Annotated in this window: 193 protein-coding genes, 4 tRNA genes and 2 pseudogenes (1 of these 199 cut by a window edge); 118 read left to right on the top strand and 81 right to left on the bottom strand. The window is 38.1% G+C overall.

Features of this window, described 5'->3' with window-relative positions; translation table 11 throughout:
* From OQZ33_RS04005 to OQZ33_RS03995, 3 genes are all read right to left on the bottom strand, one after another.
* Positions 1 to 716: the beginning of a S41 family peptidase gene (locus OQZ33_RS04005; RefSeq protein ID WP_265797771.1), read on the bottom strand. Its footprint begins 859 nt before the window's first position; only the first 716 of its 1,575 coding nucleotides appear in the window; it begins with the start codon at positions 714 to 716; its stop codon lies beyond the left edge, outside the window.
* A 57-nt stretch (positions 717 to 773) separates the two neighbouring features.
* A complete protein-coding gene (locus OQZ33_RS04000) occupies positions 774 to 1,697 on the bottom strand; it encodes an AraC family transcriptional regulator (RefSeq protein WP_265797770.1) in 924 nt (307 codons plus the stop codon).
* Positions 1,698 to 1,964: 267 nt separating this feature from the next.
* The gene (locus tag OQZ33_RS03995; protein ID WP_265797769.1) at positions 1,965 to 3,512 is read right to left on the bottom strand and encodes an IS1634 family transposase; all 1,548 of its coding nucleotides are present in this window, start codon (positions 3,510 to 3,512) and stop codon (positions 1,965 to 1,967) included.
* 806 nt (positions 3,513 to 4,318) lie between these two features.
* Here OQZ33_RS03995 and OQZ33_RS03990 point away from each other — a divergent pair.
* Together OQZ33_RS03990 and OQZ33_RS03985 are read left to right on the top strand one after the other, a co-directional pair.
* Positions 4,319 to 4,924, top strand: a complete 606-nt coding sequence (locus OQZ33_RS03990; protein WP_265797767.1) for a hypothetical protein — start codon at positions 4,319 to 4,321, stop codon at positions 4,922 to 4,924.
* A gap of 101 nt (positions 4,925 to 5,025) precedes the next feature.
* On the top strand, positions 5,026 to 5,598 hold the full coding sequence (locus OQZ33_RS03985; RefSeq protein ID WP_265797766.1) for a DUF2490 domain-containing protein: 573 nt from the start codon (positions 5,026 to 5,028) through the stop codon (positions 5,596 to 5,598).
* Positions 5,599 to 6,229: 631 nt separating this feature from the next.
* Here the strand turns inward: OQZ33_RS03985 and OQZ33_RS03980 are convergent.
* Positions 6,230 to 6,859, bottom strand: coding sequence for an RNA polymerase sigma factor (locus tag OQZ33_RS03980; RefSeq protein ID WP_265797765.1), 630 nt, complete (start codon positions 6,857 to 6,859; stop codon positions 6,230 to 6,232).
* A gap of 267 nt (positions 6,860 to 7,126) precedes the next feature.
* Here OQZ33_RS03980 and OQZ33_RS03975 point away from each other — a divergent pair, with 267 nt between their 5' ends.
* The 8 genes from OQZ33_RS03975 (at position 7,127) to OQZ33_RS03940 (ending at position 23,014) form a co-directional block, all read left to right on the top strand.
* A complete protein-coding gene (locus tag OQZ33_RS03975; protein WP_265797764.1) occupies positions 7,127 to 8,152 on the top strand; it encodes a FecR family protein in 1,026 nt (341 codons plus the stop codon).
* Positions 8,153 to 8,373: 221 nt separating this feature from the next.
* On the top strand, positions 8,374 to 11,580 hold the full coding sequence (locus OQZ33_RS03970) for a SusC/RagA family TonB-linked outer membrane protein (RefSeq protein ID WP_265797763.1): 3,207 nt from the start codon (positions 8,374 to 8,376) through the stop codon (positions 11,578 to 11,580).
* Between the two features lie 16 nt (positions 11,581 to 11,596).
* The gene (locus OQZ33_RS03965) at positions 11,597 to 13,291 is read left to right on the top strand and encodes a RagB/SusD family nutrient uptake outer membrane protein (protein ID WP_265797762.1); all 1,695 of its coding nucleotides are present in this window, start codon (positions 11,597 to 11,599) and stop codon (positions 13,289 to 13,291) included.
* 242 nt (positions 13,292 to 13,533) lie between these two features.
* On the top strand, positions 13,534 to 15,339 hold the full coding sequence (locus tag OQZ33_RS03960; RefSeq protein ID WP_265797761.1) for a hypothetical protein: 1,806 nt from the start codon (positions 13,534 to 13,536) through the stop codon (positions 15,337 to 15,339).
* 32 nt (positions 15,340 to 15,371) lie between these two features.
* Positions 15,372 to 16,790, top strand: a complete 1,419-nt coding sequence (locus OQZ33_RS03955; RefSeq protein ID WP_265797760.1) for a family 43 glycosylhydrolase — start codon at positions 15,372 to 15,374, stop codon at positions 16,788 to 16,790.
* Positions 16,791 to 17,038: 248 nt separating this feature from the next.
* Positions 17,039 to 19,879 carry a glycosyl hydrolase 115 family protein gene (locus OQZ33_RS03950; RefSeq protein ID WP_265797758.1) on the top strand — a complete coding sequence of 947 codons (2,841 nt, stop codon included), beginning with the start codon at positions 17,039 to 17,041 and terminating at the stop codon, positions 19,877 to 19,879.
* Between the two features lie 87 nt (positions 19,880 to 19,966).
* A complete protein-coding gene (locus OQZ33_RS03945; protein ID WP_265797757.1) occupies positions 19,967 to 21,670 on the top strand; it encodes a GH39 family glycosyl hydrolase in 1,704 nt (567 codons plus the stop codon).
* 72 nt (positions 21,671 to 21,742) lie between these two features.
* A complete protein-coding gene (locus OQZ33_RS03940; protein ID WP_265797756.1) occupies positions 21,743 to 23,014 on the top strand; it encodes a family 43 glycosylhydrolase in 1,272 nt (423 codons plus the stop codon).
* Positions 23,015 to 23,697: 683 nt separating this feature from the next.
* Here the strand turns inward: OQZ33_RS03940 and OQZ33_RS03935 are convergent.
* The 7 genes from OQZ33_RS03935 to OQZ33_RS03905 form a co-directional block, all read right to left on the bottom strand.
* Positions 23,698 to 24,018, bottom strand: coding sequence for a transposase (locus OQZ33_RS03935; protein ID WP_416338740.1), 321 nt, complete (start codon positions 24,016 to 24,018; stop codon positions 23,698 to 23,700).
* A 320-nt stretch (positions 24,019 to 24,338) separates the two neighbouring features.
* Positions 24,339 to 24,980, bottom strand: a complete 642-nt coding sequence (locus tag OQZ33_RS03930; RefSeq protein WP_265797755.1) for a transposase — start codon at positions 24,978 to 24,980, stop codon at positions 24,339 to 24,341.
* 176 nt (positions 24,981 to 25,156) lie between these two features.
* Positions 25,157 to 26,659, bottom strand: coding sequence for a redoxin domain-containing protein (locus OQZ33_RS03925; RefSeq protein ID WP_265797754.1), 1,503 nt, complete (start codon positions 26,657 to 26,659; stop codon positions 25,157 to 25,159).
* A gap of 65 nt (positions 26,660 to 26,724) precedes the next feature.
* Complete coding sequence (locus OQZ33_RS03920) at positions 26,725 to 28,110, bottom strand: RagB/SusD family nutrient uptake outer membrane protein (RefSeq protein WP_265797753.1); 1,386 nt, start codon at positions 28,108 to 28,110, stop codon at positions 26,725 to 26,727.
* An 11-nt stretch (positions 28,111 to 28,121) separates the two neighbouring features.
* Complete coding sequence (locus tag OQZ33_RS03915; RefSeq protein WP_265797752.1) at positions 28,122 to 31,481, bottom strand: SusC/RagA family TonB-linked outer membrane protein; 3,360 nt, start codon at positions 31,479 to 31,481, stop codon at positions 28,122 to 28,124.
* Positions 31,482 to 31,701: 220 nt separating this feature from the next.
* On the bottom strand, positions 31,702 to 32,856 hold the full coding sequence (locus OQZ33_RS03910) for a FecR family protein (RefSeq protein WP_265797751.1): 1,155 nt from the start codon (positions 32,854 to 32,856) through the stop codon (positions 31,702 to 31,704).
* 99 nt (positions 32,857 to 32,955) lie between these two features.
* Positions 32,956 to 33,588 carry an RNA polymerase sigma factor gene (locus OQZ33_RS03905; protein ID WP_265797750.1) on the bottom strand — a complete coding sequence of 211 codons (633 nt, stop codon included), beginning with the start codon at positions 33,586 to 33,588 and terminating at the stop codon, positions 32,956 to 32,958.
* A 587-nt stretch (positions 33,589 to 34,175) separates the two neighbouring features.
* Here OQZ33_RS03905 and OQZ33_RS03900 point away from each other — a divergent pair.
* The 3 genes from OQZ33_RS03900 (at position 34,176) to OQZ33_RS03890 (ending at position 36,268) form a co-directional block, all read left to right on the top strand.
* Complete coding sequence (locus tag OQZ33_RS03900) at positions 34,176 to 35,066, top strand: 4Fe-4S dicluster domain-containing protein (RefSeq protein ID WP_265797749.1); 891 nt, start codon at positions 34,176 to 34,178, stop codon at positions 35,064 to 35,066.
* A 75-nt stretch (positions 35,067 to 35,141) separates the two neighbouring features.
* Complete coding sequence (locus OQZ33_RS03895; protein ID WP_265797748.1) at positions 35,142 to 35,570, top strand: FixH family protein; 429 nt, start codon at positions 35,142 to 35,144, stop codon at positions 35,568 to 35,570.
* Positions 35,567 to 36,268, top strand: a complete 702-nt coding sequence (locus tag OQZ33_RS03890; RefSeq protein WP_265797747.1) for a sulfite exporter TauE/SafE family protein — start codon at positions 35,567 to 35,569, stop codon at positions 36,266 to 36,268. Before OQZ33_RS03895 ends, OQZ33_RS03890 begins: the two co-directional genes overlap by 4 nt.
* A 320-nt stretch (positions 36,269 to 36,588) precedes the next feature.
* On the opposite strand, the gene OQZ33_RS03885 is transcribed toward OQZ33_RS03890, so the two are convergent.
* Together OQZ33_RS03885 and OQZ33_RS03880 are read right to left on the bottom strand one after the other, a co-directional pair.
* Positions 36,589 to 37,983: a transposase gene (locus tag OQZ33_RS03885; protein WP_265798004.1), complete on the bottom strand. Its 1,395-nt coding sequence runs from the start codon at positions 37,981 to 37,983 to the stop codon at positions 36,589 to 36,591.
* Between the two features lie 32 nt (positions 37,984 to 38,015).
* On the bottom strand, positions 38,016 to 38,222 hold the full coding sequence (locus OQZ33_RS03880) for a hypothetical protein (RefSeq protein WP_265797746.1): 207 nt from the start codon (positions 38,220 to 38,222) through the stop codon (positions 38,016 to 38,018).
* 371 nt (positions 38,223 to 38,593) lie between these two features.
* Between OQZ33_RS03880 and OQZ33_RS03875 the strand changes: the two genes are divergently transcribed.
* Positions 38,594 to 39,070, top strand: a complete 477-nt coding sequence (locus OQZ33_RS03875; RefSeq protein ID WP_265797745.1) for an SRPBCC family protein — start codon at positions 38,594 to 38,596, stop codon at positions 39,068 to 39,070.
* Between the two features lie 269 nt (positions 39,071 to 39,339).
* Complete coding sequence (locus OQZ33_RS03870; RefSeq protein ID WP_265797744.1) at positions 39,340 to 41,688, top strand: mechanosensitive ion channel domain-containing protein; 2,349 nt, start codon at positions 39,340 to 39,342, stop codon at positions 41,686 to 41,688.
* Between the two features lie 296 nt (positions 41,689 to 41,984).
* Here the strand turns inward: OQZ33_RS03870 and OQZ33_RS03865 are convergent, their stop codons facing one another.
* The 3 genes from OQZ33_RS03865 to OQZ33_RS03855 all read right to left on the bottom strand — a co-directional run bounded on the left by OQZ33_RS03865 (position 41,985) and on the right by OQZ33_RS03855 (position 44,289).
* Positions 41,985 to 42,977 carry a hypothetical protein gene (locus tag OQZ33_RS03865; RefSeq protein ID WP_265797743.1) on the bottom strand — a complete coding sequence of 331 codons (993 nt, stop codon included), beginning with the start codon at positions 42,975 to 42,977 and terminating at the stop codon, positions 41,985 to 41,987.
* 212 nt (positions 42,978 to 43,189) lie between these two features.
* Positions 43,190 to 43,513, bottom strand: coding sequence for a MutS-related protein (locus OQZ33_RS03860; protein ID WP_265797742.1), 324 nt, complete (start codon positions 43,511 to 43,513; stop codon positions 43,190 to 43,192).
* Complete coding sequence (locus OQZ33_RS03855; protein WP_265797741.1) at positions 43,510 to 44,289, bottom strand: MutS-related protein; 780 nt, start codon at positions 44,287 to 44,289, stop codon at positions 43,510 to 43,512. The genes OQZ33_RS03860 and OQZ33_RS03855 overlap by 4 nt, the downstream gene beginning before the upstream one ends.
* Between OQZ33_RS03855 and OQZ33_RS03850 the strand changes: the two genes are divergently transcribed.
* From OQZ33_RS03850 to OQZ33_RS03840, 3 genes are all read left to right on the top strand, one after another.
* Positions 44,254 to 44,817, top strand: coding sequence for an RNA polymerase sigma factor (locus tag OQZ33_RS03850; protein WP_265797740.1), 564 nt, complete (start codon positions 44,254 to 44,256; stop codon positions 44,815 to 44,817). The genes OQZ33_RS03855 and OQZ33_RS03850 overlap by 36 nt on opposite strands.
* 4 nt (positions 44,818 to 44,821) lie before the next feature.
* Complete coding sequence (locus OQZ33_RS03845) at positions 44,822 to 45,439, top strand: hypothetical protein (protein ID WP_265797739.1); 618 nt, start codon at positions 44,822 to 44,824, stop codon at positions 45,437 to 45,439.
* A gap of 341 nt (positions 45,440 to 45,780) precedes the next feature.
* On the top strand, positions 45,781 to 46,554 hold the full coding sequence (locus OQZ33_RS03840) for an NIPSNAP family protein (protein WP_265797738.1): 774 nt from the start codon (positions 45,781 to 45,783) through the stop codon (positions 46,552 to 46,554).
* A 67-nt stretch (positions 46,555 to 46,621) separates the two neighbouring features.
* Here the strand turns inward: OQZ33_RS03840 and OQZ33_RS03835 are convergent, their stop codons facing one another.
* The 3 genes from OQZ33_RS03835 to OQZ33_RS03825 form a co-directional block, all read right to left on the bottom strand.
* Positions 46,622 to 46,873, bottom strand: coding sequence for a hypothetical protein (locus tag OQZ33_RS03835; protein ID WP_265797737.1), 252 nt, complete (start codon positions 46,871 to 46,873; stop codon positions 46,622 to 46,624).
* 90 nt (positions 46,874 to 46,963) lie between these two features.
* The gene (locus OQZ33_RS03830; protein WP_265797736.1) at positions 46,964 to 47,605 is read right to left on the bottom strand and encodes a DUF3667 domain-containing protein; all 642 of its coding nucleotides are present in this window, start codon (positions 47,603 to 47,605) and stop codon (positions 46,964 to 46,966) included.
* A 125-nt stretch (positions 47,606 to 47,730) separates the two neighbouring features.
* Positions 47,731 to 47,973 carry a hypothetical protein gene (locus OQZ33_RS03825; RefSeq protein ID WP_265797735.1) on the bottom strand — a complete coding sequence of 81 codons (243 nt, stop codon included), beginning with the start codon at positions 47,971 to 47,973 and terminating at the stop codon, positions 47,731 to 47,733.
* A gap of 675 nt (positions 47,974 to 48,648) precedes the next feature.
* Here OQZ33_RS03825 and OQZ33_RS03820 point away from each other — a divergent pair.
* Positions 48,649 to 49,281 carry a TetR/AcrR family transcriptional regulator gene (locus tag OQZ33_RS03820; protein WP_265797734.1) on the top strand — a complete coding sequence of 211 codons (633 nt, stop codon included), beginning with the start codon at positions 48,649 to 48,651 and terminating at the stop codon, positions 49,279 to 49,281.
* A gap of 187 nt (positions 49,282 to 49,468) precedes the next feature.
* Here the strand turns inward: OQZ33_RS03820 and OQZ33_RS03815 are convergent, their stop codons facing one another.
* Positions 49,469 to 49,867 carry a hypothetical protein gene (locus OQZ33_RS03815; protein WP_265797733.1) on the bottom strand — a complete coding sequence of 133 codons (399 nt, stop codon included), beginning with the start codon at positions 49,865 to 49,867 and terminating at the stop codon, positions 49,469 to 49,471.
* Positions 49,868 to 50,089: 222 nt separating this feature from the next.
* The gene (locus OQZ33_RS03810) at positions 50,090 to 50,512 is read right to left on the bottom strand and encodes a hypothetical protein (protein ID WP_265797732.1); all 423 of its coding nucleotides are present in this window, start codon (positions 50,510 to 50,512) and stop codon (positions 50,090 to 50,092) included.
* 238 nt (positions 50,513 to 50,750) lie between these two features.
* Here OQZ33_RS03810 and OQZ33_RS03805 point away from each other — a divergent pair, with 238 nt between their 5' ends.
* Entirely contained in the window at positions 50,751 to 51,302 is a 552-nt protein-coding gene (locus OQZ33_RS03805; protein ID WP_265797731.1) for a hypothetical protein, read from the top strand.
* A gap of 78 nt (positions 51,303 to 51,380) precedes the next feature.
* Here OQZ33_RS03805 and OQZ33_RS03800 read toward each other — a convergent pair whose 3' ends face one another.
* From OQZ33_RS03800 to OQZ33_RS03785, 4 genes are all read right to left on the bottom strand, one after another.
* Entirely contained in the window at positions 51,381 to 52,655 is a 1,275-nt protein-coding gene (locus OQZ33_RS03800) for a purple acid phosphatase family protein (RefSeq protein WP_265797730.1), read from the bottom strand.
* A 5-nt stretch (positions 52,656 to 52,660) separates the two neighbouring features.
* Positions 52,661 to 55,720, bottom strand: a complete 3,060-nt coding sequence (locus OQZ33_RS03795; protein ID WP_265797729.1) for a TonB-dependent receptor — start codon at positions 55,718 to 55,720, stop codon at positions 52,661 to 52,663.
* Positions 55,721 to 55,831: 111 nt separating this feature from the next.
* On the bottom strand, positions 55,832 to 56,827 hold the full coding sequence (locus OQZ33_RS03790) for a FecR family protein (protein ID WP_265797728.1): 996 nt from the start codon (positions 56,825 to 56,827) through the stop codon (positions 55,832 to 55,834).
* A 63-nt stretch (positions 56,828 to 56,890) separates the two neighbouring features.
* Positions 56,891 to 57,451: a sigma-70 family RNA polymerase sigma factor gene (locus OQZ33_RS03785; RefSeq protein ID WP_265797727.1), complete on the bottom strand. Its 561-nt coding sequence runs from the start codon at positions 57,449 to 57,451 to the stop codon at positions 56,891 to 56,893.
* A 234-nt stretch (positions 57,452 to 57,685) separates the two neighbouring features.
* Between OQZ33_RS03785 and OQZ33_RS03780 the strand changes: the two genes are divergently transcribed.
* The 5 genes from OQZ33_RS03780 to OQZ33_RS03760 all read left to right on the top strand — a co-directional run bounded on the left by OQZ33_RS03780 (position 57,686) and on the right by OQZ33_RS03760 (position 66,221).
* Positions 57,686 to 58,267 carry an RNA polymerase sigma factor gene (locus OQZ33_RS03780; protein WP_265797726.1) on the top strand — a complete coding sequence of 194 codons (582 nt, stop codon included), beginning with the start codon at positions 57,686 to 57,688 and terminating at the stop codon, positions 58,265 to 58,267.
* Positions 58,268 to 58,346: 79 nt separating this feature from the next.
* A complete protein-coding gene (locus tag OQZ33_RS03775; protein WP_265797725.1) occupies positions 58,347 to 59,345 on the top strand; it encodes a FecR family protein in 999 nt (332 codons plus the stop codon).
* A 228-nt stretch (positions 59,346 to 59,573) separates the two neighbouring features.
* A complete protein-coding gene (locus OQZ33_RS03770; RefSeq protein WP_265797724.1) occupies positions 59,574 to 62,810 on the top strand; it encodes a TonB-dependent receptor in 3,237 nt (1,078 codons plus the stop codon).
* Positions 62,811 to 62,828: 18 nt separating this feature from the next.
* Positions 62,829 to 64,280, top strand: coding sequence for a RagB/SusD family nutrient uptake outer membrane protein (locus OQZ33_RS03765; protein ID WP_265797723.1), 1,452 nt, complete (start codon positions 62,829 to 62,831; stop codon positions 64,278 to 64,280).
* 12 nt (positions 64,281 to 64,292) lie between these two features.
* Complete coding sequence (locus OQZ33_RS03760) at positions 64,293 to 66,221, top strand: TlpA family protein disulfide reductase (protein ID WP_265797722.1); 1,929 nt, start codon at positions 64,293 to 64,295, stop codon at positions 66,219 to 66,221.
* 183 nt (positions 66,222 to 66,404) lie between these two features.
* On the opposite strand, the gene OQZ33_RS03755 is transcribed toward OQZ33_RS03760, so the two are convergent.
* Complete coding sequence (locus tag OQZ33_RS03755; RefSeq protein WP_265797721.1) at positions 66,405 to 67,742, bottom strand: TIGR00341 family protein; 1,338 nt, start codon at positions 67,740 to 67,742, stop codon at positions 66,405 to 66,407.
* Positions 67,743 to 67,843: 101 nt separating this feature from the next.
* Positions 67,844 to 68,896, bottom strand: a complete 1,053-nt coding sequence (locus tag OQZ33_RS03750) for a DUF5694 domain-containing protein (RefSeq protein WP_265797720.1) — start codon at positions 68,894 to 68,896, stop codon at positions 67,844 to 67,846.
* A 309-nt stretch (positions 68,897 to 69,205) separates the two neighbouring features.
* On the opposite strand from OQZ33_RS03750, the gene OQZ33_RS03745 reads away from it, so the two are divergent.
* Entirely contained in the window at positions 69,206 to 69,427 is a 222-nt protein-coding gene (locus OQZ33_RS03745; protein WP_056849651.1) for a hypothetical protein, read from the top strand.
* A gap of 300 nt (positions 69,428 to 69,727) precedes the next feature.
* Here the strand turns inward: OQZ33_RS03745 and OQZ33_RS03740 are convergent, their stop codons facing one another.
* Positions 69,728 to 71,158, bottom strand: coding sequence for a DNA/RNA non-specific endonuclease (locus tag OQZ33_RS03740; RefSeq protein WP_265797719.1), 1,431 nt, complete (start codon positions 71,156 to 71,158; stop codon positions 69,728 to 69,730).
* A 263-nt stretch (positions 71,159 to 71,421) separates the two neighbouring features.
* Here OQZ33_RS03740 and OQZ33_RS03735 point away from each other — a divergent pair, with 263 nt between their 5' ends.
* The 3 genes from OQZ33_RS03735 to OQZ33_RS03725 all read left to right on the top strand — a co-directional run bounded on the left by OQZ33_RS03735 (position 71,422) and on the right by OQZ33_RS03725 (position 73,688).
* Complete coding sequence (locus OQZ33_RS03735) at positions 71,422 to 72,003, top strand: Crp/Fnr family transcriptional regulator (RefSeq protein ID WP_265797717.1); 582 nt, start codon at positions 71,422 to 71,424, stop codon at positions 72,001 to 72,003.
* A 67-nt stretch (positions 72,004 to 72,070) separates the two neighbouring features.
* Positions 72,071 to 72,844 (top strand): hypothetical protein, encoded by a 774-nt coding sequence (locus OQZ33_RS03730; protein WP_265797716.1) that lies wholly within the window; start codon positions 72,071 to 72,073, stop codon positions 72,842 to 72,844.
* 439 nt (positions 72,845 to 73,283) lie between these two features.
* On the top strand, positions 73,284 to 73,688 hold the full coding sequence (locus tag OQZ33_RS03725) for a hypothetical protein (protein WP_265797715.1): 405 nt from the start codon (positions 73,284 to 73,286) through the stop codon (positions 73,686 to 73,688).
* On the opposite strand, the gene OQZ33_RS03720 is transcribed toward OQZ33_RS03725, so the two are convergent.
* The gene (locus OQZ33_RS03720) at positions 73,685 to 74,800 is read right to left on the bottom strand and encodes an acyltransferase family protein (protein WP_265797714.1); all 1,116 of its coding nucleotides are present in this window, start codon (positions 74,798 to 74,800) and stop codon (positions 73,685 to 73,687) included. The two genes, OQZ33_RS03725 and OQZ33_RS03720, sit on opposite strands and share 4 nt — an antisense overlap.
* 339 nt (positions 74,801 to 75,139) lie before the next feature.
* Here OQZ33_RS03720 and OQZ33_RS03715 point away from each other — a divergent pair, with 339 nt between their 5' ends.
* Both OQZ33_RS03715 and OQZ33_RS03710 read left to right on the top strand, forming a co-directional pair.
* The gene (locus OQZ33_RS03715; protein WP_265797713.1) at positions 75,140 to 77,758 is read left to right on the top strand and encodes a glycoside hydrolase family 78 protein; all 2,619 of its coding nucleotides are present in this window, start codon (positions 75,140 to 75,142) and stop codon (positions 77,756 to 77,758) included.
* Between the two features lie 156 nt (positions 77,759 to 77,914).
* A complete protein-coding gene (locus tag OQZ33_RS03710; RefSeq protein WP_265797712.1) occupies positions 77,915 to 78,946 on the top strand; it encodes a S41 family peptidase in 1,032 nt (343 codons plus the stop codon).
* Positions 78,947 to 78,959: 13 nt separating this feature from the next.
* Here OQZ33_RS03710 and moaCB read toward each other — a convergent pair whose 3' ends face one another.
* The 9 genes from moaCB to OQZ33_RS03665 are packed head-to-tail and all read right to left on the bottom strand — an operon-like array spanning position 78,960 to position 85,729.
* Entirely contained in the window at positions 78,960 to 79,868 is a 909-nt protein-coding gene (gene moaCB / locus OQZ33_RS03705) for a bifunctional molybdenum cofactor biosynthesis protein MoaC/MoaB (protein ID WP_265797710.1), read from the bottom strand.
* A 3-nt stretch (positions 79,869 to 79,871) separates the two neighbouring features.
* A complete protein-coding gene (locus OQZ33_RS03700; protein WP_265797709.1) occupies positions 79,872 to 80,315 on the bottom strand; it encodes a molybdenum cofactor biosynthesis protein MoaE in 444 nt (147 codons plus the stop codon).
* Between the two features lies 1 nt (position 80,316).
* Positions 80,317 to 81,414, bottom strand: coding sequence for a HesA/MoeB/ThiF family protein (locus OQZ33_RS03695; protein WP_265797708.1), 1,098 nt, complete (start codon positions 81,412 to 81,414; stop codon positions 80,317 to 80,319).
* A 2-nt stretch (positions 81,415 to 81,416) separates the two neighbouring features.
* A complete protein-coding gene (locus tag OQZ33_RS03690; RefSeq protein WP_265797707.1) occupies positions 81,417 to 81,647 on the bottom strand; it encodes a MoaD/ThiS family protein in 231 nt (76 codons plus the stop codon).
* 12 nt (positions 81,648 to 81,659) lie between these two features.
* Entirely contained in the window at positions 81,660 to 82,832 is a 1,173-nt protein-coding gene (glp, locus tag OQZ33_RS03685; RefSeq protein ID WP_265797705.1) for a gephyrin-like molybdotransferase Glp, read from the bottom strand.
* Positions 82,833 to 83,813: a GTP 3',8-cyclase MoaA gene (moaA, locus tag OQZ33_RS03680; RefSeq protein WP_265797704.1), complete on the bottom strand. Its 981-nt coding sequence runs from the start codon at positions 83,811 to 83,813 to the stop codon at positions 82,833 to 82,835. It lies immediately after the preceding gene.
* The gene (locus OQZ33_RS03675; protein WP_265797702.1) at positions 83,810 to 84,400 is read right to left on the bottom strand and encodes a nucleotidyltransferase family protein; all 591 of its coding nucleotides are present in this window, start codon (positions 84,398 to 84,400) and stop codon (positions 83,810 to 83,812) included. The genes moaA and OQZ33_RS03675 overlap by 4 nt, the downstream gene beginning before the upstream one ends.
* Positions 84,400 to 85,509, bottom strand: a complete 1,110-nt coding sequence (locus tag OQZ33_RS03670) for an XdhC family protein (RefSeq protein ID WP_265797701.1) — start codon at positions 85,507 to 85,509, stop codon at positions 84,400 to 84,402. The genes OQZ33_RS03675 and OQZ33_RS03670 overlap by 1 nt, the downstream gene beginning before the upstream one ends.
* A 43-nt stretch (positions 85,510 to 85,552) precedes the next feature.
* Complete coding sequence (locus tag OQZ33_RS03665) at positions 85,553 to 85,729, bottom strand: hypothetical protein (RefSeq protein WP_265797700.1); 177 nt, start codon at positions 85,727 to 85,729, stop codon at positions 85,553 to 85,555.
* A 157-nt stretch (positions 85,730 to 85,886) separates the two neighbouring features.
* Here OQZ33_RS03665 and OQZ33_RS03660 point away from each other — a divergent pair, with 157 nt between their 5' ends.
* The 4 genes from OQZ33_RS03660 to OQZ33_RS03645 are packed head-to-tail and all read left to right on the top strand — an operon-like array spanning position 85,887 to position 88,470.
* The gene (locus tag OQZ33_RS03660) at positions 85,887 to 86,387 is read left to right on the top strand and encodes a molybdopterin-dependent oxidoreductase (protein WP_265797699.1); all 501 of its coding nucleotides are present in this window, start codon (positions 85,887 to 85,889) and stop codon (positions 86,385 to 86,387) included.
* The gene (gene modA / locus OQZ33_RS03655; RefSeq protein ID WP_265797698.1) at positions 86,384 to 87,160 is read left to right on the top strand and encodes a molybdate ABC transporter substrate-binding protein; all 777 of its coding nucleotides are present in this window, start codon (positions 86,384 to 86,386) and stop codon (positions 87,158 to 87,160) included. The genes OQZ33_RS03660 and modA overlap by 4 nt, the downstream gene beginning before the upstream one ends.
* A gap of 12 nt (positions 87,161 to 87,172) precedes the next feature.
* Positions 87,173 to 87,844 (top strand): molybdate ABC transporter permease subunit, encoded by a 672-nt coding sequence (gene modB / locus OQZ33_RS03650; RefSeq protein ID WP_265797697.1) that lies wholly within the window; start codon positions 87,173 to 87,175, stop codon positions 87,842 to 87,844.
* The gene (locus OQZ33_RS03645; protein ID WP_265797696.1) at positions 87,841 to 88,470 is read left to right on the top strand and encodes a sulfate/molybdate ABC transporter ATP-binding protein; all 630 of its coding nucleotides are present in this window, start codon (positions 87,841 to 87,843) and stop codon (positions 88,468 to 88,470) included. Before modB ends, OQZ33_RS03645 begins: the two co-directional genes overlap by 4 nt.
* Before the next feature lie 66 nt (positions 88,471 to 88,536).
* Here OQZ33_RS03645 and map read toward each other — a convergent pair whose 3' ends face one another.
* Entirely contained in the window at positions 88,537 to 89,352 is an 816-nt protein-coding gene (map, locus tag OQZ33_RS03640; RefSeq protein WP_265797695.1) for a type I methionyl aminopeptidase, read from the bottom strand.
* Between the two features lie 42 nt (positions 89,353 to 89,394).
* A complete protein-coding gene (locus tag OQZ33_RS03635) occupies positions 89,395 to 91,260 on the bottom strand; it encodes a TonB-dependent receptor plug domain-containing protein (RefSeq protein WP_265797694.1) in 1,866 nt (621 codons plus the stop codon).
* Between the two features lie 64 nt (positions 91,261 to 91,324).
* Between OQZ33_RS03635 and OQZ33_RS03630 the strand changes: the two genes are divergently transcribed.
* From OQZ33_RS03630 to OQZ33_RS03615, 4 genes are all read left to right on the top strand, one after another.
* Entirely contained in the window at positions 91,325 to 92,818 is a 1,494-nt protein-coding gene (locus OQZ33_RS03630; protein WP_265797693.1) for a PLP-dependent aminotransferase family protein, read from the top strand.
* A gap of 199 nt (positions 92,819 to 93,017) precedes the next feature.
* Entirely contained in the window at positions 93,018 to 96,173 is a 3,156-nt protein-coding gene (locus OQZ33_RS03625; RefSeq protein ID WP_265797692.1) for a SusC/RagA family TonB-linked outer membrane protein, read from the top strand.
* Between the two features lie 18 nt (positions 96,174 to 96,191).
* Positions 96,192 to 98,063, top strand: coding sequence for a RagB/SusD family nutrient uptake outer membrane protein (locus OQZ33_RS03620; RefSeq protein WP_265797691.1), 1,872 nt, complete (start codon positions 96,192 to 96,194; stop codon positions 98,061 to 98,063).
* A 156-nt stretch (positions 98,064 to 98,219) separates the two neighbouring features.
* Complete coding sequence (locus OQZ33_RS03615; RefSeq protein ID WP_265797690.1) at positions 98,220 to 102,071, top strand: TIM-barrel domain-containing protein; 3,852 nt, start codon at positions 98,220 to 98,222, stop codon at positions 102,069 to 102,071.
* A gap of 97 nt (positions 102,072 to 102,168) precedes the next feature.
* Here the strand turns inward: OQZ33_RS03615 and OQZ33_RS03610 are convergent, their stop codons facing one another.
* From OQZ33_RS03610 to OQZ33_RS03585, 6 genes and pseudogenes are all read right to left on the bottom strand, one after another.
* On the bottom strand, positions 102,169 to 103,368 hold the full coding sequence (locus tag OQZ33_RS03610; protein ID WP_265797689.1) for a GAF domain-containing sensor histidine kinase: 1,200 nt from the start codon (positions 103,366 to 103,368) through the stop codon (positions 102,169 to 102,171).
* 263 nt (positions 103,369 to 103,631) lie between these two features.
* Complete coding sequence (locus OQZ33_RS03605) at positions 103,632 to 104,258, bottom strand: M23 family metallopeptidase (RefSeq protein ID WP_265797688.1); 627 nt, start codon at positions 104,256 to 104,258, stop codon at positions 103,632 to 103,634.
* Positions 104,259 to 104,322: 64 nt separating this feature from the next.
* Positions 104,323 to 105,552, bottom strand: a complete 1,230-nt coding sequence (locus OQZ33_RS03600) for a metallophosphoesterase (protein WP_265797687.1) — start codon at positions 105,550 to 105,552, stop codon at positions 104,323 to 104,325.
* A 264-nt stretch (positions 105,553 to 105,816) separates the two neighbouring features.
* A pseudogene (locus tag OQZ33_RS03595) lies at positions 105,817 to 105,990 on the bottom strand (response regulator); the annotation flags it as partial.
* Between the two features lie 27 nt (positions 105,991 to 106,017).
* Positions 106,018 to 106,488, bottom strand: coding sequence for an ATP-binding protein (locus OQZ33_RS03590; protein WP_265797686.1), 471 nt, complete (start codon positions 106,486 to 106,488; stop codon positions 106,018 to 106,020).
* Positions 106,443 to 107,111: a histidine kinase dimerization/phospho-acceptor domain-containing protein gene (locus OQZ33_RS03585; protein ID WP_265797685.1), complete on the bottom strand. Its 669-nt coding sequence runs from the start codon at positions 107,109 to 107,111 to the stop codon at positions 106,443 to 106,445. The genes OQZ33_RS03590 and OQZ33_RS03585 overlap by 46 nt, the downstream gene beginning before the upstream one ends.
* A 438-nt stretch (positions 107,112 to 107,549) precedes the next feature.
* On the opposite strand from OQZ33_RS03585, the gene OQZ33_RS03580 reads away from it, so the two are divergent.
* From OQZ33_RS03580 to OQZ33_RS03550, 7 genes are all read left to right on the top strand, one after another.
* Complete coding sequence (locus OQZ33_RS03580; RefSeq protein ID WP_056849678.1) at positions 107,550 to 107,996, top strand: RrF2 family transcriptional regulator; 447 nt, start codon at positions 107,550 to 107,552, stop codon at positions 107,994 to 107,996.
* A gap of 492 nt (positions 107,997 to 108,488) precedes the next feature.
* On the top strand, positions 108,489 to 110,579 hold the full coding sequence (locus tag OQZ33_RS03575) for a HEPN domain-containing protein (RefSeq protein WP_265797684.1): 2,091 nt from the start codon (positions 108,489 to 108,491) through the stop codon (positions 110,577 to 110,579).
* Between the two features lie 122 nt (positions 110,580 to 110,701).
* A complete protein-coding gene (gene cobA, locus OQZ33_RS03570) occupies positions 110,702 to 111,472 on the top strand; it encodes a uroporphyrinogen-III C-methyltransferase (protein ID WP_265797683.1) in 771 nt (256 codons plus the stop codon).
* Positions 111,456 to 112,967, top strand: a complete 1,512-nt coding sequence (locus OQZ33_RS03565; RefSeq protein WP_265797682.1) for a TSUP family transporter — start codon at positions 111,456 to 111,458, stop codon at positions 112,965 to 112,967. Before cobA (OQZ33_RS03570) ends, OQZ33_RS03565 begins: the two co-directional genes overlap by 17 nt.
* 2 nt (positions 112,968 to 112,969) lie before the next feature.
* Positions 112,970 to 113,704, top strand: a complete 735-nt coding sequence (locus OQZ33_RS03560; protein ID WP_265797681.1) for a phosphoadenylyl-sulfate reductase — start codon at positions 112,970 to 112,972, stop codon at positions 113,702 to 113,704.
* A gap of 369 nt (positions 113,705 to 114,073) precedes the next feature.
* A complete protein-coding gene (cysD, locus tag OQZ33_RS03555; RefSeq protein WP_265797680.1) occupies positions 114,074 to 114,979 on the top strand; it encodes a sulfate adenylyltransferase subunit CysD in 906 nt (301 codons plus the stop codon).
* 126 nt (positions 114,980 to 115,105) lie between these two features.
* Positions 115,106 to 116,356 (top strand): sulfate adenylyltransferase subunit 1, encoded by a 1,251-nt coding sequence (locus OQZ33_RS03550; protein ID WP_265797679.1) that lies wholly within the window; start codon positions 115,106 to 115,108, stop codon positions 116,354 to 116,356.
* 71 nt (positions 116,357 to 116,427) lie between these two features.
* Here OQZ33_RS03550 and OQZ33_RS03545 read toward each other — a convergent pair whose 3' ends face one another.
* Positions 116,428 to 116,607, bottom strand: a complete 180-nt coding sequence (locus OQZ33_RS03545) for a hypothetical protein (protein WP_265797678.1) — start codon at positions 116,605 to 116,607, stop codon at positions 116,428 to 116,430.
* 134 nt (positions 116,608 to 116,741) lie between these two features.
* Between OQZ33_RS03545 and OQZ33_RS03540 the strand changes: the two genes are divergently transcribed.
* From OQZ33_RS03540 to OQZ33_RS03510, 7 genes are all read left to right on the top strand, one after another.
* On the top strand, positions 116,742 to 117,752 hold the full coding sequence (locus OQZ33_RS03540; protein ID WP_265797677.1) for a bestrophin family protein: 1,011 nt from the start codon (positions 116,742 to 116,744) through the stop codon (positions 117,750 to 117,752).
* Position 117,753: 1 nt separating this feature from the next.
* A complete protein-coding gene (locus OQZ33_RS03535; protein ID WP_265797676.1) occupies positions 117,754 to 118,416 on the top strand; it encodes a hypothetical protein in 663 nt (220 codons plus the stop codon).
* 86 nt (positions 118,417 to 118,502) lie between these two features.
* Positions 118,503 to 118,967, top strand: a complete 465-nt coding sequence (locus OQZ33_RS03530; protein ID WP_265797675.1) for a hypothetical protein — start codon at positions 118,503 to 118,505, stop codon at positions 118,965 to 118,967.
* Positions 118,968 to 120,391: 1,424 nt separating this feature from the next.
* Positions 120,392 to 121,186 (top strand): uroporphyrinogen-III C-methyltransferase, encoded by a 795-nt coding sequence (cobA, locus tag OQZ33_RS03525; protein ID WP_265797674.1) that lies wholly within the window; start codon positions 120,392 to 120,394, stop codon positions 121,184 to 121,186.
* A gap of 414 nt (positions 121,187 to 121,600) precedes the next feature.
* Positions 121,601 to 123,013 carry a glycogen synthase gene (locus OQZ33_RS03520; protein ID WP_265797673.1) on the top strand — a complete coding sequence of 471 codons (1,413 nt, stop codon included), beginning with the start codon at positions 121,601 to 121,603 and terminating at the stop codon, positions 123,011 to 123,013.
* 8 nt (positions 123,014 to 123,021) lie between these two features.
* A complete protein-coding gene (locus OQZ33_RS03515; protein ID WP_265797672.1) occupies positions 123,022 to 124,290 on the top strand; it encodes a glucose-1-phosphate adenylyltransferase in 1,269 nt (422 codons plus the stop codon).
* Between the two features lie 205 nt (positions 124,291 to 124,495).
* The gene (locus tag OQZ33_RS03510; protein WP_265797671.1) at positions 124,496 to 126,280 is read left to right on the top strand and encodes a glycoside hydrolase family 15 protein; all 1,785 of its coding nucleotides are present in this window, start codon (positions 124,496 to 124,498) and stop codon (positions 126,278 to 126,280) included.
* 180 nt (positions 126,281 to 126,460) lie between these two features.
* Here OQZ33_RS03510 and OQZ33_RS03505 read toward each other — a convergent pair whose 3' ends face one another.
* The 3 genes from OQZ33_RS03505 to OQZ33_RS03495 form a co-directional block, all read right to left on the bottom strand.
* Complete coding sequence (locus OQZ33_RS03505) at positions 126,461 to 128,650, bottom strand: bifunctional alpha,alpha-trehalose-phosphate synthase (UDP-forming)/trehalose-phosphatase (protein ID WP_265797670.1); 2,190 nt, start codon at positions 128,648 to 128,650, stop codon at positions 126,461 to 126,463.
* Positions 128,651 to 128,833: 183 nt separating this feature from the next.
* Complete coding sequence (locus OQZ33_RS03500; protein ID WP_265797669.1) at positions 128,834 to 130,297, bottom strand: sensor histidine kinase; 1,464 nt, start codon at positions 130,295 to 130,297, stop codon at positions 128,834 to 128,836.
* On the bottom strand, positions 130,278 to 131,648 hold the full coding sequence (locus OQZ33_RS03495; RefSeq protein ID WP_265797668.1) for a sigma-54-dependent transcriptional regulator: 1,371 nt from the start codon (positions 131,646 to 131,648) through the stop codon (positions 130,278 to 130,280). Before OQZ33_RS03495 ends, OQZ33_RS03500 begins: the two co-directional genes overlap by 20 nt.
* A gap of 453 nt (positions 131,649 to 132,101) precedes the next feature.
* On the opposite strand from OQZ33_RS03495, the gene OQZ33_RS03490 reads away from it, so the two are divergent.
* The 18 genes from OQZ33_RS03490 (at position 132,102) to OQZ33_RS03405 (ending at position 158,807) form a co-directional block, all read left to right on the top strand.
* Positions 132,102 to 133,346 (top strand): efflux RND transporter periplasmic adaptor subunit, encoded by a 1,245-nt coding sequence (locus tag OQZ33_RS03490; RefSeq protein ID WP_265797667.1) that lies wholly within the window; start codon positions 132,102 to 132,104, stop codon positions 133,344 to 133,346.
* Positions 133,347 to 133,433: 87 nt separating this feature from the next.
* Positions 133,434 to 134,132 carry an ABC transporter ATP-binding protein gene (locus tag OQZ33_RS03485; RefSeq protein WP_265797666.1) on the top strand — a complete coding sequence of 233 codons (699 nt, stop codon included), beginning with the start codon at positions 133,434 to 133,436 and terminating at the stop codon, positions 134,130 to 134,132.
* A 209-nt stretch (positions 134,133 to 134,341) separates the two neighbouring features.
* A complete protein-coding gene (locus OQZ33_RS03480; RefSeq protein WP_265797665.1) occupies positions 134,342 to 136,711 on the top strand; it encodes an ABC transporter permease in 2,370 nt (789 codons plus the stop codon).
* 141 nt (positions 136,712 to 136,852) lie between these two features.
* Positions 136,853 to 139,237, top strand: a complete 2,385-nt coding sequence (locus OQZ33_RS03475) for an ABC transporter permease (RefSeq protein WP_265797664.1) — start codon at positions 136,853 to 136,855, stop codon at positions 139,235 to 139,237.
* Between the two features lie 76 nt (positions 139,238 to 139,313).
* Positions 139,314 to 141,692, top strand: coding sequence for an ABC transporter permease (locus OQZ33_RS03470; protein ID WP_265797663.1), 2,379 nt, complete (start codon positions 139,314 to 139,316; stop codon positions 141,690 to 141,692).
* A gap of 75 nt (positions 141,693 to 141,767) precedes the next feature.
* A complete protein-coding gene (locus OQZ33_RS03465) occupies positions 141,768 to 144,140 on the top strand; it encodes an ABC transporter permease (RefSeq protein WP_265797662.1) in 2,373 nt (790 codons plus the stop codon).
* A gap of 184 nt (positions 144,141 to 144,324) precedes the next feature.
* The gene (locus OQZ33_RS03460; protein ID WP_265797661.1) at positions 144,325 to 146,724 is read left to right on the top strand and encodes an ABC transporter permease; all 2,400 of its coding nucleotides are present in this window, start codon (positions 144,325 to 144,327) and stop codon (positions 146,722 to 146,724) included.
* A 78-nt stretch (positions 146,725 to 146,802) separates the two neighbouring features.
* Positions 146,803 to 149,193, top strand: a complete 2,391-nt coding sequence (locus tag OQZ33_RS03455; RefSeq protein WP_265797660.1) for an ABC transporter permease — start codon at positions 146,803 to 146,805, stop codon at positions 149,191 to 149,193.
* A gap of 91 nt (positions 149,194 to 149,284) precedes the next feature.
* The gene (locus OQZ33_RS03450) at positions 149,285 to 151,708 is read left to right on the top strand and encodes an ABC transporter permease (RefSeq protein WP_265797659.1); all 2,424 of its coding nucleotides are present in this window, start codon (positions 149,285 to 149,287) and stop codon (positions 151,706 to 151,708) included.
* Between the two features lie 85 nt (positions 151,709 to 151,793).
* Positions 151,794 to 152,471 (top strand): ABC transporter ATP-binding protein, encoded by a 678-nt coding sequence (locus tag OQZ33_RS03445; protein ID WP_056849704.1) that lies wholly within the window; start codon positions 151,794 to 151,796, stop codon positions 152,469 to 152,471.
* Between the two features lie 91 nt (positions 152,472 to 152,562).
* On the top strand, positions 152,563 to 153,360 hold the full coding sequence (locus OQZ33_RS03440; RefSeq protein WP_265797658.1) for an ABC transporter substrate-binding protein: 798 nt from the start codon (positions 152,563 to 152,565) through the stop codon (positions 153,358 to 153,360).
* A 43-nt stretch (positions 153,361 to 153,403) separates the two neighbouring features.
* Positions 153,404 to 153,709 (top strand): lipoprotein, encoded by a 306-nt coding sequence (locus tag OQZ33_RS03435; RefSeq protein ID WP_265797657.1) that lies wholly within the window; start codon positions 153,404 to 153,406, stop codon positions 153,707 to 153,709.
* Positions 153,710 to 153,867: 158 nt separating this feature from the next.
* Positions 153,868 to 153,949 (top strand) — tRNA-Leu (locus OQZ33_RS03430).
* A gap of 136 nt (positions 153,950 to 154,085) precedes the next feature.
* Positions 154,086 to 155,438: a trigger factor gene (gene tig, locus OQZ33_RS03425; RefSeq protein ID WP_265797656.1), complete on the top strand. Its 1,353-nt coding sequence runs from the start codon at positions 154,086 to 154,088 to the stop codon at positions 155,436 to 155,438.
* Positions 155,439 to 155,535: 97 nt separating this feature from the next.
* Positions 155,536 to 155,859 (top strand): four helix bundle protein, encoded by a 324-nt coding sequence (locus tag OQZ33_RS03420; RefSeq protein WP_265797655.1) that lies wholly within the window; start codon positions 155,536 to 155,538, stop codon positions 155,857 to 155,859.
* Positions 155,860 to 155,919: 60 nt separating this feature from the next.
* The gene (clpP, locus tag OQZ33_RS03415) at positions 155,920 to 156,627 is read left to right on the top strand and encodes an ATP-dependent Clp endopeptidase proteolytic subunit ClpP (protein WP_056849709.1); all 708 of its coding nucleotides are present in this window, start codon (positions 155,920 to 155,922) and stop codon (positions 156,625 to 156,627) included.
* Complete coding sequence (gene clpX / locus OQZ33_RS03410; protein ID WP_265797652.1) at positions 156,611 to 157,849, top strand: ATP-dependent Clp protease ATP-binding subunit ClpX; 1,239 nt, start codon at positions 156,611 to 156,613, stop codon at positions 157,847 to 157,849. Before clpP ends, clpX begins: the two co-directional genes overlap by 17 nt.
* Before the next feature lie 94 nt (positions 157,850 to 157,943).
* On the top strand, positions 157,944 to 158,807 hold the full coding sequence (locus OQZ33_RS03405) for an AMP nucleosidase (protein ID WP_265797650.1): 864 nt from the start codon (positions 157,944 to 157,946) through the stop codon (positions 158,805 to 158,807).
* Between the two features lie 153 nt (positions 158,808 to 158,960).
* Here the strand turns inward: OQZ33_RS03405 and OQZ33_RS03400 are convergent, their stop codons facing one another.
* Together OQZ33_RS03400 and OQZ33_RS03395 are read right to left on the bottom strand one after the other, a co-directional pair.
* Positions 158,961 to 159,620, bottom strand: coding sequence for an ATP-binding cassette domain-containing protein (locus OQZ33_RS03400; RefSeq protein ID WP_265797648.1), 660 nt, complete (start codon positions 159,618 to 159,620; stop codon positions 158,961 to 158,963).
* A 404-nt stretch (positions 159,621 to 160,024) separates the two neighbouring features.
* Entirely contained in the window at positions 160,025 to 160,885 is an 861-nt protein-coding gene (locus tag OQZ33_RS03395; RefSeq protein WP_010601359.1) for a sigma-70 family RNA polymerase sigma factor, read from the bottom strand.
* Positions 160,886 to 161,272: 387 nt separating this feature from the next.
* On the opposite strand from OQZ33_RS03395, the gene OQZ33_RS03390 reads away from it, so the two are divergent.
* Together OQZ33_RS03390 and OQZ33_RS03385 are read left to right on the top strand one after the other, a co-directional pair.
* On the top strand, positions 161,273 to 161,869 hold the full coding sequence (locus OQZ33_RS03390) for a DUF2975 domain-containing protein (RefSeq protein WP_265797638.1): 597 nt from the start codon (positions 161,273 to 161,275) through the stop codon (positions 161,867 to 161,869).
* A gap of 8 nt (positions 161,870 to 161,877) precedes the next feature.
* The gene (locus OQZ33_RS03385) at positions 161,878 to 162,087 is read left to right on the top strand and encodes a helix-turn-helix domain-containing protein (RefSeq protein ID WP_265797637.1); all 210 of its coding nucleotides are present in this window, start codon (positions 161,878 to 161,880) and stop codon (positions 162,085 to 162,087) included.
* A 421-nt stretch (positions 162,088 to 162,508) separates the two neighbouring features.
* Here OQZ33_RS03385 and sucC read toward each other — a convergent pair whose 3' ends face one another.
* From sucC to OQZ33_RS03345, 8 genes are all read right to left on the bottom strand, one after another.
* Positions 162,509 to 163,708 (bottom strand): ADP-forming succinate--CoA ligase subunit beta, encoded by a 1,200-nt coding sequence (gene sucC, locus OQZ33_RS03380; RefSeq protein ID WP_265797636.1) that lies wholly within the window; start codon positions 163,706 to 163,708, stop codon positions 162,509 to 162,511.
* Between the two features lie 256 nt (positions 163,709 to 163,964).
* On the bottom strand, positions 163,965 to 164,672 hold the full coding sequence (locus OQZ33_RS03375) for a hypothetical protein (RefSeq protein ID WP_265797635.1): 708 nt from the start codon (positions 164,670 to 164,672) through the stop codon (positions 163,965 to 163,967).
* A gap of 63 nt (positions 164,673 to 164,735) precedes the next feature.
* Positions 164,736 to 165,044, bottom strand: coding sequence for a hypothetical protein (locus OQZ33_RS03370; RefSeq protein WP_265797634.1), 309 nt, complete (start codon positions 165,042 to 165,044; stop codon positions 164,736 to 164,738).
* Positions 165,045 to 165,120: 76 nt separating this feature from the next.
* A complete protein-coding gene (locus OQZ33_RS03365) occupies positions 165,121 to 165,900 on the bottom strand; it encodes a ferritin-like domain-containing protein (protein ID WP_265797633.1) in 780 nt (259 codons plus the stop codon).
* 124 nt (positions 165,901 to 166,024) lie between these two features.
* Positions 166,025 to 167,608, bottom strand: coding sequence for a DUF4173 domain-containing protein (locus tag OQZ33_RS03360; RefSeq protein ID WP_265797632.1), 1,584 nt, complete (start codon positions 167,606 to 167,608; stop codon positions 166,025 to 166,027).
* 3 nt (positions 167,609 to 167,611) lie between these two features.
* Positions 167,612 to 167,911 (bottom strand): hypothetical protein, encoded by a 300-nt coding sequence (locus tag OQZ33_RS03355; protein ID WP_265797631.1) that lies wholly within the window; start codon positions 167,909 to 167,911, stop codon positions 167,612 to 167,614.
* A gap of 56 nt (positions 167,912 to 167,967) precedes the next feature.
* Complete coding sequence (locus OQZ33_RS03350; protein WP_265797630.1) at positions 167,968 to 168,264, bottom strand: winged helix-turn-helix domain-containing protein; 297 nt, start codon at positions 168,262 to 168,264, stop codon at positions 167,968 to 167,970.
* A gap of 1 nt (position 168,265) precedes the next feature.
* Positions 168,266 to 168,901, bottom strand: coding sequence for a hypothetical protein (locus OQZ33_RS03345; protein WP_265797629.1), 636 nt, complete (start codon positions 168,899 to 168,901; stop codon positions 168,266 to 168,268).
* Between the two features lie 223 nt (positions 168,902 to 169,124).
* Here OQZ33_RS03345 and OQZ33_RS03340 point away from each other — a divergent pair, with 223 nt between their 5' ends.
* The 7 genes from OQZ33_RS03340 (at position 169,125) to OQZ33_RS03310 (ending at position 175,672) form a co-directional block, all read left to right on the top strand.
* Complete coding sequence (locus tag OQZ33_RS03340; RefSeq protein WP_265798002.1) at positions 169,125 to 169,775, top strand: ABC transporter ATP-binding protein; 651 nt, start codon at positions 169,125 to 169,127, stop codon at positions 169,773 to 169,775.
* Between the two features lie 99 nt (positions 169,776 to 169,874).
* Positions 169,875 to 170,354 carry a hypothetical protein gene (locus OQZ33_RS03335; RefSeq protein WP_265797628.1) on the top strand — a complete coding sequence of 160 codons (480 nt, stop codon included), beginning with the start codon at positions 169,875 to 169,877 and terminating at the stop codon, positions 170,352 to 170,354.
* Between the two features lies 1 nt (position 170,355).
* Entirely contained in the window at positions 170,356 to 170,964 is a 609-nt protein-coding gene (locus tag OQZ33_RS03330; RefSeq protein ID WP_265797627.1) for an HAD family hydrolase, read from the top strand.
* 2 nt (positions 170,965 to 170,966) lie between these two features.
* Complete coding sequence (locus tag OQZ33_RS03325) at positions 170,967 to 172,481, top strand: S41 family peptidase (protein WP_265797626.1); 1,515 nt, start codon at positions 170,967 to 170,969, stop codon at positions 172,479 to 172,481.
* Positions 172,482 to 172,615: 134 nt separating this feature from the next.
* Positions 172,616 to 172,882: a hypothetical protein gene (locus OQZ33_RS03320; protein ID WP_056849724.1), complete on the top strand. Its 267-nt coding sequence runs from the start codon at positions 172,616 to 172,618 to the stop codon at positions 172,880 to 172,882.
* A gap of 176 nt (positions 172,883 to 173,058) precedes the next feature.
* A complete protein-coding gene (gene dprA, locus OQZ33_RS03315; RefSeq protein WP_322975006.1) occupies positions 173,059 to 173,979 on the top strand; it encodes a DNA-processing protein DprA in 921 nt (306 codons plus the stop codon).
* Between the two features lie 331 nt (positions 173,980 to 174,310).
* Positions 174,311 to 175,672: a pyridoxal-phosphate dependent enzyme gene (locus tag OQZ33_RS03310; protein WP_265797625.1), complete on the top strand. Its 1,362-nt coding sequence runs from the start codon at positions 174,311 to 174,313 to the stop codon at positions 175,670 to 175,672.
* Positions 175,673 to 175,980: 308 nt separating this feature from the next.
* On the opposite strand, the gene murA is transcribed toward OQZ33_RS03310, so the two are convergent.
* The 7 genes from murA to OQZ33_RS03275 form a co-directional block, all read right to left on the bottom strand.
* Positions 175,981 to 177,306: a UDP-N-acetylglucosamine 1-carboxyvinyltransferase gene (gene murA / locus OQZ33_RS03305; protein ID WP_265798001.1), complete on the bottom strand. Its 1,326-nt coding sequence runs from the start codon at positions 177,304 to 177,306 to the stop codon at positions 175,981 to 175,983.
* Positions 177,307 to 177,400: 94 nt separating this feature from the next.
* The gene (locus tag OQZ33_RS03300; protein ID WP_265797624.1) at positions 177,401 to 178,096 is read right to left on the bottom strand and encodes a DUF4290 domain-containing protein; all 696 of its coding nucleotides are present in this window, start codon (positions 178,094 to 178,096) and stop codon (positions 177,401 to 177,403) included.
* 638 nt (positions 178,097 to 178,734) lie between these two features.
* Entirely contained in the window at positions 178,735 to 179,232 is a 498-nt protein-coding gene (locus tag OQZ33_RS03295; RefSeq protein WP_265797623.1) for a SixA phosphatase family protein, read from the bottom strand.
* On the bottom strand, positions 179,225 to 180,256 hold the full coding sequence (locus OQZ33_RS03290) for a glycosyltransferase family 9 protein (protein ID WP_265797622.1): 1,032 nt from the start codon (positions 180,254 to 180,256) through the stop codon (positions 179,225 to 179,227). Before OQZ33_RS03290 ends, OQZ33_RS03295 begins: the two co-directional genes overlap by 8 nt.
* A complete protein-coding gene (locus tag OQZ33_RS03285; RefSeq protein WP_265797621.1) occupies positions 180,249 to 180,761 on the bottom strand; it encodes a hypothetical protein in 513 nt (170 codons plus the stop codon). Before OQZ33_RS03285 ends, OQZ33_RS03290 begins: the two co-directional genes overlap by 8 nt.
* Positions 180,762 to 180,771: 10 nt before the next feature.
* On the bottom strand, positions 180,772 to 181,377 hold the full coding sequence (locus OQZ33_RS03280; RefSeq protein ID WP_265797620.1) for a DUF4254 domain-containing protein: 606 nt from the start codon (positions 181,375 to 181,377) through the stop codon (positions 180,772 to 180,774).
* A 141-nt stretch (positions 181,378 to 181,518) separates the two neighbouring features.
* A complete protein-coding gene (locus OQZ33_RS03275; RefSeq protein WP_265797618.1) occupies positions 181,519 to 183,195 on the bottom strand; it encodes a helix-hairpin-helix domain-containing protein in 1,677 nt (558 codons plus the stop codon).
* An 87-nt stretch (positions 183,196 to 183,282) separates the two neighbouring features.
* Here OQZ33_RS03275 and OQZ33_RS03270 point away from each other — a divergent pair, with 87 nt between their 5' ends.
* The gene (locus OQZ33_RS03270; protein WP_265797617.1) at positions 183,283 to 183,909 is read left to right on the top strand and encodes a hypothetical protein; all 627 of its coding nucleotides are present in this window, start codon (positions 183,283 to 183,285) and stop codon (positions 183,907 to 183,909) included.
* Positions 183,910 to 184,020: 111 nt separating this feature from the next.
* Here OQZ33_RS03270 and sppA read toward each other — a convergent pair whose 3' ends face one another.
* The gene (gene sppA / locus OQZ33_RS03265; protein WP_265797616.1) at positions 184,021 to 185,787 is read right to left on the bottom strand and encodes a signal peptide peptidase SppA; all 1,767 of its coding nucleotides are present in this window, start codon (positions 185,785 to 185,787) and stop codon (positions 184,021 to 184,023) included.
* Positions 185,788 to 185,825: 38 nt separating this feature from the next.
* Between sppA and folK the strand changes: the two genes are divergently transcribed.
* Together folK and OQZ33_RS03255 are read left to right on the top strand one after the other, a co-directional pair.
* The gene (folK, locus tag OQZ33_RS03260; RefSeq protein WP_265797614.1) at positions 185,826 to 186,332 is read left to right on the top strand and encodes a 2-amino-4-hydroxy-6-hydroxymethyldihydropteridine diphosphokinase; all 507 of its coding nucleotides are present in this window, start codon (positions 185,826 to 185,828) and stop codon (positions 186,330 to 186,332) included.
* 17 nt (positions 186,333 to 186,349) lie between these two features.
* The gene (locus OQZ33_RS03255) at positions 186,350 to 186,721 is read left to right on the top strand and encodes an Hpt domain-containing protein (protein ID WP_265797613.1); all 372 of its coding nucleotides are present in this window, start codon (positions 186,350 to 186,352) and stop codon (positions 186,719 to 186,721) included.
* A gap of 157 nt (positions 186,722 to 186,878) precedes the next feature.
* Here the strand turns inward: OQZ33_RS03255 and pssA are convergent, their stop codons facing one another.
* Both pssA and rho read right to left on the bottom strand, forming a co-directional pair.
* Positions 186,879 to 187,580 (bottom strand): CDP-diacylglycerol--serine O-phosphatidyltransferase, encoded by a 702-nt coding sequence (gene pssA / locus OQZ33_RS03250; protein WP_265797612.1) that lies wholly within the window; start codon positions 187,578 to 187,580, stop codon positions 186,879 to 186,881.
* A gap of 96 nt (positions 187,581 to 187,676) precedes the next feature.
* Complete coding sequence (rho, locus tag OQZ33_RS03245; RefSeq protein WP_265797611.1) at positions 187,677 to 189,416, bottom strand: transcription termination factor Rho; 1,740 nt, start codon at positions 189,414 to 189,416, stop codon at positions 187,677 to 187,679.
* A 418-nt stretch (positions 189,417 to 189,834) separates the two neighbouring features.
* Here rho and pyrF point away from each other — a divergent pair, with 418 nt between their 5' ends.
* The 7 genes and pseudogenes from pyrF to OQZ33_RS03210 all read left to right on the top strand — a co-directional run bounded on the left by pyrF (position 189,835) and on the right by OQZ33_RS03210 (position 194,242).
* The gene (gene pyrF, locus OQZ33_RS03240) at positions 189,835 to 190,665 is read left to right on the top strand and encodes an orotidine-5'-phosphate decarboxylase (RefSeq protein ID WP_265797610.1); all 831 of its coding nucleotides are present in this window, start codon (positions 189,835 to 189,837) and stop codon (positions 190,663 to 190,665) included.
* 77 nt (positions 190,666 to 190,742) lie between these two features.
* Complete coding sequence (locus OQZ33_RS03235; RefSeq protein ID WP_265797609.1) at positions 190,743 to 191,114, top strand: GxxExxY protein; 372 nt, start codon at positions 190,743 to 190,745, stop codon at positions 191,112 to 191,114.
* A 166-nt stretch (positions 191,115 to 191,280) separates the two neighbouring features.
* Entirely contained in the window at positions 191,281 to 192,183 is a 903-nt protein-coding gene (locus OQZ33_RS03230; protein WP_265797608.1) for a DMT family transporter, read from the top strand.
* A gap of 179 nt (positions 192,184 to 192,362) precedes the next feature.
* Positions 192,363 to 192,515, top strand: coding sequence for a DUF2851 family protein (locus tag OQZ33_RS24430; RefSeq protein WP_416338739.1), 153 nt, complete (start codon positions 192,363 to 192,365; stop codon positions 192,513 to 192,515).
* Positions 192,516 to 192,594: 79 nt separating this feature from the next.
* Positions 192,595 to 193,661, top strand: a pseudogene (locus OQZ33_RS24425) (DUF2851 family protein).
* A gap of 49 nt (positions 193,662 to 193,710) precedes the next feature.
* On the top strand, positions 193,711 to 193,926 hold the full coding sequence (locus tag OQZ33_RS03215; RefSeq protein ID WP_265797606.1) for a hypothetical protein: 216 nt from the start codon (positions 193,711 to 193,713) through the stop codon (positions 193,924 to 193,926).
* A gap of 97 nt (positions 193,927 to 194,023) precedes the next feature.
* Positions 194,024 to 194,242, top strand: coding sequence for a PspC domain-containing protein (locus OQZ33_RS03210; protein ID WP_056849744.1), 219 nt, complete (start codon positions 194,024 to 194,026; stop codon positions 194,240 to 194,242).
* A gap of 126 nt (positions 194,243 to 194,368) precedes the next feature.
* On the opposite strand, the gene OQZ33_RS03205 is transcribed toward OQZ33_RS03210, so the two are convergent.
* The gene (locus tag OQZ33_RS03205; RefSeq protein WP_265797605.1) at positions 194,369 to 195,022 is read right to left on the bottom strand and encodes an ankyrin repeat domain-containing protein; all 654 of its coding nucleotides are present in this window, start codon (positions 195,020 to 195,022) and stop codon (positions 194,369 to 194,371) included.
* Between the two features lie 769 nt (positions 195,023 to 195,791).
* On the opposite strand from OQZ33_RS03205, the gene OQZ33_RS03200 reads away from it, so the two are divergent.
* From OQZ33_RS03200 to OQZ33_RS03170, 7 genes are all read left to right on the top strand, one after another.
* Positions 195,792 to 198,398 carry an FtsK/SpoIIIE family DNA translocase gene (locus OQZ33_RS03200; protein ID WP_265797604.1) on the top strand — a complete coding sequence of 869 codons (2,607 nt, stop codon included), beginning with the start codon at positions 195,792 to 195,794 and terminating at the stop codon, positions 198,396 to 198,398.
* A 57-nt stretch (positions 198,399 to 198,455) separates the two neighbouring features.
* Positions 198,456 to 199,106, top strand: coding sequence for a LolA family protein (locus tag OQZ33_RS03195; protein ID WP_265797602.1), 651 nt, complete (start codon positions 198,456 to 198,458; stop codon positions 199,104 to 199,106).
* Positions 199,107 to 199,343: 237 nt separating this feature from the next.
* Positions 199,344 to 199,616, top strand: coding sequence for a hypothetical protein (locus OQZ33_RS03190; RefSeq protein WP_056849748.1), 273 nt, complete (start codon positions 199,344 to 199,346; stop codon positions 199,614 to 199,616).
* A gap of 49 nt (positions 199,617 to 199,665) precedes the next feature.
* Positions 199,666 to 200,430: an MBL fold metallo-hydrolase gene (locus OQZ33_RS03185; RefSeq protein ID WP_265797601.1), complete on the top strand. Its 765-nt coding sequence runs from the start codon at positions 199,666 to 199,668 to the stop codon at positions 200,428 to 200,430.
* A gap of 47 nt (positions 200,431 to 200,477) precedes the next feature.
* Positions 200,478 to 200,561: transfer RNA gene (locus OQZ33_RS03180), tRNA-Leu, on the top strand.
* Positions 200,562 to 200,981: 420 nt separating this feature from the next.
* Positions 200,982 to 201,134 carry a hypothetical protein gene (locus OQZ33_RS03175; RefSeq protein ID WP_265797600.1) on the top strand — a complete coding sequence of 51 codons (153 nt, stop codon included), beginning with the start codon at positions 200,982 to 200,984 and terminating at the stop codon, positions 201,132 to 201,134.
* A gap of 498 nt (positions 201,135 to 201,632) precedes the next feature.
* Positions 201,633 to 203,036 carry an MFS transporter gene (locus tag OQZ33_RS03170; protein ID WP_265797599.1) on the top strand — a complete coding sequence of 468 codons (1,404 nt, stop codon included), beginning with the start codon at positions 201,633 to 201,635 and terminating at the stop codon, positions 203,034 to 203,036.
* Between the two features lie 440 nt (positions 203,037 to 203,476).
* Here OQZ33_RS03170 and OQZ33_RS03165 read toward each other — a convergent pair whose 3' ends face one another.
* The 5 genes from OQZ33_RS03165 to OQZ33_RS03145 all read right to left on the bottom strand — a co-directional run bounded on the left by OQZ33_RS03165 (position 203,477) and on the right by OQZ33_RS03145 (position 209,212).
* Entirely contained in the window at positions 203,477 to 204,331 is an 855-nt protein-coding gene (locus OQZ33_RS03165) for a DUF6624 domain-containing protein (RefSeq protein ID WP_265797598.1), read from the bottom strand.
* Positions 204,332 to 204,676: 345 nt separating this feature from the next.
* Positions 204,677 to 205,129 (bottom strand): hypothetical protein, encoded by a 453-nt coding sequence (locus OQZ33_RS03160; protein ID WP_265797597.1) that lies wholly within the window; start codon positions 205,127 to 205,129, stop codon positions 204,677 to 204,679.
* 176 nt (positions 205,130 to 205,305) lie between these two features.
* Positions 205,306 to 207,027, bottom strand: coding sequence for an alpha/beta fold hydrolase (locus tag OQZ33_RS03155; protein WP_265797596.1), 1,722 nt, complete (start codon positions 207,025 to 207,027; stop codon positions 205,306 to 205,308).
* 443 nt (positions 207,028 to 207,470) lie between these two features.
* Positions 207,471 to 208,319, bottom strand: a complete 849-nt coding sequence (locus tag OQZ33_RS03150) for a helix-turn-helix domain-containing protein (protein WP_265797595.1) — start codon at positions 208,317 to 208,319, stop codon at positions 207,471 to 207,473.
* A gap of 77 nt (positions 208,320 to 208,396) precedes the next feature.
* Positions 208,397 to 209,212 carry an SDR family NAD(P)-dependent oxidoreductase gene (locus OQZ33_RS03145; protein WP_265797594.1) on the bottom strand — a complete coding sequence of 272 codons (816 nt, stop codon included), beginning with the start codon at positions 209,210 to 209,212 and terminating at the stop codon, positions 208,397 to 208,399.
* Positions 209,213 to 209,430: 218 nt separating this feature from the next.
* On the opposite strand from OQZ33_RS03145, the gene OQZ33_RS03140 reads away from it, so the two are divergent.
* The 16 genes from OQZ33_RS03140 (at position 209,431) to OQZ33_RS03065 (ending at position 223,102) form a co-directional block, all read left to right on the top strand.
* Positions 209,431 to 210,933: a serine hydrolase gene (locus tag OQZ33_RS03140; protein ID WP_265797593.1), complete on the top strand. Its 1,503-nt coding sequence runs from the start codon at positions 209,431 to 209,433 to the stop codon at positions 210,931 to 210,933.
* A 662-nt stretch (positions 210,934 to 211,595) separates the two neighbouring features.
* A complete protein-coding gene (locus tag OQZ33_RS03135) occupies positions 211,596 to 211,955 on the top strand; it encodes a hypothetical protein (protein WP_265797592.1) in 360 nt (119 codons plus the stop codon).
* A gap of 89 nt (positions 211,956 to 212,044) precedes the next feature.
* On the top strand, positions 212,045 to 212,986 hold the full coding sequence (locus OQZ33_RS03130) for a helix-turn-helix domain-containing protein (protein ID WP_265797591.1): 942 nt from the start codon (positions 212,045 to 212,047) through the stop codon (positions 212,984 to 212,986).
* 84 nt (positions 212,987 to 213,070) lie between these two features.
* Positions 213,071 to 213,829, top strand: coding sequence for an SDR family NAD(P)-dependent oxidoreductase (locus OQZ33_RS03125; protein ID WP_265797590.1), 759 nt, complete (start codon positions 213,071 to 213,073; stop codon positions 213,827 to 213,829).
* Positions 213,830 to 214,786: 957 nt separating this feature from the next.
* The gene (locus OQZ33_RS03120; protein WP_265797589.1) at positions 214,787 to 215,281 is read left to right on the top strand and encodes a DinB family protein; all 495 of its coding nucleotides are present in this window, start codon (positions 214,787 to 214,789) and stop codon (positions 215,279 to 215,281) included.
* A gap of 55 nt (positions 215,282 to 215,336) precedes the next feature.
* Positions 215,337 to 215,753, top strand: a complete 417-nt coding sequence (locus OQZ33_RS03115; RefSeq protein WP_265797588.1) for a hypothetical protein — start codon at positions 215,337 to 215,339, stop codon at positions 215,751 to 215,753.
* Positions 215,744 to 216,118: a DUF1801 domain-containing protein gene (locus tag OQZ33_RS03110; RefSeq protein WP_265797587.1), complete on the top strand. Its 375-nt coding sequence runs from the start codon at positions 215,744 to 215,746 to the stop codon at positions 216,116 to 216,118. Before OQZ33_RS03115 ends, OQZ33_RS03110 begins: the two co-directional genes overlap by 10 nt.
* Before the next feature lie 32 nt (positions 216,119 to 216,150).
* Positions 216,151 to 216,531 carry a DoxX family membrane protein gene (locus OQZ33_RS03105; RefSeq protein ID WP_265797586.1) on the top strand — a complete coding sequence of 127 codons (381 nt, stop codon included), beginning with the start codon at positions 216,151 to 216,153 and terminating at the stop codon, positions 216,529 to 216,531.
* A 101-nt stretch (positions 216,532 to 216,632) separates the two neighbouring features.
* Positions 216,633 to 217,064: a DUF2147 domain-containing protein gene (locus OQZ33_RS03100; protein WP_265797585.1), complete on the top strand. Its 432-nt coding sequence runs from the start codon at positions 216,633 to 216,635 to the stop codon at positions 217,062 to 217,064.
* 5 nt (positions 217,065 to 217,069) lie between these two features.
* On the top strand, positions 217,070 to 218,086 hold the full coding sequence (locus tag OQZ33_RS03095; protein WP_265797584.1) for a WD40/YVTN/BNR-like repeat-containing protein: 1,017 nt from the start codon (positions 217,070 to 217,072) through the stop codon (positions 218,084 to 218,086).
* 218 nt (positions 218,087 to 218,304) lie between these two features.
* Entirely contained in the window at positions 218,305 to 219,000 is a 696-nt protein-coding gene (locus OQZ33_RS03090) for an HAD family hydrolase (RefSeq protein WP_265797583.1), read from the top strand.
* Positions 218,997 to 219,833, top strand: a complete 837-nt coding sequence (locus OQZ33_RS03085) for a phosphoribosyltransferase family protein (RefSeq protein ID WP_265797582.1) — start codon at positions 218,997 to 218,999, stop codon at positions 219,831 to 219,833. The genes OQZ33_RS03090 and OQZ33_RS03085 overlap by 4 nt, the downstream gene beginning before the upstream one ends.
* A 3-nt stretch (positions 219,834 to 219,836) precedes the next feature.
* Positions 219,837 to 220,391: a TerD family protein gene (locus tag OQZ33_RS03080; RefSeq protein WP_265797581.1), complete on the top strand. Its 555-nt coding sequence runs from the start codon at positions 219,837 to 219,839 to the stop codon at positions 220,389 to 220,391.
* 4 nt (positions 220,392 to 220,395) lie between these two features.
* Positions 220,396 to 221,010, top strand: coding sequence for a TerD family protein (locus OQZ33_RS03075; protein WP_265797580.1), 615 nt, complete (start codon positions 220,396 to 220,398; stop codon positions 221,008 to 221,010).
* 20 nt (positions 221,011 to 221,030) lie between these two features.
* Positions 221,031 to 222,131 carry a toxic anion resistance protein gene (locus OQZ33_RS03070; RefSeq protein WP_265797579.1) on the top strand — a complete coding sequence of 367 codons (1,101 nt, stop codon included), beginning with the start codon at positions 221,031 to 221,033 and terminating at the stop codon, positions 222,129 to 222,131.
* A gap of 8 nt (positions 222,132 to 222,139) precedes the next feature.
* The gene (locus OQZ33_RS03065; RefSeq protein WP_265797578.1) at positions 222,140 to 223,102 is read left to right on the top strand and encodes a hypothetical protein; all 963 of its coding nucleotides are present in this window, start codon (positions 222,140 to 222,142) and stop codon (positions 223,100 to 223,102) included.
* A 4-nt stretch (positions 223,103 to 223,106) separates the two neighbouring features.
* On the opposite strand, the gene OQZ33_RS03060 is transcribed toward OQZ33_RS03065, so the two are convergent.
* Together OQZ33_RS03060 and OQZ33_RS03055 are read right to left on the bottom strand one after the other, a co-directional pair.
* A complete protein-coding gene (locus OQZ33_RS03060; RefSeq protein WP_265797577.1) occupies positions 223,107 to 223,970 on the bottom strand; it encodes a dienelactone hydrolase family protein in 864 nt (287 codons plus the stop codon).
* A gap of 60 nt (positions 223,971 to 224,030) precedes the next feature.
* Complete coding sequence (locus tag OQZ33_RS03055; RefSeq protein ID WP_265797576.1) at positions 224,031 to 225,035, bottom strand: phosphotransferase; 1,005 nt, start codon at positions 225,033 to 225,035, stop codon at positions 224,031 to 224,033.
* A 109-nt stretch (positions 225,036 to 225,144) separates the two neighbouring features.
* Here OQZ33_RS03055 and OQZ33_RS03050 point away from each other — a divergent pair, with 109 nt between their 5' ends.
* The gene (locus OQZ33_RS03050) at positions 225,145 to 225,738 is read left to right on the top strand and encodes a 2OG-Fe(II) oxygenase (protein ID WP_265797575.1); all 594 of its coding nucleotides are present in this window, start codon (positions 225,145 to 225,147) and stop codon (positions 225,736 to 225,738) included.
* 37 nt (positions 225,739 to 225,775) lie between these two features.
* Here the strand turns inward: OQZ33_RS03050 and OQZ33_RS03045 are convergent, their stop codons facing one another.
* The gene (locus OQZ33_RS03045; RefSeq protein ID WP_265797574.1) at positions 225,776 to 226,195 is read right to left on the bottom strand and encodes an SRPBCC family protein; all 420 of its coding nucleotides are present in this window, start codon (positions 226,193 to 226,195) and stop codon (positions 225,776 to 225,778) included.
* 186 nt (positions 226,196 to 226,381) lie between these two features.
* Between OQZ33_RS03045 and OQZ33_RS03040 the strand changes: the two genes are divergently transcribed.
* From OQZ33_RS03040 to OQZ33_RS03025, 4 genes are all read left to right on the top strand, one after another.
* Positions 226,382 to 228,832: a glutaminase family protein gene (locus OQZ33_RS03040; protein ID WP_265797573.1), complete on the top strand. Its 2,451-nt coding sequence runs from the start codon at positions 226,382 to 226,384 to the stop codon at positions 228,830 to 228,832.
* 131 nt (positions 228,833 to 228,963) lie between these two features.
* Positions 228,964 to 229,332: a response regulator gene (locus OQZ33_RS03035; protein ID WP_265797572.1), complete on the top strand. Its 369-nt coding sequence runs from the start codon at positions 228,964 to 228,966 to the stop codon at positions 229,330 to 229,332.
* A 77-nt stretch (positions 229,333 to 229,409) separates the two neighbouring features.
* Positions 229,410 to 229,595, top strand: coding sequence for a Sec-independent protein translocase subunit TatA/TatB (locus OQZ33_RS03030; RefSeq protein ID WP_056849829.1), 186 nt, complete (start codon positions 229,410 to 229,412; stop codon positions 229,593 to 229,595).
* A gap of 213 nt (positions 229,596 to 229,808) precedes the next feature.
* On the top strand, positions 229,809 to 230,057 hold the full coding sequence (locus OQZ33_RS03025) for a hypothetical protein (protein WP_265797569.1): 249 nt from the start codon (positions 229,809 to 229,811) through the stop codon (positions 230,055 to 230,057).
* A 134-nt stretch (positions 230,058 to 230,191) separates the two neighbouring features.
* Here the strand turns inward: OQZ33_RS03025 and OQZ33_RS03020 are convergent.
* Both OQZ33_RS03020 and OQZ33_RS03015 read right to left on the bottom strand, forming a co-directional pair.
* Positions 230,192 to 230,275: transfer RNA gene (locus OQZ33_RS03020), tRNA-Leu, on the bottom strand.
* Between the two features lie 72 nt (positions 230,276 to 230,347).
* A tRNA-Gly gene (locus OQZ33_RS03015) sits at positions 230,348 to 230,420 on the bottom strand.
* Between the last annotated feature and the right edge of the window lie 266 nt (positions 230,421 to 230,686).

Raw genomic sequence — 230,686 nt, 5'->3', positions numbered from 1 at the left:
AGATGCCTGTTGTTGTTTTTATCGGAAAAGACAAGATTAAGCACACCATTTTTATATATTTCTGCCGGCCAGTAAAAATTTTCATCATATACCCTGTTTCTTAACCTGTCCCAACGTAAAGGAGAAACGAGTGCGGTAAGTGTTTTGACGAAATCATGAATATTTTTACCGTTGCAACTCAGAAGTTTCATTCCTGATGGATACCTTTTCCCTTTGTAGCTAAAACCAAGCAGATTATAATATTCCCCTGAAGTATAGATTAGGTTGAGTTCCACCTTAGCATAATATGCCTCTTTTAAATATTTGACATATTCATACATGTTGGCTGTACTAGCACTGTCAAACGATACCAACTTGGCCGGGATCCAGTATTTTTTCACGATATCGAGCAAAGTTGAATTTAGCTGGCTGGTATGACCATCCTGGGCAACATTTAGAGTTTTTTTAATAATCTCCAGGTATTCACCCATGGATGTTTTGGGCTTGATTCGCTTTTTGAGCTGCGCAGACAGCTGGTCAAAGTCGATACCGCGTACTTCCTTGTTATAATAGATGACCGGGCTTGTTTGTTTAATGTAATATACTAGCGAATCATGCTCTTTGAGCATTTCTGAATAAGATATTTTAGTTAGTTTTATTTTGCCATCAAGCTGGGCCTGTGCAATCAGAGAATCAGCAAAGAGAAAATAGATAACGATATAAACGAAGTATTTCATGAGTTGATTTTTTCACAAAGAAAATCAACATCAATTTGGAAAAATTGTAAAAATCGTTCAGCGATGGTTTTTGTTATTGTATATCCAGGCCAGATCGTTTTGCTCAATGGAAATCTTGTTTAATAGTTGCTTCGGCGAATAGCCGGAAAATGACCTGAAATCTTTTATAAAATGGGCCTGGTCATAGTAAAGATTAGCATAGGCAACATGTGTCAAGGCCTGTTTTTCACGAAGAATTTCATTAAGGATATTTCTGAAGCGATGAGTATTCATGAAGGATTTAGGGTTCATGCCTATATTGTTTTTGAATAGGCGGAAGAGTGTGGGAGCGCTCATCCCAAGTTTTTTAGCCAGTTTTTCAGTAGTTAAATTTTGCTCACTACCTCTTTTTATAAGATGTAATGCTTCTATCATCTTTTCCGATTGTCTGACATTTAAGTTTTCCAATAGCAAGGTTTCTAATTTCTCCGCTCTGCTTAAAAGATTATTCTCATCAAATAATTGTTCCAGAAAAAAATCACTCTTTTGTGTAAATATATCAAATACATGATCTATAGCTAGTAAATCTTCAAAGGACTCTCGGGTAAAAACACGCAAGGCAGCAGGCTCAAATAGAATGCAAATTTGATCCAAAGCCGAACTAATATTAACCTGAAATGGCATTTTATGAAATCCGAACAATCTGCTTTTGAAACCGACATTACCCGGTGTAATGATGCAATTATTGGATTTTGAATTGCTGGTATAATCGATTGTATTTTCCTTATAAATGGCTAGACAAAGATTGTTATTTGGAAATGTGGAATAGCTTAAAAAGCCCGGATCTGTTTTTTTAAAAAATAAAAAATATTGTACGTATTTTTTTAGAACTTCGTTCCTGGGCTTGATAATTATAGATTCCATTGTTAAATAGGCAATGTCGTGAGGGTGAACAAAAGCACTCAAAAATAACAAGATCATTTTACTTTCTGCAATATTCAAATCAAAGCCTTCGTTTTTTGAGGGAATAATTTTGTAATGGAGGTCAATTGGTCTTTGAAATTTGATCGTTTTTTCAGACGTAAATCTTAGTGGAAAGCGTTTTGGCTTGCCAAAAATGCAAGATATTTGTATTCAAACTACTTAGTATAAGGTACAGTATAAAGAGCGGGACTATCAAAATTTCTTCCTCACTTTCGATCATTGTAAAATTGAGTTGCAGCGAATCTTGAGTTGCTAGTTTTACTTATTCCTGACTTCGCCAATGCGTCACCCAAATTGAGATTTCCAAAAATCATCGGAAAATAGTGGTTCGATTGCTTTCTGTCTTTCGGTAATAATCATTGTTTTACTCATGGTTTTTCCGCTGTTTGGTAATTTTATTTTCAGTGTGGTGACCGTCTTAGCAACTTCCAAGACCTTATCTACACTGATCTTATACCGATTTTCCTTTAGTATACGTTCTAGTTCCTTATATACCTTATAAGCTGCAAAACAGATACATACATGAGCTTCCATTCGTTTTGGAGTAAAGTGGAACATCGGCCTCATTTCAATCGTCCCCTTGGTAATCCTAAAAGCACGTTCAACCTGCCACAAACTACTATATTGATCGTAGACCTCTGCAGCGGGTAAATCAGTATTAGTAATGTACCCCTTCAATCCATCCCATTTAGCATCCTCTTCTACATTACTTTTGTCTATCGTTACCTGGACATCTTTTGAAATCACCAGGAACTTGTTATACCCGCGCTTGTTTATATTTTCCTTAGAAATGGTACCTGCCTTAAATGCTTTCTCCAAACGATTAATTCCCTTGATACGGTTATGAGCATCCTTTTTTGCTCGTTTTTCAGAGTAGCCTACTATCAATCTTCCATGTGCAACCGTTGTTTCATTAAAATGACCTTCGACCTTATCAAGCGACTGCAACCAATCTCTTTGTATCTTATTCGCATTTTTTATGCGTGCACCTATAATATACTTGTATCCCTGTGCCTTAAGAAAATCGATATTCTTCTTGTTTATTAATCCAGAATCAGCGACCAGCACAAAATCATCCAGCTTAAATCGTCTTACAAAATCATCTACAATGGGAATCATAGTGTGCCCCTCATATTGTGTACCATTAAACATAGAATAAGATAAGGGGTATCCATCCTCGCTCACTAATAGCCCTAATACGATTTGAGGTTGGCTGTGCTTACCATCCTTAGAAAAACCAGGCTCCCTAAAGCCATCCCCATAATCTGACTCAAAATAAAGTGTGGTTACATCATAAAACATCAAGCCAATTTTCCCTCCCAATATCTTTCTGGTATGTTCAACGCTGATTTTTTGAATGGATTCCTGTTGCGTATTATAGAGCTTATCCATATACCTATAGATTTTACCCAAATGAAGATCTTCGTTAAAATGTGCCTTCAGGTATTCAATTGTTGCAGATTTGCTCATAGGCTGATCTAATCTTGAGATGACCAGTTGTCTCAGGATATAATCATCTATCGCATCATATCCAATTGAATCATATACTCTATTTAATATGAGCTGAGTGCCATTGTGAAGGATATTTTCAATATTGGAAAGCAGGAGATTGGTAACGTACACTTCATCTGTCTCCTGGGTATGCTGCTCGAATAAATCTTCTCCCTTCACCTGATTATCTGCCCAGATCTTGCCTTCCTTGTAAAAACGTTCAATCTCCGCCTCATCCCTAGAGACAACAATTGTCTTAACCTCCTTAAATTTACCTTGAACCTTAACCGCTACAACAATGCTAGTGGTGCCAGAACGATTCCTTTTTTTGCGGACAAACATCCCTAAAGATAGTTCTTAATCGCCTTGCGTCACCCAAATTGGTGATGCAAATAATGTAACTAACATAAAATCAGCGCATTGAAAAATTACTTAAAAAATCATGGCGAAGTCAGGAGCGAATCTTGAGTTGCTAGTTTTACTTATTCTGTGAAATGGATTATAGCCTAGCCAATAAGCTTTAACCTCTATGGATTTATTTGTCAAATCTAGAAGGTAGCTTCCATTTCTATCTGTCTGAATTTTGTTATTTAGATTTGAGCCCTGAATTATAGCGCCAAATAATGGAATGCCATGGTTAACATTGACTTTTCCGAATGCAGAGGTTTTCCTGGTTTAGATTTAACCCGTAGGAGGCTATTGTATTTCCTAGTGATTAAACATGAACTGATAATGCTAAAAGTGCTATCAAAGGTACCACAAAAAACTTCGACTATTCTGTTTAATTCCCATGTATTAAATTAGATATATTAGCGAAATCAAATATTAGTTTTTTGGGCTGCATGCTCTAATTGACCTTCAATTGCCTCGCTAAATCAAATGGTTAACTAATTTTTGTTCCATCCCAGGGATTGCATTTCAATGATAATTTTTGCTGCAATACAAATTTTAAATTAAGTCTGCAATATATGGGTTTGAGGGTAAAATAATGACTATAACACTCCCAATTTATAATGAATTAAGGTAGGCCATAATCTGGATTCATTATGATAAATTTATTTTTACTACAACAATTAAGGCGGGTTATTGTTTATCGCTGAATAGTTCTGAGGATGTGATCTAATGAAATTTGATAAAAATTCGTCAAGATGATAAATGATAAGTATTACAACAGATTGCGTGTTAGTTTAATGGTGTCAACTTTTATTTTCCTGCTATATCCCAATAGCTTATCTGCACAAAACAAGATTGAGAGGGAATTTAGAATAAAGCCTGGAAAAGTTCCCAAATCCGCTTTGAATTATGTTACGCAGCTTTTCCCTGCTGGCAAGATTAAATGGTATGTAGAAAAAAGTGAAAGTGGTGAGAGTATAGAGGCTAAAATAAAGACAAACCGAACCATTTACAGCATCGAATTTGATAGGATGGGCAAACTTCAGGATATAGAAACCATTGTTAGCTTTGATTCGTTACCAGAGAAGGTACGAGGGGCTATTAACGAGGGATTAAAATCGAAGTTTATGCGAATTAAAATTCTGAAGGTTCAGCGTCAATGGAGTGGATCACCAGAAACTTTGCAATTGCTGCTTGCAGGAAAAAATTCTTCAAGAAATTATATGACCAGATATGAAATTGTACTCAGAGGTATCAATATTAAAAGCACATCGGACTACGAAGTATTGTTCGACGATCAAGGGAGACTAGTTAAAATATTAAAGATTATAAATCAAAATAATCCACATTTACTGTACTAGATCTTATGAGGTACTACATACTACTGTTTCTTTTATCTGGTTTAAGCCTAATCTGTTCGGCCCAAAACCAGTTTGGAATATCTCCTGTTATCAATGCATCTATGAAACTAAAAAATGATTGGAACATTAACTCGAAACTAGAGGGCCGCCAGCTCTTAAATCAAAATCCTTTTCCGGAGAATAAAAAAGAGCAAGTATTCGAACGGCTTGACTTTGAGGTGGTGTTAGATAAAGCCCTTAACTCTTCAAATGACTTAGGTATAGGCTATTTGGTTAGATGGGAGGAAGGGAAATTTATTCATCGTTTTATTCAACAATATGCCTATACTAAGAAACTATATAGCTCGAAAATGAGTCACCGTTTTCGAATTGATCAGACTTTAGAAGATGCTGAGTCTCCTCAGTTTCGCTTGCGCTACCGAGCAAGTTGGGAAAAGCCACTCAGCGGATTACAGGTAGACCCCAAGGAATTTTATCTGAAACTCAATAATGAGTATCTAGGGGTGTTACAAGATTCAAAGACAAATATGGAAGTTCGTGGACTTGCAATTATTGGCTATACAATTGGTAAGGAAAATAGAATAGAAACCGGGGGAGACTATCGAATGGAAGAAATATTTGGGAATATAAGTCACAAAGTATTTTTAAATATTAGCTTTTACCAAAACTTCTGACAATATGTATTTTTAACGGCTTGAATTCGAAAAGATTGCTATCAAATTTTTTGTCAGAATTATTTTTATTGCAATTTTCATAGTTTTTCCGATAGGGTATTTGATAATAGGTGATTGGCTCGAAAGCTTGCCTATAGAATATGTTTACGGTGGTGGCATTTTGCGTTTGCAGGCTTGTTAACCTTTGTGACGGCTTGGATAGCAAATACATCAAAATACTTATCGCTATCAGAATAAACCCCATAAAATATCTTAAAAACCATAGCTACACATAGATCTAATTTTTTGTTTATTAGAATTTTGTATGATTCTGATAGGGCTTAGCAAAAAACCTTTCTCATTATTCCCATGTTTTCTGAAATACTTTTTAATTGACTACCCAATCTCCATTAATTTTTAATCTAATAATGGCCATTCATCATTACTAAAACTCATCTTCAAAAACCTAAAAATGGTTATGATTAATGAGATGAGTTTATGAGACTTGTGAAAAAATCAGCTAGGATTTTATGTGCTTGGGTTATCTTTTTGAATTCGCAAATTTAGATTATCATCAAACAAGCGAATAGTGATAATGAGTAAAGGATATGATGACAAATTGACCATCCTTTTTCATAAAAGTTTCAATCAATTAGCGAAAATTAAATTGAAGGAATAAGATCGTGGCAGAAGCCAACTTAATGATCAGCTCTTGAAAATTGGATACTTTTCTGTATTGATGCATTTCTTTACATAGTCTGTTCATCGCATTATAGACATGGGTATGAACCGTTCGGACTGATATATTGAGTATTTCAGCTACTTCAGCGGATTTCAATCCTTCCTCCTTTACCAGTTTAAAGGCAAGCTTGGTTTGTAGCGGAAGACCATCAATAGCAACATCAAGCTTCATCCGGAGTTCTTTTTTTTCCAGATCCAGATCTGGTCGATAAACACTGGATAGCTCCCCCTGAACATCGTCAATATTTACAACACGCATCTGTGCTGATTTTTTCCAATGATTGATGGCTTTATTTTTAATCAGGGTGAGCAAATACACTTCTGGTTTATTAATATGGTTTAATGCGGCCCTGTTAACCCAGCACTGCACAAACACATCAGATACAATCTCTTCGGCTTCTTCACGACTAGCTCCATACTGCGTGCAAAAACGGATAAATCTACGTTGAGTCAAATGAAAAAGCCGCTCAAAAGCTTTCGCATCATTTCTGTACCGGATCTCGTTCCAGCACGCAAGAATATTTTCCTGTTTCTCCGTCATTATTTAACTCATTATTGGAATTCTCAAGAAGATCCCCACGTTCTGGCAAGATCGTAGTGGGTTGATATCTGGTTATAATTTTCTCTAATGTATGCATTTTTTTATTATAATGGTCACTCTCCTTAATGCTATGATAAATTTAAGCTGCACATCATTTTTAAATCCCCAGCAGAAATTGCGCTCTAAAAAAAGATAAAAAAAATTAGAAAGTGTATACGTAAATCGGGTTTGAAAATTGTCTATACCATAATCCATTCTAACCAAATTATGACCAGCGAAGAATTTGTCCGTTTGATCACTGCTGAATTTCTTGAGGAAATTTCTCAGGCTGATAGAGAAAAACTAGATAGTTTACTTTCTCAGGACCCACAACTTTTGCAGGAGTATCATTCAATAAGGAATTACTTGCTGTCAGCTCAGATAGAAGAACGGGAGAATATTGCTTTATACAGAAAAGTACAGTCAAAGATTGCCACCATTGAGCAGGGCTACCAGGTGGAGAAAAAAAGAAAATTCAACTGGCTTCTGCGAATTGCAGCTTTGACCCTACTAACATTAGGAACCTCTTATTTTCTCTGGAATGAATACAGTCCGGTTGTTGCCAGTAACCCTTTGGTATTCAGTACAGCAAAAGGGATCAAAAAATCACTGCTTCTGAGCGACGGAACCCGTGTAATTCTCAATGTGGACAGCAAGATAAAACTAGCCAATACATTTGGTCCAAATCATAGAGAAATTTATCTCTCTGGAGAGGGTTACTTTAATGTACATCATGACAGCGCCCATCCATTTATCATTCACACAGATAAAGCTGACATAAAGGTTCTCGGTACGGTTTTCAATCTGAAAGCCTATCCTAGGGATAAAATGAGTGAGACAACGTTAATCACAGGAAAGGTTCAGGTTACACTTCCAGACAGGCCAAATGACGTGATCACCCTTAAATCTTCAGAAAAGCTTATCGTTCGATATCAAGACCAGGTTTTTGGTAAAGTTCAGAAGAGTTATTCGTCACTTCCTGAGCTTACCTACTTAAACAAGGAAGATACTGCTGTCGTAGAAGCCCTCTGGAGATACCATACGATTGTATTCAGGGGAAAGACTTTTTGTGATCTATCAAAAGAAATGGAGCGGGTATATGACGTTAGCTTTGAGTTTCGAAGTGCAAAGGCAAGAGATGCAAGTTTCTCGGGTACTTTTGACCAAAAAGAGATCCGGGATGTACTGGACGCATTAGCGCTGATTGAACCCTTTTCATATTCAATAGACAACAAAAAAATCACCATATACTAATCAAATAATTAACCTTTAATAGCCAAATATGAACCAGCAATAGTGCTCCAAAAAAAACGGGGATAATATATCCCCGAATGTACCAAAGACGATTAATTAAGATAGGCTACTGTCCAAGGGAGCCTGATTTCTTTCACCTTTAACGAAGTAAAGTTATGAAATTTTTTACGCACTACACGTGTGTTAGGCAATCCTATTGCCTAAATAAATTACTATTGATTATGAAATTGACCCTCCTGCTGATTGTGGCGTTTAATTTTCAGTTGTTTGCAGCCGGATATGCACAGTCCAGAGTAAGCCTTGATTTGAAGTCAGTAGATTTCAAAAGAGTGGCCTCAGAAGTTGAGAAAAAAACCAAATACAGGTTTCTTTTTGGGGAATTTAAAATCCCTACCAAAAAATTTGATGTAGTCAATGCGCAGAATGAAGAAGTATTAACTCTGGTCACCAGACTTCTGGAAGGCACTTCGTTTACATATAGACATTTAGAAAATGATTTGATTGTCATTGTTCCAAGGGTTACGGAAAACCTCAGAGCGCTGATCACAGGAAAAGTGCTCGACGAAACCGGTCAACCCATGGTCGGAGTCACTATTAAAATCAAAGGTGTGGAAAAGGGGGGAAGTATTACGGATGCCAATGGGGCTTTCCGAATCGATGCACCTGATAATGCAGTGTTGACCATCGCTTATATCGGTTATATCACCCAAGAGATTATAGTGGGTGATCAGGAAACGCTGACTATTCGTTTGAAGCCATCTGCGGGCAATCTGACAGATGTAGTCGTTGTAGGTTATGGCACGCAGCGAAAATCTGATGTTACCGGGGCAATTTCTTCTGTCAATTCCAGCGTAATTACCAGGGCAGCAACAACGGATGCAACTGGGGCATTACAGGGACAGACGCCAGGGGCGGTCGTGGTCAAAAATGTCGGAAAACCGGGATCCGGATACAGTGTGAGTATAAGGGGAACAAGTTCCTTCACAGGAGCCAATTCTCCCCTTTTGGTTATTGATGGCATACCCACAACTTCAGGACTGAATGATATTAATCCTGCTGATATCGAAAAAATGGATGTATTAAAAGATGCCTCGGCGACCGCAATCTATGGCTCACGCGGTGCAAAAGGGGTAGTCATTATTACCACGAAAAGAGGCAAGGCAGGTAAAACCACGATCACCTATGATGGCTATCTGGGTAGTCGTAGACCTAATAATCTGCCTGAATTTTTTGATGCGACTGAGTATCGTACTTTTCTGGAAGAACAGTATTTAAGGGGCAGAGGAGCAACGGCCGCCGTATTGAATGCGCTCCCATCATACGCCAGTTCCAACACCTTCACAGACTGGCCGGGTTTAGTGCAGCAAAATGGTTTGCAGATGAACCATAACCTTGCGGTGAGTGGGGGGGATGATAAAACGCGTTTTTCTTTTGGTGCAGGGTTACTCAGGGAGGAAGGAAATGTTTCTCCGGAAGATTTCAAACGATATTCTTTCAGGGGAAGCATCGACCGGACCATCAACAATACCTTCAAAGCAGGAATTAGCTTTTACGCCAACCAAAACCTTCAAAATTTGGGCAGCTCGGAGGCTTTGCGTTCTGCATATCGTCTGCCGGCGACTGTTTCCCCTAATGATGCAGCGGGAAATCCAGTATTTAGGGTTTTGGGTGCCGATGGTGTCACAAACCCACTCTTTGATCAGTTAAATGACCTTCGGGAAAATCGCAACTACCGGATGTTCGGAAATTTGTATCTACAGGTTGATCCTGTAAAATATATTTCTTTTAGGACCAGTTTATCTCCTAATTTTTACCGATCAAGAAACGGGACGTTTTTTGATATTGAATCCAAAGAAGGTGCTGGAAACGGAAGCTATCGCGCCGGAACCTATACAACAGGTGAACAACTTACTTTGGTATGGACCAATCAGCTTACCTATGAGCGGACTTTTAATAATGTGCACAAAATAACAGCAACCGCAGTAAGCAGTGTTCAGAATGATCGCTCAGAAACTGGCTCAATATCAGCATACAACCTTCCGTTTCGATCTTTATGGTATAACTTAGGTTCTGCAACAAATACCGATCCAAATGGAACTTTCAGAGGACCAACGGTAACCTCGAATTATATTAGATTCAATCTTGTTTCAAACGTTGCAAGAGTGAACTATTCGTTCAGGGATAAATATTTATTAACTGTTTCCGGAACAGCAGACGGGTCATCCAGATTATCCGAAGGCAATAAATGGGGCTTTTTTCCATCTGCCTCATTAGCATGGAGAGCGTCTGAAGAGACATTTATCAAGAATATCTCTGCCATCAGCAACTTGAAATTCCGTTTGAGTTACGGAAAATCAGGTAATGATAGGGTTAATCCATATGATACACAGGCCACCCTGGGATCCAGTAGCTATTACTTCGGAAGTATTTTAGCATTGGGTTACTCACCAAATCGTCTGGCCAATCAAAATCTCACCTGGGAGACCACCAAAGAGATCAACTTTGGTATAGATTTTGGATTTTTCAATAACCGGATCTCTGGAAGCATTGATATGTATGACCGTAAAATAGACAATATTATCGGTAACCGTCCGCTTCCACCACCTGCTGGTTTTTCCTCAGTAATGGATAATCTCGGCAAATTACGAAACAGGGGACTTGAAGTTGGGCTGAATACCATCAACTTAAAGCTGGGCAAATTTACCTGGATGTCTGATTTTGTTCTGGACATCAATTCCAATAAAGTGCTGGAAACGGCGAATGGGCAGAAAGATGATTTGGGTAGCCTGCTCTTCATCGGACATCCCGTGCTGGTGAATTATGATTATGAATTTGAGGGAATATGGCAGACAAATGAGGCTGCACTGGCGGCAAGTTATGGTCAGCGTCCCGGTCAGGTTCGCGTTAAAGATCGTGACGGAAACGGGGTAATCAATACCAACGATAGGCAGATTATCGGTAAGCGCATTCCAAGTTGGACGGGCTCATTTGGAAATACATTCAAATATGGTAATCTGGACCTATATGTCTTACTTTATACCCGTCAGGGGGAACAATTCAATAGCAGTTTTGATGGGGGTTTCAAAAATTACAATCAAGTGTATAATCAGTTGAAAGTTGATTACTGGACAGCAACCAACCCTTCACAGACAAATTTTCAACCAGGGAATCCAGGGCCTTTTGTGAATGCAATTTACTATCAGAAAACTAACTTTCTCCGCGTAAACAACGTCACTCTTGGCTACACCTTTCCGAAAAAGTTAGTGGATAAGGTTCGCTTAAGCAGTGTCCGGATGTATGCTACGGCGAATAATCCACTGCTGTTCACGGATTATCAGGGATTTGATCCCGAGTGGGCTTCTCAGAACACATACGGTACAGCGATTAGTACATCAACATATTTATTCGGATTGAATATCGGTATTTAAACATTGACTCATTATTATGAAAAAGATATTTTATTTATTGATCACACTTCTGGTGATCAGTACAACCTCATGTAAAAAATACCTTCAGGAAGAAAACCTGAGCGGTATCACCGCTCAAAACTATTATAAGGACGCAAAAGGTTTCGAATCATTGGTTAATGCTTGTTATGCATCTTTGAAACCAATCTATAGCACAAATCCTGCGTTATTTGAATGGGGAACAGATTTAATTACCCGTGGGGAAAGCGAGCTGGTCAGCGGTGTTTCCAATGAGCCTCCAGCAATTCAGATTAATGAGTACAGGGCGCTTACCGCCGATAATTCCTACATCAGCAACTTCTTTACCCGCTCCTACAGTGGTATTCAGATCTGTAATAATGCAATAAACACTGCCGGAAGCATTCCGGATTTGACGCAGGCTCAGAAAGATCGCAGGATAGCGGAAGTGAAATTTATCCGCGCCTATTTTTACTATCTTCTGGTGGAAAATTTTGGTGCCATACCCTTGGTCCAAGAGCAGTTCACTGCTCCGGTTACACGCTTTGAACCAAATACAGAGCAGCAGATATATGAATTTATGATTTCTGAAATCAATGCCGCGCTTCCCAGCCTATCCGTAAATCCGACACAGGTAGAAACTGGCCGGGTAACGCAGGCTGCCGCAAAGCACTTTCTTTCTTTATTGCACCTGACCAGGGGGTATAAGACATTTGCAGTGAGCACAGACTTCGAAAAATCAGCCCTGTTGGCTGAAGAAGTGATCGCAAATACATCCTATGCCCTACAGCCAACATTTGCCGAAGTTTTTAGATCGGGCAATGAACGCAACCGCGAGATTGTTTTTGCTGTTCAGTATGAGCCGCTACCAGGCGGAGCCGGAAATGGGCAAAATATTCTTTTTGGCTGGAGATTATGGCGTGAAAAAGGCTTTGATGAAACTTCATCACTAAAGGACTATAATCGCCGGAGCTCTGAATTCATGCCTACACAATTTTTATATACCTTATACAATACTACTGCAGATGCCCGTTATGATGTAACATTTTCGAGCCGTTTTTTTGCGACCAAAGCAGACGTCTTAGCAACCTCTGCCGTTAAAGTCGGCGATTTAAGATTCTTCTTTCCCTATCCCGATCAGCCATTCAGTGCTGCGGATGAGGCAACGCTAAAAGTCGCTAACCCAAATGTGCAGGTAATTAGGTTTGATCAATGGAAACAGGCATTTGCTGGCATTGGTGGAGCAGAGAAATTTCCAATGATTAATAAATTCTATGATCCCACTGCCGCCCTTCCGGGAAGTAGTAGTGAAAACCTATACACCGGTTCAAAAGACGTCTTTCTGTTTCGTTTAGCCGAAACCTATCTGATTGCTGCAGAGGCTTATTTTAAAAGCGGTCAGCTGAGCAAGTCGGCAGATAAACTCAACGCAGTCAGACAGCGCGCAGCAAAATCAGGTCAATCACTGTCCATTACGGCAGCTGAGGTTAACATCGATTTTATTCTGGACGAGCGTGCACGCGAGCTGGCTGGTGAATACAAAAGATGGTTTGACTTAAAACGTACCCGCAGACTGGAACGTGCATTTAGTCAGAATATTCTGACCAAGAATGCCAATCCCGCTGGCGTTCTGGATAAATACTATCTCCGCCCAATTCCCCAGATATTTATTGACCGGAACACAGGTGGCTATCCACAGAATAATGGATATTGAGAAATTTAATTTCTTACAAAATATAATCGGCGCTGTAGGTGCAATCCATACAGTCTTGACTTTGTGACGCCTCAAGAAGTCCATGCGTTGGTTGATGCAATTTAGCATTCACTGACGCACTGGGCTTCAACGCTGCTTTTATTCTACTTGCTGATCGCTTAATAAAAACATATTTGAGCACTATGATGTACGCCCCGAAATATATAAATCGCATTGCCACAGCGCTGATAATATGGTTTTTAATGATTCCACCCGCGCTTGCGCAGTTAAAACATGCTGCGCAAATTATTGACCCTACCGAGCGAAAAGCCGGGCAGCGATTGATCCTGACTGATGCTGATGCAAAAGTTGTGGATTTGGCAGGGAAATCAACAATGCGGCTTTTTCTCGGACACAAGGCCGAGCGGGCAAAAGCAGAGTTCTCCTTTCCGCCAGTCGACTTGTCTCAATCGATCGGTATATCCATCACCCTGAAGAACTTTGGGGCAATTCCAGTTGCCATTGAGGCACAATGTTCAGATGCTAATAATCATAAACTTACCTTGGCAGATGGCGCCAAATTTTACTATCGGAGCATGATCATACTTGAGCCGGGAGAGACAGATACCTTATTGATTACCTTAAGCCGATCGGCAGACAGTCTGCCTTCATATATTGGTCGGTACTTTAAGGGAATGTACGGTCTGCCAGGGGGATATGTACGGCGAAAAGAAAATTTAAACCTAAAAAGAATTACCAATATCAGCATCTTTAAAACCCGTTCCCAACAGGATTGCGATATTGGCATCATAGCTATACGTGCCACAGGAAATTACAGTCTTCCATCGGCGTTGGTGCTCAGTGACTCTTTTTTTCCTTTCTTAGACGATTTTGGGCAGTATCGTCATAACGATTGGTCTGGAAAGGTCAAGTCCGTCCAAAATATATACGATCAGAAATATACCGAATCAGCGGAATTGCTGCAAAAGCCATCACCACGCGGGTGGGATAAGTATGGGGGCTGGGGCGATGGTCCCACATTGCATGCCTCGGGACATTTCCGGGTTGAAAAATACCAGGGCAAATGGTGGCTTGTAGATCCGTTAGGCAAACTCTTTTGGTCCAATGGCATTAATATTGTCAGTCCTTCGCAGCGTACCCCTACTGTCCAGCGGGAGCATTATTTTACGCACATCCCCCCAGATGGCGATTTTTTGCGGGCCAATCTCGTGCGTAAATATGCTCAACCATGGTCAGATCAGCTTCGTGACACCATTGCTATGGTCACTCATCAAAGGCTGAGAAGCTGGGGAGTAAATACTATGGCCGCTAATTCAGATCCTTATCTGTATCATTTTAATAAAACTCCCTATACCATTGAAATTAGATCCGGCATTTCCAATCCGCTCCCTGACAGTATTAATCGGCAGGAACTGCGCAGGGTATTTGCTCAAAAACTCAGTCGCCAGGACATTGCCCTTGCCGTAAATGATCCATGGTGTATTGGATTTTTTGTCGACAACGAACTCGGGTGGCCGGTAAAACATTCGGAAGAAGCAATAAATGATTATTTCAGTACGATACAGCAAGTGCTTGATTCGGTGGCTCCCGATAAGCTTTATCTAGGCTGCCGTACCAATAGTCCAAACTTCAGCCCAACTGCTTTCAAAGCTGCAGCAAAATATTGCGATGTGATCAGTATCAACTACTACGACTATAATGTTTCAGATTTTAATCAAACCGATGGAATGGATCGGCCGATTATCATCGGCGAATACCATTTCGGTGCGCTCGATAGGGGGTTACCCCATCCCGGACTGCGTGCAGTATCCAACCAGACCCAACGCAGTAGAGTATATGCACACTTTCTTAATCAGGCTATTAAAGATCCCAGGTTTGTCGGCGCACACTGGTTTCAGTATAGTGATCAGGTGTATTCTGCCAGAAATGATGGAGAAAATTACCAGATTGGTTTTGTGGATATCTGCGATCGGCCATATCCAGAAATGATAAATGCCGCAAGAAACATATCAGCCACGATGTATAACCGTCGGTTAAAGGATTATTAATCATAAATATTTTTTGACCTAAAGCAGAAAAAATGAAAAGTAATATCAATAGAATAATGCAGGTGATTTTAATTCTTGCCCTGTGGTTTCCTTTTACTGCCAGCGCACAGCAGCGTTACAAATATCAGGCGATTCATTCAGGTGTTCCACTCGTTGATAATAACGGCAACACCTTGAGCGCACACGGCGCTTGTATCATAAAAGAGGGTAGAAGGTATTATCTATTTGGCGAGAAACATTCAGACACCAGCAATGTTTTTGAAGGTTTTAACTGCTATTCTTCTGCTGATCTGATCAGCTGGAAATTCGAGCGTCTGGCACTTCCCAGGCAAACATCAGGAAAACTTGGCCCTAAACGAATCGGTGAGCGTGCTAAAGTCATGAAGAGCCCAGAAACGGGAGAATATGTGATGTTCATGCATGTAGATACTTTGGGTTATACCGATCAGTTTATCGGCTATGCCACATCTTCATCCGTTACAGGCCCTTACCGGTTTCGGGGTCCGTTGATGTTTAACGGACAGGCTATTCGCAAATGGGATATGGGAACTTTTCAGGACAATGACGGCTCAGGGTATCTGCTGATTCATGGAGGAGAGATATATGAACTCAGTGCGGACTACAAAAGTATTGTTAAAAAGGTCAACGGGAACATGACGCCGGGATTTGAATCACCCGCCATGTTAAAAAAGGACAATGTCTATTATTTTTTGGGCTCAGATTTGACCAGCTGGGAGCGAAATGACAATTACTATTATACATCAAATAAACTTAGCGGTCCATGGAGCAAAAAAGGGTTTTTCTCACCCCCTGGAAGCCTTACCCGGAATTCCCAGACTACTTTCGTCTTACCAATCATAAGCGCCAAAGATACTACGTTTATGTTCATGGGTGACAGATGGTCCTATCCCAAACAAGCCAGTGCAGCTACTTATGTCTGGCAACCTTTAAGTTTTATCGATACAAACCTGTCGATGTCCGAATGGTATGATAGCTGGAGAATATGCCCTAACGGCAAGTTTGTTCCAGATAAGATCATCGGAGACACGATTGTAAATAGTGATCATCACCGCATCCGATACAATGGAGAATGGCAGCTAACTAATGATCGTATTACATTGACTTCTTCAGCGGTCAAAGGCAACTCCTTTACAGTCAGCTTTGAAGGTATACAGGCTGCCCTTTATGGTTTTTCCAGTCCTTCCGGAGGGTACGTTAACATTGAGCTCACCGATGCAAAAGGAAAACTACTGCTATCAAATCTCGTAGATAATTATAGTAAGTATGCAAATTCGTCACTTAAATACATCACTCCTTTGCTTAAAAAAGGAAAATACACATTGTCTGTAATGATCACAGGCGAGAAAAGTAATTGGTCAGACAAAAGAAAAAATCTATATGGAAGTACCGGTACATCTTTCTCTTTCGATAAGCTTATCATTAAGCGCTGAAAAAGAAATATTCGGTATTGATGTTTTTAAAAAAGCCGATTTTTCAGTGTAGTTAATTCAAAGCACATCAAATATTAGTGGATTATCGCAAACAGTAAATAACAATGAACCATGCTAAAGAAAAAAATAAAATGATGAAATGCTATAACACACGATCTACATCGATTTTATACAGCGTTGATCCCATATCTTACTTCGTCGCTGAAACTATTCAATGTGAGTTTAAATCATGCATCCAAATTTTAGCCTTGATATTTTTTCTTTTCACATCACAATTTGCCCTGGCCCAAAAGTTTGAATTTAAGAGTAAGCAAAATGATCTTTCAATCGTGTATGCACCTGATGATCCTAAGCTTAACTCCATTAGTGCCAACCTACTTGCAAATGATATACAAGCCGTGTTCGGATATCGGCCAAAGGTTTATGATAACCTGAACAGCGCAAAGGGAAAAGTCATTATAATCGGTACGGCTAATTCCATGCTAATTAAGGGATTGAAAACCGAACTTTCATCCCTGCAAAGTAAATGGGAATCCTATAAGTTGGAAATTCTCAGCAATCCGGTAAAAGGAATTAATCAAGCGCTGGTGATAACAGGGAGTGATGTCAGGGGAACCGCTTACGGGGTGTTTTCGATTTCAGAAAAAATTGGAGTGTCGCCATGGTATTGGTGGGCGGATGTTACTCCGGTAAGAAAAAGAAAGCTGAAGATAGATGTCCCTCCTTATACTTCAAATGAACCAACAGTAAAGTATCGCGGAATTTTTATCAATGATGAAGACTGGGGATTACAACCCTGGGCGGCCAAAACGTTTGAACCTGAAACCGGCGACATCGGGCCAAAAACTTATCAAAAGGTTTTTGAGCTCCTCCTTCGTCTCAAAGCTAATCTGATCTGGCCGGCGATGCATCCCAGTACAAAGGCTTTCTATACCTATCCGGGCAATATTGCCATGGCCAGGGACTTTCAAATCATTGTAGGCTCTTCACATGCCGAACCAATGTTGAGAAACAATGTTGGCGAGTGGGATGAAAAAACGATGGGGCATTTCAATTACCTGTCCAACAGGAAAAAAGTGTACGATTATTGGGAGAGTAGGATAAAAGATAGTAAATCCAATAATGTCATCTATACCATGGGGATGAGGGGCATTCACGACGGCGCTATGGAGGGCGTGGAAAGCCCAGAGCAGGCCGTTCCCGTGCTGGAGAATATTTTTAAAGACCAACGGACGCTGTTGTCCAGACATGTGAATCCTGATGCTGCTCAGGTACCGCAGGTATTGACGATTTATAAAGAAGTGCTGGACAATTACGAGGCCGGGCTGAAAGTACCTGAAGATATCACGCTGGTGTGGCCGGATGATAATTATGGATATATTCAGAGACTCAGCAATGAAGATGAACAAAAACGCAAAGGAGGGTCGGGCGTTTACTATCATGCATCTTACTGGGGTCGTCCGCATGATTACCTTTGGTTATCCAGCACTCATCCTGGATTGATCAGAGAAGAAATGACTAAAGCTTATCTCTTAGGCGCACGTAACTTATGGGCGATCAATATCGGGGATATCAAACCAGCGGAATATGACCTGCAGTTATTTACTGACATGGCTTACGATATCACACCCTTTATAAAAGCTAATGATGTCAGGGTGCACCAGCAAAAGTGGCTTGGTCAGATATTTGGAGCTGAACTGGCTCCACAGCTGAATGAAATGATGTGGAAATATTATCAACTTGCATTTGAGCGCAGGCCGGAGTTTATGGGCTGGAGTCAGACGGAGCCCACCACACCAACCAAACAGAGCGGTTATAACCACACCGCCTTTGGAGATCAGGGGCAGCAAAGAGTTGATACTTATCTATCGCTGGAGGCGCAGGCCAGGAAATTAAGTAAACTTGTGCCTTCAAATCGCAAGGATGCCTGGTATGAACTCATTGAATATCCACTTACTGGCGCATCCCTGATCAACCAAAAGTTTTTGTATGCTGATAAGGCAAATTTATACGCCAGGCAGGGTAGAAAGATCACTGGTTATTTCGAAAACCTATCGCGAGGCGCCTATGAACGGATACTAAAACTCACTGAAAAATATAACGATACCCTGGCCAATGGAAAATGGAAGCATATGATGTCAATGAATCCCAGAAACCTTCCAGCATATGAGCTTCCCAAATTTAGGCCAGTCGCCCAACAGCCGGGATTATGGGGCGTTTTACCCGAAGGGGCAACTGAGGTCAAAGACAAGTCAATGCTTCCCCGCTTCGACCGAAACAATAAGCAAAAATATTTTATAGACTTATTTCTGTTGCAGTCATCCTCCGCTAAAATCAGCATCACACCCTCTGCCGAATGGATTATTACGGAGCATAAAAAAATTGAACTTCACGGCAAGGGGCAGTTTAGTCAACAAAGGTTGTGGGTAAGTGTTGACTTTTCAAAGGTTCCCAAGCATTCCATTGAAGGTATTATAGAAATAAGTGACGGTGCTGTGAAATATCTGATCAATGTGCCATTAAGTTATGGTCAGGATATATCGCAATTTAACAAACGCCTGATTTTCGCGAACGATCATCATGTTAGCCTACCTGCTGCAGCCTATGCTCGCATTTCTGCGGGGGAAAACGGAACATGGTCACTACTTAATGATTTGGGGTCTACCGGTTCATCTCTGCAGGCGCTGCCACTTGAACCTTTACCGCAGAGGGCCACTAAGGATGGTGATGATTTTAACAGCGCTGCATTCATTGAATATGAATTCCAGACATTTCAGGATACCTCTGCGGTTGTATCTGTTTTTACGTTGCCTACCCATCCCATAAACAAAACCTTGGGCATGCGCTATGGCTTAAGTATAGATAATGGGCAAATTCAGATTATGAATTTTGAAACCGTAGGAAGGAGCGAGGAATGGAAAGAAAATGTACTGTCCAATTCTGCCATTAGACAATCACCAAAGATCTGGATGAAAGCGGGAAAACATACCTTAAAAATTATCAAAATTGACCCAGGCGTAATTCTAGACAGAATTTTCGTTGATCTGGGTTCGCCCGGACTTTACGGGGTGCCCAATCAGCGGCATTGATCTTTAGCTCATGACATTATCGCCAATTTTCTTATTTCCTAGCCTGACCACATGCGCCAGTTTAATATTAAATAACCTTTTAAAACCATGATAAGCAATAAAAAAATTCAATACATCCTGATTTTTTTCCTCTCTGTAATGGTATTGCCTGAGTCATTTGCTCAGGGCAGCAGGCCTAATCCAGCTCGAGTTACTGTCGACTTTTCCAGGCCAGTAGGGCAGATGAGCCCTGTCTGGTCATGGTTTGGTTACGATGAGCCAAATTATACTTACATGAAGGATGGAAAGAAACTGCTCTCAGAACTTTCCATGCTAAGTGAGGTGCCAGTATATGTTCGTACACATAATCTTTTGACCACCGGCAACGGACAACCTGCGCTTAAATGGGGATCAACTAATGCATATACAGAGGATGCCAAAGTAAATCCAATCTACAACTGGACAATCATTGACCGGATCTTTGACAGCTATGTGCAAAGAGGTATGAAACCCCTTGCCCAGATTGGTTTTATGCCTGAGGCGATGTCCACAAAGCCAACGCCCTATCAGCACGATTGGAAGCCCGGAGATCCTTTTCGTAAGCTCATTACAGGATGGGCTTATCCGCCCAAAGATTATCATAAATGGGCTGAACTAATTTTTCAGTGGGTAAACCACAGCGTTGTCCGATACGGTAAAAAGGAAGTGGAAAGCTGGTATTGGCAGCTTTGGAATGAACCCTCGGGATATTGGCGCGGAACGATGGAAGAATATTTTAAGCTTTATGATCATACTGCCGATGCAGTAAAACGCGCTTTGCCCACTGCAAAAATAGGGGGATTAAATATTGCCCAGACGCGCAAAGAAGGTTCCCGAAAATGGATGAAGGCTTTTCTGGAGCATTGTCAAAACGGAACTAACTATGCAACAGGAGAAAAAGGAGCACCCTTGGATTTATTTCTTTTTCACGCAAAAGGAGAACCCAGGTTGAAAAATGGGGTGGTTGAAATGGATATGTCTACACAACTTCAGGATATATCCAGTGGATTTGAAATGCTTTCCTCATTTCCTGAATTTAAAAATATACCTATCGTTATTGGAGAGAGTGATCCGGAAGGATGTGCGGCCTGTGGAATTGCAACTGATCCCCAGAATGCTTATCGAAACGGAACCATGTTCAGTAGTTATACCGCGGCATCTTTTGCCAGGAAATACCTGCTTGCAGATCAATACGGCATTAATTTCTTAGGGGCAGTCAGCTGGTCATTCGAGTTTGAAAACCAGCCCTGGTTTGCAGGGCTTCGAGACCTGTCAACTAACGGAGTGGATAAACCTGTGCTAAATGTTTTTCGCATGTTTGGCAAAATGTCCGGTCAACGCGTTTTGGTGGATGCAAGTAGAATGAGATCGCTGAGCAATGTTGTGGACAGCAGTGTTCGTACAGGAACCACAGAAATTGGAGCCTTAGCCTCAAAGGATGATAAATCAGCCGGCATCATGCTCTGGAACTATCATGACTTTGATATTCCCGGAGCGGCGGAGAAAGTTAAAGTTCACCTCAAGGGAATTGAGGTAAAAAGAATGACCGTAAGTTCATACCTGATTGATAGTAAACACAGTAATTCCTATGCACTATGGAAAAAAATGGGTTCCCCACAGAATCCTAGTACCGCACAGATCAGGGCACTTCAAAAAACAGGTCAACTCGCCCAGTCAGCAGCACCAAAAACGATGAATGTCAGGAATGGACAACTGGAGATCGAAATCGATTTGGAGAGGCAGGCAGTGGCATTGCTTCATTTTAAATGGTGACCATCACCTTTATTTTTTATTTTTAATATTTACTTGCCTCCGATAGCTGAGGCGTTTTTTCGAAAAATTTCCATGAAAATTATTTTTACAATTGCCATCGCAATCTTACTTTCCCTGAAGTGTGCAGCTCAACAGGAACAGTTTCGGACAGACTCTGTTCTGTTCGAGCTTTTTTATACTTCCAAAGCGAAAGGAGTAAAATTGAATAACATTGATATCGATACGATCAATTCAGTCATCACCATCCCGGTTCATCCTGATCTTGACCTTGATAAATTTGACCTTAAAATCACTCCAACTGCAAAGGTTAGCTTCTCGCGTGGAAAAGGAAACTTTAATACTGGACCCGTTTTATACAGGATGTCAATCCAGGGCAAAGGCGAAAAAGAATGGAAGGTTTTTATCAAAAAGTGGGGAAACCCTGTGCTCCCAGGTCTATTCGCTGATCCGGACATCATCTATTCACAAAAGACAAAAAGATATCATATTTATCCCACCAGTGATGGCTTCACCAATTGGTCTGGAACTTATTTTAAATCCTTCTCTTCCTCTGACCTGGCCAATTGGAGGGATGATGGGGAGGTATTGAATTTGAAGGATGTCAGCTGGGCCAAAGGTAACGCCTGGGCGCCTGCTATTATCGAACGAATAATTTCAGGTAAATACCGCTATTTCTATTATTATTGCGCCGATAAGAAAATTGGGGTTGCAGTAGGAGACCATCCCATGGGCCCTTTCAAAGATACCGATAAAGCATTATTGGATACCAGACCAGAAGGATTTTTAAAAAAAGGTCAAACCATTGACCCTGATGTTTTTGAGGACCCCAAAACGGGTAAGTTTTATCTATTCTGGGGAAATGGCTTCATGGCTGGTGCAGAACTCAATGACGACATGATCTCAATTAAAAAAGAGACGATAAAGGAACTCACACCAAAATCCTATACAGAAGGTACACATGTTTTTTATCGGGACGGGCGCTACTATTTCCTTTGGTCCGAGAACGACACCAGGGATCCAAATTATAGAGTAAGATATGGCACTTCCAATTCACCGCTTTCGGGCATCATATCGCCGAAAGATAATATTATCTTGAGTAGGATCGATGAACACGGGATATATGCGACTGGCCATAATTCAACCATCAAAGTGAAAGGGAAAAATGAGTGGTACATGATCTATCACAGGTTCAGTTTCCCCCATGGAATCCATATGGGCAGAGAGGCTGGTTATAATCGCGAAGTCTGTATTGACAGAATGGGATTTGAGGACGATGGAGCCATCAAAATCATTACGCCGACCCATCAAGGAATCAAACCGATTAGCAGTAAATCTAACAAATGATGAAATATGGAAGAGTATAACTTAAATTGGCTTAACTGTAACCGCTATGGAACTAATAAACTATTGATCATCCGAGGATTTAAACTCTCTCTATATCAAATTTTACCAGTTGGAAATGTTCATCGAGGCTTTATAAATCTTCTTATGGTAAGTATTAAAAAGAACCCTTTCAACTATAATGAATATTTTGTTAGAATATTTCAGCTGAAAGGGTTTTTTTAAGAAAAGGTATCAAATCTTTTTTATCCTGCTATAGTGGTCACTACATTTCACTCCAAAATGTGCACTGATTACCCCTTAAAATGTGTATTCGGCTGATTTTTAAGCTTTTTAAGCCTCGGATTTACCCGCTGGCTTCATTTGTCATCCTTGCCCGCTAAAATCTTTCCTGCGGTCTAAAACCGCCTTAAAACGAAAATAAATTCTGGAAATTGTTGCCGTGCTTTTGAAAGGTATTGTGGTGATCATAAGAAGCCTGCCCTGGAGATCTATTAGTGATCAGAAGCGCTGGAAAGTTGTCTGATGTGACCGGATGCTGAACGCTTGGGCACAATGCCGAACATTTGAACTGAAAATGAATTTGATATCTTTGACCGCACATCAGTGCGCTAATCCAAGACCTTGAACAAAAGCCGGATGAACAGTTTGCACCGGAATCAGGTGGCTACTATCCCGGTTCTTCGTCACTTTTGGTGACCGTACATCTTTCTTTTTATTGTTTTTATTCGATTACCTTGTCCTTTTACCTGTCCATTACTTATGCTTGTAATGACCGCATTATTAACTGCATCATAATCTTTCAAAAGATTTTTTCCAAAGTTGTTCAAGCCACAATCTGATTCAAGCACCTCTTCAATCCATGCTTTAAGCATTCCATCCTTTTTGTCCTTAAATAGATTTTTAAAGCCTTTTACTGACTTTTCCATTTTTTTCATTTGCGGATATTTTTCAAATAAAAGCTTTAGAAAATCCATATCGTCAGCTTTAAGTTCATTGGGCTCCATGTATAGCATAAGTGATAATCTTGTCGGTGACCAGGTTTTTACCAGTATTGGGCCTGTGGATTTCGGTCTCAGAGCGGGTTGCTTGCTCTTAAGCTCATTCATTTTATAGCAAAATTGGGTGTACTTCCCATTAAAACCCATTTCAACAATTATTTTATGCAATTCTCTGTAGGTTTTTTCTCTATTCCTATCCTGTATTAAAAAAATCAATAAAGGCATCCAGCTTTGTCGTGGTATGAGCCTGTCTTTTAACCAGCTGTTCCATCATAGTATAATTTTCTTACGGTTTTTCGGTTTAATTTTACAGTCATTGCAATCTGTCATATAGAGATATCCTTCCCAAAGAGAACTTTAACTTTTTCGAATTTGTGCTGCTTATCAATGCTAATATCGGCAGTAGTTAAAGTAGCCGCTATAATGCTTATCGAATTTTGAACCTCTGGTTCAATCTCCACGGCTTTTGGCGGCTGATCTTTCGGTTCATTGTAAATCTTAAAAGCCTCCCTGAGTTCTTTTCCCTTCGATTTAAATATTCTTTTGGTCGCATTCCCCAGATTCATAAATAAGTGAAAGCGGTCTGCAACCTGACTGGCATTAGGTGCACCTGTTTTTATACCTAGCGCGTATGGCCCATACCTATCTCTTGAAACCGTTTTTATCTCGGGATGTTGCTTCAGCCACTCGGATAAAGTAGCAGACTCATGATCCGACAACAGATCTACAACTTCTTTTTTTTCTAGATCGACGATGACAGTCCCATAAGTTTTTCCTTTTTTGAACGCCCAATCATCTACGCCAATAATACCGGATGTGAGTTTTTTGGGTTGGATATCCAAGCGTTTTACTATTCTCAATATTGTGGATGAACTTACTGGTATACCGACATACCTGCTGATAACGGCCCCTGTATTGCCACCAAGCTCAAGGGCCGTTCGGGTAAGAAGATCATTAGATCGGATCATCCTTCTGTATTAAGGTTTGATTTCACAATCAAATCGTTCGGTAAAGACTTTCCTTGGGCATTCAGGGTTATCACAGAAATATTTTCTAGCTTTAAGTTTAACTTTTGACAAATGGCCAGTAAACCTTAAGAATTAATATAAAATCTTTTTCTATCCTATTAATGATTTTATATGATTTACGATTTGTTTTTCGCCATATCGATCATCATGGTCAATTCATCTACTGCTGCCTCATTACTGCCATCAAAACCTGTCAGTTTAAACCTTACGTTGCCCGCACCGTCAATCACAAATTTTGCTGGTATACCATTTACTTTATAACTGCTTACCACCTTATTGATTTTGCTTTGTAAATCTTTATTGTCCATTAAAACTGTAAAGTTATATTTCATGCTGTTGATGTATTCAGTTGCATCCTGTGTTGGAGTAGCAGAGCGCTCCCACGTATGGATGAAAAGAAATTTAACGTTTTCATCATCCTTATATTTGTTTACAGCCATTTGCATTGCCGGGAATGAAGCTTTGCAAGGACCGCACCAGGTAGCCCAGAAATCTAGAATTACGATTTTGCCCTTGTAGTCTGATAGGGAAACCTGTTTGCCACCAAGATCAGTTAAAGTAAAGCCTGCAGCAGTTTCTTTTACCATATCTTTTGTCAGCTTTTTACTTAAAACCTCCAGGTAGCTTTTTCTTATTGCTGATGCATATTCATCAAACCCAGCATCGTTGCCTTTTAATTTGATGTATAGTTTTTTAAAATCCTCTGCCATGTTAGGGTTTGCCTTTCCGGCTTTTACCACTTCCTCCAGTTTATCATAAGCTTCCTGGTTTCTGTTCAACCCCATCAAAATCTGGGCATAACGGTAATTTAAAGAAGGATTGAGTGATGTGCTTTTTTGATAGGCCATTTCAGAATACTTCAATGCCTCATCGTATTTTTTTCTTTCATATAGAATGTTAGCATAAGTACTTGTTAAGCCAGGATAACCTGAGGCAGAAAATTTTGCCCAGTTTTGCTCACCCTGTTTCCCATCAATATAAGAAAATGCGTTATCCATAGCCATTTTAGCATAAATTTCAGCATTTGCCAAATCACCATTTTTGTAAAATGCAGTTGTTAACCCTGAATATGCATTACCTTTCCAGAAATCTACCTCAAGCATTTTTGCATAAGAATTTGCCTTTGCCACATTTTTTTCTGATGCAAATTTTCCAGCTATCATTGCCCGAACATAATCATAGGCCAATCGGTCATCAACTTTAGTGTTTTCAAAACTTTCTGGTGGAAACTTTTTTATCCAGGTATTATAGGCTGCTTCGGCCTCGCTGGCAGTTTTTAGTTCGTGAAAGCCTTTTGAAGCTTCCTGTCTTGCCTGTGTTCCCAATGGGAACCGGGATACGACCTCTTTATACAGCAGTTCTGACTGCTTTGAATTTCCCAACTGATAATAGTAATTAGCTGCCATTAAAACTGATTTTTCGGTCTTTCCATTCGATAAATCCGCTAGTTTAGTTCGAAGTAATGTCTTATCTGTGGAGTCTTTAGATGAGATCAGTCTGTTCAGATATTGAATTGTTGTATCAGCAGTTTGTTTTTCCTGCGCCTGAAGGCTACTGCCAACGGCAAACAGAATAAGCAAAGTGAAAATCTTTTTGATTAATGTGTTGTTCTTTTTCATATTAACATATTTAATATTTGCTCATACCACTCTGCATTAATAATGTAGTGATATGAGCAAACGGGTTAGTTATATCCTGGGTTCTGGGTTAAATTGGCATTTAATAAAATTTGGGCTGCGGGAATTGGGAAGAGCTGGGACGTTGAGCGATAAGTAGACTTTATTGGACCAAGAACGGCATCTGCTGTTGCTGTCCTTTTTAAATCAAACCACCTGTTTCCATATTCTCCAAAAAGCTCCAGCTTTCTTTCTCTCGCTATCGCTGCTAGTAAACCGGTCTGAGTTACTGCCGGTGTATTGGCAAGTCCTGCCCTTGTTCGGATCACATTCAAATCGTTTTGTGAACCAGCAATATTATTTTGTTGTGCCCTAGCTTCAGCACGTATTAGGTAGAGTTCTCCTAAACGAAACAAAACTGTGTATTCATTACCTAAGGTTGCTGCGGTTGCTGTTTGAACTTTGTATTTATTAATTCTATAGTATTTTACAGCGTTGAAGGTAGTAGAATCAACCCAGGATGTTTTTCGGTTATCATTCAGTTCAAAGTCCCTTGTGAAACTGTTGTTTAACACATAGGCCGGAGGAGCAACATTATTCGCAGAGCTGGTGGTGCGATAGGAGGTAAAACCCGAAGCCCCGAATAGGGTAGCCAGTTGTAAAATTGTTTCTGGGCTGCTTGTAATAAATGCATTACCAAGTGTAGCCATCGTGTAGGTTCCTGAGCTGATTACTTTTCCCGCTTCTGCTTCCGCATTCACGTAATCTCGATTATAGAGATAGACTTTTGCAAGTAGCGCAGTTGCAGCCCATTTATTGGCACGGACCTTTAAGCTGGCCGTTCCCGTATAGGATTCCGGCAAGAGATTCTGCGCATCTCTCAGGTCTGCAATAATGAGCATGTAATTCTCTGCCAGGGTAGCTCTTGGTGTAAATGAATTGTTCAATTCGCTAACATCAGAAGTAATGGGAATGCCCCCAAAACAATTTACCATGTTAAAGTACATCAATGCCCTGAAAAACTTAGCTTCACCGGTCAGCTGGCTTCTTACTGCCGGGGAAATCCCAGTAGATCTATTCACTCCGTCAATGATTAGGTTAGACTCTCTAATCACTTGGTAGGGATAATTCCAGATAAACTGATAAAAAGAATTAGTGGTTGCAACCACATTCTGTGAATATTGTATCAGCTCTGCATTAGCCGTGGTGTTTTGTAGCTCATCAGAAGATAAGCCTCCCAACCAGCTCTGGTATTGAATCGCCTGAATGGTAGGGAAATAAGAATAAAGAGATAAAGTGGCACTTGTCGCCGAAGCATCGGTTGCAAAGGCATCTTCCTTTGAAATCAGGTTGGTGGCCAGGTCTGCTTCAACAAACTTCTTGCAAGAGGCAAAAGAAAGGATAAGCAAAGCCGGCAGCACTATATTTTTGAATGGGATAATATTAATTTTCATAAGGCTATTAATTAAAATGAACAGTTTAAACCAAATACGATTGTACGCAATTGCGGCGCTGCAATATATTGACCGGTTCCAAGTCCCGGACCTGTACCAGGTACGGTAGATTCAGGATCGTAAGTATACTTCTGCTTGGCCCACGTGTACAGGTTTTGTCCCTGAATATAAACACTGAGATTGGACAGCTTCAGTCTGCTGGTCAATGCCTTAGAAAAATTATAGTTCACGCTTACAGTTTTTAGTTTAAGAAAGGAAGCATCTCCCCAGTTCACGTCTGATGAGGCTAGATTGCTATAAGATGCATCGTTAACCACTGAAGCGGCCGGGAAAAGGGCATTATCGCCTACTGCTGTCCAGCGATCCAGCAGCGCGGTACTTTGGTTGGTATAATTAATTCCAGGCGGATTAAAACCGAGCGTAGAATTCAGGATGCCGTAGCGGTGATTATACTGGAACATAAAGTCAAGTGAAAGGCTTTTATAGCTAATGCTGTTATTCATGCCCCCGAAATAAGGATGGCCATAATCGCCGATGTAACGGTCAGCCGCAAAACTGATCAGGCCGTCTCCGTTCAGATCCTGAAAAGTTGCCAGCCCTGTAGTGGGGTTGACGCCTGTATATTGATAAAATCTCCTGATATCTGTTGGTTGGCCCACAACATAGGTGCTTGCATAAGAAGTGTTTGCAAGATTGTCAAATTTAACAAGCTTATTTCTTAAAATACTGAGATTTATATTGGTAGTCCATTTGAAATCTCCTGATGACAAATTAATGGTAGTCAGCTCGAACTCAAAACCTTTGTTCTCGATAGTCGCATCAAGGTTAGCGGTATATCCCGTTGTACCGATCTGAGAAGGGGTGGTGATAAAATTCAACAGATTGGAAACCCTGTTGCGGTAATAATCTGCTTTTAAAAATATCCTGTCTTTGAGAAAGCCAAGCTCTATGGCAATGTCAAGCTTTTTATTGGTTTCCCATTTCAGGTTGGGATTTTCTATGTTTGATGGGATAATCGTTGTTGCACCATTGTAGTTATAAGCGGAACCCGAGGTGGAATAAAGACCCAGGTATTGAAAATTAGGAATCTGATCGTTTCCGGTAATCCCGTAACTTGCCCTTAATTTACCGAAACTCAGGAAGGTTATATTTTTTAAAAATTCTTCTTGAGTGAAAATCCAGGATGCCCCTACGGCGCCAAAATTTCCAAACCTGTTATTTGCACCAAAGCGTGACGAGCCATCTCTGCGAAAAGTTCCATCTATGATGTATGTGCCTTTCCAATTGTAATTTAATCGGCCAAAGACTGCATTGTACTTATAAATACTGCTAGCATTTGAGGAGGTGGTAACTGCAGAGGCACCGGTTAACGTATAAAGCAATGCTTCGTTATTATATCCAGTTCCGCTGAGGGAAATACCTGTCGCATTTGTCTTCTGGAAGGTCGTTCCCACCAGCACCTCAAGATTGCCCTCACCAATTTTGGTGTTGTAAACTGCTTGGGGTTCAACAATGTAATTGTCGTTATTATTATCCGCAAATCTTAACGTGCTAACTTGTGAGTTAGCAGGGTTTTGAGAACTTGCCGGATCGATCTGCTGCTGCTTGAGCCTGGTGGAGGTATAACCCAGATTGGCCCGTACCAAGAGATTATTCAGAATTTTATATGATATATTCACATTGGTGAATAAATTGCTCGTTTGGGCAGTAGTTCTTTTAGGATCATAGGAAAGCGGGCTGGTGGATGTCCAGTTTAATGTTCCGTTGGCATTATACAGCGGGTAATTAGGAGCCAGGGCATATATACCGCTTAAGTCAGTATTGGGGAGAAGATTTTTCATATAGGCATAATTCACAGAGCCATCAATGCTGAATCTTCCATCAATGCTTTTGTGGCCTGCATTAAGCCTTCCAGAGAAAGTTGTCGCGCCGAAATCACCACCATAAACGGTACCCTGTTTGCGGTAGGTTGAAGAAAAAAGAAATGAATTTTGGGCATTCCCTCCGGATACTGAGCCTGTTAAATTCGTGGTTTGTGCGGTGTGGCCGATGAAGTATTTCTGCCAGTCGGTATAGGCACTTTGATCCCAGCTCACCAGATCCAACGCATTTGCGGCGGTTGGTGTAACGCCTGCTTTTGCAAAAGCAGCCCTCCGCATGGTGAGGTATTCCTGGGTATTCATCATCGGAATATAGTTTGACACATTAGAAACCCCGCTATTGAGATTAAAATTATAGGCGGTTTTACCTTTATTTCCTTTTTTTGTCGTGATCAGTACAACGCCGTTTGAGCCGCGTGAACCATAAATCGCAGTTGCGTCAGCATCTTTGAGGATATCAATGCGTTCGATATCTTCCGGGGCAATCATACTAAAAGGACTTACCGCACCATTTGCCGAAGAAAATCCATTGGCATTAAGGTTATCTGAGGCGGGCTGAGCACCATTAAAAAGCGTAAAGGGTACTCCGTCAATCACGTAAAGTGGAATGAATCCGGCACCTGATAATCCAGAATATGCTCCTCGGATATTCATCCTTACGCCAGCTCCCGGCAAGCCATTGTCCTGAGTAATCTGAACACCAGATATCCTGCCTTGTAAAGCTAATAATGGGTTTTCTATAGTTTGTTTACCAATATCTTCGGCAGTAATGGAACTTACCGATCCGGTATTGTTTCTTTTTGTGGTGGTTCCGTAACCAATAACCTGAACCTGATCCAAGGCAGCTGCAGAAACATTTAAGCTGATGTCAAGCAGACTAGCCACCCCACTTTGTAATATGCTCTGTGATATCCGGAGTTCTTTTGTTTCATAGCCAATATAGGAGATCACCAATACATCATTTTCTTCCAGGTCAAGTATGAAGGAACCTGTTGAACCCGTTATGGCATATCTTTTGGTTCCTTTAACCGTAACTGTAGCGCCTACAAGGGGATTTTTATTTTCATCAACAATTCTTCCATTAAATCTTCCACTGGAAAAAACAGCACTGATCTGATCAAAAAAAGAAGGTTCAGCCTTTTTGATTAATATGGTATTACGTTCAATGGTATAGGTTAAAGATTTGTTTTTTAGGACATAGTTAAGTACCTGATCTAGTGGCGCATTTCTAAAATTCACATTTATCGTCGCAGCATCATTAAGAATATTCGTCGCATATAGAATTCGGTAATGGGTCTGTTTCTCTACTTCTTTGAACAATTGATCTATCTTCACGCTTTTTCCATAAAGGGTGAGTTTCTGTGCGAAGCTGCTGCCGCTAACATTTAAGATGATGGTGGCCATGAAAACAATGGTAAGCTTCATGATAAGCATGATTTTTTTTGGTAGGCGCATCAAATGCCTTCCTTGGTTAAAGGAATTAAAATTCATATTTTCGTTTGTTTGGGTTAATGCGTAAATGGAACTTGTAATTTGTTTTTATAGGGTTAACTCAGATATTGCCATGGACGTGCTGGTAACACGTTCATGGTTTTTTCTTCTAAACCCTTTGATTCATTAACGCGGTGGAGGTACTTCTTTTTTCATGTTTTGGTTTATTTAGTTGATTAATGTATTGGTATTTAGGTTGGTTAGTCCTAAAGTCATCCTGTTATTTTACGGTAATGACCTTTCCGTTGATATGGAATTTCACATTACCCGTTTCTTCCAGCATTTTGAGTATCACTGATATCTGATCGAAACGAGATACTGAGCCAGTGAAATTTGGCAGCTGCGTGCTGCGATTTTCCAGGATAAAGTCAACATCATACCACCTGGAAAGCTTACGAAAAATGCTTTTAAGATTTTCATTCTTAAAGCGGAACTCTCCGTTTTTCCAGTCTACTACCAGGGCAGGATCAACGGACTTTACTTCAAAGGCATTACCAGTTAAAGTGGCCTGTTCACCCGGTTCAATTAATTTTTGAATGTAGCCGTTATCTAGTTTGATGGAACCTTCAAGAAGAGTCGTTTTAATATGTGGCTCGTTCCTGTAATTGCTTATATTGAAATGGGTTCCTAAAACTTTAACATTTTGTGAACCGCTTTTAACCCAAAATGGGTGGGCATGATCTTTTGCTACTTCGAAATAAGCTTCACCATCTAGTTCCACTGTACGTCTCGATCCGTTAAATTGGTTGGGAAATTTCAACGTTGTTCCGGCGTTCAGCCACACTCGGGTTCCATCAGCCAAGTTCACCTTGTACTGGCCACCTAAAGGAGTTTCCACCATATTCTGCTGATCTGGCTTTTTCGGATAAATGGATTTTGCAATGGAAAAAACCAGTTCGCCATTCTCGGTCTTTTTTACACTTATTCCGTCAACATTGGCCAGTTCTCCATTAATACTGTTAGAGAGATTAATTTTTCTTCCATCTGCTAAAGTCAGTAGCGCTTGATTCTTACCAGGTTTGATATCAGTTGTAAACTTTACTTCGAGCCCTTGTTTTTTTATTTTGATGAAATAAAGCGCTGTTAAACTAATGATGGTGATCATTGCCGCAGCGGCAATGATTGGCCATAATTTTCTCCCTTTTTGATTTGACAGATTTTTATTTTTTAAGCCATCGCTTCTATCAGCTGATAATTTTTGATCAATTTTATTTTTTAAATCTGCACCAAGCATTTTTTTTTCTTCCGCTGAGATATTCCATGAATTTGACAACAATTGGTCTTCTATGAAAGAATCCACCAAATAGTTCTCTTTCGCACTGGTCTTCCCATCCAGATATTTTTGCAATAATGTTCTAATGTGATGGTTTTTCATAGTTTTCAAAAAAAATGTAGGGATGATATAATATGTATTCCAAAAAAGGGTCTTTGGTGGTAGATTTATTTTTAAAAAAAAAATTGGCTAAATGGATTTTTATTTCAAAAGTTGAAGAAACAATGCTGTTATCGCTAACGAAAGCTTGCCATTTAAAGATTCGGCAATGATTTTTAGTGAATTATGAATCTGTTTTTTCACGGTTCCTTCACTAATTTCTAATTTTACTGCTATTTCCCGGTAGGATAATTGCTCGTCACGGCTTAAAATATAAACTTCCTTCATTTTTTTTGGAAGTTTGCTAATTCCAAGCTCAATTTGTTTTTCCAGTTCTTTTATAGAAATGCTTTCTTCAATATTCAGGCTGGTGTCGGCAGTAAATTCGCTAATTTTTTCGGCAAAGTCAGTTTGGTGAATATTCCGCTCGATGTAGCGGAGACTTAAGTTTCTAGCGCTTTTGATCAGATATGAAGCCAGACTTCCTTTGACTGCTAAATCCAATCTTCTGTTCCATAAAGAAATAAATATCTCTTGAACAATGTCTGCAGATTCTTCCTGTGATTTCGTTAAACGAATCGAATATGAATACATTTTTTCCCAGTAACGATTGTAAATTTCAGAAAAAGAAAGTTCATTCCCTTCATTTAGAAGCGAAAGAAGATCATTATCCGATAACTTTGAGTAAGAAAACATAAATTCTGCGATGCCGAATATAATTACAAATTGATTCAAAACCTTGAAATTTCCATCTCAGACATTTGAAGGTAAATCTAATTTGACATATATAACTTGTTGGTAAAAAGTGATGAACATCAAGATATTTGACCAAACTGGTTTATCGGCTTTTGATGACTAAAATTTAGGAATATAAGGTTTCACTGGGAATAAATTTGCTGTAAAGTTTTGCTTGACTGCATTTTAGTGAATTGGCAGAAAGGGGTCAAATGAATTGGTTTGTGCACTTATTATCCAAACAAGATTACGAACGCAGATACCAAGGATAACTAAGTAGGTCTAAACAGGAATGTATTATGACACCTATTGAGTATTTAAAACTCCAAGTAAAAAATCTTCGCAAAGATTTCAAAACCCAAACCTCTTCTTTCGACTCGAAACTGGGGCGTAACATGTATGATGGATAAACCGAAGCCAATTGACTCCTTCTCACCAAAAATATTTTCTTCATAAAACCCTGTTTATTAATATGTTTACAAATAATTAAAGATTGGTGGGATGGGGTAAAATAAGTTGGTTTGTCCAGCCCTGCATTCCAAAAGCCTGTCTGTACGTTTGCCATTGCTAATACTTTTTTGGCATACATGATCAGCTCGGATGTACTCCTTAAAATTATAGTGGGGCCCGTCTCAGGCCATATTTCGGGCTTTGTATCCATCTGGCTATTTACATTTATATTCTATGGGGTATTTACCTATGTACGCGAAGTGGTGTGTACGGTAATCTGTCCGTATGGTAGGTTACAGGGCGTTTTGTTAGATAATCAAAGTTTGGTGGTAGCCTATGATTTTGCCAGGGGCGAACCACGTGGTCATCTTCAAAAAAATGCTGATGAATTAACAGCCGGCGACTGTATAGATTGTGGACTTTGCGTGCAGGTTTGCCCAACGGGTATCGATATTCGCGAAGGTACACAGCTCGAATGTGTAAAATGTACTGCCTGTATCGATTCATGTAAAGAGGTAAAGATTAAAATAAACAGACCTAAAAATCTGATCGGTTTCTTCAATCAGGATTTTATTAACGAACGTAAACCCTATAAAATTGGCTTAAAATCTTACGGTTACGCTGCGGTACTGTTTGTGGTAATGATGGTTTTTTCTTCACTGATCTATAAAAGAGAAGATATCCAGACCACGGTATTGAGAGCAAGTGGTACTTTATACCAGAGTAGGGGAGCAGATAAAACGAGCAATCTTTATAATGCAGAGCTGATCAACAAAACCAATAAGGCTGTAAAGTTTACTTTCAGATCGAAGGAAAAGGGAGACAAAATTAGTTTCATCCAAAAAGCTGATCTTTTACCAAAAGAAGGCTCGGTACACCTTACTTTTTTTCTGATCAGGAAAAATAATGCCATTAAAAAATATAAAACCGATGCCGTTTTTGAAATTATTGCAAATGGCAAAGTTTTAAGCACAGCAACTACAAGTTTTTTCGCGCAACCGGAAGGAATTGAAATAGAGAATGAGTGAATTAGAGAGTGGTTGAAGGATCGGAAATAATAATTACATGTGAACAATTACTCATTCAAAATTAAAAAAAGAGATATGAACTGGGGAACAAAAATAGTATTGGGTATGCCTACATTCATGATGTTTATTGGGGGGATGGTAGTCTACATGTTCCATGTACACGGAAGAGATGCCTTGATAGAAGAAAATTATTACGAAAAGGGAATCAATTATAATGCAGAATACAATGCCAAAGTGAACGTTATAGACGATAATGCCAGTCCGGAAATTACCATTACAAAAACTCAGATTATCATTCAGGTAAAAGATAGTGCACAATACGATCTTGTTTTAATGCGGCCTGCCAATAGCAACGATGATGTTAAGTTAAAGGGAAGGACCTCAGGGCCGGCGAATCTTATTCTGGTTGATAAAACTAAAATGCCTAAGGGAACGTGGTTTTTAAACCTCCAGTGGCACTTCTCAGGCAAAGATTATCTGTTTAAAAGTAACATCACCCTATGATGGATTTTTTACCATTGGCATTTTTGATGGGACTTTTCGGAAGCCTTCATTGCGCCGTAATGTGCGGGCCGATTATGCTGGGTATGCCATTCGCGAAGCAGAATTTCTTTCAAAGTGGATTACAGCTTTTGTTGTACCAATTTGGCAGAATTGCCGTGTATACTGTGTTAGGATTGTTGGTGGGTGCTTTAGGGAGCAGTATCCGCATTTTTAGTGATCAGAAAATGCTGAGTATCTTAATCGGTTGTATACTGATTTTATTTACAGCGCTACAGTTTAATGCTGTTTACAGAAATAGGTTCGCAAAGCTTCAGTTAAAGGCGCTCAATCCGCTGAGCAGACTTATGGGAAAAGTATTCAATTTGCCATTGTGGGGATTGTTTGCCGGAATGCTTAATGGCATCATCCCCTGCGGGATGGTTTATCTAGCACTTGCAACTGCTTTAAATACTGGTAGTATTAAATCTGGTGGTACTTTTATGTTCTTCTTTGGATTGGGTACCGCACCACTGATGCTTATGATTTCGTTAGGCGGGATCTTTCTGAAGAAATACATCCACTTTAATACCAACAAACTTATCCCCTGGTTTATGTTTTTTATGGGTACCTTACTTATCTTGAGGTCGGCCGATTTGGGTGTTCCCTTTATATCCCAAAGGACTATCAGTACGTATGGTCAAGCAAAAGATTGCCGATAAAAATATCGCTGATAAAACCTGAAAGGCAGTTGCCACCATTAAATAACTTTGCGCTTTGTTAAATAATTTTTAAGGAAAGCAAAACTTTGCATAATATCAAGTTTTTTGGTTCAAAGTTTCCCGATGAAGGTGTGTCATTTGATTGCAATTTTCATTAAATTCTCAAGAGTTAAATTAACCCTTTCATTTTCAAATCATCAACTATGGGCTCAATAAGAAGTAGAAAGGCTTTCAAATATTGAAAGTACTCCCGCTGATCGGTACGGTACTTTAAATTTAAAGCCTTAACAACTCGATTGTTAAGGCTTTCTTGAGTTTGGCTAATTTCTCATGTAAAATAATGAAGATAATACAGGATTTGCTAATTTTTCCAATTTTGCTATTTTATTCTCTATGTTCACGAAGTCGGAAAAATTGATTTTGATGCTCTCCATCCATTTTTCTGCTCTAAATCTGTTTAATATATCTCCCGTTGTTGTTCTTTTTCTTATGGCATTGTTATACCATTTTGTCCCTGGCAGAGAAACCTTTTCAGCCAGGTCCGTTTCGTGAGCAGCCAATAGCATCATTCCGTAGCATGCTGAAATAAACGCAGGTACTTTCTCCACGACACCTTCTAACCTAACCTGGGCCTGCCCACAGCCGATCAGCGTTTTCTGATCCCGAAAACCAACCTCTATTTCCCATCTTCTTATATAGCTCTGCAACAGCGTACTTATTTCCATTTCTGGATTGGTACATATCAGATATGCCGGGTTCCTGTAAAGTAGTTTTGATTTTTTAGTGAGCCTGTAGCCGACTGGTCTTACTATAACAAGCATTAGGTTTTTCTGTCCTGATTTTCTCCATCTTATGTTCCTGATAACCTTGACATCAAAGGATCTGATTTTCCCTGCTGCCCAGGCTTTCACTTCCATATAGGGGTATTGAAGGTTCTGTCGGATCATTTCCGGAGTGGGAAGTTCCTCTCCATAATACTTTTTTCTGCCGGATCCCTGGGGTTGCTCACAGGGAAGTGCATAAAGCTTACAGTCTTTTCGGATCCTGCCTATCAGATCAACGTTATCAGGGAGCTTTCTTATCACTGTTTCATTGGTATAGCTTCCGTCCACGCTCATGATAAGCTTCCTTTCTGCGTGCCCATCGCTATCCAGATCGGTCCTTAACTTAACAATGCGCTGAATACCGATTTCACTAAGCTTGGCTTTTTTCTGGGTTTCTTTGAAAGCAGCAACTTCCGCTTGTGAAGAATTCTTACCAGGTTTCCTGGTGGCGGGGCAATGGACAAGATCTACAGGTATTGCTTTTGAAGAACCAGAGGATCCATTCTCTAACAGCGAGAGCGAAACCTGTATAAATCTTTGGCCCCAGACGAAATTATTTGCGAAAGGTGGCCCTAAAGGATCTCTTAACCAAGAGGTTCCGAATACATTTTTTCCTTTTTTACGAAACAGGGTATCGTCCATGTGGCCATAGATATTCGTGTCTTTTAAAGAAAAATTAAGTTTCTGGACACCTCTTCTTACAGCCCCGAAGATACAATCAAGGTTCATTCTGTCATCCTTAAACAATCTATACGCTGCAGACCAGTCCCTGAACTGGTTGCCATTGGCTGAGAGTATACCGGTAATGGTACACCGGCCAAGACATCCCAGTACACCCATTGCCAAAGACCTGGCACGTTCAAAAGTTCTGGCTTGTTTAAAAGCTGGCAGGCAACCCTCAAAAATCGATCTGAAGCTTCCGATCAGGGTTTCTTGGGGAGTTTTTTTTTAAGGTCCTCAACGGACTCATCACTTCTCTGAAGCACCAATCGCTGGTTGTCATCGATAATCCACTCCACAATCTCGCCCTGCTTGAACTCAATTGCCTGGGCAACAGCTGCCGGAAAATTAACGTACCACTGCTCACTTGTCTTCCTCTTAATAACCTGTACTTTCGTTGGGTAACCCATATCTAGTCTTTTAACTAGATATAAAAATCTAAAAAAATAGCCGTAAAACCAAATTTACGGCTACTTTTTTTTATTGACTAGTAAATAGCCAAACTCAAAAAAGCCTTAACAACTCGATTGTTAAGGCTTTATTTATTTAAAAACAACCTTTAACCGCCTGATATTTGACTAAACTTTGTTTTAATGGAGTGTCTTAGTATCGATAAGTCAGAAACGGTGGCGAATGGTTTAATAGGCAGGGTAGATTAAAACTCAAACCTTCTACGTTGATCTCCTTGTCAAGCTAACACGCAATAGCCACCTGTCAAGTTTAGATTAATGGAACTTTTCCAGTTTTTTGATGTTGTAAATTATACTCTTAAATCAATAACATGAAAAATGAACCCATTAAAATTAGTGAAAAATTTAATGTTGACACCGCAACATTGTTCAGGGCTTGGACGGATGAATCTGCATTGAAAGCCTGGTGGAAACCAACAGGGAAAACACTTTCAAATGTAGAGAACGATATTAAGGAAGGCGGAAAAGTTGCGTATCATTTCGAAAGTGAAGCCGAGACCACCGGTAAATTAACCATCGAGGGTACGTATCAATCTGTAATTCCAGAACAAAAACTGGTTTATACCTGGAACTGGATAGTTGATGATGCAGCACTTGAAAATGGTAATTATCTGCTTACCGTTGGCTTTGAAGCTGCGGGAGAGGGATCCGAAATAACGATCACACAGGAGAATCAAAGTGAAACTGAAGGAATACATCCACACGAGGAAGGTTGGAAAGAAGCGCTGGAAGCTTTAAAAACTTATCTGGAAAAAGAAGCATTAAACGGAGAATCAGCACAACATTAGTTGCTTAAAGCATCCCAGTTTTGTTGTTATTTGAGATGTTGGAATGGGCATCTCGAATAACATCAACGAGCGATTTTTTCCCATTTATATGCAAAGTCATGTTCTTCAATCGCGACAATGCCATGCCGTCTATGAGGTAACCAAATTTAGGGAGAAGGTGAGCTCATTAATTGATATTTTCAAATAAACTTAAAGCAAAACTGATAATCTGCTATTTTAGCAGACGCCAGAATCATGGCCCGTTATCAACTCAAATCACTTTTAAAAAAATGTATAAATCCCAGGTTCCAAAAGCTTTACTGAATCTTATCATTTTATTGACAATCTCGCTGTGTTGGGTAGGATCATCCAGGGCACAAGATTCTTTAAAAAGAGCTCAGGATTCTGTTCAGGTTATCCCTGACACATTGCTGTTCAGAATCCAGACTGCCCAGGCAGCCATTACGGAAATTAATGCAGCCAATAAAAAAGGCTATGATGTGAGTGCAACTCAAGATCGGCTGGCAGTACTTGGTTCCAGTATTGCTTCCGTAAAAAGGGATTTTGGCAACGGAAAAGGTAATGCAGAAAGCAGAAGCCTGGTTAGTTTTAAACTGATCTTGAAAGATGTGCAGACTGAACTTTCGGCAATCTCTGCACGCCTGGTCAAAACCAATTCTGAACTTCAGCGAATGTCGCAACAGGTAATTGACCTCAGTTCCGATTCGCTGCTTCTTGCAGATCAGGAAGAATCAGAAAAAATGTTGTACAGACCTCAACTCTTGCAAATAAAAACCCGTTTGCACGAAACTGGAGAGGTTACAGGCAAAAACCTTTCAAAAGTAAGCGAGCTTTTAGCAAAAAGTTCTTCCATGAGCAGTGAGGTAAATGATTTACAAGTTGCCCTTGATGACCAGCTGGAAAAATCTGGACGGATTGCGGCCAATAGAGAAGTTCCATACATTTGGTCAGCACCTTTAAAACTGTTTGGGTTTAGCCAAATTGGTTCAAGGTTGTCCGATGCCTATTTCGGACAGGGAGAAATCTTCCAATATTTTATCAATTCAATCTGGGATACCGGCGTTGTGTTACTGATTGTTGTGCTGGCTTTTTTTATCTGGGTTCACCGGAACTTTGTAACAGCAAGTCGTTTATCAGTTAAGCGAAAGATAGGAGAACTCAAATTCGACTATTTGCGGGCTTATCCCATTATGGCCAGTTCCATTGTTCTTTTATGTCTTTTGCTCGCCTTTCACTCCGATGCACCCTCTATTTTTATCGAGGTGGTACAACTTATTTTAATGATTTTGATTACCATCCACTTGCGAAGAGTTTTGCCAAAAGAGGCGCTAAGGTTGTGGTTTATGATTCTCGGTGGCTTTGTGTTCCTGGTTTTTGCCTCGAGCCTGATCAGTGAGGCGCTCTTGCCGAGATTGATTTTGTTGGCCATCCATGTGGGTTTTCTATTTTTAGGAGTGAGGATGTATGGGAAAACAAAAATTCCGCAGTTTTCCAAAAGGTTCATTAAATTAGTTATCTGGGTGCTGGTATTGATGAACGGACTGGCGATAATCATGAATGTGTTTGGCAGAATCAGCTTATCTAAAGTCTTTGGCATGGCTGGGGTCATTAATCTGACGCAAATGATTTCGCTGGCTGTATTTATCCAGATTATGCTGGATGCACTCGAACTACAAATCAAAATAAGTTCTTGCAATAAAGGTTTCTTCTCCAGGTTAAATCCTGATGCAATGAAATCGCAGTTCAAAAAGGTACTTAAGGTATTCAGTTTTATTGTTTGGCTTTTAATCTTATTTAATAATCTGGGGATGTCATCCGGGATTTATAGCCTGATGACTGGCGTACTCTCCAAAGAAAGAAGTTTCGGCAGCATCCACTTTTCGCTTGGAAATGTGCTTTTCTTCTTCATTATTATATACGTTTCCAATAAATTACAAAAACATGTGCCGCTATTTTTTGGCGAACAAAAAATCAGTTTCGATGGCGCCAGTGATCATAAGGGTTCAAAAGTGGCACTTTTTCGGTTAATCATTATCGTGATTGGACTGCTTCTAGCTTTTACCGCATCTGGCCTCCCGATGGATAAACTTACCGTTGTTTTGGGCGCACTTGGTGTTGGAATTGGATTAGGTATGCAGAATATTGTGAACAACTTTGTTTCCGGCATTATTTTAATATTCGAGAAACCCTTCCGTATTGGTGATTATGTTGAACTTGCAGATAAAAAAGGTAAGGTTCAGGATATTGGTATTCGGTCGAGCAAATTACTCACGCCACAAGGCTCTGAAGTGATCATCCCAAATGGTGATTTGCTTTCCGGCAGGTTGGTCAACTGGACGCTGAGCAATGATTATCTGAAATCCGAATTACTAATCAAAGTAAGCTCCACCGCTAACATGCAGCAGGTTCAGGAAATCATTTCCGAAGTGATCAAAGGATCAGTCCATACCGTAAACAAGCTCCCACCAGAAATTTTAGTTAATAATTTGGCAGCCGATAGTGTGGAAATTAAAGTTTTAGTTTGGGTTAACAATGTGTATGTAGAAGCCGCCTTTAAAAGCGAGACTCTTTTGCGCATCATGGTTGCTTTCCAGGAAGCAGATATCAAAGTGATGTAATTCGCGATTTGTTACATCAGATAGGTTGAGTAAACGCTTTGAAGAAAATCCCTGCATATTTTCTTGTTTTGTGCAAATTACTATTTGCCAATGCGCAAAAGCCCAGTCTCATTTTTTAATTTTTCCAGATGAAGATTTAATAAATATACGGAACCTGAAGAAAAAAGCATTAGATCTATATTCTTTGGTGAGTTTCAATTTGGGTCGCCCTTGATAATAGCTTATTTAACTAATCGTTTGCTAATATTTAATTTCTTTTGATTTGAGTTACCGGTCTGTTCTGACTATATGATTTGTTAAAGAAGGATGCTGTTTACTTCCGCTACAAAACGTTCCACTTTTTTTGTACTAAAAAAACTTGATAGAACCAACACATCTTCTTTCTGGCTTCCCGGTTTAAAAAAATATACCTGTACATCGGTTCCCGAATAAATCATATTAGTTGATTTTCTAACCGTTTGGATTCCATTGAAATCATCAAATGAATAAGTTCTGTTCCCCAATCCGATAGGGTTTTTTCGCGTGAGCATTCTGGAACCCTTGTCAAGAGTAATTTCGGTAAAACCCGACAGGATAATCGCTGGTCCTCCAACCAGGGTAAAGAGCAGAAAGCAAACTCTCCCGATATTAAAGCCGCCGCCCAGCCATGCATAGGGTGTAATTTCATGAATGCCTATAGCCAAAAGACAAACGCCAAGTAAAAGGCTGCCGATTCTGTTTCTTTTAAGAGTGTATGCGCCACCATTTGGGATAAAAAACTTATACTCATCAATATACTGTGGGGCGAAATCTCCCAGGCTATCATGCGCCTCCAGATGACGGTGTAGAGGGGTGATTACCTCATCGACAAAGGCGATTGCATTGGGATCATCATTTTTTCCATAACTGGATGATACCAGTATCCCTTTTCCATATCGATCATTTTTTTTAAATAGCCTGTAGGTATAGGACCCAGCCATGTTGGAAACAGGTGAAATACTGTATATTTTAGAAAATGGAAGGGAAGATATGGTCAGCAAGCCCATTATTTTTTTTCGCATGACGCCCGCACTAATGTCAAACTCTACAGATGTGCCCGCCCACAGGATGAATAGGGTAACGACCGTTATCAGGATAATAAGTATTGGCAGGGAAGAAGTAAAAGAATTTCGGAGATAATAAAGATAGACCAGGTATCCGCTCAGGAAAAAAATGGATAGTACGGCAGCAAGAATATAGGATAGGCCATATGGGTAAACTGTTATACGGTCCGGCTCAATCCGCCAACGGGTTTTCGATAATGATTTCAATGACAAGGGCTTTAGATTTTTTAAACATCTAAACACTTTATGAGCGATTTGGTTTTGCTGATATTTAATGAAATCATTAGTAAAAGGAAGTGGTAAGAGGGGCAGAATACATTCGTTTTTTGAGACAAGATACTCTAAAATTCATATCTAAAATTACAAACAAGAAAATCCCCAGGTTTTGAAAATCAAATTTAAAGATTGAAAGTAGAAAACTAAGATTTATATAAAGATTTTTTTGCAGCCAGTTTTAAGACTTCCACAATCCCTTCATTCTTTACTATATACATTCCTAAAGTTTCGTTGGAAATTCCTTCTTTAAGAGAATAAGTAAAAATCGGTTTTTTGTTTTCAAAATAGGTGTCTAGGTATCGAAATGAGATATTTTTAAAGTTATTTAAAGAAGTAGCTAGCTCTATGATGTGAATAGAGATAACAAATGCTGAATTTTGAATAGCTTGTTGCTCCGCCATAATTAGAGAAGATGCATCATAGGCATCCTTTACATTAGTTCCTCTAAATAACTCATCAAATATCACAAAAACATTTTGGTTCTTAACAAAATTTCTGCAACCTCCTTTACTCTCTTTACTTCCGTATAATAATGACTTAAACCATCGTTGATATTGTCAGGAAGATTAATTGTAGTTACCAAACCATTGAGCACACTCAATTTCATTTCCTCTGCTGGGACGGGAAAGCCTAGGTGAGATAAATAAATTGTTAACCCCAGGGACTTTAACAACGAGGACTTTCCAGCCATATTAGATCCTGTTAAAAATATTATGTTTTTAGTAACATCTATCTGGAGATCATTTTTAACTGGTTCTTTAATCGAAGGATGAAAGAGGCCAGTAATAGATATATTTAAATCTTCCTCAATATTAAAAATCGGGAACGAAAATTCTTTAGAAGCAGCAACTAAAGCGACATTTTCAAAAACGTCTAATTCATACATCAGCTGTAGGAATTTTTTAATATTATGTTTTTCTGCTCCGCGTATAGCTCTGTCTAACTTTGTTACAGCTAAGAAACGAAGATGTTTTTCGTTGAGCAATGAAGCTTTCATCAAAACACCTCCATCAATGGTATCAAAAATCTCATCGAAAATTTCATGAAGATATGTTGGAGGATTATTTGCTTTTTGATCGTTTATGAAGTTTAAAATGTATTTTGTAGTCTTGATAAGATAATTGAGCCCAGTTTTTATAATATAATAATTATTACTAGAATTACGTATTAAGTAATCCGATAAAGCATCAAGTGGATTATTTTTAAAGTGCTTAAATTTGCTTTCAAGATAGAAATCAATCAAATCGATTTCTTCATTTCTGATATCAAAATTAATTTGGTTATCAAAAAAAACCTAACACCGTCCCTCTTGAGACTTCTGTATAAAGTGACTTATTCTTATTGCCGAAATTTGGACGACAGGAAAGATCTTGAGCAAGAAATTATAATCCAACTATGGAAGTCATTTAAAAACTATAACCAGGAATTCAAACTATCTACCTGGATATACAAAATAGCTCTGAATGTGGCAATATCGCATTATAGAAGAGATGTGAAACGTAAGGAGACTAATGAACCTTATGATGATGCTGTCTTTCAAATTTCCGAGGAAGAAAATTGTTCTGAAGAGAATACCTATAGAACGCAGCTCTTATATAAATTTATAAACAAGCTTGATGAGCTAAATAAAGCAATCATTATCCTTTATTTAGAAGATAAAAGCTATAAAGAAATATCAGAAATCATTGGATTAACGGAAACAAATGTGGGAACTAAGATTAACCGAAGTAAAAGAAAATTGAAAGAAAGCATTTCATTATTAAATGACTAGGTATATGGAACTCGACGAATTAAAAAATCTCTGGCAAGCAGATGACAAGAACTTAGATAGCAGAATAAGACTTAACAACACACAATTGATGAAAATGAATATAGAGAATGCAGCCGGAGAATTTAGCAAGATTATCAACATATCATTGTTAGGGAGGAATATGGCCTTAGTTTATTGCTTTATATCAATTGGCATGGCTATTTTTATGATTAGTGCAATTGAATACAGCGTACCGGCGATATTCGGTGGCATGGCAATGCTTTGGTCATTTATCTCTCATTTATCAATAGAAAAACCTGACTATAATGATTCGATAGTCCAATTACAAAAGAATATTTGCAAATTTAGGATTCATTTGGCCGCAAATGCCAGGTACGACATCTTTCTAGTTGCATTATGGGTTTTAAGTGTAGTGCCTATTTTCATTAAAATTGTTTACAATTTTTCGTTGTTTAATAGCAATAAGGCGTTAGCAATCTTTTGTTTGGTTGGTTGTGTTGCGCTTTCCCTTATGATAGCTTTAAGCCGAAAAGCCTACGCAGAATACGATAGGACCTTAAAAAAATCCGAGGCTCATCTGGCAGAGCTCATTGAATTTGAAACGAAGAGCCTAAATGAATAACACTCAAAATATAATGAAAACACCAATGGCTGCGGGATCTTTTTTAAGATGTGAATTGTGCCAACTTACGTTCGAGGAACTAGTATCGTCTTATGGTTTGATGATGATTGAGCGGCCAATCGCGGGGATGAAAGTCAAAAAAACAGCACAGGTTTAAATCTTAACGTCACCCTTAAATATAATTGATAGTGATAGTCAACTTATTTTATGTCAGTATTAGATTATGATGGTGCACCACCATTTTTGAAATAGATGATTTTCAAACAAGGATTATCGTAAATTTGGACTAAACAAAATCTTATTTATAAAGTTGTAGATGTTAATTTAAATCAGATCATATCGTGAAATCCTTCCTCAAAAGAATCCTTTTTTCAACTGTTGCTTTCATTGCTTTATCAGCTCATGTTTATGCCGTAAAGCAGTCATTTTATTATCAGATTAAAGTATATCATTTTAAAACTGATCAGCAGGAGAAAGTCATTGATGAATATTTAAAAACTGCGTTTTTGCCCGCTTTGCACACCAAAGGCATTAAGGATATTGGTGTTTTTAAGCCGATTGCCAAAGATACTTCAGATAGGCTGATTTACGTTTTTATACCGCTTAAAAAACTGACGGATCTGGATAGAATCAATACGGCGGTTGGCAAGGACAAAGCGTTTGCTGAAAAAGGAAGCCCTTATTTAAATGCGTCATATAATGAACCGCCGTATACCCGTATAGAATCAATCATTTTGAAGGCTTTTGCTTCGATGCCAGAATATTCGCTTCCAAAACTCACTACACCTAAAAATGAACGGGTTTATGAATTAAGAAGTTACGAAGCGGCAACGGAAAATCTTTCCCGCAACAAAATTGAGATGTTCAACGATTATGAAGTCGCAATTTTTTCAAAGTTGAATTTCAATGCTGTTTTTTATGGGCAGGTGATTTCAGGTGGTAAAATGCCTAATTTAATGTATTTGACAACTTTTAATAATAAGGTCGATAGAGATAGCCATTGGGCAGCTTTTGGTCCTGAATATAAAAAGATCAGCGGTTTGCCTCAGTATCAGCATAATGTGTCCAAAAATGTCACCTTATTTTTATATCCAGCAGATTATTCTGATTTTTAAACAGACAGGCTTTTCCCTCTTTTATGAGATGGCAAAGGCTGATGTTAGTAGTTCTAAGAAGAAATTCTTAAGTTAACCCTCTATTTTTAATTTCTGCGGCAATAGCTTTGCTGGTTTTTTGGCCATTAATAATCAGGAACACAAAAAATAAAGGGAAAAAAGTAAAAAAGCCAAGCCCGTTTTTTAGTGAACTATAGATTGCAACACCCACCAAAGCACCAATAAGTATACAGGTAATAATTAAACTTGATTTTGCTGTCTGATGTCTTTTAAGTAGCTCTTGGTCAGATAGCTGCTTGATTTCCTGTATCGTATTCATAAGGTTAAATTTGATATTGTAAATTACACCGTTTAAAATTTCCTGTTTGATTGAACCACTCGATTAGAATTTGAAGGCAATTGAAATATTTTAATTAATCAGTTTGAACAGCGCCATTGAAAAGCCTACCAACACCGAAATAATTAAATAAGAGACAGGGATCATTATTGCTCTTAACAGTTTTGATCTCCTTGAATAGCCATACCCGGTAAAAAACTGGTTATAAAACCAAATACTGTAAAGGAAGCCGCCTACCGCTACAAATAAATAATAGAAGAATAATAGCGTAGGGATATGCGTGTAAAAAATCGTAACTACTGTAAATATTAAAGCAAGAATAAGTTCTACTGCCGTCTTGTAAGAATTCAAGACCAGGTGTTCGCTATAATTAAGTTTAGCCTTTTTGAACCAGAAATAGCTAAATAAAGAGTAAAGGGGGATCAATATCAAAATAATCACCTTTGGATATTTGGTGGCGAAACCCTCATAGGTACTCATTGTCTGCTTACTGTTCAATGGCATGATGTCTGATAAATGGATTTTTACATATGGCGATAGTAAACTCGAAATGGCCAGTAAAAGAATAATCAGGGTAACAAAACTAAAAAACCTCACCCTTTTTCCCTGAATAAATTCCCTAACGCTATCACCCGGTCTTAAAATCAGCTCTTTTAGTGTAAATAAGACTCCTTTATCAACATGCCAAACACCGTGAATAAGATCGTGTTCCATGAAATGAATTAAAGAGTAGCGATGAGTGCTTGCTTTTTGCCCACAATTTGCGCAGTAAGTCCCGGAGGTTTCCGACTGACAATTTAAGCAGGAATGTAGATCTAGATGTTTTGAGCCTTCCACTGTCAATTATTTCTGTTTTTTATAGCAGCATTAAGTTGATTAACTCTCATCAATATAGGGATCATCACGAGCAGGCAAACTGGAACGATAGCCAGTAAATATGCATTATGTTTGGTAAAGGTTAAATACAAAGCTAAGCTTATGGCAACAGCCATTATCAGCGCATATCCTATCGCGACGCCTTTCATCAGGTTTCGCTGTTTTTTTAATGATTCGATACTTTGATCTGAGACTTCAGTTTTCATTCGTTTATATGTATTGTTAAAAGCTTAAATTTCTAAACATTTTATCCTGCTCCTTCTGGTGCGTTAGCGAAGGAGCAACATAATTTTTCGGTTAAAGCAACATGGTTAGTGTTTCCGTTTTTAACGTCACATCATCCGTTAACGGGCGATGTAATTCTTATCTGTCAGCATGCTATTCTTCAAATCTTAATCGTTTCATCGTAAAATGTAACCAAATTTAGCCATCCGAGAAAATTTCATTCAGTACCAAAGCTAACATTATTCAAAACTGGAAAAATGGGTTTCAATAGTAGGTGATGCCTTTACGAATTATGTAAAAATTGTAGCTTCTTCTAGTTATTTAATTTCCCGATGCCTGCTTCAAATTTATCAAAATATTATTATATCTCAACATTGAGAGTTAAATTTATTTTACGTTTGCTAAAATCTTAAACAGGTAACAATTTTTCAAAGGAAGATAGGGCTGAATACGGTGAACAAAAACTGGTGAGGCATAATCTATCGTTAAACAAAGCCAATAATTTATTCTCGTGATCTTTTTAGTTTGGTTCAACAAATACTCAGCTTTTAAGCTTTAGATTATCATTAGACAGAAATGAAACAGCCTTTCGTTTTATAGGTAGAAGCTTTGACGGTGCCACGAAAAAAATGCAAATTGCAGCAAAGTTTATTCAAATGGCAAGAAAAGTAACGGATGGCCCAGTCAGGAACAAGGAACGTACCAAGAAAAATTTGGTCGATGCGCTTGGAGAAATTTTGAAAAGGGATGGTTTTTCGGGAGTGAGCATTAGTAGGGTTGCGGAGAAGGCAAAGGTGGACAGAAGATTGATTTATGATTATTTCGGTGGATTGGAGGGTTTGGTGAAAGAATACCTCAATAATAAGGACTATTGGAAAATTAGTCCGGAGGAAATTAGTGAGATTGTTGAAGAAAGTAAAGTAGATGATGGGAAAGCATTTGCCTATCAGGTTCTGGAAAACCAGTTCAATAGCCTAATGAGTAGCGAGGAAATGAGACGGATCATTACCTGGGGGCTAAGCGAAAAGTCATCTGTTTTAAAGGAATTAGACTCAAAGCGAGAGAATATTGGTGATCAGCTGCTGCGTGAGATCTTCGATAAAACCTTCAGTGATAGCCATAAGAATTTCCGGGCAATTTATGCGATATTAATGGGTGGAGTGTATTATCTTACACTTCATAGTAATATGCAGGAAAATCCTTTTTGTGGTATCAACCTTCAAGAGCCATCCGGTCAGGAAGAGATTAAAAAAACCCTCAAAACAATTATCGAGCTTGCATACACTTGATCCGTTGCTAATCAAACCGAATATGAAGTAACGTTACATTTCAATCCTTAAGAATAGGGGAGTAGAATAATGAGTGGATTTTGGCTAAACATTATTATTTGTGAAGTCAATGATTGCTTTTGACCTTTTTAAGATTTTATTACTTAAGACAATTTTATTTTTGAATCGCTTGGCCTTACTGCCAAGTTTATTTTTTTACAACCACAATCTTTCGGATAAGGGCAGCCTGGTTTCCATTGATCAGCGTGACCACACTGCCGTTTTTCCAATATTGTGCAGTTCCGGATGCTCCAGCATCACTGTAACCAGCGACGTAAACATCTGATCCTACCACGGCTATCGATTGACCAAAGGCACTTTGAGGACCATTAGACAGCGCAACTGGCACCCCGTTTTTCCAGTATTTGGCAACTATGGCATTACTCCCGATAGCTGAGCCAGCAATGTAAACATCACTTCCACTCACTGCAATAGCAGTACCTCTTACATCGGCAGAACCATCATTGATAAGAACTGGTGCCCCCAGGTTTTTGCTGTAGCGAGTTTGAGACTGCCCTGAACTATTATAGCTTTCAGACCATGCCATATAAAGATCGTTCCCAGATCGTGTTAAGGCCTGATCGCCGGCTGTTCTTGTTCGATCAGAAAGATCGATTAATTGTCCGTTCTTCCAGTAGCAGGTAATGGGAGTCAGCCAATCAAGATTTCGTCTTTCGCCTATCACATAAACGTCACAGCCTACAATGGTAATATCCTATGCAATAGCCTGTTAGGTTTTCCTCGGTAAGCACTACCGGCGTTCCATTCTTCAGTATTTGGCCTGATAGGTTGTTCGCCCATTGGCGATTTCCTGACCGGCAATGTAGACATCGTTTCCTTGTATAAAAATATCATTGGCATAAGCGTCTCTAGTGCCATCGGTGAGTGATATTGCTGTTCCATTTTTCCAGTATTTTGATACATATTTTCCAGCTGCATTAATTTCGTATCCTGCTATATGCACATCCGATCCGGATACCACCATTGCATTTGCATCAGATGAGCCTGAGCCTCTTCCCAAAGTTATGGCATTGCCGTTTTTCCAGTATTTAGCCACATAGCCCTCTCTTCCTGCGGCATAGATGTCAAATGGTGCAGAATCGGGGAGATCCTCACGGCTTCTTTTTTTGCATGAGGTGAATAGCGTAATCAGTATAAGGAAAAGTAATGCGTATTGTATCGGTTGTTTCATAAGATAATATTGGTGTTAGCTGAACAGCAATAACTGGATTTGGTTTGGATCATTTTTTCTTTGATCGACGGTTTCATGGATGCATTTTTAATACTCGATCTATATAAATGAAGATTTAGAAATGATACAATCTGAAGATTCTGCTAGCCCTGCAAAATCAATGAAATATTTATTTATTTAGGTGTAGCATAAACACATCTGTTCTCGTTTTGATGATAAAATACCAAACCAAAAAACAATGAAAAATATCGCTCTAAAAAACAGTCTTTTATTATTGATCTTCGTTTCAACTATTTTTCTCAGTTGTAAAAAAGATCGTGGTTTCATTCAGACCAAACCAGTAGATTCTTTTCTTCCAATGCAGGTGGGAAACCTTTGGTATGCCAACAAAGAAAACTACACGGAAATTCAAGATAGCACGCTAATCAATGGGAAGCTGTTCTACAAATTTTTCTCCTTAATTGGAGGAGATGGGATCAGCATTTCTTATTTGCGTATTGATGAGCAAGGTAAACTTATCGCTAGTGATCCAAAATATCCAGACTTAAGGGTTATACGGGCCGACTTCAATGCAAAAATTGGGGATGTGTTTTTTACCATAGGATCGGGTACTGATACCGACCAACAAGTTACCGTTACCGAAAAAACAGATTCCGAAATGCGCTTTTCATTCGATTCCATTTATCATCCGAATTTGAAAGGACATCCCTTTTTGGTCAGTTATATTAAGGGGCAGGGGTTTTCAGGAACCTGGACGAAGCTTCGTATTAACGGTGTTCAAATTAAATAACGCAACATTACAACGCTCCAGTCAAATTTAAAAATGGCCACAGATGAAGATCCGGGCCATTTTTATTTAGTTTATTTATTATTTGTTCTTTCTCAGATCTGTAAATTCCGCTGCTTTGTTTTTAGAAGTTTTTTTCAGCTTAAACTGATCAAACACTTCTCCAGATGCTTTGTAAGCCGTATAGTTCAAATCGTCACCATTTACAGAAATGATTTGGAAGAGCTGCGTATCTTCTGCAAAAACATCCATCCATTTTGGGTTAACATCCACCTTGTACATCTTAGGTCCAGCTACTGAAACCACATACATCGGTCCGCCTACTTTGCCCGAAGTTCCGAAAGGCAGGTTTTGACCACGACTATAGGTATGATCATGTCCTTGCAACAATAAATCGACATGGTATTTATCAAAGAGCGGCTTAAACAATTCTCTGAATTCCTTATTATCTCGCCCTTTTGCCGTAGAATAAATTGGGTGGTGATAAGTAATCATAGTCCATTTTTTGGGATTGTTTTTCAAGACTTCCTCAAGCCACTTTGCTTGCAATTTTAATGAGGTAGAATCCAGCACAATCATTTGTGAATTGAGCGAGATTACCCTCACATTCGAATAATCAATATAATACACCGATTCTTTTAACTGCGCAGGACCGTTTTCTGGCAGTGTGTATTGTGCCCGCCAATGCGGATCTAAAGTTAATGTACGGTGCTCATCTCTAAAATATTCGTGGTTTCCCGATGATGGAATACTCGGAATCATTCCATTGATAAAACCTCCACCAAAGTGCCACTCGCCCCATTCATTATCGTTGTTTGATCTGTTGATCAAATCTCCGGCATGAACAATAAAACGGGCATCACCATGTGTGGCAAAGGCCTTTCTAATTACTCTCGGCCATTTTGAACGGATATCGTTCTGTGCATCTCCAAGGTAAATAAAAGAAAAGGGCTTGTCTGTAGCTGGTGCAGTTTTAAACTGAAACCATTCACTCCAATTTTTACCATCTCCAACCCGATAGGTGTATAAACGATCTGGTTGCAAATCGCTAAAAGTGATGCTGTGATAATTTGCCGATTGGTATTCTATGCCTTTTAAAGTGGAAGTGACTGCTTGATATTCCTTCGCATCCGGCTTTTCTAATTTTGGCGAACTGCTTTCCAGCAAAATCTGCCCGTAGCCTACACTTACCGTGCTATCTGTTCTCCAGGTAACCGACTGAGTGGTTTTAGGATCGCCAGACCAGGTGAGGATGATTCGATCGGGAAAAGAGCCTGCGTTAAAATTTTGCGCCTTTACCTGGTTGTAAATAACGGCAGAGAGTAAAAGGCTTATGGATAAGAGAATTTTTTTCATTTTCATTATTGGAAAGGAGTGTATTTGAAGCCTAGGTTGGCCCATGATGAATAATATTTGTGGTCGTTCGGGCGTCCATCACCATAATCGAGTATGATTTGGGCGTTATTGATGTTGCTGATTCCCATGAAGATGGAGAACTTTTTGCTGATCTTTTGTGATGCTGAAAAGTCTAACTGTACTCTGCCTTTTTCCATCAAATCATTTGCTTGCACCTCTGCCAGTTCGGAGATAAAAGTATCGTAGAAATTCACAGAAATACGACCAGAGAAACCATATTTCTCATAAGACAAAGAAGCGTTTCCAACCTTCGGGCGCATAGATGGGAGTCTAACCGTTCTTTCGCTAACTATTCCAGGAACAGTAAACTTAGATTGAATTTGAGTAAAGTTACCGTAGATACCAAAGCCATTTAAGAAACCCGGTAAAAAGGTAAGCTGTTGCTGCCAGGCAATTTCATAGCCGTAAACATGCGCATTAGCGCCATTAACAGTTTGTGTTACCTGATAGCCGTTAAACTGTCCGCCAACCTGGGTGTAAATACTTTCGAAAATATAGTTTTCTATGTTTTTGTAAAATACACCACCCGAAATTAGACCTAGGGATTTTAGATAATGCTCAAATAAGAAATCAACATTTGTGGATGTCGCTTGATCAAGATTCGGATTACCGATTTTCATCCGTTTTCTTCGAGGTTCCACTTCCTGCCAAGGTACAAGATCGTAATAACCAGGACGGGAAAGTGATCTGGTTACTGCAGCCCTAAAATTGGTTCTCGAATCCAAAGCATATTTTAGATTTAAACTCGGGAAAAATCCAGCAAAAGATGATTTGGTGTTCACCTTATTGGTACTCAAATAATTACCGGTGTTATCAAAATTTACGATATTTCCATTGTAATTGAAACCAGTCCGTTCGTAACGCAAACCACCAATAATATCAAACTTGTTTAAGGTTAGCTTTCCCATCCCGTAACCCGCGGCCAATGTTTCGCTACCATTGTAAGTATCTGGGTCGGTGTTTTGACGGATATAGGTCGTGTTATCTACAAAAAGTGATTTGTTGTTTTGGTAATATTCTTCTACCAGATAACCATCAGCAATTGCTCCCGAAAGGTTGTAATTGCCATCGAAATATTTTTCACGCTCATAGTTTCCGAGGAAGTTGGAAAGCGATAGTGTCCCTGTTTTTAAAGTATATTGATAATAATCTCTGGTGTGGTCGTCTTCTTTATACTTGTAGCGTCCTCCAAACTTGACCATCAATTTATTTTTTTCACTCAAATCGAAAGTGCGTTGCAAGTTTGCAGATGCCTGACCATCCTTGTCATGGGCAATCTGATGTCGGTTGGTGTAATAGTTTGTTTTATAATTTGCGGCATTGTTGGCATCTACATTTCCAAAATCAAACTGAGGGGCTCTAGGATTTGATACATCCAACGCAGCTGAAAGACCTGTATTGCTGAAATAACCATCAAAATATAGCGGTTGATCGTATAAACCGGTGGAGTAAGTAAAGTCTACGTTCGCTTTCCAGTTGTTGAAATCGGTTTTATAGCCTAATGAGAAACTGGTCAAATCGCGGTTGTAATTTCTCGGCGAACCACTCGAACCAATATTTACGCCAGTTACATGGTTAATATCGGTGTAATCGCCAATGCTGTAACTTTTCGTCCCTCTGGTTTGAAGTTCATAAAACTTATTGAAAGATCCTCGCAGGTAAATCTGGCTTTTCTCCGTAGGGAAAAAATCGAGCTCTGCTTGCAAACCCAGGTTTTCACGTCTTAAATCAGAACCTTCAAGTTCTAAATTAGATAACAAAACCTTTTCCTGTCCATTAATTTCATAAGTATCATAATCTTTTTGAACGCGATCTTCGCCTCTAAAGCTCTTGCTGTAATTAACCCCGGCAAGGTATGCCCATTTATTATTTCGCTTTCCGTAGGTGATGGAACCATCGATGTTTTGCTTATCTAACAAGAAATTATGACCGAATGAACCTTTTACCTGAAGTTGTTCCTGACCCTGTTTTGGTGTTTTAGAAATAATATTTACCGAGCCTGATGTACCGTCAGCATCCATATCTGGGGTAAGCGTTTTGTTTACTTCAATGGCTTCTACCGTAGAAGACAAAATTCCATTTAAATCTATTTCTCTGGAACTTGTAGAAGTGGAAGGCAATCTGTTGCCATTCAGCGTTACCGACCCCATAGATTGATCAAGTCCTCGGATGATGATGTTGCGTGGTAATCCGTAACTGTAATCCATGGCAATTCCAGGAACTCTTTGCATCGCCTCGCCAACTGTTGCATCCGGAAAACGTTCAATTTGTTCTTCAGAAAGTACATATTTAATGTTATCTGCATTTCGCATGCTACTTAATGCAACCGCCTCTCCACGTCTGATTCCATTGATGGTGATGCCTTTCATCTCGTTATTCAATCCCGAAATTTTTAGCTCAACGTTGGTGATTTTTCCATCTTCAATACTTACCGTATATTCACTTGGCGAATAGCCAATATAATTTACGGCCAGCACTGCTTTACCTACCGGTACATTGTCGATAATAAAATAACCATTTACATCGGTGATAAATTTTCTGTTGGCGCCTTTTAATACCACAGTTGCATAAGGTAGAGTTTTATCGTTCTCCTTATCCTTAATATAACCCACAATAGATCCGGGTTTTGCAATCTTCCGCATTTGAGGTTTGCTTTTAATCATCACCAATCCATTTTCTTCAATCATGATTAGTGAATTTTTTTGCAGTAGTGATTCAAGAATTTTTCTGGCAGTTTTCTGGCGATCGCTAACAGTTACTCTGTTTTCGGTAATAGCAGAATTAACGTAAACAAAGCTTACGCCTGTTTTATGCTCAATTTCTTTAAAGGCAACTTTTAATGAAACGTTTTTCAGTTCAAGGTTTATTTTTCTATCCAATCCGGTTTGTCCATTGGCCGAAGAAGCCTGTAACAGGTTGATAAAGAGGATAGAGGTAAAAGCGTAAATCAAGCTTATTCGCATAATTATTTTCACAGAGCGGCTAGCCCCATTAAAATTTTTCATAAATTTGGGTGTGTTTAAATGTTCGTATTTATTCATATTTCCAGATCAATCGACGGTTCGTGGCCATTGATCGATCCTATTAAGGCCGTTTCCTATCTTGGGATCGGCTTTTTAGTTTCCGTTACATGCGTTTCCTCCTTTTACATAAATAGTTTTATCGATTTGTTTGATATTGATGTTCATTACAGTTTGTATCGTTTTGAGAATTGTTTTTAAATCTTTATTCTCGAATGTAGCATTGAGCTTACAAGAACTTTGTTGATAACCTTTGGTGTCAAAGTTTACATTGAACCTTCTGGCTATGGTTTCCAATGCCTCCATTACTGGGGTTTGATCGAAAATAAGCCTACCACTTCGCCAAGCATCTACATCGTGATTATTTGTTATCGCAGCAAATTGTCCCGTTTGGTTGTCGAAAGAAATCTGATGATCAGGTAGGAGAAAGATAGGAGCAGAAGTTGGCGAGACGCTCTTCAATACGCCGACTTTACCTGTTTTTACCCCGATTTGTATCTGCTTTTCATTTTGGTATGCCCTAATGTTGAAACTTGTGCCATATACAACCGTTTTAATTTTACGGCTTTCTACCACAAAAGGTTTGGTTGGTTGATGTTTCACATCAAAGAAAGCCTCGCCAGATAGCTGAATAATCCTTGTAGAATCTTTTAACATATCTTTCTTGTACCGAATCGAGCTACCCGCATTTAGATTTACCTTTGATCCGTCTGGAAGATTAATTTCCAATAGCTTTCCTGCCGCTGCGGTTTGAGTAATGTATGTTGAGGTTTGTGGAATAATACTTTTTTTGTAGAACAAGCTTCCTATCACCAATAAGGCACCAATGCTGGCAGCTGCCAAACCATATTGCCAAAAAGAACGTGATGTTAATTTCGGAGCTGTGCTGGAATGTTTCGACTCAAATTGAGTTAGTGCTTCACTCTCTTCTGGCATGAGTTGCCCACTCATTTTCCAGATTTTTTCCGCTTCGTTAAAGGTATTTTGGTGTTCAGGATCTTCTTCAAGCCAGCTATTTAATGCCTGCCGGGAATTAATCGTTTCTGTATCTGTAAATCTTTTGATGATGTTATTCCAAATTTCGTCTTTCATGGTCGTTTGTAGGTGCTCATGATGAAGGACAGATTTGAAAGCAGAAAATACGGGCTGGCTAGATTAAGCTTCTGTTAACTGTTCGTTAAAAAAATGTTTAGCATGCTCGTGGATAAATTTCATGCTCTTTGCCAGATGATCCTCTACGGTACGGTGCGAAATCTGCAGGAGTTCTGCAATTTCTGCGTAACTAAAACCCTCTATCCTGTGCATCCGAAAAACCAGTTGACGCTTTTGTGGTAACTGCGAAATGGTTTCTTGTAGAAAGTTCATTTGTGCAGATTCTGAAGGTGGAAATACTGCGGGTTGCGAAAGATCAGAAAGAACCGCTAAATCCTGGCTCTCGAGGTATTGAATTTTTTTTCTTTTATTGCTGGAGATTTGATTGAGTGCGGCGTTTTTTACCGCCTTAAACAGATAGCCCTTTATATTTTCGATATCGTTTTTCTGGCTACTGAGTTGTAAAAACACATCGTTGACAATGCTGCTGGCTTCTTCGGAATCGTTGAGATAGTATTCGGCGTAACCGCGAAGCAAGATCGACCAGCGTTTATAGAGCATTACTAAGTCACCAGAATGATTGTTCTGGTGCTTTATGTGCCAATTTTTTAAAGAATTTTCCACCAGGTGCTTGTCGGTACAAAGATGCCTGCGACGTATTACCAGGATATTAATGCAATGTTATCTGTTTGGCTTTTTTAATTGATTGAAATGTGGAAATTGTTATTTATTTACTTAAAACTCCTATTCAGATATCAAATTTGTTCTTATATCTAGCGATAGGGTTTTTCTTTTAAGTTGTTTAATACGAAGGAGATATTTTATGAATTTAATTTTATTCTATTAATTTTGTAGACTATGCATGTAGTTAAGGCGACGGAGGAAGAATTGTTGATTGCTTTGAAGCAGGGCAATGAGGAAGCCTTTTCAGCAATCTACAAGCTCTATGTGAAAAAAATATACGCTTTCACCTTGAACATTCTCAAATCGCCGGTAGTTGCAGAGGATGTTGTTCAGGAGGTTTTTGTAAAACTCTGGAAGAGCGCTCCCACGCTTGAAGACGATACATCTCTCAATGCCTTCCTTTATACCATTGCCCGTAACCTTGCTCTGAATGTTATACGTAAAGCTGGAAGAGAACAATGGCTTACCGATGAAATTGCCAGTCATGCATACGATACATGTGAAGATGGATTGGCATATACCCAGCGTAAACAGACTAAGGAGTTTCTGGATCATGCCATTTCGGCCTTGCCGCCTCAGCGTAAGCGGATTTATCAGCTCTGTCATATTGAGGGCTTTTCCTATAAACAAGCAGCAGGAAAACTTGGCATTTCGGATAGTACCATTAATAGTCAGATGGTGAAGGCAATTAAATCGATAAAAACCTATCTGCTCCGGAACGGTGCCCTGCTTTTACTGCTGGTATTTAAGTCATAATTTCTTTTCAAATAATTTATTTTCATCAAGAGTAAATGTACCAAGCTTGTTAGGTGTTATACTATTAAACACAAACAAATTGGAACATTCGATCAAGGAGCTTTTTCTAAAGTATTTGCAAAACCGTGCTACATGGCAGGAGATAGATAGGGTACTAGCTTTATCGGCCTCAGATGAATATGAGCAGGAATGGCAGGCAGCATTAAAAGAATTAGAGGCTGGTTTTGAAAATAATGCAACGGGAATTGAGCTTCAAAATGAAGAGGAACTTTATCGGAGAATAAAATCTCGTATTAACCAAAAGAAGCCTTATTTATTCAAATGGATTAGTTATGCTGCGGCAATGCTACTCGTTTCTTTTATCAGTTATCAAACCTTCCAGCGGTTGAATATCGGTAATAAGAAAACTGAACAACAAAGTGCTAAAGTTGCTGAAACAAAACCAAGTGGGCGCAAATGGCTAAAGTTGCCTGATGGTACATCGGTGCATCTAAACACAAACAGCACTCTTGAATACAGTGGCAGCTTTGAAGGAAAAAACAGCAGAGAAGTCACATTGATTGGTGAGGCATTTTTCGATGTAGCTCATGACGAGGCACATCCATTCTTAATTCATACCGGCGCAATTACAACCAAAGTTTTAGGTACAGCATTTAATATATCAGCATATCCAGATGCTAAGGCCATCACTGTAACCGTTGCCCGTGGCAAGGTGATGGTGCGAAATGAGAGCAAAACACTGGCAGTTCTTACGCCTAACCAACAATTGATCTGGAGTACAACTAAACTTACTGCGGCCAAGACTCGTATCGATGCGCAAAAGGTGGTCAGTTGGAAGTTGAAAGATTTGATTATGGACGATATTACACTTGAGCAGGCCGCAGGAATGCTTGCAAGCCGATTTAAAGTTACCGTATTATTTAAAAACGAAAAGGTTAAGAGATGCCAGTTTACAGCGGCTTTCCTTAATCGTAATGATCTTAGCCAAGTTACAGATGTATTATCGAATATAACAGGCGCAACTTTCAGCTTGAAAGGAAACCTGCTTACTATAGACGGCGCTGGCTGCGAGAATTAATTATCAACTATTAAACCAACCAAACAAGTAAATGAAGAAAAATTTAACCCCAACCTAGATTAGTTTATGATAAGCAGTAAACCCCGGCGGCTACCGGGGCTTACAAATGTTCTAAATTATATCAAACCACAACTTAAAACTTTTGCAATGTATTATAAATATACACCTTTTGCAAGTCAACCACTATTGACTTATTACCAACCTATTATTAAAAAACTGAGATTTTTTATGAAAGTAAATGCAGTGTTAATACTGATTTCCATTTTGACTGTTGGGAGCTTATTTGCAACGCCTGTCCTAGCGCAAGATCTCCAGGAAGTTAAAATTTCCTCGGGCTTTCCTTCAGCAAGCATAAAGGACGCATTTTCCACCATTGAGGCACAAACTGATTTTCGTTTCGCCTACCGTAAAGAGGTAATTGCAGGGTTAAATGTGCCGGTTTTGAAAGCAAAAACCAGATCGATCAAACAACTACTTGATGAACTATTTGAATATAATGGCCTGCAATATAAAGTAGTTAACAATAGCATTATTATTTCCAGACCCAATATCGCTCAAAAGGAAGATATCACTTCCAGAATAGAAGTATTGGGCGTTGTTAAAGATGAAAAAGGAGTAGAGATGCCAGGCGTTTCGGTAAAGGTTAAGGGTAAGCCCATACAAACCATTACTGATGGGAATGGAGCCTTTAGGATTCAGGCTTCCAATGATGATGTTTTGGTATTCAGCTATATAGGATATGCAAGTTCGGAGATTCAGGTAATTAGCGGGAAAGCAATTGTTGTTACCTTAAAACCTGATGTTGGAACACTGGATGCAGTTGTAGTTATTGGTTATGGTACCACAACAAAAAGGGCAAACACTGGATCAGTGACCTCTGTAACTGCGGCACAGATTGCCAATCAACCGGTTACTGACCCATTAGCTGCCCTGCAGGGCAGAGTTGCCGGACTTGATATTTCAGCGATAACGGGTTATCCGGGTTCAGGTTATACCGTAAGACTAAGAGGCCAAAATTCTATATCCTCTGGGAATGATCCACTTTACATCGTTGATGGTGTACCGTTTATCTCAGAAACCTTATCGACCCTAAACGCTGCCAATGGCACTCAAAGTCCTTTAAGTAGTATTAACCCGGCCGATATTGAACAGATTGATATCTTAAAGGATGCAGATGCAACTGCTATTTATGGGTCTCGAGGTGCTAACGGCGTGATACTGATTACCACAAAGCGAGGAAGGTCTGGTAAGCCTGAATTTAATGCAAATGTATATACCGGTGTTTCTTCGATTAATAAAAGGGTAAAAATGCTTAATGGCGCTGAGTATCTCAAAATGAGACGTGAAGCTTACGCTAATGACGCGGTTACTCCAACTGAAACCCAGGCGCCGGATTTACTGCTTTGGGATCAGAATTTGGATCAAAACTGGCAAGATCAATTAATCGGAGAATCAGCAAACTTAACCGAATTACAATTAGGTTTTAGAGGGGGCGATCAGCAAACAAATTATTTGATTAGCGGAACTTTCAGAGATGAAAAAACAGTCCTTCCTGGTGATCTTGGTTATAAAAGGGGAGCTTTAAACCTTTCATTGAACCATAGCTCACTGGATAAAAAGTTTCAGTTTACAAGTTCTTTGAAATATACACTGGATGAAAACAATAATTTACCGAGCGATGTGACAAGTTTCTTCAATTTGGCGCCTAATTTTCCTATTTACGATCTACAAGGAAATTATTACTGGGTTGGAAATGAACAAAATCCTATGGCCTATTTCGAGCGGACCAATATTACCAATACCACTAATATTTTTGGGAATACTACATTGAGCTATGAACTTATAAAAGGCCTGAATGCAAAAATTAGTGCAGGTTTTAATAAGATGAACATGGATCAAACACAAACTTTTCCGAAGCTGGGCTTTAATCCGCTAACTTATAGTGGCAGTTCAGCAAATTATGGCGATGGAAAGCTCAATTCCTATATTGTAGAACCGCAATTGAATTATAATTTAAACTTGGGTAAAGGCAAACTCTCTGCCTTAGTTGGAGGAACCTGGCAGCATAGCTTGAGGGAAACACAATCGCTTGTGGGGAGTGGTTACGTAAGTGATCAGCAGCTCGATAATATCAAAGCGGCAACGCTAATAACGCCCCGAACTTACAGCTATACCAAATACCGCTATACATCAATTTTCAGTCGTTTAACTTATAATTGGGACGAGAAATATATTGTTAATGGAACATTTCGTAGAGATGGTTCTTCAAAGTTCGGTCCTAATAACCGATTTGGGAATTTTGGTGCTTTAGGGGCTGCCTGGTTGTTTAGCAATGAATCCTTTATTAAGGATAACGTTTCGTTTTTAAGCTTTGGTAAAATTAGAGGGAGCTTCGGAACCGTAGGGAATGATCAAATCGGAGATTATCAGTTTCTCGACAGCTGGTCGCCTACCAGCTACCCTTATGGTGGAATAGGTGGTATAACGCCAAGCCGTTTTCCAAATCCGGATTACAGTTGGGAAGTAAACAGAAAGCTTGAGGCAGGCCTGGATCTAGGATTTCTTAATGAAAGATTACTTTTAACAACAAACTTTTATAGAAACCGATCTAATAATCAATTGATTGGAAGTACGCTTTCTTCTCAATCTGGGTTTACGCAATACCAGGCGAATCTTCCCGCTTTGGTAGAAAATAAAGGACTTGAGATTGAACTGAGTTCCGTTAATATACGAAAGGAGCATTTTTCATGGAATAGCTCATTTAACATCACTTTCGCCCGTACTAAATTGCTGGAATATCCAAATCTGGTAAACTCGGCAAATGCCAACCGTTTCGTTATCGGGCAACCTATTGCCATTGTAAAGGGGTTTGATTTTCTGGCTGTTAATGCTGCCACAGGAGTCCCCGAATTCCGCGATTTGAATGGAGATAAGGCCATCTCAGATCCTGCAGATTTGGTTGTGATTGGAAACAGTATGCCGAAATTTTATGGTGGTATGCAAAACAGTTTTACTTACAAGCATTTCAGCTTTGAGTTTTTTGTTCAGTTCATAAAACAGGAAGGGCCTGGTTTAAATTATGGTTATCTGAGCTATTCCAATGGTTATCCGCTAAGAAACAAAGATATTAGTGCTTTAGACCGGTGGACGACCCCTGGGAACCAGACTTCGGTGCCGGGAGCAAGTGCAACCGCAGGTAAAGCTATTTACACCGCATACCAGAATAACTATCGCCTTTCGAATGCAAACTGGGTAGATGCTTCGTTTATTAGATTGAAGAATGTTTCGCTCAAATACAATTTCTCAGAGATGCTGAAAAGCTGGAAGTTTAATAACATTAGCCTATATCTTCAGGCTCAGAATTTATTTACGATTACCGGATATGATGGATTTGATCCTGAGACAAAAGGCTACTCGCTTCCACCGTTAAGTATCTATACAGCAGGTTTACAGGTATCATTCTAACCCTTAAATTCAAATCAAATGAAAATTATCTATTATATTTTGTTCATTGCAGTTCTGAGTTCAGCTTCATCCTGCAAAAAATATGTTGACATAGAAGATCCAAAAGATCAGTTGGTCACCGGTAGTGTTTTTACTACCGATGCCACCGCAACATCAGCTATGGTTGGAATCTACAGTGATATGAATGCTTTCAATTATCAGTTTGCCAACGTACTTACCAGTTTCACTAATGCAATGGCTGCCGATGAGTTTATATATTCTTCGGCACTTGCAAATTTTGATGAATTTAAAAATAACGCAGTTACTCCTGGTAATACTTATGTGGGTTTAATGTGGTCGTCGCCATACAATTTTATCTACCGTGCAAATGCCGTTATAGAAGGCGTTAATGCTTCTACTACTTTAAGCCCTGCGGTTAAGACTCAGTTATTAGGGGAGGCCAAGTTTATCAGGGCTTTTTGCCACTTCTATCTGGTTAACTTTTTTGGCGATGTACCGTTAATTTTAAATACTGATGTTTTAAATAATACCAGTAAGGCAAGAACGCTCAAGACAGAAGTTTATGCAGCTATTATTCAGGATCTGAAAGAAGCTAAAGAACTCTTGATACTGGCTTATCCTGGCAACGGTGAACGGATCCGCCCGAACAAAACTGCTGCTACACTTTTACTTTCAAGGGTATACCTCTATGTGGGGAATAATGCATCAGCAGAAACTGAGGCCAGTGAGGTAATTGCAACTACTTCGCAGTATTCTCTTTTAAAAAATGCTGACCCTAATAATGTAGCCCACATGAGTAAATCCTTTTTGAAAAACAGCAACGAGGCCGTTTGGCAGCTCCAGGTGGTGAACACACTTGGAGGAAGAAATACCTGGGAAGGCAATACCTTGATTTCTACAGGTGCACCTTTTTACAGGCTTACAAAAGGGGCTTTAGGGTTAGAAAATGCATTTGAAGCCGGGGATAAACGCTTTACAAACTGGGTTGGAGAATATTCAACCGCTGCCGCACCAACGGTAGTTCATCGTTATCCATTCAAATATAAAGTGAGGGTTGGTGCAGCGGGCGCTGCTGCGACAGAATATTCTATGGTACTCCGTTTTGCCGAGGCTTATTTAATCCGTGCTGAGGCAAGAGTTCAGCTCAACAAATTATCCGAAGGAAAAGATGACCTCAACGTCATCCGCGACCGGGCAGGCTTAGCGCCTTTAACAACTGCCTCATCACAAGGGGCAGCCATGGCACAAGTAGAACAGGAAAGAAGGGTAGAGCTATTTTCTGAATGGGGACACCGCTGGTTAGATTTAAAAAGATGGAAAAGCTTATCAGGCGATGCAAGTAAAACCCGTGCAGATGATGTATTATCGCAAAGCAAAACCACCTGGAAATCAACAGCTATTTTGTTCCCAATTCCAAATGAGCCAATGCGTACCAATCCAAATATGGTTCAAAATCCTGGCTATAATTAAGATCTTATTACTATGAAAAATTCAATTTTTGCCTTTTTGATCCTGTTGGCTGCAACTTTGCAGGCGCAGGGTCAAACCTTGTCGATAAAGCCTGCCAAAATAAAGCGTGGAGATTTAGTTACGATTACCTATGAGCCTGGGCTTCCAGATTCAAAGATTTCAGCTGACGCCCCTTCCTTAACCCTTGTTTTTACTTATTCTACTTTTTACGATCTTCCATGGAAAATGCCAATGAAACGGGAAGGCAATGTGTGGGTCGCCCGCTTTACTGCAGGAAGGTTTGCCACATTTGCTACATTTTATTTGCAGAGTGGAGAACAGGTACAAAAGCCAGCAGCAGATAAACAATATACGCTACCCGTTTACGATGGTAACGATAAGCGGATTAAAAATAGCTTGCTACATGAGTCTTACAGCCTTTCAGCGCAAATGCCCAAGTCTCCAGATCTACAGGCGAACAAATTATCCTTGTTAAAGCAGGAGCTTATCGATAATCCGGATAACTATGAAGCTAAAGTCGCCCAACTTGTCGTAAAAATGGCAATGGCAACGCAATCTGAAGACAAATTAAGATTCAGGCAGCAAGCCCGTGAAATTATCGCTGCTAAATTGGAAGAAAATCCTACTCTTCCAGGAAATGTTAATCTGGTAACGATGGGCTATCTGATGATCGGAGAAAAAACCAGATTGGATTCGGTTCGAAGAGTGATTATGGAACGTTTTCCAGAGGCCGATCTATCAAAAGATCTTCGAGCTAACATCATTGCAAAAGAGAAAGATCCCAAAATCAGAGTGGCCAAATTAGAAGCTTTGTTGAAAAAAAGCGATGAGCTTGGTGAGGAAGGATCAGAAAGTATTCATAAAATGCTTTTTGAATATTATGCCTCAACAAAGAACGTAGCAAAATCGCTCTATCATGCTTCAAAACTATATGCTAAATCCTCTCCTTACACGCCTGAAACTTTTAAGAATATTTCATCAAAACTAACATCCAGTAAAATAGCGTCCGAAGTAGCCATTAGCTACGCAGATAAAGCGCTGTCAAATGCCGGGGAGTGGCCGGTAGGTATTATTAGATACTTTCCCGAATTTGGCTACATTCCTTCCTATGTTCCTGATAGCGTTAGGAAACAAGCTGTAGCGGAAGCGAAATCAGCGCTATATTCGATAAAAGCTTTAAATTATCTTCACCTTAAAAATACCGATTCAGCTAAAATGCTGGCAGATAAAGCAATAAAAACCTCTGATGGAAGAGAAGCATTAATCAACAGCTCAAGTGTATTTGCAGCACTTGGTGAAAATGAGCTGGCCTTCAAAACACTATGGACCTTACTGGTAAAGAACCCTACAGACTCAGTAGTTTTAAAAGATGCGAAGGTATACTTTTTAAAACACAATGGCGCTGAAAATGCATTTAAGGCAAAGGTACAGGAATTGGAACAACTTGAAATCGCTCAGCTTACCGCGAAGACAAAAACGCTGATGATGAATAAACCTGGGCCAGAATTAACCGGATTGGTAACCCTGGAAGGCAAGCCAGTTACCCCAGAAATGATGAGTGGAAAGATTGTTATTCTTGATTTTTGGGCTACTTGGTGTGTTCCCTGCATGCAAGAAATGCCCTACTTCCATAACGTTTATCAAAAGTATAAAAATAACCCCAACGTGATGTTTATGGTGGTAAACAGTGGATCAAATAATTCTATTGAAGATGCCCGAAAATGGGTGAAGCAAAACCCACAGTACCAGTTTCCTGTTTACTTTAATAACGATAAGAATATTGGCGAAAAGGTAGGTTTTACGGTGATACCAACGATTGCGGTAATAGATCAGGCTGGAAAGTTGCAGTTTAGAACCATCGGATTTGAAGGTGAAATATTACAAAAGAAACTTGACGTGGAAATCTCAATTTTGCTTAACGATAAATCCATGGGGAAATAGTTTATCAATCATCCGTGAATGAACATTGGCCCATAAGTTTTGATGGGCCAATGTTTCACCTGAGAGATATCACCGCAGTAATGGAATTGTAAATCTTATTTAGACAAATAACTTTACAATAGATTTTAATAAATATTTAAAAAGACAAAGGATCAAATGATAAATGAATCACAACAGTATATTTTATTTCGGTTCAAATATCGTTTTAACAGTATCTACCTTCAGTCTTTCTTTCAGCCAAGAACGTATGCGAAGCTGGTTTGTAGCTGTAGGCATTTTCGATACTTCGGCGCTAAACAGTGTTAGTGTATCTTTGACTGGCGTATCCAACCGGTTGATTATAACATGAGAAAGCACGTAGCTTTTGATTTCTGGAAAAAGGGGAATCAATTCGGCCCTAATCTCGGGCAACGGCTGAGAAAATTTATCAATTTTGACAGTTTTACCTGGTTGTTGTTCTTTTTTAAAAACATCTTCCATTATACTCGCCTTTATTTGTGAAAAATCAATTTCTTGCCGGGCGTTAAGTCCCTGTCTTATTTTTAAGTTCGTTCCTTCCAGCTTATAGTTTGTAAGATTACCTTTTATTTTATCTACGAGCTCCTGTGGAAGTTCGGCGCCAATTAACAACAAGTCTATCTCTTTTTCGCCCTTTGAGTAACGAAGGTTTCGGTTGATCACTTGTGTTGTTTTGAAATTGAACTGTTCACGGATGAAAGTCTGCGCATTGCTTTCAAAAATACTTTTCTGGACAATGCCATAAGCGAGATAAATGCTTGGAATGATAGTGACAAGAACACTGATAAGGATATATCTCGATACTTTTTTCTCTACCCCGGGGTCTTCAAAATGTTTTTTGTCGAACTTTAAAAACCTTACAATAAGATAAGTAGAGATACAGATAAATATACTATTGATAAAAAACAGATAAAGCGCACCAAAAAAATAAAGCCAATTTCCCATTGCCAGGCCGTAGCCAGCTGTACAAAGTGGCGGCATCAGCGCTGTTGCTATAGCTACGCCCGGTATTACATTACTTTTTTCTCTCCTTGTGGCGGCTATAATTCCTGCAAGACCTCCTGTAAAAGCAATGAATACATCCCAAATAGAAGGAGTGGTTCTGGCTAGCAGTTCGCTCTGCGCCTCGTGTAGCGGGGTAATATAAAAATATATGGTTGAAGTAATAATGCTAATGATAGTGGCAATAAGTAAGTTTCTTCCTCCCTTTTTCACCAGTTCAAAATCGTTAGTTGCAATCCCAAGGCCTATACCCATTATTGGACCCATGAGCGGAGAAATCAACATTGCACCAATAATCACTGCTGTGGAATTCACATTCAGTCCTACGGATGCGATAATGATCGCAAAGATAAGTGTCCAGAGCGGGCCACCTACAAAGATGGAGTTCCTTGAAATCGAATCCACCACTTCACTTTCATTGGCCTTATCAATGTGCAAATTGAAGCGTTTCGCAATGAAAATTTTTATCGCCCCTCGTATATCGTCACTTTTATTTTCCATAGTATCGTAATTGTTTATTGTAAGGGTTTCAATCCTCGCCCGTTTGGGTGATCTCAGGTATGTTATTATTTTGTGTTTGCTATATTCAATTTTCTTGTTTATCATTTAAACTCATTAATATTTTGAACTCTTACCCCGGGCATGCGGCTGAAAATATCCTGCATGTATTTTCTATGGTTTGCACCTGCAAATACTACCACTTTTTTAACACCCAATGCGTTTGAGCGCCTGACGACATTATTGCACATTCCCTGATTTCTCATCAACCACCAATGTATTTTTGAAAGCATTTCTTCTTTCGGAAAACCTTTCATATTGTACATTTCAGAATAATAGAAGTCACCCGATGCAGAAATTTTTGAAGCCTCTTCAGTGTTGAGCCATTCGGTTACCGTTCGGGATGACTTCTCTATCTCATTATAACGTTCAAAGCCTCTGTTAATATCTGCCAGATAAGATTTCAATTCCTGTCGGAACAACTTTGCAGTATCCTTTCTAAATGTACTGAACTTCGCATCAGATGCTGCCCATGAGGCATTCCAATTCAAGTCAAAATCCTGACAATCCATTGCTTTAAGCTCGGTTATCTTCAACTTTAGCATCATTGGAAATGCAATCATTGCATATTCCGAGGTTTTCAAACGCCTCATGCTTCGTCCGGTAGTATCCTGCTCTGGGCTCAATAGCTTATTAACATATTCCTGAAGTGGTGAGTTTTCAGGCTGTTGTAGGCCGTTAAGTACGTTCCAATATTGGTAATGGCCGTTAGCTACATCTTGGTTCAGGTAATATGCATGAGCTAGGTCGGTTCTCGACTTAAAGTCTTCCGGATTGAGTTTGATAATTGCGTTTAAGCTGTCGATATTTTTACGGAGCTCCGCCGTATCTATGCTTCTATTTTGACGAAGTATTTTCAGCCTGTTAAGGTTGTCTTTTTTGCACCAATAATCCATCACATTCTGTTCATCTTCCTTACTGAGGAATTCACCAAAAAATGCTGCCGGTTGAAATTTTTCTATTTTCAGGTAGATATTTGAAAAATCCTGTTTGGGATATTTGCTGTAGTTATGAGATACCCCAATCAACAAAATCTCAAGTTTTTGTGCTTGAGATTTGAACGAAAATGTTAGGATTAAAATTAATACATATTTCATGTTTAAATTTTTGCTGCCCAAAGGTTAAAATGATAAAAAGAAACTTGAATTGATAGCATTGCAGTTGGTCGATGGCATCTTCAAGCGATAAGGCTTTTGAGTGTGCACAACGATAGTTCGGAGCGCTAAGAGCAAATAGAAGAGAAACAGTAAACTTAATTTTTTCATAGTGTGGAGTTAAAGATAAGAAATTTCGAAGCAAAGAGATTTATTGTGAACCAACTTTCTAACCCCTATAGGTTTATTATTTTCTAAACTATGTTGATAAACACTTTTCTTTATGCTAAATAATTTAGTAATTTTTGCCTTATGAATTTCAAGGCAGCAACAACGTTAAAAGAATTAAAAATCGGGAGTGAAGTGGTCGTGATTAGTGGTGTTAAAGGTGAAGAAGGATTATATCGAATTATGATTAATCAATCTTTTAAAGGTTACATACAAAAAAGAATGGGTGAATTTTACCGCGTCGACGGTTCTAGCATCCACGATCTTATCTTCGCAAGGATTGCGAATTTTATGATGAGTGAGTAATGTGTCTTAGCCAGCGTTTTCATCGGCTGATGAAGGGATAGCTTCAACTATTTATTCCTTAAGGTAAATATTAATCATTTTATACAAATAGTGATGGATGATCAGGCAAGTATTTATTAATCACTATTCAGGCTTCACAGTGAAAGAGGCTGTATCATAAATAAAAAATGTCATCCTGAGCCTGTCGAAGGGCTTGCGAAATGTGCTTTTTGAGGCGTTTCGACATGCTCAACGTGACAAGATTAAAAGATAAACTGATTTATGAGACAGCCTCTTCAGTTAGAAAAAAAATTTTATGTACTAGTTACCCGGATCTTTCACCTTTTCCACTACATCCTGGATGTTTTGCGGTAAGTTGGAAAGCAAATTGTAGCCTGTAGCAGCTTCGATGTCTCTTACGGATACAATGTAATCTTTCCAGCTTGCATTGGTGCTGTTAATGTTGGGTGTATTGATGGCAATTACCCTGGTTGAAGGAGTTACACGACTTAAATCGTTATTACCTGTTTTCAAAAGTACAGCCACTTTCCACACGTTAGCCGGAACAGTTACTTTTCCGTTGTTGATGGTATTGACTACCGATGCGCTTGCCGAACCAATGCCACCGGTGCCATAGCTTCCCATAATCACATAAACTTCATAACCATTTAGTGCCTGGCCACGAAGGTAACTTTCAAAAGATTCCCAGGTTTTCTGGTTGTTATTTGGTGCTTGCGGGATCATGTTGGTCATTAAAAAAGTTGCGGAGTTGGCAGTGCTGGAACTGGTGCGGTCACCGCTCGGGCAATTGTGCCCTCTATCGAAACCAGAGCCAGAATAGCTATTGCTTTGCACTTGGTACCAATTTGTTGGGAGTCCGGTGTATGAAGCGAAATCATCTTTTCTGCTTGCCGTTCCATTGAAGTTATTTGGATCTAAATGCCAGCTTACCCAGTTCGGAATACCGCGGTTCATGCTATAACTTTCTACATAATATTTTTGATCAATCAGATAATTCTCTGCGGAGACAACTGAAGCGAGGGCGCCGGAAGGATTACCAAACAATAAGTTGGAATTATCGCCTCCTTCAGGTGGGGCATCGGCACCAGCCTCTGGTGTTCCTCTTCCAGGGGTTGGGGTAGTGGAGTTTCCGTTATCCGCAGGATCAGTATCAGGCGCACCTACCGTAATGCCTGGATCGCCAGTGCCTTTAAAAATAATGTCATCAATATTGATCCTGGTGGTACCGGCTTTTTTAATCTGAAAACGAATTTTACCGGTGGTGCTCACTTTGAACGAATCGGTTACCAGTGTAGTGCTGGTTTCGGCAATATCTGCACCCAGCTGGGCGTAGGTTTTGCCACCGTCTGTTGAAGCCAAAAGTTGCCAGATGGAGTTGGCATCTGTACCGTATTTGGCATGAGAAACATAAATCATTTTAGCGCCTGCGATGTCAAAGTTCATGGAGAGGTAACCCGTTCTCAACCTCACCGATTTTGCACCGTTTTTGGCGTCGGCGGCAAGGTTGCCGATCAGGGCATCACTCATAGTCCATTTCCCTGTTAAGAGCTGTACACTGTCTAATGCGTAGGCACCTTTAGTGCCAGATTCGAAAGTTTCGGTAATGGCATAGGTTGTCGGTGGTTTGGACGGGAGGGTGGGTTCGTCTGTAATGTTGGTTTTTTTCGAACACGTAGATAGCAGCAGGATTGCGACAAATCCGGAATAGATTGGGATGTTTTTAAATTTCATTGTTTTTTAAATGTCTATTGGGATGCGTTAATAAGATCATTTAAAATAAAAGGCGAAGGTATAAACAAAATGGATTCATAGATCAGTTAGTTCTCAACAGCCGAAAGCCTGGTAAGTAGCGTCAAGACATTGGGTGGTCATCCGTTTAAAAGTTTTGATAACTGTTAATTTGAGACTATAAATCCATCCGCTTTATTAAGGAGTTTCGATTGATGATGTATCATAAATACATTTTATCTTTACGCAAAACTTAGCTGCGGTTTATGGACGAAAATGTCATCAGTGCTTTAACTGAACTGGTTGATTTTGATCAGGAGGAACTCCTTCTGTTTATGAAACGCCTCAAACGGCGAAATGTAAAAAAGAATGAATTTATCCTAAGTACCGGGGACATTTGCAAGTCTATGGTTATTATCAATCATGGGGGATTGCGATATTTCACCGTCACCGAAAAAGGCGAAAAAAGCCATTGGTTTGCTTTTGAAGGCGAGTGGCTTGGTGACTATGAAAGCTTTTTGACACTGCAACCTTCGGCCAGTTTTATCCAGGCCCTAGAAGATACTGAAATTTTTTGCCTCAGCTATGACGATATGAAGGAGCTTTATTCACTGGGTGCCAGGTTCGAGCGCTTTGGAAGATTGATTGCTGAAAACCTTTTTATCAGTATTGGGCGCTCCCGGTATGACCTTTCCAATTTGTCTGCAGAACAGCGATATCTTAATCTTATTAAAGCCTACCCAAAAATATTGAAAAGAATACAGATCCAACATGTCGCCACCTACCTGGGCATACACCCTCAAAGTTTAAGTCGAATCAGGAGAAATATCGCGGGCAGGAAAATTTAAAAGGTTGAACGGAAATAAGTAACCTAGGTTATTTTTGCATGCTTTTCTTTTAAGCAATTTTGCCCCAATGAAAACATTATTGAATTTAATCACGTATCGCCAAAGTGCTACTAAGTTATTGTTTTATTGTGGTGTTATTCACCTGTTGTTGGCCCTGTTTTTCCTGATACTGTTGCCCTTTGAAAACCGGGTATTACTGGGCATCAATTTATGGATCAAGCCACTTAAGTTTGCGCTTTCCATAGCCATTTATTCGCTTACCTGGCTGGTATTGCTGGGTTACATCGAGGGAGAGAAGATTAAAAAATATTTTGTCAGGTTTACTGTTTTCGCAATGAGCTTCGAGATGCTGTGCGTTGCCACTCAGGCGGCGAGGGGCGAGCTTTCTCACTTCAATCAGGCAGGCACCTATAATATCATATTATATGCGTTGATGGGGATTGTCATCGTTTTACAAACAATATTTTCGCTCATTTTATCGATCCGGTTTTTTAAACCGTTATCATCAGCATTACCTGAGACCATGGTTTGGGCCATTAGATTAGGGTTACTTATCTCTATTTTTTTTGCTTTTCAGGGTGGCTTTATCGGTCAACGGATGGCGCATACCGTTGGGGCTCCTGATGGTGGGCAAGGAGTTTGGTTTTTTAACTGGAGCATAAAGCATGGAGATTTAAGAATAGCACATTTTTTTGGCTTACATGCTTTACAACTTTTGCCTGCCTTCGTCTGGATTTTCAGGATCAAAAACAAAGTTCCAGTCATCGTTTTTGGGTTGTTTTATTTTGTTTTTGTAAGCTTGCTTTTTTATTACGCCTTGCTCGGTAATGGATTCGCATAAAGCCTTGATGCAGGCGCATAATGCTTAGCATATTTATGGAATAAGTTTCAGTGCGATATCATAACGGTCTAGTTATCTTCGGTTTTGTCTCTAGGGTATTTTCAGTTTCTAATAAATAAAAAATTTAAACGACATCATTTAGTGGCTATATGGCGGCACTTCCACCGATACTCAATATGACTGTATGAGAATCAGTAGGGTAATGCGTTGTTGCTTTTAAATTAAAATATCATTAAATTGGTTGCATCTCTAAATTCAATCTTTATGTTAAAAATATCCTCAACTACAAATAGGGTTGCAGCGCTCCTTGTTATTCTAATTTCGGCGGCTACCAGTTGTGGAGCGAGAGCGATTAGCAAATATAATATCGATGACAACAGTTATGTAAATCATTCTTAATAAATTACTACAGAAAAGCAGTGATACGCTTAAAGTGGGCGTGGCGATTGAGGGGGTTAATACTGCCATACCAGGTAGGATTAGTTTAACCTATAAATATGATGCCTCGCTAAAAAAGGCGATGCCGGTGTCTAAAAAATTAATCGTAGTGAATGGGAAAGCTATTGAACGCGGAACCATTGGCGGAATGGAGGGATCCGATTACATCATTATTTTAACCCCGGATGAAGGTGTTCAGAAATATGGAAAAATTGGAGCGTTAGGATTAATTGAGGCGAAGGGGCCAAAAATAACTTTAATAGGTATACCATCACCCCACCTACCGGCCCGCCACCATCATATAAATAGAATGATGCTGTTCAATATCAATCATAAGTATTTCTTCAAGTATTATTGTTGTGAGGTTTGCCTCGCTATAAATTTCAAACTTGCAATAGCCTCTTAACCCATCTTTTTCCTTAACCATCTTCTCACAGGCTCATCATACCATTTCAGTGCCACGTAAGCCAAAATAATACTGGAAAATAAAATTAATAGGGCATAAGGCCAGGCTTGCATAAGGGTAATGCCTTTATTGTTACTGATCCAGGCGACATAAAAATAAACGAATGGGTAATGGACCAGGTAAAGTGGGTAGGAAATCTCTCCTAAAAATTTGCAGATTTTATATTCTCGATTGGTACGCATCGTACCAGTTGCACCCAGGTAAACGATAGCCGGAAATACAACGATAACGCACACAGATTCGTAAAAGCCGTTCATCCAAAAATGATTGGCGCCACCAATGCGTGGCATATAGAGAACCAGGGCAACCAATAGACTACACCATAAAAAGGAATTTTTAATCTTTATAGGCTTTGCTATTCTTGATAATAGCAAGCCTGCAAAGAAAGGGTACATGGTGCGGGTAAATCCAACCCTCACCTGTTCGAGGTTAAGTGTCCATCCGCCGCTAACATCACCATTTGTTAGGGCTAAATGAGCAAGGGCAATGGCAGAAAGTATAACTAAAATCGTTAACGCTGTGGTAGAAAACTTTCTTATCCATACCGCGTAAAGGATATTCGCTATGTATTCGAAAAATAGCGACCAGCCTACACTATTTAAAGGGTGCATTTCTTGCCAGCCGCGAATATCGAGTGAAAGTGGTACTGGCAATATGGTATAACCAATAAGCATCACCAGCAACATTTTCCATAGCGGGATGGTATGAATGAGCGGCCAGATTGTAGAGTCGGTAAAGTAAAATCCAATAGCACCGAGGGTCATTCCTAAAATTACCATGGGTTGAAGGCGCTCAATACGGCGTTTGAAAAAATTTCCGACCGTTATATTTTTCCACCTGTCGTGATAAGCATAACCAATGACAAAGCCAGATAATAAAAAGAAAAAGTCTACAGCTAAATAGCCATGGTTGACCAAAATATCTAAATGACCAGTCCCCAAAGGCTCAGTGAGGTGAAACGTGACGACGATTATTGCTGCAACACCGCGTAACCCATCTAAAATACGGTAGTGTGGTTTGCTAGCAAGCTCGTTTTTTAAATCAGTTGTCATGATAGGAAGTCAGGAACATGCAAATTGCTTAAAAACTAGAAATATTATTTAATCCGACAGATATTTTACAAATGAACCTGGTTTTTGAATTATTAAATCTTGTTTTGATATTGAAACAAAAAAGAGACAATCGTTATTATCGATACATGGAAGATAATTGAGTTTAATATTTTTATATTCGAACCATTGCTAAAACGATTGATGTGATTTTATTTGCTCTTGAGCCTATATTTTCCACCAAGCTTTTATTAACCAAATCAAACTAACCAGGCATCAAATAGCAGGATCAACGCGATGAATAAATCCATAATCAAACTAATTCTTCTTTCTTTTATACTCATGCTGACAATAAAAGTTGTTACTGCGGCAGAAATAATTGGTCTTCAATGTGATCATTTGGTGCGGCCCATTGGCATTGATAGCCCAGAGCCAAGGCTATCGTGGAAGATGAATGATGATAGAAGAGGCGCTTTGCAATTAAGCTACCGAGTTATAGTAGGCACCGATTCGCTTAACCTAACGGGGAAGCTTAATGTTAACTGGGATTCGGGTAAAATAACGTCAGGCAGCAGCTTAGTGGTTTACAAGGGGAGGGCGTTGCGGCCATTTACCAGGTATTATTGGAAGGTTTTAGTAGCTGACAAAGATAATAAATTGGTTTCGTCAACGATCTCGAGTTTTGAAACAGGTATGATGGGGATGGAAAACTGGCGGGGCACCTGGATTAGCGACAGAAATGACATTGATACCAGACCGGCACCATATTTCAGAAAAGTTTTTAATTCCGCTAAACAAATCAAGTCGGCAAGGGCGTATATCGTTGCATCGGGTTTGTACGAACTTTATTTAAATGGGGGAAAAGTAGGTAATCATCGGTTAGATCCCATGTATACCCGTTTCGATAGAAGAAATTTATATGTGACTTATGATGTCACTTCGCAGCTTAAACAGGGGAAAAATGCGGTTGGTGTATTGCTGGGGAATGGCTGGTACAATCATCAGGCATTAGCGGTGTGGAATTTTGATAAAGCACCGTGGAGGGCACGGCCGACTTTTTGCCTCGATCTTCGGATTACTTACACCGATGGTTCGACTGATATCGTAACCTCGGGTAATGATTGGAAAACGAGTTTGAGCCCCATTATATCGAACAATATTTATACCGGCGAACATTATGATGCCCGCGTGGAACAAAAAGGTTGGCACACGATAGATTTTGATGATTCGAAATGGAAAGGTATCACTTTAAGGGCTTCCCCTTCCCGAAACATTGTTGCCCAAAGCATGCATCCCATTCGGAACGTAGAGGAAATAAAGACAAAAAAACTACGCAAATTTAACGACACCACTTATCTCTTTGATTTGGGAAGAAACATCGCCGGCGTATCAAAACTAAAAGTGTCAGGGCCAGAAGGAACAGTAATTCGGTTGAAACATGCAGAAAGGTTGGATTCGAATGGTCGTGCAGACTTATCTAACATCGATGTTTATTATCGCCCTAAAGATGATGAAGACCCCTTCCAGACTGATATTTTTATTTTAAAAGGCAGTGCCGAAGAAGAGTTTATTCCCTTGTTTAATTACAAAGGTTTCCGGTATGTTGAGGTTACCTCAAGCAAGGTTATTAAGTTGGAAGAAAAAAGTTTGGTTGGTTATTTTATGCACAGCGATGTACCTGCGATAGGCAAAATTTCATCATCAAATCCGTTAATTGATAAAATTTGGTGGGCAACGAACAACTCTTATTTATCAAATTTATTTGGCTTTCCAACGGATTGTCCTCAACGGGAAAAGAACGGATGGACGGGCGACGGGCACTTTGCTGTAGAAACCGGCCTGTACAACTTCGATGCTGTTACGGTCTATGAGAAATGGATGGGTGACCACCGCGATGAGCAACAGCCAAACGGCGTTCTGCCAGATATTATTCCAACAGGTGGATGGGGTTACGGCACTGCAAATGGGACGGATTGGACCAGCACTATTGCCATCATTCCTTGGAATATTTACCAATTTTATGGCGATACTAAAGCGCTTGCAGATAATTATAAAAACATTAAACAGTATGTAAATTACATCAACAGCAGGAGTAAGGATGGTTTAACAAGTTTCGGCAGGGGAGATTGGGTACCTGTAAATTCCACATCGAACCTGGAGTACACCTCATCGATTTATTTTTATGTTGATGCTGATATTTTGGCGAAAACGGCAAAATTGTTTCATCACCAGAACGATTATTTAACCTATAGCGCTTTGGCGGCGAAAATAAAAAAAGCCATCAATGATAAGTACTTCAATTCGGAAACTGGAATTTACGGTTCGGGTGTTCAAACAGAATTGAGCATGGCTTTGCAGTGGAATATAGTAGCTTATACCGATCGGCAGCGGGTTGCGGAAAATTTGGCAAAAAGAGTAGTAGCAGATGGTATGCACATAGATGTTGGCGTTTTAGGGGCCAAAGCGGTTTTAAATGCGCTAAGCGATAATGGACAAGCCGAAACGGCTTACAAGCTGGCCTCGCAGGATACATACCCGGGCTGGGGTTGGTGGATTGTAAACGGTGCGACTACCTTGCTCGAAAACTGGGATATGAAAGCCACAAGAGATATTTCTGATAACCATATGATGTTTGGTGAAATAGGCGCCTGGTTTTTTAAAGGGATTGGCGGAATCAAAATTGATGAACAAAATCCTGGGTTTAAAAACATTCTTTTACGACCACATTTTGTTTCGGGTTTAGATCATTTTACGGCAAGTCACGAGAGCCCTTACGGCACCATTTTATCTTCATGGAAGCGGAATGCCAAGGGTGTTAAGTACGACGTTAAGGTTCCGGCGAATGCTACAGCTAATGTTGAAGTTCCTGTTGCCAATGGGGAAAAAGTATACTTAAATGGAAAGCTGATCGCTAATAACATTAATATTTCAGCTGGTAGCTATTCTTTCGAAGTGAGGTAGCTTGTTGTTGCTCATTGTGTTATATGATTTGAAAAGCTTTCAGAAGACAATTTGCAACCATTCTTTCAAAATGATCGTCTGATCCATAAAGTTTAGCGGTTTTGCTTTGATCGTTTAAAATCGCTGAACACTGATTAATCTTTTGAATAAGAATTGATGAAAAAAAATTTGTTGCTCGTATTTGTTTTAAGCGCTTCTCTTAATTTAAAGGCTCAGAAAAAGACAAGCCAGGATAGTATTGCGATATTATATAAGGAGATTTTTTCTGCCTTAAAAAAGAAATACTTACATAAAGGAACGGTAAATTGGTCAGCAGTTGAAGCTGAAACAAATAAAAAATTAACTTCTTACAGCGACTTTAATCAATCATTGAATGAACTACCGCTTCTATTTAAGCAGATTGGAGCAACTCATTGTAATGTTTATTATCAAAAACAAAAGTATGCCGCAAAAGGTAAAATAGTTTCGAAAGACGCTTACAGCGAGCAATGGAAGAAAAAGTATGATAGTAAGCCTGCCTTTGAGGTAAAAGTGATCGGAGAAAAATATGGTTACATTCTAATGCCTGCAATGGTCTTTTTCGATTTGAGCGCCGAAAACATTCACAAAATTGCTCAACCGATGTATGACCAGATAGCCGCTATTAAAAACAATAATAAAATTGAAGGTTGGATAGTTGATTTACGTTTCAATACCGGCGGAAATTCTATGCCAATGCTTTTAGCTTTGTATGATTTTCTGGGAGATAATAAAATTTGGGGCGTAATGGATGTGAACAAGAAACCCCAAAGTGTAGATGAATTAAGATCGGGCAATTATCTATTTGAAAATAAGAAGATGTCATACATTAAACCAAGCGGAGCATTGTTAGATCAATCAAAAGTAGCTGTGTTGACAGGCGTCTTTACAGCCAGCTCTGGGGAGGTAACGGCAATTGCATTTAAAGGGAGGCCCAATACAAAATTTATAGGAGAAGCTACCTACGGTGCCACAACCGCTAATATTTACTGGCCGCTTCCATTTGATGCGACAATGGCCTTAACGACTTCTTACTACAGTGATAGAAATGGCGTTTATCATGAAAATATTGTTCCCGATGTTCTGATTTCAAAACAAGACCATTTCGATGATTTGCTAACCGATGGAAACATTAAAGAAGCAATAAAATTTTTTGAAAACGAGGGATAAAACTTGTCGTTCATTAATGTTTTTGCCCCTTATTAACTTTAAATAAGTGTAGTATTTGTGGGAAAAGTGCATCTATTGTTTCTTCAACTCCGTTTTTCGATCCTGGTAAAGTCAGTACCAGCGTATCTCCAATAAAACCAGCAACACCGCGTGAAAGCATGGCATAAGGCATTCGCTCTTGTCCGTAGCGCCTGGCGGTTTCCATAACGCCCTCAATTTCGCGATCTAAAAGTGGTATAATTGCCTCGGGTGTAACATCACGTGGCGACAAACCCGTGCCGCCGGTAAAAATCAATAGCTGATGCTGTTCATTAGAAAGTTCAGTAGCCACCTTTCTAATCACCTCCACATCATCGGGCACAACATCGTACTTTAAGGTTGCTATTCCAAATTGTTCCAACCTGGCAATTACCGCTTTGCCCGATAAATCTTCATTTTGCTTTTGAAAAATCGAATCAGAACAAACGACCACAGCAGCTTTAAGCTCAGTGAATTGTTTGTTTTTCAAATCTGATTTTCCGCCAGATTTCTCAAGTAACCTGATGTTTCTAATTTCGATACCCTTATCAATGGGCTTCAGCATATCATACATCGTTAACGCCGTAACCGAAGCACCATGCATGGCTTCGACTTCAACACCTGTTTTGTAAATGGTATGCACCTCAACCAAAATTTCAATTTCCATTTCTTTAATCTGGAAGGTAATGGAAGTATATTCTACAGGAAGTGGATGGCAATCTGGAATGACATCGCTAGTGCGTTTTACTCCAAATAAACCAGCTGCTCTGGCGAATTCGAACACATCACCTTTAGGTACTTTTCTTTGCACCACAGCATCGATGGTTTCTTGTTTAGAAACACGCACCGTTGCACTTGCAATCGCTTTTCTTAAGGTATTTGATTTCTTTGTGATGTTGACCATTTTTTAAATATTTTCTTTCCACTGATGACTTGCATCGGCAAATATTTCTTTTCCCCAGATGGGAAGTTCTGATTTAATTCTTTCTACCAGTTCGTTGCAGGCTTCGATAGCAGGTTTACGGTGTTTCGAAGAGGTGAATACGAATAGACAAATCTCACCAGCTTTGATTGTACCTAAACTGTGGTGGATATGCATGCAACTGAGGGGATATTTGTCAAAAATTTCCTCTCTGATTTCGTGTATCTTATTTAATGCCAGGTCTTCAAATGCAGTATAGTCAATTGCTGAAACTATTTTTCCGTCAATCTCATCCTTTCTCACTTGTCCCATGAAAATACTATGGCCACCGATTTCGGTTTTGATATTGTGGTTGGCGATGCTTTTGGCTATAAATTCTGGTGAAACCGGGCCATCGACAAATATATTCTTGATTTTTTTTTCGCTCATACTAAAAGGTTAAAAAATGGTTTCTCCATTTAGTGATACCGCCTTTTAAACTGTATATTCTTTTTGTATCACCATATTTTTGATGCAGTTTTTCTGCTGCTGCAACACTTCTAATGCCATGTTGGCAAAGCAGAACAATGTGATCTGCCTTGATGTTCGAGGAGGCAAATCTATCAAATTCCGACATGGGAACTTGTTGGAAAGTGTTGGCATTTAGTCTGGGAAATTCATGCCGCTCCCGAACATCGATAATTAGGGTAGAATCTTTTTTACTCAGCTCCATCATCCTTTCAGCATCAATCTCGATGTAACTTTGTATCGGATTCTCAATATTATTATTCATCAATTCGGCTTCTGTTGTTACTTTTTGATATTCATCTGAAGGACTGATATTAATTTCATATTGCTCCTGACTGAGCAGGTTATAATGGAGTAATTTGTTAATTAGCGGTTTGCCAATCTTCGTAAGTAATTTAATAATTTCCCCCGCCGCCATCGTTCCGATAATTCCTGGTAGAACACCCAGAACGCCATTCTCGGCACAGTTAGGGATTTCGTTAGCGCCTGGTTGAAAAGGAAATAAGTCGCGATAGTTGGTGCTAATACCAAGTTCGTTGGCCACATTAAAAATAGCAATTTGCCCCTCAAAGCCAGAAACGGCAGCAAAAACCAATGGTTTTTTAAGCAAGACACAAGCATCGTTAATCAAGTATCTCGATTCAAAATTATCTGTTCCGTCAAAAATAAGATCATAGCCAGAAATGATTTCGGCAACGTTTGTTCGGTCAACTAAAATAGGATGGAGGATTAATTCGGTTTCTGGATTCATTTGCTGAAGCCGTTTTGCCGCAACTTCTGCTTTTGATAATCCAATATCATCCATCCCGAAAAGGACTTGCCTTTGCAGATTGGAAAGTTCCACCACATCATGATCGGCAATGCCAATGCAGCCAACACCAGCAGCTACAAGATACTGTAGCGCAGGACAGCCCAAACCACCGGCGCCGATAACCAAAACTTTCGCTTCGGTTAAGCGCTGCTGAGATTCAATGCCGAATCCACCTAGAATAATTTGCCTTTGGTATCGTTCCGTATTCATTTTTATCCTCCTGAAAATGGTGGCATAATTGCAATGCTGTCGCTGTTTTTGATCTCACTATTCTGCTGAACGAGATTTTTATTCAGCGCTAATTTGTATTTCATTCCCGCAAGCTGCGGAAAAATATTTTCCAGGTGTGTCTTCAACTCATCAGTCGTTCCACAATCAATAGTAATTTTTTGATTGCTGATAAATTCTGATATTTTTCCAAAGCTGATGATTTCTATCTCCATTTTAAATCAATCCTAAATTAAAATCACATTTATAGTTTCTCCTGCAACAAAATTTTCATGCCCTTCAGTCAATTGAATCAGGCAATTTGCCTGGGCAAAAGAACTCAATCGGTAAGATTCTTGAGCACCAAGCGGTGTGGCTTTTCCATCTTTGTAAACTCCCTTTAAAAAATGGGTTAATCCCGGTGGCTTTTGATAGGGATGTGTTAATTCCGCCTGAATTAATTTCAGACCGGTTGCTTTACTCGAAAGCTGCTTCAACGCAGGAATCACATAATTATAATAACAGTTTAATACGGAAGATGGATTTCCTGGAAGGCCAAAAACAACTTTGTCTTCCTTTTTTCCAAAGAATAGTGGCTTTCCAGGTTTCTGCTTTACTTTATGAAAAACTTGATTTACGCCACAATCTGCCGCAGCTTGAAGCACAAAATCGTAATCGCCAACACTTACACCACCAGTGAGCAAAACCACGTCATTTCTAACTAAAGATTCCTTCAAAACAGCTGTCAATGTCTCCAGAGAATCTTCAGCTTTTAAAATCTCGACATTAAAAATGCCTTCGTTCTTTAAAGCGGCGGCAAGCGAATAAGAATTTGATTCGTATACCTGGCCGAATTGCAAAGGTAAGCCTGGCTGCTGCAGCTCGTTGCCTGTAAGTATTATGGCTACACTTGGGTTGGGATAAACCATTACTTCACTCACTCCAATACCAGCTAGAAAAGCCATCGCCGCCGGGCTAAGTAAATCGCCTTTTGCCATAGCCAGCTCGCCAGTTCGGATTTCAGAACCAATTTCCCTCACGTTTGCACCCCTTACGAGCCTCTCATCATCGAATGTAATGCGATCATCTTTCCTGCTGGTTTTTTCCTGCATTACCACTGTATCTGCACCTTGGGGCAGTGGTGCGCCTGTAAATATTCTACTGGTTTTGCCTTTGGATATGATTAATTTTTGAGCAGTTCCCGCAGCCATCTCGCCAATCAAATTCAACTCTTCATGCACATCATCGAAAATGATGGCGTAACCATCCATAGAAGATTGACGAAAAGCAGGAATATCGAAAGCGGCAATGATATCTTCTGAAAGGATCTGGTTGGCAGCTTCCTGCAATGGTTTTAAAACTGGTTTAAGTGGAGAAATATGTTCTCCAATTAGCTTTTTAGCCTCTTCAACACTTATCATTTATCCCCCAATGGTTATCATGCTTCGGTTTTTTATCGCGTCAGCATCCAGGTTTTCAAAATGGGTAATCAGCTGTCCGCCCAATTCTTTTTTCTTGCTCCAAATGGAGGCAAAAATTAAAGGAAGGACATCCTCATTGTTTCTTAATGACGTTAGCAAATCAGTTTCCCCATCAGAGAATAAGCAATTTTTCAGTTTGCCATCAGCGGTTAAGCGCATGCGGTTACAGGTGCTGCAAAAAGGAGCGGTCATGGTGCTAATAATGGCAAATGACCCTTCATGACCAGGAATCATAAAGTGTTTGGCTGTATCATGGGGTGCAGATTCTACAGGCAACACGGTAAAATCTTCTTCTACAACATGCAATATTTCCTGCAGGGAAAACATTTTATTGCTTGTCCATTTATTACCTGAAAAAGGCATAAACTCGATAAATCTGATCTGAATAGGGTTGTGTTTTGTCCATTTGATAAAATCATTTATTTCACCATCATTAAGACCTTTCATCACCACCATATTTATTTTTACCGCGATTTTATGCTGTAATAATAGTTCGATATTACTTCTCACCTGGTGAAAAACATCGCGCCTGGTAATCATAAAAAACTTTTCAGGCTGTAAAGTATCGAGACTGATATTAATGGTTTTAATACCGGCTTCAATTAAAACAGGCAACATTTCCGCAATGCGGGTTCCGTTAGTGGTCATTACCAATTCTACCGGAAGTTTGCCTAATCCTTTTATAATTTCTGCAGCATCTTTACGAACGAGCGGTTCGCCGCCAGTTAAACGGATTTTTTTTACCCCTTGCGCTACGAAAAGTTCTGCCAAAGCGAGTACCTCAGCAGGTTTCATTAAACGCGATGCTGGAGTAAAATCATAATTCTCCTCTGGCATACAATAAAAGCAGCGGAAATTGCAATTATCGGTCAACGATATTCGCAAATAATCATGCACCCTTCCAAACGAATCTGCTATCATTTATTGTTAATTAAATTATTGTAATCTGCTTCAGTATCAATATCAATCTTTCCCAACTCAAATGGAATGTTAACGGTGTCATCACCATGCGTTTTTAGTAAGTTCTTAGCTCCAGTTTCACCGGTTAAATTTAGCAATTCCTTGAAGTATTTCTTGTTGAACAATGCTGGCGTGCCAGTTGTTTCAGCATAGGCACAGGTAACTATGTTTTTTAGTGTCGATTGATGAACAGAATTTAACTGTTCGAATATTTCCGCCTTGATATGTACCTGATCTGCTACTGTAAAGATAGCATTTTCAATTTTAGGTTCGATAGCTAACGCGGTTTGTAAGCCGAAAGAAATGCTTGACGACATTCCATTTTCCCACCGCTCATTTACAGCATAAAAAACCTCAGCTCCTGCAGAGCGTTGCTTTATTTCTTCGGCATAAGCACCCAATACAACCACGATCGGATGAAATTCTGTTTTTACCGATGCTGCAATTGTAATATCAATTAAAGTTTGGCCCTGGTAGGTTAAAAGCTGTTTCGGCTTTCCCAATCTGCTGGAGTTTCCTGCGGCCAAAATGATAATTGCGCTGCTCATTAACTGCTTTTGTTGTCGTAAACGTGTATTGGATTTTTCTTGTCTTTCAGCATCCCTGCAGAAGCGCCCGAAAACGTAGCTTTAATTTCTGCAATAATAGAAATCGCAATTTCTTCGGCAGTTTCCGCTCCAATATCCAGGCCAATTGGTCCATTTAATTTACTTTCCTGTTCCGGTTGATTCAGCTCCTCCAACATTCTGATCAACTTTTTCTTCGGTCCTAAGGTGCCAATGTAAGGGGCATTCGTTTGTAAGAGCAAGTTTAAAAGTGCAGTATCGTAATTGTAATTATGGGTCATCAACACAAACGCTGTTTGCCCGTCTATTTCCACTTGTGGTAAAAGGGCTTCTGGTTTGGCTACCCAAACGTGTTTCACATTCGGAAACCTTTGTTGCGAAGCGTGTGTTTGCCTGCCATCAACAACGATAATTTCCCAGCCTAAAATGTTTGCCATCTCAGCAAGCGGTTGTGCATCGTTTCCTGCGCCGGCAATAATTAACTGGATAGGAGGAGGGATAAATTCCAGAAAAGCATCAAAATCCTGCCCATCAATGGCGTAAGTTTCAAATCTCGATAACCCTAACTTTAATACATCAAAAGCATCATTTTTAATGGAACCTATAATGGCATCAGTTATTTTTTCCAGGCTATCTTTCTCCCTGAATAACATGATTGAGCCGGGCTGATTTTTGCTATCTAATGAGAACAAACTTGTAATAACACAGTTTTCCCGTCGGCTATTTGCTGCTTTTAAAATCTCAATCGGGTTTGCTTTGTCTTCGGGTGAAATGGGCTCGAAAAGAATATGAACAATGCCATTGCAGCCTAGTTGAACGCCGAATTTTGCATCATCTTCGTCGGTGGTATCGTAGGTGACCAACTTGTTTTCCTGCTGGTGAATAGCCGAAAGTGCTTTTCTGAGCGCATCGCCTTCTAAACAACCACCACTAATGGCACCCGTTAAAAATCCATCATCGGTTACCAACATTCGGGCGCCTGGGCGCCTATACGATGAACCTTCTACTTTTACAACCGTTGCCAAGGCCGACTTTTTATTTTCAGCGATGGCTTTTTGGTAAGCAGCCAGAATATCAACAATTTCTTTCATACAGGGATTTTATTCGAACCAAACCGCAAGATTGGCATAAAAATTAAATACTAGCCATATCGAATGGTAATTTTCTTATCCTTTTTCCTGTTAAATCGAAAATGGCTTCGGTTAATGCAGGAGCAAATTGGGATAAACCTGGCTTGCCAATACCACCAGCATCTACATCTTTGTCCATAATGTGAACTTCAATTGGCGGAATATCAGTAATCCTTGGCATTTGGTAATAGTAAAAATAATGTTGTTCTACCAACAGCAATCTTACAACCTTTAGGCCATTCGCCCAACAATATCGAAAGTTGAATTAAACGAATCCAAAACCAATTGTTATAAATTATATTTGCTCACTTTAGCTTACCAGGATGCCTATTAAATTTATGAAACCCAATATCATCCCCAAATTAATTCTTTCATTTTTGCTGATCTGTTCTTTTAGCCGAACCTTCGCCCAAACTACCGATGCGGTAAAGATAAGTGGGGTGCTTACTAAACCTTACACGCTAACCTCAGCTGATTTAGCGAACATGTCGAGGGTTAAAGTTTCACGGAAGGATAGTGATAGCACAAATTATGAATATTCTGGAGTGCTACTTTCTACGGTTTTGGCTAAAGGTGGGGCCACACTTGTTACAGATTTACCAAGGCAAAACTTGATAAAATATGTGATTATTGAAGCGATTGATGGTTATCAGGTCGTATTTTCTTTGGCTGAAATGGATGCAGATTTTACAGATGAAAAGATTATTTTGGCAGATACTGTGGACAATGAGCCGCTTCTTTCTACTGAAGGTCCGTTTAGAATTATTGTCGAAAACGATAAGCGGGCAGCGAGATGTATAAAACAAGTTACGAGTATAAAAATTGAGTTTGCGAAATGATCAAAATTAAATCAGTTGCCAATAAGATGATGGCTTGCATCGGCATATTACTGCTGTTTAATGCACAAATCTACGCTCAAACCATTCGCATTGCGGTAGCTGCAAATGCCCAAGCGGTGATTAAAAAATTACAGGCAGATTTTAAAAAACAGACAGGCATCAACACCGAAGTGGTTTCCGGAGCATCTGGCAAGCTAACTACTCAAATTATGAATGGGGCACCTTACGATATCTTTCTTTCTGCAGATACAGAATTCCCTGCAAAACTTTTTGCTGCAGGTTATGGAATTCAAAAACCAAAACTTTATGCACTTGGGAGTCTTATTATATGTGGAAATGTGCAAGGTGATATAAAAGACTGGCAAAAACTGGTATCGATGGGTGCGGTAAAAAAAATTGCTATTGCCAACCCAAAAACTGCACCATATGGTTATGCCGCCCGGCAATCGTTAAAATTTTATAATTTAGAGAACAAAATAAAACATAAACTGGTATTTGGAGAAAGTATCTCGCAAGTGAACACCTACCTTCAAACTGGAGTTGTTGGTTTAGGTTTTACCACCGAATCTTTCTTATATGAAAACGGATTTAAAGATAAGTTGAAATGGGCGAGGATCGATCAAAAAAGTTATAAAAATATTGAACAAGCGGTTGTTTTGCTGTCGCATGCAAAAAAATCAGGAATAAATAATGCATTAAAATTTTATGAATACCTTTCGTCAGCATCGGCCAGAAAAATTATTAAAAACAATGGTTATCATCTACCAAATTAGCCGTAAAAAATAATGGATCTGGAACCGATTTGGCTTAGTTTGAGGTTGGCTGCCATTACCACCATTTTGCTGCTTTTTATTGGAGTTCCTATTGCGTATTGGCTATCGCGGAAGCAAACTGTTCTAAAACTTATTGCGGAAGCGCTGATTACCATGCCTTTAGTGTTGCCACCATCGGTGCTTGGTTTCTATTTGCTTTTGGCTTTTAGTCCGAGTAATGCTTTTGGCGAATGGCTGCAGGCGCATTTCGATTTACAACTGGTCTTTTCATTTAAAGGGTTGGTCATTGCTTCCATTATTTATAGTCTTCCTTTTATGGTCAGTCCGATAAAGGCAGCTTTTTCTCATCTGCCAAAATCTATGGCAGAGGCTTCTTACATCATGGGGAAATCTAAAACGCAGACTTTTTTTAAGGTGCTTCTGCCTAACATTAAAGCCTCTATTTTTACAGCTGTGGTATTGACTTTTGCGCATACATTGGGAGAGTTTGGTGTGGTATTAATGATAGGTGGAAACATCCCCGGGCAAACGAAAGTAGCGTCGATAGCGATTTACGATGCAGTGGAAACCATGGATTATGTATCAGCCAACGCTTATGCTCTTATTTTATTTGCCATCACTTTCATCATCGTAGTAGGCGTTTTTATCATCAATAGAAATGCAGTTAAAAGCCCATTCGAATGATAGAACTAGATATAAAAAAAAAAATAGGTAGTGGTTCGGCCAGTTTGGCACTTCAGGTGAAAACTTCTTTCCAATCAAATTCAGTCACCAGAATTTTAGGCCCTTCTGGAGCTGGAAAATCGACATTGTTAAAAATTATTGCTGGGCTTATCTTGCCAGATAAGGGGACAATTAAGTTTGAAAATACAATTTGGTTCGATAGTGAAACGAAATACAATAAAAAAGTGCAGGAGCGCCAGGTGGGCTTCGTTTTTCAAGATTATGCACTTTTCCCGAACATGACGGTTGAACAGCACCTGAGCTATGGCACAACGGATTTAAATTATATCCGCGAATTGCTGGAAATGGGTGAGTTGGATCAACTTACACATCGGAATCCGAAACAACTTTCAGGTGGCCAACAGCAGCGCCTTGCTATTTTGCGAGCGCTATCTACCAAGCCTAAATTATTGTTGATGGATGAACCTTTTTCTGCACTTGATGCTGCCCTCAAAAACCGGATGATGAAAAGCCTGAAACTGATATTTGAGGAGCAAAAAACCACTGTAATCATGGTGACGCATCAAGATAATGAATGGGCGAGTGCCGATAATCAGATCTTTAACTTGGAAAGTAGGGGAAATTAAGAAGTCGATTTTAAGTTGTAGTTGTTCCCAGCTGTTAACCACTACAACTTAAAATACTACTGCGTTTTAAACAGCTGAAATATTTTGGTAGCTTGTATTCAAATTAATATTTGCTTTCTCGGCAGCCTCAATTGGCGCATAATCTGAAAGGATTAAAGCTTTGCCTTTCTTCACGCAGACATCATGCTCAAAATGAACGGATGGTTTACCATCTTTAGTTCTCACGGTCCAGCCATCTTTTTCGATGTAAACATCTTTTTTGCCCATGTTAATCATCGGCTCAATGGCCATAACCAAGTTTTCTTTAAGCATTAAACCCGAACCTCGTTTGCCATAATTAGGCACTTGAGGATCTTCGTGCATGCTTTTGCCCAACCCGTGGCCAACAAAATCTCTCACTACACCATAACCTTGCTTCTCGTTGTGATTTTGAATAGCATAACCGATATCACCCAAACGTTTACCTGCCACGGCTTCGTTAATACCAATAAAGAGCGATTCCTTTGTTGTTCTTACCAAATCCAGGATGTCCTGACTTGCTTCACCAATTACAAAAGTATAAGCATGATCGCCATGGTATTCGTTCTTGATAACACCTACGTCAACTGAAATAATATCACCGTCTTTTAGGGTTTCTGTACCTGGGAAACCATGCACCACAACATCATTAACTGAAGTAATAATATGATGTGGGAAACCGCTATAGTTGTAAAATGAAGGCACTGCGCCATGATCAAGTATAAATTGATTGGCAAGTTTATCAATTTCAATGGTCTGCAATCCGGGACGTAATATTTTAGCGATTTCGGAAAGGGTTTCGCTTACTAAAAGTGCACTGATTTGCATCAGCTCCACTTGTTCATCAGTTTTGTAAAAAATCATTGCTGCAAAATTACGAATAAGTTTTTTAAATGCTTATAGTATTTACAGCGTTACAAATTTTACCCCTAAACTTACCCAACGGGATGGAAGGGGAATGGCTCCAATTTCGAAATACTGGGTGTCAAAAATATTTTGTGCATCCATGTAAATGGTGAATTTATTAATGGATTGACTCAATCTGAAATCATTAATCCAGTAAGATGGCCCGGTTATCCGCTGATTAAATCGCGTTGCCAAAAGCACAGAAAAATTATGATACTTGAAATCTACAGTATTGGTAACCTGATGCTTTAGCGCCGACAATTGATATTTTGAAGCCAGCACTTGCGCCATGTTTTTAAACTTCGAATCTAAATAAGAGTAGGCCAAACTAAAATTAAAGCTGGATTGGTCATGTAAAGCTAAATGATAATTAGAGCGGAAATTAATCCCTCTGGTAGCCATTGTGCCCACATTATTGGCCTGAAAAGGTTCGGTGGCTACGAGTCTTGTCCAATCGATAAATTTATCTATGTTCCTATAAAAAAAGCTGGAGTTGAAGGTGAAATTGCGCTGCAGAAATTTAAATCCCGCTTCGCTTTGAAACGCATTTTCGGGCTGTACATCGGGGTTGCCAATGTTTCCTGGTCGTTGGTTAAGGTATAAATCGGTAAAAGAAGGAATCCGCTGACTAGTGCCGAGATTGCCAATTATTTTCAGTGCGCTACCAATGGTATAACTTGCATCTATCCCTGGATAAATTTGCCACTTATAGGAAGAATTGTAATTAACGTAGGCACCGGCATTTACATCCAGCTTTTCGAAGAAACTAGTGCGATACTGGGTATAAAAGCCTGCGTTTTCACGGCGGTGATTACCAATATTTGATGAGTTGATGTTTTCGCTTCTCACTTCGGCACCGAAACCTAGTTCGCCAGTATTGGTTTTATATGTGCTGGTTACTTCTGCTGCGAATGAATTGGTAGCATGTTTACTTACTCCGGCATTCGGATTTACATTGCCAAAATAACGGTAATCATCAAAATTATACCGGTAGCTTAAGCGTGGCAGCAAAGTCCATCGGGTAGATAAAATGTGTTTAGATTGGATTGATGCTAACGTAGTTTGAACCTTTTCTGTTGAGTTTCTATCGCCTGGAGCGGCATAGAAACCGTTGGCACCAAATTCATTTTCGGTATAACCTGCTACGGCAATAATTTCATTAGCAGCGTCAATCTGAAAATTTCCCTGATAAAGCAATTTCGTGTTTTCGAATTGGGTATTGAAACGATAGCCATTGCTTTTATCGTAACCGCCGAATAGAGAATGCTGCTGCTTCGCTTTGCTCAATACGCCACCCAACTGAACTCCGTTGTTATAAAAAGTTTTTCCAGTGCCTTCCGTATTTTTTTCAAAGTTCGATCCGGCATGTACATCTGCCAGAACACCAGAATGTGTTGGCTTTTTGGTGATGATATTAATCGCTCCGGTTAGGCTGTTTATGCCATAGATTCTGGCGGCAGGACCTCTGATAATCTCTATCCTTTCAATTGCTTCTACCGGAATCGGCAGGTTAAGCATGTTGTGTGCCGTTTGGCTATCAATAATTTTGGTTCCGTTTAATAACACAATGGTTTGTTCAAAACTTCCACCATCAATACTAATATCTGCCTGACCGCCGAAAGGTCCGCGTTGCCTTAAATCTACACCATTGGCATATTGTAGCAGTTCCTGGATGCTGCGGCCGGGCAATTTGGCAACCATGGTTTGATCAATGATATAAACATTTCTGTTCTGTTTTGAGATTGGGGTTTTAAAACCATTCTCATTAATGACAACATCATCAATCTTAATTACAGTATCTTGTTTTGGTTGTGCATATAACTCTGCACTGAAGAGTAGCAGTAACGCAAAATAAAGTCTTTTCACTTGGCTAATTTTCTTCCAAAAGTAGTATCTTGCCGTACCACTAAAGTATGCCAGTTTAAATAAAATGGATAGTCCGGTTCAAATTCCTTTTAAAAGTTTTATACAGCTCGATTCAAAAAGCCCAACAGCTATTTATTTACAAATCGTTTTTGAGTTTATTAAAGCTATACAGCTCGGTTTTCTTCCGGAGGGAACGAAATTGCCCGGCAGCAGAATTTTGTGTAAGCTATTGGGTGTAAATAGAAATACGCTCATCAAAGCTTTCGATGATTTAGAATCGCAAGGGTTTATAAAAATTTCGGCGAGTAAGGGTACCTTTATACTATCGAGTCAGAAGCAGGTTGTTAAGAAAGATGGGATTGGTTCTTTGCAAAATGAGCTCCCGGTCCCTGTTCATTTTGAATTTAAGAAATCAAATATTCTGGATAATCCAGTTGAGGGAAGTGATTTATCCCTTCAATTTAATGATGGGTTGCCTGACGCCAGGCTTGTGCATACGGATGTACTGGCCCGGTTGTATGTTTCAAAATTAAAGAGAAACAGAAATAAAGGCGTTTGGGAACAACTGCAAACACAAGCGCACCTGAATTTTAAAGCGCAGTTCTGCAATTACTTAAACCTAACCCGCGGGTTAAAAATAGCACCATTGAATCTGCTCACCACCACAAATCATGAAATCAGCTTATTTCTCGTACTAAAATTATTGATAAATGCTGGCGATAAAGTTGTTGTTGCTTCACCAGGCTATTACTTTTCCAATATGAGCATACTGGATAGCGGAGCTCGAATTGTTTCCGTTTCAATAGATGAGGAGGGGATTGATGTGATCAATCTTCGTGAATTATGCAAAACACATCAAATTAGGGTACTTTACCTCACCTCCGTAAATCTTTATCCTACAACTATTTCTTTAAGCGCAAAGCGAAGGATAGAAATATTGGAGCTGGCTAAAGAATACGGTTTTATCATCATTGAAGATGATTACGATTTCGAATTTCATTTTGATAATAATACTGTGCTTCCGCTAGCCGCTATTGATACTTATAAGAGTGTGGTTTATATTGGCTCGTTTGCAAAGTCTCTTCCGGCAGGTTTTGGTTATGGATTTGTGTCGGCACCACCAGATTTCATCAAAGAATTGGAAAAACATCAACGTATATTAGCATCCGGTGTTGACGTAATTAAAGAACAGGTACTTACCGAATGGATTGAAGAAGGGGAAGTTCATCGCCTGGCGAAGAAAAATAAAAAAATATATAAAGAGCGCAGGGATTATTTTGTTGAGCTACTTCATCTTAACCTGGAAGGATTGATTAAATTTCAGGTTCCTAACCAGGGCTTGGCGGTTTGGATAGAATGGCTGCCCAGTTTTAGTTTAATAAAGTTCCAAAAAAAATGTCTGGATGACGGATTGTTTCTGCCTAAAACAACGTTGTATCAAAATAAAAAATTAATTGCTACCCGCCTGGGCTTTGGCAGTTTGAATGAACAAGAGATGGAAAATGCTGTGGAAATTTTGCAAAAATCTATTGCTGAAGTATTGATAGAAATTAGATAATATTTTATAATTCATCGATAGTATTGTACAGTTAAAATTTAGGAGCCTTCTTTAAATTTGGGGTTAGTTAAAATTTATTAGAGAATATTAATCTCATTTGTAAAAAAAATGATGCGAATATTCGAGATCAAATTCATAACCGTATTTTTGACGTTTATGACATTTTATTGAACTTTTTACAACTAACCAATATAAATCCATGAGCAAAAATTTACATAACAATCCTTTGTTTAAGACACTCGGTATTCTCGGTGTAATAGGAGGAATGGTTACGCTACCTATCCTGTCTTTTGCGGTAGCACCGCCAAAACCATTGGTATCCATCTCAAAAAGTAAGCTAACGAAAGTGGTTCCGGTAAGAGGAACCGTTGTGGACGCTAAAGGTGGACCACTACCTGGCGTAGTGGTAAAAGTTAAGGGAGGCGGTGCCGCGGTTGCTACAGATGCAGACGGAAGGTTTACGCTAAATCTCGAGACCGGAAATGAAACCTTGGTTTTAAGTTTGGTTGGCTTTAAGTCGACTGAATTTCCGGTAAATGGAAAGACAGAGGTTAAAATTGTGATGAGCGAGGATATTGCGAATCTCGAGGATGTTGTGGTAGTGGGCTACGGAACGGTTAAGAAGAAAGATTTAACAGGTGCGGTATCCAGCATTAAAAGTGAAGATATTACGATTAGTCCAGTTAGCAATGCAGTAGAGGCTATGCAGGGAAGGATTGCAGGTCTGGATATCCAGCGTACAAGTGGAAGTGCCGGTTCTACACCTACTATTTTATTGAGGGGTAACCGCTCAATTGCACAAGTAGCTGGGGCCTTGCCCGGGGCATCGTCTGATCCCCTTTATGTTATCGATGGGATTATAGGGAACATTAATAGTTTAAATCCTAACGATATTGAAACGATTGACGTTTTGAAGGATGCATCCTCTACCGCTATTTATGGTGTGGCAGGAGCAAACGGCGTTATCATTATTACGACAAAAAAAGCAAAAGCGGGGAAAGTTCAGGTTGATATTGACAGTTATTATGGTGTAAATGGTTTTGCAAAATACCCAGAGCCATTAACTGGCGATGCGTATGTACAGTATGTTAGGGATCGGTATTTTGCCGGCAATGGGCGGTTTCCTAATAATCTTGCAGATGCAGGTATTCCTGCCGCAGGGATAACGGCCATTAACGAAGGCCAGTGGGTAAATTGGGTTGATGAAACGCTGCAAACAGGTTCACAACAAAATCACCACATTTCAGTGAGGGGTGGAAGTGAGAAAACACAGGCTTATCTGTCATTGGGCTACATTGGCGAAAAAGGGATTTACAAAGGCGATCAGTCTACCATTTTAAATGCCCGTTCGGGGGTTGATGTTGCTTTTTCGAAGTTTTTCAAAGCCGGCGTGCAAGTTACAGCCAATCTTCGTAACGGCGATCAAACCAATAGCAGAATTAATAAAGCTTTCGGGATTTATCCTTTAGGTACAGCATACACCGCCGATGGAAGTGTAAACTTATTCCCGTTAACAAACGTTTCATTGGTAAGTCCAATAGCTAATTATGCACCAGGCGTTTTTGCTAACAATAACAAAAATCTTTTCTTACAGCTTAACCCATATGTAGAATTTAAACCGACAGAGAATTTAACCATTCGTTCCAATCTTGGGGTAACACTTTCTTCCGACCGCCGGGGTACATTTGCAAATGAAAACTCTTATAATTTAGCGTCAGAAAATAGAAACGTTAAAGAAGCCAGTTATGCAACAAACCTAAATTACGGCTACCTTTGGGAGAATATCGTTACTTATAATTATGCGATCAATAAGGATCATCAGTTTACCTTCACAGGCATTACATCTATGGCTGATAATAGAACTGAAACCTCTACGCTATCTGGAAACGGACTTGATTTTGATGAATATCTCTACTATAATTTAGGTGCGGCAACTACCATAACAGGTAGAGGTACCGGCTACCTTCAAAGTAATCGCCTTTCCTTTGCCGGAAGGATCAATTACAATTTCAAAGGAAAATATTTGTTGCAGTTATCAAATCGTTGGGATGGTGTTTCCCAGTTGATTGATAAATGGTCTTCGTTTCCTTCCGCTTCTGTCGCCTGGAGAATTAGCGATGAGAAATTTATGGAATCTACTAAAGACTGGTTAAGCAATTTAAAGCTAAGAGCAGGTTATGGAGTAGCGGGAAATCCAAGCATTCAACCCTACCAAAACAGCACTTTGGTAGCTGCAAGAACTAACGATTATAACCTCTCACTTGGTGGTTCGTCAGCACTTCCTATATATGTGTTAAATAGGGCTTTAGGAAGTCCGAACCTTACCTGGGAGCGCTCTTATAATTTCAATTTGGGTTTAGATTTTACATTATTTAACGGGCGCCTGGATGTGAGCAGTGAATGGTTCAAAACTAAATCAAAAGGCGTTTTGTTTGCTCAAAACATGCCGCCAACTGCCGGTGGTTATGATGCAAAAACGCAGTATTATGTTTTTGCAAACATAGGTGAAACTAAAAATGATGGTGTTGAACTAACGATCAACAGCAGAAACATCGATACCAAAAACTTTAAATGGAACAGTACCTTAACATTTACCAGGGCCACGGAAGAGTTAACAAAAATTGATTTAGGCACTTCTGGCTCGGTAAGTAATTTAATTACCAACCGCTTATTTGTTGGCGATGCTTTGCCGCAAAGCATTCTTTATGGTTACAAAAAAATTGGTATCTGGCAGCTGGGAGAAGAAACGGAAGCTGCAAAGTATGGCGCCCGTCCCGGTGATATTAAACTGCAAACTGTTCCCCGCTTAGATGCTAATGGGGTATCGGATAATGGTGTTCACCCATACTCTGCAAACGATAGAATGATTGTTGGAAGAAACATTCCTGATTTTAATATTGGTTTCCAGAATACGTTTGCCTACAAGGGCTTCGATTTAACTGTATTTATGGTAATGCGTTACGGACAAATGATTGACGCACAATTATTGGGTTATTATAACAGCATCACACAACCAGCATTTTATAACTATTGGACACCGACTAACCCAACCAACGATTATCCTCAACCAACCATTGGTGGTACAACCAATAATATCAATACACTTTATCAATCAGCTTTATCTTATGTAGATGGTTCATACTTCAAGGTTAAAAACATCACCTTAGGATATGCCTTGCCTGATAAGTTTATTAAGAAAGTTGGTTTGAGCAGATTAAGAGTTTACGGAACGGCTTATAACACTCTGATTTTTGCAAAGAGCGCCTTGCTTAAAAACATAGATCCCGAAACGGGAGGAAATGATAGTTTTCCTTTGTACAAACAAATTGTTTTTGGCTTAAACGCTTCATTTTAATTTTTAAAATTTTCAATAATGAAAAATCTACATAAAATTTCGTTGGGGGCAGTTTTGTTAATTGCACTTACCAGTACATCTTGCAAAAAATATATTGAAGAATATAATCCAGGGGGTACCACACTCGAAACAGCGTACACAAATAAACCTGGTTATGAAGGTCTGATTAACTCGTGCTACACAGACATGTACTATTTCTATGGAAAGGTTGATTTTATAGGTCCATCCGAAATGGGTACTGATCTCTGGGTTAATTATGGGGCAAACGATAGTGGTTTTTTACTCTACGACAATAACCTGAATACACAAACCGGAACCCTAAGAACAATTTGGGGAGGCTTATATTCCACCATCAACTTATGTAACACCGCAATTGATTATAGCACTAAAGTAAATGGTTATTCAAGTTCTGCAGAGCTAAATGCCAAGGTTGCTGAAGCTCATTTTATGCGGGCATGGGCTTATTTTAATCTTGTTGAACAGTTTGGTGGGGTGGCTATGCCAACCACTTCCTCTGCTTTGAGTGGTATAGATTTGGCACCTAAAAGAACTGATGAAAAAGCTTTTTACGATTTAATTATCTCTGATTTAAAGGTTGCTACAGAAAACCTGCCCGTTACTCAAAGTTTGCGAGGACGCGTAGCTAAAAAAGCAGCTTATGCTATGCTTGCCAAAGTTTATTTACAGCGTACCCGCCTGGGTGAAAAGGAACAATATGCAAAGCTGGCGTTAGAAACTGCAGAAGAGCTAATTAATAACCCAGCAAAATATAACTGTGCATTGTATACCAGTGATGCCAATCGCTCCGGTTTCGCAAAAGCTTTTGATAACAGAAATAATAAAGCCAATACCGAGTTTTTGTTTATAGAAGCCATAGATGCTACATCTGGACTCAATCCGGAAGGATATAACAGAGGAAGAACAAGGCAATATTACTTGCCTGATTTAGGCGGGCGTGGTGCTGAATGGGGAACTATTGAGACCACTGTTTTGTATGGTCGTTCCAACTCAAAACAATATAAACCAACCAAATATTTGCTAACCAATATTTTCGACCCAAGGGAAAATACGCCAGATACCAGATTTGCGAATACTTTCACTTACAAGTTCTATGCGAGTGTAGATAAGGTAATTACACAGCAAATGATCACAAGCTATCAAAAAGATCAGTCGATTTTGGGTAAAATTATTTTGAGTACGAGAGCGGCTTATAGTGGCCCAGATTATTTTCTTCCTTCGGGGAATACTTTTGAAGAAGAGAAAAATATGACCACCGATGCAGGCCTTGCTGTTTTTACTCCCAATTGGACGATTGCAAGTGAAGTTAAGAAGAAGATTCCAGCTTTGGTAGTGGATCCTTCTGATCTTTTTGATCCGGCAACCAATAACTATAAACTCCCTGCTGCTTATCCTAATGAACCGAGCTTGATTAATATATTCCCTGCCTTGAAAAAATTCTCAGGAAAATATTTTGCTTATACCAACCAGTATTGGATGGGAGATTTCCCAATTATTCGTTTAAGTGAGGTTTATCTTATTGCCGCAGAAGCGGCTATCTTAGCTAATAACGATGTTTTGAAAGCGTCTAATTATGTAAATGTGATTCGTAAACGTGCTGCGGTTACTGGTCGTGAAAGCGAAATGCTGGCTACACCAGCAGAAATGAATGTGGCTTACATTTTAAAAGAACGCGGCAGAGAATTGGCTGGTGAGCATACCCGCTGGATTGATTTGAAAAGAACCGGAAACTTATCAACTGCTTACTTTCAGCAAACCAACCCTATTATTGCCCCTAACTTCGATCCGAAGAAACACACAGTAAGGCCGATTCCACAATATTTTTTAGATGCCATTACTAATGCTGCCGAGTTCGGTAACAACGGTTACTAGTTAACAAATACATCTGAATAGGTTAGGGCCGTCTCAAATTTTGGGGCGGCTTTTTTTGTGCGTTTCCATCTTAATTTTTTAGTCAATCGTTTGCGCAGTGTTTAATTTAGTTTTTTTAAGGTTTAGCCTTATTTTAGTAAAAGTTTATTCTTTCGTATGAAATTAAAATCCCTTGCTTCCTTAGCTTTTGCTCTTTTTAGCTTAATTGTTTTTCCTAAAGTCGGAAATGCAAATGACTACCGTATTTTTTGCAATGCTTCCAACGCAAAATTCAATGCTGAAGAAGTACTGAGTGTGAAACAAATAAATACTACAACAGTTGAAATATTACTTTCCAACAAAGCGTGTTTAACCATCGATTTTTACGGAGAAAATATATTTCGGTTATTTCAAGATCAGGACGGTGGTTTTATAAGAAATCCCGAAGCCAAACCTGCTGCAGAAATTTTGGTACAAAACCCAAGGAAACCCATCATTAAACTTTCAATAAAGGATGATGGAAATTACATCGAGATCAATACTTTAAAAATTTCTGTCCAGATTAATAAAAAGACCACCTTATTGAGGGTGACTAATTTGGAAATGAATTCAATTGTACTCGAACAAGCTGCCCCCATATTGCTGAAGGATAATGTAGCTAACATTTCATTTAAAGAGAATGCAGACGAATACTTTTATGGCGGAGGTGTACAGAATGGACGCTTTTCGCATAAAGGAAAAGCCATTTCAATCGAAAATCAAAACAGCTGGACAGACGGTGGTGTAGCCTCACCAACGCCATTTTATTGGTCAACCAAAGGTTATGGCTTAATGTGGTACACTTTTTCCAAAGGCAAATATGATTTTGGAGCGAAAGAAAAAGGAACGGTTTCAATACAGCACGAAACGAATTATTTAGACTTGTTTGTGATGGTGAATATTGGTGCCAAAGCACTTTTAAACGATTTTTATCAATTAACCGGTAACCCAATTTTGTTGCCAAAGTTTGGTTTTTATGAGGGACATTTAAACGCATACAATCGCGATTTTTGGAAAGAAGATGATAAAGGAATTCTTTTTGAAGATGGTAAAAGATATAAGGAGAGTCAAAAAGATAACGGTGGGATGAGAGAATCTTTAAACGGTGAAAAAAACAATTATCAGTTTTCTGCCCGTGCTGTAATTGATCGTTATGAAAGCCATGATATGCCATTTGGTTGGATTTTGCCTAACGATGGTTATGGTGCTGGTTACGGCCGAACAGAAAGCTTAGAAGGGAATGTTAAGAATTTAAAAGATTTAGGGGATTATGCCCGTAAAAAGGGAGTAGAAATTGGTCTTTGGACGCAATCTGATCTACATCCGAAGGAAGGAATTAGTCCCTTGCTACAACGCGACATTATCCGTGAGGTAAGAGATGCCGGTGTTCGGGTTTTAAAAACTGATGTGGCTTGGGTAGGTGCGGGTTATTCTTTTGGGTTAAATGGGGTAGCGGATGTAGCTGCAACCATGCCTTATTACGGAAATAACGATCGCCCGTTTATCATCTCGCTTGATGGTTGGGCAGGTACACAACGGTATGCTTCCATATGGTCGGGCGATCAAACGGGTGGAGCTTGGGAATATATTCGCTTCCATATCCCCACTTACATCGGTTCGGGGCTTTCCGGGCAGCCAAACATTACCTCGGATATGGACGGCATTTTTGGAGGAAAAAACAGCGCCGTAAATACAAGAGATTTTCAATGGAAAACCTTTACACCGATGCAGTTGAATATGGATGGTTGGGGATCGAATGAAAAATATCCTCATGCTTTTGGTGAACCCATTACTTCCATTAACCGCAATTATTTAAAACTTAAATCCGAGTTGTTACCTTATAGTTATAGTATCGCTAAAGAAGCAGTTGATGGGCTGCCAATTGTTAGAGCGATGTTTTTGGGATATCCAGGTAGTTATGCCAATGGAATTTCAACACAATATCAATTTATGTATGGACCAAATTTTTTGGTAGCACCAATTTATCAGGAAACTAAAGTGGATAAAGACGGAAACGATATTAGAAATGGCATTTATTTGCCGAAAGGAATTTGGATCGATTATTTTTCAGGTAACCAATATCAAGGCGACCGTATTATTAATAATTTTGATTCGCCGCTTTGGAAAGTACCTGTTTTTGTTAGGGCTGGAGCGATTATTCCACTTACTGCCGCCAACAATAATGTAAAGCAGATTGAAAACAATGCCCGTATTTATGAAATTTATCCTCATGCAAAAAGTTCATTTACCGAATATGACGATGATGGAACCACCGAGGCATACAAATTGGGTAGAGGAGTAATAACGTTGATCGAATCCAACGTTGAGCAAGATAAAGCTATAATCAATGTTCAAGCTACAAAAGGTGAATTTGATGGCTTTGTTCCACAGAAAACAACAGAATTTCGAATTAATGTAACTGCCGAACCAAAACGGGTTTCTGCAAAAGTGGGCAACCAAAAAGTAAAATTGAGCCAGGTTTTATCAAAAGAGGAATTTGTTAAACAGAACAATGTGTTCTTTTACGATGAGAAGCCAAATTTCAACCGATTTAGCACCAAGGGCTCCCCGTTTGAAAAGATAGCAATAACAAAAAATCCGCAGGTATTGGTGAAAGTGGCCGCAACCGATGTCACCAAAAATAGCGTTGAGCTTACCATTGATGGTTTTAAATCGGATTTAGTTGATCAGCAACTAAACTTGACTGGGAAACTCAACGAAGCACATAACTTTAAATTAAACAAAGACGATAACGGGGCTTTCAGCTTTAAACCACGTTGGGATAAAGTTGCGAACGCCGATTATTACGAGATAAAGTTTAGTGATATGCTGTATTCAACAATAACAGATACCACTCTTCTTTTTGAAAACTTATCTCCAGAAACCAATTATTCATTGCAATTGAGAGCCGTAAATAAAGACGGTGTATCAGATTGGACAGCATTAAAAATTACGACTGAAGCCAATCCGTTGCAATTTGCTATTAAAGGAATTGGTGCAAAAACTTCGGCAGAAAACCAGGGTGGTGAGGGCATAATTAAGTTGTTTGATTTCGATGAGTCGAGTATGTGGCATACTAAGTGGGGCGTTAAGTCAGATCCTTTTGAGATGATAATCGATTTAAAGGGGGAGAATACACTCGATCGGTTAGCCTATTTGCCTCGTCAGGGTGGTGGAAATGGAACTTTATTAAAAGGAAAAGTATTTTATAGTAACAATAAAGAAAATTGGACACTAACGAACGAGTTTGACTGGAAAAACAATGGAACTGAAAAAGTAGTCGAATTTAAAAGTAACCCCATCGCGAGGTACTTAAAACTTGACATCGAAAAAGGTGCGGGCGGCTTTGGGTCTGGTCGAGAAATGTACGTATTTAGGGTTGCAGGAAGCGAAGCGTCGATAGCGGGTGATATCAATAACGACAAAATTATCGACCGTAACGATTTAACATCCTACACTAATTATACTGGACTAAGAAAAGGCGATGCTGATTTTGAAGGTTACATTAGCAAAGGCGATATCAACAAAAATGGTGTGATAGATGCATTTGATATTTCGAATGTGGCTACACAATTGGATGGTGGCGTAAGGGAATCAGCGAAAACTGGCCTGGCTGGAACCTTGGTTTTAAGTACACCAAAATCAACATTTGAAAAAGACCAGGTTGTTGAGGTAACCGTGAAAGGTATTGCCCTAAAAGACGTAAATGCTTTAAGTTTTTCTTTGCCGTATAATGCAGCAGATTATGAATATTTAGGTTCAAATGCTGATGGAATTAAATCAATGGAAAATTTAACTTACGATCGTTTACATTCTGACGGAACTAAAGTACTCTATCCAACATTTGTGAACATCGGTAACAAGGAAGTGCTTTCAGGAGAGGGTGTTTTATTTGTTTTAAGGTTGAGAGCCAAACGTAAACTAATATTTAATTTAAAAATGGTAAATGGAATTTTAGTTGATAAAGCACTAGGCTCAAAAAAATTATAGGTATTGCTATTAAATAAGATTAAGTGAAATTCTGGGCTTAAAAAAGCTAGGCCTTTCCATTATCACTTTTGGTAAAAAGGATATCGCTAAAAATTAATTAAGCAGGAAGCGAGATAAAAATGGTGGTTCCTTGCTCCAATATCGAGTCGACTTTAATGCTGCCCTGCAGTTTGGCTACCAGGCTACTTACTGCATCTAGCCCAAAGCCATTGCCCTTTCGGTTAAACCGATCATTGCCTTGGGCGGTAAAGCCTTCGCGGAAGATATTCTGAAGGTTCTCGGGTGAAATTCCTCTGCCATTATCTTTCACAGATAATACATATTGATCATCCTCTAAACAACAAGAAACCTGGATTTGTGGCTTATTTTTATCATTATAGCGAATGGCATTGCTCAATAAGTTAAGCATAATTTGTTCCATTGCAATTTTCGATGTTTTGATGCTTACGCTTTCGGGAATGGTAATTTCGAAATCTTGAGGCACATTCAACATCGGAATTAAATTTTCCAAAAGGAAACGAAAATCAACATCTTCTTGCCTAGCTAACAAGGTTGATGGTGCTTTCGAATAATCAAGCATGTCATCAACGTACGTTACCAAATTCCTGGCAGAGCGCAAGGCAATTTGAATCAGTCGCACTGCTTTTTCATCGCCCTGTGTATCGAATTTTTTTCTTAAAGATTCTGCAGATAAAATAATGCTGGATAAGGGATTTTTAATGTCGTGAGCTACCCGCTGTGCAAATTTTTCTATAAAAAGATTCGCTTCACTCAAGGCGGCGTTGGCCAGCTCCAACTCTTTAACCTTCCTTCTTAATTCTAACTGGTGCTGTGCCTGTTTGGCAAGAATTTTCAATGCAGCAATCTGACTATCCGTTAATCCTTTTTCCTGATGGTCGATCACGCATAAAGTTCCTAAAGCAAAACCCTCAGGATTAATTAGTGGTACGCCAGCATAAAAAATAATTTCCGGATGTCCAGTAACCAAAGGATTTTGCGCAAAGCGAGTATCCTTCAGTGCATTATTAACAATCATAATATCGCCATTGCCAGCAATAGAATGAGAGCAAAAAGCAACTTCTCTCGAAGTTTGAGTGAGTTCCGTACCGAAGTTTGATTTAAACCACTGTGTCTTGTCATCCAAAATGGTAACCAAAGCAATTGGCGTTTGGCAAATTTCGGCTGCCAGCTTGGTTAAATCATCGAAATCTTGTTCCTGCCCACCTCCTAAAATATGATAAGAACCCAGCGCATCTAATCTCTCGGTCTCGTTGTTTGGTAAAGGATGAATGGTCATATAATGCTTTATAATTTCTAGCGCCTAAAGGTAAACTAAATAAAGCAGCATTTGTTTGAGTCGCTACTAATTTGACTTACGAGCTATAGTGAAAATGTATGGCCTACGTACTTAAATTTAAGTTGTTGAACACCTTTTCAGCTTTTAAGCCAGTTTTTAGACATTATTTTCTCTTTAACGATTTTAACTAATTAAGAACACATTAGGATTTCAACTACACAGCTATAGATCAATCATCAGCTTTATCCTCAAATTCAGCCTGTTTATTTTACATATTGTTTTAAAAATACCTGGGGATTATAAAAGCGATCATTTAGTTGTGTATTATTAAACGTAAGCCAGCTTGCGCAACCGTAATCATCAAACTTTTTGCGTATTTCTAAATGAAGATGATGGTAGTCGCCACCATACTTTTTGCTTTCGTCTTTTGTAAATAATCGAGCTAATTTGGTTTTTTCATCTACCTGTTGCCCGTTGCTCACATAAACTTCTTTTAAGTGTTTATAGCTGGTAAACATGGTTTTCCCGTCTTTCAAAGTATGCCTCACCACCACCGTTTTTTGGTTTTCGCCTAAATGAACGGAACAAACTACGCCATTGGCCATGGCATAAACCGGAATTAATTTTGTTGTAGGTTTTACCGGATTAATATCAATAGCAGTATGAATATGGCCTTTGTAATAACTATCTCGATGATCGCCGAAAATGCTAATGATCTTAATGTTGCTAATCTTTTTACGATCGCTTACATCAAACGGTAAGAACCAGTTTTCAGCATTTTTTTGAGGTTTGATATCGAAGTAATAAGGCTTCCATCTTTCTCTGTCTTTTTCAATAGTTGGTGTTTCGAACATTGAAAACGTGAAAAGGAAGAAAAGTAATAACTTCATCTGTTTTATAATTTTATAACAAGATAATATTAAACGGTTAAATATATGCGTACGATGAGTGGTTTCATCTATTTGAGCTCTTTTTAAGCTCAATCACGGTGATCTCCGGCCAGATTCCAATTCTGCCCGAAAAACCTAAAAAGCCAAAGCCCCTGTTCACATTTAAATATCGTCCGTTTTCAAATTTTATGCCTCCCCAATGTTTATAACGATATTTAACCGGGCTCCATTTAATGCCAAACGCTTCAATACCGAATTGCATCCCGTGAGTATGGCCAGCCAATGCCAGTTGAATTTTTGATGGATTATTCTTCACCTGTGCGTCCCAGTGCGACGGATCATGAGAAAGCAACACCTTAAAATCATTCATATTTGTGCCAGCCAAAGCCTTAGCTAAATCGCCACGTTCCCCAAATCCAAGTCCCCAGTTTTCGATACCCGCAAGAATAATTTTCTCCCCACTTTTGGTTAATTCTACATGTTCATCCAATAGTAGTTTAAATCCAAGTTCGGCATGATAGCTTTTTAATTGCTGTAAATTTTTAATCTTATCGGCTTCTGATGGCCATTTGATATAGTCTCCATAATCATGATTGCCCAAAACGGAAAATTGGCCGAATGGCGCTTTTATTTGCGAAAAATGGCCAATATAGGGTACGATTTCCGAAGCAGAATTATTTACCAAATCGCCAGTGAAAACAAACAGGTCACTTTTTTGCGCATTAATCAAGTCGATACCTTTTTGTACTTGCTTTGGTTTAGTAAAGCTTCCCGCATGAATGTCGGAGATTTGCGTAATGGTAAATCCATCAAAACTGTCCGGTAAGTCATCGAAATAAAAGCTGTGTTTGATCACTCTGTAGGCATATTTGCCTCTCGTAATTCCAAAAATGAACAATATAACGGTAAGGCAGAACATCACAAAGGCAAAATCTACCCAATAGATGCTTCGCCCCAACACCTGAAATCCATCTGGTTGAAAGTTTGAGGATATGGAAAGAACCAACCGAAATAAATCTCCAACGAGTAGAAAAAAAGCAAAAACTACTTCCGCGGTAAACACAATTAAAAATGCATGCGTAATAATTTGGAAAAATTTACTCATTCCATTTGTCCGCATTTGTGTAATCGCGAAAAATAGGGCAACTGTTAATCCAATAATGAATACCCAAAAAAATGGAGCAAGTAAGGAAGATTGGTTGAGCGTGCCAAAGCCCGAAAGCACATAAGAATTAAGCGCAAAAAATAGAACAATTACGGCCAGTATGGGTAAGAAATTAATCTTTCGTTTCATAAAAAAAAATGAAGTATGGATGTAAAAATAGATTTTAAACATGGCCTTAGCTACTTAATTTTCGAACTGCAAAAATTTTTACGGTTGTTTGATTAAAGGCGTTCTTCAATTTTGGTCCATTTGATCATCACCAGGCGGAGATCATCTAAATTGAAAGGTTTTGCTAAGAAATCTTTCATGCCAGCCGCTAAGCATTTTTCAATATCCTCTTGCATTGCATTGGCACTACAGCCAATGATTATTGGCGGGACAATATTATTTTCATTATAATATTTCTATAGATGTAGAAACTCCATCCATATTTGGCATTTGCATGTCCATCAAAATGATATTAAAATGCGTTTCTTTTACCATTTTGACAGCTTCCAAACCATCGTTTGCGATAATGTGTTTATAGCCAGATTTTTCGAGCATTTTCGAAGTGATAACCTGGTTGAAGACATTATCCTCAGGCTATCAAAATATTCATTCCAGCAATGGGAACCATGTTTTTAATTTGATTGTTCGCTTTTTATGTTTGGCTGGTGGAACTTCCTGATAGGAATTTGCAGGTATTTCAAATGTAAAGGCCGAACCAGCACCTATTTCACTACTAACCCAAATTTTTCCACCCATCATTTCGGCTAGTTTCCTACAGATTAAAAGTCCTAAACCTGCACCGTCAAACTGCCGGGTTGCGGAGGGATTTATTTGCGAAAATGGAAGAAAGAGCTTAGTCATCCCATCCTTGTCAATACCAATTCCGGTATCTTTAATTACAGTAATGAGCTGTTTTAAGCCATTTTGTTCTGCATATTTCAAACTCAGTTTAACGTAGCCATGTTCGGTAAATTTTGCAGCATTACTTAATAGGTTGATAACGATTTGCTTATATTTAATTTCATCAGCAATCAATAATTCAGGTACTTTGCAGTCGATTTCGATACTAAACTCCAAATCTTTTTTAATAAAAAGGGACGGATGATGTTTTCAACGTTTATAATACAGTTTCTAATATCGAATGGCAGATTGTGAATATCCATCTTATTAGCTTCAATTTTTAAAATGTCAAGCAGGTCGTTAACGATATCGATCATGATGCTGTTACTCGCTTGCAAGGTGTTGAGTAACTCGCTTTGTTCGTGATTAAGATTGGTGAGTTTCAAAAGTTCTGAAGCTCCGGTAATACCATTTAGCGGAGTTCTGATCTTGTGGCTCATATTGGCCAGGAAACTTGATTTGGCCACTGTCGCAGCCTCTGCATTTTCTTTGGCAATAATTAATTCCTTCTGTGAGTTTTCTAGCCTGAGCTTACTTTTTACCATCAGAAAGCGATCATAATCTGCCACTTTTTTATAGATCGTGAGCATCACAATCATCATGACAGATATGTCTATAAAACCCAGAATGATATCCATATTCCTGGCATCATCACTTGGATATGGAATGAGCAGGTGAGGGAAAAAAGTTTCTAACACCACGCATAGTGCAGTGATGATAAAAAAGAAGACAACAAATATCAATCTATATCGCAACGAAAGAGATAGCATCGCAATACTCAAATAGAATACGAAAAACAATGGGGTAGAGCCCTTTATTCCTTCGTTTAAAAACCAGGCTGGAGCGATAGATGCAATATTGTAAATAAAATACCAAAATCGTCCAGCCTCGCTAACTCGATCTTTTATGGCGTAATAAAAAAAGCTAAATGGACGAAGGACCCTAAAAAAATATATAAATTAAGTAACCAAACCAGACCAAGGAAAAAGTTTGCGGCGATATTGATCAGCGAGATCGAAAATAAACAAAGACATAAAACAGCAAACAGTTTCGATTCTGTGCTAATTTTATGCTGGCTAACATCTAAGGTTTTGATAACTTTAAGCACTAACGCAATTTAATTTCTAAAGATATAATTATTTACATCATCTTTTAAATATATGGCAATGAGTGATGCTCACTGAACTCATATTTGCATATTTCATAATTGTACTTAATTTATTAGCTTTGTAGGATATATGCTATCAAAAAAGACTAAATACGCCATTAAAGCACTTGTTGCGCTTGGCAAAAATGTAGAAAAACCACCTATGCAAATCTCAAAGATTGCTGAGGAGGAGCATATTCCTAAAAAGTTCTTAGAACAAATTCTGTTAGATTTGCGTAACGCCGGCTTCTTATACAGTAAGAAGGGTGCTGGTGGTGGCTACAGTTTAAATAAAAAGCCTGAAGAAATTCTTTTGGTACAGGTAATGCGTGTTACTGATGGCCCAATTGCTATGGTCCCTTGTGCCAGCTTAAATTTTTACCACAAATGTGATGAATGCGTTGACGAAAAAACCTGTGGTATTCGAAGTGCATTTATCGATGTAAGAGATGCTACACTTAAGGTGCTCAGTGAAACCAGCATTGCTGATGTAATTGGTAGGGAAGATACGTTGAAGTTGGGTATCGATAGTATTTAAACCGTTACGTTTCGTATATTTTTTTTCGTTATTAGTTAGGTATCACTAAGATTTCTTCGCTCGTCGTCTTCCTGCCAAGGCAAGAAATCACGGTCGGAATTGCTTATTGTGTATTTTGTTTGTTCGCCATTGCGAGGAACAAAGCAATCCTATAACGTTTGCTGTTCATATCATCACATTGTTAAAACACCTCACAGTGTAGACGATTTTTTCTTCAATCAACTTTTATTTTTCTCGGCGTGATTTGCAGCTAACTGTACTTCTATTATTCACAACAAAAACTTTTTGAAGAAAAATTACTACTATTCCTATATACTTTATATATTTGGCAGATGAACTTCAATTTTATATCTATCTAAATTTGTAAAATGTCTATGCACTATTGTTGTAAAACGCAGTAGGGGAAGGTATTTGGATAATTTATAGGTATAAAATATTTGATGCTTCTCAATTATAAGAGAGGCATTTTTTGAATAAAGCTAACAACACAATATGCAAAGTTTCAGAACAGAACTCGAAAATCCGATTGTCGAGCAGGACATTATCGATTTAGAGAACAAGATTAAAGCTTTTCGAGATGGAACCATTCACGATGAGAAATTTAGAAGTTTACGTTTAGCCCGTGGTGTTTACGGACAAAGACAGCCTGGTGTACAAATGATCAGGATTAAACTCCCGTTTGGAAAGGTAACTTTTAAGCAGTTGTTGCGTATTGCGGATATCGCCGATGAATATGGGAGTGGCAATTTACACTTAACCACCCGTCAGGATATTCAATTGCATTATGTGAGTTTGGATAGAACGCCTGAACTTTGGGCAAAGCTCGAGCAAGATGACATTACGCTTCGTGAGGCTTGCGGAAATACCGTTCGTAACGTAACGGCTTCACCAAATGCTGGCATTGATATAGACGAACCCTTTGATGTTTCGCCTTATGCGCATGCAGTTTTCAAGTATTTTTTGCGTAACCCAATTTGTCAGGAGATGGGCAGAAAGATTAAAATTTCTTTCTCTTCCAGCGATAAGGATACGGCTTTTAGTTATATTCATGATTTAGGTTTTATCCCAAAAATTAACGAAAATGGCGAACTTGGTTTTAAGGTGCTGTTTGCTGGTGGCCTTGGTGCACAACCATTTTTAGCTAGTCCCATTCATGAGTTTTTGCACGAAGACCAGCTTATTCCGTTTGCAGAATCGGTTTTGCGTGTTTTTGATCGTTACGGGGAACGCACAAATAGAAATAAAGCCCGTTTAAAATATTTAGTGCAGAAGTTGGGCTTAGAAGAAGTGCTACGTCTTGTAGCTGAAGAGCGAATCGCGAACAAAGTAAAAACTTTTAAAATTGATAGAGATGTCGTTCAACAACCAGCTTTACCATTAGAACAAGAATATCCGGCGGTTGAAATTCTTAACGAAACGCATTATAAACACTGGTCGGCAACTAATGTTGTTCGTCAAAAGCAAGATGGTTTTTATGCCGTTTATGTGAAAGTGCAGGTTGGCGATATCAAGACTGATAAAGCCCGTGCTTTTGTTGATGCCATTAAGCCTTATGTCGCTGATGAAATTCGCATCACTCAAAATCAGGGTTTGCTTCTGAAATTTGTTCGCGAAAATGCCTTGCCATCATTATATTCAGCATTAAATAAAATTGGTTTCACAACAGCTGGTTTTGATAGTCTGGCGGATATTACCACTTGCCCAGGCACCGACACCTGTAATTTGGGTATCTCTAATTCCATGACTTTAGCAGAGGTTTTGGAAGACGTGATTTACACCGATTTTCCTGAATTTATTTACGAGAAAAACATCAATATCAAGATCAGCGGCTGTATGAATTCCTGCGGTCAGCATGGTTTAGCAGAAATTGGTTTCCACGGAAGTTCGGTAAAAGCCGAGGGGAAAGTGGTTCCAGCGGTACAGGTAATGCTTGGCGGTGGAACAGTTGGAAATGGTGTTGGGCGTGTGGCAGAAAGGGTAATTAAAGTGCCTTCTAAACGGGCAACCAGCGTTTTGCATTTCATTTTAAATGATTTTAAAGCAAATAACGAAGAGAACGAAAATTTCCATCAGTATTATGATAGAAAAGGAAAAGACCACTTCTATCAACTTTTAAAACCATTGGCAGATTTAACCAATCTTCAGCAAGAAGAATTTGTGGATTGGGGCCACGTAGAACAATTTGTAACTGCCATTGGTGTTGGCGAATGTGCTGGCGTAGTGATCGATTTAGTAGCTACTCTACTTTTAGAGGCTGATGAAAAATTTGGTTGGGCGAAGCAAAATTTAGAAAAAGGTACCTACGCTGACGCAATCTATCATACCTACAGCACTTTTGTAAGCGCAGCAAAATCGCTGCTTTTAGATAAGGGCGTAAACAGCAGCACGCAGGTTGGCGTAATCAGAGAGTTCGATAATCACTATGTGGAAACTAGCGAATTTAATTTATCGACCAACTTTTCAGATTTGGTTTTACAAATCAATAAAAATGAGCCGACAGCAGCGTTTGCCGAAAAATACTTCAATGAAGCTGAAGCTTTTTTAAACCAGATTAAGGAAAAAAGAGCAGTAACAGTAAAGTAGGGAATGAGAGAATTACTGAATGAGAGAATTATTGAATGAGAGAATCATTGTATGCAAGTAGCAAAATCGCTTGTAAGAACATTCACTAAATCACTCATTCAAAAATCAATAATTTAAACGATATGATTAATCAACATAAAGAATCAAAAATTACGCTTTTGGGCGCTGGTCCGGGCGATCCGGATTTGTTAACCTTAAAAGGAGTTAAAGCTTTGCAGGCTGCAGATGTTGTTTTATACGATGCTTTAACCAATGAAGCCTTATTAGAACATGCGCCAGCTGATGCGATTAAAGTATACGTGGGGAAACGTTCTGGGGAGCATTCGTATCCGCAGGAAACCATCAATAAACTGATGATTGATTACGCCTTAAATTACGGCCATGTAGTTCGGTTAAAAGGCGGGGACCCCTTCGTTTTCGGCAGAGGTTACGAGGAATTGGATTATGCAGCATCTTACAGCATTCCTGTTGATGTTATTCCTGGCATCTCGAGTTCAATCGGGGTTCCGGGTTTGCAGCAAATTCCGGTAACACACCGCGGATTGAGCGAAAGTTTTTGGGTAATTACCGGAACAACTACTTCTGGAGAGGTTTCCAATGATATCTACCAGGCAGCAGAATCAAATGCGACAGTTTTGGTATTAATGGGCTTGAAAAAACTAGCTAAAATTGTGAAAATTTTCAAGGCTGCTGGTAGGCACCACTTGCCAGTAGCGGTGGTTCAAAACGGATCATCTGAAGATGAAAAATTAGTTGTTGGAAGAGTAGAAACCATTGAAAGCTTAGTGCAGCAGGAAAATATTAAGGCACCTGCACTTTTAATTTTCGGTGAGGTAGTTTCTCTACATCCTTCATTCAAAAACTTAGTAAAACAATATGCAAGTATTGCCTAACCAACCTGATAATGCATTGCCTTTTTCTGATGAGGAAAAAGGTAATCAGCTTTTTCCAGTTTTTATTAAACTGAATAAGCTACGTACATTATTAATTGGTGCGGGCAATATTGGGCTGGAGAAATTGACAGCAATTGTAAATAACAGTCGCCAGGCTAAAATTACCATTGTAGCTGAAATTGTTTCTCCCGAGGTTTATGCGCTTATCGCGGATTATCCACAAATCAAAGTGAAACAGAAAAGCTTTGATGTTTCTGATTTGGAAAATATCGACATCGTTTTTGCGGCAACAAACAACAATATTTTAAACGAAGAAATTAGGGTAGTAACACACGAAAAAGGCTTGCTTATTAATGTAGCTGATAAACCTGATTTATGTGATTTCTATCTGGGTTCAATCGTTCAAAAAGGCGATTTAAAGATTGCGATTTCTACAAACGGCAAATCACCAACGATTGCCAAACGGTTAAAGCAAATATTGAACGAGGGAATTCCGGCAGAGCTGGATGAGACTTTACAAAATATGAGTGCTTTGCGGCAAACACTTAACGGCGATTTTTCGTCGAAAGTGAAGAAGCTGAATAAGGTTACACAGAACTTAATCAATCCACGAAAAAGCTTTGCGGAGCGGAATATTAAGTGGCTGATCTGGACTGCGGCAATTCTATTAATTGGTTCTATCGGGTTAACACTCTGGAACACCGAACCAGAATTTCAGACTTTCCTTCTAAATATTGATCCATTATTTTATTGGTTCTTAGGGGCAGGCTTTGTATTCGCTTTAATTGATGGTGCCATTGGAATGTCTTATGGGGTTACCACGGCTTCATTTTCTTTGGCCATGGGTTTACCGCCAGCATCAGCCAGTATGGCCATTCATATTTCTGAGGTGATGAGTAATGGAATTGCCGGATGGATGCACTACCGAATGGGAAATGTAAACTGGAAATTGTTCAAAATACTCATCATTCCCGCGGTGATTGGTGCAGTTTTAGGCGCATATATTTTATCATCATTAGAGCATTACAGTGCTTATGTCAAGCCTGTAGTTGCTGTTTATACCTTGTTTCTAGGTGGGGTAATTTTGATGAAAGCATTCAATATTAAAAGAAAAAAAGCCGATCAAAAGATAAAAAAGATTGGATTTTTGGGTTTCGTGGGTGGTTTTATCGACGCTGCTTTTGGTGGCGGATGGGGCTCTATCGTGCTTTCAAGTCTTATTGCTGGTGGTCGTCATCCCTTATTTTCATTAGGAACGGTAAAAATCAGCAGATTTTTTATCGCAACCCTAAGTTCTTTAACTTTTTTTACGATGTTAGGGGGCAAACACTGGGAACCCGTTTTAGGATTGATTATTGGCAGCGCCATCGCATCGCCAATAGCGGCAAGAGTCTCAAACAAAATTTCAGCGAAAACCATTATGGTAGCAGTTGGTATCATCGTAATGATAGTAAGTTTGCGCAGTGTGATCTTGTTTATTTTAAAATTAATTTAGTGATGGGAGTAGAGCAACTAAAGGCAGAACTTACAGGCTTAAGTACAATTGAGAAATTGCGGTACTTGGCTAATAAATATGCAGATCGAATTATTTTTTCAACCAGTTTTGGTTGGGAAGACCAAGCCATTACGCATTTAATTTTTGCAAATGATATTCCTATAAAAGTGTTCACACTAGAAACGGGTCGCCTATTTCCAGAAACCTATTATGTTTGGAACCGTACTTTAGAAGTTTATAACAAACCCATTCACGCTTATTATCCTAAAAATGAATTGTTGCAGGATATGGTGAATACAAAAGGGCCAAACAGCTTTTACGAATCAGTAGAAAATAGAAAAGAATGCTGTTATATCCGTAAAATTGAACCGTTGAAAAGAGCATTAACAGGAAACGAAATTTGGGTGACCGGGATTAGGGCTGAGCAGAGTGCCAACCGTGAAGATATGCACGATTTAGAATGGGATGAAGGCAATCAATTGATCAAATTCCATCCCATTTTCGACTGGATTTTGGATGATGTAAAAACTTTTATTAAAGAAAATAATATCGTTTACAATACTTTACACGATAAAGGTTTTCCGAGCATTGGCTGTGCCCCTTGTACAAGAGCAGTACAGCCTGGTGAAGATTTTAGAGCCGGAAGATGGTGGTGGGAAGACCAAAATAAAAAGGAATGTGGCTTGCATGCTACGGAAGCTGTGGGGGTTGAGGGGAAAAAGGTTGAGGGTGAATAAGGACGATTGCAAAAACCTCACCCTATGAAAGCCAGAAATTAAACGCGGTTCACTACATCCCTCTCCTTGAAGAGAGGGAAACCGTGGGCAGCAGCCTTAAACCGAATGTTTAACCGTAGAAACTTTAAATCCCTCTTTTCAAGGAGAGGGAAAGCACAAAATAAGCCAAAGCCCTAACATTGATAGGGTGAGGTTATAAAAATAGAAATGTATGGAGCTATATAATTCAACTTTAAAACATTCCAACTTTCAAACATTCCAACTTTCAAACAACAACAACAATAACAAAAGAATATAACATTTGAAAAGAGATTAGCTGTAGAACATAACAGTCACTTATTCTCTCATTCAAAATTCAAACATTTATAAATGAGTACATATAATTTTGATTACTTAGATGAACTAGAGGCCGAGGCAATTCACATTTTACGTGAAGTTGCAGGGCAATTTGAGAAACCGGCATTATTATTTTCTGGCGGTAAAGACTCGATTACTTTGGTTCGCTTGGCAGAAAAGGCTTTTCGCCCTGGGAAATTTCCGTTCCCTCTAGTGCACATTGATACGGGACATAACTTTCAGGAAACGATCGACTATCGCGATCAGATGATTGAAAGGATTGGTGAAAGGTTAATTGTTGGTTCAGTCCAAGAATCAATCAACCAGGGAAAAGTAGTAGAACAAAAAGGTAAAAATGCCAGCAGAAATGCTTTGCAAACCGTAACCTTGTTAGATACCATTGCAAAATATGAATTTGATGCCTGCATCGGCGGGGCCAGGAGAGATGAGGAAAAAGCCAGGGCCAAAGAACGTATTTTTTCTGTTCGAGATGAGTTCGGCCAGTGGGACCCAAAACGCCAACGCCCTGAACTATGGAATATTTACAATGGTAAAATCCACAAGGGTGAAAATGTGCGTGTATTCCCAATCAGTAACTGGACCGAACTTGATGTTTGGAACTACATTCGAAGAGAAAATATCGAACTGCCAAGCATTTATTTTTCGCATGAGCGTGAAGTAATCACCAGAAATGGGCAATTGATGGCCGCTTCTCCGTTTTTAAATATGGATGATGAAGATATCGTTTTTCGTAAACAAGTACGTTTCCGTACCGTTGGCGATATGTCTTGCACTGCTGCTGTAGAGTCTGAAGCAATTTTGATCGATGATATTATCACTGAAATCAGTGCTTCGAAAATCTCCGAACGTGGCGCCCGTATGGATGATAAAGTTTCGGAAGCCGCGATGGAGGATAGGAAAAAAGGAGGGTATTTTTAAAAGATTTGAGTATTGCGATGTGAGACTTGAGAACCTTGCATCTGAAATCTGAAATGATATAAAATTAATGACGTTAGAAATTGGTTATTTCTCATATCTCGAATCTAACTTCTCATATCTAAAAACATGAACATATTAAAATTTTTCACAGCAGGCAGCGTAGATGATGGTAAAAGTACCCTAATCGGCCGTTTGTTATACGATACAGATTCTATTTTAGCTGATCAATTGGAAGCCTTACAAAGCTCCAATCGTAAAAACGACGATGGAACAATAGATTTAGCCATTTTAACCGATGGTTTAAGGGCAGAACGTGAACAGGGAATTACCATTGATGTAGCTTACAAATATTTTCAAACCGATAAACGCAAATTTATCATCGCTGATACGCCTGGCCATATTCAATACACCAGAAACATGGTTACCGGAGCTTCAACAGCGAACCTTGCCATTATTTTAATCGATGCCAGAAATGGTGTTGTTGAACAAACCATCCGCCATTCTTACCTGGTCTCTCTATTGGGTATCAAACACATTGTTGTTTGTATAAACAAAATGGATATGGTTGACTATAGCCAGGATGTTTATAATTCAATTATAGAGAAATACAAAGTATTGGCACAGCAACTGAAGTTAGTCGATGTAAACTATATTCCGGTTAGTGCGCTGAAAGGAGATAACATCGTTCAGAATTCTGAGCGGATGGATTGGTACGAAGGCGAAAGTTTACTGCATTTTCTGGAAAAAGTTGATACCGATAGCCTGGAGAAATCAACTTTAGCTCGTATGCCAGTACAATGGGTTATCCGTCCGCAAACGGAAGCGCTTCACGATTACCGCGGTTATGCCGGGCGTGTGCTGAGCGGAACTTTTAACTTAAATGATAAGGTTACAGTTTTACCTTCCGGAGCCAGTTCTATTGTCGAAAAGATTGAATTTTTCGATCAAACCCCAGATGCTGCGCATGCTGGTCAGTCGGTTATTATCCATTTAAAAGATGATGTGGATATTAGTCGTGGAGATACCATTGTGAATGCATCAGCTTTGCCACAAGAATCGAAATTAATTGAGGCCGACCTATGCTGGATGGATGGACGGGCGCTAGATACATCAATCACGTATTTAATTCAGCATAACAGCAAAGTAACAAAATGTAAAATCAGCGAAATTTTGCATAAGGTAGATATCAACACGCTAGAAAAGCATTCGGCTGAAGAGTTTAAATTAAATGATATTGGTCGTGTAATCGTTAAAACAGCTGATGCTTTAGCCTTCGATTTATATGATGATAACCGGGCAAACGGTTCCGCTATTTTAGTGGATAGCAGAACGAATTTAACAGTTGGCGCTTTAATGTTTAGAGCGGCTGTTGAGTAAATACAATGGAAATGGGCGATGTTTTTGGCAAAACTCTTGAGAACCATAACCAAATATCATAATGGAAACTCTTAATTAGAGGAAAGCAATTTCAGCGGGGCATCGGTTACGACAGCCCCGTTTTTCGTTCCAATTTTTTTGTAAACTTTTGTCGTGCTGAGATACGAGGCCTCAGTTTCATCGGTTGCAGATGCTTCGTGCCTCAGCATTACAGCCTTATTTAAGGTTGCTGCTACAAAAAAGATTTTCACTTCAACCGGGTTTATTTCCGTTTGGTTGAATCCCGATTTGGAAGTTTATTCTCAGAGCATTATCAAATTTTTTAAATTTTTCTATCTTCGTTTATCCCTCAAACAAACATCCACAAGAAACTAAAGACTAAATTATGCATGCCGGAAAAAAGTATACCTTTTTCGAATTTATTTTATGGACTCGTAGAGATCTGTATCGATTAACAACCCTTGCTGTAATTCCCACCGTACTTTATCACTTTTGTGGCTTTACCTTTCTTTCTATTTCGTGGGTTCCGGTTGCGCTTTTGGGTACAGCTGTATCATTTATCATTGGTTTTAAAAATAACGCCAGTTATTCAAGATTATGGGAAGCACGACAAATTTATGGCGGCATTATTAATATCAGCAGGGCATTTGGTGTAATGATTCGCGATTTTTTGGCATCAAAAGATAAAAATACTGAAGTTAAAGTGATTTTTTACCGCCACTTTGCCTGGTTAACAGCATTGCGTTTTCAACTTAGAGAACCACGGGCATGGGAAAATATGGATGATCCCCGAAACGTTGAATACTCCAGAAATTACCATATAGCCGAAAAGATAGACAAGCTTGAAGAAGTTTTAGCTAAATATCTTTCCGCTGATGAATTAAGTTACGTTTTAACAAAGAAAAATAAGGCAACACAATTAATGGCGCTACAATCAAACCACATTAATAAGTTATTTGTAAGTGGAAATATATCCGATCTTCAATTGCAATCTTTGCAAAATGCAATCAGTGTTTTTTATGATAATCAAGGCAAAGCCGAAAGAATTAAAAATTTTCCCTACCCCAGGCATTTCTCGTCCATAGCAACCATTATGCTTAATCTTTTTGTGTTTTTGGTTCCATATGGTTTGCTTAACGACTTTAATAAACTGGGTAATGGTACTTTGATTGAAGGTTATTCCATTTGGTTGAATATTCCTTTTGCTATTTTGTTAACCTGGGTTTTTAATTCTTTAGACGTTGTGGGAGAAAGCTCCTCCAATCCGTTTGAAGGTAATGCCAATGATGTTCCGATTACGAATATCTCCAGAACAATTGAAATTGATATGCGGGATATGCTGGATGAAACCGACCTTCCGCCTGCTATTACGCCGGAACATAATATTTTGATGTAGAATGAAAGTTTCAACGATCCTTGTTGCAGTTGGTTTGCTCTGTTTACTTCAACCAACTTTGTTATGTGCACAAAAGATGTATTATATTGACGAAAATCAAAAAAGTGTTAGTGTCAGTGAATTTAATAAATCGGTTTTAAAGCATAAAGCGGGATGGGGATATGATAAAACTGATACTGCAACATTTGTTAGATTATCATCGAGCTATGCGCAAGGTAAATTACCAATAAGTTATGTAAGCCAGATAAGAAAACTCCTTGAAACTTATTCCACTTCAAAAATAGATACCAATAGTCTCTTAATCGTATCTTACTATACAGGTATCGAACATAAAATTAGAAAAGGATATCCGTTAATGACAAAAGATGATCACCACCTTAAGGCACACGATCAGTTTTTGAAAAAGCTCGGAAATATTCGCTACTTCAATATTTACGACAAAAAGCTGCATCCAGACAGTATTTATAAGGCTTTCTATAATAATTTTAGAGACAGTGATGGTTTTTTTGCAAAGTTTTTTGATCTCCAGTATCCTTTAATAAGTGATATCATCATTAGGCCTGATGGAAGGTACCTGATCGCTTATGGAATTACAGTTAATGAAATCAATAGATATAAAATAATAAAGGAAATGTTAAAACCGAACTACATTGGGGTAGAATAAACTTTGAATGTTTTTGTGGAAAAAGCAAAAACATTTCATCGTATTCCTATATTTAATAAATCAATTTAACTCTTAAAATTCAGAAGATGAAGAACAAAATTTTTTACCTTGTCGTTGCTCTATTTCCATTTGCATATGCTTGTAACTCATCAGATAAAAAAGCTGAAACCGCAAAGAAAGATTCGCTAATTAATGAAACCTGTTATGCTTCGGCGTTTGAAAAAGACAGCGCTGCTATGATTGTAAAAACAATGGCATCGGGTAAAGTTACAGGTTCATTGTTAATTAAGTATGGTGATAAACCTCAGAACAACGGGAAGATAGATGGCAAATTTAACGGCGATACTTTGTTGGTTGATTACCGTTTTAACACCGGTGCAGATACTACAAAAGCATTTACAAATCCCTTGGCGTTTTTAAAGAAGGATGGGAAATTAATCATGGGGGTTGCTCAAATTGAAACCACTTTAGGCAGGTCTTATTTTGTAAAGGGCAAACCTATTAATTACGAGGCGGGTAAGTTTACGTTTGCTGAAGTGCCTTGCAAATAAATATAATAAACGTAAAATCACTTGCTCGTCCCTGCGAGGCACGAAGCAATCTTCCTTAATAAAATAATACAACAAATGAGATTGCTTCTCCCGATGAAGAATCGGGATCGCCTGCCTGCCGCAGGCAGGCAAAGACGGTAAATTAAAAACGTCAATGGTAGCGCAGCTTAGAATTTGGAGAAGCATTTAGATAGTTTCGGTGTGATAAATCATAAAAAATAACTCCCGCAGATTAAAAAGATAAACGCAGAAAAATCAGCGAAAATCTTCTTAATCTGCGGGAAAATTATTCTAGTCTTATTCTAGTCTTAGCGTCTCGCTAAGATTTTTTTTTCTCTAATTTCAATCGCGGTCGTCATTTCGAGCGCAGCCGAGAAATCTTTGAACTGGAATGATGCCCTAACTTATAGAAATTTTTTTTTCGTCAGATTGTTAACCTAATTGAGGCAATGCTAATCGGTTGCAGATTCTTCGTTGCACTCAGAATGACCAGCTTGAGACAGTTTTCACTGCGAGGGGCAAGCAATCGTAAACTATCGTGCCTTATTCTAGTCTTAGCCTCCCGCTAAGGCTTTTTTCTACAATTTAGCCACCGCCGTCATTTCGAGCGCAGCCGAGAAATCTTTGAACTGGAATGATGCCCTAACTTATAGAATTTTTTTTTTCGTCAGATTGTTAACCTAATTGAGGCAATGCTAATCGGTTGCAGATTCTTCGTTGCACTCAGAATGACAAGATTAAGGCAGTTTTTACTGCGAGGGGCAAGCAATCTTAAACTATCGTGCCTTATTCTAGTCATAGCGTCTCGCTAAGATTTTTTTTTCTCCAATTTCAATCCCCGTTGTCATTTCGTGCGCAGCCGAGAAATCTTTGAATTGGAATGATGCCCTAGCTTATAGAAAATCTTTTTTCTTCAAATTGTTAACCTAATTGAGGCAATGCTAATCGGTTGCAGATTCTTCGTTGCACTCAGAATGACAAGCTTAAGACAGTTTTTACTGCGAGGGGCAAGCAATCTTAAACTATCGTGCCTTATTCTAGTCTTAGCATCCCGATAAGACTTTTATCTCTAATTCAAGCCCCGTCGTCATTTCGAGCGCAGCCGAGAAATCTTTGAATTGGAATGATGCCCTAGCTTATAGAAAATCTTTTTTCTTCAGATTGTTAACCTAATTGAGGCAATGCTAATCGGTTGCAGATTCTTCGTTGCACTCAGAATGACAAAGTGAAGAGAAGTCGTCACTGCGAGGCACGAAGTAATCTTAGAACTATGGGTTGAATATTAGCGATCGCATTAAGATTACTTCTTTTATCGCGTGATAGTAAGAGACAATAAAAATAATTTAAAATAAATTACTACAATTTCTATAGACTTTGTATATTTGATTAATTAATAAAGATAATCACGAGCTAAAATTCCTGACATGATTTTAAGTAAAGTAGAAAAAGCGAACATTGAACCAAAAATTACACTGATAGGTGCTGGTCCTGGCGACCCGGATTTATTTAGTTTAAAAGGTGTAAAGGCATTGAAAACAGCTGATGTTGTTTTATATGATGCAAATGTGAACGAAGCTTTACTGTGTTATGCGCCAGAGGGAATTCCTAAAGTATACGTGGGCAAAAGAACCGACGATGAAGATTTCTCGCAGGATGCAGTGAACAAACTGATCATCGATTATGCACTCAACTACGGTCATGTAGTTCGGTTGAAAAGCGGCGATCCGTTTTTCTTTGCTAAAGGTTACGAGGAAATCGATGCTGCAGAATCATATAGCATTCCTACTGAAATCATTCCGGGTATTTCGAGTGCCACTGGTGCGCCAAGTTTGCAGAAAATTCCGATGATTTACAAAGACTTAAGTGAAAGCTTTTGGGCAGTAACAGGAACAAATTCGAAGGGAGAAATTTCTGAAGATTTATACATTGCAGCGAAAACAAAGGCTACGATTGTAGTTTTGAACGGAATTGAAAAAGTAGAGGAGATTGCTTCCATTTTTCAAAGTGAAAACAAAGGTTTGCTTCCTGTAGCTGTAATCCAAAATGGCTCTACGAAAAATGAAAAAATCGCCGTGGGCATAGTGGATACCATTGCGGAAGTTGTTCAGGATAAAAAGATTACTGCGCCAGCTTTATTGGTTTTCGGTGATGTGGTTTCCTTACACCCGCAGTTTCAACCGATTAGAGATTTTTACGAAATCATTGCGGAAGAATATTAAGGTTAATAGAATTATATATTTGTTTTGTTGTTAAAACCGCTGGCGAAAGCTTAGCGGTTTTTTGGTTTTAAGGAGCTCCCGCTGATTTTCGCAGCAGTTAATTTGATGCAGTTTGGTAGAAACAGTCTTTCGCTGAACACGCGTGATTGAAATGGAAATCTTTTTTGCTGGGCATTCGACAGGCTCAGGATGACAGCAACAAAACGATTGTAATGAAAAGCAGGACTGCACCAAGCCAAAAGTGATGAACTTTCACTTTCAAAAAATGATCATTCAATTAATGAATTATCTAATTTCAATCTGCGAGAATCTTCTAAATCTGAGTTAAAGTCTCTCGCCAAAAATTAATATTGAATTATTTTCAAATCAGAAAACAATTGGTAACTTAACGAAGTTATCTACACCAAATATTTAATGGAAATTATACATATCAGTGCCGAGTGTTACCCTGTTGCTAAAGTTGGAGGTTTAGCAGATGTTGTTGGGGCTTTACCGAAATACCAAAATAAAATTGGCCACATTGCCAAGGTTGTTGTTCCTGCATACGAAACAAGGTTTGTAAGGGAAAGCGAATTTGAAGTGGCTTACGATGCCTGGTCTAACTATGGCAATAATCATTTTTCTTATCGCGTTTTAAAAGAAAAAACCAATAAACTAGGTTTTGATCTATATATCATTCATATTCAGGGATTAACCGATAGACCAAATGTTTATGGTTATGATGATGATACCGAGCGTTTTATCGCCTTTCAAATCGCAACATTAGATTGGATGGCACAATGGGAACATCGCCCGGATATCATTCACTGCCACGATCACCATACCGGACTGGTTCCTTTTATGGTTTCGAATTGCTTAAAATATAGTTCACTAAATCAAGTATCTACAGTTTTAACGATACATAATGCACAATACCAAGGGCAATTTGGCTGGGAAAAATTGTACTATTTACCAGCTTTCGATTTATGGAAAGGTGGGTTGCTGGGCTGGGAAGGCGCCATAAACCCCTTAGCATCGGCCATTAAATGTGCCTGGAGAGTTACTACCGTTTCGCCAAGTTATTTGGATGAAATGATGGACAATGCCAGAGGCTTGGAAAGTTTGTTGCGCCAGGAACGATGGAAATCGGTTGGTATTTTAAATGGCATTGATACCGAGGTTTGGAATCCGGAAACTGACCCGATGCTATCAAAAAGTTACAAGTTAAAAACGGTTGAAGCGGGAAAAGCAGCAAACAAAAAGGCGCTCTGCGATGTTTTTCAATTAGATGCATCAAAGCCCTTGTTTACCTTTATCGGAAGATTGGTTGATGAAAAAGGTGCAGATTTATTACCTGATATTTTTTACACGGCATTGCAACAACACGGCGAAAATATTAATGTGTTGGTTTTAGGTTCAGGCGACAGTTGGGTTGAAGGGCGGTTAAACCAGTTGAAAGATGTATTTGGCGGCAAGTACAATGCTTATATTGGGTACAATGAACAGGTATCGCATGAAATGTATGCCGGAGCAGATTTTCTTTTGATGCCATCGCGGGTTGAGCCTTGTGGTTTAAACCAATTGTATGCTTTGAGATATGGAACGGTTCCAATAGTAAGGAGAGTGGGAGGGTTGAAAGATACGGTTATAGATATTGGCGATGGTGGTTTTGGTCTTTGCCACGATCAAACCAGCGTTTGGGATGTTACCCATGCCATTGATAGGGCAGTGGGCTTTTATAATGATAAAAAAACTTTTAAGGCGGTACGTAAAACCATGATGAAAATTGATCATTCTTGGGATAGGGCAGCGCTGAACTATATAGAATTATACCAAATACTTAAATAAGCTTAAACATGACTGACAAAGTTTTAGGCGTTATCCTTGGCGGTGGCCAGGGCTCTAGATTATCGCCACTCACACAAACACGCTCAAAACCTGCAGTTCCAATTGCAGGGAAATATCGGTTGGTAGACATCCCAATTTCTAATTGCCTTAATTCTGGCATCCACCGCATGTTTGTGCTGACCCAGTTTAATTCGGCATCCCTAAATAAACACATTAAAAACACCTATCACTTTAGCCATTTCAGTACGGCTTTTGTTGATATTCTTGCAGCGGAGCAAACAGTACAAAATGCTGGTTGGTTCCAAGGAACAGCTGATGCGGTACGTCAATGTATGCACCATATCGTCTCTCATGAGTTCGATTATATCTTAATATTATCTGGCGACCAATTGTACCAGATGGATTTCAAAGATATGATTGAGAAGCATATTGAAGCACAGGCTGAAATTACTATTGCAACCATTCCGGTAACAGCAAAAGATGCAACAGATTTTGGTATTCTGAAGGCGGATGAAGAGAACATGATCACTTCCTTTACTGAAAAGCCTAAAACAGGTTTGGAAGCTTGGGTATCTGATACTGGTCCGGAAATGCAGGGCGAAGGACGTCACTTTTTGGCTTCGATGGGTATCTATGTTTTCAATCGTGATTATTTAATCAATATTTTAAACGAGAACGAAGAAGAGAAAGATTTTGGTAAGGAAATTTTGCCTAGAGCAATAAACGAAAGTCGCGTGTTGAGCTACCAATACGAAGGTTACTGGACAGATATTGGTAACATATCTTCTTTCTTCGAGGCAAACTTAGGTTTAACTGATGAAATTCCTCAGTTTAATATGTTCGACAGCAGCCATACTATTTTCACCAGAGCCAGGATGTTGCCTCCTTCAAAAATTTCTGGTACAACATTAGAAAAAGCCATTATTGCTGAAGGTTGCATTGTTCAGGCGAGTAGAATTGAACACGCTGTTTTAGGGATCAGGGCCCGTATTGGCAGAGATACCATTGTAACTAATACTTATGTAATGGGTAGCGATAGATATCAAACCCTTGAGGAAATCCAATCTGAAACTGAACAAGGAAACTCTTTGATCGGTATTGGCGACAGGTGTTATATCAACAATGCAATCATTGATAAAAACTGCCGAATCGGCAATGACGTTAAAATTAATGGAGGTCCCCATTTAGAAGATGGCGATTTCGAATTATACGCTGTAAAGGATGGAATCGTGGTAGTGAAGAAAGGTGCTGTTTTGCCTAGTGGAACAGTAATTTAATGATAGTCATTTTGATTAACTCAGCCAGTTTTGAATTTCAGAACTGGTTTTTTTGGTTATAACCGTTTTGAAAGATTGTTCTTTCTCCAAAAATTTCGAACAGAAGAAACAAATCGCTGATACAGGTAGCGATTTCTTCGAAAAACCAGATTCCTGCCAACATTTTCGGCCTAAGCTTGTTAATCAATAAACACAAAATGAGCGTATGGCTGAACAACATCTTTATCAAACTGGAATTATAGGAAATTGTGCCTTTTTAGCACATGTAAATAAAAATACAGACATATCGTGGCTATGCTGGCCTCGATTTGATAGTCCATTTGTATTTGGAAGTTTATTAGATAAAAACCAAGGAGGCGAATTTTCAATTTTACCGCAAGGTGAATTCACTTCATCTCAATATTATATTGAAAATACCAATGTTTTAAGAACTGAAATTACAGCTGAAGACGGCAAATATCGAATTACCGATTTCGCCCCACGGTTTCATCTTTATGAGAGGTATTTCAAACCTTTGATGTTTATTCGTAAAATCGAACCCTTGCAAGGTAATCCGAGGGTAACTATCAAATGTCAGCCTGTTTGCGATTATGGAAAGAATAAAATGCGGGCGAGTAGGGGCAGTAACCATGTTGATTATCATGGTTGCGATGAAAACATCCGCTTAAGCACCAACGTTTCCTTAACTTATATTTTAGATCAAAAAGCTTTCGTACTAAATGAGCCGAAGTATCTTATCATGACTTATGGCGAAAACCTGGAAGCGCCCATTGTAAGTACTGCAGAGAATTTCCTTCGCGAAACCGTTTCTTATTGGAGGCTTTGGATTAAACATTCATCTATTGCAGGTTTTTACCAACCTTTCGTGATTCGATCGGCTTTAGTTCTAAAAATTCATCAGTACGAAGATACTGGGGCAATTATAGCGGCGAGTACCACAAGCTTACCAGAATCGCCAGGCAGTACCCGGAATTGGGATTACCGGTATTGCTGGTTGAGAGATTCGCATTATGTGCTTACGTCCCTAAACCATATTGGTCATTTTGAAGAAATGGAGAAATATTTTAATTACTTGTCTGATATTTCTCACGCCGAGGATGAACGATACCAGCCATTATACGGAATTGCCGGCGAAAGGCAGATCACTGAGCATACCTTAGATCATTTGGAAGGTTATAAAGGAGAACAGCCCATTCGGATTGGAAACCAGGCTTACGAACACATTCAAAATGATATTTATGGTCAGGTTTTAATTTCGATGTTACCGCTTTATACTGATCATCGTTTTGTGTTTTCAGAACGCAGCGATTCTGTTAAATGGATTGAAAGTGTGCTATCAAAGATTGAAAGAACAATCGATGAAAAGGATGCAGGTATTTGGGAATTCAGGAATATTGCAAATGTCCATTGCTATAGTAATTTGTTTCAGTGGGCCGGAGCACAAGCAGCTTTAAAGATGGCGAAAACTATTGGAAATGCTGATTTTGAAAATCGGGCACAGGTATTAATTGATAAAGCTGCCGCACATATTGAGTCTTGTTACGATCCAATCAGAAAAGTTTACACAAATGCAGTTGGTAGTCCGCATCTGGACGCCAGTTCATTGCAACTAATTATGATGGGTTATTTAGATCCTGCTTCTGACCGTGCAAAAGATCATTTAATCGGTTTAGAAAATGAGCTGAAAACCGAAGATGGTTTATTTTACCGCTACCTACATGAAGATGATTTTGGCAAACCAAAAACAACATTTTTAATCTGTGCATTCTGGTATGTAGAAGCTTTGGCTTGTGTGGGCAGAACAGACGAAGCGATTAAGGAATTTGAAAACATTATCAAATATTGTAATCATTTGTTGTTGTTCAGTGAAGATGTTGATGCAAAAACCGGCAGTCAGTGGGGGAATTTTCCTCAGGCTTATAGCCATGTTGGTTTAATGAATGCGGCTTATCGCATTGCAATTAAATTAGATCGACCGATATTTTTGTAACGGTTAAAAATTCCCGCAGAATAAGAAGAATTTCGCTGATTTTGTAGCGGTTATCATTTAATCTGCGGGATTTTATTTGGAATAAATTAATTCGCTATTTTTCATCCCCCACTTGATTGGCAAATTTAAAGCATTCAATTTAATATTCCAGCCTATGCAGCAAGGATGGGATTAATTAAATTAATCTCTCTCTACAAACTCTTCTTTCACCAGGCTCCAAAGCAATTGTCTTACTTCTTTGAAATCGTTTAGATAATACTTCGCTTCAGATAAATTATTGCCGACTTTAACGGTAATCGCATCATTTGGTAAGGCCCTGAATATATCCTCATCTGTATGGTCATCACCAAGGGCTATAATAAAGTCAGGTTGTTTATTGTAAAGCCAATTTAATGCAGCTTTACCTTTGTTTACTTCAATGTTTTTGAATTCAATCACCTTATTGCCTGGCATCAATTGCAGACCTTTATCGGCAGCTAAGATTTTCATATGGCTTACAATTTCATTTGCCCTCAATTCTCCCAATCCTTCTTCGGCTTTCCGATAATGCCAAACTAATGAATAACTTTTTTCTTCGATAAAAGATCCAGGTGTTCTGTCGGTATAGGTCTCCAAAAGCGACCGAATTTCGCCTTTCCATTGATCAGTAAGCAGTGGCAAACAATTCCATTTATCGCCCTGTGCTTTTTGCCAAGCCCCATGCTCTGCGATCATATCTACTTTTAAATGTCCGAACCATTTTTCGAGTGTTTCATTTCGCCTTCCGCTAATGATGACAACTGTGTTGGCAGGATCCAAAGTCAGGTTCTCAATTAAATCATAAAGCTCATCATCGGGAGACGCATCGTCGATATTACCAGTAAAATCCACCAGTGTACCATCATAATCAAGAAACAGTACCCGGTTCTTAGTTTCAGCATATTTCGCAGCTATGATTTCGTTAACTGAATTTACTGCGTGTTTTGTTTGCAATGATTTTTGAGAATCTTTCACTTCGTTTAGTCTTAAAATAAAATTGTTTACCCAATGTTTAACATTGAATTTTTCTACAATTGCCCGCATGGCTTTCATACGGGTTTGCTGTTCTTCTTGAGGCATTTTTAAGGCCGTGACAATAGCCTCCATAATATCGCCCAGGTTATTTGGATTAACCACTAGTGCGTCGGTTAACTCCTTTGATGCACCAGCCATTTCACTTAAAATCAGTACACCATCTTCCTCGTTTCTACTGGCCACGTATTCTTTGCTTACTAAATTCATTCCGTCACGCATGGGCGTAACCAGGCAAATATCTGCTGATGCGTATAAGGCCGATAACACCTCAATAGGGAAAGATCGGTAGAAGTAATTTACTGGGATCCAGTCCATTGATCGGTAACGGGCATTTAGATTTCCAACAAATTGGTCTATTTGTTCCCGCAGTTCATGGTATTGAGGAACCGTATCTCTTGATGGAACCACGATCATAAATAACTCAATTTTCCCAATGTATTCGGGATGTACTTGCAAGAGCAGTTCAAGGGCTTTTAAGCGCTCGAGTATGCCCTTACTGTAATCCAATCTATCAATGGAAAGGATTATTTTCATATCCTCTTTTCCATTGCTAAAATCTCTTATTTCTTGTTTTACAGCTTCTGTCGTGCTTAATGATGAAAATTTTTCAAAATCTATTCCCATCGGAAAGGCTTCTATAACAATTTGCCTTTCGTTACTATTAAGCACATTTGATGATGAATTTACCGGTAGTAGGCGGGTAGCAGTGCTGATGAAATGGCGCACATCATCATAAGTATGGAAGCCTATTAAATCTGCGCCGATTAATCCGTTAAGTAATTCTTCACGCCAGGGAATTAATCTGAATATTTCGTAAGAAGGAAAGGGAATATGTTGGAAGAATCCGATGGTAGAATTGGGTAATTTTTCTCTCAAAATTCCGGGTAATAAAAGTAATTGGTAATCTTGAATCCATATTTTATCACTTCTGTTCAGCACCTTCATGGCACTCTTTGCAAATTTGTCGTTCACCGATTTGTAGCAATCCCAGTAACTCTGCTCGTAATGCGCATAAGTAACCAGGTAATGGAAAACCGGCCATAAAACTTCATTAGAAAAGCCTTCGTAATATAAATTGATTTCTTCTTGAGTAAGGAAAACAGGGTAAAGATTGAGTTCTCCTAATTTTTGAATAACTTCTTCTTGTCTTTCTTCAGGAACTTCGATTCCCGGCCAGCCAACCCAAATGGAATTGCCTGATTTGTACACGTCTCCCAATCCGGTAGCAAGGCCGCCCTCGCTCGGAATAAAGGTGTACTCGTTATTTTCTTCGATGATTTTAACGGGTAGTCTGTTCGATATTATAACTGTCTTCATGCTTGTATTTGATGTATCCACATAAATAAAAGCCATTTAAACATCTTTTGTTTGAATTTTGTTTGAAAACAAACATTGAAATGATTTAAGGAAAAATATCAATCACAGATAAAAGCACGAATACAGCTAAGGAAAATTGATTTTTAATCTGCATCAATTTTTGAAATCCTTTGGTTAAAAAAACTAAACGTAATTAAACACTAATGAAAAAGTTGTTTGCTCATTTGGAGTGGAAACTACTTCGATGCTGCCGCGGTGCATTTTCATAATGTTACGGCTAATGGTTAAACCAATGCCAGAGCCATTTTTACGGGTGGTATAAAAGGGAACGAAAATTTTCTCCAAATCCTCCGGTGCAATTCCTTTTCCGTTATCGGTTACATCGATGTAAAGTTTCGTATTTTCCAGTCGATAACTGATCGAAACATGTGGGTTTTCATTTTCTTCAACCGCATAAATGCCATTGGTAATGAGGTTAATTAGAACTTGTTCAATCAGTTTTAAATCGAGTTGAACAGTGATTTTTGAGGAAGTTTGCTCCACCTCAAGCACCACATTCTTAACTTTTGCAAAGGGCTGCATCAACACTTTAATATGTTTCAGAATTTCCCCTATAGTGTGCGATTCTAAATTTGGTGTTGGTAATTCGGCAATCAAGCGGTAATCTTTTACAAAGTCTAATAAGCCGGTAGAGCGTCGTTTTATGGTTTGTAACGCAGTTTTCAAGTCTTCCATTTCCTCCAAATCCAAGTTCTCTCTGTCTGTTACCATGCTGTTAATCGTGTCGGATAACGAGCTGATCGGGGTAATGGAGTTTAATATTTCATGAGAAATCACACCGATTAATCGATTCCAGGCTTCAGTTTCTTTTTGTTCGATTTCATCCTTAATGTTTTGGAAGCTGATGATGGTGTAATTTTTTTCGTATAGATTTAACGGAATAACTTCTGTAGATAGCTGGATTAATTTTTCCTGAATTTTTAGTTCCAGAAAACGTTTTCCTCCCGAAGAAATCTGATCGATTTCATTAGCGAAAGCTGGTAAATGTTGTTTAAGGCGATGCCAATACTTGTAAGCAGGAACGCTCAAAAGACTCGATGCCGCCTGATTGAAAAAGGCAATCTCTTCGTTATCTTGTGCGGTTTTTGTATTATTTACTACGATTACCCCAACCGGAACTTGTTCCAAAATGGTTTTAATTAGCTGGAACATCGCCTCTTGTTCCATCCTGATTTGCTTGTGCACCTGCAGAATTTCACTGAAAGACTCATATAACTCAGGGAAACTGCCTTTTGTGGCTTTATTCTTGAAATTTAACGTATGGTCGCGGGTTTTGACTGCTAAAATGAAACGTTTAATATCCGAACGGATTTCGTTTATGTAATAGTACAGCGAAATTATCGAACCCAATAAAATTAAAGCTACTCCAATAATCGTGAACCATAACTGGGTGTTCTGGATTAGATAGAATAGGAGATAGCCCAGCAAATTAATGAGGAGTAACTTGGAAATTAGACGAAAAGTAAATCGTTTGTAGAACATACTTTTAAGGTTAAAGGTTGAGGTTTTTGAGGTTGAGGGTTTGTTTGCGAAATAAACCTTTCCACCTGCTACACGCTCCCTTAAATTAAATCCCGAATTTTTCAATCCTCCTGTATAAAGCAGCTCTGGTTAAACCCAGTTCTGCCGCTGCTTTTGATATATTCCCTTTGTGTTTGTCAATAGCTTTTTGTACCATCATTCTTTCCATTTCGCTGAGCGCCATTTCATCCGGCATTGATGTGTTTTGTGCAAACCGCTGCGGACTTAATTGCAAATCTGCTTCTGAAATTTCATTTCCATCACTCATAATAACTGCACGTTCCAAAACATGCTGCAGTTCCCGAACATTTCCTGGCCATTTATAATTTAATAAAACATCTTCCGCTTTATGGCTTAAACTTCGGGTTTCTTTATGGTATTTTATGCTAAAAACCTGCATAAAATGATTGGATAAAAGCAATATATCCCTTCCTCGTTTTCGTAGTGGTGGTAACAGTAGTTCTACTGTATTTATTCTGAACAATAAATCTTGTCTGAAAGTATTTTTGGAAACCATTTCATTCAAAGGCATATTGGTGGCTGTAATTAAACGAACATTTACTTTACGTTCTTTACTTTCGCCAAGGCGGATTACGGTTCGGTTTTGTAAAACGCTTAATAATTTTGCTTGCAGGGGCAAGGTGAGATTTCCAATTTCATCTAAAAATATGGTTCCGCCATCTGCTAATTCAAAGCGACCAGGTTTATCCTCTTTTGCATCGGTAAAAGCGCCTTTAGCATATCCAAATAGTTCGCTTTCGAAAAGGTTTTCGTTTAATGAACCTAAATCGACATGCATAAAAACCTGATTCTTACGCTGCGAATTGCCATGGATTTCATACGCAAAAACCTGTTTACCTGTGCCGTTTTCGCCTAAAATTAAAACGTTGGCATCTGTTGGCGCAACCTTTAACAATGTGTTTTGAAGTTGTTTAATTCCATCGGCCTCGCCAACGATATGCTCAAAACCCCGTGTCATATCTTTGTGTAGCGAAGTGTGGATTTTCTCTAGTTTCTTAACCTTTCTGGTTGATTCGCGAAGTTTTGATGCTGCGGAAATGGTGGCAAAAAGTTTTTCGTTTTCCCAGGGTTTAAGAATGAAATCTGTGGCACCTTTCTTAATCGCTTTAACTGCAAGCTCAACGTTTCCAAAAGCAGTCATTAATATAACCACATAATCTTTATCAATCGACAGGATGTGTTCCAGCCAGTACAAACCTTCACGACCATCGCTTGCACCCTTTTGATAATTCATATCGAGCAAAATTATATCAACCTCGTTTTTGCTCAAAAGCACATTGATTTCTTTCGGTGATTTACAGGTAATAACTTGCTTCACTTGCTGTTTCAGAAACAAGCGAGCACTTAAAAGAATGTCATCATCATCATCGATGATTAAAACTGTAGCGTTTAACATGGATCTAAATTTATAAAAAACCACACCTTTCAAAGGTAATGGCATTTGTTTTTTGTATCCTTCCACTTTCATTCAAGCGCGAGAAATTGTGGTTTAGATAGTTTTATAACCTACTTATATTGTATATTTCAAAAAACCTCACCCTGTTAAAGGAAGAAGCATTTACATTTTGCTACTGTCCCTCTCCTTGAATAGAGGGATTAGAGTAAAGTTGTTTGAACCGACACCCAAATATGCCTTACGTTTTTTCTGCTCTGTAAGAAGAGGGGATAAAGGGAGTGAGGTTCTATCCTCAAAAATAACTAAACTGTCCGCTCTCGCACATAAACTGTCCGATAATGAACAATCTAAAATGTTAATTAATCTTTAAGTAATTGATTTTTAATTATTTATGTTGCTTAATTACGTTTGGCACAAGCTTGGCGTAACTGAAATCACACATACAACCGAACAATGGACAAAAAAATCGAAAAGAAAAGATTTAGCACTAAAACCCTGATTATTATCGGTGGGGCACTTGTTTTCGTAGCAGTTGTAATTTATGGCTATACTTTATCTTTAAAGAAAACCTACAGTGCAGATGCGGAAAAACTAACGATTAGCAAAGTAGAGTACGGTGATTTTGAAGATGTAGTGTTATTAAATGCAAGTGTCGTCCCGTTAACTTCGGTAATTGTAAGTTCATCGGAGGGTGGAACAGTTGCCGAAATTTTTACTGAAAATGGTGCTTCTGTGGTTAAAGGAACACCTTTATTGAGGATTTCGAATTCCAATGCCATGTTGAGTTATACTTCGAGCCAAACCGCTGCCACTGAACAAATTAATCAATTGAGAAAATCGAGATTAGATTTGGAGCAAAATCAAAGGGTTTTAAATCAGGATGTTTTGGATGTTGAAAATAGTTTAAGAACTGCCGCTCGTCAGTATCGCTTGGATAGTTCGTTGTTTGCTAAAAAAGTGATTACACTTCAGGAGTTTAACAAGTCTAGTCAAGACTACGAATACTATCAGGGAAAACTTAAGATTGTACGCCAGGCGGTAAAGCAAGAAAATCAAAGCAGAAGAATGCAGCTTTCGCAAATTGACCACTCGATGGGGCAGATGAACGAAAGTTTGGAAATGATTCGGAAAAATATAGAAAATATGACGATCAAGGCGCCTGTATCAGGTAAATTATCATCTTACGATCCTGTTATCGGAAAATCATATAACTCGAATGAAATGATTGGGAAAATTGATGTTTTGCAAGGTTATAAATTGCAAGCTGGTGTTGATGAATATTATATCAACCGCGTAAAGGAGGGGCAGACTTCTACCTGCGAATTTAACGGAAAAACATATAATTTAACTGTGAGTAAAGTAATTCCAGAGGTTACAGCCGGGCAGTTTCAGGTAGAATTGGTTTTCAAGGGTGCTGCACCGGAAGGTTTGCGTCGTGGTTTATCGCTTCAAACGAAGTTAACGTTGTCTGATAACAGCAAATCTTTACTATTGGCTCAAGGTCAGTTTTTTCAAAGTACAGGTGGTTCGTGGGTGTTTGTGGTACACAATGGTAAAGCGACGAAGAGAAATGTAAAAATCGGCAGAAAAAATTATCTGTACTACGAAATTTTGGATGGTTTACAAAAAGGCGATGAAGTGATCACCTCATCTTACGATCAGTTTAACCAATACGATCAAGTGGAGATCAATAACTAAGATTTAAAAAATAAGATGCTCATAGGATATTTAACCAATCTACAATAGCCTCACATCTTGATACTAAATACTTGATACTAACAAGCTATGATAAAAATAGAAAACTTAGAAAAAGTTTATAAAACTGAAGAAGTAGAGACTACAGCTTTAAACGGAATTAATCTTCACGTAAAAGCAGGCGAATTCGTTTCGATTATGGGACCATCTGGCTGCGGAAAATCGACACTGTTGAACGTAATGGGTTTATTGGATAAGCCAGAAAGCGGAAGTTATAAGTTCATCGATACCGAACTTTTGACTTTAAATGATAGGGAGCGTTCTAATTTTCGTAAAAGAAACATGGGATTCGTCTTCCAGAATTTCAATTTAATAGATGAATTAACGGTTTTCGAAAACATCGAATTACCACTCATTTATAATAAAGTAGCTACCGGAGAACGTAAAAAGTTGGTTAACGAAATCATCGAAAGAATGAATATCGTAAACCGTAGCGGACACTTTCCACAACAGCTTTCGGGTGGTCAGCAGCAGCGTGTTGCGGTAGCAAGGGCATTGGTAACCAAACCGAAGTTGGTTTTAGCCGATGAGCCTACAGGTAACCTGGATAGTTCTCATGGTAATGAAGTGATGGAGTTGCTTTGTGAATTGAACGAAACCGGCACTACGATCGTAATGGTAACGCACTCGAGTCACGATGCTAGTTTTTCAAACAGAATCATCAACTTGAAAGATGGCCATGTGATTTCTGAAAAGATAAATAAAAGCCGAAACGAGGAGTTGATATAGATGAGTTAAAAGTTATGGGTTACCAGTTACAAGGCTGAACTCATACTCAAATCTCTCCATTAATTAAAAATAGTTTTAGTTTAATGATAGGCCAGCCGAATCTTCCTGGATGGGAAGATTCGGGTAAGGCGCTTAAAGGTTAAAAGTCAAACGTGGTAAGTTCTACGTACTGTACTTATAATTTAAACTAACGATGTAAAACTCAAAAAATGTTCAAAATAAACTTAAAAATCGCATTGCGAAACCTTTGGAAAAATAAAGGATTCACCGTTATAAATGTTGGTGGATTGGCCATTGGATTAGCCAGTTGTATGATTTTGCTTTTATATGTCGCGTATGAGTGGAGCTATGACAAACACTACGCCAATGCAGATAAGACTTACGTAATCTATCAGAATGCACCTGCGAACGGGAAGATTTTTAGTTTTGCATGGACTCCAAATGTTATGGCCGATGAGGTTGCAGCAAAAATCCCTGGCGTGAAATATACCTCACATTCCAGTTACCCAAATCCGAAATTACTTTCGGTGGGAGATAAGAAAATCAGTGCAAAGCTGAACTTTGCAGATCAAAATTTTTTAAAAATCTTCGATTTAAAATTTATTAAAGGAAATGCGGAACGGGCGCTCAAAGATGCTAATACAATCATGTTAACGGAATCTCTGGCAAAAAAACTTTTCGGAAACGAAGATCCGATTAATAGAACCGTTAAGCTTGAAAATCAGGATGTGCTGAAGGTTGAAGCTGTAATTGAAGACGTACCTGCAAATAGCAGCATCACCTATGAGTGCTTGGCTCCCTGGGCACTTTTTTTAAAGCGAGAACCCTGGGCACGTCAACCTAACTGGGGGAACAACATGTGTTTGACCGTTGTTCAGCTTAACAACAATAAGTTTCTGGCTGATGCAAATGCTGATATGAAAGGCATTTACAAACGCAATCAGCAGGGTAACACTGCCGAGGCACTCTTATTTCCACTAATCAAATGGCATTTGTACGATGATTTTCAAAATGGAAAATCGGTCGGAGGTAAAATTGAGCAACTTAAGATTTTCTTATTATTGGCTTTTTGTATTCTTTTGATTGCTTGTGTAAACTTCATGAATTTATCTACCGCCCGTTCTGAGCGGAGAGCGAAAGAAGTTGGAATTCGTAAAGCTATCGGTTCTACGAGAAAATCTTTGATCGGTCAATTCTTGCTAGAGTCGGTCTTTGTAACGGTATTAGCAGGTGTTTTGGCTTTCATTTTAGTAGAGGTCAGTTTGCCATATTTCAATAATCTGTTGAATACAAGCCTGGAAATCGATTACAATAGCTTCACTTTTTGGGGTACATTATTTGGTTTAATGATTTTAACGGGATTCATGGCGGGGAGTTACCCAGCTTTGTATTTATCATCTTTTGAGCCGATAAAAGTGTTGAAAGGATTAAAAATTAAATCTGATTCCTCTGTTTCTATCCGAAAAGTTTTAGTAGTTGTTCAATTTATATTCGCTGCTTGTTTAATCGTTTGTACTTCAGTTATCTATCAGCAATTAAGCTACGTTAAAAATAAGCCAATAGGTTACGATAAATCAAACCTTGTCCAAATTGCGGTTCAAGGTAAAATGGGCAACCGAAGCAAGTTGGAACTGCTTAAAACCCAAATGTTAAAGTCTGGTGCGGCAACAGGAGTAACCTTTTTTAGTAAAGACATTACTGAAAGTGGTAATAATACAACAGATGTTCATTGGCAAGGCAAAACAGCTGGAGAATCTATCTTGTTTAATAACCGAGGAATTGGCAGTGACTTTATTACAACCATAGGCACGGAATTAGTTGCCGGAAGAGCAGTAGAAACAGAATCGAAAAGAGATAGCAACAACATCATGCTTAACGAGGCTGCCGTTAAAATGATGAATCTAAAAAATCCTATTGGAGCTAAAATCAGATTTTGGGATGTAGAAAAAACAAATGTTGGTGTGGTGAAAGATTTTGTGGTTGAAAGCGCTTATCAAAAAGTAGCACCTATGATTTTTTATCCAAGTTATATGGATGATGTTCAGGTGATCCTTGCTCGTTTAAATCCTAACCAAAATATCAGTTCTTCGTTAGAAACCATTGATGGCTTAATTAAGCAAATTGAACCCGATTATCCGGTAAAACGAAGATTTGTAGATGAATCTTTCGAGGTTAAATTTCAAGATGAAAAATTACTGGGCACACTTTCAAACTGGTTCGGAGGTTTTGCTATTTTCATTTCTTGCTTAGGCCTATTAGGATTAGCTCTTTTCATGGCCGAGCAACGCAAAAAGGAAATCAGCATTCGTAAAGTGCTGGGCGCCAGCACTACAAATATCCTTACGCTTTTAAATAAAGACTTTATAAAACTAGTGGCGATAGCGAACTTAATAGCCTTTCCGTTAGCGTACATTATTATTAACAAGTGGCTGTCTGCTTTTGAATATAGAATTGCAATTTCAGCAATACCGTTTGTGATTGCAATTGGATTGTCTGTTTTGATAGCCATTTTAACAGTAAGCATCCAATCGGTAAAAGTAGCAAAAGCTAACCCTGTCGATGCACTTAAATATGAATAATTAGCCCCTCCCAACCTCCCCGGAGGGGAGGAGTTGCAAAGTTTTATACCGTTTGAACCGAACAAATAATGTTAGTAGAAATAAAATTTTTTAACCACAAACAAAAGTCCTCCCTTCCGGGGAGGATTTAGGAGGGGCTTTATGTTCAAACTCAACCTAAAAATCGCATTGCGAAACCTGTGGAGAAACAAGTCTATCACAGCAATTAACGTTGGTGGTTTAGCTATTGCTTTGGCTGCGTTTATTTTGGTGGCCATGTATTTTACTTATGAAACCAGTTTCGACAAATCAAATCCTAACTATAAGAATATTTATGTGGTAGGGGTAACGTATCCCGAGTTTAAAACGAATTACATCGCGGCTCCATTTGCAAAAGCCATTAAACAAACTTATCCGGAAGTAGAATCGGTTGGTTTAATAAAGGAAGGCTCTTTTGAACTGACTATCAAAAATGGAAAGAACACACTTTTTACCAAAAATATACTGGCTGTAGACTATAATGCAGCGAAAATGCTAAACATTGTGCCAGAAAATGGTCTGACCAAACCATCAGGAGATATAGAAAGACTCAATTATCTGAGTAAAGAAAGCATGAAAACACTTTTTCCTGGTAAAAAAGATAATAAGCCCGAGATGGTTGGTTATGGAGCGAGCAACTCGGGGATAACGGGAACTATAGCAGGCACTATTGACGGGAAAAAACATTCTAACTTTAACTTTGATGGGGTTTCTTTGGCAGCCGAACTGGGTGAGCATGATAACTATGATATGAATGACTATTCAATCTATCTGAAGTTAAAACCTCATGTTGATGTTGCAAACCTTGAAAGAAAAATAAGTGAGTTATATCGATACGAATTATTGAAAGTTAATGCCAAAAAGGAGTTAGCTGAATTAAAAACCATCTCTATATTTTTAGATCCACTGGCAAACTTACACCTGCGCCCTAAAGCGGGAAACGATCTGCCTTACAAAACCTTGATGGCGCTTTCCATACTCGGATTTTTAATTCTTGTGATTGCGTGTATCAATTTCACCAACCTGAGTATTGCCCAGGCCAGTAAGCGAGCCAAAGAAGTTGGCCTTAAAAAAGTAATGGGTGCCTACCGTTCGCAGCTTACCATACAATTTCTTACCGAAATATTTATCCAGTGCTTTATCGCTACCGTACTGGCTTTAATTTTAGCAGAATTAGTGTTACCTGAATTTAATAATCTATTTCAGGTTAATCTATCCGTTTTGCAAATTGATAATGGATTAATTTGGGAGCTTCCACTAATTTTAGTCATCATCACACTGATTGCAGGCACGTATCCTTCTATGGTTTTATCTGGCTTTAAACCAGCTTTAGTATTGAAGGGAAATTTTGCTGCCAGCAAACAAAGCTCTTGGTTGCGAAACGGATTGCTGATCTTCCAATTTAGTATTGCTGTAATTTTGATTATCGGCTTATTAACTATCAATTCACAATTGAAATACATGCGAACGCAGGATGTTGGATTTAATGCCAATCAGGTTGTTTATGTCAAAAACTTAACGCTCTTTAACAATCCAGTCAAGTTTGGTTCTGTCAGTTTTAATCCAGTAAGAGATAGGTTAATGCGGATTCCAGGAGTAAAATCTGCTACGGTTGCAAGTTTCATCCCTGGCGGCCAGAATGGAATAAATAGTTATGCCTATCAAGCGACCAAGGCGAACATCGATTTCGTAAACGTAGATTTTGACTATTTTGAAACCCTGAATATAAAATTAAAAGAAGGCCGCTTTTTCTCAAATGCCTTTGTAACAGATACTGTCAACTCTGCCATCATTAACGAAAGCGCAGTGGCAAAATATGGTATTAAAAACCCTGTTGGCCAGATCATCAAAGGCTGTAATATCGATTATAAAATTGTAGGCGTAATTAAAGATTTTAAAACCCAGGGTTTCGAAAGTACGGTACAGCCTACAATATATACGATTAAGGACCCCTGTGGAAGTTACAAAACACAAATCCTTCTGAAGATAGAGGAAAATAAAATGACCGATGCGCTGGCTGCTTTGAAGGCGCAATGGCCGCAGATTAATCCGCTAGATGGTGAAGATTTCAGGTACGAATTTTTAGATGAGCTTTATGGCAAACTATTTAAAAAGCAAGAGCAACTGCAATCGGTGTTTTTTGCAGCGGCTTTGCTCACCATCTTTATTGCCGTTTTAGGTTTGTTTGCCTTTGCAAAATACATCACTAACGGCAGAATCAAAGAAATCGCTGTGCGAAAAATTTTAGGGGCAAGCGATGTTCAGATTTTCAAGTTGATTAACAGTTCTTTTTTTATCATGGTGCTCTTAGCCAATTTAATTTCCTGGCCGGTGGCTTATATCCTGACTAAAAAATGGCTGGAAACCTTTGCCTACCGAATTGATTTACCGATACTGCCGTTTTTGCTAAGTGCTGCCATCACCATTTTGTTAACGGTAGTTACCGTAAGCATTCAGGCTAAAAAAGCGGTAAAGGCTAATCCTGTTGATGCTTTGAAATACGAATAAAATCGAGTTAACAGTTGCGGGTTACCAGTTATAAGTCTGGGCTCGCAACAGGTAACACATAACCCATAACCCAAATATGTTCAGATTAAATTTAAAAATCGCTTTGCGAAACCTTTGGAAGAATAAAATTTCATCTTTCATTAATGTAATCGGTTTGGCTATTGGCCTTGCAGCTTGTTTAATGTTGTTGCTCTATGTATCATACGAATGGAACTTTGATAAGCAAGCCAAAAACTGGCAAAATGTTTATATAGCGATGACCAATGTTCCGGGTGAAGGTGGGAAAATTGGTGGTACTTTTTATGGTTCAACCACTGCGTTAGGTCCGCTGTTGAAGGATAAACTTCCCGAAGCGAAATACGTTGCACGGATGGACTATGGCAAAAAAAGCCTGATAGCAAATGGACAAAATAGTTATAAAAAAGATTCAAAATTTGCTGAGCCCGATATTCTCAAAATGTACGATTATGAGTTTATTTACGGGGATGCTAAAACTGCGCTAAATAATCCACTTTCAGTAATTTTAACAGAAAGTACGGCAAAAACGCTCTTCGGAACCAATGATGTTCTGAATAAATCGGTTCGTTTTCAAGACAAAGAAAACTTAACAATTACCGGAGTAATTAAAGATTTGCCAGAAAATAGTTCGAACAGGTTCGATTTTTTAATGCCCTGGTCGTTTTACGAAATCGTTGATGAGAGCGCCAAAGATTTAAACTGGACAAATTACAGTTTCGTAACGATGGTTACCCTAAACGCTGATGCCAATATTGATATGGTAAATCGTAAAGTAGACGAATTGGTCAAAAAAAGCGCCGAACAAACAGAGCAATCGCAACCAAACTTTTTATACCAAGCCAGTAAACTTCACTTGTTTGGTACATTTGAAAACGGGAAACCAGTTGGAGGAGATATTGAGCAAATCTGGCTTTTCATGGGGTTAGCATTTGGGATATTGCTTATTGCCTGTATCAATTTTATGAACATGGCAACTGCCAAATCAGAGAAAAGAGCTAAAGAAGTTGGAATTAAGAAAACCATTGGGGCGAATCGTACCTCGTTAATTCTCCAGTTTTTAACCGAATCAATGGTGCTCACATTGGTTGCTGTAGTAGTTTCAATTGCTTTGATAGAACTTTGTCTGCCTGCATTTAATCAGTTACTCAATATAAATCTTGGAATTTCGTATTTCAATACCGCAAGTTGGGTAGGTATAATGACAATTGTAATTGCAACTGGTTTAATTGCCGGCAGTTATCCTGCGTTCTACCTATCTTCTTTTAATCCAATCCAAACGCTAAAAAGGAAAGTCAAGGCCAGAGGATTTCTAACGATAAGTTTAAGGCAAGTATTGGTGGTAGGCCAGTTTTGTTTTGCCATTATATTGATTATTGCCACTTTGGTTATTTATCGCCAAATCCAATACGTCAAAAATAAGCCGGTTGGCTTTGATGTAAATGCCTTGGTAGAAATTCCTCAGGATGGTGAGTTGAAAGGTAAATTTGAACTGTTCAAAACTGAAATGCTGAAGTCTGGTGCAGTAACATCGATGTATCAATCATCCGTTAGCCTTTCTCACCGCGGTCGGAATTTTATGGATATTAAATGGGATGGGATGACAAAGCCCGAAAATACGGTGATGTTTAACCAGGTAGCCACCTCTTACGATTTTACCAAAACCAACGGAATTAAATTATTAGAGGGAAGAGATTTTTCTAAAAACTTCGCCTCAGATACCGGTGCGTTACTGGTAAGTGCCTCGGCCGTAAAAGTGTTTGGCTATAAAAATCCTATTGGCAAAAGGGTAAATCTTTATGGCACTAATGCTTATATCATCGGAGTATTTGACGATTACGTTTGGGATTCGCCATACAAATCCAATAATCCACAGGTGGTTTTCTTAAATCCTGCGCAAACAGGCACCATCACGATTCGCTTAAATAGCGCCAATAATTTGCAAAGCAACATCGAAACCATCAGTAGAATTACGAAGGCTTTCAATCCTGCTTATCCAACAGAGATTACTTTTATAAATTCATTATACCAGGAGAAATATAAGTCAGAAAAAACCTTAGGTATTCTTTCCAACCTGTTCGGCGGACTAGCGATTTTCGTATCCTGCCTGGGTTTATTCGGTTTGGTTGCCTACAGTGCCGAGCAACGTACTAAAGAATTTGGCGTACGCAAAGTGCTTGGCGCATCGGTTGCTAATCTGATGCAATTGCTTTCTCTTTCATTCATCAAAATGATTGTGGTCGCCATTATTGTTGCGGTTCCAATAAGTTACCTGGCGATGAATAGATGGCTCAAGAATTTCGAATTCCATACCGAGATTTCCTGGTGGATTATTCCCTTGGCAGCAATAGCAACACTATTAATGGCTTTAATTACGGTGAGCTTTCAAGCATATAAAACAGCAAAAGCTAATCCGGTTGATGCTTTGAAATACGAATAGAATCGAGTTAACAGTTGCGGGTTACCAGTTATAAGTCTGAGCTCGCAACAGGTAACACATAACCCGTAACCAATTATGTTCAAACTTAACTTAAAAATCGCATTACGAAACCTTTGGAAAAACAAGGGGTTCAGCTTGATTAATATCGGTGGATTAGCTATCGGATTGGCGAGCTGTATGCTGTTATTGCTGTACGTTTCTTACGAGTTTAGTTTCGATAAACAGTATGAAAACTACAAAACGACTTACGTAGCGCATACCAATATGACGGCCAATGGAAAAGTGCACACCTGGGCCTGGACGCCTGGATTGTTAGCGCCAGAATTAAAAGCCAAATATCCTGCAGTTGTTAATGCAGCAAGATCTTCCTACCCATTTGAGCAACTAATCAGCTACGATGATAAAAAAATCAAGAATAAAGGTTTATTTGCCGATCCGGAATTTATCAAAATACTCGACTACAAATTTTTAAGTGGGAATGCTTTTTCTCCACTTGATAATATAAATAGTGTTATTCTTACTCAATCACTAGCGCATAAATTATTTGGAAACCAAAATCCACTTGGTAAAATTGTAAAACTTGATAATGAGGATGGACTAAAAGTTGAAGCCGTTATCGCTGATTTACCAGAAAACACCAGCATCAAATTTGATTATTTGATGCCTTGGAAATTAAATGAACAAAAACAAAAATGGATCAAGGAGCAAGGCTGGGGAAGCAACTTTTGTTTAACCATTGTGGAACTTCAAAATAGTGATTTGTTTGAGAAATTAAATGCTTCTCTTAAAAACATATATAAAGTTCATGATAGCAAGCTAGATAATAATGAACTTTTTCTGCATCCCCTTTCCAAATTACATCTTTACAATGAGTTTGAAAACGGTAAATCTGCGGGAGGAAAAATAGACCAGTTACGAATTTTTTTCATGCTCGCCATCTGTATCCTGCTGATAGCTTGTGTAAATTTTATGAATTTATCTACCGCCCGGTCCGAGAAAAGAGCAAAAGAAGTTGGTGTCCGTAAAGCAATTGGGTCTAGCAGAAAAGCACTTGTTGCTCAGTTTATTTTAGAAAGCACTTTACTGGCCCTCATCGGAACAATAATCGCGTTTATCTTAGTAGAAATTAGTCTTCCATATTTTAATTCCATCCTAAATATCAACTTAATAATTCAATACAACGATTGGCGATACTGGCTTACCTTGGTTGGTCTGGTGCTAGTTACAGGGTTGCTTGCAGGCAGCTATCCTGCATTCTATCTCTCATCTTTCGATCCCGTTAAGGTGCTAAAAGGTTTCGGCGTAAAAACGGGTTCAGCCATTTCTGTTAGAAAAGTGCTTGTCGTTTCCCAATTCGTATTTGCAGCATGTTTAATTATTTGCACAGTGGTAATTTATCAGCAGTTAACTTATATTAAAAATAAACCATTAGGTTATAGTCAGGGGAATTTAGTTCAAATGGCAGCATTAGGTAACTTAAAGGAAACGAGTAAACTTGAACTTTTAAAAACCCAGATTCTGAAATCCGGGGCTGCGACCAACGTGTCTTTGTTGAGTATGAATATTGATGAAGGGGGTAATAACACCTCAGATATCAATTGGCCTGGAAAAAATACTAACGACAAGGTTTTATTTAATCAACGTGGAATTGGTTACGATTTTATTGCAACTACCGGTACCGAGATGATAGCAGGAAGAGAATTTAAAATCGAATTTCCTGGCGATTCCAATAAAGTTTTAATCAATGAAGCTGCAGCCAAAATAATGTCGCTTAAAAACCCGGTAGGAACTGTGATTGATTATGGAGAATATAAATGTACCATTATCGGTGTGATGAAGGATTTTGTCGCAGAATCGCCCTATCAAAAAGTTGCGCCAATGATTTTCAACAGAGCCTATCATGATGATGGAGGTGTAATTCTAATTCGCTTAAATGAAGCTGAAAATATAAGCGCCTCGTTATCAAAAATCGATGCAATGGTGAAAGCGATAAATCCCGATTATCCGGTAGATCGGGTATTTGTGAGTGATTCATTTGAAGAAAAATATAATTCTGAAAAGCTTTTAGGAACGCTCTCTAATTGGTTTGGAGGTTTTGCAATTTTTATTTCTTGCTTAGGCTTACTTGGATTAGCATTGTTTATGGCAGAACAGCGCAAAAAGGAGATTAGCATCAGGAAGGTGTTAGGCGCAAGCACAAGCCATATACTTACCTTACTCAATAAAGATTTTGTCAAGCTAGTGGCAATTGCCAATTTGATTGCATTCCCTTTAGCATATGTCATCATAAACAAATGGTTGTCGGCATTCGAGTATCGGATCAATATATCGGTTTTACCTTTTGTAATGGCCTTTGCGGTTTCTTTCCTGATTGCCGTTTTGACGGTCAGTATTCAATCGATAAAGGTTGCAAAAGCAAATGCTGTCGATGCACTTAAATATGAATAACCTGTCCGTTCGATTTTGAACAAACATTTGTTCGGAATCGAACAGTTTATATCGCTGATTTATTGTAAATTACTGATAATCAACTTATTGAAACCGGTTGTTTATAGTGGTATAAAATTGGCATAAGCAGCATCAGGTCAGAAAGCTTCATTTCAAAACTGAAATTCTCCAGCAAATTAAAAACATGTTCAAACTCAACTTAAAAATCGCCTGGCGAAACCTTTGGAAAAACAAGGGTTATACTTTCATCAACGTTCTTGGTTTATCCATTGGAATGGCCAGTTGTATCCTCATTTTTATTTTCATCCGTTATCAAATGAGTTTTGATGAAGGCTTTAAAAACGAGGATCGAATTTACCGTTTAACTACCAATTGGACATCCGCCGATGGATTTGAAGAATCTGAGGGAGTGCCAAAACCTGCTCCGGCAGCACTAAGAAATGATTTCAAAAATGAAATTGAAAAAGTGGGCGCTATTCGTCAGGATGGCGGAATCATAAAAATAAAAGATGCAGCCGGCAAAGAACGTGTAAAGGTTTTAGAAGATGTTTTTTATGCTGAACCAGAGTTTTTCCAAATTATGAGTTTTGATTGGCTACAAGGAAATCCAGTGCAATCTTTAAGCGAGCCAAATACTGTGGTATTATCAAAAGACATGGCTAAAAAACTTTTTGGCAATTGGAATAAGGCCATCGGTAAAACCATCAATTTCCAGAACAGGGAGGATTTTAAGGTGACAGGAATTTTGCAGGAAATGCCTGAGAACAGCTCATTTCCACTCCATATTGTGGTTTCTTATAAAACCTTTCAAAATTATCCAGATCAGAAGCTAACCGATTGGAGCAACACGTCATCAAACGATCAATGTTTTTTTCTACTCAAAAATAGTGTTTCAATTGAACAGTTACGAAGCATTCTCCCTAAATTTTCTGAAAAATACTTTTCTAAAGACGCTGGTATGAAAGAAGAAATAGGCGCCCAGTCGCTGACTGATATTCATTACAATGCAGATTTAGGGAATTTTGCCAACAAAACAGTACCCAAAAAAGAGCTTTATGGGTTGGCCATCATCGGTGCATTTTTATTATTAACTGCCTGCATCAACTTTATAAATTTAGCAACCGCTCAAGCTGTAAGCAGGAGTAAAGAAGTTGGTGTGCGTAAGGTGATGGGCAGTTTAAGAAAACAATTGGTTGTTCAATTTCTAACAGAAACCCTAACTATTAGCGTATTTGCATTGCTTGTAGCATGTGTATTAACTGAAGTTGCTTTACCTGGAATGAAGAGTTTATTTAACGAGAATATTTCTTTTAGCGTCATTCAGCATCCTATCATTTTTGTATTTATGATCGGCTTAGTCATTATCGTAAGTTTTCTCGCAGGCTTTTATCCAGCAATGGTCATGTCTGGCTTTAGTCCGGCTTTGGCTATAAAAAATAAAATAACAGCCAATGCAGGCGGCTTAAGCTTGCGTAAAGTGCTCGTTGTAGTTCAATTTACCATAACCATCATCTTAATTATCGGCACGTTTGTAGTGTTGAATCAAATGAAATATACGAGAGAGAAACCATTAGGTTTTAATCCATCAGCTATCGCCATGGTAAGCGTTCGTAACGATAGCTTGAGTCTTTTAAAATTCAATATTTTAAAGGAGAGAATTGCTAAAATTCCTGGCGTACTATTTACCAGTTTTTGCAGAACGCCGCCATCATCTAGTAGTAATAACGAAACTAATTTTAGTTATAACGGTTCCGAGAAAGCGAATTTCCAATTAAATACTAAGGTTGCTGATGATCAATATTTTAAAACATTTGGGTTAACTTTTGTGGCTGGAAGAGGTTTTGCAAAAAGCGATACCATTAGAGAATTAGTAGTAAATGAAACTGCTTTGAAAAAACTCAACGTCGTTAATTTTAATGATGCCTTAGGTAAGAAAATAACGATTTGGGGCAAACAAGCAACTGTTGTGGGAGTAGTAAAAGATTTTAATAATTTGAGTCTGCACGAACCGATATCGCCGGTAGTAATATTTTCTTTAAAAGAAAATTATAGAAACCTCGCTATTAAAATGGATAGTAAACAAATTATAACCGTGATGCCGCAGGTAGAAGAAATCTGGAACAAAACTTATCCCGAGAATTTTTATAATTCATCTTTTGTTGACGATGATATTAGCCAGTATTACGAACTTGAACGTATTATGGGAACACTTTTTAAAGTATTTGCAGGTGTGATTATCTTCATTTCCTTCATTGGATTATTCGGCCTAATTTCTTTCGTAGCCACTCAGCGAACCAAAGAGGTAGCCATTAGAAAGGTACTTGGAGCCTCGACGGTTGAGTTAGTAAAAATGTTAAATGGATCATTTTTATGGATGGTTTTTATCGCAAACCTGGTGGCTTGGCCATTGGCTTATTTACTAGTTTCAAAATGGCTTTCTGGTTTTACCTATCGGATAGATTTGAGTATCTGGCCGTTTGTAATTGCCATGATTATTTCAATGGCTATAACTTTAATAACAGTTTCCATCCGCTCTTATAAAGCTGCTGTTGCCAACACAATTGATGCACTAAAATATGAATAACTAAAAGTTTTAAGTTGTACGTTTCAGGTGGTAGGTAAGAAAACGTATAACATAAAACTTACAACTTTAAACACAAATATGTTCAAACTTAACTTAAAAATCGCGTGGCGGAACCTTTGGAAGAACAAAGGTTATACGCTTATCAATATTCTTGGGTTATCAATCGGAATGGCGAGTTGTATACTTATCTTTTTATTTATTCGCTATCAGTTAAGTTTTGATGAAGGCATTAAAAATGAAGATCGAATTTATCGCTTTGTAACCGATTGGAAATACGATGCTTTTGATGATTATTCGAATGCAGTTGCAATTCCAGCCGTAAAAACAGCTAAGAACGAAATTGTTGGAATAGAAAAAGCTGCGGCAATTTTTAGAAATTGGAACATTGTCCGTGTTAAAGATGCTACTGGAAAGGATGTAATTAAAAAAGATGAGACCATTTATTACGTTGAACCTGATTTTTTCGAAATTTTCGGGATGCAGTGGTTGTATGCAAAACCAACTACAGCATTAAATGAACCTAATACAGTAGCATTATCAGAAACAGCTGCCAAGCATTATTTTGGTAATGCGCAAAATGCGATAGGTAAAAACGTAACAATGGGTAATAAAACCTTGCTAAAGGTTAGTGGTGTATTTAAGGATATGCCAAAGAACAGCAGTTTCCCACTTAATATAATGGTGAGTTATCAAACTTATCCAAATAAAAATGATGAATGCTGGGATTGTGTGAGTTCTGGAAATGAGTTTTACATATTATTAAAAGATGGTTTGAAAGCTAAAGATATCGAAACATCATTGGCGCAATTTAATAAGAAGAATTATGCCGACAGAAAAGTAGCTGGCAATCAAAACAACAAATTAGAAGCATTACGAGACATCCATTTTAGTGAACATTATGATAACTTTTCTAACCTCACCATTAGTAAAAACCAAATTTATGGATTGGGAATTATTGCACTTTTTTTAATTATTACTGCTTGCATCAACTTTGTTAATTTAAGTACAGCCCAAGCTATAAATAGAGCTAAAGAAGTGGGTGTTAGGAAAGTGATGGGGAGTTTACGTAAACAATTAATTGTGCAATTTTTAACCGAAACTTTTTTGGTAACGTTAGCGGCTATGCTTATTGCTTGTGTATTAGCAGAATTAGCTATTCCTCAGATGGAAAATCTATTTAAAGGAAATATTGCTGTTGGTCTGTTTCAGCATCCAATCATTTTTTTATTCATGCTTTGTTTGGTGTTGTTCGTTGGCTTGCTAGCGGGTTTTTATCCGGCTATCATCATGTCCGGTTTTACTCCAGCATTAGCAATTAAAAGTAAAATTATGTTGAATAATGGTGGATTAAGCTTGCGAAAAGTATTAGTTGTTGTTCAGTTTTCAATTGCCATCATTTTAATTATTAGCACAATTGTGGTAATGCGCCAGATGGAGTATGTACAGCAAAAACAGCTCGGTTTTAATGCGAACGAAGTGATTATGGTTGGTGTGCCTAATGATAGTTTGAATAGGCTAAAACATGAAAATTTTAAGGAAAGATTGTTGAAAATTCCTGGTGTTAAAAAAGTTAGTTATTGTCAGGATGCTCCTTTGTCGCCAAATATAAATTCATCTGATTTTACATTTAATGGAATTAAAAATAAAGATTTCGAGGTGAGGAGAATGAAAGCCGATGAAGATTATTTTTCATTATTCGATTTAAAATTAATAGCCGGAAAACTATTTGCTAAAAGTGATACAGCGAATGGCTATGTGGTTAATGAAACCTTTTTAAAGAAAGTTCACATTACTAATCCGCAAGAAGCCATTGGAAAAACGATTAACTCTACAGGTCAAAATATCCCAATAATTGGTGTAATAAAAGATTTTAATGATTTATCGCTAAAAGACAATATATCTGGCTTAACCATTTCTGCTGGTAAAAATAGTTACTGGAGGGCGGCTATAAAGTTAGATGCAAAACAAATATTTGAAGCAAACAAACAAGTTGAAAAGTTATGGAATAGTTTGTTTCCAGAACAGATTTACTACTCAAACTTTGTAAATGAGAGTATCAATAGCCAATACGAGACCGAAAAAATAATGGGTATTCTATTTAAAGTTTTTGCTGGTGTAATTGTCTTTATTTCTTTTATTGGGTTATTTGGGCTGATGTCTTTCGTGGCCACGCAAAGAACTAAAGAAGTAGCCATTAGAAAAGTTTTGGGCGCATCAACCTTAGAATTAGTGAAAATGCTAAATGGCTCATTTCTGATTATGGTTTTCATTGCAAACCTTGTGGCTTGGCCGCTTGCATATTTGTTTGTTTCCAAATGGCTGTCGGGTTTTGCTTACCGAATCGAAATCAGTATTTGGCCTTTCGCCATGGCAATGATAATTTCAATGGTAATAACTTTAATAACAGTAAGCATCCGTTCTTACAAAGCTGCGGTGGCCAATACCATTGATGCACTTAAATATGAATAAAGGACGGAAGGTGAAAGGTTTTAAGGTGAAGGATTAAAGCATCCGGAACCTTCCAGCCTTCAACCTTTTTTATCCTTCAACCTTTAGAAATATGTTCAAACTTAACTTAAAAATCGCGTGGCGGAACCTTTGGAAAAACAAGGTTTATGCAGCCATAAATATAGGCGGATTGGCACTTGGATTAACGGCTTTTGTGTTGATGTTGCTGTACATCAATCACGAGGAAAGTTTCGACTCCTGGTCGCCGGATTTAAAAAATGTTTATCAAATCCGTGAGAAACATGATTTTTTTACGCCCGATAATAAGGAACATTGGCAAGATGCTGTTGATAGTCGGATGGCAGCTTTGGTTAAAGAAAATATCCCTCAGGCGATAGCCGTTACAAGAGTAGATCAGGAGTGGGATTGGAACTCTGGTTATTCTGTAAAGGTTGAGCATGCAGACCCGGTAATGATACAGAAAGTTAAGGATGCTGACAGCAGCTTTTTCAGTGTGTTCGATCATCAGTTTATACAGGGTAACACTGAAACCGCCCTTAAATCGCCAAAATCAATTGTATTAAAAGAAAGTATTGCGCTCAAGTTATTCGGCACCACCAAAGTTTTAGGGAAAACGCTAAAGCTGGTGATCTGGAGAAATGATCCTGGTCAGCAATTAACAGTTACAGGAGTGGTAAAAGAGCCACAAACACCGCAAACTGTAGGCTTCAATGCCATCGTTAGGACTGGTGAAAAAGATAAAGATCCAGATAACATTACAGCCAAGCACTATTGCCAGGTTTACGCTAAAATGTATGGTGATTTGGATAGCGTAAGTTTAAACAAGACGCTACAACAAGTTTATGTCAAAGCTAAAAAAGCATCGTTTGCTAAGCAAAAAATAAATTACAATGACTATTACAAGGATGGTAAAAAGCCTGGATTAAGAGCGTTGCAGCTGTCGGAGGTACACGCAAATCCCGCCATACAACTCAGCTGGAAAGATAAATTAAAACCTATAGTTGGAATCTCTATTTTTTTGCTTTTAGTCTCGGTAATCAATTTTGTAAATTTAGCAACCGCTCAATCTGTTAATCGGGCTAAAGAGGTTGGCGTTAAAAAAGTTTTAGGTTCCAATAAACATCAGCTACTTACACAATTTCTTTTAGAGTCTGCTTTGCAAAGTGTTGTAGCACTGTTTCTATGCGTTGTTCTGGTCGAGGTAGTATTGCCTGCATTTAACCAACACTTCAATGTAACCTTAAGTTTTTGGCATAACCCAAGACTATTGTTGATGATTTTCGAACTGGTTATGCTGTTTTTCATCGTAACGCTGCTTGCTGGTTTCTATCCATCTTGGGTTTTATCAAACTACAATCCGGTATCGGTTTTAAAAGGCAACTATGCCAACGGTTTAAAAGGAACAGCAATCCGGAACGTTTTGGTGGTTTTTCAATTCGTAATCTCGGTCACTTTTATCATTGCTATTGGTGTAATGTATCAGCAAACAAAATATGTAAGCAATAAAGATTTAGGTTTCGATAAGGGAAACTTAATCAATATCAGAACCAATTATGAAGAAAAATTTGCCGAACGCTTACGAAAAATTCCAGGTGTAAAATACATCGCTACCACCACGCAGGTAATGGGTAATGCTTTCAACATTCCCGAAGAAATCACTTATAAGGATAATAACATTGCCTTAAATACAGTTACGGTAAGCATGGATGCCTTGCAGGCACTAGGAGTTAAAATAATGCAGGGGCGGATTTTTGCAAAAGAATACAAACAAGACACCGTAAACGCTGTGGTGATCAATGAAAGCGCTGCTAAATTAATTGATAAAAACCCTGTGGGTAAACTGTATGATGTGAAAAGTAATAAGGAAAAATACACTTTCCAGATTGTTGGCGTCATAAAAGATTATCATAACGAAGGCTTTGATAAGGCTGTTCTGCCAACTATTTATAAGGTTACCCACTTGGGTGGCATGTCCACGACGAATAATGTGTTAGTTCGTTTTGATAGTGAAAATAGCGCCCAGATTATCCGTAAAATCGAGGCCGAATGGAAAGTTGCGTATCCTAATTATCCAATGTCGTATGTTACCATGAATGATTCGTTGAATAAGGTGTTAGAGGAGAACAACAGGTTTATGAACATGATTGTACTATTTAGCACGATTTCGGTTTCATTGTCTTTGTTAGGCTTGTTTGCATTATCAACCTTTGTTGCGAAAAGAAGAACAAAAGAAGTTGCCGTTAGGAAAGTTTTAGGCGCTGCTAACTACGAAATTATCCACCTATTAAATAGGTCGTTTTTAATATTGGTGATCATTGCGAATGTCATCAGCTGGCCAATTGCATATATTCTCATTAAAAAATGGTTAGATGCGTTTGCCTATCGGATTGATATGCCTGTTTTACCTTTCATAGTGGCAACAGTGGTTTCCATCACCATAGCGATATTAACGGTAAGCATTCAGGCCAAGAGAGCAGCGACTATGGATCCAGTGACTGCACTTAAATATGAATAAAGCAAAAAGCGGAAAGAATAAAATGGAAAGACCAAAGTGAAGCCAATATCTTAATACTTGATACTAAATACTCGATACTAAAAAAATGATAGAACTTAAAAATATAGAAAAATATTACGCCAATAAAGGGGTTAAAAGTTACATTCTTCGCCATGTAACCACTACAATTAAACAAGGCGAATTTGTGTCTATAATGGGACCATCCGGTGCCGGTAAATCAACTCTTCTTAATATTTTAGGGATGCTGGAGGAGCCGACTTACGGCACCTACGAGTTTATGGGCGAAAATGTAACCAGTTTAAATGAACGTAAACGGATTGAACTTTACCGAAATCACATTGGTTTTGTGTTTCAGGCTTATCATTTAATTGATGAGATGACGGTTTACGAAAACATAGAAGCACCACTGCTTTATAAAAAAGTGGGAAGCGCTGAACGTGCCAGCAGGATTGCTAACTTGTTAGATCGGTTTAATATCGTAGCTAAAAAAGATTTATTTCCTAACCAACTTTCGGGTGGCCAGCAACAACTGGTTGGTATTGCAAGGGCTTTAGCCGCTCAACCGAGCATCATTCTGGCTGATGAACCTACCGGAAATTTGCAATCGGCACAGGCAGAAGAAATTATGCAGCTTTTCCAAAAATTAAATAAAGAAGATGGGATCACCATTATCCAGGTAACGCATTCTGAAAAAAATGCTGAATATGGGAATAGGATCTTGCACATTGCCGACGGCGTTGTTAAGGGTGATGTACAAGTTTAGTTGTAAGTGCTACGTGTTTAAGTTTTAGGTTATACGCTTTAAGTTTTACTTCCGACTTAGAACTTATAACCTAAAACTATAACTTTGCTTGATGCAAAAAACGTTCACCGATCAGATGGGACGGGAGGTTACACTCGAGTTTCCGCCCAAACGCATTGTTTCTATTGTTCCCTCACAAACAGAATTGCTTTTTGATTTGGGTTTAGATCAGGAAATTATCGGCTTAACCAAGTTTTGCATCCATCCGATAGAAAAGTTTGCCGGACGTACGAAGGTTGGCGGTACGAAGAAACTTAATATCGATCTGATTAAAGATTTGAATCCCGATCTCATCATTGGAAATAAAGAAGAAAACACGCAAAGCGATATTGAAGAGTTAGCGGAGTATTTTCCAGTTTGGATGAGCGACATTTTTACCTTAGATGATGCCATGAAAACCATCTCGCAGATTGGTGCACTGGTAGACCGTGACCCTGAAGCTGCATACCTTAACCACCTTATTTCAGCTGGTTTTAACGATTTGAAAACGTTAGCAGCTCAAAACCAAATTGATAAAAAGGTAGCCTATCTCATTTGGCGAAAACCTTTCATGGTTGCGGGCAAAAATACTTTTATTGATGATGTGCTGCTCACCAACGGAATGATTAATGTTGTTCAACAAGATCGATACCCACAAATTACATTGGAGAAACTGAAAACTCTTAATTGCGAACTAATTCTACTTTCATCAGAACCCTATCCTTTTAAAGAAAAACATATTGAAGAAATACAGAATGCCATTCCAAATGCGAAGGTGATGTTGGTTGATGGGGAAATGTTCAGTTGGTATGGAAGCCGTTTAGTTAAGGCAGTTCAATATTTTTTCGAGTTTCAAAAAGAACTTTATTAGTCTTTCACTGTTCCTTTGTTTATAAAACTTAATATCTTCACCTATGAAAAAATTTATTTACCTCACATTATTTGTTGCTGCGGTTTCTGGATGTGGGATCATGCGATCTGCGTCTTCCGGGGAATCGATTTCCATCGAAGGCAGGATAACCAAATGGGGGATGACGACTTATCAGTACGGAACCCATACCATTAGTTATGGCGGCAAACCTTATGCGCTTAGAAGCAGTAGTTTAAATCTCGATACCTATGCCGATAAACAAGTAGTTTTAAGAGGTACCAAAGTCGCAGGTTACCCAATAGAGGGTGGGCCAGATTTGATAGAAGTTTCTGAAGTGGTGATGAAGTAGCAAAGCTGAAGATAATAATTAATTATTATTTTGAAATTTTTGTCGTTCAGAATTAGCGACTTAGCTTTTTTAATAAAAAATAATAGATAAAAACTGGTGCATACCTTTTGATTATTCAATCTAGTTTCTATCTTTGCAGTCCTTAATACATCCTAACTGCGGAAGTGGCGTAATTGGTAGCCGCACCAGACTTAGGATCTGGCGCTTCACGGCGTGGGGGTTCGAGTCCCTTCTTCCGCACAACAAGATAAAGGCCGTTTCGATTTAAACATCGGAACGGTTTTGTTTTTAAAAACATTGATTAATAACAACGGGGGTGATTTGCGAACACTAAGCTTGTCTCACATCTCACTTCTAAATACTCATATCTCTAAAAATGAATATTACACAGGAAAAAACCGGCAACTTAAATGCTGTTGTAAAAATCAAAATCGCACCTGCTGATTATAGTCCGAAAGTAGAAAAAGCTATTAAAGATCAGGCTAAAAAAGCACAACTACCTGGTTTCCGTAAGGGAATGGTTCCTGCTGCTCATATTAAAAAAATGTATGGCAAAAGCATTTTAGTGGAAGAGATCAATAACTTATTAAATGATACGTTATCAAACTATATTGCTGAGCAAAAATTAGAAATTTTAGGTCAGCCATTGCCTCAAATGGATAACGAACGCGATTTTAAATGGGATAATACCGATGAATTCGAGTTCGATTACGAATTGGGTTTAGCGCCAGCGTTCGATGTTAATGTTTCTTCTAAAGATAAATTTACACAGTATGTAGTTAAAGCTGATCAGGAGACATTAGAAAGCCGTATCAAAAACATCCGTCGCAGCTATGGTAAAATGACAAACCCGGAAGTTGCTGAAGAAGGTGACGTTTTATATGCTGAATTAGTTCAGTTAGGTGCAGATGGTTCTATTTTCGAAGGTGGCATCTCCAATACTGCAACTATCCGTTTAGATTTAATCTCGGATAAAAAAGTTCTTAAATCGTTAGTGGGTTTAAAAAAGGACGATGTAGTAACAATCGATGTTCAAAAAACATTTGAAGATAAAGCGGCGATTGCTAAAGCTCTAAATATTTCTGAAGAGGACGCAGCAGATTTGAAATCGAACTTCCAGTTGACAGTAAAAAATGTTAACCGTTTAGAAGAATCAGATTTAAATCAGGAGTTTTTCGATAAATTATTTGGCGAAGGCACAGTAACAGATGAAGCTGGCTTTAGAGCAAAAATTCAGGAAGAAGTAGAAAGTATGTTTACACAAGATGCTGAACGTAAATTATCAAACGATATCTACGAAGCACTTTTGCAAAAACATGCTTTTGATTTACCAGATGATTTTTTACGTCGTTGGTTAAAAGCTACAAACGAAAAATTAACCGACGAAGAATTAGCAGAAGGTTATGATGATTTCGCTAAAAACCTTAAATGGACATTAATCGAAAACAAAATCATCAAAGATAACAGTATCGAAATTAAATATGAAGATGTTGTTGCAGCGGCTAAAGCTAAGTTAGATGCTCAATTTAGAATGTACAGCCCAAGCCCACTTCCAGAAGATCAATTGGCGCAATACGCTGTTCAATTTTTACAAGACAAAGAAAATGCGAACCGCACTTTCGAAGAAGTTAAAGCAGCTAAAACTTTCGAACAAATTAAAACTATCGTAACCTTGGATCAAAAAGAAATTGATTACGATAAATTTGTAGAGTTGGATAAGAAGGACTAGCGTTAGGCGAATAGCGGTAGGCGTTCAAAAATGATTGATCGATTGTTTATATCTAGCGATGGCTCAATTTAAATTTCAATCGCTCTAAGTTTGGCAGTTGTCTATCGAACTAACTGATAAATTACTTGATATAGCTGACCGATTGTCAGTTGATAAAAAATACAGATTTGCAGAGCAGCTCAATGGGGCTGCTCTTAGCATATCCAATAATATTGCCGAGGGTTCTGGTTCCATTTCAAACAAGGAATTTGCTCATTATCTGAACATTGCGCATAGATCTGCGTTTGAAAATGCTAATATTTTGGTGGTATTGGAAAGGAGAAAATATATTTCTGACATTGAACTGCTTTATTATCTAGAAGAATTAGATAAATTGGCACGGAAATTAACCAACTTTAGAAAATTTTTGTTAAAATTATAATCCGGTTTGGCTATTCGTTAATCAACGCTCAACGCCAAACTCTAAACGCAATACAATATTATGAACATAGATTCACAAGAATTCAGAAAATTTGCCGTTAAACATCAGGGGATTGGCGGTTTACACGTAGATAAATTTATTGCACAGGCGAACATGAACCCACAGAACATGACGCCTTACATTATTGAAGAACGTCAGTTGAACGTAGCTCAAATGGACGTTTTTTCAAGGTTGATGATGGATCGTATTATCTTTTTAGGTGATGCAATCTACGATCAGAATGCCAATATTATTCAAGCTCAGTTATTGTTTTTGCAATCAACAGATGCTGATAGAGACATTCAGATTTACATCAATTCACCAGGTGGTTCGGTATATGCAGGTTTAGGTATTTATGATACCATGCAATACATTCAGCCAGATGTGGCTACAATTTGTACCGGTATGGCTGCATCAATGGGTGCTGTATTATTGGTTGCAGGAGCTAAAGGTAAGCGTGCTGCATTACCTCACTCAAGAGTAATGATTCACCAGCCATCAGGTGGTGCACAAGGTGTTGCATCTGATATGGAGATCAACTTGAGAGAAATGTTAAAATTGAAAAAAGAATTATACGATATTATTTCACAGCACTCTGGCCAAAGTTATGATTGGGTGGAGAAAGCTTCAGATCGCGATTACTGGATGACTGCCGATGAGGCAAAAGGATTTGGTATGGTTGATGAAGTTTTATCGAGAAACTCAAAAAAAGATGGCGAAACAAAATAAAGAATCCCGTTGCTCATTCTGCCATTCTGGCAAGCATGAAACTTTAATGTTAATTGAAGGCATGGATGCATTTATCTGCGATAAGTGCGTTACTCAGGCCAATCAACTGCTTTCACAGGAATTAGGAACCAAAAACACTAAAAATATCCAGGCTGCCATTTCTTTACTTAAACCGTTAGAAATAAAGCAGCATCTGGATCAATATGTAATTGGTCAGGATGATGCTAAGAAAGTGCTTTCTGTTGCAGTTTACAACCATTATAAGCGTTTAAATCAAAAAGTTGATAAAGACGAGATTGAGATTGAGAAATCGAACATCATGCTGGTAGGTGAAACAGGTACTGGTAAAACCCTTTTGGCTAAAACCATTGCGAAAATTTTGCATGTACCATTTTGTATTTGCGATGCAACGGTTTTAACGGAAGCAGGTTACGTAGGAGAGGATGTAGAAAGTATTTTGACACGTTTACTTCAGGCTGCTGATTATGATGTGGCTGCCGCAGAACGTGGCATTGTATATATTGATGAAGTGGATAAGGTTGCCCGTAAAAGTGATAATCCTTCAATCACTCGTGATGTATCAGGCGAAGGTGTTCAGCAGGCATTACTGAAAATTTTAGAAGGTACGGTTGTAAATGTTCCACCTCAGGGCGGACGAAAACACCCCGATCAGAAAATGATTCCGGTAAATACCAACAACATTCTGTTTATCTGCGGAGGTGCTTTTGATGGTATCGAACGTAAAATTGCAAATCGTTTGCGTACGCAGGCTGTTGGTTATAAAGTGAAGAAAGATGAGACCGTTTTAGATCTTAAAAATCTTTACAAGTATATCACTCCTCAGGATTTAAAATCTTTTGGTTTAATTCCAGAGTTAATTGGTCGTATTCCAGTTCTTTCGCATTTAAATCCTTTGGATAAAGAATCGCTACGTAATATTTTAACAGCGCCTAAAAATTCATTAATTAAGCAATATGTTAAGCTTTTTGCTTACGAAGATGTTAACTTAGTTTTTGAAGATGATGTTTTGGATTTTGTTGTCGACAAGGCAATGGAGTACAAACTGGGCGCTCGTGGTTTGAGATCGATTTGTGAAGCAATTATGTTGGATGCCATGTTCGACACGCCCACGCAAACGGATGTCAAGGAGTTGCATATCACGCTCGATTATGCGATAGAAAAATTTGAAAAGGCCGACTTTAAGAAGTTACAAGCCGCATAAAAATTCAAATCCTTCCCGAGCATCGGGAGGGATTTTTTTTAATATAATATTTATTAACGCTAAGCGCCAAGCGCTTTGCTCAAAGCCTTAAAATATGAATGAAGAAAAAGACGTAAAGAAGGACGAAGCCATAGTGGAGAAGGCCAAAAAGGTTAAAGAGGTTGAAAGTCCTGTTAAATCTGGTTTAAAATCGAAAGATGAAATTGTTAAAAATTGGTTGCCAAGATACACCGGCCGACCGCTAGATCAATTTGGTGATTACATTTTGTTAACCAACTTCAGTAAGTATGTGAGCATGTTTTCGGAGTGGAACGACAATGCCCCAATTATGGGTTTGGATAAGCCTATGCAAAGTGTTACCGCAAATGGAATTACCATTATCAACTTCGGTATGGGTAGTCCGCTTGCAGCAACTATGATGGATTTGTTAACAGCGATAAAACCAAAAGCAGTTTTGTTTTTAGGTAAGTGTGGTGGATTAAAGAAGAAAAACCAATTAGGCGATTTAATTTTGCCAATCGCAGCAATTAGGGGAGAAGGAACCTCAAACGATTATCTTCCTGCAGAAGTGCCGGCATTGCCAGCGTTCGCATTGCAGAAAGCAATCTCTACAACTATCCGTGATCATGGCAGAGATTACTGGACCGGAACTTGTTATACTACAAACAGAAGGGTTTGGGAGCACGACAAAGAATTTAAAAAGTACCTTAAAACATTAAGGGCGATGGCGGTTGATATGGAAACAGCAACAGTATTTACTACTGCCTTCGCAAATAAAATTCCAGCAGGAGCATTGCTATTGGTTTCAGATCAGCCAATGATCCCTGAGGGTGTTAAAACTGCAGAAAGCGATAGCGCTGTAACGGAGAAGTATGTCGAAACCCATTTAAGAATTGGCATTGATTCTTTAAAGCAACTCATAAATAACGGACTTACAGTTAAACATTTGTTGTTTTAATTTATGTGATGCTTCGTAGCGATTCACATTTAGAGCAATAAATTTTCATTTTTCGGTTTCATCGATCGTTGTAATAGCAAGTTATTTAACTCCTCCTAATTAGGATGTTGTAAGATCTAATAAATATTCGAGATCAGCAATGCTGATCTTTTTTTATGTGTTAAATCCTGGTAAATAACCATGTAAAACCAAATCTTCTTCCTTTTGAATGGTGTAATTGCAATGATTGTGAAGTAGGACAATACGGTCAGAAACGTCTAGGATAGACCTGTAATAATGATCAGTTATAATAAAACCTTTTTCGCTTTTTAAATGGTTAATATGTGTTTTTAAATTTTCTACCAATAATGGAGATAGTTGCGAGAATGGTTCATCTAGTAATACATATGGTTTATCGCTATATATCATTAAAAGGCATTCCAGATATCTAGCTTCTCCTCCTGATAAATGATAAAATTTTGTATTTAGGTTTTCGAAAACGAAGTTTATTTTGATTAACTCATCGCGATTGTTTTTGCAAAATATATCAATTGCAGCTGCTAGAGTAATTTGATTAGGAATAAAGTTATCCTGAGGGAGGTATGATACACGGCCAGATAAAAACCCCTTTTTGTAGATCTTCTCATTAATACTTAAGTATTTGAACTTAGGTTTAACGCTTCCAAAAATGATTTTTAAGAGTGTTGATTTACCGCAACCGTTTCTTCCTAAAAGTCCTACTACTTCACCAATTTGACAATTCAGATAAACACTGCTCAAGATCTCCCTATCAGCAAACCAATGGTTAACACTATCTACAAAAAGTTCTGCCATACCAGTAAGATCATTAATGTTGCTAACAAAAGTGCTAAATCATAGAAAATAAGATTGGTCATAATTCTCTTGAAACTAATCCCTTGGTTTTTGAAAAAGTAAGCAGTATTTTGATAAAACATGAAATAGATCGCAACAGAGAATATCCAGCCTATTATTTTTATAATTAGCATAAATGAATAAATGCCGGGTTCATCAAAGCCGTTTAAATAAAAAAACACTGAGGTGCATAAACTCACTAATATATTCCAGAGAAATATTGGTTTATATATTAATGTTGATTTTCTGAGTAGACTAAAAGACACGACTAAATATATAAAATGATAACGATAAACTTAGTTATCATGAACAAAAAAAGGGATTGAAATTAATCAATCCCTTTAGCAATATGGTATGTTTTAATCTTATCCCAAGTATGATTTTAAGATTTTACTTCTTGAAGTATGACGTAAGCGTTGTAGCGCCTTATCTTTAATCTGACGAACACGCTCACGGGTTAAGTTGAATTTTTCACCGATCTCCTCTAATGAAAGAGGATGGTTTGAACCTAAACCAAAGAATAAAACAATGATTTCTCTTTCTCTTTCTGTTAGAGTAGATAAAGAACGTTTGATTTCTTCTGATAAGGATTCGTTGATTAATGAACTATCGGTATTAGGCTCATGGTTTTCCAATACATCTAACAATGTATTTTCTTCACCCTGAACGAACGGAGCATCCATGGAAACATGACGGCCAGAGTTACTTAAAGTATCCGAAATTTTATCAACAGTAGTTTCTAAAATATCTGCCAATTCTTCTGGCGATGGCTCACGCTCATATTCTTGCTCTAGTTTAGAGAAAGCCTTGCTGATTTTACTTAATGAACCAACTTGGTTTAAAGGTAAACGAACAATACGGCTTTGCTCTGCAATAGCTTGCAAAATCGATTGACGGATCCACCAAACGGCGTAAGAAATAAACTTGAAACCTTTAGTTTCATCAAAACGTTTTGCCGCTTTAATCAAACCTAAGTTACCTTCATTAATTAAATCACCTAAAGTTAAACCTTGATTTTGATATTGTTTTGCAACAGATACTACGAAACGTAAATTGGTCTTAGTTAATCGCTCTAATGCAGCTTGATCGCCTTCACGAATCTTTCTTGCTAAAATTACCTCTTCCTCTGCTGTTATTAAATCTACTTTACCAATTTCGTGTAGGTACTTATCTAACGACTGACTTTCACGGTTGGTAATGGATTGCGTTATCTTGAGTTGTCTCATTTATACGTTTTGTGTGCTCTTTAATTGTTGAAGTGTGCAAAGTTACGAAATTGTATAGCAATCCGAAAGGATAAAATACTGAAAATGTTGCTGTTTGCACACCTTTTTTATAGTTTTACTTATAACAAAAATCATTCCAATAAAGTTTTTGTCAGTAATTACTAACACTATCTTAATATCATTGATTTACATATATTATTTATTGTAAATCGATAAATATATTTTGCTTCGTAATAATTTATTTTTTATGTTTGATAAGTAAATTATTGAAAATATATGACGCTCTTAACATTTTACTAATTATATGAGCTTGCAACAATGCTTTTGCTTTTGTAGTTAATTAAAATTTGATTTGTCGCAAAAAATTAACCCTTCAAATTTAATTTCATGAAAATTAATACTTTTAAAATTTCTAGGCAAGCAGGTATAAGCCTGATTCTTATTGCGATTATTAGCATTGTTAGTGGCATATTCACTGCCGTCGGGAATTATAGAGATGGCTCAATAGCCATAAAGTTAGCCGAACCTTATGCTAAAAAAGAGATTAAGACAATTGGCGCTGGCAAGTTTACAAATAGTAATATTTGTGTGTATGAATTTAAGCCAACATTGATGCAAGCCCTAATTTTATGGGAAGATGGATTGGGTGGAATGGGAGCAGCAACACTATTTTACCTAATGGTGGGCGGAGTTTCCTTAACTTTAAACTACAAAAAGCCTGAGATTTTTGAAACGATAACCGAGACTAGACTTTGGCAGAGCGTTGCAATTGGTGCGATGATATTTTTTGCCTTGAAATTTTTATCTATGTTTTTAATAAATCAGTATGTTAGTGAATTGTCGGGTCATGATTTTAAATATTTTCTTGATACAAATTTATCTTTCAATTTTACGTTACTCTCCTTGTTTGCGGTGCTTGCGATAATATATGATTTACTTTCTTACTCAAGAAAGCTTAAAGAGGAAAACGATTTAACCATATAGACAACCAAATGCCAATTATTATAAATTTAGATGTAATGCTTGCTCGTCGCAAGATGTCGCTTACCGAATTAAGTGAACGCGTTGGGATCACGATGTCTAATTTATCTATATTAAAAACTGGTAAAGCAAAGGCAGTTCGGTTGGAAACCCTGGAAGCTATCTGCAAGGTTCTGGATTGCCAGCCAGGAGATATTTTGGAGTTTCGCCAAGAGAAGTAACCGAGGTAAAAATGCTTTACTTATTAGACCCTATAGAAGTCAAAATACTTTTTGGTGTCACAGGCTTCAAATATGCTGTCATGCTGAGGCACGAAGCATCTGCAACCTATAAAACAGATGCTTCGTGCCTCAGCATAACAATGAGTTTTTAAAAGATTGTAACGAATAGCGGGGCTTTCGGAACCATACGCACAGAGGCCTGATCTTCAAATGTTCATAATATCAATAATTATCGCGTGATTGCAAGGCACGAAGCAATTTTAAAGCGCCATAATTAAGTGAATTAAGATTGCTTCGTGCTTCGCAATGACGGCAATTTTGGACACAAAAAAACCTTCCAGTTTGCACTGAAAGGTTTTTTGTTATTCAACAAGCTTTGAGTTTCAGTCTTTCAACTTTTAACTCTCAACTTTCAACTTTTTTACGCTTGTTCAGCCAAAACTTTAGTTACTAAATCTGCAGCTTCTTTTAAAGCGATTGCCGAGTAAACTTTAAGTCCTGATTCATCAATTAATTTCTTAGCTTCTTCTGCGTTTGTACCTTGTAAACGGCAGATAATTGGAACAGGAATATTTCCGATTTCCTGATAAGCATCGATAACCCCTTGCGCAACACGGTCGCAACGAACAATACCGCCGAAAATGTTGATTAAAATCGCTTTAACGTTAGGGTCTTTTAAAATGATGTTAAAAGCCGCTTTAACAGTTTGTGCATTTGCAGTTCCACCAACGTCTAAGAAGTTAGCAGGTTCACCACCAGCCAATTTAATAATATCCATTGTCGCCATTGCCAAACCAGCACCGTTAACCATACAACCTACGTTACCATCAAGGTTAACGAAGTTTAGGTTAGAAGCACTTGCTTCAACTTCCATCGGATCTTCTTCAGCCGTATCACGCATTGCTGCATAATCTGGGTGACGGTATAATGCATTTTCGTCAATATCAACCTTAGCATCAACCGCGATCACTCTATCATCAGAAGTTTTTAACACTGGGTTAATTTCAAACATCGATGAATCGGTAGTATCGTACGCTTTATATAAAGCAGTTACAAATTTAACCATCTCTTTGTGTGCAGCGCCGCTTAAACCTAAGTTAAAAGCTACTTTGCGAGCCTGGAAGCCTTGCAAACCAACTTTAGGGTCGATTTCTTCTTTAAAAATTAAGTGTGGAGTATGCTCAGCAACTTCTTCGATATCCATACCGCCTTCAGTACTGTACATAATAATATTGCGACCTTTTGCACGGTCTAACAATACTGAAATATAATATTCTTTGGTTTCAGAAGCACCTGGATAATAAACATCCTGAGCGACTAAAATCTTACTCACTAATTTACCTTCTGGTCCGGTTTGAGGGGTAACCAATTGCATACCAAGAATATCGGTTGCACGTTGTTTCACTTCATCAAGGTTTTTGGCTAATTTAACGCCTCCTCCTTTACCGCGACCACCTGCGTGAATTTGCGCTTTAATTACAACCCAATCAGAGTTATAATCCGTTTTCAGTTGCTTAGCAGCCTCAACAGCTTGCTCTGGAGTGTCGGCAACAATTCCTTCTTGAACGTTAACACCGAAACTTTTTAATATTTGTTTACCCTGGTATTCGTGAATATTCATTTGCTACAAAATTTGCCCAAAGCTACAATTTCAAACCCTTTAAACAAATAGATATTTCCGTTTTTTTGTAGAAAATGAACGTTTTATGTTAATCGGGAAAAGTAGTCTTGCCCATGCTGCAATTTTTTAAACTTGTAGAGTATACAGCTTTCTTTCCGAAAGTTGTCAACTCTAAAAAACAAATCAAAAATATTTTCTCATTCATAAGATTTATCCAACTGCGGCTAGCGTTTTTGGATTGGGTCGCTTGCAAATTTTATAAGACCTTTTTAGCGAGTTCTTTTACCTCATTTTTAAAAGCTTTATCGAATACAGGTTTGGCCGGAGCTCTGCTTTCAAGGTTGTATACGAAATACTCCAGCTCATCTTTGTCATCAAAAATCTTATCACCATTTGTATCCTTTATCAGTTCCATTAAGATTAAATCATGCTTTTCATCGAGTTTCCAGTTTTGTATAGAATAATTTTCCGGAGAAATTTGAACGAAGGCTTTGCCTTCCAAGCTGGATAAAAATAACTTTCTGGGGTCTGCAGATGTTAATTTTTTGTCACCATCAAAATCTGCATTGGTAACCTCGTAATAGATAAAATTATTCGCTAGTAAAGCGGATTGGTTTGGGTTTTTATCTGGGTTGCCAACATTAAAACTATTGATTATCAGTTTATCACGTGTCAATAATTCACTTTTGCTCGATATCATATTATAAAATGCTAAATTCCAATAGTTTATTCCTCCATCGCGTTTATAGCTATCAGATTGGCCATCATTTAACTGTAATGGATAAATAATTAGATCCTTATCGTCGATTATGATCGAAGAGCTATATTTTACCTTTGGCGCTTTTGGTTCTTCGCTGGTTCCTGATGGATTATCTACTTCTGTAGAAATTGTTTTTTCTTGATTTGAGCATGATGACATTAATAAATTAAGGGTGATGACTGCGATAAGCGTTAGGTTTTTCATAAGATTGATGGATTCAAATACTTTATATTAAATGGAAAAGTTCCTGATTTATGCAAGCTGGAATTAACTTCCAGCTATTGGCGACCCAAAAATACCGACAGCCATTTCTGCCCAAATTAAAAACAGCGCAATTAAAATTACTACTAAAGCAATGGTTCTGCTGGTGCCAGTTTTCATATTTCTAATCACCAGTTCGATGGCTAAACCTGTACTTAATAGCAATACGCCAGCGGCAACAAAGTCTGATAGTGTCCAATTTACTTCGTTGGTAAACTGCATTGCAATCAATGGAATGCATAAAATAAATACGATCACGCTCAAAATAATTGTGATTCTTAACTTAAATGGGCTTACTGTTTCTTGATTTTTCATGATGTTATTTGTGTTAATTAATTTATAAATTTTTAATAGATGTTGCAAGTGAAATCATTTGTCTACTTAATAAAAGCTATTGTACAGTTTGAATAATTTTTGGCCTTGGTTGATGGTTGATATTTTCATAGCTAGAGCCATATAGTGTGTTTTTTCCAGCAACCTTCTTCAGCTTGACTTTCATTTTTGAGAAATATTTATTGAAGTTCAGTTTGCCGGCTTTGAACAATTTCTGATGCGCAAACCATACTACCAGACTTGTGCATATAAAGAAGCAAGAGTAGGCATGGTTAGCGAGAAATTTGGAGATTGGATTTTTGTTGCTAAAAATGATATACAATCTTTCCTTTTGAAAAGTAATGTGTGCTGCTTCATCAATTAAAATATCGGTACAAATTTGTTTTAATAGTGTACAGTTTGTCGCATCTTTCAATGCCTGATAAAAAATCTGCGCAGCGCTTTCAACAGTTATGACAGCAATCGTCCACAGCTCCATATTTGTGTTATAATATCTTATTTTTCTAAATAAGCTATCGCCCCAATCTTTTTTAATTCTGGGCGCTTCAATTAGGTCAAGATATTTTCCAAGGTTGTACCCGTGTTTTTGTTCTTCTTTAATAAATAATTTAACAGTATTAGGGTAGTGGATGTCATTAATTTCGGAGGCATATTTCTGTGCTGCGTGTTGTAAATGTTCACCTTCCGAAGTTTCTCCTAATTGCCAGGCCTGTAGTGAATTCAAAATGTTGCTCCTTTCCAGTTCTGTCAACATTGGTTTTAATTGCCAATCAACCCGGGAAATAGCTGCGTTTTTAGTAAAATAATCAGTCCAATATTGTGATGAATGAATTTGCATAGTGTTTATTTTGTATGTGGTTCATGAATATGCATTTCAATTGTACTTTCTATAAAGTTGGCTAAAGCAAACCATGCTAATGATGCCAGAGCTAAAAACATAATTATAATGTTGCAATGCCTTTTCATCTTTCTGTTCCAAAATATTTTGCCGTATTCCAATCCTGCAAATTCCATGAAAGCCAGCTAACCCTTTTGTATCGCTCTTTAAAAAAACCGATTCGTTGATCAAGTTTTAATTGAAGTTGATCATCTGTAGCACCAATGAGAATTGTACCTTTAGGCGCAAGGCTTCCAAAATTTCCATCGGCTAAATCAAGTTCTTTTCTATGCTGATCAATTGTTGGAAGCGTTTTGTCAGATAAGGAAAGTAAATAGTCCGGATCGAATGCAATGGTTTCTCTTTTCGCTAAATTGTATTTTACAATAACAATGTCCCAATTCACCATTGTGAAAACCAATAGTAGGAGATACCAAATATTTCCATTGATCTTTAGTAAATAGAAGAAAGTTTTTTGCTTGGCTATTTTTAAATAGACAGTGCTCAGGCCCACTATGCAGAGTGTGGCAAATACAATTACGCCTATACGTTTGTAAGTAAGGCCATAAACTTCTATATAATGCGCATCTCTGATGAAAACAGAAATAATCAATAGAAAATTCTGGATCATCCACGCAAATGCCAGAATTTTTAACGTTTTGCTTTTTGAATAAAAATTTAAGTTCCCTCTAAAAAAGTAAACGATAATGGCCATTGCTAAAATAATACTGAAGATGAGGGCGTTTGTGCCATCGTGTAATTCGTCGGCATAGTTCGTTTCGGCCAATTGCTTCCCTTTACTAAGCCATAACCACCAAATATCGATTCCATTTAGCATCAGTAATAAAAAGTTCAAAGCAACAAAAGAAATCACCGCGACAATGTATTCGGTTTTCAGCGCCATTTTTTTTGAAATCATTCTACCCATAAATATCTGGGCAACTTCATTCCAAAGGGTTTTAATTCTGCTCCTACTTTTCTTTCGATGCAGATCTTCATTCAGATTCAATTCAATCTTTTCGAAAACACGATCGTAAAAGGTGATGAGTAACCCACCGGTTAAGGCTAAGCCGAGACCAAAATGAATGAAGCGCTCGAAGCTTAAGTCGCTGAAAATAAAGCCAAATACATCTGTTAGTATCTTTGCAATGCTATCTCCAAGTTCGGAGGCATATTTTTCAAAAATTGTGTTAGCTCCACTGTAGATGCCGATGAAAATAAATACCATAATAATTGGTAGAATGATATATTTTAATGGTCTTAGCAATGGTCTGAATTTGAAATTCCCGATTTGAAGATCAGATAGTCGTCTGAATGCGGTTGCAGGGATGGCAATAATTTGTAGTGCTGTGGCCATAAATGCTACCCAAACTGATCTGATGCTTTGGTAATGGGAAAAACCAACAAATAATAAAAAACTGATGTAGTATGTAGCAAGCGATAAATCGGAATTGTTAACCACCACCATAACTGCTGCAAGTAAATGCGCCATTGCGTAGATTTTAAATTTCTTTGTTTTAGCAACCTCGCTGTTGAAAAAGGTAATGCTCAAGACAAATACACTGTACATAAGTAGGTTAAGTGCCAATCTTTCTGACCAAAACATCAAGTTGAATAATATCCCTCCAATAAGGGTAGCGAGTAGGATGTAATTAGATTTCGTTTTCATAATTTAAAATAATTTAAGTGCCATGAAACAATAAAAAATACTCAGTGGGATGTTAGCCAGCATGAAAATCATCGTGGCAACTATTTTACGCCAATATTGCTTGTGGGTATAGCATGAAATCGCAAGGACTGTGAAGAAAATGCCGTTAATTAACGCCGCGATTAATAGATACCCTAATCCCAAAATCGGGGTTTCTCCCCTGAAAAGAAGAAAGAAAAGAAAAATTGTAGTTCCGATTGATGCGGAAATGATGGCTAGCTGCCTGCATTGATTGATAATCTGTGGCTCTGCTTGATTATTCATGGATTTTAGATTTAAAAGTGCTTTGAAATTCAAAGTATTAGCGCAAAAAAAATAGTTTAAAGTTTGTTAATCATTTTTTCAAGCGCATCTAAATGCGCCTTGAAAGCTTGTTTTCCTAAATCGGTAATAGAATAAGTAGTGCTGGTTTTACGCCCTATAAAACCTTTGTGTACCGCAATAAATTGGGCTTGTTCTAAGGTATTTAGATGCGAGGCGAGGTTTCCATCCGTAAGTTCTAGCATCTGTTTCAAATCATTAAAGCTAATTTCATGGTTAACAATCAGCATCGACATTACGCCGAGCCGAATTCGGCTATCGAATATTTTATTAAGGTCTGCTATTGGATTTTTCATTTTATTGGCCTTTCTCGTATTTAAAATACATCACCAATCCATAAATAATATGAAGTACGCCGAAGCCAATTGCCCAAAATATTAACCCGTAACCCACATAAAACATACAAATTAATCCTAAAATGATTTCTAGGAAGCCCAAATAGCGAATATCGCTATAGGTATATTTACTTGCGTTAATAAGCGAAAGTCCATAAAAAATGAGGCAAGAAGGCGCAATAATAGCATAAGTATGAGCATGATTAATCAGCAACGCGATGATAAATAATCCTCCAGTTACCAATGGAATAGCTAAATTAATTAACAATGATTTGGACGTTTTGTCCCAGATTGGTAAATTATTCCGTTGACTTTTTCGATAAGTAAACAAAATTCCACCTGCTAAAGCAATTATCAACACAAAAACACCCAGTTTGATTAAGTTAAATTCCAGGTCCATTTCGCCTTCTATTCCATAACCGTAACCTCTGTTGTTGATGAATTTTTCAATTTCATCGTTTGCAAAGTAGGCACCCATTAAAGCTATAACTCCAGCAAATACGCCAGATAAACCACTCAATGAGATAAATCTTGAAGATCTATCCATCATTTGTCTGATATCTTTTAATGCGTTTAGTTGTTCCTCAGAATTGCTCATTTTGAAAGTGCTTTGTTTTTCAAAGTTAAATAAGATTCTTATAACTCCAAACTTTTTTTTAATAAATTGATTTTACAGATTATTATCGGGTCGATTACAAAGATTAACGAGTTACACAGATTGAAAAATAATAAAAATGTAAATGGGGTGTCATACATCTAGCCTTATGCTTACAACCTGTAACTTATCACTCAGAAAGCAAAAATTTAACTATTTTTACGCCATGCTAAAAGCCACTGGAATAAGAAAATCATACGGAAATCTGCAAATATTAAAAGGTGTTAATTTTGAAGTTCAGAAAGGGGAGATCGTAAGTATTATTGGCCCGTCTGGTGCGGGAAAGAGTACTTTACTTCATATTTTAGGTACGCTAGATAAACCTGATGACGGGGCAGTGGAGCTTAAAGGAACCATCATAAATAAACTGAGTGGAGAATTATTAAGCGCTTTTCGCAACCAAAATATTGGTTTTGTATTCCAATTTCATCATTTATTGCCTGAATTTAGTGCATTGGAAAATGTATGTATCCCGGCTTTTATTGCTAAAACGAATAAAAAACAGGCCGAAACCCGAGGTTTGGAATTGCTTGATTTATTCGGTTTGAAAGACAGAGCCCACCATAAACCCAACCAATTATCGGGTGGAGAACAACAACGGGTAGCCATTGCAAGAGCACTAATTAACAATCCATCAATTATTCTGGCTGACGAACCCTCCGGAAATCTTGATTCAGAAAATGCATCAGCCTTACACCAGCTATTTGTAACACTTAGAGATAATTTTCAGCAAACGTTTGTAATTGTAACGCATAACGAACACCTGGCTAAAACAAGCGATCGCGTTGTAACGATGAAAGATGGTTTGATCGTTTAGGAAGTTGCCATTTATTAATTACCAGTTATCAATTGCCGGTTATCTACTATCAATTTCCCATTTCCCATTCAACACTGAGTATCAAATAACAATTAAACATTGAAAATATTAATTACTGGCGGAAATACTGCCAAAGCCTTAAAGTTAATGAAGGCATTTCCTAGTCATTTTGTCCTGCTAGCCGACTATGGAGACGTTCCGGGCATTGTTACCGAAAATTATGCTTTTACTTCATTGGGCAAGCTCAATCAAGATAGTATTGCACATTTATTATTGAATTTTTGCATCACTGAAGCTATTGATTGCATCATCCCGTTACACAATTATGAGATAGAACCTCTCGCAAAATCAGCCGTTTTGTTTGGTGAATATGGCATTCAGGTGTTAACTCCACCAGCAGATTCGTTACTGAATTATATTTCGCTTGAAAAGACCAACTATGGAAACTATGCGGTATTCATTCAAGGTGAATGTATTTTCGCTAGCGGAGATGAGATTTTTATAAAACAGAACGAGGAACTTAACGGCGTTTTCGGTTACAACAATTCAAACGATGATTTAAAACTCCTTACAATTTAAGATGGATGCATACGAGCTAGTGAAAGATAAGCAGATCGTCATTTTTGAACTTGATAATGTGCTTTACCCTGAAAAGGATTATCTGCTTCAGGTTTATTATTTATTTGTCCAGTTTATCGAATATAGCGAGCAAAAAAATGCGCAAGCTATCTTAGATTTCATGAGAGGTGAATTCGAGCAATCAGGAGTGGAGGACTTATTCGTAAAAACAGCGAAGGCTTTTGAAATTGACGCCAAATACCAATACAATTTTGATTTGCTGCATCAAAATGCCCGATTGCCTTTAAAACTTTTATTGTTCAAAAACCTGCTAGAGTTTATGCAAGAGTTGGTCATTGAAAGAAAAAAAATATTTATCGTGACGGCTGGAAATCCAGATCAGCAGCTTAACAAAATTAAACAAACAGAATGGAACGGACTGGAAAATTACTTAACGGTATACTTTGCAGATGAAATGGGCGTAGAGAAGGCAGAAATATTTCAGAAGATACTAAACGACAACAATTTATCGCCAAATGATGCGTTAGTTGTGGGGGCAAATAATTTTGATGAACAACAATCCAAGTTAATGAATTTGCCGTATATTGTGTCACTGGAAATTTACAAATAGATATGTTTAGAAAAGTTAATGTGAAGAAGAGCATTTTGTTCTTTTTAGTTGGGTCGGCTGGTTTTTTAGCTTCTTGTAAAAAGAACAATACTGAACCTGATTCAGATTCATCTACTCCTGTAGTAGAAAAAAATACACTGCAAACCCCAACTTCAAACCGTGATTATTTAACCCGCGATTCTATCTTTTTATATGCGAAACAAACTTATTTCTGGAATGTGGGCATGCCTGATTATGATACCTTTAATCCACGCAAGTATGCGAACGATGATCAAGTATTAGCAGCGCTTGCGGCTTTGCCAAGCACAGGTGGAAAAGATAAGTATTCGTTTATTGATAACGGTGCAGTTGCTGGGCAATTGGGCGGTGTTAGTGGCGATTATGGTTTTTCAGCAAATTACGATGCTAATAATTTATTACGGGTTAAATCTGTTTACGCTACCTCTCCTGCGGCTCTTGCCGGTTTAAAAAGGGGCTATCAGATCACCCGAGTGAATGGTAGAACAACCTTAAGAACCAGTCAAAGCGATATCGACAATTTAAACGATGGTATTTTTGGTAGTAACCCGAGCATTTCGATGACTATTGTAAAACCTGATGGTACTTCACAAGATTTGGTAATTAACAGAGGCAGTTATAATATTAATCCTATTTTATACTCAAATACATATACTGTAGGGGCAAAAAAAATAGGTTATATTGTTTTTAACAGCTTCACCACCAATTCTGTTACTTTATTGGATGCTGCTTTTACTAAGTTTACAACGGATGGAATCACAGAACTTGTAGTTGATTTACGTTACAATGGCGGAGGTTCAGTTGCAACATCAGAAGCTTTTACCAATTTAATAGCTCCTGCATCTCAAAATGGAAAAGTGATGTATACCACTTATTGGACCAAAACGATGCAAGATAAGAAAGCTACAATTCTTGAGAATCAAAAATTTTATCAGACTGGTTCAGATGGCGTTAGGAGAATGTTTTCGTTTTTTGATTATAATTATGAACCTACAGTACAGGGAGGTAATTTAGAAGTTTTTGCCAAACGCGGTAGCTTGAATGGGTTAACAAGGGTGTATTTTTTAGTTGCAGGCGGAACAGCATCTGCAAGCGAGTTGTTGATTAACAATTTAAAACCAGTAATGGATGTAAAGTTAATTGGTAGAAAAACCTACGGCAAACCTGTTGGGTTTTTCTCTCTCAGAATCGATAAAAAAGACTTGTACATCCCTCAGTTTCAAACCAAAAATCAATCAGGCTTCGGTGATTATTTCGATGGAATGGCAGTAGATAAAGATGTAGTTGATGATTTGACTAAAGACTTCGGAGACCCATCAGAAAAATTATTAGCCCAGGCTTTAAATTATTCTGCTACAGGCGCATTTACCTCATATTTAAAAGAAAGCACATTAAGTAGCACCTCTGGCGTATCTAGGCAGGTAATTGATAGCAATAACGAAAAACTTGACCACGAATTTAAAGGAATGATCGAAACTCGAAAAATGAAGTTCAAATAACAGAAAATTAAAATTTAGCCTCGATGAAAATCGAGGTTTTTTTTTGTTAATTATTACATAAAATGAGTGTTTGCGGTTGTTTTTCTTCGAAAAAATTGATAAGCTTGTTTAACATTAATCGTTAAAAAGAAGCTATGCCAATAGAAATTGTAGAAAAAGAACATTTAAGCTATTTGAATATCATCAATGCAAAAGAAGATCACACAGAAGAACTAAAAACTAAACTTGATGAAGCTCAAAGACTTGGAAATGAGTTCAAATCCAAAGCGGTGATTACTTTTAACACAACAATTGGCCCTAAACGCGTAGACACTACGGTTTGGGCAGTGACAGAAAAATACATTCAACTGAAAAATAATATTCATATCCCAATTAAAAGTTTGATTGATATTGATTTTTAGGTTGTCTTTTTAAGGAAATAAATCATCCCGCATTTATTCACCTTAGCCTGAAAATTAATGAGTACGCTTCACAAAATTGCTTTAAATTTCATTAAATCCATTGGTCCGGTAAATGCCAAAAATTTATTAGCCTATTGCGGCAGCGCTGAGCTGTTTTTTCTGCTACAAAAAATCAATTGCTTCAAATTCCGGGTATTGGCGAGAAAACCGTTGAAGCAATTTTAAATACTGATGCTTTAAAACGAGCAGGTGAAAAGTTAAAATTTATTGATAAGCATGGAATTGAAGTTCTGTTTTTTACAGTTGAGAATTATCCAAAACGCTTAAAAAACTGTTTTGATTCTCCAATTTTACTTTACTTTAAAGGTAAAGCGGATTTGAATCACTCTAGAATTATTAGTATTGTAGGTACACGTAATGCAACTGAGTATGGCAAAACTCTATGTAAGCAGCTTTGCGAAGTGTTAGGGGCTTATAATGTTTTAATTGTTAGTGGTCTCGCTTATGGTATCGATGTTACCGCTCACAACGAATGTATTGCCAATGATATACCCACCGTTGGTGTATTAGGGAATGGATTAGATCGATTATATCCACAAATTCATAAACCAGTTTCTCAAAAAATGGTTTTAAACGGGGGCCTACTTTCCGAGTTTCCAACATTGACAAATCCCGACAGACAAAATTTTCCACAGAGAAATAGAATTATTGCTGGCATTGCCGATGCCACAATAGTTGTTGAGGCATCCATTAGAGGTGGGGCGTTAATTAAAGCAGAAATTGCAAACTCTTACAATAAAGATGTTTATGCTTTTCCAGGTAGAACAAATGATGCTTTTTCTGAAGGTTGCAACTTTTTAATTAAAACCAATCGGGCAGGGTTGATTAACAATGCAAATGATTTGATTTATTATTTAGGGTGGGATGATGAAGTGAAAGAAAAGAAGAAACAAGCGCAAACTACGTTGCAGCTCAATCTTACTGCAAATGAGCAGAAAGTAGTTGATGCTTTACAAAGCGGTCAACTTTCTATTGATGAACTTTGTATTTCATTAGCTGTTCAGCAAAGCAAATTGGCCATAGTTATACTCACCTAAGAAATGCAAGGGGTAATTGTTTCATTGCCTGGCAAGGTTTATAAACTGGCGTAAGTTAGCCGCAGATTCGCAAATTTTTATGCTGTCGTCATGCTGAATTCATTTCAGCGTCTTAGTATTTGTAATTTATTAGATGTTATAAGTGAATTCTAATCTGCGAATCTGCCGCTAACCTAGAACCAATATTGCATTTTGCCTAATAATCAATCTATAATACCTATCTTATTGATAGATTATAGAATAAAATTTCGTTAAAATTAGTTTATGAAAATTATATTTTAAATAAAATATAGTTTATAAAATAGTTAATAGCTTTGCTTAATTTTGTATCATGTGGTACAATAACATATTAGAAACCATTGGTAATACGCCATTGGTGAAATTAAATACAATTACGATAGGTGTTCCTGGAACAATTTTGGCAAAAATAGAAACTACCAATCCAGGTAATTCAATCAAAGATCGTATGGCGGTAAAAATGATTGAAGATGCAGAGAAGAGTGGTAAGTTAAAACCTGGCGGAACCATTATTGAGGGAACATCAGGAAATACAGGTATGGGCTTGGCGATGGCTGCCATTATCAAAGGTTACAAATGTATTTTCACTACAACTGACAAACAATCTAAAGAAAAAGTAGATGCTTTACGTGCTTTTGGTGCTGAGGTTATTGTTTGTCCAACAAATGTAGAGCCAGAAGATCCGCGTTCTTATTATTCTGTTTCTTCTCGTTTAGAGCGTGAAGTTCCTAATTCGTGGAAGCCAAATCAATATGATAATTTGGCAAATACTGCCGCTCACTATGAACAAACTGGTCCTGAAATTTGGGAACAAACTGAGGGCAAAATTACTCACCTGGTTGTAGGTGTAGGAACCGGCGGAACAATTTCTGGAACTGGTAAGTATCTGAAAGAGAAAAATCCGAATATCCAGGTTTGGGGGATCGACACATACGGTTCAGTTTTCAAAAAATATAAGGAAACCGGAATTTTTGATAAGGATGAAATCTATCCCTACATCACCGAAGGAATTGGCGAAGATTTTTTACCAGCCAATGTAAATTTCGATGTAATTGATTTATTTGAAAAAGTAACCGATAAAGATGCCGCTTTAATGACCCGCGATATTGCCCGGAAGGAAGGTATTTTCGTTGGAAACTCTGCCGGCGCAGCAATTGGCGGGTTAATTCAATTGAAAGATAAGTTAAAACCAGAAGATGTTGTAGTGGTTATTTTTCATGACCACGGTAGCCGTTATATGGGCAAGATGTACAATGAAGATTGGTTACGCGAACGAGGCTTTTTACAGGATGAAAAACTAACAGCAAAATCAATTCTAGCTAAAAAGGAAGCTACAGAAATTGTAACCCTTGATGCAACAAAGTCTGTTTTAGAAGCGATCAATACGATCAAATCGATGAATATTTCGCAAATTCCGGTAACGCAACAAGGAATGATTGTAGGTAAAATTGCGGAGAGCGATATCTTAACTGCTTTGCTTGAAAACCCGGGACTGAAATCTGCACCGATATCAGAAATCATGACGGCAACTTTTCCTTTCGTTGATTTGAATACTTCTATTGATAAAATTTCATCGCTAATTAACAAAGAAAATTCTGCTGTTTTAGTTGAAGATGAATCAGGGAATATTGAAATTATTACTCAATATGACATTATAAATGCGATATCGGGGTAAGGATGCTGGTTGAGGAGTAGAAATAGCGAATGGGACATAGAGAATAGGAAATAGAGAATGGAAAATGTTTGCAATTAATTCGAATCATTCTTAAGTCGGTCATCATTGCGAGGTACGAAGCAATCTTAATGCTTGAGTGATCAACTAGCGGCAGATATATTGCTTGTTACGTGAACGAGAAATCACAAAAAAAATGCCCGGATAATTTTACCCGGGCGTTTTTGCATTATGCTATTTCTCTTTAGTCTATCAGCCTATAAGCATTAGTCTTTCAACTTTAAACCTTCAACTTTGAACTCTAAAAATCTTTAATGGCTTGGCGCATCAGCGTTTACACGCTTAATCTGCGCACCTAAAGCTCTTAAACGCGTATCAATATCCTGGTAACCACGCTCAATTTGCTCAATGTTGTAAATAGTTGATTTACCTTCAGCAGAAAGGGCGGCGATTAACAACGAAACTCCTGCTCTAATATCTGGAGAGGTCATGCTGATACCCCGAAGTTTGTATTTTTTATCAATACCGTTAACAGTAGCACGGTGTGGATCACAAAGAATAATTTGAGCGCCCATGTCAATCAATTTATCCACAAAGAATAAACGACTTTCAAACATTTTTTGGTGAATTAAAACGTTTCCTTTTGCTTGTGTAGCCACAACCAAAACGATACTCAATAAATCAGGAGTGAATCCTGGCCAAGGAGAATCAGCAATCGTTAAAATCGAACCATCTATAAAGGTATCAATTTCATAATGCTTTTGCGATGGCACATAAATATCATCACCTCTGCGTTCTAATTTAATACCCAGTTTCTTAAATACTTCAGGTATTACGCCCAGCTCATCATAACAAACGTTTTTAATAGTGATTTCAGATTCAGTCATTGCTGCCATGCCGATGAAAGAGCCAATCTCAATCATGTCAGGTAACATTCTGTGTTCTGTTCCACCTAGAACCTTAACACCCTCAATGGTTAACAAATTCGAACCAATACCAGAGATTTTTGCACCCATGCGGTTTAGCATTTTACAAAGCTGCTGTAGATAAGGTTCGCATGCAGCATTGTAAATCGTTGTGGTGCCTTTAGCCAAAACGGCAGCCATTACAATATTAGCTGTTCCGGTAACCGAAGCCTCATCTAACAGGATATAAGCACCTTTTAAATCAGTAGCATCAACATTGAAGAAAGCTTTTTTACTATCATAAATGAATTTTGCACCCAACTTTTCGAAACCGATAAAGTGCGTATCCAATCTTCTTCTACCGATTTTATCGCCACCAGGTTTAGGAATTGCAGCTTTACCAAAACGTGCCAACAACGGACCAACAATCATAATTGAACCACGTAAACCACCACCCTTAGCTTTAAAAGTGTCTGATTCAAAGAAATTTAAATTAATGTCTTTTGCTTCGAAGGTATAAGTATCTTTGTCGATGCGCTCAACAGCGACACCCAAATCGCCCAAAAGTTCAATCAGTTTATTTACATCTTTAATATCAGGAATATTGCTGATGGTTACTTTCTCTTGTGTAAGTAAAACTGCAGATAGAATCTGTAAGGCCTCGTTTTTGGCACCTTGAGGAGTGATTTCGCCTTTTAATTTAATTCCGCCTGTTATCTCAAATGCATTCATATATTTTTCTTTTGCTAACCCATTCGTCATGCTGAATTTATTTCAGCATCTATGTCAATGATTCTGAATCAAGTTCAGAATGACGCTGTAGTTATTAGTATTTAGGTTTATTATTATTGTTTCGTCCGCGATTATTATTGTTGTTATTGTTTTGACGATTCTTTCCGTTATTATTATTATTGTTGTTATTCGTTCTTCCGCGGTTATTATTATTAGTATTTTGACGAGGATTCTGAGCTCTAAACTCAACTTTAGCCAAGTTCACACCCTCATCAAGAGATAATAATCCGCCAGAAAGATATTTCAAATCTTTGATTATCGTGTCATCACTTACATTATCCTTGTTCCAGGTAACGTAAGCCATTTTCATAAAGTTCGCGATTCCCTGCACCATAGCTTTTTTATGCTCCGGATTTTCCTCCCGCATAGCTTTTTCAATCAAATTCTCAACCGTTTTACCGTAATGTTTGTAGGTAATCCGCTGCTGAGGATAAGGAAGTGGCTCTGGTTTTTTAAAAGCATTTTCCGGTAAAGGTTTTGGATAAGGGCTTTCTACATCAATCTGATAGCCAGAAATAATGTGCAAGTGATCCCAAAGTTTATGTTTAAAATCGGCAACATCACGTAAGTGCGGTTGCAAAAATCCCATCAGGTCGATAACCGCCTGGGCATATTTATTACGTTCTTCAATAGTTGGTAATTCGCAAATATACTTCACCATATTCTGAACGTTACGGCCATATTCTGATAAAATCAAATGGCTACGCGTAGTATTATAATCAAAATTCATGTACAGATAATTTAATGGATAAATCTTCCGGCGATACGAATTATGAAATAACCAGAGGAGATGAGGTTATGAATTCACCGAAATGTCTATTGCCGGACTTTCGTTATTTATAGTTCAAAGATAATTAAAATTACGATTTTAGGGTTACGATTTTAGATTTTATTTGTAAATGAAGGGTTGTGGTTCTTTTAGGTTTTCAGCCCTGCTTTACATTACAAGCCCAATAAAAAATTGTGGCTTCTCATTGCAATCAGGTTTATTTAACAAAGTATTGTGCTTTTAGGATAAAAAATTTAGCTCGGTCCCACGCCGTTTCTAAAAATTATTAGTATACTGAAAATATAAAAGAAGAATGACAGAATAAAGGCTAGAGTGATTCCAATAATGATTTCATAAATTTTATCAACATTTTTTAATCTATTTAATCTAAAAGTTACTGGTAGCGTAATTATAGGAGTTAAAAAAATCAAATACCAAAAAACTTTACCAATCAAATCAATAAAACTCTCGCTCATACTACAATATTTTTAATTACATCTATGGCGAAAATCTATACTTTAAATTACAAAGATTCTCCGCTTAGGTCGGAAGAACGACTTCTCGATTTTCCGTGTCTTCCGTGTTTCCGTGGCAAAAAACTACACTTCATCCGTATTCTTTGGATAATCAAAAAACACCAAATCCCCCGTTCCTCTGCTCAGCATCTTCCATGAATTGAAAGGAAAAGATATTAACACCATTCCTGCTGTTGGGATATTGGCAATATCAGCACCGCTTAATTCATTCGCTAAATCAGTAAACCCAGGGTTATGACCAAACATAATAACGGTATCTGCCTCATCATTCAAACCGTTTACAACTTTCAAAAGTGTAGCTGTATTTGCCTCGTAAATCTCTTCTTCGTATTGAATATCATCAATTTGATAAGCTTCAGCAAAGAATTTTGCTGTAGATTTAGCTCGCTTTGCCGGACTGCTTACCATCAAATCGAATTTGAACCCCTTATTGATTAAGCGTTCTGCCATTTCTGGTGTATTCTCTTTACCACGTTTGTTCAACGGACGATCAAAATCTTTTAAATCTAAATTTGCCCAGTCTGATTTTCCGTGACGAACCAATAATAATTGCTTAGCCATTTAGTTTTTTTTTAATTTTCTTTAAAATCGTTTCAGGATTTATTAAATCCATACAGCTCTCAACACCACACATACATGGTTTGTTTCCATAAATAGAATTTGGCCGATTAGGGTGGTCAATTTGGATACAATCGCTTTCCAACTGACCATAGCCTAAAAACCCCGCATAAGGATGTGTCGGTCCCCAAACAGAAACTACAGGAATACCCACCAATGAGGCCATGTGCATACCTGACGAATCCATACTGAGCATCAAATCCAAATTGGAAATAATTGCAAGTTCTTCTGTAAGGTTAAAATTGCCAATTAAATTACGCGTGTTTGGATAAATTTTGGCCCATTGTTCAGCAGTTGCCTGTTCGGTTCTGCCGCCGCCGAAAATAAAAATTTTATAGCCCGAAGCAGATAAGCCAGCAATCACTACCTCCATTTTTTCTAACGGATAAACCTTATAAATGTGCTGTGCAAAAGGGGAGATCCCCAGTTTCTTTTTCGTTTCATCTTTAAATAAATATTCAGCTTTTACCGGTAATTTCTCCGGCTTTTTTTTAAGCTTATGGCTCAGATTAATCTCAAAACCTAATTCGCGGAATACATCAGCATAACGTTCTACAGTTTGTCGTAAGGGTTGAAAAATTTTATTAACAGACCGCGTTAAAGCTTTTTTCTCTACTCTGCCTTTATCAATTCGCTTAATTTTGATACCAGTTAATCGAAAAAAAGTTGCAATCGCTCTGCTTCTCAAATTATCATGCAAATCTGCAATGGCTGTTGGTTTATATTTTCGGAGCTCCTTGTAAAGTTTATACAGCCCGGAAATGCCTCTGTGGATGGTTTTGGGTTGAATGGCATGAAAAGTTAAATTTTCAATGCCATCAAAAAATGGTTCAAAGGCATCACGACTGACCAATATAATTTCTACTGATGGATTTTGCTGAGAAAATTCTTTCAAAACAGAAGCTACCATTGCCACATCGCCCATGGCTGAAAAACGTAAAACGATAATTCTGCTCGTTTTAACCATTGTCTCTTATAAATGATAACTGATAAGCCTGCAGCATTTTGCCGTTTCTCGGTTGATAAAGAAAATACACGCTATGTTTTTTTCTTATTATTTTAGGACAAAGCTGTTTAGTAAAATCGATTTTCGTTTTCGCAGTTAAACCTTCAAAAGCTATTGTGTAATAATGCATTCGAATAGGGGAATCGACATCACTTTGTGGGAAACCATCCTTAAAAGTTGCAGATTTCGTTTTGGCTATAACGATAGAATAATACGTATTAAAAGTTGAGTCATTATGATTTATGAATGAATCATCATAGCTTTTAAACGCACCAGACAAGCTGGAAGAATCTAAATTTAAACTATCAACTTCAATTGGTTTTAAGTAAAGTTTCTTACCTGTTATTTTTGGGAAACAGGGTATTTCCGGATACTCATCTTTTTCTATCTCCAAACTGGTGCCACTTTGGCAACTCGTAAACAGCAATACTAAAACAAATATCCAGAAAAATGATTTTTTAATCATATACCCGCAGTTATACTTTACTGTTATACAACACCGGATTTAGGCTAGGGTCGTTATACATTTTCATTTGTTTATAAACTTTCATGTATTTTTTGCCAGCCTCAATATCAGCCAATAGTTCATTTATGCTTGTCGATAAATCTTCGCGTTGCGTTAATAAAACATTGAGTTTTGTTTGACATTGCTCACGGTGTTCAGCTGATGCACTTTCTCGTTCTGCTTCTTCCTGCATGTGGTATATTTTTAAAGCCAAAATGGAAAGCCTGTCTATAGCCCAAGCCGGGCTTTCCGTGTTGATTTTCGCATTTGGAAAAGCCGAAATCCCGCGATAAAGATTCAAGAAATATCCATCTATAAACTCTACCATGTCGGTACGCACCTGGTTTTGGGCATCAATACGTCTCTTCCATTTCAAACCGTCAACAGGGTCGATCTGCGGGTTACGAACCACATCTTCCATATGCCACTGAGCTGTGTCAATCCAATTTTTAATATAGAAAAGATGTTCTAAAGTCTCGGCATCATAAGGATTTTCAACCGGATGGTCAATATCATCAAACTTATGGTAATCTGTAATTACTTCATTAAAGATGCGGTTGGCAATTTCACTGATCATGAGGCAAAGTTAGGGTTTTTTACAACAGATTTTCACAGGTGAACACAGATTGAGGAATCGTTAAATCCTAAAAGAAAATCTGTGTTGATCCTGTCTATCTGTGGTTATTTATGAAACAACATTTAATCTGCAAATCTGCGGCTAACCTCTTTTAGCGTTAAAATATTCCGTTATTTCCTCTAAAGAAAAAGCATTTAGACATTTATCGGCGCTTAATCCACCTTTGCGGGCCACTAAAATTCCGTAACGCATGTCGTGGAATCCCTCAGTTCTGTGAGCATCGGGGTTTACTGACAGCAAAACGCCTTTTTCCAAAGCATAACGATGCCAACGCCAATCTAAATCCAAACGTAAAGGATTTGCATTAATTTCGATAACGACCTTATTTGCGGCACAGGCATCAATTACTTTTTTATAATCAATCGAGTAACCTGCTCTGCTTAACAACAAACGCCCTGTTGGGTGCCCCAAAATAGTGGTGTAGGGATTTTCAATTGCTTTTAATAACCGGGCAGTCGCTTTGGATTCATCCATTCGAAGGTTGCTGTGCACAGATGCCACCACGAAATCGAAAGTTTTAAGTACTTCGTCGGAATAATCCAAAGAACCATCGCTTAGTATATCACTTTCAATCCCTTTAAAAATTTTAAAAGGTGATAATTTCTTGTTCAACTCATCAATTTCGAGATGTTGTGCAAAAACACGTTGCTCATTTAACCCTTTTGCATAAACTGCTGTTTTCGAGTGGTCGCAGATGCCTAAATATTTTAAGTTCAGTGTGTCTTTGCAATAGACCGCCATCTGCTCAAGCGTATGAACTCCATCGCTCCACGTAGAATGATTATGCAAACTTCCTTTTGAGTCTTCGTCCGTGATAAGTTTGGGTAGATTGTTTTCTTTGGCTAATGCTATTTCATCTAAACCTTCACGCAGTTCAGGCTCAATAAATGCTAATCCAGCTTTATTGTAAATAGCCTCTTCACTTTTAAAAGGACCATCGCCAGTCAATTTTAAAACCTGTTCAACGTGTTCGGTATTTCCCGTCAGTTTAAACCATTCTAAATAAAAATCAGATTTATCAACAACAAAAACTTTAATTCTCAAACCAGCTTCCGTTGTAGTAATGAAACAATCTTCGCCAGCAATTAACGAAAGCGGTTCAAAAGTCTCCAGTCTGGTTTGTACTTCCTCTACCTGTTCAGCACCGATTACAAATTCCAACTCATCAATAATTTCGCAAGCACGGCGAAATTGACCCGCAAAGGCTAAGGAAGAATGGTTATCAACTTTAATTAACCATTCGGATATTTGTGCGTATACGGTGTTTGCAAAGCCTTCCACTTGAGCGTAAAGGAATCTACCGTTTGCTGCCAGCTTAAACTCAATAGCATTTTTAATCTCTTCTTGTGTTTTTAAGCCAAAACCTTTCGCTTCAATTAATCGGTTTTCGTTGCAGGCATAATAAAGTTCGCCCATACTTTCAATGCCTAAGGTTCGCCAAATAATTAAAATTTTCTTTGGACCAATCCCTTTGATACTGAGCATTTCTACAACGCCTTCGGGTGTTTCTCCTATAATATCATTTAGTTCTTTAAGTTCGCCGGTTTGCAATAATTCGATGATTTTTCCTGCCAAACTTTTACCAATACCATCAATTTTATCGATCTCATCCAAAGGTTTGTCTTTAAGTGCAAAAGGGAGTTTATCAACCTTAAAATAAGCATTGGCTATTGATTTTATTTTGAATGGATTTACTTCATGTAATTCCATTAACTGCGATAAGAGGCGTAAGGTACGGGCGATGGTTTTGTTTTCCATAAGCTGTAAAATTATGAAATAAAGCGTTAAAACTTTTGGGAGCGGTATTTTTTCAAACAGAATTAATTAATGTGTTGTTCTAGAGTCATGAAATCCTCAAAAATCATCCTTCTTGGCTTGACCATTAGTATGGCAGCTTGTCAATCTTCGGAAAACTCGCAGCATAAAACCGATTCAATCGAAAGTATTGAGTCGGGCCCAGGCCGCATAGTCGATTCTCGCTATTTGATTGTTCCAGGTCGCTCAGTGGGTGAAATTTCTCTGGGTGAGAATATGGAAAAAGTAGGAGCGTTGCTTGGTAAACCCGATGCTGGCGATGCGGCAATGGGCAAGGCCTGGGGTATTTGGTTTAGCAAAGATTCTGTAGGTGAACAAAGAGGTGAAATTGCTGTTTATTCATCTTATCGAGATTCGTCCATGCGAGTGAAAGATGTGAAACAAATTAGAATTACTTCACCGAAGTACAAAACCCAGGATGGTTTCACTGTTGGATTAAATGAATCGCACACGAAATTGAAATTCCCTGCTATGGAACGAATTTCTACTTATTTAAATGAGCGAAAAGATACCGTGACCGTTTACGATGCCAAGCAAGACGGGATTGGATTTGATTTTTTGAAAGGAAAAAGTATTTCTCTAACTGTTCATCCGATGAATCAATCGGTTAATGGAACTTATTTGACTTTACATCCGGAGTGGAAAATGATTGAATAAGTTGGAATAGGGAACAGGGGATAGAGAATTGAAAAGGTGAATAGGAAAAAGGGAAAAAGTAAGAGCGGAGTTGGTCGATGCCATAATCTCTCTTACTTTTTCCATTAAGTATTACTTTATAACTGCTTCAAAAGGCATCCTTGCCTGAATTCCTGAACTGGCAATAACTTTTTTCATTTGCTGATAAAGCATATAATTATCGCCCAACTCTTGTTTGGTGTAGTAAGTCTTGATCCTGTCTGTACTTTCATCCATAAACGATTTCAAAGGATCGACAACATCAGGGTATTCCACCACTTTGTATTCCTTTATTTTTGCTTTTTTTGCTGCAGCCTTAATCGCGTCGTTGAAACTTCCAATTCTATCAGCCAAACCAATTTGAACGGCGTCGGTTCCAATCCAAACGTGGCCACCACCAATGCTATCAATATAAGCTTTGCTTTTCTTTCTGCCATCTGCCACGCGACTTACAAAGCCACTATAAATTCTGTTTAGTTCATTTTGAATAATGAATCTTTCTCCAGCAGTCATCGGGCGGTTTGTTGCCATAATATCAGCGTATTTGCCGGTTTTGACACCATCGAAAGTAATTCCCAATTTGTTGGTCATCAAGTTTTGAAAATTTGGAATGAGGCCAAATACACCAATAGATCCGGTAATAGTGTTTGGCTGAACAAAAATGCTATCGGCAGCACAACCGATGTAATACCCCCCAGATGCCGCAACATCGCCAAATGAAGCGATAACAGGTTTTTCCTTTTTTGTTAATACGATTTCTCTCCATATCACATCCGATGCTAATGCACTACCGCCCGGAGAATTTACACGGATTACAACTGCTTTAATGTCATCATCTAAACGAGCTTTACGAATTGCTCTCGAAATGCGTTCTGAACCAATTTGGTTATCGTTGCCCTCGCCGCCACTAATTTCGCCATTGGCATAGATTACTGCAACTTTATCCTTTCCAGAACCCGTTTCGATATTGTTCTTAACATAATCATTAATAGACACAGTACGTACATTTTCGCCTCTGGTTCTGCCTGATAATCCCTTTAATTCTTCTAAAATTTGATCTTTATATTTTAGTGCATCAACCATTTTAAAGTTAACCGCATCCTGAGGTTCTCTAACTCTATAATCATCAGCAATTTTGTACAAACTATCTTTTTGAATATCTCTGCTTTTAGCAATATCAGTTAAAAATGTATTGTACAAACCACCCACATAAGCGGTAACTTGTTTACGGTTATAATCACTCATTTTATCTAAAATGAAAGGTTCTACCGCACTTTTGTAATTACCAACACGAATCACCTGCATTTCTACGCCTACTTTTTCCAGCGTACCTTTAAAAAATGTGAGTTCAGAACTAAAACCTTTAAATTCCAAAGCTCCTTCGGGATTTAAATAAACTTTATCAGCAGCAGATGCCAGATAATATGCGCCTTGGGTAAAAACCTCACTGTAAGCAATAATTTTTTTATGTGATTTTTTGAAATCAATTAAAGCATTTCTTACCTCACGCATAGTGGCAAAACCAGCATTCGGACTGCTCACATTCAAATAAATACATTTAATATTGTCATCAGTTTTAGCCCTTTGAATAGATTTTAACAAATCATTTAATCCAATTCCGTCTTTTTCGGTACCCCCAACAATGGGCAGATTTCCAAACGGATTTTTTGGAGTACGTTCTGTAATGGGTTGGTCTAAGTTTAAAAATAGTACCGAGTTGTTTGATACAGTAACGGTTTTATCACTATCGATGGAAGAAATAGCTCCAACGATAATTACAAAGATGATGATGAAAACAATAACTGCTGATAGGAAAAATCCTAGCATTGAGGCAAATAGATACTTGAAAAAATCTTTCATTTAAATGTTAATTTTGTGCCGTAAAGATATAAAAATACATGATGCTTAATACGGCTTTAGAGTACCAAACCGCTTATTTGTTACTGGGTGGAAATTTGGGTGATAGAGAAGATAATTTGCGTAAAGCAATTGCACTCATAGCAGAAAATATAGGCTCAGTAGTTTCAATTTCCGCTTTGTATGAAACTGCAGCATGGGGCAAAACTGATCAACCCTCATTTTTAAATCAAGCCGTAGCCGTTGAGACTAACTTTCCTGCTATTGAAGTTTTAGACAAGGCACTAGAGATTGAAAAAAATTTAGGCAGAGTTAGGAAAGATAAATGGGGAGAGCGTTTAATTGATATTGATTTAATTCTATATGGAAATGAGGTTATTGATATCAAAAATAAACTTCAGGTACCTCATCCGCATATGCAAGAAAGAAGATTTGTAATGGCGCCCCTGGCTGAAATTGCCCCAGTTGTTGTACATCCCATTTTGGGGAAAACTATTTTGGATATTTTTGAAAATATTACAGATAAATTAGACGTTAAGAAATTGTAAATATCTAGCTTTGTTATATGCAAGAGAATCATGATAATCATCCCTTAGATTTATCATATCTTAAAGAAATGGTTGGTCATAATCCAGAATTTATGATCGAAGTTTTTGACACGTTTATTGAACAAACGCCTTTCTATCTGGCCGAGTTGGAAGATGCTTTATCAAGTGAAAATTGGGATAAGGTAGGCAATTGTGCGCATAAAATTAAGCCAACATTTAGCTATGTGGGACGGAGCGATGTTAAAGATTTTGTTCAGTCTATCGAAGACAATGCCCAAAATCAGATCGCGGTGGAGCAAATTCCCGCAGATGTTGAATGCTTGAAAGCCTTGTTAGTCGAGATCTATGCTCAATTGGAAGTCGCTAAAAATGAGATTCAATCTAACTGATAACTGATTTTTTGAAAAGCTCAAGTTTGGCTTTATTTTAAATTATTATTCAGGATTACGTTAAAGCAGGCGTTCCCCTGAATTTATTTCAGGCTATTTAATGAAAGAGATGCTGAAACAAATTCAGCATGAGGATGAAGTAAAAAATTACTTGCAACTATTTCGAACTTATTATATTGCTGCGGCCAGCACCTCTAAAATGTAGGATTGATAAGCTAATATAGAGTACCAAAACAAAAGGAAGGGCGGCGAAGTGTAAGACAGCAATTAGCACTGCTGATATCATTAGAAAAATGAATTTTAATTTATTTTTTGCCCAGCTCAAATCACTAAACTTCAAAGAGAAAATCTTGATCTCACTAATCAAGAGAAAACTACTAATTGCAGTGATGGCAACTAATAGCATCGTAGAACCAATTACCTGAGGATAATCCATCGAAATAAACGGTAACGAACAGATAAACAGCGTATTCATTGGCGTATTTAAGCCAATAAAATCTTCGGTTTGGCGCTCATCATTATTAAATTTTGCTAATCGCAAGGCTGAAAAAACAGTAATAAAGAAACCTAAATAGGGTAAATATTCAGAAGTATAATCACTGGCTTTTAGCAGCTGAAACATAATCACGCCTGGTAAAAAACCAAAACTTACCATGTCTGCCAACGAATCCAAATCTTTTCCAATCGCCGACTTTACATTCAACAATCGGGCAGCCATTCCATCAAAAAAATCGAAAATGCCCGAAAGAATGACGAAATAGGCAGCGGTTTGTAAATCGCCTTTAAAAGCAAAAACGATTCCGATACAACCAGAAAACAGATTTGCACAGGTAATCGCATTAGGGATATGCCTTTTCATTTATTTTGAGTTGAAAGTATAAAGTTAAAAGTTTAAAGTGGCTGGATTCGCATTTCGAAAACTTTCAACTTTAAACCTTTAACTTTTAACACTCTACTAGCTGTTCATCGAAATTAAAAATTCTTCATTGCTTTTTGTACCTTTTATCTGAGCTTGTACAAATTCCATCGCCTCTTGGCTATTCATATCTGCCAGGTGGTTACGTAAAATCCAAACACGTTGTAGAATATCTCTGTCTAGCAACAAATCATCTCTACGAGTACTCGAAGCTGTTATATCAATAGCAGGGAAGATACGTTTATTCGATAATTTACGGTCTAATTGTAATTCCATGTTACCAGTTCCTTTAAATTCTTCGAAGATCACTTCGTCCATTTTAGAACCTGTATCGGTCAATGCAGTGGCTAAAATCGTTAATGAACCTCCGTTTTCGATGTTCCGGGCAGCACCAAAGAAACGTTTTGGTTTATGTAATGCATTAGCATCAACACCACCAGATAAAATTTTACCCGATGCAGGAGCAGTGGTGTTGTAAGCACGTGCTAAACGTGTAATCGAATCTAAAAGGATAACCACATCGTGTCCGCTTTCTACCAAACGCTTGGATTTTTCTAAAACAATGTTGGCAATTTTTACGTGTCGTTCAGCTGGCTCATCGAAAGTAGAGGCAATAACCTCAGCCCTTACGCTACGAGCCATATCGGTAACCTCTTCCGGGCGCTCATCAATTAAAAGGATAATTAAATAAACTTCTGGATGATTTTTAGCAATTGCATTTGCAACCTCTTTTAATAAATTGGTTTTTCCGGTTTTTGGTTGAGCTACAATTAACCCACGTTGTCCTTTACCAATTGGTGTAAACAAATCCATAATACGGGTAGAGTAGTTGCTGTTATCCGTAAAAAGATTTAATTTTTCGGTTGGAAAGAGGGGTGTTAAATAATCGAAAGGTACGCGGTCACGAACTTCGGCAGGAATTCTACCATTAATGGTTTCTACACGAACTAATGGGAAATATTTTTCGCCTTCTTTCGGCGGACGAATACTTCCTTTAACGGTATCGCCAGTTTTTAAGCCAAAAAGTTTAATTTGTGATTGAGATACATAAATATCATCAGGAGAGGTTAAGTAGTTGTAATCTGCAGAGCGTAAGAAACCGTAACCATCAGGCATAATTTCTAAAACGCCCTCGTTTGTAATTACGTTATCGAAATCTAAGTTAGAGTAACTGTTTTCGTTTTTGTGGTGGTTACCGCCTCCAGGTTGTTTCTGCTGGCGGTTATCTTCACGTTGAGGTTTTTCTTGCTTTTCTCTTGGCTCTTGTTTTTGTCTCGGAGCCGCAGGAATCACTTCCGCCGATTCTTCAATTAAAGCAGAAATTGGTTTGCTTCCACCGTCTTCCGATTCAACAATTCTGTCTGGTTGTCTTTCTGGTTGTTGTTGGTGTTGCGGCTCATCAAACAAAGTAACCGAATCTCTTCTTCTTTCAATTGGAGCTGCAGGTTCATCTTTACTTAATCTTGCTCTTTTTTTAACCGGTTTTTCTGGTTTTTCTAGAGTAGAAGGAGCAGCAGTGGCTGATGCAGCAACTTTTGGAGTTTTTTCTGCTTTGGCTGCTTTAGTTTTTGGAGCAGGAGCAACTGCAACCGGTTCGCTTTCGCTGTATGGATCTGCACCTGTGCCTGCTTTAGCTGCATTTATGATTTCTTGCTGGTGTAACAGTACTTCAACAAGGTCAATTTTTCTAAGGGATTCGGCACCTTCAATGCCATAAGATTTTGCAAGCTCACGTAATTCTGGTGTGAGCTTATCATTTAATTCTGTTTTACTAAACATTCTAAATATATATGTTTCAAGAAATTTTTCATTTGTTTATAACGGATGTTTCCTGTCATAAAATGTGCAAAGGCTTCTCTTGTGATTGCGTAAGCCCAGCGGTTTTTTGTGTATAAATTCTTAAGGCTATAAAACTGTGATGAGTTGATTAATAGATACACTCAAAATGTTTCATAAATGTTTACGAGCTGAATAAAAACGATTTTCGCTTTTAAAAAATGGTAACAAAAAACAAGTCTTGATAAAATTTTTCTGGGATATTCAGATAAACGGTTGAGAATTATGTTGCAATTGTATGTATTTGAAACGTAATCCGCAAGAAAAAGTTTAAAATGTTTATAAAAATAATAGGTGTGAAAATATTTTAGTAGCTCAAAAAATTTAAAAAACCTCATATTTGCAGCAGATAAGCACTTATATGACAAAGCACCAACTTTTCGAGCAGATACAAAAAAAGCGTTCATTTTTATGTGTCGGATTGGATTCTTCATTGGATAAAATTCCAAAACACTTGCTGAAATACGAAAATCCGATTTTGGAATTCAATAAACAGATTATTGATGCGACAAAAGATTTGTGTGTTGCTTATAAACCAAACACTGCATTTTATGAGTGTTATGGTAAGAAAGGTTGGGAAACTTTAATTGAAACCTGGAAATATATCCCACAAGATATTTTTTCTATTGCCGATGCAAAACGTGGCGATATTGGTAATACTTCTGCAATGTATGCAGAAACTTTTTTTAATGAGCAATCATCAGAAATGAGTTTCGATTCGGTTACCGTTGCACCGTATATGGGTAGCGATTCGGTTACACCATTTCTAACTTTTAAAAATAAATGGGTTATTCTGTTAGCATTAACCTCAAATTCTGGCCATGCCGATTTCCAATTACAGCAAATTGGCGAGGATAGACTTTTTGAAAAGGTGTTAAAGACGTCGCAAGAATGGGCAAGCGAAGAACAAATGATGTACGTTGTTGGCGCAACCCGTGGTTCTGCTTTTGCGGATGTACGCAAATTGGCTCCAAATCATTTTCTTTTGGTTCCTGGGGTTGGTGCACAAGGAGGAGATTTGCAGGAAGTTTGTAAATACGGTTTAAATGCGCAATGCGGATTATTAATTAATTCCTCACGGGGAATTATTTATGCAAGTAGCGGCGAAGATTTTGCAGAAAGGGCAAGAGAAGAGGCTTTGAAGCTGCAGCTTGAGATGGAACAGATATTAATTACTGCTGAATTAGTTTAATTCTTTAACCACAGATAGACAGGATAATCACAGATTTAGGGATAAATATTCATTAATTATATTCCTATATTGTGTGAATGTTAAGCCAAAATGAAATCACAGAAAAAATAATTGGATTCGCTTATGCGGTTTCAAATACGTTAGGAAGTGGGTTCTTAGAAAAGGTTTATGAAAATGCATTATATATTGAGGTTAGAACAAGTGGACTAAATGTAGTTAAGCAAAATGCATTAAAAGTTTTTTATGGTGATGAGGTTGTAGGTGATCATTTTGCTGACTTATTTGTAGAAAACGAAGTGGTGGTAGAGCTAAAGACTGTTAACATAATAACTGAAATTCATCAAGCTCAATTAATGAACTATTTAATAGCATGTAATAAACGTTGCGGCTTAATTATCAATTTCGGCAAACCTCGTGTTGAAATCAAAATAATGGTCAATGGCTATTAATCTTTCAAGATCTATTTTTCCTAGCTTATTTCATAGTAGAAAATATAAACATTCATTTTAACCGATAATTGAAACAAAAAAATAATCAGCAATGATAGACACTTAGCTATCCAAAATATATCTGTGTTTATCTGTGCCCATCTGTGGTTAAAACATTTTAAGTACTATGAAATCCAAAATAGATTTAAAACTTATCCTCGCCTTAACTGGCGTTGCCTTAATTTGGGGAACAACCTATTTGGGTATTCGCGTTGCCGTAGAAAGTATTCCTGCCTGGTATGTTACAGCCATTCGCCAAACAATTGCATCTTTAATTATTTTAATCATCCTTATCAAACAAAAAGAATTAAAATGGATAGGATGGACAAGTTTTAAAAGACAAATATTGCTTTCTATTTTGATGGTTGTAATTGCAAATGGCATGACCACCGTTGCCGAAAAAACAATTCCAAGCGGATTAACTTCTTTAATAAATGCCACTTCGCCTCTTCTGGTTTTTCTAGGATGCGTTTTTCTGGGGATTCAAAAACCGAGTTTAAAAGGGTTTGTTGGTGTATTTGTCGGTTTCCTTGGAATCGTCTTCATTTTTCGGGATGGTATTAGCGACTTGCTAGAACCGGGCTACAGAAATGGAATTTTGTCATTAGTGATCGCCGTTTCAGGGTGGACAATCGGTACCATTTATTCGAAAAAACATAGCGGAAAACCGCAGTACATATTTTTAAATCTTTTTTATCAATTTGTATTCTCTGCAATTGTTCAACTGGGTTTAGCCTTGATTTTTTCTGGCAAGGCTGAGGTAAGCTCCTGGAAAACCGAAAGTATCTTTGCTGCTGTTTACCTTGCAGTATTTGGCTCGGTGCTAGGCTATTTCTGCTATCACTATGCATTGAAAAAGGTTTCTGCATCCGAGGTATCTATCCTAACTTATTTTAATACAGTTATCGCAATATTTTTGGGATGGTTAATTTTAAATGAACATGTTGGTATAGATTTAATTGTTGCAACTGTTTTGATTATTGCTGGTGTTTTTATCACGAATTATAAGAAGAAAGCGGAAGTAGTTTAATATTCTTTTCGTTATTTCCACCATAGTGGAGACATCTTCAAACGAAAACTGAACTATATTCACGGCGCCGAATAAATTAAACCAAAACTTTACGGAATATTTCATTATCTTCAATAATAAATTTTCCTGAGGATTTTCTTCATTATGTTTGGCAATTTAGATCGTTTGACAATAATGATTTGAAAACGGCTAATGGAGAAAATCTGAAAATCATTCATCAAGGTCTTCTAAATAAGAACGCTGGTGCTGATTTTAGTAACAGTAAAATACATCTTGGTGAAACGATTTGGCAGGGAATATTGAAATTCATATCAAGGCTTCAGATTGGTTAAAGCACAATCATCAAACCGATGCGGTTTAGATAACGTAATACTGCATGTGGTTTATGAGAATGATATAGAAATTAAACGAATGGATGGGTCTGTTCTTCCTGTCTTTGAATTAAAAAATCGCATTGCGAATGAATTAATTGAGAAGTACCAAAATCTGTTTCTAACACTGACTGATTTTCCCTTCATCGCTCAAATTAGAACTGTAGATAAATTAATTGTCGATTCATTTTTATCAAGAACATTAATCGAGAGATTTGAGCAGAAAACACATACGGTAATAGAAACACTCAGCGAGTTAAATGGCAATTGGGATGAAATTTCCTACCGGTTCATGGCCCGAAACTTTGGTTTCAAGGTAAATGCTTTACCTTTCGAACTCTTCGCGAAGGCGATACCACAGCGAATCTAAAGCAAGCATAAAGATAATTTACTATTAATTGAGGCTTTAGTGTTCGGTTCAGCCGGCTTTTTAAATGATAATTTTAAAGAAGAATATCCTGCAACGCTTAACGAGAATTCCAGTTTATCCAAAAGAAATATAAAATACAACCCATTGAGGTTTCCGTTTGGAAATTTATGCGGATGCGGCCACAAAATTTCCCCACCATTCGTAAGAAATATAAAATACAACCCATTGAGGTTTCCGTTTGGAAATTTATGCGGATGCGGCCACAAAATTTCCCCACCATTCGTTTAGCGCAATTTGCTACATTAATTTTAAAAGCAAATCATCTATTTTCGAGAGTGATGGAGATCAGTGGTGTTGCTGAGCTTCGTGGGTTGTTCGAAAACCTTCCTGTAAATGACTTTTGGAAAACGCACTACCATTTTAAAAAAGAAACGCAGGAAGTAAGTATTCAAATAGGTAAAACATCAATTGATAATATTTTGCTTAACACTGTCGCTTTGTTTCTATTTGCTTATGGCAAACATACCGGGACACAATTCTATGTGAGCAGGGCGATTAAGTTATTAGAAAGGTTACCCTCAGAGCGAAATGCAATTACTGAAAAATTTACCGCTGCAGGTGTAATAATAGATAACGCTTTTGCACCGCAAGGGATTTTGCAATTGAAAAAACAATATTGCGATCAGAAAAAATGTCTATCTTGTGGTATTGATATAAAAATTTTAAAGCAGGCATAACTACTTAAATTTAACCAAACTTTCTACCTTATAAATTGGTTTATCCATTATGGAATTTCCACACGAACTTAAAGAGCTTTATCCCGACAAAATTATCGAAGTGAGAGGCAATGCTGATGCTTTGACAGTGATATTGAATGCCGATGTTGATATAGAAAAATTTAAAAATGATTTGAAGAAAAAGTATTCAGGTTTAGAAGAACAACAAATTTTGTTCATTAAACATGAAAACAGGCAAGACTTCGAAAAGCTCATTTTAGAATAGTGCAACTCCGAGTCTAACCGAAATAACTGTTAAATTAGTGCTGATACTTCACCTTTCTTTTTTGATATTGATAAACAATAAATAAAATGAGCTAACCATGTTTCAAAGAATCATCACCTATTTCGAGCAACAAAGTTTTGGCGTATCTACATACCTGGCCAATAAACTAAATATGAGTACGGCGAAAGTACGTTTGTTTTTTATTTATTCCTCTTTCCTGGCTGTAGGTTTTCCGATTCTGTTTTATTTCCTGGCAGCGGTTGTTTTGGATATTAGAACCTACATGAAAAAGATTAGGTTAAGAATTTGGGAGTAGAATCCCAAACCCCTGAAGAGTTTTCCCTTTCTAGTGTTTGATTAATGCGCCTCAGTTATACCTCTTCATTTTAAAACAGGTATCTTCAACCTTATACTTCTTGCTTTTCATTGCCACTTTAGGGGGCTACTCCTCCCTCAAAATCTCTGCAATTTCATTAAATCCCTTTTCTGCGGCTAAATCTGCTGGCAATTTCCCCCCTTCCATGCGTAAGCCTACTTCTGCTCCATGTTCTAAAAGCACGATGATTAATTCAATGTTCCCCAATTGTGCTGCGGTATGTAAAGGTGCTAAGCCAGCTTTCTGACAAACGTTAGGATAAGCACCGGCATCTAAAAGCATCTTCGTGATGTTAATGTTATTAGCCGCAACTGCGGAATGAATCGGAAAAACATTAAATCCATTCTTAGATGCTAAGTTCACATCTGCACCTTTGAGTACCAGAAATCTTGCTAATTCTTCATGACCAAAGTAACAGGCTAGACCCAATGGCGTAAATCCATCTTCAGAGAATTTATTAACATCATCAGGGTTTTGGAAAATAAGTAGGGTAGCGATATCGAATTTGCCAACAGCGCAAGCTTCAAACAAAGTCAGCTGATTAGAAAATTCTGCAATTATATCTGCTATGCTTTGCTTTTTATAATAACAGGCTAGTAGCAATGGAGAAATGTGATGAGAAGTATTCGTATTTGCCAGTTGTGGATTTTGAATCAAAATCTTTTTTACCGCCTCCAAATTTCCTGCTTCAATTTGTTCTTCGAGTTCCGATATACTCATGTTATTGATTTTAGTACAAATAATCGATTTAAATTAACAAAAAAATAATGGAGTTTGAAACCTCAGCTTAAAATATATAGAAGCGTAGAGGCAAAGCACAAGACATACGATTTTGCAGGAGCAGGGTTTTGATAGAGTTTAGAACGTTGGTTAAATAAACCCGATAAAAGCGGAAATACTTTTTCGTTGTTACAATCTTGAATACGTTGTCATTCTGAGGCACGAAGAATCTGCAAGCTATGAAACAGATTCTTCGTGCCTACCATTGACGTTTCTAACTTTCCGTCTTTGCGAAATCGATTTTTCATCGATAGAAGCTCCAGAGGAATGCCTTTGACACAATCTCATTTGTTGTATTCTTTTATTAAAGGAGATTGCCTGGTGCCTCGCCTGCCTGCCGCAGGCAGGCAAGACCGTTCTTAAAGTCATTATATTGATTTTCATGAAATAAATTACCCCTCACAATAACAGAAGTTTGATAAAAATTGTAGCGGATGGCAGGGCTACAGCTGCGATAAAAAACCGAACATGCTTTTTTAAAATAAAAATCCCGTTTAACCTCTCCAGGCAAAACGGGATAAAACCTAAAACAAAATCCGTTTCATTTGACAAAACGTACAACTTGTGTGTTGTTAAAATAATAGACAAGTTTTTCTGTTTAAGGTTTAATACTGGCTTAATAATTTTATTTATTTTAAGGCTGATTTAAAAACGCAAGAGATACAACTATATATTTTATATTTGTTCAATATTAACATTAGTACAGAAAATGGCGGTAAGGGGAAACCAGTTTAAAACCAACACATTCAGAGATAAAGGTGCAGAAAATGCGTCAGGTAGGCCATCGTCAAATCGCCAGCCGAAAGAAAAAAGAGAATATTTACCAAGTTTCGACTTGCAGGATGGACGTGCAATAAAAATTGTAGGCCTGTTTTTTGTTATCCTTTCACTTTACTTTTTAATAGCTTTTACATCTTATTTATTTACCTGGCAAGATGACCAGAGTTATGTTATTGATGCCAACGGCGGCTGGGGAAATTTGTTTAAAACAGCTGAGGAACTTAAAGATTCGGGCGTTACTATTCCGGTTGTACAAAACTGGTTAGGTAAATTTGGTGCCTTATTATCTCATCAATTTATTTACGAATGGTTCGGTATTGCTTCGTTTTTATTTGTATTGGCTTTCTTCATTATCGGATACAGATTGTTATTCAAGGTTAAGATTCTTTCCATTTCTAAAACTTTAGGATACAGTTTTTTCTTCTTATTGTTCATCTCGCTTACCTTAGGTTTTGCTCACGGCTTTTGGTCGGAGTCGCCACATTATGTTGAGGGGGAATTCGGTTATTGGAGCAATAAGTTATTGGCGGCGCAAATAGGGGCAGCTGGTGTAGCTGGCTTAATTGCTTTCGCCGGTTTAACAATTTTGATCATCGCTTATAACATCGATTTTAAATTTCCAGAGCGTAAGGAAAAAGAAGTTTATCTGGATAACGAAACGCCTGATTATGTAAATGAGGTGAGGGAAAAATTTTCTCAAAATAAAGAGGTGGAGGAGGCATCGGCACCGATCGAGTTTCCTTTGCGTGATAAACCGTCCGTAAGCACCGAACGCAGACAGCAAAATGTAGTGATACAGCCCAACCGTTACGAAGCAAAAGAGCAAGAAGAAGAGGTGATTGCCCCTGTAACTTTATCGCCGCTGGCTACGAATTTGCCATTATCAACAGCAGCAACAGCAGCCACCTCTATGCCTTTAACAGTGGAGCCAACTATTCAGGAGGAAGAAAAGGAACCTGCATTTACAATTGAAAAAACGGAAGAAGAGAAAAAATCGGAAGATTTAGTTGAACAATTTGGTAATTATGATGAGAAGCTAGATTTAGCGGGTTATAAATACCCGACAGTTGATTTGCTAGAGAATTATGGTACCAATAAAATTTCTGTCAACGCCGAAGAGCTGGAAGCCAATAAAAATAAAATTGTAGAAACGCTTAATCATTATAATATTGAAATTGATAAGATTAAGGCTACAATTGGTCCAACGGTTACACTTTATGAAATTATTCCAGCGCCAGGCGTAAGGATTTCGAAAATTAAAAACCTGGAAGATGATATTGCGCTTTCATTAGCTGCGCTGGGTATTCGTATTATTGCGCCAATGCCTGGAAAGGGAACAATAGGTATCGAGGTTCCAAATCAACATCCAGAAATGGTGCCGATGCGTAGCATTTTGAACACCGAAAAATGGACTTCCAACACCATGGATTTGCCGATAGCTTTAGGTAAAACCATCAGCAATGAAGTTTTTATAGCTGATTTGGCTAAAATGCCCCATTTATTAGTGGCCGGGGCTACGGGTCAGGGTAAGTCGGTTGGGATTAACTCCATTTTGGTTTCGCTGTTATTCAAAAAACACCCGGCACAATTAAAGTTTGTATTGGTCGATCCTAAAAAGGTGGAGTTAACTTTATTTAACAGAATTGAACGCCATTTTTTGGCTAAACTACCTGGAGAAGCCGATGCGATTATTACCGATACTAAGAAAGTGGTTAATACACTGAATTCGCTTTGTATTGAAATGGATCAGCGTTACGATTTACTGAAAGATGCGCAGGTTAGAAATTTAAAAGAGTATAACGATAAATTTATCAAGCGGAAGCTGAACCCAAACAACGGGCACCGTTTTTTACCTTTCATCGTTTTAGTTGTTGATGAGTTTGCCGATTTAATGATGACGGCTGGTAAAGAAGTAGAGGCGCCCATAGCCCGTTTAGCGCAGTTGGCCCGTGCCATTGGTATTCACCTAGTTTTAGCCACCCAACGTCCATCGGTAAATATTATAACCGGTACCATTAAGGCCAATTTCCCTGCAAGGTTAGCATTTAGGGTGCTTTCGAAAATTGACTCAAGAACAATTTTAGACAGTGGCGGTGCAGATCAGTTAATTGGCCGTGGAGATATGCTTTTATCTACCGGAAGCGACTTAATCAGGCTACAGTGTGCTTTTGTTGATACACCGGAAGTAGATCGGATTTCTGAATTTATTGGTAATCAACGCGGCTATTCGGATGCCTACCAATTGCCAGAATACATAGACGAGGCTGGAGAAGGTAGTAAGGCCGACTTCGATCCGAACGAGCGTGATAAGTTTTTTGAGGATGCTGCCAGATTGATAGTGATGCATCAGCAAGGCTCTACATCATTAATTCAACGTAAGCTGAAGTTGGGTTACAACCGTGCTGGTAGAATTATCGACCAGTTGGAAGCTGCCGGAATTGTTGGTCCGTTTGAAGGAAGTAAAGCTCGGGAAGTTTTATATCCAGATGAATATTCTTTGGAACAGTTCTTGAATAGTATGGATGACAAAGGCTAGATTAAACCAATACTAAAAAAATCGCTCTAACATTTCAAAGAAAAAATTTAATATAAGATGAAGAAATTAATTTCAGCATTAATGGTTGTAGTTGCTTTTACAACATCAACTTATGCTCAAACTGATGCAAAGGCGAAGGCGATTTTAGCAGAAGTAAGTAGAAAATACAAATCGTATAACATTGTGAAAACAGATTTCTCTTTCACTTTGGATAATCCGAAAGCTAAGGTAAAAGAAACACAGCAAGGTACTTTGTATGTGAAAGCCAATTCCAATAAGTACAAAGTCGCAATGACAAATCAAGAATTATTTAGCGATGGTAAAAGCCAATGGACTTACCTTAAAAAGGACAAAGAAGTGCAAGTGAGCAATGTAGATAACAGCGGCGATGCCATTAATCCTGCAAAAATCTTTACCGTTTACGAAAAAGGTTTTAAATACATTTATACGGGCGAAGAAAAAGTTGGAGCGAAAACCTATCAAATGATAGATTTGACTCCGGTAGATGCAAAGAAATCAATTTTTAAAGTTCGTTTAAGTATTGATAAGGCTGCTAAGCAAATTGCGAATGTGGTGTTGTTTGATAAAAATGGAAACAAATACACTTACAATGTGAAAACTTTTTCTCCTAACGTAAATATCCCGGAAGCTACTTTTGCATTCGATGCAAAAAAATATCCAGGTGTTGAAGTAGTAGATTTAAGATAATTTTTTTTCCGCTTTGCGGGACATAATTTTAGAAGGTTCAGTTGGAAACAGCTGAACCTTTTTCTGTTGCAAGATGTACCAATCGACTTTTGTTGCTCTAAACGCGGTGAGGAATCTCTTCTATGGTCGCATGTCGCCTGAGTCTCTCTAATCTTTAAAATAAGCCTTAACAAAAGCGATTAAAAAAATCATGCCTGTCTTTATGAATGCTGCATAGATTTCTCTAAGTTTGTTGCAATGTCGTTGCCACTAACAAACCATACTTTAGAGAAGCTAGAGCAATTGCTTTTTGCGATGGGTTTTAAGGTTCGCTATGAAAAGGGTAACTTTAAAACGGGTTCCTGTCTTCTGGAGCATAATAAGATTATCGTGGTTAATAAATTCTCCAATTTGGAAGGAAAAATAGCAGCTTTAGTTGCTTTGGTTAAGCAAACCAATCCTGATGAAAATATATTAGACGAAAAGCAACGACAATTTTTTCATTCTTTACAACAAACCGAATTATTTTAATGCAAGCGCAGGTAGCAGATTATAGATGTAGAAAGGAAGTTTCATTACGATGAAAATTACTTTTTTAGGCACCGGTACATCACAAGGGGTTCCTGTAATTGCATGTAACTGCGAAGTTTGTACATCTACCGACAAGAAAAACAACAGGTTAAGAACATCAATTTTAATTGAAACTAACGACAAAAGTATTGTTGTCGACAGTGGTCCTGATTTTCGTTATCAGCTCTTGCGTGAAAAAGTCAAGGATTTGGATGCGGTTTTATTTACCCACGAGCATAAAGATCATATTGCTGGTTTAGATGATATTCGGCCTTTTAATTATTTACTCCATAAGGTTATAGATGTTTATGCTACAGAACGTGTTCAAGCTGCTTTAAAAAGAGAATTTTATTACATTTTTGCAGAAACTAAATATCACGGTTTGCCGCAAATTAATCTTCACACCATTAACAACGGCGAAGATTTTAAAATAGGGGAGAACACGATCATACCATTTGAAGTCATGCATCATTTATTGCCGATCACGGGTTATCGGATTGGCGATTTTACTTATATCACTGATGCGAAAACTATTCCCGAAGCTAGTTTTGAAAAAATAAAGGGAACAAAAATATTGGTGCTAAATGCCTTGCAGCATGAACCACATATTTCTCACTTCACCTTAAACGAAGCGATGAAATTTTCGCAAAAGGTTGGTGCAGAGATTACTTACTTAACGCATATCAGTCACAATTTGGGTTTGCATGAATCCGTAGAAAAGCATTTGCCAACTAACATCAGGTTGGCTTACGATGGATTGAAAATTCAATTGTAAATCTCTGTTTCCAAAACCTAAAAAAAAATTATATTTGCACTCCACTTACTCGGGTGGCGAAATTGGTAGACGCACCAGCTTGAGGGGCTGGCGCCCGTACGGGTGTGGGAGTTCGAATCTCCTCTCGAGTACATGTTCAAAGTATTCCTGCTTAGGGCATAAACCGGATTTTGAACATAAAAAAGTCCGGTTTTTTATGTTCAAATCGGCCTTTAATGCAGTTTAAGTGTTGTTCAAAGAATTCCTGCTAAGGGCTCTTGTAATTAAGGGGGGATTAGCAGATTTTTTTTGAACTCTTTTGACTGGAAGATATATTGTGGAGAATAAGTTTTCGTACCATTTATGAAGCTACATTAATTTTGAGTTCCTTAATTGGATATTTCGGCTTGATTGACCAGGTGTATCCGTAGCGGATTGACCAGTACAAGAAAACACAGACTCAATTGTATGATATTAATTATCAATTTGTTGAACTGGTCAGTTTAGCCCGAAACAGACTGACCTTAAATTCCGAAATGAGTTGATCACCCCTAGCGAAATCTCCAATCAAGATGGACATACGTTACAATACTTTTGTGCATGCACAGAAAACAGATTACAATTACAATACCTTTAATCTAAACCTTACCTATTTGTTTGGTCGCTCGAAAGTTTCTGGAAATAATAAAAACATATCATTTGACGAAAAAAGAAGGGCGCAATAGCAGCATAATTACAAATTGGCAGTTTTAACGCCGATAACACGGTTATTAATTATTCCGAATCTATCTGTTTAGGTTAAATGGAACAAAAAAAAATACTAATCAAATACGACATTTCCTTTTCGTTAGGTGGTAAGGGGCTGACATTAGTACTTGGGTAAGCGGCACCGGAAAATGTCAAGAAATGTATTCAGGAACAATACTTGGATATCTCGGACCTGATGTAGCACAAAAACGCTTTACATCTGAGCAATTTTTTTCCTGATGTCAGGAGTCCATTTATAAAAACATGGGTCTTTACAACAAATGGTTTCTAATTTGAAAGTTAAACTGCTCTCTAGTATGGCATTATTTATTTTTATTTAGGCAATTTTGCGGTGAAAGATGACCATGGATTTAAATACACGCCGTATGAAGATTCGCCCCGTTGAAGGAATAAACAAATATTACCGCTGAATTTATGCATTGCTTCGGCTGAATGAAAATTGAATAAGTTTGTAAATGAACAATAATAACCCACAACAAAAAAATGTGGAAGGAACGAAACGTATACTGCCTATAATACTAGCAACGGCTATTTTTATGCAGATGCTCGATTCAACGATATTAAATACATCGCTGCTGGCAATAGCCCGGGATCTCAACCAGTCACCATTAAATATGCAAAATGCAATTATTGGCTATGTGTTGACCCTTGCTGTTTTCATGCCGGTGAGTGGCTTTCTGTCTGACAAATTTGGCACCAAAAAAGTATTCATCTTCGCATTGATAATTTTTACGCTTGGTTCGCTTTTTTGTGCGTTATCCGGAAATCTGACCCAGCTGGTTTTATCCAGGATTATACAAGGGATCGGTGGAAGTCTGATGACGCCGGTGGGAAAATTAGCATTAGTAAAAACCTTTCCCAAAAAGGATTTGCTGAAAGCAATGAATTTTGCGATAATACCTGCATTAATCGGTCCGGTATTAGGTCCCCTGGTCGGCGGGTATATGGTCGATTTTTTATCCTGGCACTGGATTTTTTTAATCAATATTCCAATGGGCTTGATAGGTATCGCGCTCAGCCTCCGGTATATGCCAGACTACCGCTCAGCAGTGATTGATTTTGATTTAAGAGGTTTTTTGATCTTTGCCAGCGCATCCTTACTACTTTCGGTTTCACTTGAGCTTTTTGGCGACGTCGTTTATATCACCCCTGCGCTGGGTATAATGTTACTCGGTGTGACCATGCTCTATTTTTACTATCGTCACGCGACAAGTGATGATAATCCGATTTTTCCATTAAACCTTTTTAAAGTCCGGACATTCCGAGTAGGAATACTCGGCAATCTGGCTACACGTCTGGGCATTAGCGCCATACCGCTATTATTACCGATGATGATTCAGATTGCTTATTATCAATCGGCGGTTGTTTCGGGATGGATTATAGCACCAATGGCTTTAACGGCTATTATCGCTAAATCCCTGGTCATAAAAATCCTGAATAGATTCGGCTACAGGAACACTTTGATGGCGAATACTTTTATCATTGGATTGCTGATTTGTAGTATGGCTATTCCTGCCATCGGAGCTTCAATTTATTATTACATACCCATCATTGCCGTGTTGGGGTTTTTCAATTCCATCCAATTCACCGCAATGAATACCATTTCAATTGCTGACCTAAGAGGATACCACACCAGTAGCGGTAATTCGCTGGTTTCAGTCAACCAGCAACTTGCCATTGGTTTTGGGGTTGCGTTTGGACTAATTGTACTGAAGGTATTCAAGGGGGATAGCAAACTTATCAATGATGATATTCACAATGCTTTCCGCTACACTTTCCTCGTCGTAGGCCTACTGACTATTTTATCCGGTTTTGTTTTCAGAAGACTTCATTTTAAGGATGGTGATAATTTGAAATAATCAATGTTTGTCGCTTCCGCTCGAAGGGTATAAAGAAAATCTGACCAACTAAAAATGGATTGATACGATGGATTACATTTATTCAATTCATCTGTTTTTAATTTCTTCCAGGAATGGCAATCTTTTATTTCGAAAACTATATCTCAACTTCAGTAAGAATTTTAGTTTCGAAGTTATAGTTTAAGTGTTGGCTATGGTTGAACAACTCGAAGATTGTTAAACCCCAGACGATCTTAAATTTGCTCAGACCATAACAATGTAAAGTGATGATGGATTGGCATACCAAGACTGTTTAGCTCTTGAGATTGTGATCAGGAGTCTAAAGGTTATGCAATAGCGACTTCTTGACAAATCATCTTGAATGTATTCATCACAGCCAAATTTAAAATTTTCAGTAATAGGTTAACATATCAAGAACTGCTCTCACTTGAGCATTATTTTTAAAAAGCATTATAACCTTCAGGTATAATCAGAAGTTGTTGCTCCGCAACATATCGTAATGAAGGAAGTCCAATTTCTTTTCTCCTCTCATCTACGTTTGAAATATCCTCAATCATTGAGATAATTCGTTTACCACTCTTTCTGTCTATTTCCCAATAAGTACCATAGATTTGTTTCTGACGTTTAAGTCCTTTGTTCCTATCAATCAAAATAGCTAAATAATAAGGGGGGAATTTACCCGCAAGAACGGCACTTCTCATCAAAGGTTCTATCTCGTTGAGATCTCTTTCGTCATTTGATCCATCATTGAATGTGTGCATCAACAAAATAAATGCTGCATCAGCACCGTCTTTGCCTACATTTTCGCGACTGGGAAAACCGATTCTATCCATGATAGCCTTCAAACTTGCCATATTCTGCATATCGTTGATATGTATTAATGAATCTACTTTCTTGAAATTAAGGATTCCAAGCAATGATCTTAAGGTCTGATCTTTCTCCACCATAGTCAAAAGGGCTGTTCTTTCATCCAGGTTTTTAATCTCTGATAAATAGATACGTCTCATTTCAGCTACACCTTTCTGTAATTGCCGGTTTTGCTTAAAAAAGGTGAATATGAGGCTGTCCGCTGCAATCATATTCTGATCTGCTCCATTTCTGGCGGCTTTTCGGATTTGATTTCCAGCCTGTTTAAACCGCTGGAGCTGTAAATTGATTTTTGCGGCTGATAGTGATACTTCAGGGTTATTATCACTAATGGCTAATGCCTTTAGATATATATTATTTGCCTTGACAAGGTTTTTTGCTTTTGATAGACTGTCCGCCTTATTTACTAATGTAAAGTATTTGATCATTTCATTTTGGGCTGAGGCAACTGCAACCGTAGATAGAAAAATTGCAAAGAAAAAAAGTGTTTTAAGCATTCCTCTAATGATTAGTGTAAATATAAGGATAAGGATGGTTCGGATGTTTCGTGAATATAGTTGTTTTCCGTGCCGGTAACATTTTTTTAACAATCATTAACTATCAAGTAATGGATTTCAGGACAGAAGATATGCACTGATTTTCCGGTTTGGCGATTTGGCACAAGCAATACAATAACGTCTAAGCGTGTTATACGCCTTATTACCAAGGTTCGCTATCTAGTTATTCGGATTCACCAATCAATGCTCAAGATGCTTGAAACCTTTACCGACGATTTATTTTTTTACAAAATAATAGGTCAGCTTCGCGGTAGTGTAGGCTGGGTCATTGTTATACGGTACTTCCGTAGACCATGTCATTTTATCATTATCTATGGTGATCTTATAGGTTTCGGTTGGATTATTTGTGATGCTGATGTAATTGATATTATTGTTATTATAGAAACTATAGTTATATGTTCTAGTCCCCCTGGCATCAACGCTTTTAGCGGAATTATCACCGGCAAATTCCCAGGCTTGTCCATTTAGAACGGGTTGGTCTACGGTTTTGGCAAGCTTCCCTGAGGCATCATAATACTCAATTTTGCCCGCCGTGGTTATCCAATTACCCGTTATTTTTACTTTAAGTGCTTCAGGATCGTTAACAGTTGGATCATCCTGTGCATCTTTTTTGCAGCTGATAAAGAAAAAACAAAAAATAAGGGATAGCGCGTATAGTTTAGATTTCATAGAATAATTTTACTCAATAACCTTTCGCCGCTATAATAGTTTTACTATCGCTATAACCATCGGACGAAATTGTATCAGATATCTTTGAATCATTTCGACGCCAATAAGGCGAATACGAAATGAATGGTATGGTACTATATTCTGATGTTTTGTGGCCATATTACTTATTCAATTAATCAATGACTGAGGAAATCAAGTACGATTTGATTAAAAAGTTTGGGGTTTTTTAATGGTAAGTAGTGATCTTCACCCTTGACGATTTGCACGCTGGAACTTTTGATATGGGAGTGGATTAGAAGGGTGTGTTCCGATTTAATCACATCAGACTCACCAGCCAGGATCAGTGTGGGAATGTTTGTCTTATTTAACTCATCTTCATTTATCCGGGGTTCCCGTAATACCAATTGAGTGAGTCGCAACTGGTTGTTGGATGCGGCATCTTGAAGATTCATCAGGCTATCTCTACGTTTTTCAAACATTCGGACAATATCTTCCTTTATGGCCCTGCTGCCCGGAAAAATATTTGCGCCCATCAGGACCATTTTATTTATTTTGCCAGGGTGTTTCAAAGCAAACTCAATGGCTGTATTTCCGCCATCACTCCAACCCAGTACATTCGCTTTTTTGATGTTGATGGAATCCATTACCGCCTTTAGGTCATCCGCAAAAAGCCTGTAGCTATAGGCCATCGTATCTCGGTTGATGCTATTTCCATGTCCACGGGTATCTATGGCAATGACCTGATAATGTTCCGCTAGCGATGCTATCTGGTTTCGGAACGAGTTGATGCTCTCGCTGTTTCCATGGAGCAGAATCAGTGGAGTACCTTTTCCATAACTCTCATAATAGATTTCTCCGTTTGCCACCTTGATACGCTTTCCATTGTTGTTTCCGTACAATGCCCCGGATATCTCCGGATCAACTTGCGTTATCCCATCCAGGTTTTCCTCCTGTTCTTCTTCCTTCATATTTTTGGTTTTCCTGGTTGATACTTCCAGGCCAATAAGCAAATGCGAACTGGAAACTTTTTGCCACGTTGCCTCGCTTTTTATTCTGTAGAGGCTTGAGCGCAGCGGACTGGGGAATGAAGGGATAAAAAATGCCTGCCTGCTCGTGTCCCCGGGTAAAGACTCGAGTTCAAGAATGGACAGCGAAATGGCAATTTCTTTTCTTCCCTTTATCTCGATCTGGTAAGGACGCAAATCTATGGTCTGGACCTTCGGCATTCCCTGCTCAGATGAGCCAGACACATCGAACACCACATCCTTACCCAGCAAGGACTGTTCGGGAATTCCATTTTTAATTCCATATACATTCAGTCTGAACTTTATCTTTTTGAAATGTCTTCTGTTGATGCCGAAATTAAGTGTTCTTAGGTAAACATCCGGGTCTATTTTAAGAATAGTCGCCTGTTCGCGGCCTTTTTCATCGCTGAATCTAGGTATATTTTTATACATTGCAGGGAAGAACACCAGATTAGCCGACCAGCGTCCATAGCTTTTTATTTTTCTTTGCCCGGCATTTATTTCCACGGTTTTAAGGTTTAGAGGCAACTCCTTTAAAGAAATGATCTTGTTTCCATTGATGAACTGTTCTATATTCATTCTAGCGGTCTGAAAACCTATTGCCGAGAATATGAGCGAATCTGTTTTAGAGGTTTCATCTGGGCGATAGCTTAGCCTATATTGCCCCAGTGAATCAGAAACGGTACCGATAGCCTTACCTCTAAGGCCGATACTAACAAAAGGAACTGGCAGGAGGGTGTGTGCATTTATAGTTTTTCCTGATACTTGCCTGTCTTGGGCATGAACGCCAGTATTTATAAAAATAAAAGGTGCGAGTGTAATAACGAGAAAAAACTTAATAGTCGCGTATCTAGAAGGGATATTTTTTTGCATTTTAAGGCCGTTTTCAGTTATGATGAGATCCCGAGGAAAAAGGTTGCAAGTACAGGGTTTTTATATTATTTCGACCTAGGTATAATCAACCCGATAGACGCCTGGCAAATGCTAGAGAAGAAGGGACAGAAACGTCGTTAATATGGAGATTTCGGACTGTGACAGCATAAGATTTCGGAAAAAACTGGTGCCAGGTGGTTTCAGTAAAAAATGATCCAGTCAAACAATTGATAATAAATATGTCTTAAATATTCAAAAACTTTTTGCAGTTGGTCAGTTCTCTACGGTATTGGGTAGTCATAGCTGCCAAAATCCCCATTCAAATGAAAAAGCAAAACTGAATTTTCTTGATCATAATGGTAAAATTACTTATAGCCTGCCCGGATAAATTGATTAGACTAAACTGCACTTTCCTTAATTTAGGTTCTGAAATTGCTTGGGACTCAAGCCTGTCTGCTTTTAAAAAGCCTGGAAAAATAGGAGAGGTTCTCAAAACCCAGCATATAAGCGGTTTCTGATATGTTTTGTGCGGAGCCTTTCAACAGATTTTTGGCTTCCGAAATCAAAAAAATATGTATCAGTTCAAGGGCAGTCTTTCCCGTTTCCTGCTTCAACAGATCACTCAGATAATGTGGAGAAGTATTGAGCTGCTGGGCGATAAAAGTAACTGATGGTAATCCTCTTATTTCGCCACCCGCTACGTATGTCGTTAGAATCTGATTGAATCTGGACAATGTTTTTCCGCTGGCCTCCTTGCGGTTGATAAATTGCCTTTTATAATAGCGCTGCGCATACCTGAGTATGGACACGATGTGACCTATCATAATCTCCCGACTATACTCGTCCTGGTTGTTTAGGTATTCCGATTTTATCTTATCGTGCAGTTCCCATATTATTTTTTCTTCACTCGGCGAGAGGTGAAGGGCTTCATTGACTTCATAATCAAAAAAACTATACTTTTTGATATCTTGATACAGGGCATGGGCCAAAAGAAAATCCTCATGGAAAAAAATCAGAAAATCATCCTCCTCGAACACCAGATCCTGAAAGGCAATGATTTGTCTGGGCCTTGTAAAAGACATCGAGCCGTTCTGGTGATCGTATTTGGTCTTGCCATATCCAAAGGTACCGGATTTGAGTTTTTTAAAGCCGATCATGTAAAAGTCGGTGGTAAACTGCTGATAACCACTTGAACAGCTTCCGCCACATTTGACCAGGCTGATCAAAGGGTTCTCGGGCTGGGCGAAGCCACTGCTTTTATGGAACTCACTGATGGTTTTATAATGTTTCATCGGGGGAAGAATTTAAACAAACCTACACCTTATCCGGCGTAGATTTGTCAGTAAAATATAATGCTTAAAATAACCTGCTAGCTGCCATGTGCCGCTAAAGAAACCTCTTTCCAGGCCTCCCAGGTCTCCAGCCGGTTTTGATAAACCGACTTGATCCAGGGATAAGCCACCTTGCCGAGAAATAACCTCAAAGGTGGATGCTCACTATCAATGAGCTGTAATACTGCCGGCGAGGTGGCGAGCGGATCGCCATAATCGCCGGGTTTTGCATTATCCTTCATCGCCTGACGGATCGGATCATAGATTTCCAGTGGAGCACTTTGTACTGCGGAAGCGCCTGCCCAGTCCGTAGCAAAGCCATTTGGTTCTAGTAAGGTCACCTTGATCCCGAATCCTGCTACTTCAGCAGCCAGCGATTCACTCAAACCTTCCACGGCGAATTTCGAAGCGCTGTAAATCCCTAAATTTGGGATGGCGGTCAATCCTAGTGCACTTGATACCTGTATGATATGGCCATGGCCCTGATTTCTCATTACCGGCAGGATGGCCTGTGTCACCCAAAGCAGACCAAACACATTGGTATTGAATTGCCCCCTGGCCTCAGTTTCGCTGGCTTCCTCAATGGCACCGAATAATCCAAAACCGGCATTGTTGATCAATACATCAATACTGCCCAGAGCGGAATTTGCAAATGCTACCGCTTCGAACACCGCTTTCCGGTCATCGACATCCAGCATGATTGGGGTGAACGAGTCCCCAAACTCATTCTTTAGATCATCAAGATCCGAAAGTTTCCTCGCCGTCGCCGCTACTTTATCCCCACGCTCTAAAAATGATTTTGCCCAGGGCTTTCCAAAACCCCGTGATGCACCTGTTATTAAAATTGTTTTCATCTTTCTGAATTTTATACTGCAAATCTAGTCTCAGGTATCTGGCCGGGTTTATACAAAACGGGGAATTTTTAATACAAAAGGGAGGAAAAAAATGAATTGATTGCTCGCTTTGGTGAACCTGTGATGACTAAAGCTTTCCAACGCCGATTTTTAGTTGTTCAGGATTACTTTACCGTTGCAATAATTTAGTAGCTTAGCCATACCTAAATCACATCGCTATGAATCTTTCCTCAGGAGATAAGCCCCACTTCAGCACTTTTAAGGACCATTCTGGAAAGACTGTATTTTTTACCAGCCTGCTCTCTGCCACGTTTTGCTTCTGCGTCCTATTTAGTTCAGCCCAGCAAAGACTGAGCGAAAGAATTACTCAGGTGGAGAACAACCTGACGGGCCAAACGCTCATTAGTGGCGAAAAACCAATGAATCTTCAGGATAGGATGAAACATTATAAGGTCAAGGGGTTGAGTATTGCGGTCATCAAAGATTATAAGGTTGATTTTGCCAAGGCTTATGGCATGGCAGATTCCTCGACCAAAACTACAACTAAAACCCTTTTTCAGGCGGCCTCTATCAGTAAATCCTTTAACGCTCTGGCCATGATTAAACTCTTCCACGATAAAAAGCTGGACCTATATGCCGACATTAATACCTATCTGAAAAGCTGGAAGTTTCCATATGATTCCCTTTCCAGGGGCAAAAAGATCAATACGGCTAACCTACTTAGTCATACTGCGGGCCTTAGCGTCCACGGATTTGGTGGCTACGAGGTGGGGGATCCTTTGCCCAGCACCATCCAGATTTTAAACGGAGAAAAGCCGGCTAACTCTGATCCGGTACGCTCGCAATTTGCGCCCGGAGAGAAAATGCAGTATTCGGGCGGCGGGACGACCATCAGCCAACAATTGCTGGCTGATATCACAGGCAAACCTTACCAGGATTATCTAAACAATAACATCCTTAAAGCTACGGGCATGAATGAAAGTACTTTTGCCCAGCCGCCTGTGGATAATAAAAAGCAGTATCTTGCCACTGGTTATTTAGCTGATGGATCACCGCTGAAAGGACGCTATCACATTTACCCTGAGCAGGCGGCAGCCGGCCTTTGGACCAATCCATCCGAGCTAGCTAAGTACATCATCGAAACCCAGCTGGCTTTGCAGGGTAAGTCGGATAAGGTATTAAATCAGTCTGATACCAAAATCCGCCTGAGCCCATACGAAAACACCAATAGTTCAGCGCTTGGTGTTTTCATCGAATCTCCTGAGGGTACCAAATACTTTGGTCATGGAGGATCCAACCGTGGATTTCAGTCGGCTTACTATGGCAGCCTGGACGGTGGAAATGGCTTGGTGATTATGGTCAATTCCGACAATGGTAGCATCATTCCGGAAGTCATCAACAGCATTGCCAAGGTTTATGGCTTTAAGGGGCTTTATAACACTAAAATCATTACTATAACCGAGGTTTCAGAAACCACACTGGAAAACTATATTGGCCGATACGAGCTTGCGCCAAATTTCATCCTGAGCATTACCCGTGAGGGAAAACAGCTTTATGCGCAGGCCACCGGACAGCGGAGAATCGCGGTACTTGCAGAAAGCCAGACTAAATTTTTCTCCAAGGATATTAATGGTACGGTAGAATTTGTTTCTGATGAAAACGGAAAGATAAAGGAACTTATTTTGGTGCAGGGGCGGACCATCCATGCTAAGAAGCTTTGAGCCCGCATTTAGTGCCTTACAAAAAATGTAAATACCCAGCCAAAAATCTTAGCTCTTTATTTATTGCCTTGCGGTACCTCCGCAAGGCATATATAGGAGTTATTCTATGAATCCTTTATTCCTCAAATCAAGGATTATGGGTTCTAAAACAGTACAGAGCTCATCTAGCTGTGTAAAGTAATCTTTCTTCGGGGTACTTTTGTGAATGTTAAAGCCCTGTAAATTAAATATCTACAGGGCTTTTTTTGCGCAAATACGTTTTAGGTACAGTTATATTCTTCTGCTTGAAATAAATAGTCTAACCACTTTGACCTAGGCAATTACTCCATTTGGTCAATAGATATGTTTGTCACTCTTACTGCTTGATAGATAAATCTTGAAAGATCATCGTTTCTTTTAACTTATCAATTTGTAAGCTTATTCTTCCCGATTTATCACATACAAATAGGATAGCAAAATTACCTTACTTCCATTTTTAGAAGTTTAATCACTTATTATTACTTTAGCAGTTATGCAAGTCTTATCAATATTATTATTCCTTTAACAACTTTTACGGTGAGTTTGAGGTACTGATAAAAAAAATCGGAAATACACGTTTATATAGAGAAGCGAACTGAAAAAAAGATTTTGCAAAAACAGTTAAAAAGAAAGAGGACCTTTCGTTGAGTCACGGTGAGGTCTACTCTGCAGTTTATTTGACTTCTGTAGAATTCCAGAAACATCGTGATACGGATATCTTTGACGATGATTTTTGCATCCATGCCATCGCAGTGCGAGGAGGGCGGGTATCAGAGAGTGAACTTGAGAACCTAAGCCTTCGGGTAATCTCAAAAACTCTAGATAAAAATATTAAGAGTTTCATCAATCAATTACAACGACACCTTAAAGAAAGTGATAATTACGGTGAAGGTGTAGGCAATGGAATGCTATATGGCAGAACCTTTTACAACCGATCAGAAATTGTAAGAAAAACATTATGGTTCTTCTTTGAAAGGAAGTTCCAGCCCTTGTCAGTTGATTAAAATGAACCGGGTGTGAGACTTGCTTCTGGTCGTGAATATTAATCTTGATTTTATATTTCAAAGACTTATCTTTGATTTTTACAAATAAAATGAACTCCATCACGATCAAAGAATTTTATCAGGATATATTGGGAGAAAGCTGTCCTGATATAAATCAATTTCTAACGGATAACATTCATAAAGATGTTGGCCATTTCAATGTTTTTGATATTTCAGAAATTGCCAAGACCTGCACCTCGAAAACAGGTATGCCTTACAATAAGAGAACTTATTACAAGATAAGCTTAATTAGCGGGCAAAATAGAGTGGAATATGCAGATAAAACGGTGGTGATTGACGATTGCGCTGTGCTGTTTGCTTCTCCTAAAATCCCTTATAACTACACCCATCTCTGTACCGAGCAATCTGGACATTTTTGCGTTTTTACCAAAGATTTTCTTCCTGCCTCAAAGATTGGGTTAGAACTCGACAATCTGCCTGTTTTTTCGCCACAAAGCGATTTCGTCTATCAAATATCAACAGAACAGTATCAAAAATTTGAAATGGTTTTCTTAAAAATGCATGAGGAAATACAATCTGATTATATTTATAAGTACGATTTATTAAGGAACTATTTGATGGAGCTGATTCATTTTGGGCAAAAATTAAAGCCTATTCTGCCGGTTGAAAACATTAAAACTGCCGCTTCGAGAACCACAACCTTATTTATCGAGCTATTGGAAAGACAGTTTCCGATTGAAAATTTTAGTCAAATCTTAAAACTAAAAACCCCAGCAGATTTCGCCGGGATTTTAGGCGTTCATATCAACCACCTTAACAGAGTTTTGAAAGATACCACAGGCAAAACCACGGGCGAAATTATCGGCAGCCGCATTTTTAGAGAAGCCAAAATTTTGCTTACACAAACTTCCTGGAATGTTTCTGAAATTGCCTTCACATTAGGATTTGAAGAGGTAGCGCATTTCTCAAATTTTTTTAAGAAATATGGAAATCAGTCGCCACAACATTTCAGAGAACTAGCTATTGTTTGATTTTCGCAAATTTTCGTTTGATTTGTACAAACGCCTCGTTAGCTTTGTTGATGATCTTTGTTTTAGTAATTAAAACGAAAAATAATGACAAGTAAAATAGCTTTAGTAACAGGTGCCAGCCGCGGGTTGGGTAAAGATTCGGTTATCGCATTAGCAAATAGAGGATTTGATATTATTCTAACCTACCAAACAAAGAAAGAATCTGCTGACGAAGTAGTAAAAGAAATCGAAGCATTAGGGCAAAACGCATTTGCATTACATTTGGATATCTCCTCAACTGCTGGATTTAATCAGTTTGTTTCGGAGGTAAAAAATCTTTTAGATACCCAATTTTCTTCAGCAAAATTAGATGCGTTAGTAAATAATGCCGGAATCGGAATTAACGAGAGTTTCGAAACTACAACTGAAGAAACATTGGATGCAATGACAAATATCCATTTTAAAGGACCTTATTTCTTAACGCAAAAGTTATTGCCTTTATTAAATGATGGAAGCAGCGTGGTGAACACTTCTTCCGGGTTGGCAAGATTCTCTTTTGCAGGTTATTCAGCCTATGGCGCAATGAAAGCAGCCATAGATTCATTATCAAGATACCAGGCTGTAGAATTGGGAAGCAGAAAAATCAGAGTTAATTCTATTGCTCCTGGAGCTATCGAAACAGATTTTGGGGGCGGTGCCGTTCGTGACAGTGCAGAATATAACCAGCTTATTTCTTCACAAACTGCCCTAGGAAGAGTGGGTTTGCCTGATGATATTGGAAGCGTTGTTGCATTTCTTTGCTCAGATGATGCTAAATGGATTAATGCACAAAGAATTGAAGTATCTGGTGGATTCAGAGCTTAATTCCATCTAGTACATATCTAAAACCCATTTAACAATCTGTTAAATGGGTTTTTGCTTTTATAAAGATTATATGATAAATGCTCATTTAATAATTATCTAAGTTTTTTGTGAGATTTAAAATATAGAGGTATTTATGCAAAGTTCAAATGTATGATGAGATTATCCATTTAAATTTTTAGGCAGCAAAATCTCATTGATATTGCGACATATTTTTTAATGTTGAGTTTAAAAGTTAGTTTTGTACACTAACCGAATATATATTAGGAGCAACCTGTCTGATCCAAAATTTGAAAATGGGGTAAATAGGGTAGAAAATGAGCATAAGAATTTTGATGATTATTATCAATCAACCTCAAAACGAAAATTTGAAGGTTGGCCAATTCTTTGGGTTTTTAATTGTACTCCTTGTAGTATTTCTAATTCTGTGCTATACATGAACAACCACAAGTATTTTAAAGTGGATTGATGGGAAGTAGTGGATCTGATTTTCGAATAGCTGGAATACAGATATTGCTATTCATTTTTAAATGAATACTTGATGAGCGTTAATTTAGATTGGAACGTATTAAAATTTTTCGTCATCGCTGGGAATCTGTTCAGCTGAGAAATAACAATATAACATAAGACCAAAAGATAATATGTAAAATACTGCGGTGATAATTAGGAAAGTGCTCATAATGTTGATTATTTGGTTAGTGTAATTATAACATTAAGTTATCATAAATATTATAGTAGAAACGCTGAATGATTCAATAATTATCAACATTTTCAGAAATAGTGTTGAAAACTATTTACTTAGTTGGTTTATCATTTTGGCGCCTGCTTAAATTTTCGTCGTAATTGCTCTTATGTAGGAGTTTGTCTGTCTGATTTACCCCCTCAATATGACCTAAATAGCAACACATCAATTTTATAGTATTGGCTAATTTTATTTTGTCTTTAATAAACCAATTAAATATGAGTGTACAGCCAAAATGCAGCAAACTTTATGGTTTTATGGTGCTATACGATATGCAGACCGATTTTCTCGTAAGAGCGCTAGACGAGATAAAGGAAGCAGATGCACAAAAACGATTGGATACGAAAGCAAACCACATCGCTTGGATAACCGGGAGTGTGGTTTCTGGTCGCTATTATCTTGCAAGCTTATTGGGTATTGATGCTGAATTTTTAACAGGTGAACTTTTTAAAGATAACCATGGAATAATTGATGACGCTAATTATCCTTCATTAGCTGATTTTAAAAAAGATTGGGAGTCGATTTCACCCTCGCTGCAGGAGGCATTGAGTAATGCATCAGAAGAAAAATTGAATCAAAAAATAGAAATGCCAGGCATGGAAATGACTTTGTTTGATATGGTTAGTTTTACCAGCTATCGCGAAGCCAATTGCATCGGACAAATTGCACTGTGGAGAAGGTTGCTGGGCTACGCAGGAATGAGTTATATGTAATCGTTAACTAAATTTGCACTTGTTTGCATCAATTGAATTCAAAAGATAAACGTTAATGAGGAACAAAAAACTGGAGCTTTTACAACCCTTTGTAGGAAATTGGACTACCCAAGGACATACAGTTGATGGAAAGAGCATTATAGGTACCGATGTGTATAAATGGATAGACGGCGCTTTTTTTATGATACATTATGTGGATGTCTGTTTTGCGGATATGAAGTCTAGCTCGATAGAAATTATTCATTATGATGATTTAGAAGATGTTTTCAGAACACAAGCCTTTGGAAGCGATGGTTCAATATCAATATCTACAATAAAAATATTTGATGACATCATTCTCATTTTTGCTGATAGTGAGCGTTTTCAAGGTAAATTTAAGCTTAATAAAATAGAAGGTACTTGGGAACAAAGAATTAATGGAGAGTGGCAACAGTGGATGGATATTCAACTAACAAAGACATCATGCCGTTGAAGAAACTTAGTTTAAATGGCAAAGCCGAAGTTGATGAATTTATCAACCAGTTGAATCATCCTTATAAGGAGGAGATATTGCTGTTGCGTTCCATCATTATCAATGCTAACAGTGATATAACGGAAAGGGTAAAATGGAATGCACCAAGCTTTTATAGCAAAAATGATATGGCTGCGTTTAATCTTAGGGCCAAGGGATATGTTCAAATTATATTTATCTTTTATGATGGCAAAATGCTTGAAGATTCATCGTTTTTACAAGGGAGTTGGAAAGATAGAAGAGAAGCTCGGTTTTACGGTGTGGAAGACATCAAAATGAAGCAATCTGCATTGGAGCAGTTTGTAAATAACTGGCTAAGTTTATAAAACAGACAACATAAAACTTAATAAACTAAAACATGAAAATTGCAGTAATTATTATCCGCGTATTATTAGGAGGCATGTATATTTTTGCTTCAGTACCAGTTCTTTTTAATATTTCGATGGGCGAAATGCCCAAAATGACGGCTGATCAAACCACCTTTATGTCGGGAATTATGGTAGCCAAGTACTTATTTCCTTTAATTAAAGTTACAGAGTTGATAGCTGGCCTGATGTTATTAATAGGAAGAACGGCACCATTAGCAGCAATAGTTATTTTTCCAATAACCTTAAATATTTTCTTGTATCATGCTTTTTTAGGCCCTAAAGAATTACCTATGGTTGGTGTAATGTTATTATTTAATTTGTTTTTATTTTACGCTTACCGCCAAAAATATTTGCCTATCATTTCGAAATAATATTTTTCCTTATTAAAACTTTCTAATACTTTTTTGCTTTATTTATTGTTTCAATATAAAAGATGATTAATTATCTTTAAAAACTAACTGATAATAAAAATATGAGAAAATTTCCCTTTTTGCTGCTGCTTTTTGTGGCTGTTTCATTTTCGGCATTGGCGCAAAGCAAAGATGCTATAGTTGGTAAATGGCTTAATTCATCTGGCGAAGGACAAATAGAGATCTTCAAAAAAGGAGACAAATATTATGGAAAGTTGGCCTGGATGAAAGAACCAAATCTAAATGGAAAACCAAAATTAGATGCCAGAAATCCAGATGCTAGCTTGCAAAAGAGACCACTACTTAATTTAGAGATTTTGAAGAACTTTGTTTATGAAGATGGCAAATGGACCGATGGTACGATATACGATCCAAAAAGTGGTAAAACTTATAGCTGTAACATGACTTTAAAAGGAAATGATGTTTTAAACGTTCGGGGTTATGTAGGGATTTCACTACTTGGACGTTCGGAAACCTTTAGAAGAGTAAAATAGTTAAGATGAAAAAAATATTATGGTGCCTTTTAATGGCACCTTTTTTTTGCGCTGCACAATCGGTTTCGTTAAAACCACTGAACGAAATCACCAAAACCAGTTTACGTGGATTAAGTGTGGTAAGTGATAAGGTAATTTGGGTAAGTGGAAACAATGGATCAGTTGGAAAAACTGTTGATGGTGGTAAAAACTGGCAATGGGTTAAACCCAAGGGTTACGAAAAACTCGATTTTAGAGATATCGAAGCCTTTGATGATAAACAAGCTATTATTGTAAATGCAGGTTCACCGGCTTACATTTTAAAAACAATTGATGGCGGTACAAATTGGACTGAACATTACAAAAACGCAGATTCGGCGATTTTTTTGGATGGATTAGCATTTTGGGACAAAAACAAAGGCATTATCTTCGGCGATCCGATCAAGGATAAAATGCAGCTACTTAAAACTGTAGATGCTGGTAAAACCTGGGAGGATATATCTCCGAACTTAAAAGTTTCCTTGGCGAAAGGTGAGGCTGGCTTTGCTGCGAGTGGAAGCACCATTAAAACCTTATCGGGTGGCAAAGTTTGGATCTCTACAGGTGGAATGGTCTCTAATATTTATTATTCTGATGATTACGGTCAAAATTGGAGCGTATTTAAATGCCCAATTTGGCAAGGTAAAGAAACTACAGGTCCATTTTCTATGGATTTCTATAATTCAAAAGTAGGTGTTGTTGTAGGCGGCGATTATGTTCAGGATAAAATAAACGCTAACAATGTGCTGCTTACCAGTGATGGTGGCCAAACTTGGGAAAAGCCAATTACACCTGTTTTGGGTTATCGATCTGGCGTAACTTACGTTAATGCAAAAACGCTGGTAGCTACAGGCACATCAGGTACCGATTTATCCATTGATGGCGGTAAGAATTGGAAACATATTTCTGATCAAAGTTTTAATGCTATTCAAAGAAGTAAAAAAGGCAAGGCTATTATTTTGGCTGGAGAAAAAGGATCTGTCTATCAGTTAAGCCTAAATTAAATTATTGTTAATCTGTAACAGAAGGACCAATCTTCGTTCTAAACGGTATAATAAATTTTTGGTTAAGTGCATTTAAGTTCAATAATTTTGTTTCTTTGCTCTATCTAAATATCAAAAACAAAGCTTATCTGTGATAAAACTTACAATCAAATATTTCTAGTTCTACAATCAATTTTGTAATATTAGAATTTTATAACACAGATTAGGAAATAGGCGCAATGGCTTTTTACAAACATTATTCATTCGATCTTTGGTTAACGTTGATTAAATCAAACCCAACGTTTAAACTCGAAAGAACCAAGTACTTTCATGCTAAGTTTAATGCCAAGCAAAAAAGTATGGATGAGGTGGGTGCTATTTTTCGCCAGGTAGATTTGATGGTGAATGCCATTAACGAAAAAACCGGTAAAAATGTTGATGCTGATGAAATGTACCTCATGGTGATTAGCATAATCAACGATTTCAGTTTTGCTTTTAACGAGGTAGATTTAGAGAAGATTTATTATGATATGGAAGAGCTGCTTTTTGAACACATGCCGCTTGTATATTGTGAAAATTGTTTACCCGTTCTTTCTCAAATAAAAGAAAGCAATTTAAGTTCTACCAATATTTTAAGTAATACCGGATTCATCAAAGGTAACACCTTAAAAAAGGTGCTTCATCATTTACAAATAGATCAATTTATCGATTTTCAATTGTATTCTGATGAGGTACGGCTATCAAAACCAAACCCTAAATTTTTCGAATTGATGTTAAACAACATTGATAGAAGCAAACATCCCGAACTTGATTTACAACATATTATTCATGTTGGGGATAATCCACATGCTGATATTCGGGGCGCTAATGCAATGGGTATACAAAGTATGTTGATCAACTCCAATAATCAATCTATTTTAACGTTACTTTCATGATTCCTTACACCTACTCACTTCACAAAATTGATAACACAGCCGATTTTGGCTTCAATCCCGATCATTACAGTCGTTTTAAATTTGGTGATAACTTCATTGCAAGATCGTTTGGTAAAGATTTAGCAGATGGATTTATTAAATATTACCTGGCTGATAATTTGATTACTGATCAAATCGTAGTCATTTCAAGTCCGTACAGTTTTATTCCCACAGCTACCTTTGCGATGAAAAACTATTTCGTTTCCCAGCTAAATCGCTGGTTGGTAGAAAACGGAGGCTTGCAGGTACAAGAAACCAAAGTGCACAGAACGGTTACTTACAAGGAAGATTATGGCGAGCTAAGTGCCGAAGAACGTTTAAGCCTGATCGGCAATGATTCTTTTCACATTGATAAAGATTTTCTAGTTGGAAAAACCTTATTATTTCTCGATGATATCAGGATAACAGGTAGCCATGAGCGAATGATTTTGAAAATGGCTAAAGCGTATGGCTTATCAAATGAAATGCATATGCTCTACTTTGCCGAGTTGGTGAATAAAAACATTCATCCAAACGTAGAGAATTTCTTAAATTACCACCAAATCAAATCAATTTTCGATTTGGAGGAAATTATAGATGGAGGGGATTTTTGTTTCAACACCAGAATTGTTAAGTATATTCTCAATACCGCTTCAGAAAGTTTTAGCATCTTCCTCGAACGTAGAAATGGCGATTTTATAAACGAATTGTACGATTTGGCGCTAGGAAATGGCTATCATATCATTGAAGCTTACGCCAAAAATTTACATCAAATTAAAAATTACATCAAAAATAACAACTATAAATTAATTTAAGATATGGCTATTAACTTGCAAAAAGGACAAAGAGAAAACATTGATGCACCTAAATTTACAATCGGTTTAGGCTGGGATACCAACAGCTCTTCAACTGGTGCTGCATTCGATTTAGATGCCTCGATTTTTATTTTAAACGATCAGAAAAAACTGGTTTCTGACGAAAATTTTGTTTTCTACAACAACTTAACTTCTCCTGATGGAGCAGTGGAACATACAGGCGATAACTTAACTGGGGATGGTGATGGTGATGATGAACAAGTGAAAGTAGATTTGACTAAAATAGATCCAAGAGTAAGCGAAATTTGTGTGGTGGTTACCATCCACGATGCTGAAACCAGAAAACAAAACTTTGGTCAGGTAAGAAATTCTTTTGTAAGAATATTCGATGCCACAACCAATGAGGTGATTTTGAAGTATGAATTGGAAGAAGATTTTTCAATCGAAACAGCAGTTGAGTTTGGCAGAATTTACAAACGCGAAGGCAAATGGAAATTTGAAGCGGTTGGAATGGGAATGAAAGGTGGTTTACAGGATTATTTAAACAAATATCAATAAAATTATGGCAATCAATCTTCAAAAAGGTCAGCGAATCAATTTAGAAAAATCAAACGGAAGCAAGCTGCAAAATGTTTGTGTTGGTATTAACTGGGGCGCTATCGAAAAGAAAGGAATGTTTGGTTTCGGTTCATCAAAAGAAGCCGTAGATTTAGATGCCAGCTGTGTTTTATATAACCACAGTAAGCAACTTCTAGAAGTGGTTTATTTCGGTAACTTAAAATCTAAAAACGGATCGGTAAAGCACAGTGGCGATGATTTAACTGGCGACATGGGTGGCGACGATGGCCTGGATAACGAAGTGATTACTTTGAATTTAGCTCAATTGGATGCCAATGTTAATTACGTAGCTTTTGTTTTAAATAGCTTTAGAGGACATGATTTTGGTACCATTCCATTTGCTTCTATCCGTATTTACGAAGGCACCAGCAAACGTGTAAATGAGGTTTTCGCTACCTACGATATTGCAAATGATGCTGCCTTTAAAGGCTCAGTATCTATGGTTATGGGCGTTTTCTACAAAAAAAATGGCGAATGGAAATTCAATGCCATCGGAGAACCAACCCGCGATAAAAAATTAGAAGAAACGGTTAAAACTGTAACTCAAAACTATTTATAGTTTACAGCTTAAATATAACTATGGAAACCAACCCAAACGAAGCGATCCCGAATTTAACGCCAGTTAAACTTGATAAAGATGGCAATGTAAATCTCGAAGTAATTACCACTGAAGAAACTGCAAAATATAGAGAGATTGCAAAATCTTTAGAACCATCTGATGTGAATTCCATTTTAAATTATGGAAGTGAAGCACAAAATTCGATGGAGAAATACAGTAACGATTTCTTAGCATCGGTAAGAACTTACAACAGTGGTGAAGTGGGCGGTCTTATTAACGAACTGCTTACCGAACTGAACTATATTGATGTTTCTGAACTGGAACAAAGTGGCTTCAAAAGTTTTATCTCTCGCATTCCATTTTTAAAAAATCTGGTTGTTGATGTGAAAAAACTATTCCAGAAATATGATGTAGTGGTTAATAATATTGATAAGATCACCAACAAAATCAAAGCTGGTCGATTAAACTCAATTAAAGACAATACCGCTTTACAAACTATGTTTGATAGCAATGTAAGCTACATCAAACAAATGGAAGATTTAATTATTTCTGGTCAGTTGAGATACAACGAACTGCAGCTTAAACTTGCCGAAATGGAAGGCAGACCTGCAGATTACCAAGATTATGAGATAGCTGATTTGAGAGATTTCACCAGCCGCCTGGATAAACGTTTGGCGGATATGAAAATTGTTCGTTTCATTATGTTGCAGTCTCTGGCTCAGATTAGGGTAGTGCAAAATAACAATACATCGATTGCAGAAAAAGCACAGTCTATTGTTTCTACCACGATTCCGGTTTGGAAAAACCAGTTAACCATTGCGGTTGCACTACAAAGGCAAAAAGCCAATGTAGAAATGCAAAAGAAAGTTTCGGATACAACAAATACCATTTTGCAGAAGAATGCAGAGATGTTAAAACAAAATAGTATCGATGTTGCTAAAGAAAATGAAAAAACTGTTGTTTCTTTGGAGACCTTAAAAATGACAACCTCTTCGTTAATTGAAACATTAAACGAAGTGAAACAAATTCATGAAGCTGGGGCACAAAGCAGAAAAGTACTCGATGGTGAATTGAAAACTTTAGAAGCAGAGTTGAAAAAGAACGTGACGAGGGTGAGCTAAACTAAACTATGGATGAATACCGTTTAAATATTTTAAATAAATCAAACGCAGAGATCAACCGTTTACAATTGCTCTCTGCGTTTTTTGATGATGAAATTATTTATAAAATCTTCTTAAGAACGCAGGTTATTCATCAACTATTTTCCAATAATGAAGATTTGGAAATAGAAAAACTCGATCTTTTTCATTTACAATTTACGGATAGTGTTATTGCCTTACTCCGGAAAATTAAGAAAAGCAATGAGAAAAATGTGGCCTTAATTTATGATGAAATTGATCTGAATGAAGCCCTAATTGATAAAATTTCAGGCTCGCTCGATGATAAAAATAAATTCACGCAAGATAAACAGAAGCAAACATTAAAAGTAAACCAATCGCTTAGGCGACTGTACAACAATCTCTCTGATCTAAGCACCGATTTTCCATTCTCAAAAAATATTAACGTATTCAGTGCCAAGTACGCAAACGATTATTATTTCGATCTAACAGCCGACCAGTTATCACAATTGGTCGATTATCAAGGTAAAAATGTTTATTCGAATGCGTATGCTGTGATTGAAAAGAAATTAATGGGAAGACTTTGTAAGTTCGATTTTAGAACAGAGTTTCATCTGGGTTTAAAATCTGGCGAATTAATTATCGAGGTATATAAGTTTTTGGATAACAAGACTTATTTTCTGTTTTATCCCAGCAGAAATCTGTTCCTGATGTGTGATTTATCAGTTTTTAAAGATCTCGATACGTCCAACAATCTTTCAGAACGAGAAAGAATTGTTCAGGAATTAGAATACAAAAATGATAAGTTGAAAAGTAATGCTGCGGTGATGAAAACGGCCATGTCTAAAGATGTGCAGGATTTATTAGAAAGCAGCTACCAGAAAATTTCTGACATCAACTTTCTAAATCACCTCAATAATTTCGATGTACAATCGAATATTCTGAAAGAAATGCTACGTACAGATCTTTTCTAAACCGCTATCTCGATAAAATAGAGAGTTTACTTTTAAACAAATCGATAGTTCGTTGCCAAGCCAATTTCGCTGCGGCTTCATTGTACCTAGTTGGCGAAGTGTTATTGTTAAAAGCGTGGTTCACGCCATCGTAAATATAAATTTTGTAGTCTATTTTATTTTCTTTCAATGCTTGCTCATAGGTTGGAATCCCAGCGTTTATGCGCTCATCCAAGCCACCATAATGTAGCATCAAACTGGCTTTAATTTTAGGTACATCGGCCGCATTAGCTTGTGCGCCATAATAAGCTACAGCAGCTTGCAATTTCGGATCGTTAACAGCCAGTTTATTGGCCATTCCACCGCCCCAGCAAAAACCTACACAACCTACTTTACCATTTCCATCTTTTCTGTTGCGCAGATATTCCAGGCCTTTCAAATAATTTTGAAGGTTCTTTTGTGGATCAAGCTTACCAATTAGTTCCCGCCCTTTATCTTCATCTGCTGGTGTTCCGCCAAGCGGAGAAAGTGCATCTACGCCAAGCGCTAAGAAACCTTCGGCTGCAATGCGTTTAGTTACATCAATGATATGTGGGTTTAAGCCCCTGTTTTCGTGAATAACCAAAACACAACCCAACTTCTTTTTGCCTTTTGGTTTTGCTAAAACTGCTTTCATATCACCATCAACACCAGCGTAAGTAATATTTTCTACTTCAATGTCATCACTATTAAAATCAGCTGCAGCAGCATAATTATTTTCTAACATAGGTAAAATAGTCAAGGCTAATGCCGTACTACCAGCAAGAAGCGCAAGCTTTTTCATGAAATCTTTTCTGCTTACATGGCTGTGGGTATATTCGTCGTAAAGGGTAATGATTTTCTGATCCATTTTAGGTTGATTTTTTATACACAAGATAACCAAGCCTTGCGATATTTAATACATTTTTTGCTAAAAGTTACAATAAAGCGCTACCCATTTTTTTATCAATTCTACCCGATGCTTTACATACCCTGGCGTTAAGAATGTGTTAGACCAATCGTCGTAATTATCGTAAAAGAATCTTAAAAAAAAGATATGGAAACTAATTCCTAAATAGGGAATTGCCAATATTTCATCATCGGTTAATGTCCTGATTTCTTGATAAGCTTTTAAAAAAATATTGAAATCTACTTCTGCCTGCTCTTTGGTAATCCGGTTATTTAATTGATGGAAGAAATAATGATTCAAAAACGACATCAAATCGTTGACTAAATAACCTTCTCCTGCAAAATCAAAATCGAAGAAAGTGATTTCACCACCCTTGTCAAAGTGAAAGTTTTTTGGAAAAAAGTCGTAGTGGCAATAGCCATAAGAAAAATTTGAGGTATTAAATGATGAAAATTTATCTATTACCTTTTTAGATAGTGCATTCAGATATTCATATTCATCAGCCATTTCTTTAAAATGAGGCTTTAAAGTTCTCAATGGCGCTAATAGCGTGTTTTCGAAGTTGAATTGTTGTCGCTGATGCTTAAGTTTTAGATTTACAGTGGTTTGATGTAATTTGGCAATGTCTCTACCAAGTGTGATTAAATGATCTTCATTCAAGTCAATGATTACATTTCCTTCAGCCCAAGAAAATAGTATGCCATTTCTTGTGCCTTCAATGGCATTAAATTGTTGTATTTGTTTCCCACTTCTATCTTTTAATGGATGAGAAACAGAATTTCCATTTGACTTTAAAATATTTAATAACTCCACTTCGGCTTCTATCTCCATTATCTTACGATGAGAATCACGATAAATTTTAAATATGTATCGCTCTTTTGTGTTCTCTACCAGGTAAGTATCGCTCACATTTCTAATTAGTAAGCTACAAGTTGTATCCTGTTCTAATTGATAAACTTCAATGAGATATTTATTTAGGGCCGTTGCCGATAAGGTAGAATATTGAGCCGGGAAAATAGAATTCATTGCTTCGGAATTAAAATCTACCAAATATATAAGATTAAAATCGTGGCAATACTTTAATTAGACTACCTTGTAATGTTTTGAACGTGTTGTTCTAATTAACGTTGACTTATTGACAGAGATATTCGATTGCCTTATAGATAATTATATCGAAGATAAGGTTGGTGTTGTAGAAAATTTTCTTAGTATCGCTCTCGCTGCTCATTTAAAGACCAATTTAATTCATCTTTTTCAAAACAATGAACTTCTCAGCGCTGGCATTGGTAACCATAAAATTGTTGTTCATGACAAACTCGTAAGGAGTGATGTAATTTATTGGCTGGATAGGAAACATAATAACCCATACGAAAATGAGTTTTTCGATTTGATGGATAAATTTGTGCTTCACATAAATAATACTTGTTACACGGGCATTACTGGCTACGAATTTCACTACACGCTTTATCAACCAGGAGCATTTTACAAGAAACATATAGATCAGTTTCAAAACAATGGCAGCCGACAATATTCACTAATTCTGTATTTAAATGCAGATTGGAAAATTGAGGATGGGGGAGAGCTACGCATTTACCAAAATGATGCACAGCAGAATATTTCTCCAGTTAGTGGCAAAGGTGTTTTTTTTAAAAGTGCCGATTTGGCTCATGAGGTTTTAGTAACAAACAAACAAAGGATGAGCATTACTGGCTGGCTAAAAATAGGTTAACAAAAAGCGCTTTCTAGGTTTGAAAGCGCACTTTATGTTAGTTCTCTTCCGTATATTTTTTAAAATTATCTAAAATGGACTGCCAGCCGTCTCGCTGCATTTCTATCGGGTTCTGATTTTCTGGGTCGAATGTTTCGATAACCTTCGTTCTGCCATCTGTTTCTGCAAAGGTGATTTTTACTTGCCTTCCATCGCCCAAGCCATACTCAATAAGTTTATGCTCTTCTACGTTGCTGTAAATTCCTTCAAAGTCAAAACCCATACTGCCATCTTTCGCTTCCATTCGGGTTTTGAATTTCCCGTCGGTTTTTAAATCGTTTTCGGCATAAGGCGCATGCCAGTCACTCGCTGCGAAAGTCCATTTTGTAATGTGCGCTGGTTCCGACCAATATTGCCAAACTTTTTCTACTGGCGCATTAATAACTGCTTCTATTGTTATTGGTGTTTTAGTTTCCATTTCTTGAGATTTAATTTTTATATAAAGCTAATTGAAGTAATTACATTCTGGCAAGGGCGGATGCGACAAATTGTAGGTGTAATTTTCTTGAATAACTTTTTCTTTCGTAACAAATTGAAAACAAATGCAAAAGTAAACTTTGATTACTTACTTTGGATGCTAGTTAAACGTTTTACTAAATATGTTATGAGAAAAATTTTAGTGCTACTTTTAGTAAGCTATACAGCTGTGTTTGCACAACAAAGATCGGCACCAGCTTATCCTTTAATTACCCACGATCCTTATTTTAGCATTTGGTCCTCATCAGATTATTTGAACAAAAGTACCACCAAACACTGGACTGGTGCCAACCAATCACTCACTGGGATGATTAACGTTGATGGAAAAGTTTATAATTTTCTGGGTCAATCAGAAAAAGTTTATCGTTCTATTTTACCTACCGCAGATGAAAAACCAATGGAATTATCATTTACAGAAGGCAGGCCAGATGCAGATTGGTTTAATGTAGGTTTTAACGATAGTAAATGGGAGAAGGGAATGGGGCCAGTTGGTAGTGAAAAATCGCAGGTAAGAACATTATGGAGCAAGGATGAAGTTTGGACAAGACGTGTTTTTACACTAAAAAATATAAACAGCGAGAAGCTTTTTTTTAAAATTAAACATGATGACAATGCCATAGCTTACTTAAATGGTCAGGAAATTTACAATGTACCCAAGGTGGAGGGTAAATTTGTTTATATCCCGTTGGATAAAGCACTTTTGAAAACCGGGAAAAATGTGCTGGCTGTTTATGCCAAAAATAACGGAGGGCCATCATTTTTAGATTATGGTTTAGTAGAGGAGCCGGCGGATGCCAATGCCACAAAGATCGAAGAAGCAATACAAAAAAGCTTAACCTTTAATGCTACGCAAACCATTTATACATTTAAGTGTGGTAAAATTGATTTGACTTTAACATTCACATCTCCACTTTTAATGAATAATCTGGATCTTCTTTCGAGGCCAGTTTCCTACATCACCAGTAAAGTTAAAGCCAATGATGGAAAACAACATGAGGTAAAACTATATTACGGGGCATCAACCAATATCGCAACACATAGTGCTTTACAGAAGGTTGAAGCCAAGAAATATGGCACTGCAACCCTTTCTATATTGCGGGCGGGTACCATTGAGCAACCTATACTAAAAAGAGCGGGCGATGACGTTAGGATAGATTGGGGTTATATGTACGTTGCTACGCCAGCTAGTTATAAAAGCATTCAAAACATTTCAAGTGTCAGCAATGCATTAACCACATTTTTAACGGGTAAACAATTCAAACAAAATGAATTACAGGGCAAACAATTGGTTTTAAATACTATTATTCCATTAGGAAAAGTTGGGACTGCAGAAAGGGAAAATTTTGTGATGTTGGGCTACGATGACCTCTATTCTTTACAATACTTCCATGCCAATTTAAGGCCATGGTGGAATACCAGCGGAAAAGAAACGATCGAGAACCAGCTGCAAAAGGCCAGTGCCGACTATTCTGAAGTGACGCAAAAATGCAAGGCTTTTGATCAGAAATTACATCAGGATGCTGTAAAAAGTGGAGGAGAGAAATATGCACAATTATGCATTTTGGCTTACAGACAAGCGGTTTCTGCCCACAAATTGGTGCAAAGCCCCAATGGTGAGTTATTGTTTCTATCCAAAGAAAATTTTAGCAATGGATCTATCGGAACGGTTGACATTACCTATCCATCAGCACCTTTGTTTTTAATGTATAATCCTGAATTGGTTAAAGGCATGATGAATGGGATATTTTATTTCAGCGAAAGCGGCAAATGGACCAAACCTTATTCAGCACATGATTTAGGGACTTATCCACTGGCAAATGGCCAAACTTATGGAGAAGATATGCCAATAGAGGAATCGGGAAATATGTTAATCTTAATGGCTGCCATTGCTAAAACCGAAGGTAATGCCAGTTATGCTAAAAAGCATTGGAAAACCCTGAGCATTTGGGCAGAGTATTTAAGCAAAGAAGGTTTAGATCCGGCCAACCAATTATCCACCGATGATTTCGCAGGTCACCTGGCCAGAAATGCAAACTTATCGGTTAAAGCGATCGTTGCCTTAGGTGGATATGGGATGTTGGCCACCATGCTTGGCGAAACGGCAACAGGGAATAAATATACTGAAATGGCCAAATATATGGCTAAAAAGTGGATGGAGTTAGCGGATGCGGGTGATCATTATGCGTTAACTTTTAACGACAAAAATACATGGAGCCAGAAATATAATCTGGTTTGGGATAAAGTGTTAAATCTTGGCTTATTCCCGCAATCTGTTTATGATAAAGAAATTAAATTCTATTTAACAAAACAGACAAAATATGGCTTGCCACTGGATAGTCGTAAAACTTATACGAAATCTGACTGGATCACCTGGACAGCTACCTTAGCATCGGATAGAAAAGATTTTGAAACTATAATTGAGCCTGTGCATACTTATGCCATTGAAACGCCAGATAGGGTACCACTGAGCGATTGGCATGAGACCAAAGATGCCAGAAGACAAAATTTTACCGCTCGAAGTGTAATTGGTGGATTCTTTATTAAAATGTTCGAAGAGAAATTAAATAACAAAAAGTAGTGCCTTCATCTGCAGTTTTCTTATTCTATTCTAATAGGCGCTAAAATTTTAAAAACAATTCATTTCATTGTTGGTTAATTAATTGGTTTCTAAATATTTAAAATTGGTCAGGTTAGAATAAAATTAAGGAGATGGGAAAAAGTGTGTGTGTGCTAGAGGATGATGAGGGAATTAGGGATGTAATTATTCTTTTATTACAAGAAGAGAATTACGATGTAACAGGTTTCGCAAGTATAGAAGACTTCAATTTAAATGCTAAAAATCTTAAACCAGATCTATTTTTGCTCGATGTAATGCTTCCTGATGGAAGTGGTATTGATATTTGTAGTGGTTTAAAGACGGCTGATAGCACTAAAAATATTCCGGTTCTGATGATGAGTGCCCATGCAAAAATTGGAGAAATTAATAAGACTTGTAATGCTCAGGGATTTATTTCCAAGCCTTTTGATATTTATGATTTGTTGAAGCGTGTGGATTACCAATTAAATCTTCCATCCTAATTTTTATTGGAAACCGTATTGGTTTAATTAACGTATATGTAAATAGATTCATTCAGAAAAACCTTAAACCATAAAATATGACACATTCAACCATTGCAGCAATACTTGGCGGTCCAGAGATGATAATTCTTGGCGTTGCTATCCTTTTATTATTCGGAGGTAAGAAAATTCCAGAATTAATGAGAGGCTTAGGAAAAGGCATTAAAGAATTCAAAAACGGACAAGAGGGTACAGAAGAGCCTAAGGTTCAGAAAGAAGTATAAAATATTTGCTTAAATAAAAAACATTTACCGAAAAACATTCGAAAACTTCAGATCTACCATCTGGAGTTTTTTTTATAGGATGAACTTGTTTGGAACCGATGTAATCACGCTTCGCTTAAAATTAACTTTTAGATTACATATAAAACATTCACTAGCGTTAATTTTGCCCCGTTCTTGAAATAGACTAACACAAGAGCCGAATGTTAAAAACAAATGAAATATCTAGTTAAAGAAATAAGTGAAGGAAATTGCGATATCACTTTATTGCCAGAGAATTTAAATGATCGGAACCTTTTAATCGAAGCGACAAGAAACTTACCAAAAAATAATCAAGAAACTATTCAATTTCACTATGAACATGCACTAAAGAATGAAGTTCATAATCAAGCTGCTTTTATATCCTTAAATGAATCAGAAAGTAACTACCCCAAAAGAGTAAACGTAAATTATCAAATTGTATAAAAGTTCAAGGCTTTCCTAACAAGAAGGCCTTTTTTTATGGACTAACTTATCTTAGTGAGCAGGGTGAGTTCAAAAAAGTGTAGGCATAAAAAAAGCCATCATTGCTGATGGCTTTAGTTTCGATTTGTTTATTGTACTCGGGGCGGGAATCGAACCCGCACGCCTTTGAAAGCACAGGATTTTAAGTCCTGCGTGTCTACCAGTTCCACCACCCGAGCATTAGTCAATCCCGATAAATCGAGTTGATTAATGTTTTAAAATAAATGCCTTCCGGTAGGAAAGGCATTTAGAGCGAAAGACGAGATTCGAACTCGCGACCCCGACCTTGGCAAGGTCGTGCTCTACCAACTGAGCTACTTTCGCATGAATAATACAATCGCTGTATTCCCTTTGGGGTTGCAAATATAGAAATATAAATTTCAGATTCAAAAATTATTAAAAATTATTTTTTGATGATTGATAATTTTTCGGCTATCCATCTTCAGAAGTTGAATCAACAAAAAAAGAGGCTGTCTCAAAATACCCTGAGGCAGCTTTTTTTTGTATTTAAATAAATCCTATGTGTTCTTCGTTTATTGCTGGCTAGAAATGTTTATTTAACCATTATTTTGTTAAAACGGGCAAAAGCA

Origin of the sequence: Pedobacter sp. MC2016-05 (genome assembly GCF_026239735.1) — a bacterium.
GTDB lineage: Bacteria > Bacteroidota > Bacteroidia > Sphingobacteriales > Sphingobacteriaceae > Pedobacter.
Note: the sequence above shows the minus strand (reverse complement) of the source record. Positions and strands in the feature narration are given on the sequence as shown.

What these genes read in the sequence shown, in the direction of transcription:
- OQZ33_RS03995 (WP_265797769.1), bottom strand. Translation starts at nt 3,512, where the DNA reads ATGTTTGTCCGCAAAAAAAGGAATCGTTCTGGCACCACTAGCATTGTT.
- OQZ33_RS03990 (WP_265797767.1), top strand. Translation starts at nt 4,319, where the DNA reads ATGATAAATGATAAGTATTACAACAGATTGCGTGTTAGTTTAATGGTG.
- OQZ33_RS03985 (WP_265797766.1), top strand. Translation starts at nt 5,026, where the DNA reads ATGAAACTAAAAAATGATTGGAACATTAACTCGAAACTAGAGGGCCGC.
- OQZ33_RS03980 (WP_265797765.1), bottom strand. Translation starts at nt 6,859, where the DNA reads ATGACGGAGAAACAGGAAAATATTCTTGCGTGCTGGAACGAGATCCGG.
- OQZ33_RS03975 (WP_265797764.1), top strand. Translation starts at nt 7,127, where the DNA reads ATGACCAGCGAAGAATTTGTCCGTTTGATCACTGCTGAATTTCTTGAG.
- OQZ33_RS03970 (WP_265797763.1), top strand. Translation starts at nt 8,374, where the DNA reads ATGAAATTGACCCTCCTGCTGATTGTGGCGTTTAATTTTCAGTTGTTT.
- OQZ33_RS03965 (WP_265797762.1), top strand. Translation starts at nt 11,597, where the DNA reads ATGAAAAAGATATTTTATTTATTGATCACACTTCTGGTGATCAGTACA.
- OQZ33_RS03960 (WP_265797761.1), top strand. Translation starts at nt 13,534, where the DNA reads ATGATTCCACCCGCGCTTGCGCAGTTAAAACATGCTGCGCAAATTATT.
- OQZ33_RS03955 (WP_265797760.1), top strand. Translation starts at nt 15,372, where the DNA reads ATGAAAAGTAATATCAATAGAATAATGCAGGTGATTTTAATTCTTGCC.
- OQZ33_RS03945 (WP_265797757.1), top strand. Translation starts at nt 19,967, where the DNA reads ATGATAAGCAATAAAAAAATTCAATACATCCTGATTTTTTTCCTCTCT.
- OQZ33_RS03940 (WP_265797756.1), top strand. Translation starts at nt 21,743, where the DNA reads ATGAAAATTATTTTTACAATTGCCATCGCAATCTTACTTTCCCTGAAG.
- OQZ33_RS03935 (WP_416338740.1), bottom strand. Translation starts at nt 24,018, where the DNA reads ATGGAGCCCAATGAACTTAAAGCTGACGATATGGATTTTCTAAAGCTT.
- OQZ33_RS03930 (WP_265797755.1), bottom strand. Translation starts at nt 24,980, where the DNA reads ATGATCCGATCTAATGATCTTCTTACCCGAACGGCCCTTGAGCTTGGT.
- OQZ33_RS03925 (WP_265797754.1), bottom strand. Translation starts at nt 26,659, where the DNA reads ATGAAAAAGAACAACACATTAATCAAAAAGATTTTCACTTTGCTTATT.
- OQZ33_RS03920 (WP_265797753.1), bottom strand. Translation starts at nt 28,110, where the DNA reads ATGAAAATTAATATTATCCCATTCAAAAATATAGTGCTGCCGGCTTTG.
- OQZ33_RS03915 (WP_265797752.1), bottom strand. Translation starts at nt 31,481, where the DNA reads ATGAATTTTAATTCCTTTAACCAAGGAAGGCATTTGATGCGCCTACCA.
- OQZ33_RS03910 (WP_265797751.1), bottom strand. Translation starts at nt 32,856, where the DNA reads ATGAAAAACCATCACATTAGAACATTATTGCAAAAATATCTGGATGGG.
- OQZ33_RS03900 (WP_265797749.1), top strand. Translation starts at nt 34,176, where the DNA reads ATGATCAGCTCGGATGTACTCCTTAAAATTATAGTGGGGCCCGTCTCA.
- OQZ33_RS03895 (WP_265797748.1), top strand. Translation starts at nt 35,142, where the DNA reads ATGAACTGGGGAACAAAAATAGTATTGGGTATGCCTACATTCATGATG.
- OQZ33_RS03890 (WP_265797747.1), top strand. Translation starts at nt 35,567, where the DNA reads ATGATGGATTTTTTACCATTGGCATTTTTGATGGGACTTTTCGGAAGC.
- OQZ33_RS03880 (WP_265797746.1), bottom strand. Translation starts at nt 38,222, where the DNA reads ATGGGTTACCCAACGAAAGTACAGGTTATTAAGAGGAAGACAAGTGAG.
- OQZ33_RS03875 (WP_265797745.1), top strand. Translation starts at nt 38,594, where the DNA reads ATGAAAAATGAACCCATTAAAATTAGTGAAAAATTTAATGTTGACACC.
- OQZ33_RS03870 (WP_265797744.1), top strand. Translation starts at nt 39,340, where the DNA reads ATGTATAAATCCCAGGTTCCAAAAGCTTTACTGAATCTTATCATTTTA.
- OQZ33_RS03845 (WP_265797739.1), top strand. Translation starts at nt 44,822, where the DNA reads ATGGAACTCGACGAATTAAAAAATCTCTGGCAAGCAGATGACAAGAAC.
- OQZ33_RS03835 (WP_265797737.1), bottom strand. Translation starts at nt 46,873, where the DNA reads ATGAATACGATACAGGAAATCAAGCAGCTATCTGACCAAGAGCTACTT.
- OQZ33_RS03830 (WP_265797736.1), bottom strand. Translation starts at nt 47,605, where the DNA reads ATGGAACACGATCTTATTCACGGTGTTTGGCATGTTGATAAAGGAGTC.
- OQZ33_RS03825 (WP_265797735.1), bottom strand. Translation starts at nt 47,973, where the DNA reads ATGAAAACTGAAGTCTCAGATCAAAGTATCGAATCATTAAAAAAACAG.
- OQZ33_RS03820 (WP_265797734.1), top strand. Translation starts at nt 48,649, where the DNA reads ATGGCAAGAAAAGTAACGGATGGCCCAGTCAGGAACAAGGAACGTACC.
- OQZ33_RS03815 (WP_265797733.1), bottom strand. Translation starts at nt 49,867, where the DNA reads ATGGCATGGTCTGAAAGCTATAATAGTTCAGGGCAGTCTCAAACTCGC.
- OQZ33_RS03810 (WP_265797732.1), bottom strand. Translation starts at nt 50,512, where the DNA reads ATGAAACAACCGATACAATACGCATTACTTTTCCTTATACTGATTACG.
- OQZ33_RS03805 (WP_265797731.1), top strand. Translation starts at nt 50,751, where the DNA reads ATGAAAAATATCGCTCTAAAAAACAGTCTTTTATTATTGATCTTCGTT.
- OQZ33_RS03800 (WP_265797730.1), bottom strand. Translation starts at nt 52,655, where the DNA reads ATGAAAAAAATTCTCTTATCCATAAGCCTTTTACTCTCTGCCGTTATT.
- OQZ33_RS03795 (WP_265797729.1), bottom strand. Translation starts at nt 55,720, where the DNA reads ATGAAAAATTTTAATGGGGCTAGCCGCTCTGTGAAAATAATTATGCGA.
- OQZ33_RS03790 (WP_265797728.1), bottom strand. Translation starts at nt 56,827, where the DNA reads ATGAAAGACGAAATTTGGAATAACATCATCAAAAGATTTACAGATACA.
- OQZ33_RS03780 (WP_265797726.1), top strand. Translation starts at nt 57,686, where the DNA reads ATGCATGTAGTTAAGGCGACGGAGGAAGAATTGTTGATTGCTTTGAAG.
- OQZ33_RS03770 (WP_265797724.1), top strand. Translation starts at nt 59,574, where the DNA reads ATGAAAGTAAATGCAGTGTTAATACTGATTTCCATTTTGACTGTTGGG.
- OQZ33_RS03765 (WP_265797723.1), top strand. Translation starts at nt 62,829, where the DNA reads ATGAAAATTATCTATTATATTTTGTTCATTGCAGTTCTGAGTTCAGCT.
- OQZ33_RS03760 (WP_265797722.1), top strand. Translation starts at nt 64,293, where the DNA reads ATGAAAAATTCAATTTTTGCCTTTTTGATCCTGTTGGCTGCAACTTTG.
- OQZ33_RS03755 (WP_265797721.1), bottom strand. Translation starts at nt 67,742, where the DNA reads ATGGAAAATAAAAGTGACGATATACGAGGGGCGATAAAAATTTTCATT.
- OQZ33_RS03750 (WP_265797720.1), bottom strand. Translation starts at nt 68,896, where the DNA reads ATGAAATATGTATTAATTTTAATCCTAACATTTTCGTTCAAATCTCAA.
- OQZ33_RS03745 (WP_056849651.1), top strand. Translation starts at nt 69,206, where the DNA reads ATGAATTTCAAGGCAGCAACAACGTTAAAAGAATTAAAAATCGGGAGT.
- OQZ33_RS03740 (WP_265797719.1), bottom strand. Translation starts at nt 71,158, where the DNA reads ATGAAATTTAAAAACATCCCAATCTATTCCGGATTTGTCGCAATCCTG.
- OQZ33_RS03735 (WP_265797717.1), top strand. Translation starts at nt 71,422, where the DNA reads ATGGACGAAAATGTCATCAGTGCTTTAACTGAACTGGTTGATTTTGAT.
- OQZ33_RS03730 (WP_265797716.1), top strand. Translation starts at nt 72,071, where the DNA reads ATGAAAACATTATTGAATTTAATCACGTATCGCCAAAGTGCTACTAAG.
- OQZ33_RS03720 (WP_265797714.1), bottom strand. Translation starts at nt 74,800, where the DNA reads ATGACAACTGATTTAAAAAACGAGCTTGCTAGCAAACCACACTACCGT.
- OQZ33_RS03715 (WP_265797713.1), top strand. Translation starts at nt 75,140, where the DNA reads ATGCTGACAATAAAAGTTGTTACTGCGGCAGAAATAATTGGTCTTCAA.
- OQZ33_RS03710 (WP_265797712.1), top strand. Translation starts at nt 77,915, where the DNA reads ATGAAAAAAAATTTGTTGCTCGTATTTGTTTTAAGCGCTTCTCTTAAT.
- moaCB (WP_265797710.1), bottom strand. Translation starts at nt 79,868, where the DNA reads ATGGTCAACATCACAAAGAAATCAAATACCTTAAGAAAAGCGATTGCA.
- OQZ33_RS03700 (WP_265797709.1), bottom strand. Translation starts at nt 80,315, where the DNA reads ATGAGCGAAAAAAAAATCAAGAATATATTTGTCGATGGCCCGGTTTCA.
- OQZ33_RS03695 (WP_265797708.1), bottom strand. Translation starts at nt 81,414, where the DNA reads ATGAATACGGAACGATACCAAAGGCAAATTATTCTAGGTGGATTCGGC.
- OQZ33_RS03690 (WP_265797707.1), bottom strand. Translation starts at nt 81,647, where the DNA reads ATGGAGATAGAAATCATCAGCTTTGGAAAAATATCAGAATTTATCAGC.
- glp (WP_265797705.1), bottom strand. Translation starts at nt 82,832, where the DNA reads ATGATAAGTGTTGAAGAGGCTAAAAAGCTAATTGGAGAACATATTTCT.
- moaA (WP_265797704.1), bottom strand. Translation starts at nt 83,813, where the DNA reads ATGATAGCAGATTCGTTTGGAAGGGTGCATGATTATTTGCGAATATCG.
- OQZ33_RS03675 (WP_265797702.1), bottom strand. Translation starts at nt 84,400, where the DNA reads ATGAGCAGCGCAATTATCATTTTGGCCGCAGGAAACTCCAGCAGATTG.
- OQZ33_RS03670 (WP_265797701.1), bottom strand. Translation starts at nt 85,509, where the DNA reads ATGAAAGAAATTGTTGATATTCTGGCTGCTTACCAAAAAGCCATCGCT.
- OQZ33_RS03665 (WP_265797700.1), bottom strand. Translation starts at nt 85,729, where the DNA reads ATGCCAAGGATTACTGATATTCCGCCAATTGAAGTTCACATTATGGAC.
- OQZ33_RS03660 (WP_265797699.1), top strand. Translation starts at nt 85,887, where the DNA reads ATGAAACCCAATATCATCCCCAAATTAATTCTTTCATTTTTGCTGATC.
- modA (WP_265797698.1), top strand. Translation starts at nt 86,384, where the DNA reads ATGATCAAAATTAAATCAGTTGCCAATAAGATGATGGCTTGCATCGGC.
- modB (WP_265797697.1), top strand. Translation starts at nt 87,173, where the DNA reads ATGGATCTGGAACCGATTTGGCTTAGTTTGAGGTTGGCTGCCATTACC.
- OQZ33_RS03645 (WP_265797696.1), top strand. Translation starts at nt 87,841, where the DNA reads ATGATAGAACTAGATATAAAAAAAAAAATAGGTAGTGGTTCGGCCAGT.
- map (WP_265797695.1), bottom strand. Translation starts at nt 89,352, where the DNA reads ATGATTTTTTACAAAACTGATGAACAAGTGGAGCTGATGCAAATCAGT.
- OQZ33_RS03630 (WP_265797693.1), top strand. Translation starts at nt 91,325, where the DNA reads ATGGATAGTCCGGTTCAAATTCCTTTTAAAAGTTTTATACAGCTCGAT.
- OQZ33_RS03625 (WP_265797692.1), top strand. Translation starts at nt 93,018, where the DNA reads ATGAGCAAAAATTTACATAACAATCCTTTGTTTAAGACACTCGGTATT.
- OQZ33_RS03620 (WP_265797691.1), top strand. Translation starts at nt 96,192, where the DNA reads ATGAAAAATCTACATAAAATTTCGTTGGGGGCAGTTTTGTTAATTGCA.
- OQZ33_RS03615 (WP_265797690.1), top strand. Translation starts at nt 98,220, where the DNA reads ATGAAATTAAAATCCCTTGCTTCCTTAGCTTTTGCTCTTTTTAGCTTA.
- OQZ33_RS03610 (WP_265797689.1), bottom strand. Translation starts at nt 103,368, where the DNA reads ATGACCATTCATCCTTTACCAAACAACGAGACCGAGAGATTAGATGCG.
- OQZ33_RS03605 (WP_265797688.1), bottom strand. Translation starts at nt 104,258, where the DNA reads ATGAAGTTATTACTTTTCTTCCTTTTCACGTTTTCAATGTTCGAAACA.
- OQZ33_RS03600 (WP_265797687.1), bottom strand. Translation starts at nt 105,552, where the DNA reads ATGAAACGAAAGATTAATTTCTTACCCATACTGGCCGTAATTGTTCTA.
- OQZ33_RS03580 (WP_056849678.1), top strand. Translation starts at nt 107,550, where the DNA reads ATGCTATCAAAAAAGACTAAATACGCCATTAAAGCACTTGTTGCGCTT.
- OQZ33_RS03575 (WP_265797684.1), top strand. Translation starts at nt 108,489, where the DNA reads ATGCAAAGTTTCAGAACAGAACTCGAAAATCCGATTGTCGAGCAGGAC.
- cobA (WP_265797683.1), top strand. Translation starts at nt 110,702, where the DNA reads ATGATTAATCAACATAAAGAATCAAAAATTACGCTTTTGGGCGCTGGT.
- OQZ33_RS03565 (WP_265797682.1), top strand. Translation starts at nt 111,456, where the DNA reads ATGCAAGTATTGCCTAACCAACCTGATAATGCATTGCCTTTTTCTGAT.
- OQZ33_RS03560 (WP_265797681.1), top strand. Translation starts at nt 112,970, where the DNA reads ATGGGAGTAGAGCAACTAAAGGCAGAACTTACAGGCTTAAGTACAATT.
- cysD (WP_265797680.1), top strand. Translation starts at nt 114,074, where the DNA reads ATGAGTACATATAATTTTGATTACTTAGATGAACTAGAGGCCGAGGCA.
- OQZ33_RS03550 (WP_265797679.1), top strand. Translation starts at nt 115,106, where the DNA reads ATGAACATATTAAAATTTTTCACAGCAGGCAGCGTAGATGATGGTAAA.
- OQZ33_RS03540 (WP_265797677.1), top strand. Translation starts at nt 116,742, where the DNA reads ATGCATGCCGGAAAAAAGTATACCTTTTTCGAATTTATTTTATGGACT.
- OQZ33_RS03535 (WP_265797676.1), top strand. Translation starts at nt 117,754, where the DNA reads ATGAAAGTTTCAACGATCCTTGTTGCAGTTGGTTTGCTCTGTTTACTT.
- OQZ33_RS03530 (WP_265797675.1), top strand. Translation starts at nt 118,503, where the DNA reads ATGAAGAACAAAATTTTTTACCTTGTCGTTGCTCTATTTCCATTTGCA.
- cobA (WP_265797674.1), top strand. Translation starts at nt 120,392, where the DNA reads ATGATTTTAAGTAAAGTAGAAAAAGCGAACATTGAACCAAAAATTACA.
- OQZ33_RS03520 (WP_265797673.1), top strand. Translation starts at nt 121,601, where the DNA reads ATGGAAATTATACATATCAGTGCCGAGTGTTACCCTGTTGCTAAAGTT.
- OQZ33_RS03515 (WP_265797672.1), top strand. Translation starts at nt 123,022, where the DNA reads ATGACTGACAAAGTTTTAGGCGTTATCCTTGGCGGTGGCCAGGGCTCT.
- OQZ33_RS03510 (WP_265797671.1), top strand. Translation starts at nt 124,496, where the DNA reads ATGGCTGAACAACATCTTTATCAAACTGGAATTATAGGAAATTGTGCC.
- OQZ33_RS03505 (WP_265797670.1), bottom strand. Translation starts at nt 128,650, where the DNA reads ATGAAGACAGTTATAATATCGAACAGACTACCCGTTAAAATCATCGAA.
- OQZ33_RS03495 (WP_265797668.1), bottom strand. Translation starts at nt 131,648, where the DNA reads ATGTTAAACGCTACAGTTTTAATCATCGATGATGATGATGACATTCTT.
- OQZ33_RS03490 (WP_265797667.1), top strand. Translation starts at nt 132,102, where the DNA reads ATGGACAAAAAAATCGAAAAGAAAAGATTTAGCACTAAAACCCTGATT.
- OQZ33_RS03485 (WP_265797666.1), top strand. Translation starts at nt 133,434, where the DNA reads ATGATAAAAATAGAAAACTTAGAAAAAGTTTATAAAACTGAAGAAGTA.
- OQZ33_RS03480 (WP_265797665.1), top strand. Translation starts at nt 134,342, where the DNA reads ATGTTCAAAATAAACTTAAAAATCGCATTGCGAAACCTTTGGAAAAAT.
- OQZ33_RS03475 (WP_265797664.1), top strand. Translation starts at nt 136,853, where the DNA reads ATGTTCAAACTCAACCTAAAAATCGCATTGCGAAACCTGTGGAGAAAC.
- OQZ33_RS03470 (WP_265797663.1), top strand. Translation starts at nt 139,314, where the DNA reads ATGTTCAGATTAAATTTAAAAATCGCTTTGCGAAACCTTTGGAAGAAT.
- OQZ33_RS03465 (WP_265797662.1), top strand. Translation starts at nt 141,768, where the DNA reads ATGTTCAAACTTAACTTAAAAATCGCATTACGAAACCTTTGGAAAAAC.
- OQZ33_RS03460 (WP_265797661.1), top strand. Translation starts at nt 144,325, where the DNA reads ATGTTCAAACTCAACTTAAAAATCGCCTGGCGAAACCTTTGGAAAAAC.
- OQZ33_RS03455 (WP_265797660.1), top strand. Translation starts at nt 146,803, where the DNA reads ATGTTCAAACTTAACTTAAAAATCGCGTGGCGGAACCTTTGGAAGAAC.
- OQZ33_RS03450 (WP_265797659.1), top strand. Translation starts at nt 149,285, where the DNA reads ATGTTCAAACTTAACTTAAAAATCGCGTGGCGGAACCTTTGGAAAAAC.
- OQZ33_RS03445 (WP_056849704.1), top strand. Translation starts at nt 151,794, where the DNA reads ATGATAGAACTTAAAAATATAGAAAAATATTACGCCAATAAAGGGGTT.
- OQZ33_RS03440 (WP_265797658.1), top strand. Translation starts at nt 152,563, where the DNA reads ATGCAAAAAACGTTCACCGATCAGATGGGACGGGAGGTTACACTCGAG.
- OQZ33_RS03435 (WP_265797657.1), top strand. Translation starts at nt 153,404, where the DNA reads ATGAAAAAATTTATTTACCTCACATTATTTGTTGCTGCGGTTTCTGGA.
- tig (WP_265797656.1), top strand. Translation starts at nt 154,086, where the DNA reads ATGAATATTACACAGGAAAAAACCGGCAACTTAAATGCTGTTGTAAAA.
- clpP (WP_056849709.1), top strand. Translation starts at nt 155,920, where the DNA reads ATGAACATAGATTCACAAGAATTCAGAAAATTTGCCGTTAAACATCAG.
- clpX (WP_265797652.1), top strand. Translation starts at nt 156,611, where the DNA reads ATGGCGAAACAAAATAAAGAATCCCGTTGCTCATTCTGCCATTCTGGC.
- OQZ33_RS03405 (WP_265797650.1), top strand. Translation starts at nt 157,944, where the DNA reads ATGAATGAAGAAAAAGACGTAAAGAAGGACGAAGCCATAGTGGAGAAG.
- OQZ33_RS03400 (WP_265797648.1), bottom strand. Translation starts at nt 159,620, where the DNA reads ATGGCAGAACTTTTTGTAGATAGTGTTAACCATTGGTTTGCTGATAGG.
- OQZ33_RS03395 (WP_010601359.1), bottom strand. Translation starts at nt 160,885, where the DNA reads ATGAGACAACTCAAGATAACGCAATCCATTACCAACCGTGAAAGTCAG.
- OQZ33_RS03390 (WP_265797638.1), top strand. Translation starts at nt 161,273, where the DNA reads ATGAAAATTAATACTTTTAAAATTTCTAGGCAAGCAGGTATAAGCCTG.
- OQZ33_RS03385 (WP_265797637.1), top strand. Translation starts at nt 161,878, where the DNA reads ATGCCAATTATTATAAATTTAGATGTAATGCTTGCTCGTCGCAAGATG.
- sucC (WP_265797636.1), bottom strand. Translation starts at nt 163,708, where the DNA reads ATGAATATTCACGAATACCAGGGTAAACAAATATTAAAAAGTTTCGGT.
- OQZ33_RS03375 (WP_265797635.1), bottom strand. Translation starts at nt 164,672, where the DNA reads ATGAAAAACCTAACGCTTATCGCAGTCATCACCCTTAATTTATTAATG.
- OQZ33_RS03370 (WP_265797634.1), bottom strand. Translation starts at nt 165,044, where the DNA reads ATGAAAAATCAAGAAACAGTAAGCCCATTTAAGTTAAGAATCACAATT.
- OQZ33_RS03365 (WP_265797633.1), bottom strand. Translation starts at nt 165,900, where the DNA reads ATGCAAATTCATTCATCACAATATTGGACTGATTATTTTACTAAAAAC.
- OQZ33_RS03360 (WP_265797632.1), bottom strand. Translation starts at nt 167,608, where the DNA reads ATGAAAACGAAATCTAATTACATCCTACTCGCTACCCTTATTGGAGGG.
- OQZ33_RS03355 (WP_265797631.1), bottom strand. Translation starts at nt 167,911, where the DNA reads ATGAATAATCAAGCAGAGCCACAGATTATCAATCAATGCAGGCAGCTA.
- OQZ33_RS03350 (WP_265797630.1), bottom strand. Translation starts at nt 168,264, where the DNA reads ATGAAAAATCCAATAGCAGACCTTAATAAAATATTCGATAGCCGAATT.
- OQZ33_RS03345 (WP_265797629.1), bottom strand. Translation starts at nt 168,901, where the DNA reads ATGAGCAATTCTGAGGAACAACTAAACGCATTAAAAGATATCAGACAA.
- OQZ33_RS03340 (WP_265798002.1), top strand. Translation starts at nt 169,125, where the DNA reads ATGCTAAAAGCCACTGGAATAAGAAAATCATACGGAAATCTGCAAATA.
- OQZ33_RS03330 (WP_265797627.1), top strand. Translation starts at nt 170,356, where the DNA reads ATGGATGCATACGAGCTAGTGAAAGATAAGCAGATCGTCATTTTTGAA.
- OQZ33_RS03325 (WP_265797626.1), top strand. Translation starts at nt 170,967, where the DNA reads ATGTTTAGAAAAGTTAATGTGAAGAAGAGCATTTTGTTCTTTTTAGTT.
- OQZ33_RS03320 (WP_056849724.1), top strand. Translation starts at nt 172,616, where the DNA reads ATGCCAATAGAAATTGTAGAAAAAGAACATTTAAGCTATTTGAATATC.
- OQZ33_RS03310 (WP_265797625.1), top strand. Translation starts at nt 174,311, where the DNA reads ATGTGGTACAATAACATATTAGAAACCATTGGTAATACGCCATTGGTG.
- murA (WP_265798001.1), bottom strand. Translation starts at nt 177,306, where the DNA reads ATGAATGCATTTGAGATAACAGGCGGAATTAAATTAAAAGGCGAAATC.
- OQZ33_RS03300 (WP_265797624.1), bottom strand. Translation starts at nt 178,096, where the DNA reads ATGAATTTTGATTATAATACTACGCGTAGCCATTTGATTTTATCAGAA.
- OQZ33_RS03295 (WP_265797623.1), bottom strand. Translation starts at nt 179,232, where the DNA reads ATGGCTAAGCAATTATTATTGGTTCGTCACGGAAAATCAGACTGGGCA.
- OQZ33_RS03290 (WP_265797622.1), bottom strand. Translation starts at nt 180,256, where the DNA reads ATGGTTAAAACGAGCAGAATTATCGTTTTACGTTTTTCAGCCATGGGC.
- OQZ33_RS03285 (WP_265797621.1), bottom strand. Translation starts at nt 180,761, where the DNA reads ATGATTAAAAAATCATTTTTCTGGATATTTGTTTTAGTATTGCTGTTT.
- OQZ33_RS03280 (WP_265797620.1), bottom strand. Translation starts at nt 181,377, where the DNA reads ATGATCAGTGAAATTGCCAACCGCATCTTTAATGAAGTAATTACAGAT.
- OQZ33_RS03275 (WP_265797618.1), bottom strand. Translation starts at nt 183,195, where the DNA reads ATGGAAAACAAAACCATCGCCCGTACCTTACGCCTCTTATCGCAGTTA.
- OQZ33_RS03270 (WP_265797617.1), top strand. Translation starts at nt 183,283, where the DNA reads ATGAAATCCTCAAAAATCATCCTTCTTGGCTTGACCATTAGTATGGCA.
- sppA (WP_265797616.1), bottom strand. Translation starts at nt 185,787, where the DNA reads ATGAAAGATTTTTTCAAGTATCTATTTGCCTCAATGCTAGGATTTTTC.
- folK (WP_265797614.1), top strand. Translation starts at nt 185,826, where the DNA reads ATGATGCTTAATACGGCTTTAGAGTACCAAACCGCTTATTTGTTACTG.
- OQZ33_RS03255 (WP_265797613.1), top strand. Translation starts at nt 186,350, where the DNA reads ATGCAAGAGAATCATGATAATCATCCCTTAGATTTATCATATCTTAAA.
- pssA (WP_265797612.1), bottom strand. Translation starts at nt 187,580, where the DNA reads ATGAAAAGGCATATCCCTAATGCGATTACCTGTGCAAATCTGTTTTCT.
- rho (WP_265797611.1), bottom strand. Translation starts at nt 189,416, where the DNA reads ATGTTTAGTAAAACAGAATTAAATGATAAGCTCACACCAGAATTACGT.
- pyrF (WP_265797610.1), top strand. Translation starts at nt 189,835, where the DNA reads ATGACAAAGCACCAACTTTTCGAGCAGATACAAAAAAAGCGTTCATTT.
- OQZ33_RS03235 (WP_265797609.1), top strand. Translation starts at nt 190,743, where the DNA reads ATGTTAAGCCAAAATGAAATCACAGAAAAAATAATTGGATTCGCTTAT.
- OQZ33_RS03230 (WP_265797608.1), top strand. Translation starts at nt 191,281, where the DNA reads ATGAAATCCAAAATAGATTTAAAACTTATCCTCGCCTTAACTGGCGTT.
- OQZ33_RS03215 (WP_265797606.1), top strand. Translation starts at nt 193,711, where the DNA reads ATGGAATTTCCACACGAACTTAAAGAGCTTTATCCCGACAAAATTATC.
- OQZ33_RS03210 (WP_056849744.1), top strand. Translation starts at nt 194,024, where the DNA reads ATGTTTCAAAGAATCATCACCTATTTCGAGCAACAAAGTTTTGGCGTA.
- OQZ33_RS03205 (WP_265797605.1), bottom strand. Translation starts at nt 195,022, where the DNA reads ATGAGTATATCGGAACTCGAAGAACAAATTGAAGCAGGAAATTTGGAG.
- OQZ33_RS03200 (WP_265797604.1), top strand. Translation starts at nt 195,792, where the DNA reads ATGGCGGTAAGGGGAAACCAGTTTAAAACCAACACATTCAGAGATAAA.
- OQZ33_RS03195 (WP_265797602.1), top strand. Translation starts at nt 198,456, where the DNA reads ATGAAGAAATTAATTTCAGCATTAATGGTTGTAGTTGCTTTTACAACA.
- OQZ33_RS03190 (WP_056849748.1), top strand. Translation starts at nt 199,344, where the DNA reads ATGTCGTTGCCACTAACAAACCATACTTTAGAGAAGCTAGAGCAATTG.
- OQZ33_RS03185 (WP_265797601.1), top strand. Translation starts at nt 199,666, where the DNA reads ATGAAAATTACTTTTTTAGGCACCGGTACATCACAAGGGGTTCCTGTA.
- OQZ33_RS03175 (WP_265797600.1), top strand. Translation starts at nt 200,982, where the DNA reads ATGGACATACGTTACAATACTTTTGTGCATGCACAGAAAACAGATTAC.
- OQZ33_RS03170 (WP_265797599.1), top strand. Translation starts at nt 201,633, where the DNA reads ATGAACAATAATAACCCACAACAAAAAAATGTGGAAGGAACGAAACGT.
- OQZ33_RS03165 (WP_265797598.1), bottom strand. Translation starts at nt 204,331, where the DNA reads ATGATCAAATACTTTACATTAGTAAATAAGGCGGACAGTCTATCAAAA.
- OQZ33_RS03160 (WP_265797597.1), bottom strand. Translation starts at nt 205,129, where the DNA reads ATGAAATCTAAACTATACGCGCTATCCCTTATTTTTTGTTTTTTCTTT.
- OQZ33_RS03155 (WP_265797596.1), bottom strand. Translation starts at nt 207,027, where the DNA reads ATGCAAAAAAATATCCCTTCTAGATACGCGACTATTAAGTTTTTTCTC.
- OQZ33_RS03150 (WP_265797595.1), bottom strand. Translation starts at nt 208,319, where the DNA reads ATGAAACATTATAAAACCATCAGTGAGTTCCATAAAAGCAGTGGCTTC.
- OQZ33_RS03145 (WP_265797594.1), bottom strand. Translation starts at nt 209,212, where the DNA reads ATGAAAACAATTTTAATAACAGGTGCATCACGGGGTTTTGGAAAGCCC.
- OQZ33_RS03140 (WP_265797593.1), top strand. Translation starts at nt 209,431, where the DNA reads ATGAATCTTTCCTCAGGAGATAAGCCCCACTTCAGCACTTTTAAGGAC.
- OQZ33_RS03130 (WP_265797591.1), top strand. Translation starts at nt 212,045, where the DNA reads ATGAACTCCATCACGATCAAAGAATTTTATCAGGATATATTGGGAGAA.
- OQZ33_RS03125 (WP_265797590.1), top strand. Translation starts at nt 213,071, where the DNA reads ATGACAAGTAAAATAGCTTTAGTAACAGGTGCCAGCCGCGGGTTGGGT.
- OQZ33_RS03120 (WP_265797589.1), top strand. Translation starts at nt 214,787, where the DNA reads ATGAGTGTACAGCCAAAATGCAGCAAACTTTATGGTTTTATGGTGCTA.
- OQZ33_RS03115 (WP_265797588.1), top strand. Translation starts at nt 215,337, where the DNA reads ATGAGGAACAAAAAACTGGAGCTTTTACAACCCTTTGTAGGAAATTGG.
- OQZ33_RS03110 (WP_265797587.1), top strand. Translation starts at nt 215,744, where the DNA reads ATGCCGTTGAAGAAACTTAGTTTAAATGGCAAAGCCGAAGTTGATGAA.
- OQZ33_RS03105 (WP_265797586.1), top strand. Translation starts at nt 216,151, where the DNA reads ATGAAAATTGCAGTAATTATTATCCGCGTATTATTAGGAGGCATGTAT.
- OQZ33_RS03100 (WP_265797585.1), top strand. Translation starts at nt 216,633, where the DNA reads ATGAGAAAATTTCCCTTTTTGCTGCTGCTTTTTGTGGCTGTTTCATTT.
- OQZ33_RS03095 (WP_265797584.1), top strand. Translation starts at nt 217,070, where the DNA reads ATGAAAAAAATATTATGGTGCCTTTTAATGGCACCTTTTTTTTGCGCT.
- OQZ33_RS03090 (WP_265797583.1), top strand. Translation starts at nt 218,305, where the DNA reads ATGGCTTTTTACAAACATTATTCATTCGATCTTTGGTTAACGTTGATT.
- OQZ33_RS03085 (WP_265797582.1), top strand. Translation starts at nt 218,997, where the DNA reads ATGATTCCTTACACCTACTCACTTCACAAAATTGATAACACAGCCGAT.
- OQZ33_RS03080 (WP_265797581.1), top strand. Translation starts at nt 219,837, where the DNA reads ATGGCTATTAACTTGCAAAAAGGACAAAGAGAAAACATTGATGCACCT.
- OQZ33_RS03075 (WP_265797580.1), top strand. Translation starts at nt 220,396, where the DNA reads ATGGCAATCAATCTTCAAAAAGGTCAGCGAATCAATTTAGAAAAATCA.
- OQZ33_RS03070 (WP_265797579.1), top strand. Translation starts at nt 221,031, where the DNA reads ATGGAAACCAACCCAAACGAAGCGATCCCGAATTTAACGCCAGTTAAA.
- OQZ33_RS03065 (WP_265797578.1), top strand. Translation starts at nt 222,140, where the DNA reads ATGGATGAATACCGTTTAAATATTTTAAATAAATCAAACGCAGAGATC.
- OQZ33_RS03060 (WP_265797577.1), bottom strand. Translation starts at nt 223,970, where the DNA reads ATGGATCAGAAAATCATTACCCTTTACGACGAATATACCCACAGCCAT.
- OQZ33_RS03055 (WP_265797576.1), bottom strand. Translation starts at nt 225,035, where the DNA reads ATGAATTCTATTTTCCCGGCTCAATATTCTACCTTATCGGCAACGGCC.
- OQZ33_RS03045 (WP_265797574.1), bottom strand. Translation starts at nt 226,195, where the DNA reads ATGGAAACTAAAACACCAATAACAATAGAAGCAGTTATTAATGCGCCA.
- OQZ33_RS03040 (WP_265797573.1), top strand. Translation starts at nt 226,382, where the DNA reads ATGAGAAAAATTTTAGTGCTACTTTTAGTAAGCTATACAGCTGTGTTT.
- OQZ33_RS03035 (WP_265797572.1), top strand. Translation starts at nt 228,964, where the DNA reads ATGGGAAAAAGTGTGTGTGTGCTAGAGGATGATGAGGGAATTAGGGAT.
- OQZ33_RS03030 (WP_056849829.1), top strand. Translation starts at nt 229,410, where the DNA reads ATGACACATTCAACCATTGCAGCAATACTTGGCGGTCCAGAGATGATA.
- OQZ33_RS03025 (WP_265797569.1), top strand. Translation starts at nt 229,809, where the DNA reads ATGAAATATCTAGTTAAAGAAATAAGTGAAGGAAATTGCGATATCACT.